The organism is Saccharomonospora sp. CUA-673 (genome assembly GCF_001942305.1).
In the GTDB taxonomy this organism is placed as follows: Bacteria; Actinomycetota; Actinomycetes; order Mycobacteriales; family Pseudonocardiaceae; genus Prauserella.
Window position 1 is genome coordinate 54,934 of record NZ_MKKE01000044.1, and the last position, 178,222, is coordinate 233,155.

General features: G+C 67.0%; 181 protein-coding genes, 2 tRNA genes and 17 pseudogenes (1 of these 200 cut by a window edge). 113 read left to right on the top strand and 87 right to left on the bottom strand.

The genetic code is table 11. The annotated features are described in order from the left end of the window. The 4 genes in view from BJF85_RS18570 to BJF85_RS18585 are tightly spaced (at most 52 nt apart) and all read right to left on the bottom strand, a layout consistent with a single transcriptional unit that may run on beyond the window. Positions 1 to 300 carry the 5' portion of an SDR family NAD(P)-dependent oxidoreductase gene (locus BJF85_RS18570; RefSeq protein ID WP_075849340.1) on the bottom strand. Its footprint begins 471 nt before the window's first position, so only the first 300 of its 771 coding nucleotides appear in the window; it begins with the start codon at positions 298 to 300; its stop codon lies off the left edge, out of view. A gap of 52 nt (positions 301 to 352) precedes the next feature. Beyond that, a complete protein-coding gene (locus tag BJF85_RS18575) occupies positions 353 to 1,489 on the bottom strand; it encodes an acyl-CoA dehydrogenase family protein (protein ID WP_075849342.1) in 1,137 nt (378 codons plus the stop codon). After that, complete coding sequence (locus BJF85_RS18580) at positions 1,486 to 2,325, bottom strand: enoyl-CoA hydratase/isomerase family protein (protein WP_075849344.1); 840 nt, start codon at positions 2,323 to 2,325, stop codon at positions 1,486 to 1,488. Before BJF85_RS18580 ends, BJF85_RS18575 begins: the two co-directional genes overlap by 4 nt. Continuing rightward, positions 2,322 to 3,914, bottom strand: a complete 1,593-nt coding sequence (locus BJF85_RS18585; protein ID WP_075849346.1) for an AMP-binding protein — start codon at positions 3,912 to 3,914, stop codon at positions 2,322 to 2,324. Before BJF85_RS18585 ends, BJF85_RS18580 begins: the two co-directional genes overlap by 4 nt. 89 nt (positions 3,915 to 4,003) lie before the next feature. Here BJF85_RS18585 and BJF85_RS18590 point away from each other — a divergent pair, with 89 nt between their 5' ends. Both BJF85_RS18590 and BJF85_RS18595 read left to right on the top strand, forming a co-directional pair. Then, on the top strand, positions 4,004 to 4,504 hold the full coding sequence (locus BJF85_RS18590; protein ID WP_083666527.1) for a MaoC/PaaZ C-terminal domain-containing protein: 501 nt from the start codon (positions 4,004 to 4,006) through the stop codon (positions 4,502 to 4,504). A gap of 45 nt (positions 4,505 to 4,549) precedes the next feature. Then, complete coding sequence (locus BJF85_RS18595) at positions 4,550 to 5,146, top strand: TetR/AcrR family transcriptional regulator (RefSeq protein ID WP_075849348.1); 597 nt, start codon at positions 4,550 to 4,552, stop codon at positions 5,144 to 5,146. A gap of 707 nt (positions 5,147 to 5,853) precedes the next feature. Here the strand turns inward: BJF85_RS18595 and BJF85_RS28085 are convergent. The 4 genes from BJF85_RS28085 to BJF85_RS18620 form a co-directional block, all read right to left on the bottom strand. Further along, the gene (locus tag BJF85_RS28085; protein ID WP_158057004.1) at positions 5,854 to 6,015 is read right to left on the bottom strand and encodes a hypothetical protein; all 162 of its coding nucleotides are present in this window, start codon (positions 6,013 to 6,015) and stop codon (positions 5,854 to 5,856) included. Positions 6,016 to 6,184: 169 nt separating this feature from the next. Beyond that, positions 6,185 to 6,730 (bottom strand): hypothetical protein, encoded by a 546-nt coding sequence (locus BJF85_RS18605; RefSeq protein WP_139320709.1) that lies wholly within the window; start codon positions 6,728 to 6,730, stop codon positions 6,185 to 6,187. 523 nt (positions 6,731 to 7,253) lie between these two features. Continuing rightward, positions 7,254 to 7,667 carry a PaaI family thioesterase gene (locus tag BJF85_RS18615; protein WP_255375744.1) on the bottom strand — a complete coding sequence of 138 codons (414 nt, stop codon included), beginning with the start codon at positions 7,665 to 7,667 and terminating at the stop codon, positions 7,254 to 7,256. 76 nt (positions 7,668 to 7,743) lie between these two features. Beyond that, positions 7,744 to 8,421: a TetR/AcrR family transcriptional regulator gene (locus BJF85_RS18620; RefSeq protein WP_075849357.1), complete on the bottom strand. Its 678-nt coding sequence runs from the start codon at positions 8,419 to 8,421 to the stop codon at positions 7,744 to 7,746. Between the two features lie 446 nt (positions 8,422 to 8,867). Between BJF85_RS18620 and BJF85_RS18625 the strand changes: the two genes are divergently transcribed. After that, complete coding sequence (locus BJF85_RS18625; RefSeq protein WP_083666530.1) at positions 8,868 to 9,626, top strand: DUF2637 domain-containing protein; 759 nt, start codon at positions 8,868 to 8,870, stop codon at positions 9,624 to 9,626. Positions 9,627 to 9,667: 41 nt separating this feature from the next. Here the strand turns inward: BJF85_RS18625 and BJF85_RS18630 are convergent, their stop codons facing one another. Continuing rightward, positions 9,668 to 10,876 (bottom strand): helix-turn-helix domain-containing protein, encoded by a 1,209-nt coding sequence (locus tag BJF85_RS18630; RefSeq protein ID WP_075849519.1) that lies wholly within the window; start codon positions 10,874 to 10,876, stop codon positions 9,668 to 9,670. 166 nt (positions 10,877 to 11,042) lie between these two features. Between BJF85_RS18630 and BJF85_RS27460 the strand changes: the two genes are divergently transcribed. The 3 genes from BJF85_RS27460 (at position 11,043) to BJF85_RS18640 (ending at position 12,154) form a co-directional block, all read left to right on the top strand. Further along, positions 11,043 to 11,300 (top strand): hypothetical protein, encoded by a 258-nt coding sequence (locus BJF85_RS27460; protein WP_139320710.1) that lies wholly within the window; start codon positions 11,043 to 11,045, stop codon positions 11,298 to 11,300. A 117-nt stretch (positions 11,301 to 11,417) separates the two neighbouring features. After that, entirely contained in the window at positions 11,418 to 11,780 is a 363-nt protein-coding gene (locus tag BJF85_RS18635; RefSeq protein WP_255375745.1) for a hypothetical protein, read from the top strand. Positions 11,781 to 11,788: 8 nt separating this feature from the next. Beyond that, positions 11,789 to 12,154, top strand: coding sequence for a hypothetical protein (locus BJF85_RS18640; protein WP_255375746.1), 366 nt, complete (start codon positions 11,789 to 11,791; stop codon positions 12,152 to 12,154). A gap of 136 nt (positions 12,155 to 12,290) precedes the next feature. On the opposite strand, the gene BJF85_RS18645 is transcribed toward BJF85_RS18640, so the two are convergent. From BJF85_RS18645 to BJF85_RS18705, 13 genes are all read right to left on the bottom strand, one after another. After that, a complete protein-coding gene (locus BJF85_RS18645) occupies positions 12,291 to 13,277 on the bottom strand; it encodes a methyltransferase domain-containing protein (protein ID WP_075849361.1) in 987 nt (328 codons plus the stop codon). Next, entirely contained in the window at positions 13,274 to 13,720 is a 447-nt protein-coding gene (locus BJF85_RS18650) for a lasso peptide biosynthesis B2 protein (protein ID WP_083666531.1), read from the bottom strand. Before BJF85_RS18650 ends, BJF85_RS18645 begins: the two co-directional genes overlap by 4 nt. Further along, positions 13,717 to 13,983 carry a PqqD family protein gene (locus BJF85_RS18655; protein WP_075849365.1) on the bottom strand — a complete coding sequence of 89 codons (267 nt, stop codon included), beginning with the start codon at positions 13,981 to 13,983 and terminating at the stop codon, positions 13,717 to 13,719. The genes BJF85_RS18650 and BJF85_RS18655 overlap by 4 nt, the downstream gene beginning before the upstream one ends. A 1-nt stretch (position 13,984) precedes the next feature. After that, positions 13,985 to 15,784: an albusnodin/ikarugamycin family macrolactam cyclase gene (locus tag BJF85_RS18660; RefSeq protein WP_083666532.1), complete on the bottom strand. Its 1,800-nt coding sequence runs from the start codon at positions 15,782 to 15,784 to the stop codon at positions 13,985 to 13,987. 8 nt (positions 15,785 to 15,792) lie between these two features. Further along, positions 15,793 to 15,951 (bottom strand): lasso RiPP family leader peptide-containing protein, encoded by a 159-nt coding sequence (locus BJF85_RS27465; RefSeq protein WP_139320711.1) that lies wholly within the window; start codon positions 15,949 to 15,951, stop codon positions 15,793 to 15,795. Positions 15,952 to 16,555: 604 nt separating this feature from the next. Next, a complete protein-coding gene (locus tag BJF85_RS18665; RefSeq protein WP_075849369.1) occupies positions 16,556 to 18,007 on the bottom strand; it encodes an aldehyde dehydrogenase in 1,452 nt (483 codons plus the stop codon). A gap of 4 nt (positions 18,008 to 18,011) precedes the next feature. Further along, positions 18,012 to 18,854, bottom strand: a complete 843-nt coding sequence (locus tag BJF85_RS18670; protein ID WP_075849371.1) for an enoyl-CoA hydratase-related protein — start codon at positions 18,852 to 18,854, stop codon at positions 18,012 to 18,014. 22 nt (positions 18,855 to 18,876) lie between these two features. Next, positions 18,877 to 19,932, bottom strand: a complete 1,056-nt coding sequence (locus BJF85_RS18675) for an acyl-CoA dehydrogenase family protein (RefSeq protein WP_075849373.1) — start codon at positions 19,930 to 19,932, stop codon at positions 18,877 to 18,879. Continuing rightward, positions 19,929 to 21,089 (bottom strand): acyl-CoA dehydrogenase family protein, encoded by a 1,161-nt coding sequence (locus BJF85_RS18680; protein WP_075849375.1) that lies wholly within the window; start codon positions 21,087 to 21,089, stop codon positions 19,929 to 19,931. The genes BJF85_RS18675 and BJF85_RS18680 overlap by 4 nt, the downstream gene beginning before the upstream one ends. A gap of 173 nt (positions 21,090 to 21,262) precedes the next feature. Continuing rightward, positions 21,263 to 22,369 (bottom strand): zinc-binding dehydrogenase, encoded by a 1,107-nt coding sequence (locus BJF85_RS18685; RefSeq protein WP_075849377.1) that lies wholly within the window; start codon positions 22,367 to 22,369, stop codon positions 21,263 to 21,265. 530 nt (positions 22,370 to 22,899) lie between these two features. Further along, complete coding sequence (locus BJF85_RS18695) at positions 22,900 to 23,682, bottom strand: N-acyl homoserine lactonase family protein (RefSeq protein ID WP_075849381.1); 783 nt, start codon at positions 23,680 to 23,682, stop codon at positions 22,900 to 22,902. A gap of 68 nt (positions 23,683 to 23,750) precedes the next feature. Further along, positions 23,751 to 25,385: a long-chain fatty acid--CoA ligase gene (locus BJF85_RS18700; protein ID WP_255375747.1), complete on the bottom strand. Its 1,635-nt coding sequence runs from the start codon at positions 25,383 to 25,385 to the stop codon at positions 23,751 to 23,753. A 73-nt stretch (positions 25,386 to 25,458) separates the two neighbouring features. Further along, complete coding sequence (locus tag BJF85_RS18705; protein ID WP_075849383.1) at positions 25,459 to 27,087, bottom strand: NAD(P)/FAD-dependent oxidoreductase; 1,629 nt, start codon at positions 27,085 to 27,087, stop codon at positions 25,459 to 25,461. Between the two features lie 364 nt (positions 27,088 to 27,451). Here BJF85_RS18705 and BJF85_RS28095 point away from each other — a divergent pair, with 364 nt between their 5' ends. Both BJF85_RS28095 and BJF85_RS18715 read left to right on the top strand, forming a co-directional pair. Further along, on the top strand, positions 27,452 to 28,495 hold the full coding sequence (locus BJF85_RS28095) for a hypothetical protein (protein WP_158057007.1): 1,044 nt from the start codon (positions 27,452 to 27,454) through the stop codon (positions 28,493 to 28,495). Further along, positions 28,453 to 29,262 (top strand): helix-turn-helix domain-containing protein, encoded by an 810-nt coding sequence (locus tag BJF85_RS18715; protein ID WP_075849387.1) that lies wholly within the window; start codon positions 28,453 to 28,455, stop codon positions 29,260 to 29,262. Before BJF85_RS28095 ends, BJF85_RS18715 begins: the two co-directional genes overlap by 43 nt. Here BJF85_RS18715 and BJF85_RS28100 read toward each other — a convergent pair. Further along, positions 29,239 to 29,403, bottom strand: coding sequence for a hypothetical protein (locus BJF85_RS28100; protein ID WP_158057008.1), 165 nt, complete (start codon positions 29,401 to 29,403; stop codon positions 29,239 to 29,241). The two genes, BJF85_RS18715 and BJF85_RS28100, sit on opposite strands and share 24 nt — an antisense overlap. Between BJF85_RS28100 and BJF85_RS18720 the strand changes: the two genes are divergently transcribed. Further along, on the top strand, positions 29,392 to 29,952 hold the full coding sequence (locus BJF85_RS18720) for a tyrosine-type recombinase/integrase (protein WP_158057009.1): 561 nt from the start codon (positions 29,392 to 29,394) through the stop codon (positions 29,950 to 29,952). The genes BJF85_RS28100 and BJF85_RS18720 overlap by 12 nt on opposite strands. 185 nt (positions 29,953 to 30,137) lie before the next feature. After that, positions 30,138 to 30,491, top strand: a complete 354-nt coding sequence (locus BJF85_RS18725; protein WP_075849391.1) for a hypothetical protein — start codon at positions 30,138 to 30,140, stop codon at positions 30,489 to 30,491. Positions 30,492 to 30,562: 71 nt separating this feature from the next. Here the strand turns inward: BJF85_RS18725 and BJF85_RS18730 are convergent, their stop codons facing one another. The 4 genes and pseudogenes from BJF85_RS18730 to BJF85_RS18740 all read right to left on the bottom strand — a co-directional run bounded on the left by BJF85_RS18730 (position 30,563) and on the right by BJF85_RS18740 (position 34,716). Then, a complete protein-coding gene (locus tag BJF85_RS18730; RefSeq protein WP_075849393.1) occupies positions 30,563 to 31,036 on the bottom strand; it encodes a (2Fe-2S)-binding protein in 474 nt (157 codons plus the stop codon). A 26-nt stretch (positions 31,037 to 31,062) separates the two neighbouring features. Continuing rightward, positions 31,063 to 32,508, bottom strand: coding sequence for a molybdopterin cofactor-binding domain-containing protein (locus BJF85_RS31560; protein WP_369822235.1), 1,446 nt, complete (start codon positions 32,506 to 32,508; stop codon positions 31,063 to 31,065). After that, positions 32,454 to 33,560 carry a molybdopterin cofactor-binding domain-containing protein gene (locus BJF85_RS31565; RefSeq protein WP_369822219.1) on the bottom strand — a complete coding sequence of 369 codons (1,107 nt, stop codon included), beginning with the start codon at positions 33,558 to 33,560 and terminating at the stop codon, positions 32,454 to 32,456. The genes BJF85_RS31560 and BJF85_RS31565 overlap by 55 nt, the downstream gene beginning before the upstream one ends. A gap of 139 nt (positions 33,561 to 33,699) precedes the next feature. After that, positions 33,700 to 34,716, bottom strand: a pseudogene (locus tag BJF85_RS18740) (AMP-binding protein). A 42-nt stretch (positions 34,717 to 34,758) separates the two neighbouring features. Here BJF85_RS18740 and BJF85_RS18745 point away from each other — a divergent pair. Continuing rightward, the gene (locus BJF85_RS18745) at positions 34,759 to 35,265 is read left to right on the top strand and encodes a GbsR/MarR family transcriptional regulator (RefSeq protein WP_075849395.1); all 507 of its coding nucleotides are present in this window, start codon (positions 34,759 to 34,761) and stop codon (positions 35,263 to 35,265) included. 115 nt (positions 35,266 to 35,380) lie between these two features. Here the strand turns inward: BJF85_RS18745 and BJF85_RS29050 are convergent, their stop codons facing one another. The 3 genes and pseudogenes from BJF85_RS29050 to BJF85_RS18755 form a co-directional block, all read right to left on the bottom strand. Next, positions 35,381 to 36,481, bottom strand: coding sequence for an MMPL family transporter (locus BJF85_RS29050; RefSeq protein ID WP_222844587.1), 1,101 nt, complete (start codon positions 36,479 to 36,481; stop codon positions 35,381 to 35,383). Beyond that, positions 36,460 to 37,718 (bottom strand): annotated as a pseudogene (locus BJF85_RS30445) (MMPL family transporter). The gene BJF85_RS29050 and the pseudogene BJF85_RS30445 overlap by 22 nt, the downstream one beginning before the upstream one ends. Before the next feature lie 47 nt (positions 37,719 to 37,765). Further along, positions 37,766 to 38,368, bottom strand: coding sequence for a TetR/AcrR family transcriptional regulator (locus BJF85_RS18755; protein WP_075849397.1), 603 nt, complete (start codon positions 38,366 to 38,368; stop codon positions 37,766 to 37,768). Positions 38,369 to 38,782: 414 nt separating this feature from the next. Here BJF85_RS18755 and BJF85_RS31570 point away from each other — a divergent pair, with 414 nt between their 5' ends. The 3 genes and pseudogenes from BJF85_RS31570 to BJF85_RS18765 all read left to right on the top strand — a co-directional run. Continuing rightward, complete coding sequence (locus BJF85_RS31570) at positions 38,783 to 39,175, top strand: hypothetical protein (protein WP_158057011.1); 393 nt, start codon at positions 38,783 to 38,785, stop codon at positions 39,173 to 39,175. Beyond that, positions 39,060 to 39,509 carry a MarR family winged helix-turn-helix transcriptional regulator gene (locus tag BJF85_RS18760; protein ID WP_369822236.1) on the top strand — a complete coding sequence of 150 codons (450 nt, stop codon included), beginning with the start codon at positions 39,060 to 39,062 and terminating at the stop codon, positions 39,507 to 39,509. The genes BJF85_RS31570 and BJF85_RS18760 overlap by 116 nt, the downstream gene beginning before the upstream one ends. Further along, positions 39,466 to 41,193: pseudogene (locus BJF85_RS18765) on the top strand (MDR family MFS transporter); the annotation flags it as partial. The gene BJF85_RS18760 and the pseudogene BJF85_RS18765, both read left to right, overlap by 44 nt. Positions 41,194 to 41,277: 84 nt before the next feature. Here BJF85_RS18765 and BJF85_RS18770 read toward each other — a convergent pair. After that, positions 41,278 to 42,255, bottom strand: a complete 978-nt coding sequence (locus tag BJF85_RS18770; protein WP_255375750.1) for an AraC family transcriptional regulator — start codon at positions 42,253 to 42,255, stop codon at positions 41,278 to 41,280. A 155-nt stretch (positions 42,256 to 42,410) separates the two neighbouring features. Here BJF85_RS18770 and BJF85_RS18775 point away from each other — a divergent pair, with 155 nt between their 5' ends. From BJF85_RS18775 to BJF85_RS18800, 4 genes are all read left to right on the top strand, one after another. Further along, positions 42,411 to 42,632: a 2Fe-2S iron-sulfur cluster-binding protein gene (locus tag BJF85_RS18775; RefSeq protein WP_255375751.1), complete on the top strand. Its 222-nt coding sequence runs from the start codon at positions 42,411 to 42,413 to the stop codon at positions 42,630 to 42,632. A 115-nt stretch (positions 42,633 to 42,747) separates the two neighbouring features. After that, on the top strand, positions 42,748 to 44,136 hold the full coding sequence (locus tag BJF85_RS18780) for a cytochrome P450 (RefSeq protein ID WP_075849403.1): 1,389 nt from the start codon (positions 42,748 to 42,750) through the stop codon (positions 44,134 to 44,136). Beyond that, positions 44,133 to 45,335: an NAD(P)/FAD-dependent oxidoreductase gene (locus BJF85_RS18785; protein WP_075849404.1), complete on the top strand. Its 1,203-nt coding sequence runs from the start codon at positions 44,133 to 44,135 to the stop codon at positions 45,333 to 45,335. Before BJF85_RS18780 ends, BJF85_RS18785 begins: the two co-directional genes overlap by 4 nt. A gap of 904 nt (positions 45,336 to 46,239) precedes the next feature. Then, positions 46,240 to 46,836 (top strand): TetR/AcrR family transcriptional regulator, encoded by a 597-nt coding sequence (locus BJF85_RS18800; RefSeq protein ID WP_255375752.1) that lies wholly within the window; start codon positions 46,240 to 46,242, stop codon positions 46,834 to 46,836. A gap of 252 nt (positions 46,837 to 47,088) precedes the next feature. Here the strand turns inward: BJF85_RS18800 and BJF85_RS18805 are convergent. Next, positions 47,089 to 47,319: pseudogene (locus BJF85_RS18805) on the bottom strand (IS256 family transposase); the annotation flags it as partial. 24 nt (positions 47,320 to 47,343) lie between these two features. Continuing rightward, positions 47,344 to 47,868, bottom strand: coding sequence for a DUF6262 family protein (locus tag BJF85_RS18810; RefSeq protein ID WP_075849410.1), 525 nt, complete (start codon positions 47,866 to 47,868; stop codon positions 47,344 to 47,346). 31 nt (positions 47,869 to 47,899) lie between these two features. On the opposite strand from BJF85_RS18810, the gene BJF85_RS29070 reads away from it, so the two are divergent. Together BJF85_RS29070 and BJF85_RS18825 are read left to right on the top strand one after the other, a co-directional pair. Beyond that, the gene (locus BJF85_RS29070; RefSeq protein WP_222844592.1) at positions 47,900 to 48,508 is read left to right on the top strand and encodes a hypothetical protein; all 609 of its coding nucleotides are present in this window, start codon (positions 47,900 to 47,902) and stop codon (positions 48,506 to 48,508) included. Continuing rightward, entirely contained in the window at positions 48,505 to 48,780 is a 276-nt protein-coding gene (locus tag BJF85_RS18825) for a hypothetical protein (protein WP_075849416.1), read from the top strand. Before BJF85_RS29070 ends, BJF85_RS18825 begins: the two co-directional genes overlap by 4 nt. Positions 48,781 to 49,471: 691 nt before the next feature. Here the strand turns inward: BJF85_RS18825 and BJF85_RS18830 are convergent. Continuing rightward, complete coding sequence (locus BJF85_RS18830) at positions 49,472 to 50,032, bottom strand: TetR/AcrR family transcriptional regulator (RefSeq protein WP_255375754.1); 561 nt, start codon at positions 50,030 to 50,032, stop codon at positions 49,472 to 49,474. Positions 50,033 to 50,495: 463 nt separating this feature from the next. Between BJF85_RS18830 and BJF85_RS30450 the strand changes: the two are divergent. The 4 genes and pseudogenes from BJF85_RS30450 to BJF85_RS18850 form a co-directional block, all read left to right on the top strand. Then, a pseudogene (locus BJF85_RS30450) lies at positions 50,496 to 50,933 on the top strand (MFS transporter); the annotation flags it as partial. Between the two features lie 34 nt (positions 50,934 to 50,967). Then, on the top strand, positions 50,968 to 51,840 hold the full coding sequence (locus tag BJF85_RS30455) for an MFS transporter (RefSeq protein ID WP_075849420.1): 873 nt from the start codon (positions 50,968 to 50,970) through the stop codon (positions 51,838 to 51,840). Next, positions 51,837 to 52,928 carry a BtrH N-terminal domain-containing protein gene (locus tag BJF85_RS18845; RefSeq protein WP_075849422.1) on the top strand — a complete coding sequence of 364 codons (1,092 nt, stop codon included), beginning with the start codon at positions 51,837 to 51,839 and terminating at the stop codon, positions 52,926 to 52,928. The genes BJF85_RS30455 and BJF85_RS18845 overlap by 4 nt, the downstream gene beginning before the upstream one ends. Further along, positions 52,925 to 53,791, top strand: a complete 867-nt coding sequence (locus BJF85_RS18850) for an alpha/beta fold hydrolase (RefSeq protein ID WP_075849424.1) — start codon at positions 52,925 to 52,927, stop codon at positions 53,789 to 53,791. The genes BJF85_RS18845 and BJF85_RS18850 overlap by 4 nt, the downstream gene beginning before the upstream one ends. Positions 53,792 to 53,911: 120 nt before the next feature. Here the strand turns inward: BJF85_RS18850 and BJF85_RS18855 are convergent. Then, a pseudogene (locus BJF85_RS18855) lies at positions 53,912 to 54,589 on the bottom strand (hypothetical protein); the annotation flags it as partial. Positions 54,590 to 54,606: 17 nt separating this feature from the next. On the opposite strand from BJF85_RS18855, the gene BJF85_RS18860 reads away from it, so the two are divergent. Beyond that, on the top strand, positions 54,607 to 54,996 hold the full coding sequence (locus tag BJF85_RS18860) for a rhodanese-like domain-containing protein (RefSeq protein ID WP_255375755.1): 390 nt from the start codon (positions 54,607 to 54,609) through the stop codon (positions 54,994 to 54,996). Positions 54,997 to 55,381: 385 nt separating this feature from the next. Here the strand turns inward: BJF85_RS18860 and BJF85_RS30460 are convergent. Together BJF85_RS30460 and BJF85_RS18870 are read right to left on the bottom strand one after the other, a co-directional pair. Next, positions 55,382 to 55,573: pseudogene (locus tag BJF85_RS30460) on the bottom strand (DUF397 domain-containing protein); the annotation flags it as partial. Beyond that, entirely contained in the window at positions 55,570 to 56,421 is an 852-nt protein-coding gene (locus BJF85_RS18870) for a helix-turn-helix transcriptional regulator (RefSeq protein ID WP_075849523.1), read from the bottom strand. The gene BJF85_RS18870 and the pseudogene BJF85_RS30460, both read right to left, overlap by 4 nt. A 1,996-nt stretch (positions 56,422 to 58,417) precedes the next feature. Between BJF85_RS18870 and BJF85_RS18880 the strand changes: the two genes are divergently transcribed. After that, on the top strand, positions 58,418 to 58,699 hold the full coding sequence (locus tag BJF85_RS18880; protein WP_158057019.1) for a hypothetical protein: 282 nt from the start codon (positions 58,418 to 58,420) through the stop codon (positions 58,697 to 58,699). 205 nt (positions 58,700 to 58,904) lie between these two features. On the opposite strand, the gene BJF85_RS18885 is transcribed toward BJF85_RS18880, so the two are convergent. The 4 genes from BJF85_RS18885 to BJF85_RS29075 form a co-directional block, all read right to left on the bottom strand. Next, entirely contained in the window at positions 58,905 to 59,348 is a 444-nt protein-coding gene (locus tag BJF85_RS18885; protein WP_255375756.1) for a hypothetical protein, read from the bottom strand. Between the two features lie 151 nt (positions 59,349 to 59,499). After that, positions 59,500 to 60,231: a 5-formyltetrahydrofolate cyclo-ligase gene (locus BJF85_RS18890; RefSeq protein ID WP_222844593.1), complete on the bottom strand. Its 732-nt coding sequence runs from the start codon at positions 60,229 to 60,231 to the stop codon at positions 59,500 to 59,502. Positions 60,232 to 60,246: 15 nt separating this feature from the next. Beyond that, positions 60,247 to 61,065 (bottom strand): transcriptional regulator, encoded by an 819-nt coding sequence (locus tag BJF85_RS18895; RefSeq protein ID WP_222844594.1) that lies wholly within the window; start codon positions 61,063 to 61,065, stop codon positions 60,247 to 60,249. After that, positions 61,059 to 61,421, bottom strand: a complete 363-nt coding sequence (locus tag BJF85_RS29075; protein ID WP_222844595.1) for a helix-turn-helix transcriptional regulator — start codon at positions 61,419 to 61,421, stop codon at positions 61,059 to 61,061. The genes BJF85_RS18895 and BJF85_RS29075 overlap by 7 nt, the downstream gene beginning before the upstream one ends. A gap of 954 nt (positions 61,422 to 62,375) precedes the next feature. Between BJF85_RS29075 and queC the strand changes: the two genes are divergently transcribed. The 15 genes and pseudogenes from queC (at position 62,376) to BJF85_RS18965 (ending at position 73,275) form a co-directional block, all read left to right on the top strand. Then, positions 62,376 to 63,143: a 7-cyano-7-deazaguanine synthase QueC gene (gene queC / locus BJF85_RS18900; RefSeq protein WP_083666538.1), complete on the top strand. Its 768-nt coding sequence runs from the start codon at positions 62,376 to 62,378 to the stop codon at positions 63,141 to 63,143. 281 nt (positions 63,144 to 63,424) lie between these two features. Then, entirely contained in the window at positions 63,425 to 64,123 is a 699-nt protein-coding gene (locus tag BJF85_RS18905) for a reverse transcriptase domain-containing protein (protein ID WP_255375757.1), read from the top strand. 4 nt (positions 64,124 to 64,127) lie between these two features. Next, positions 64,128 to 64,676 (top strand): SUMF1/EgtB/PvdO family nonheme iron enzyme, encoded by a 549-nt coding sequence (locus tag BJF85_RS18910; protein ID WP_075849434.1) that lies wholly within the window; start codon positions 64,128 to 64,130, stop codon positions 64,674 to 64,676. Then, positions 64,673 to 65,128 carry a DUF6884 domain-containing protein gene (locus tag BJF85_RS18915; RefSeq protein WP_369822221.1) on the top strand — a complete coding sequence of 152 codons (456 nt, stop codon included), beginning with the start codon at positions 64,673 to 64,675 and terminating at the stop codon, positions 65,126 to 65,128. The genes BJF85_RS18910 and BJF85_RS18915 overlap by 4 nt, the downstream gene beginning before the upstream one ends. Then, positions 65,125 to 66,141, top strand: coding sequence for a glycosyltransferase family 2 protein (locus BJF85_RS18920; protein WP_075849525.1), 1,017 nt, complete (start codon positions 65,125 to 65,127; stop codon positions 66,139 to 66,141). The genes BJF85_RS18915 and BJF85_RS18920 overlap by 4 nt, the downstream gene beginning before the upstream one ends. A gap of 157 nt (positions 66,142 to 66,298) precedes the next feature. Then, positions 66,299 to 67,117, top strand: a complete 819-nt coding sequence (locus tag BJF85_RS18925; protein WP_255375758.1) for a radical SAM protein — start codon at positions 66,299 to 66,301, stop codon at positions 67,115 to 67,117. Beyond that, entirely contained in the window at positions 67,114 to 67,707 is a 594-nt protein-coding gene (locus tag BJF85_RS18930; protein ID WP_075849437.1) for a phosphoribosyltransferase, read from the top strand. Before BJF85_RS18925 ends, BJF85_RS18930 begins: the two co-directional genes overlap by 4 nt. After that, positions 67,700 to 68,824, top strand: a complete 1,125-nt coding sequence (locus BJF85_RS18935; protein WP_075849438.1) for a glycosyltransferase family 4 protein — start codon at positions 67,700 to 67,702, stop codon at positions 68,822 to 68,824. The genes BJF85_RS18930 and BJF85_RS18935 overlap by 8 nt, the downstream gene beginning before the upstream one ends. Positions 68,825 to 68,841: 17 nt before the next feature. Beyond that, entirely contained in the window at positions 68,842 to 69,675 is an 834-nt protein-coding gene (locus BJF85_RS18940) for a 5'-3' exonuclease H3TH domain-containing protein (RefSeq protein WP_075849439.1), read from the top strand. Next, complete coding sequence (locus tag BJF85_RS18945; protein WP_255375759.1) at positions 69,672 to 70,307, top strand: PIG-L deacetylase family protein; 636 nt, start codon at positions 69,672 to 69,674, stop codon at positions 70,305 to 70,307. The genes BJF85_RS18940 and BJF85_RS18945 overlap by 4 nt, the downstream gene beginning before the upstream one ends. 32 nt (positions 70,308 to 70,339) lie before the next feature. Further along, positions 70,340 to 71,509, top strand: coding sequence for an aminotransferase class I/II-fold pyridoxal phosphate-dependent enzyme (locus tag BJF85_RS18950; protein ID WP_075849440.1), 1,170 nt, complete (start codon positions 70,340 to 70,342; stop codon positions 71,507 to 71,509). After that, positions 71,506 to 71,727 carry a Gfo/Idh/MocA family oxidoreductase gene (locus BJF85_RS18955; protein ID WP_139320714.1) on the top strand — a complete coding sequence of 74 codons (222 nt, stop codon included), beginning with the start codon at positions 71,506 to 71,508 and terminating at the stop codon, positions 71,725 to 71,727. The genes BJF85_RS18950 and BJF85_RS18955 overlap by 4 nt, the downstream gene beginning before the upstream one ends. Then, positions 71,724 to 71,813: pseudogene (locus BJF85_RS31575) on the top strand (Gfo/Idh/MocA family oxidoreductase); the annotation flags it as partial. The gene BJF85_RS18955 and the pseudogene BJF85_RS31575, both read left to right, overlap by 4 nt. Positions 71,814 to 71,870: 57 nt before the next feature. Further along, positions 71,871 to 72,596 carry a Gfo/Idh/MocA family oxidoreductase gene (locus BJF85_RS18960; RefSeq protein ID WP_255375760.1) on the top strand — a complete coding sequence of 242 codons (726 nt, stop codon included), beginning with the start codon at positions 71,871 to 71,873 and terminating at the stop codon, positions 72,594 to 72,596. Beyond that, positions 72,580 to 73,275 (top strand): bifunctional 2-polyprenyl-6-hydroxyphenol methylase/3-demethylubiquinol 3-O-methyltransferase UbiG, encoded by a 696-nt coding sequence (locus BJF85_RS18965; protein WP_075849443.1) that lies wholly within the window; start codon positions 72,580 to 72,582, stop codon positions 73,273 to 73,275. Before BJF85_RS18960 ends, BJF85_RS18965 begins: the two co-directional genes overlap by 17 nt. A 727-nt stretch (positions 73,276 to 74,002) precedes the next feature. On the opposite strand, the gene BJF85_RS18970 is transcribed toward BJF85_RS18965, so the two are convergent. From BJF85_RS18970 to BJF85_RS18980, 3 genes are all read right to left on the bottom strand, one after another. Continuing rightward, complete coding sequence (locus tag BJF85_RS18970; protein WP_075849444.1) at positions 74,003 to 74,548, bottom strand: hypothetical protein; 546 nt, start codon at positions 74,546 to 74,548, stop codon at positions 74,003 to 74,005. Between the two features lie 433 nt (positions 74,549 to 74,981). Next, on the bottom strand, positions 74,982 to 75,680 hold the full coding sequence (locus BJF85_RS18975; protein ID WP_075849527.1) for a 2'-5' RNA ligase family protein: 699 nt from the start codon (positions 75,678 to 75,680) through the stop codon (positions 74,982 to 74,984). A gap of 35 nt (positions 75,681 to 75,715) precedes the next feature. Next, on the bottom strand, positions 75,716 to 76,984 hold the full coding sequence (locus tag BJF85_RS18980; protein WP_075849445.1) for a helix-turn-helix transcriptional regulator: 1,269 nt from the start codon (positions 76,982 to 76,984) through the stop codon (positions 75,716 to 75,718). A gap of 309 nt (positions 76,985 to 77,293) precedes the next feature. On the opposite strand from BJF85_RS18980, the gene BJF85_RS18985 reads away from it, so the two are divergent. The 4 genes from BJF85_RS18985 to BJF85_RS27485 all read left to right on the top strand — a co-directional run bounded on the left by BJF85_RS18985 (position 77,294) and on the right by BJF85_RS27485 (position 79,642). After that, complete coding sequence (locus BJF85_RS18985; protein WP_139320716.1) at positions 77,294 to 77,791, top strand: hypothetical protein; 498 nt, start codon at positions 77,294 to 77,296, stop codon at positions 77,789 to 77,791. Next, the gene (locus BJF85_RS27480; protein WP_075849447.1) at positions 77,788 to 78,168 is read left to right on the top strand and encodes a 6-carboxytetrahydropterin synthase; all 381 of its coding nucleotides are present in this window, start codon (positions 77,788 to 77,790) and stop codon (positions 78,166 to 78,168) included. Before BJF85_RS18985 ends, BJF85_RS27480 begins: the two co-directional genes overlap by 4 nt. 35 nt (positions 78,169 to 78,203) lie before the next feature. Further along, positions 78,204 to 78,887 carry a 7-carboxy-7-deazaguanine synthase QueE gene (locus tag BJF85_RS18995; RefSeq protein WP_255375784.1) on the top strand — a complete coding sequence of 228 codons (684 nt, stop codon included), beginning with the start codon at positions 78,204 to 78,206 and terminating at the stop codon, positions 78,885 to 78,887. Positions 78,888 to 79,270: 383 nt separating this feature from the next. Continuing rightward, entirely contained in the window at positions 79,271 to 79,642 is a 372-nt protein-coding gene (locus tag BJF85_RS27485; RefSeq protein ID WP_139320717.1) for a hypothetical protein, read from the top strand. 3 nt (positions 79,643 to 79,645) lie between these two features. Here the strand turns inward: BJF85_RS27485 and BJF85_RS19005 are convergent, their stop codons facing one another. Next, positions 79,646 to 80,263 (bottom strand): prepilin peptidase, encoded by a 618-nt coding sequence (locus BJF85_RS19005; protein ID WP_075849450.1) that lies wholly within the window; start codon positions 80,261 to 80,263, stop codon positions 79,646 to 79,648. 524 nt (positions 80,264 to 80,787) lie between these two features. Here BJF85_RS19005 and BJF85_RS19010 point away from each other — a divergent pair. From BJF85_RS19010 to BJF85_RS19060, 12 genes and pseudogenes are all read left to right on the top strand, one after another. Beyond that, the gene (locus BJF85_RS19010) at positions 80,788 to 81,165 is read left to right on the top strand and encodes a hypothetical protein (protein ID WP_075849451.1); all 378 of its coding nucleotides are present in this window, start codon (positions 80,788 to 80,790) and stop codon (positions 81,163 to 81,165) included. Positions 81,166 to 81,829: 664 nt separating this feature from the next. Then, a complete protein-coding gene (locus tag BJF85_RS30465; RefSeq protein WP_255375761.1) occupies positions 81,830 to 82,183 on the top strand; it encodes a hypothetical protein in 354 nt (117 codons plus the stop codon). Between the two features lie 240 nt (positions 82,184 to 82,423). Next, positions 82,424 to 82,996 carry a flagella basal body P-ring formation protein FlgA gene (locus BJF85_RS19020; RefSeq protein ID WP_255375762.1) on the top strand — a complete coding sequence of 191 codons (573 nt, stop codon included), beginning with the start codon at positions 82,424 to 82,426 and terminating at the stop codon, positions 82,994 to 82,996. After that, positions 82,996 to 83,937: a hypothetical protein gene (locus BJF85_RS30470; RefSeq protein ID WP_255375763.1), complete on the top strand. Its 942-nt coding sequence runs from the start codon at positions 82,996 to 82,998 to the stop codon at positions 83,935 to 83,937. The genes BJF85_RS19020 and BJF85_RS30470 overlap by 1 nt, the downstream gene beginning before the upstream one ends. After that, the gene (locus tag BJF85_RS19025) at positions 83,906 to 85,210 is read left to right on the top strand and encodes a CpaF family protein (protein ID WP_255375764.1); all 1,305 of its coding nucleotides are present in this window, start codon (positions 83,906 to 83,908) and stop codon (positions 85,208 to 85,210) included. Before BJF85_RS30470 ends, BJF85_RS19025 begins: the two co-directional genes overlap by 32 nt. Continuing rightward, positions 85,207 to 86,103 (top strand): type II secretion system F family protein, encoded by an 897-nt coding sequence (locus tag BJF85_RS19030; RefSeq protein WP_083666549.1) that lies wholly within the window; start codon positions 85,207 to 85,209, stop codon positions 86,101 to 86,103. Before BJF85_RS19025 ends, BJF85_RS19030 begins: the two co-directional genes overlap by 4 nt. Further along, positions 86,100 to 86,999, top strand: a complete 900-nt coding sequence (locus tag BJF85_RS19035; protein ID WP_369822222.1) for a secretion system protein — start codon at positions 86,100 to 86,102, stop codon at positions 86,997 to 86,999. Before BJF85_RS19030 ends, BJF85_RS19035 begins: the two co-directional genes overlap by 4 nt. Positions 87,000 to 87,020: 21 nt before the next feature. Further along, the gene (locus tag BJF85_RS19040) at positions 87,021 to 87,212 is read left to right on the top strand and encodes a hypothetical protein (protein ID WP_075849455.1); all 192 of its coding nucleotides are present in this window, start codon (positions 87,021 to 87,023) and stop codon (positions 87,210 to 87,212) included. A 17-nt stretch (positions 87,213 to 87,229) separates the two neighbouring features. Then, positions 87,230 to 87,646: a TadE/TadG family type IV pilus assembly protein gene (locus tag BJF85_RS19045; RefSeq protein ID WP_075849529.1), complete on the top strand. Its 417-nt coding sequence runs from the start codon at positions 87,230 to 87,232 to the stop codon at positions 87,644 to 87,646. Next, positions 87,643 to 87,750 (top strand): annotated as a pseudogene (locus tag BJF85_RS31580) (pilus assembly protein TadE); the annotation flags it as partial. The gene BJF85_RS19045 and the pseudogene BJF85_RS31580, both read left to right, overlap by 4 nt. Before the next feature lie 343 nt (positions 87,751 to 88,093). Further along, complete coding sequence (locus BJF85_RS19055) at positions 88,094 to 88,528, top strand: pilus assembly protein TadG-related protein (protein ID WP_075849456.1); 435 nt, start codon at positions 88,094 to 88,096, stop codon at positions 88,526 to 88,528. A gap of 41 nt (positions 88,529 to 88,569) precedes the next feature. Continuing rightward, positions 88,570 to 91,338 (top strand): hypothetical protein, encoded by a 2,769-nt coding sequence (locus BJF85_RS19060; RefSeq protein ID WP_075849457.1) that lies wholly within the window; start codon positions 88,570 to 88,572, stop codon positions 91,336 to 91,338. Positions 91,339 to 91,368: 30 nt separating this feature from the next. On the opposite strand, the gene BJF85_RS19065 is transcribed toward BJF85_RS19060, so the two are convergent. Further along, a complete protein-coding gene (locus tag BJF85_RS19065; protein WP_075849458.1) occupies positions 91,369 to 91,794 on the bottom strand; it encodes a helix-turn-helix transcriptional regulator in 426 nt (141 codons plus the stop codon). Between the two features lie 841 nt (positions 91,795 to 92,635). Between BJF85_RS19065 and BJF85_RS19070 the strand changes: the two genes are divergently transcribed. From BJF85_RS19070 to BJF85_RS27490, 8 genes are all read left to right on the top strand, one after another. Next, the gene (locus BJF85_RS19070) at positions 92,636 to 93,184 is read left to right on the top strand and encodes a hypothetical protein (protein ID WP_255375768.1); all 549 of its coding nucleotides are present in this window, start codon (positions 92,636 to 92,638) and stop codon (positions 93,182 to 93,184) included. A gap of 462 nt (positions 93,185 to 93,646) precedes the next feature. Further along, positions 93,647 to 93,775 (top strand): hypothetical protein, encoded by a 129-nt coding sequence (locus tag BJF85_RS30475; RefSeq protein WP_255375769.1) that lies wholly within the window; start codon positions 93,647 to 93,649, stop codon positions 93,773 to 93,775. Positions 93,776 to 93,854: 79 nt separating this feature from the next. Continuing rightward, positions 93,855 to 95,090, top strand: a complete 1,236-nt coding sequence (locus BJF85_RS19080; protein WP_075849460.1) for a DNA polymerase III subunit beta — start codon at positions 93,855 to 93,857, stop codon at positions 95,088 to 95,090. 104 nt (positions 95,091 to 95,194) lie between these two features. Next, on the top strand, positions 95,195 to 96,190 hold the full coding sequence (locus BJF85_RS19085) for a hypothetical protein (protein ID WP_075849461.1): 996 nt from the start codon (positions 95,195 to 95,197) through the stop codon (positions 96,188 to 96,190). Positions 96,191 to 96,516: 326 nt separating this feature from the next. Then, positions 96,517 to 97,059 carry a hypothetical protein gene (locus tag BJF85_RS19090; protein WP_075849462.1) on the top strand — a complete coding sequence of 181 codons (543 nt, stop codon included), beginning with the start codon at positions 96,517 to 96,519 and terminating at the stop codon, positions 97,057 to 97,059. 54 nt (positions 97,060 to 97,113) lie between these two features. Next, a complete protein-coding gene (locus BJF85_RS19095; RefSeq protein ID WP_075849463.1) occupies positions 97,114 to 97,851 on the top strand; it encodes a hypothetical protein in 738 nt (245 codons plus the stop codon). Between the two features lie 175 nt (positions 97,852 to 98,026). Further along, on the top strand, positions 98,027 to 98,941 hold the full coding sequence (locus BJF85_RS19100; RefSeq protein ID WP_075849464.1) for an N-6 DNA methylase: 915 nt from the start codon (positions 98,027 to 98,029) through the stop codon (positions 98,939 to 98,941). A gap of 155 nt (positions 98,942 to 99,096) precedes the next feature. Then, positions 99,097 to 99,717 carry a hypothetical protein gene (locus tag BJF85_RS27490; RefSeq protein ID WP_139320718.1) on the top strand — a complete coding sequence of 207 codons (621 nt, stop codon included), beginning with the start codon at positions 99,097 to 99,099 and terminating at the stop codon, positions 99,715 to 99,717. A gap of 23 nt (positions 99,718 to 99,740) precedes the next feature. On the opposite strand, the gene BJF85_RS19105 is transcribed toward BJF85_RS27490, so the two are convergent. From BJF85_RS19105 to BJF85_RS19150, 10 genes and pseudogenes are all read right to left on the bottom strand, one after another. Then, positions 99,741 to 100,697: a bifunctional lytic transglycosylase/C40 family peptidase gene (locus tag BJF85_RS19105; protein ID WP_139320719.1), complete on the bottom strand. Its 957-nt coding sequence runs from the start codon at positions 100,695 to 100,697 to the stop codon at positions 99,741 to 99,743. A gap of 7 nt (positions 100,698 to 100,704) precedes the next feature. After that, the gene (locus BJF85_RS19110) at positions 100,705 to 101,742 is read right to left on the bottom strand and encodes a replication-relaxation family protein (RefSeq protein ID WP_075849465.1); all 1,038 of its coding nucleotides are present in this window, start codon (positions 101,740 to 101,742) and stop codon (positions 100,705 to 100,707) included. Between the two features lie 108 nt (positions 101,743 to 101,850). Continuing rightward, a pseudogene (locus BJF85_RS19115) lies at positions 101,851 to 104,246 on the bottom strand (type IV secretory system conjugative DNA transfer family protein). Positions 104,247 to 104,381: 135 nt separating this feature from the next. After that, on the bottom strand, positions 104,382 to 105,209 hold the full coding sequence (locus BJF85_RS19120) for a hypothetical protein (protein WP_158057023.1): 828 nt from the start codon (positions 105,207 to 105,209) through the stop codon (positions 104,382 to 104,384). A gap of 108 nt (positions 105,210 to 105,317) precedes the next feature. Then, on the bottom strand, positions 105,318 to 105,656 hold the full coding sequence (locus BJF85_RS19125; protein WP_075849467.1) for a hypothetical protein: 339 nt from the start codon (positions 105,654 to 105,656) through the stop codon (positions 105,318 to 105,320). Then, a pseudogene (locus tag BJF85_RS19130) lies at positions 105,656 to 107,508 on the bottom strand (VirB4 family type IV secretion system protein). Before BJF85_RS19130 ends, BJF85_RS19125 begins: the two are co-directional and overlap by 1 nt. Before the next feature lie 51 nt (positions 107,509 to 107,559). Continuing rightward, entirely contained in the window at positions 107,560 to 108,456 is an 897-nt protein-coding gene (locus BJF85_RS19135; RefSeq protein WP_255375770.1) for a PrgI family mobile element protein, read from the bottom strand. A gap of 100 nt (positions 108,457 to 108,556) precedes the next feature. After that, positions 108,557 to 110,431: an MFS transporter gene (locus BJF85_RS29080; RefSeq protein ID WP_255375771.1), complete on the bottom strand. Its 1,875-nt coding sequence runs from the start codon at positions 110,429 to 110,431 to the stop codon at positions 108,557 to 108,559. Between the two features lie 192 nt (positions 110,432 to 110,623). Further along, a complete protein-coding gene (locus tag BJF85_RS19145) occupies positions 110,624 to 111,013 on the bottom strand; it encodes a pilin (RefSeq protein ID WP_255375772.1) in 390 nt (129 codons plus the stop codon). 117 nt (positions 111,014 to 111,130) lie between these two features. Further along, complete coding sequence (locus BJF85_RS19150; protein ID WP_255375773.1) at positions 111,131 to 111,958, bottom strand: hypothetical protein; 828 nt, start codon at positions 111,956 to 111,958, stop codon at positions 111,131 to 111,133. Between the two features lie 511 nt (positions 111,959 to 112,469). On the opposite strand from BJF85_RS19150, the gene BJF85_RS27495 reads away from it, so the two are divergent. The 4 genes and pseudogenes from BJF85_RS27495 to BJF85_RS30480 form a co-directional block, all read left to right on the top strand. Then, a complete protein-coding gene (locus BJF85_RS27495) occupies positions 112,470 to 113,315 on the top strand; it encodes a hypothetical protein (protein ID WP_139320720.1) in 846 nt (281 codons plus the stop codon). Further along, positions 113,308 to 114,096 (top strand): DNA modification methylase, encoded by a 789-nt coding sequence (locus BJF85_RS19155; protein WP_075849468.1) that lies wholly within the window; start codon positions 113,308 to 113,310, stop codon positions 114,094 to 114,096. Before BJF85_RS27495 ends, BJF85_RS19155 begins: the two co-directional genes overlap by 8 nt. Beyond that, positions 114,093 to 115,175 carry a site-specific DNA-methyltransferase gene (locus tag BJF85_RS19160; protein WP_222844596.1) on the top strand — a complete coding sequence of 361 codons (1,083 nt, stop codon included), beginning with the start codon at positions 114,093 to 114,095 and terminating at the stop codon, positions 115,173 to 115,175. Before BJF85_RS19155 ends, BJF85_RS19160 begins: the two co-directional genes overlap by 4 nt. A 961-nt stretch (positions 115,176 to 116,136) precedes the next feature. Continuing rightward, positions 116,137 to 117,225 (top strand): annotated as a pseudogene (locus tag BJF85_RS30480) (recombinase family protein); the annotation flags it as partial. Here BJF85_RS30480 and BJF85_RS30485 read toward each other — a convergent pair. From BJF85_RS30485 to BJF85_RS19190, 6 genes and pseudogenes are all read right to left on the bottom strand, one after another. Beyond that, positions 117,178 to 117,744, bottom strand: coding sequence for a hypothetical protein (locus BJF85_RS30485; protein ID WP_255375774.1), 567 nt, complete (start codon positions 117,742 to 117,744; stop codon positions 117,178 to 117,180). The pseudogene BJF85_RS30480 and the gene BJF85_RS30485 overlap by 48 nt on opposite strands. A gap of 157 nt (positions 117,745 to 117,901) precedes the next feature. Continuing rightward, positions 117,902 to 117,974 (bottom strand) — tRNA-Ala (locus BJF85_RS19170). A gap of 35 nt (positions 117,975 to 118,009) precedes the next feature. Then, positions 118,010 to 119,146 (bottom strand): gephyrin-like molybdotransferase receptor GlpR, encoded by a 1,137-nt coding sequence (glpR, locus tag BJF85_RS31585; protein ID WP_187346934.1) that lies wholly within the window; start codon positions 119,144 to 119,146, stop codon positions 118,010 to 118,012. Between the two features lie 198 nt (positions 119,147 to 119,344). Further along, positions 119,345 to 120,016 (bottom strand): GNAT family N-acetyltransferase, encoded by a 672-nt coding sequence (locus BJF85_RS19180; RefSeq protein ID WP_075849469.1) that lies wholly within the window; start codon positions 120,014 to 120,016, stop codon positions 119,345 to 119,347. Positions 120,017 to 120,032: 16 nt separating this feature from the next. After that, positions 120,033 to 121,315: pseudogene (gene glp / locus BJF85_RS19185) on the bottom strand (gephyrin-like molybdotransferase Glp). Further along, positions 121,315 to 122,216: pseudogene (locus BJF85_RS19190) on the bottom strand (UTP--glucose-1-phosphate uridylyltransferase). Before BJF85_RS19190 ends, glp begins: the two co-directional pseudogenes overlap by 1 nt. A gap of 169 nt (positions 122,217 to 122,385) precedes the next feature. Here BJF85_RS19190 and BJF85_RS19195 point away from each other — a divergent pair. Then, positions 122,386 to 122,985 carry a 5-formyltetrahydrofolate cyclo-ligase gene (locus BJF85_RS19195; RefSeq protein WP_075849470.1) on the top strand — a complete coding sequence of 200 codons (600 nt, stop codon included), beginning with the start codon at positions 122,386 to 122,388 and terminating at the stop codon, positions 122,983 to 122,985. A 154-nt stretch (positions 122,986 to 123,139) separates the two neighbouring features. Next, positions 123,140 to 123,274 (top strand): FmdB family zinc ribbon protein, encoded by a 135-nt coding sequence (locus BJF85_RS31590; protein ID WP_369822224.1) that lies wholly within the window; start codon positions 123,140 to 123,142, stop codon positions 123,272 to 123,274. A gap of 19 nt (positions 123,275 to 123,293) precedes the next feature. On the opposite strand, the gene BJF85_RS31595 is transcribed toward BJF85_RS31590, so the two are convergent. After that, on the bottom strand, positions 123,294 to 123,548 hold the full coding sequence (locus BJF85_RS31595; protein ID WP_369822225.1) for a hypothetical protein: 255 nt from the start codon (positions 123,546 to 123,548) through the stop codon (positions 123,294 to 123,296). Between the two features lie 99 nt (positions 123,549 to 123,647). On the opposite strand from BJF85_RS31595, the gene BJF85_RS19205 reads away from it, so the two are divergent. Together BJF85_RS19205 and mscL are read left to right on the top strand one after the other, a co-directional pair. Then, complete coding sequence (locus tag BJF85_RS19205) at positions 123,648 to 124,322, top strand: SAF domain-containing protein (RefSeq protein ID WP_075849471.1); 675 nt, start codon at positions 123,648 to 123,650, stop codon at positions 124,320 to 124,322. Between the two features lie 32 nt (positions 124,323 to 124,354). After that, a complete protein-coding gene (gene mscL / locus BJF85_RS19210) occupies positions 124,355 to 124,759 on the top strand; it encodes a large-conductance mechanosensitive channel protein MscL (protein WP_075849472.1) in 405 nt (134 codons plus the stop codon). Here the strand turns inward: mscL and BJF85_RS28520 are convergent. From BJF85_RS28520 to BJF85_RS19245, 8 genes and pseudogenes are all read right to left on the bottom strand, one after another. Further along, positions 124,738 to 125,016 (bottom strand): hypothetical protein, encoded by a 279-nt coding sequence (locus BJF85_RS28520; protein ID WP_187346938.1) that lies wholly within the window; start codon positions 125,014 to 125,016, stop codon positions 124,738 to 124,740. The two genes, mscL and BJF85_RS28520, sit on opposite strands and share 22 nt — an antisense overlap. 19 nt (positions 125,017 to 125,035) lie before the next feature. Continuing rightward, positions 125,036 to 125,536, bottom strand: a complete 501-nt coding sequence (locus tag BJF85_RS19215) for a molybdenum cofactor biosynthesis protein B (RefSeq protein WP_075849473.1) — start codon at positions 125,534 to 125,536, stop codon at positions 125,036 to 125,038. A gap of 276 nt (positions 125,537 to 125,812) precedes the next feature. Continuing rightward, positions 125,813 to 127,309, bottom strand: coding sequence for a S1C family serine protease (locus tag BJF85_RS19220; protein WP_369822226.1), 1,497 nt, complete (start codon positions 127,307 to 127,309; stop codon positions 125,813 to 125,815). 93 nt (positions 127,310 to 127,402) lie between these two features. Further along, positions 127,403 to 128,503: a galactose-1-phosphate uridylyltransferase gene (gene galT, locus BJF85_RS19225; RefSeq protein ID WP_075849532.1), complete on the bottom strand. Its 1,101-nt coding sequence runs from the start codon at positions 128,501 to 128,503 to the stop codon at positions 127,403 to 127,405. An 8-nt stretch (positions 128,504 to 128,511) separates the two neighbouring features. After that, positions 128,512 to 129,309 carry a DeoR/GlpR family DNA-binding transcription regulator gene (locus tag BJF85_RS19230; protein WP_075849474.1) on the bottom strand — a complete coding sequence of 266 codons (798 nt, stop codon included), beginning with the start codon at positions 129,307 to 129,309 and terminating at the stop codon, positions 128,512 to 128,514. Positions 129,310 to 129,433: 124 nt separating this feature from the next. Beyond that, positions 129,434 to 130,864, bottom strand: coding sequence for a cell wall metabolism sensor histidine kinase WalK (locus tag BJF85_RS19235; protein WP_075849475.1), 1,431 nt, complete (start codon positions 130,862 to 130,864; stop codon positions 129,434 to 129,436). Then, positions 130,861 to 131,549, bottom strand: a pseudogene (locus BJF85_RS19240) (response regulator transcription factor). The gene BJF85_RS19235 and the pseudogene BJF85_RS19240 overlap by 4 nt, the downstream one beginning before the upstream one ends. Before the next feature lie 92 nt (positions 131,550 to 131,641). Then, a complete protein-coding gene (locus BJF85_RS19245) occupies positions 131,642 to 132,292 on the bottom strand; it encodes a response regulator transcription factor (protein ID WP_075849476.1) in 651 nt (216 codons plus the stop codon). A 157-nt stretch (positions 132,293 to 132,449) separates the two neighbouring features. Between BJF85_RS19245 and BJF85_RS19250 the strand changes: the two genes are divergently transcribed. The 4 genes from BJF85_RS19250 to BJF85_RS27500 all read left to right on the top strand — a co-directional run bounded on the left by BJF85_RS19250 (position 132,450) and on the right by BJF85_RS27500 (position 135,311). Then, a tRNA-Arg gene (locus BJF85_RS19250) sits at positions 132,450 to 132,522 on the top strand. Positions 132,523 to 132,603: 81 nt separating this feature from the next. Beyond that, a complete protein-coding gene (locus BJF85_RS19255; protein WP_255375775.1) occupies positions 132,604 to 134,073 on the top strand; it encodes a site-specific integrase in 1,470 nt (489 codons plus the stop codon). After that, a complete protein-coding gene (locus tag BJF85_RS30495; protein ID WP_255375786.1) occupies positions 133,980 to 134,180 on the top strand; it encodes a GntR family transcriptional regulator in 201 nt (66 codons plus the stop codon). The genes BJF85_RS19255 and BJF85_RS30495 overlap by 94 nt, the downstream gene beginning before the upstream one ends. 93 nt (positions 134,181 to 134,273) lie before the next feature. After that, the gene (locus tag BJF85_RS27500) at positions 134,274 to 135,311 is read left to right on the top strand and encodes a hypothetical protein (protein ID WP_158057025.1); all 1,038 of its coding nucleotides are present in this window, start codon (positions 134,274 to 134,276) and stop codon (positions 135,309 to 135,311) included. 28 nt (positions 135,312 to 135,339) lie between these two features. Here the strand turns inward: BJF85_RS27500 and BJF85_RS19260 are convergent, their stop codons facing one another. The 3 genes from BJF85_RS19260 to BJF85_RS19270 are packed head-to-tail and all read right to left on the bottom strand — an operon-like array spanning position 135,340 to position 137,650. After that, complete coding sequence (locus tag BJF85_RS19260; RefSeq protein WP_075849477.1) at positions 135,340 to 135,687, bottom strand: signal peptidase I; 348 nt, start codon at positions 135,685 to 135,687, stop codon at positions 135,340 to 135,342. After that, positions 135,684 to 137,264: a transcriptional regulator gene (locus tag BJF85_RS19265; protein ID WP_075849478.1), complete on the bottom strand. Its 1,581-nt coding sequence runs from the start codon at positions 137,262 to 137,264 to the stop codon at positions 135,684 to 135,686. Before BJF85_RS19265 ends, BJF85_RS19260 begins: the two co-directional genes overlap by 4 nt. 2 nt (positions 137,265 to 137,266) lie before the next feature. Then, on the bottom strand, positions 137,267 to 137,650 hold the full coding sequence (locus BJF85_RS19270) for a transcriptional regulator (RefSeq protein ID WP_075849479.1): 384 nt from the start codon (positions 137,648 to 137,650) through the stop codon (positions 137,267 to 137,269). Between the two features lie 312 nt (positions 137,651 to 137,962). Here BJF85_RS19270 and BJF85_RS19275 point away from each other — a divergent pair, with 312 nt between their 5' ends. The 6 genes from BJF85_RS19275 (at position 137,963) to BJF85_RS19305 (ending at position 144,221) form a co-directional block, all read left to right on the top strand. Then, on the top strand, positions 137,963 to 138,277 hold the full coding sequence (locus BJF85_RS19275; protein ID WP_083666541.1) for a helix-turn-helix domain-containing protein: 315 nt from the start codon (positions 137,963 to 137,965) through the stop codon (positions 138,275 to 138,277). Then, entirely contained in the window at positions 138,274 to 138,642 is a 369-nt protein-coding gene (locus BJF85_RS19280; protein ID WP_075849480.1) for a WhiB family transcriptional regulator, read from the top strand. The genes BJF85_RS19275 and BJF85_RS19280 overlap by 4 nt, the downstream gene beginning before the upstream one ends. Continuing rightward, on the top strand, positions 138,639 to 138,965 hold the full coding sequence (locus tag BJF85_RS19285) for a hypothetical protein (protein WP_075849481.1): 327 nt from the start codon (positions 138,639 to 138,641) through the stop codon (positions 138,963 to 138,965). Before BJF85_RS19280 ends, BJF85_RS19285 begins: the two co-directional genes overlap by 4 nt. A gap of 22 nt (positions 138,966 to 138,987) precedes the next feature. Next, positions 138,988 to 139,698, top strand: coding sequence for a hypothetical protein (locus BJF85_RS19290; protein WP_187346935.1), 711 nt, complete (start codon positions 138,988 to 138,990; stop codon positions 139,696 to 139,698). Then, a complete protein-coding gene (locus BJF85_RS19295) occupies positions 139,695 to 141,824 on the top strand; it encodes an FtsK/SpoIIIE domain-containing protein (protein WP_075849483.1) in 2,130 nt (709 codons plus the stop codon). The genes BJF85_RS19290 and BJF85_RS19295 overlap by 4 nt, the downstream gene beginning before the upstream one ends. A gap of 975 nt (positions 141,825 to 142,799) precedes the next feature. Then, the gene (locus BJF85_RS19305) at positions 142,800 to 144,221 is read left to right on the top strand and encodes a helix-turn-helix transcriptional regulator (protein WP_139320722.1); all 1,422 of its coding nucleotides are present in this window, start codon (positions 142,800 to 142,802) and stop codon (positions 144,219 to 144,221) included. Between the two features lie 491 nt (positions 144,222 to 144,712). On the opposite strand, the gene BJF85_RS27505 is transcribed toward BJF85_RS19305, so the two are convergent. The 7 genes and pseudogenes from BJF85_RS27505 to BJF85_RS19335 form a co-directional block, all read right to left on the bottom strand. After that, on the bottom strand, positions 144,713 to 144,862 hold the full coding sequence (locus BJF85_RS27505) for a hypothetical protein (protein WP_139320723.1): 150 nt from the start codon (positions 144,860 to 144,862) through the stop codon (positions 144,713 to 144,715). A gap of 313 nt (positions 144,863 to 145,175) precedes the next feature. Beyond that, entirely contained in the window at positions 145,176 to 145,565 is a 390-nt protein-coding gene (locus BJF85_RS19310; RefSeq protein WP_075849485.1) for a DUF302 domain-containing protein, read from the bottom strand. 532 nt (positions 145,566 to 146,097) lie between these two features. Beyond that, complete coding sequence (locus BJF85_RS19315) at positions 146,098 to 146,880, bottom strand: sulfite exporter TauE/SafE family protein (protein ID WP_075849535.1); 783 nt, start codon at positions 146,878 to 146,880, stop codon at positions 146,098 to 146,100. An 83-nt stretch (positions 146,881 to 146,963) separates the two neighbouring features. After that, positions 146,964 to 147,554: a rhodanese-like domain-containing protein gene (locus BJF85_RS19320; protein WP_075849486.1), complete on the bottom strand. Its 591-nt coding sequence runs from the start codon at positions 147,552 to 147,554 to the stop codon at positions 146,964 to 146,966. A gap of 37 nt (positions 147,555 to 147,591) precedes the next feature. Continuing rightward, positions 147,592 to 149,006, bottom strand: a pseudogene (locus BJF85_RS19325) (rhodanese-like domain-containing protein). Between the two features lie 5 nt (positions 149,007 to 149,011). After that, the gene (locus BJF85_RS31600; RefSeq protein ID WP_369822229.1) at positions 149,012 to 149,227 is read right to left on the bottom strand and encodes a rhodanese-like domain-containing protein; all 216 of its coding nucleotides are present in this window, start codon (positions 149,225 to 149,227) and stop codon (positions 149,012 to 149,014) included. Between the two features lie 187 nt (positions 149,228 to 149,414). Beyond that, the gene (locus tag BJF85_RS19335) at positions 149,415 to 149,666 is read right to left on the bottom strand and encodes a metal-sensitive transcriptional regulator (RefSeq protein ID WP_369822237.1); all 252 of its coding nucleotides are present in this window, start codon (positions 149,664 to 149,666) and stop codon (positions 149,415 to 149,417) included. 533 nt (positions 149,667 to 150,199) lie between these two features. Here BJF85_RS19335 and BJF85_RS30500 point away from each other — a divergent pair. Together BJF85_RS30500 and BJF85_RS27510 are read left to right on the top strand one after the other, a co-directional pair. Further along, positions 150,200 to 150,433 carry a MerR family DNA-binding protein gene (locus BJF85_RS30500; protein ID WP_255375776.1) on the top strand — a complete coding sequence of 78 codons (234 nt, stop codon included), beginning with the start codon at positions 150,200 to 150,202 and terminating at the stop codon, positions 150,431 to 150,433. 195 nt (positions 150,434 to 150,628) lie between these two features. After that, a complete protein-coding gene (locus BJF85_RS27510; protein WP_139320724.1) occupies positions 150,629 to 151,096 on the top strand; it encodes a hypothetical protein in 468 nt (155 codons plus the stop codon). A 6-nt stretch (positions 151,097 to 151,102) separates the two neighbouring features. Here the strand turns inward: BJF85_RS27510 and BJF85_RS31605 are convergent, their stop codons facing one another. Next, positions 151,103 to 151,279: a phage protein NinX family protein gene (locus BJF85_RS31605; RefSeq protein ID WP_139320730.1), complete on the bottom strand. Its 177-nt coding sequence runs from the start codon at positions 151,277 to 151,279 to the stop codon at positions 151,103 to 151,105. 79 nt (positions 151,280 to 151,358) lie between these two features. Between BJF85_RS31605 and sbnA the strand changes: the two genes are divergently transcribed. From sbnA to BJF85_RS19410, 15 genes and pseudogenes are all read left to right on the top strand, one after another. Further along, positions 151,359 to 152,339 carry a 2,3-diaminopropionate biosynthesis protein SbnA gene (gene sbnA / locus BJF85_RS19345; protein WP_075849487.1) on the top strand — a complete coding sequence of 327 codons (981 nt, stop codon included), beginning with the start codon at positions 151,359 to 151,361 and terminating at the stop codon, positions 152,337 to 152,339. Continuing rightward, positions 152,336 to 153,271 carry an MFS transporter gene (locus tag BJF85_RS19350; protein WP_075849488.1) on the top strand — a complete coding sequence of 312 codons (936 nt, stop codon included), beginning with the start codon at positions 152,336 to 152,338 and terminating at the stop codon, positions 153,269 to 153,271. Before sbnA ends, BJF85_RS19350 begins: the two co-directional genes overlap by 4 nt. Further along, positions 153,169 to 154,878: an MFS transporter gene (locus BJF85_RS19355; protein ID WP_075849489.1), complete on the top strand. Its 1,710-nt coding sequence runs from the start codon at positions 153,169 to 153,171 to the stop codon at positions 154,876 to 154,878. The genes BJF85_RS19350 and BJF85_RS19355 overlap by 103 nt, the downstream gene beginning before the upstream one ends. Positions 154,879 to 155,391: 513 nt before the next feature. Beyond that, the gene (locus BJF85_RS31610) at positions 155,392 to 156,096 is read left to right on the top strand and encodes a multicopper oxidase domain-containing protein (RefSeq protein WP_369822232.1); all 705 of its coding nucleotides are present in this window, start codon (positions 155,392 to 155,394) and stop codon (positions 156,094 to 156,096) included. After that, entirely contained in the window at positions 155,990 to 156,628 is a 639-nt protein-coding gene (locus BJF85_RS29095) for a multicopper oxidase domain-containing protein (RefSeq protein ID WP_369822233.1), read from the top strand. Before BJF85_RS31610 ends, BJF85_RS29095 begins: the two co-directional genes overlap by 107 nt. A 522-nt stretch (positions 156,629 to 157,150) precedes the next feature. Beyond that, positions 157,151 to 157,501 (top strand): NADH-quinone oxidoreductase subunit A, encoded by a 351-nt coding sequence (locus tag BJF85_RS19365; protein WP_075849490.1) that lies wholly within the window; start codon positions 157,151 to 157,153, stop codon positions 157,499 to 157,501. 445 nt (positions 157,502 to 157,946) lie between these two features. Beyond that, the gene (locus BJF85_RS29100) at positions 157,947 to 158,720 is read left to right on the top strand and encodes a hypothetical protein (RefSeq protein ID WP_222844599.1); all 774 of its coding nucleotides are present in this window, start codon (positions 157,947 to 157,949) and stop codon (positions 158,718 to 158,720) included. Continuing rightward, positions 158,713 to 159,642 (top strand): complex I subunit 1 family protein, encoded by a 930-nt coding sequence (locus BJF85_RS19375; RefSeq protein WP_075849491.1) that lies wholly within the window; start codon positions 158,713 to 158,715, stop codon positions 159,640 to 159,642. Before BJF85_RS29100 ends, BJF85_RS19375 begins: the two co-directional genes overlap by 8 nt. Positions 159,643 to 159,729: 87 nt before the next feature. Further along, positions 159,730 to 160,065, top strand: a pseudogene (locus BJF85_RS19380) (NADH-quinone oxidoreductase subunit J); the annotation flags it as partial. A gap of 145 nt (positions 160,066 to 160,210) precedes the next feature. Further along, the gene (gene nuoK / locus BJF85_RS19385) at positions 160,211 to 160,516 is read left to right on the top strand and encodes an NADH-quinone oxidoreductase subunit NuoK (protein ID WP_075849492.1); all 306 of its coding nucleotides are present in this window, start codon (positions 160,211 to 160,213) and stop codon (positions 160,514 to 160,516) included. Positions 160,517 to 160,519: 3 nt separating this feature from the next. Further along, positions 160,520 to 162,508, top strand: a complete 1,989-nt coding sequence (locus tag BJF85_RS19390) for an NADH-quinone oxidoreductase subunit L (RefSeq protein WP_255375778.1) — start codon at positions 160,520 to 160,522, stop codon at positions 162,506 to 162,508. Next, entirely contained in the window at positions 162,393 to 163,898 is a 1,506-nt protein-coding gene (locus BJF85_RS19395) for a NuoM family protein (RefSeq protein WP_075849493.1), read from the top strand. Before BJF85_RS19390 ends, BJF85_RS19395 begins: the two co-directional genes overlap by 116 nt. Then, positions 163,895 to 165,466 carry an NADH-quinone oxidoreductase subunit N gene (locus BJF85_RS19400; protein WP_255375779.1) on the top strand — a complete coding sequence of 524 codons (1,572 nt, stop codon included), beginning with the start codon at positions 163,895 to 163,897 and terminating at the stop codon, positions 165,464 to 165,466. Before BJF85_RS19395 ends, BJF85_RS19400 begins: the two co-directional genes overlap by 4 nt. Before the next feature lie 132 nt (positions 165,467 to 165,598). Continuing rightward, complete coding sequence (locus BJF85_RS19405) at positions 165,599 to 165,781, top strand: hypothetical protein (protein ID WP_075849494.1); 183 nt, start codon at positions 165,599 to 165,601, stop codon at positions 165,779 to 165,781. Continuing rightward, positions 165,781 to 166,014, top strand: coding sequence for a hypothetical protein (locus tag BJF85_RS19410; RefSeq protein WP_139320725.1), 234 nt, complete (start codon positions 165,781 to 165,783; stop codon positions 166,012 to 166,014). The genes BJF85_RS19405 and BJF85_RS19410 overlap by 1 nt, the downstream gene beginning before the upstream one ends. A 115-nt stretch (positions 166,015 to 166,129) precedes the next feature. Here the strand turns inward: BJF85_RS19410 and BJF85_RS19415 are convergent, their stop codons facing one another. Continuing rightward, positions 166,130 to 166,783 (bottom strand): TlpA disulfide reductase family protein, encoded by a 654-nt coding sequence (locus BJF85_RS19415; protein WP_075849496.1) that lies wholly within the window; start codon positions 166,781 to 166,783, stop codon positions 166,130 to 166,132. Positions 166,784 to 166,823: 40 nt separating this feature from the next. Next, complete coding sequence (locus BJF85_RS19420) at positions 166,824 to 167,558, bottom strand: cytochrome c biogenesis CcdA family protein (protein ID WP_075849497.1); 735 nt, start codon at positions 167,556 to 167,558, stop codon at positions 166,824 to 166,826. 131 nt (positions 167,559 to 167,689) lie between these two features. On the opposite strand from BJF85_RS19420, the gene BJF85_RS19425 reads away from it, so the two are divergent. The 11 genes from BJF85_RS19425 to BJF85_RS31625 all read left to right on the top strand — a co-directional run bounded on the left by BJF85_RS19425 (position 167,690) and on the right by BJF85_RS31625 (position 175,184). Further along, positions 167,690 to 168,370, top strand: coding sequence for an ABC transporter ATP-binding protein (locus tag BJF85_RS19425; RefSeq protein WP_075849498.1), 681 nt, complete (start codon positions 167,690 to 167,692; stop codon positions 168,368 to 168,370). After that, positions 168,367 to 169,050 carry a heme exporter protein CcmB gene (locus BJF85_RS19430; protein WP_075849499.1) on the top strand — a complete coding sequence of 228 codons (684 nt, stop codon included), beginning with the start codon at positions 168,367 to 168,369 and terminating at the stop codon, positions 169,048 to 169,050. The genes BJF85_RS19425 and BJF85_RS19430 overlap by 4 nt, the downstream gene beginning before the upstream one ends. Beyond that, the gene (ccsA, locus tag BJF85_RS19435) at positions 169,047 to 169,781 is read left to right on the top strand and encodes a cytochrome c biogenesis protein CcsA (RefSeq protein ID WP_075849500.1); all 735 of its coding nucleotides are present in this window, start codon (positions 169,047 to 169,049) and stop codon (positions 169,779 to 169,781) included. The genes BJF85_RS19430 and ccsA overlap by 4 nt, the downstream gene beginning before the upstream one ends. A 111-nt stretch (positions 169,782 to 169,892) precedes the next feature. Then, positions 169,893 to 170,309, top strand: coding sequence for a cytochrome c maturation protein CcmE (locus tag BJF85_RS19440; RefSeq protein WP_075849501.1), 417 nt, complete (start codon positions 169,893 to 169,895; stop codon positions 170,307 to 170,309). A gap of 2 nt (positions 170,310 to 170,311) precedes the next feature. Next, on the top strand, positions 170,312 to 172,276 hold the full coding sequence (locus tag BJF85_RS19445) for a heme lyase CcmF/NrfE family subunit (protein ID WP_255375780.1): 1,965 nt from the start codon (positions 170,312 to 170,314) through the stop codon (positions 172,274 to 172,276). Between the two features lie 31 nt (positions 172,277 to 172,307). Further along, the gene (locus BJF85_RS19450) at positions 172,308 to 172,772 is read left to right on the top strand and encodes a cytochrome c-type biogenesis protein (protein ID WP_255375781.1); all 465 of its coding nucleotides are present in this window, start codon (positions 172,308 to 172,310) and stop codon (positions 172,770 to 172,772) included. A 226-nt stretch (positions 172,773 to 172,998) separates the two neighbouring features. Then, positions 172,999 to 173,568: a tetratricopeptide repeat protein gene (locus tag BJF85_RS19455; protein WP_075849504.1), complete on the top strand. Its 570-nt coding sequence runs from the start codon at positions 172,999 to 173,001 to the stop codon at positions 173,566 to 173,568. Beyond that, positions 173,565 to 174,200, top strand: coding sequence for a redoxin family protein (locus BJF85_RS19460; protein WP_075849505.1), 636 nt, complete (start codon positions 173,565 to 173,567; stop codon positions 174,198 to 174,200). The genes BJF85_RS19455 and BJF85_RS19460 overlap by 4 nt, the downstream gene beginning before the upstream one ends. A 142-nt stretch (positions 174,201 to 174,342) precedes the next feature. Further along, positions 174,343 to 174,552, top strand: coding sequence for a transposase (locus BJF85_RS31615; protein ID WP_369822238.1), 210 nt, complete (start codon positions 174,343 to 174,345; stop codon positions 174,550 to 174,552). After that, a complete protein-coding gene (locus BJF85_RS31620) occupies positions 174,497 to 174,685 on the top strand; it encodes a hypothetical protein (protein ID WP_369822239.1) in 189 nt (62 codons plus the stop codon). The genes BJF85_RS31615 and BJF85_RS31620 overlap by 56 nt, the downstream gene beginning before the upstream one ends. After that, positions 174,663 to 175,184: an IS5 family transposase gene (locus tag BJF85_RS31625; protein ID WP_075849506.1), complete on the top strand. Its 522-nt coding sequence runs from the start codon at positions 174,663 to 174,665 to the stop codon at positions 175,182 to 175,184. Before BJF85_RS31620 ends, BJF85_RS31625 begins: the two co-directional genes overlap by 23 nt. Here BJF85_RS31625 and BJF85_RS19475 read toward each other — a convergent pair. Genes BJF85_RS19475 through BJF85_RS19485 form a run of 3 tightly spaced genes read right to left on the bottom strand, consistent with a single transcriptional unit; the run spans position 175,181 to position 176,792 of the window. Beyond that, positions 175,181 to 175,375: a hypothetical protein gene (locus BJF85_RS19475; protein ID WP_075849507.1), complete on the bottom strand. Its 195-nt coding sequence runs from the start codon at positions 175,373 to 175,375 to the stop codon at positions 175,181 to 175,183. The genes BJF85_RS31625 and BJF85_RS19475 overlap by 4 nt on opposite strands. Positions 175,376 to 175,414: 39 nt before the next feature. Continuing rightward, a complete protein-coding gene (locus BJF85_RS19480; RefSeq protein ID WP_075849508.1) occupies positions 175,415 to 176,386 on the bottom strand; it encodes a M56 family metallopeptidase in 972 nt (323 codons plus the stop codon). Positions 176,387 to 176,420: 34 nt separating this feature from the next. After that, entirely contained in the window at positions 176,421 to 176,792 is a 372-nt protein-coding gene (locus tag BJF85_RS19485) for a BlaI/MecI/CopY family transcriptional regulator (protein WP_075849509.1), read from the bottom strand. Between the two features lie 194 nt (positions 176,793 to 176,986). On the opposite strand from BJF85_RS19485, the gene BJF85_RS19490 reads away from it, so the two are divergent. Together BJF85_RS19490 and BJF85_RS29105 are read left to right on the top strand one after the other, a co-directional pair. Further along, positions 176,987 to 177,313, top strand: a complete 327-nt coding sequence (locus tag BJF85_RS19490; RefSeq protein WP_075849510.1) for a DUF1707 domain-containing protein — start codon at positions 176,987 to 176,989, stop codon at positions 177,311 to 177,313. Between the two features lie 518 nt (positions 177,314 to 177,831). Beyond that, positions 177,832 to 178,140 (top strand): IS3 family transposase, encoded by a 309-nt coding sequence (locus BJF85_RS29105; protein WP_020501082.1) that lies wholly within the window; start codon positions 177,832 to 177,834, stop codon positions 178,138 to 178,140. Positions 178,141 to 178,222: the final 82 nt, after the last annotated feature.

The following is a 178,222-nucleotide window of genomic DNA, read 5'->3' on the forward strand; positions in this document are numbered from 1 at the left end:
CTTGCTGCCGAGCAGTTTGGCGGGGACGCCGACGGCCGCGGAATTGACGAGGAAGTGGATAGCGCCGTGAGTTTCCTGCACCTGTGCGACGGCGGCTTCCACCTGCCCCAGATCGCTGACATCGACCTGGATGTAGTGGTAGCGGTGGCCAAGTTCGGATTCCAGAGTGGCGCCACGGTCGGCGTTGGCGTCGAACGCGACGACAGCTGCTGCCCCTAGGTCGAGCAGGCGTCGACAGGTCGCCTCACCCAAGCCTGAGGCGCCACCGGACACCACGGCGACCGATCCCTCAATCTTCATGTGCGTTCTCCTTGGTCCGCGCTTGTGGGCGGTGGGTCGTGCTGGCGGTGGTTCAGCGGTCCATGACCTCGGGACCGATGGCGTGGCGGGCGATGATGAGTTTCTGGATTTGCGGGGTACCGTCGCCGATCTGAAACCCGGCCACGTCACGCAGGAGTGCCTGCAGCGGCAACTCTTCGGACCAGCCCAGGTGGCCGTGCAGCACGATGCAGTCCTGCACGGCTTGGAAAGCGACCTGGGGTGCCCACCATTTGAGCATCGCGGCGTCGACAGTGGATGGCCGGTCCTGCCCGGGGGCCTGCAGCGCCGATGCGGCGAGTGCCCGGATGGCACGCAGATACGTCAGATGCTCCGCGATCGGGAAGGTCACACCTTGGTAGTGGCTCAGCGGTTTGCCGAACGTGGTGCGGTTCTTGGCATGTTCGATCGTTAGGTCGATGGCTCGTTGGGCGATGCCGACTGCCATGAGGGCGATCAATGTGCGGGTGAGGTCGAACTCCTTCATGATCAGGGAAAAGCCCTCGCCGTCGTTCCCAAGCAGGTGAGACTCGGGCACGAAGACGGAGTCCAGGACGAGGGACCCGCGGCCCACCGGGCGAAATCCTGGATCCTCGAACCGCTGACGGGAGATGCCAGACTGGTCCATCGGCACAACGAAGGCGCTGATACGGTCCGACTCCGAGCTTCGGGCGACGACAATCGACACGGTGGCGTCGGGGGCCTGGGTGATTGACGTCTTCTCACCGGAGAGCTCCCAACCACCGTCTACTCTTGTCGCCTTGGTGGACAGGGCCTGTGCATCGGACCCGGTGTCTGGCTCGGTGAGTGCGATCGCCGCCACCACGTCGCCGTCCATGACTGGTTGCAACCAGCGTTCACGCACCTCTTGCGTGGCGAATCGTGTCAGCAAGTTGGCCGTCACGTTGGTAGCGAACACCTGGTAGCCACAGGCGTTGTCGGCGTAGCTGATCTCTTCGCAGGCGATGCCGAGAGCCTGCAGTCCGGCTCCTTGACCACCCATTTCCTCGGGGATGCACAGCCCGAGCAGCCCGTTCCGCCCAAGTGTGCGAAGCGTGTCGTACGGGTAGCACTCACTCTTGGCGCGTGAAAGATAGCCGTCCATGAATGTGTTCCGGGCAAGGGCTCGAACCGTCTCCCGGAAATCGTCGAGCTCAGTCTGGTCCGTCATTGATGTGTGGACTCCGGTTCGTCGGTTTCGGCGGAGCCGAATCGTGGCGTGCGTTTCTCCCGGAACGCTGCCAGCCCTTCGTTGACATCGCCGCTGTGCAAATGCTCGGCAGTGACCAGGTGTTCCAGTCGTAGTGCAGTAGCCAGCGGCTGCTGTAGACCATCGTCGATGGCTTGCTTGAACAGACGAAGGGCGCTCGGACTCCGGGTCGCGATCTGGGTGGCGAGCTCACCAGCTCGCTGGGCAAGCTGGTCGGCCGGGACGACCTCGTTGACCAGGCCCATCGGCTGGCACTGTGCCGCTGACAGCAGCATCCCGGTGAAGGCCAGGTATTTGCTGCGTGTGGGGCCGACCACCCGAGACAGGCGGCTCGCCCCGCCCCCGCCGGGCAGCAGGCCATAGTTGATGTGGCCATCACCCATCTGTGCCTCCTCGGAGGCGAGGACGATGTCGCAGTGCAGCACGAGCTCTATGCCGCCGGCCAAGGCGGTTCCGTTGACAGCGGCGATCACCGGCTTGGGTAACGCTGCGAGACGACCGAAGATGCGGGCAGCCTCGCGTTCAAACTGCAGCAATTGCTCCGGTTCCAGTTCACCGTCCGGGGTGAGCAACCCCTTGAGGTCGGCTCCTGCGCAGAAGGCGCGGCCAGTGGCGGTAATGACGACCGCCCGGACGGTCTCGTCATGCGCGATGTCGTCCGCGACGCCACCGAGGTCCGCGATCAGGTCCCGGTTCAACGCGTTCATGGCGTCCGGCCGGTTGAGGGTGATCCACGCTACCGCGTCGTGGTCCTCGCGTAGGACAGGTGCGTCTTCGTTCGTCGTCGGCTGGCTCATTGAGACACCCCCTGTTCGGCTGGCGTCTCGACTCCGGAGCCGATGGTCCTGAGTTGCTTCTTGTCGATCTTGCCTACTGCGGTCGTGGGTAGACTCTCGATGACGATGATGTCCTTGGGAGTCTGGTGGGGGCCTTTTGCCTCGCGGACGTGGGCCTTGAGGGCCTCGTGGTCGATGGTGACGCCCTCGCGTGAGACGACGTAGGCGGTGACCGCCTCGCCCCACTTGGGATGGGGCAGGCCGACGACTGCGACTGAGGCCACGTCAGGATGGCTGGCCATGGCGTCCTCGACTTCTTTGGGGTAGACGTTGAAGCCGCCGGTAATGATCATGTCTTTCTTGCGGTCTACGATGTGCAGGTAACCTATGGCGTCCCGGATGGCGATGTCCCCGGTGTGCAGCCAGCCGTCGCGCAACGTCTGCGCCGTGAGTTCGGGCATCTTCCAGTAGCCGGACATGACCGCGCGCGAGTGCACACACAACTCACCAGGAGTGCCGTCCGGGACCGGCTGATCGGAGTCGTCCAGAATGGTTACTTTGGTCCCGATCACCGGCCGACCGCACGAGGTGAGCAGGTCCGGGCGACCGTGCGGGTCATGCTCCTCGCGCAGGAGGCTGGTCGTCACACCGACGCATTCGGTCTGGCCGTACGCCTGCACGAACTTCGGTCCGAACCTTTCAAGGGCCTCGGCAAGGCGGGTCGGTGTGATGGGCGCCGCCCCATAACAGATCGTCTCCAGCGAGCTCACGTCGTACTCGTCTGGTTTGGTGTGATCGAGCAGGGCGTAGAGCATCGTGGGGACCATAAAGGTGAAGTTGATCTGCTCCTGTTCGATCGCTTCCAAGTATGCCTGTGGCTGGAAACTCTGCTGCAGCACGGCCGTGCCACCGCGCGCCAACGTGGAAAACAGCGGCAGCACGCTGGCGTGGGTGATCGGTGGGGCCACGAGATAGCGAGGCGCGGTCGGGATCTGCCAGCTTGCCAGGGTCGCATTGGTCAGTTCCACCATCGCACGGTGCGGCAGCATGGCGCCCTTGGGCTTGCCGGTCGTGCCGCCGGTGTACTGGAGCCAGGCGATGTCCTCTTCGGCTGCCGGGCCAGGCTCGAGCGCCCGAGGCTGGTGCTCGGCCATGAGGTCGAAGAGATTGCTGCCGACATCGGCCTCGCCGAACACAAGCAGATGCTTCACGGTACGGGAGCTCTCCACGATCTGCTGGCCGGCCGCGGCAAACAGCGGATGCACGACGAGGACTTTTAGCTCGGCTTCGTCGCAGATCGCCACGTGATCATCGACTGAGCCCATGGAGTGCAGACCGGTATAGCGCGCCCCAAGCAGGTACGTCGCTGCCTGGGCGAGCCAGACCTCGGGCAAGTTGACGCTCAGTGCGCCGACGCCGTCGCGACGGGCGACACCCAGACCGGCCAACACCTGTTGGATGCGGCTCATCGACGCAGCGGCCTCGGAGAACGTCATCCGTTGCTCACCCAGGACGAACGCCTCCTTGTCGCAGAACCGGTCGAAAACCTCGACGATGAGATCGCTATACGTAGCGCCGCTGGCGAAGGCGTCGGAGAGCTGGGGGTTCATCGGGCCACCTCCACTTCCGAAAACTTAACTGATTAATTAGCATTGAATCCGTCCGCACAGCCCATGTCAACCCTCGGAGGTAAGCCGCCGTGAACGACATCGACGGGCCCGCAACGGAGCCCGACCTGGTTTACGCTGAGGAACTGGCCCAGCAGGTGGGCATCACCCATCAGCTGGGGGACTACCTCGTGACCGAGGAAGAGATCCGCGCCTTCGCACGGCAGTGGGACCCGTTACCCCTGCACATCGGCGACGGGGGACACTTCGGGAGCGTCGTCGCCAGCGGTGTCCACACCTTCGCCATGTTCCAGCGGCTCGCCGTGGCAGCGGTGTATTCCCGCTGGGCCGTTCTGGCCGGGCGCGGGCTCCGCGAAATGCACCTGCCGTCTCCGGTCTTCCCTGGCGACGTGCTCACCGGCGCGGTCCGCGTGGTCGCGGTGGAACCGCCGCGAAAGAACCGAGTCAGAGTCGAGCTCGAGGGGAGCCTGGAGAACCAGCGGGGGCAAACAGTGTTTACGGTCGCACTCGACAGCTATGTCCACTGCCGCCCCGCAAGCGAGCCCGGTCGTGCTCAGGTTGCCACTGAGTAAACTGGAGTAGAGCTGGACCGGGCCAGCACACTGGAAGGAGAAGGCGTGCCCAGACACAAGGCCACGCGCACTGAGAAGATCGTCGCGGTAGCGGCCGAGGTGTTCGAGGCCAACGGATACCGCAACACCACGATCGACGACATCTGCCAAGCGGCGGGGATCTCCCGGCCGACCATCTACAACTACATCGAGAGCAAGCCGTGGTTGCTGAAACAGATGGTCGCCATGGCCACCGACGAGCTCACCGTCGAGCTGCGGAAGGTGTTGGACACACCATCCTCACCGGCAGAAAAGTTACGTGCGCTGGTGCGGCTACACATCGAATCGGCCACCCGCAACCGCATCTACTACGCCACCGTACTGAGCGAGCTCTCCGAGTTGCCCGACGACGCACGGCGCTCCTACCGTGAGTGGTCCCGAAAGGTCACCTACGACTTCGCCCGGCTCATCGACGAACACCTCGACAGCCAGGGCCTCGAGCGCCGGATGGAGACTGGGGTCCTGGCCAACCTGATACTGACCACGTTCACCTCGCTGTATCGATGGTATGACCCGAGCGGGCCCACCACCCCAAATGAGTTGGCTAAGGACATGCTGGTGCTTCTCAGCGGAGCGCTACCAGGCCTGGATCAGCCCGAATGACATCGTGCACCGTCACTGAGTCATGGCCCCCGCTACTAGCCGAGGGATTTCGCGGGTGTTCGAGCGACACTGGGGGCTCAATGCACGGAAGTGCCTGTTCAGCGCGGGAGACTTGGCTTGTCGAAGGTCAATATCCACCGTGTTGAAAGGCACTCCGCTGGTGAAGCGTAACCCGGTTCCCTCGTTGATTCTCGATCCTGGTCGCAAGTCGCATGCGGGGACCACCACCTCGGCGGGCAGGTCCATCCGCAAGGGGCGGTCCGCGAACTGCACGGTGACAGAGTCCGTTTCGACCTCGGTGACCGTGCCGGTCTCGCCGGACACCGCCCACAGGACGGTGTCCGGTGCGGAGCTGATGGTGACGCGGTCACCCTCGGCATGTGTGTGGCACATTCGTAGCGCCTCCTCTCGATTGGTAGGGGGTTGGTGACCGGGTGAGGCGCGGGGATGCTTGGCGGCTCGTCCGCGCCCCACCCGGCGGTCAGGTAAGTGCAATGCCGAATCGGCGCACACTGAGCGCGATCGCGCGCTGGTCAGCACGCCCGCCGTGGCGGGGAACGAGGTCCAGCACCGTGCTGTACGCGAGGTCACCGGATTCCCACGCATGCACCACCGCGTTTCCCACCCGCTCAGCCGCAGCCGGATGGATCACCCGGTGCTTGGCCAGTTCGCGGCCAACGCGCCCTCCAGTGGGTTTTGCGGGCCGCTCATAACGCCCACCCCGCAATCTGGGCGCACTCCGTGCAGTAGGGCGCGTCCTCCGGCGCCCCCTCCTCGGCGGCCAACCGGTACCCGCACAGCGTGTCCACCGGACCGACCGGCTCGCTCCACGGGAAAAACTTGTCGTTGATATGTAGGACCTCAGTCATGGAGTTCTCCTAACGCACCTGTTGTCCGCATTCGGCGCAGTAGAAGTGCCCGTCCCCACCGGCGGTGGCGTACGGATGGCTGCCGCCGGTACCCGTGCACGTCACGCGCTCACCCCCTGGAACGCGGGCGTGAACGAACGCAGCACGCCCACGGCCTCGGCCAAATCGGTCAGGTCATCGTCGGCGCGGGTAGATAGCATGAAACCGCTCCCCTTTCGAGGTTGGAGATGACAGGCCCCGGCCAGCGCATGGCCTGAACAACCGCGCTGGCCGGGGCGTCGTATGAGTGCGGTCCGAGCGGACCCGGACACCCCACGCACCCCCAGCCACGGGTCGTGCACACCCCGACCACGTCGGAAACGCCGTTGCCAGCCACGGTCCCCGCGTTGACGTCTCCGGACTGGCTGACCCCGTTCAGATCACCGGCCACCCCGGCAGCGTTGAGGTCACCGACGAGGTGGTCGAGCTGCAGGTCGTTACCCGACAGAACGGGGTTCATCGACCCAGAGACGTCCTGGCTGTGCGAATCCTCGGTCAAGGAGTTTTCGGTGTTGCTAGCCTCAGCGGGACGCAGCATCTCGTCAACGTCTCCCAGCGGGGAAAAGATTTCGGGTGTGGGCGTGTTCAACTCCATATCGTGTTGGCCACTTCTCGGGTGTGGCACGAGAAGCGGCAGCGCCGCGTGATCGGCAGAACTCCCGACGATCGTGCTCACCCGCGGCCCCAGTGCTTGCAGACGCGAGTCCACGACATCGACCGGGGCGAATCGAGCAGGAATGACGCGGCGTGGACAAGCTCAGGCACGGGCAGGTCCGTAAAGCCGGCCTCATCAAGACATCGGCGCGGGTCGGCGTCGAACGCCGCTCGGGCGCCCGAATCCATGACGAGTCGGCGCAGGAAGTCGTACACAGTAAGCACGGGCTACCGCCGCATAGTGATCGCGATCAGAGACCGAGAATGCCCAGCCCCAGCAGATCGTCGTCTTACATTTCCTAGCACAGGGGCACTACGACGAAACCAAGGCCTTCCACCAGCCCGCTGCTGCGCCCACAGAACCGGTCGCCGCTTGACAGCTAGGAAGACCGGAGGTGTTCGTCGTGGCTCCTGTTCCAGGGGCTCCTGGTCCCAGGTCCGGCATTGCCCCCAGTCGAGTGCATGGTCCGGGCTCATCCCACATGTGTGCTCACGACGGGTGGCGGTTCCGAACGCGCCCCACGCTTGCTCCGATCCCCTCGCAGTCAGGACTGTTTGTGATCGTGTGGTTGGTGTTGGGTGAGCATGGTTTGGAGGTCGGTATCGCGGCTGTGCGCGGCGAAGTGGTCGTGATCGACGATGAGGAACAGGGCCGTGGCGGTGAACCGGGTGATGCGGTCGTGGCCGGTGCCGGTGGCTTCCAGGTGGAGCTGCCTGCCCTGCTGGTGTTGCAGGCGCGCGGTGATGCGGTGGGGTTGGTCGAGGGGCACGGGCGCCAGGTAGTCGACGGTCAAGGTGCGTGTGACCGCGATCTCTTGTACGAGGTAGAGGACGAACCCGAACAGGTCGTCGCAGGCCATCGAGATTGCCCCGCCATGGGCCAGGCCCGGGGCGCCGCGATGGCGTGTGTCGAAAGTGATATCGGTGAATACGGCGTCACCATCGCGGTAGACGGCCAAGCACAGCCCGGCCGGGTTGTCCGGACCACAGCCCAGACACTGTGAATGGTGCGGTGGCAGCGGGGTGAGTGCGGGATCAGTCATCGGGTGTTCGCCTTTCGAGTGCAAGATCAGCCGGTGGCGTCGGGGGCCTACCGGCTCTCCGGGTGGTGGCGGCGAACTGAGCGGCGACGACCTCGATGATGTCCTGGCGGCTGACCGGGAGCTCGCCGGTGAGCCAGGCCATGAGCAGTTCGGCGAGGCCGCCGGTGAGTAAGAGCCCGGCGATCTGGTCATGCGGTGGTGACAGCGCGTCGGCGCCGTGCAGGGCGCGGGCTTGGGAGGCGATCAACTGGGCGAACTCGTGCAGGAGTTCGTGTCGGCGGGCGCGCAACGGGTCGGCGACGGCGGATTCCAGCATGGCCACGCGGCCGATACGCGGATCGTCGGTGACCAGGTCGACGAACGCGGTAATCGCCGCTGTGGCTTTCGTGTACGGGTCACCGTCGGTGGCGGCCAGCGCGCGCAACCCGAGATCGCGGACCTGCGCCGCGATCCGGTCCAGCACCGCCAGCAGCAACTCATCACGGTGAGCGAAACTCTCGTAGAAGTAGCGCTCGGTCAGTCCTGCCCGCGAGCAGACGGCGGTCATCGTGGTCTGCTGCCATCCGTGGGTGCCCAACAGATCGAGCCCGGCCTCCAACAGTTGTTCACGCCGCTGCTCACGCCGCTGCTGGGCACTGACACCCCGATAGCTGCGTTTCGGCTCCGCCACAGACCCATCTTGACATACATGCCTGTCAGAAATCATTCTGACCGTAGTTACTGTCAGAATTTGAGTGGTCCATAGCGGAGGCGATACCCGTGGGCACAACGCAGGGCTCCGACAGCGCCCGGGCGGGCCACCGCGCCCTGCCCTGCTCGCTCACGCGGTTGGCATCACGCCTGCCGGAGGTGATCGATGATGGCAACCGCTTCTGACTCCGCGACCGGTACCGCCGAACCGGGGACTGGGCGCACCCGGTGGCGTCGGTTTGCTGGATTGCTGACACCGGTGCTACTGGCCGTCGCGTTGATGTTCGTCGGGGTGCTGACCGGGTCACTACCGATCTCGGTCGCAGCCGAGGGCCTAATGCTTCAGAACACGAACACCCTCACGGCCGAAGGCCCCGAGATCCGGATCAAGCCGGTGGGCACTCGTCGTGTGGGTGGTGGTCAGCGGTGACCGTCGAGCGGAACAACACTGGAACGCCTCGGCGGAGCCGGGCGCTGTGGCTTCAGAGCACGTGTGTTGCTCTGGTCTGCCTCGGCGCGGCCTACGCCTCGTATCGGCATGGGCGTGAGTTTGCGCTGCGGTTCGGCGCGGATGAGATCATGGCCGCGATCTGGCCGCTGATCGTGGACGGCATGGTGCTCACGGCCACCGTCGAGCTGTGGAAAACCGGACATGGCCACCGCGACAGCGGCCGGTGGTCGGCTTGGGCTGCCTTCTTGTTCGGAGTCACCTTGTCGTTGTGCGCCAATGTGGCCGCTGCCCCGGAGCTGAGCGTGTTCGCGGTCACCGTGGCCGCGTGTCCGCCGCTGGCGTTGCTGCTGTCGGTCGAGTTGCTGAACCGGGCGCTCAAGCGCCACCGCGCCGAGACCGCCAGCGAGACCAGTACCGAGACCAGCGAGACGGGGAGCGAGACCGCGTCGCCAGTCCGGCTCGCGGTGGTCTCGGGCGAGTCCCGCTCGATGGAGCAGCCGACGGCGGAGCAGAGAATGTGGGCGTATCACCAGACGGAGCGTGCCAAGGGCCGCACGCCGACCGGCGCGGAGCTGGATCGCGTGGCGGGAACGAACAATTACGGGCGTCGGGTGCTGCGCCGGTGGCGTCAGGCTGGGTGGATCGCTGAGAACGGCACGCCGCCGGGCGGGCGGGCGAATGTGGGGGCCGTTGGGGACTCCCAGCCGGTTCCTGCGCTCGCGGCAGGCGCGTGAGGGCGCCCGCTCCGGGCGCTCCGAGAGGCGACCCCGCTGGGCTATATGTTCTGCACGCCTGCCCAGGTGGCTAGTCGTGCGACCGGATCGGCTCGGCGGCGGGCGCGGGCGAGGGTGCGAATGGTTTCGTGGACCATTGGGTGGTATTTGGCCTGCTGTGGCGCGGTTTCCTTGGCCTTGTACAGGCTGCGGGTGGCTTTGTCGTGGTCGCCGTGCAGCAGGAAGCCGCGCGCTACGTCGATCCAGTGGTGTCCGGCGCGTTCGCGCTGGGTGTGCGGCGGAATGTCGAACCGTTCGGCGCGCTTGACGGCCTCGGTGCCGTTCATCGCCTCGACCGCGAGACCGACAGACCAGATGTTGACGTTGGTCGGGCCGAAGCACAGGCGGTAGTCGTCGCGGTCGCTGCCGAGGCGCTGGGCTGCCTCGTTGGCTTCGTTCCAGTGGTCGTCTGCGGTCGCCAAGTCGCCGGAGCGGGCGGCGGCGAGTCCTGACTTGAGGTGCAGGTTTCCCCACACAGCGATGGCGGGCGCGTCGCTGCCTCGAATGCGGTCGGCGATGCGTGCCCGGCTCTGGTCGAGCAGGCGCAGGGCGCTGTTCCAGTCGGCCGCGCCGATCATTTCGCCCGCGCGCTGGTAGTGCCCGACCAGCACGGCCAGCTCGTCGCCGCTTTGTTCGGCGGCCCACTCGTAGCGGTCCACGGCCAGCGAGGCGAGATCGATGTAGCCGAGCTTGTAGGCGGCCTGGCTGGCCGCATAGTACGCCTCCGCCAACAGCCAGTACGCGCGCTCCTGCTCGGCGTCGGTGCAGCTCCAGACCTTCGCGCGCAGTTCGGAGAGCAGGCCAGGTAGTTCCGCCCCGAGGGCGTCCAGGTTGACGGCGTGCCGGTGCTGGGAAGCCTGCGCGACAGCGGCTGTCAGCTCGTCCATCGAACGCGGACGGATGGCCTCGTCGGGTGGAATGGAGTAGGCGGCCAGCTCGCGGCGCAGCGGCGGGATCGTGGCGTGTATCCGGTGTTCGGCGCGGCTGCTGCGGTGCTCGAACGGCTGGCCCAGCAGGTCGGCAACCCCAGTGTTGAGCGCTCGCGCGACGGCGGAGACGAACGCGGGCGAGGCAGGAGCCCGCCCCTGCTCGACCTTGCGCACGAGCGAGGCGGACACGTTCGCCCGTTGGGACAGCTGGTTCTGCGTCAGCCCAGCGAGCTTGCGCGCCTCGGCAACCCGCTGTGCTACACCGCCTTCTGGCTGGTCCATGCGCGCGACCTCCATCCCTCGGTCGTGTCCTGCACACGATGCTACGGAGTCAGTCCACCGCCGTTGGCCATGATCTCCGATCTTGTCACCTCTTTGTCACTTTGCGCAGGACCGTACCCATAGCGTCACCACCGTACGCCGGAAGATCACAAGTACGGAGGGCGCGATGACCACGGCGAAGCGGCCCAGTACACGGCGGCCTACCAGGCGGAATGTCGGCTGCACCGACGGGCTCCAGCGTCCCAGGACGGTATCCCTCTACACCGAGCGTGAGGGCGAGCGCGTGGTGCTGCTGGCCCCGCCCGGCGAAGCCGCGCTGATGACTCCCGCCGCTGCTCGCGAGCTGGCGAGTCACCTGGACGAGCAGGCCCGAACGATTGAGACGCGACGGCACGCACGGGTGCTGCCGTTCCCGTGCCGCTGAACCCGCTCGACCGGGGCGCACCCCCGAACGGCCCGGCCGAGTACCAGCGGCGGCGGCCCTGTCGCCGGCCCCGACCTCCGACAGGGCCGCCGCCTTCCACCAGGAAGCGATACAGCGATGACACCACCAGTTACCAGCGAGGAAACGCCCCACATCACGGCGATCGAGCGCAGCATGAACGTCGGGTTCCGATTCGTGAACCTGCGCGCTCCCGATGGCGGTGCGGTGGAGGCGATCTACGCCGAGCGCTGGACGCCGCAGGGTGCGGTGGAGACCTACACGCTGCGAGGGATGACCGAAGCGATCGCGGCCCGGTTCCGCGCCGAGGACTACCCGGAGGGAGACCCGCTGTGGGAAACGACCGGCACGGTCGCCGAGGTCATCACCGCGCTCCTGGAACTGCCTCCCCACGGTGCGCCCGGAGCACCAAGCACGGCCCGGCACGCCTCCAGTTCCCTCTGGGTGCCTGGTGCCCGGTGAAAGCGGCCATGAGTCCGCTGTCCCCGCAGGCTGCCGAAGACTTGGGCCGACGCCTGCACGCCGAAGGCTTCCAGCCGCTCCCCGATGCCGACGACGGCACGTTGAGCGGCACCCGGCTATGGCGGGTGCGCGCCGGATACGTCGAGTACCTGGCGCTGCGGCCCAACGGCTTGGCCCACGCCGTACGCGCCGAAGCGCGGTTCGACTACCGCCACCCCACCGAGCACGGCCGCATCGTGGAGCACGGATCCGGCTACGCGGTCAACGCCCTGGACTGGCTGTTGACCACCAGCAACCCCCACACCAGCTCGTGGCGGCGGCCCTACGTCGCCGCGCCGCCCGGCTGGCCCACGGATGACGCGGACGGTCGCTGACCAGCACGCCGTCCGCACACCCAGGACTCCGAGTGGCACTTGCCCGCAACGATGCGCGCATTCACCCACCGCCACTCGGTTCACGAGGGGGCGGGGAAGAAGGACTTCCCCGCCCCTTCCGTGCTGCGGTCTCCGCCTAGTAGCGCAGGGACGGACGCCACCCGTCGTCGGCTGCGGTGAACGCCACGGTGGCGGCGTCGTATCCGGGCTGGCCCGCCCGCTCCCAGGCATCGCGGATGCCGCGCAGGGTGGCCAGCGCTGCCGCTGTGCCGCACGCGGCCACCGAGCCGTCGCGCAGTACCAGCACGGCGCTGTCACTGGTGGTGAAGCCGAAGCCTTGCCCGGTGCCGGTGCTGGCGCTGATCGGCGTGCCGTCGCTGAGGGTTCCCAGCATGTAGGCGGTGAACTCCCGCCAGCAGGCGGGATCGATCCATTCCGGTTGTGGTTCGGCGGCGGCGAGCTGGCGCGTGATCGCGTCCGCCTGCTCAGGCGGGACGCTGTGGCCGCTGATGCTGATCCACGCGCGCTCGCCCGCCTCGGTAGTGACGATGCTGTCCACGTAGCGCAACGGCTGACCGAAGTCAGTCACCGGTTCGGGAGTCATCTCGATGAAGCTGCCCGGCTGGGCGCTGGCCTCGGCGGGCTTGCCGTGCTCGATCCGGCACCGGATGACCGCGTGCGCGTTCGCGATATCGGCGATCTTGACCGGGGTCACGATGACCGCGCGGTGAGCGGATTGCCGCACCCAGGGTTCCGGCAGGACATGCGGGGTGGTCCATCCGATGATGCGATCGTATGGAGCCCCGTTTTCCCGCCCCGTGGTGCCGTCGGCGTGGTGAATCTCGACGTGAGTATTTCCGGATTTCTTGTGCAAATCGGCGGCGCGGGTAACCAATTCTTGGTCTACGTCCACCGAGACCACATACCCTGATGCGCCGACTTTTTCCGCGAGCACGGCGGCGGTGTATCCGGTACCGGTGCCGATCTCCAACACGCGCATTCCCGGCTCAATATCGGCCAGCGCAACCATGTCCGCGATCCTGGCAGGGCTACTGCTTTGGGGAATGGTCTCACCGGTGTGGGCGTCGGTGGTCCAGTATTCGTAGTCAATCGCGGTGGTCACTGCGTGGTTTCTCCTGTCTGGTCGGACGGTACGGTCAGAATCGTGCGGTAGGTGGGCATAGTGTCACTCTCAGCGATCGGGACTCCGGCCGTGTCAGCGAGCCAGGCGTGCATGGCGATCGGGGGAGTCTGCCGCACGCCCAGGCACCAGGTCACCCGGCGGCGACGTGCTGCGAGCAGGACCAACCCAGCGAGTGAACGTTCCAAGCACGCGATCCGGAAGGGCAGCCAGGCCGCTGCCGCGTCGACCGCGTGCAGCGCTCGCGCCGCCTCGCCTCGGGTGGCTTGGCGCCCGCCGCTGATGCGGCGGATGAACCCCGTGACCCGGCCGAACGGCAGCGAGGTCACAGCGACCCGCACCATCGTGACCACGAGGGCTGCGGCGAGGGTGCGGACACGTCCAGGCCGGATCGTTGTCGGCGGCGAGGCCATCGGCGTACTCATGACTGCCACCGGATGAGCTGGGCGTCGTGCAGCGTGCCCGCCAGCATGGCCAGGTCAGACCGGGCTCGCTCACCGGGGATGCCGTATCGGTTCGCGACGGCCTCGGCAACCTGATCCGCATCACCGTCCGATTCCACGATCGCGGTCCACATCGCCGCCGCTGTCGGATTCGCGCGGAACACTTTTCCTGTGGGCGAGACCGCGAAGAGGGAACCGTCATCGAGGATGGTTGTGTGCACGCCGGGTTCGGCGGTGATTCGCATGTTACGACCTTTCCGCTGTGTCCCTGTCTTCGTTGGCGCGCAGCCATAATTCCGTGCCGATCACCGCATCGAATGCGGCCAGCCGGATGCTCTGCCCGTTGACCCCACGGTCCAGCGCGGATATCAGTGTGTATCGATCGAGAATCCCGGCTTCGGCGAGTCGCGAGTTGTGGATCAGCTCGCGCAACGTGTCGGCGTTGGCTCGCAATCCCTGATACGCGGAAGTCGTGTAGTCGCCTTTTGTCCGTCGTTCGAGCACGCTTGCCGGGACGGTGCCGTTCATCGCGTGCCGAAGCAGCGGCTTGGCCTGCTCAGGCGTGGTCCGCTGCCACGCGGGCACCGACCAGCACGCGCGGACCACGCCGTCATCCAGGTACGGGGCGTGATGGTTGACCGACCACTGTGCGGCCACGTCGGCGTCCAAGCGCTGCTGTCGCGCGAAGGCGTTCAGCGCGAGGAAGGCCGACGAGTCCCCGATGCCCATCCGGCCCGGCACGCTCGCGTGCGTGTGGGTGTCGGCGTGCGTGCGCAACATGCGCGCCACGGCGGCGCGTCCCTCGTGGGTTGCCCACTCGGCCGCCGCGCCGACCTGGAACCAGGAGACCAGCCCCGCCCATCCACGCCCGGCTCGTGTACCCGTGATGAGCTGGTCAGCGGCGACACAGCACGCCTGCCCGTAGCTGGTGCCACGCAACGCCACGGCCGCGCGGAGCAGGGCATGCGGCGCTTGGTGGCGCAGCCGCGCCCATCCGACGGCGTGTCGCCACAGCGTCCGCGCCTGCCGAGGTGAGGCCAGATCGGCGAGATAGGCCGGGGTCGCCAGCAGCACACCATCCCCACCATCGCCGGACAGGTGCACATCGGAGCCCTCGGCGCGGACCTGCTGCATCCACCAGCGCTCCCGCGCACTGGTCGTCGCGCCGAGCCACGGTTCGTCGGTGCGCGGCACACGGTTCAGCTCCGCGTACGGCAGCAGCGCCGGAGGCTCGGCGACAACGTGATGCCGCAGGCCGGGCACCTCCCGTGCTGCTCGGGCCGCCACGTCGGCGTCGTCCACGCCCTCGGTAGCGACCGTCAACGCGGGCAATTCATCCACCAGACGCGAAGCCAGGACCGCGAGCGTGGACGAGTCCAAGCCCCCGGACAAGTCCGCGGTCGGACGGCCCGCGGTGCAGACGCGGCTGCGCACTGCGCAATCCAGCGCCTCGGACAAGGCCGGGGCGCTGTCTTCCACGGTTCGCGCTCGCGCGGGCAGCACCACCCGGCACGCCTGCGTGGTCCCACCGTCGCTGGCGACCCGCATCGTCCAGCCCGGCCGGAGCGCATTCACGCCCTGCCACGGAGTCCCCGTCCACCACACGTCCGCTGCCCCCGGCACCAGCAAGTGCGCCGCCAACCAGTCCCAGTCCAGCCCAGCACTCCCAGCCAGCGGGCGCGCGTGCGATCCCGCCACGAGACCATCGCGGGACGCACGCGGGTAGTACACCGGGCGCTGACCAGCCAAATCGCCCGTGATCAGCAACTCATCGCCCCGCGCCGCGAGTGCGACGCGGCTGCCGTCGACACGCTGCAAGGCGTCTACCTGGCCAGCGGCAATCTCACGCGCTACCCGGCGCAGCTCCGCATCGTTCGCCGGACAGGAGCCGAGTAACACCAGGTCACATCCAGCAACGCTCACACGCCGTACTCCGTGACCGGGTGCGACCCGGCCGTGCCACAGTCGCCACTGCCTAGCGATGGTCAGGCACGGCCGGTCGCACTCAGGCAGGGAATACTCGTGCGAGCCGAGTATCCACCACATGCCGCCGCTCAGTAGTACCAGCGCTTGCGGTCAGCGGTGTCATCGAACGACGTGCCATTGGTCAGCGTGGCCACGTCGCCAACCTCGTCCAGCACGGGCGTCTCGTACTGCGGTGGCGCGCCCACGGAACCAGCATCACGCGGGTACTCCACGATCTCGCCATCCATCGCGGACTTTCCTTCCCGCGCGCATTCACCCGCGTGCGACCCTGCCCGCCTCCGAACACGCCGCGCAAGATCAGTCCCCCAGATGGCCGCAAGCCGCCGAAGCCCTGCGGACCCACGGCAATTCGGCGGTCAACTCCGTGGGCAACTGCGTAGTCAACTTATGAGTTGCCCGCCGAGTTGCCGCCAGCAACGGAACAGCATCCCTGGTCACAGCGCAACAGCGGCGGGGCGCTCGTCCTCCAACTTCCTGAGAACAACTACCCCCTTACGGCCAAAGGCACTGAGAGCGGACAAGCAGCACGAAGCCGAAGCCCCACGCAGACACGGGCGCATCCGGGCTCGACACCTCCCGACCTGTCCGCAGTTCGACCAACACGGCGAGCTGCACCACCGGACTGACCCGTCCGCGTGAATGTGGCGGGCTGGGTGTCCAAAATCGGCCCGATTTTCGGCCTTCTTGGAGTGCGAGAGTTCCTGGCACACTGAGGAGGTCCGTTGATCACAATCACCGCCTGACGACAGACACCACCAGGGGCGTGTACGGATTTCGGACGCGCCCCAGTCCCCGGGCTCGTGGAGATAGTTCGGCAACACCGGTATTCGTTTAGATTCGGATGCAGACGTTCTTGGTCTGGGTGTAAAGTTCGGCTCCGGCGCGTCCGCCTTCGCGTCCGTGGCCGCTTTCCTTGTAGCCGCCGAAGGGTGCTTCGTGCCAGAGTGCGTTATAGGTGTTGACCCAAACGGTGCCGGTTTGCAGACCGTGGGCAACACGGTGGGCGCGGGCCAGGTCGGTGGTCCACACGCCGGCCGCCAAGCCATAGTTGACGTCGTTGGCGAGGGTGAGCGCCTGCGCCTCGTCGGCGAAACGTGTGATTGCCACCACAGGACCGAAGATCTCTTCCTGCGCGAGGCGCGAGTGCGGCTGGACTTCGGTGAACACCGTCGGGGGGAAGAAATAGCCACGATCGGCGCCGGGCGCACCGCCTAGCGCCAGCGTGGCGCCCTCCTGCTGTCCAAGCGTGACGTAGTGGCTGACCCGCGCGAATTGTTCCTGGGACACGAGCGAGCCCAGACGAGTGTTCTTGTCCAGTGGGTCCCCAGGTTGTAGGTCTCTGAGCGCCGCGAGGAACGCGTCCATGAATTGATCATAAATGCTATCCTGCACCAAGACCCTGGATCCCGCGGTGCACATCTCTCCTTGATTGTAGTAAATACCTGTCGCGACGCCGCGCACCGCGCGTTGGAGATCGGCATCGTCGAATACGAGGTTGGGCGATTTGCCTCCGAGCTCGAGGGAGATCCGCTTGAGGGTATCCGCCGCAGTGCGCATGATGGATTTACCGACTGCGGTCGATCCGGTGAACGTGATCTTGTCGATTCCTGGGTGAGCCACGAGGGCTGCGCCCGTCGCGGCGAAGCCGGGCAATACGTTGACCACACCCGGTGGCACGTCGAGTTCGGAAAGAATGTCAGCCAGCGCCATGGCGGTCAGCGGCGTCTGCTCGGCGGGTTTGAGGAGCACGGTGTTGCCCGTCGCCAAGGCTGGGGCGATTTTCGCTGCGGCCATCTGCAAGGGAAAATTCCAGGGCACGATCGCACCCACCACTCCCAGTGGCTCATGGCGCGTGTAGTCGACATAGCTCGACGGTATCGGGAGCACCTCGCCCGTGATCTTGTTGCTCCAGCCGGCATAATACTCGAATGCGCCGGCCGCATGGGGAATGTCACCGTGTAGCGCCTCAGTGTACGGTTTTCCCGTATCCAATGATTCCAGCAGGGCCAGATACTCGCCGCGTTCTCGGATCGTCTGGCCGATGCGCCACAGCAACCGTCCGCGGTCGGCTGGCGACATCCGCCCCCAGGACTTGCCGTTCAGCGCCTCCCGGGCAGCATGCACCGCGTGGTCGACATCCGCTTCGCCGGCGATGGCCACCTCCCCCAAAGGTACTTGGCGGGCAGGATCCTCGTTGGTGTAGTACTCACCCTGGGCCGGGTCGCGCCACTGGCCGCCAATAAAGTTCTTGCTGCAATCGGGCTTTTGCGCTTCTACATCCATTTTGTCATGCCTCTTCTGTGGGATAGCAGCGTTTTGCGTCGGTACGCGGACCGCAGCAACGAGCGGTGTTTCCTGACTGGGTGGCCTGGTGCGACCGTGTGGTCACCGTGGTCGCGTGGCTATCGTCGGCGCATGGACACATTTGGGGGGCGCGCTCTGTTTGTACCGCCGTGTCCCAGCTGAGTTCCGGCGGACCGGTTTCGATCCGGAAGGTGTGCGCGGTGGCACGGGCTAGCTCAGGGTCCTGGGCCGCTATACGGGCGAGTGCGAACGCCCGGGCTTCGACGGTGTCGTCGTCGACCGCTTCCCAGGCGAGTCCCAGCCGGGCTGCGTGGTTGCCGTCGATCTCGGCCCCGCATAGGGTCATCGCTGCGGCGGTCTCCCGGCCGGCGAGTCGGGACAGGAGCACGAAGTGGCCGCCTCCCGGGTGCAGACCGATCCGCTGGAAGCCTGACATCAGGCGGGCGTCGCGGGCGATGACGCGGAGGTCGGTGGCCAGTGCGAGGTTGAGCCCTGCGCCGACGGCCGCGCCTCGGACGGCGGCGATGGTGACTGCCTGGACCGCCCCTACTCGCGTGAATGAGGAATAGATCGCGGATAGGTCGGCGTAGGCGTGTTCTTCGGCGGGGTCAGATCCGGTGTTGCTGAGCGTGTTGGTGTCGGCGCCCGCGCAGAACGTGGTGCCCGCTCCGCGGATCACCAGCGCACCGATTGACGTGTCAGCATCCGCGCGATCGAGAGCATCGACGAGTTCGCGGGACATCTCGGGGGTGAGGGCGTTGCGCCGTTGTGGCGCGGCCAGGGTGAGGGTGGCCACGCCGTCGTCGACTGCGAGCTCGATCTCCACGGTGACTCCGTTTCATGATTGGTCACATGCTGGTGATGCTTGGCCACAGTTGATCGGCGCCACCCGCGAGCACCGTGTGGCCCAGCTCCTGGGCCCAGTGCTCGGCGGAGCCGCACTCCTCGCGCCAGGACCACACCCTGCGGGTCAGGTGGTGCAGGTGGTGTTCCTGGGTGAATCCGATCGCTCCGTGTAGCTGGTGCGCGATCCGCGCGGCCGGGCCGGCTGCGGTGCTGGTTCGTGCCTTGGCTGCGGCGATGGCCGGTGCTGCGGTGTTCGGGTCGGCGGCCACGGCGGTGACTGCGGCCCGGGCGGCGGCGTCTGCGGCGGCCGCTAGGGCAGCCAGCTCCGCAGCCCGGTGGGCCACGGCCTGGAAGCGTCCGATGGGCCGGCCGAACTGCTCCCGCTCACCGGCGTAGCGCACGGTCAGTTCCAGCAGTGTCTGCAGGGCACCGGCGAGCTGGACCGCGCGGGCCAGCGCCCCCATCCGTCGTATGTGCATGGCGGTGTGGGGCGGCGCTTGGCGGACGTCTGTGCCGGGTATCCGAACTTCGTCGGCAGTGAGGTCGTCGCGGGGTTCGCCGGCCAGGTTGTCGATCCTGGCGAGCCGACAGTGCGCAGGGTCGACCAGCGCCGCGAGCGCGACGCCCGCGTATTCGCTTACCACCAGCACGCGGTGGCACACACGCGCGTAGGGCACTCGGCGGGCAGTGCCCGCCAGTATGGCGTCTTCGCCGTCCGGCCGCAGGGTTAGGCCGGGGCTGCAGACGGCCGTCGCCGGCCCGTCAGGAACAGCTAGTCCGGCTGCGGTGCACCCGGCAGCCACCGGGAATAGGGCCTCCGCCAGGGGCACCGGCGCCGCGTGGGCGGCAGCGATCCTCAGCACGGCGGCGGCGTCGGTGAGCTCGCCGCCGGAACCGCCCAGCCGTTCCTCGACCCCGACTCGGGTCAGTCCGGCCTCTTCCAGACGCTGCCACACGGTCGGGCTCCAGGCCCCCTCGGCCTCGGTGATCGCCTCAGGTGGGCAATGTTTGTCAAGTAGGTCCGCGACGGTGCGTTCAACCAGATCGATGTCGTTCATCGCAACCCCATTCCGCGTGCCACGATGCCGCGCAACACCTCGTTGGTTCCCCCGCGCAGCGTGAACCCGGGGGCATGCAGTACTGCCCGGGCCAGCTCCCGCTCCAAGGCGTGCGCGGAATCACGGCTGGGTTCGATCTCCACCTGCGACCGGACCACGTCGACGATCTCGTTTTCCAGCGTCGTGCCTAGGTCCTTTACCAGGGCAGCGGCGATATCTGGAGTCTCACCACGGTCGAGTGAGCCAGCGATCTGCAGTGAGAGCTGGCGCACGGCCCACAGCTGCGCGACAAGCCCGCCCACCGCGCGCGTCTGCTGGACATCGGTCGGGTCGGCCACCCGTGCCAACTCGCGCAGCAGCGGCAGGGTGGACAGGAACCGTTCCGCACCGGAGCGCTCGTAGGCCAGCTCGGAGGTCACCTGCCGCCAACCCGCACCGATCTCGCCGAGAACCATGTCGTCGGCGACCCTGACGTCATCGAGGACCACCTGGTTGAAGTGATGCTCCCCGTTGAGCAGCCGGATCGGCGAGATCTCCACACCCGGTGCCGACAGGTCGACGACGAACTGACTCAGCCCCTCGTGCCGATCCCCTTCCTCCCGAGGGGATGTGCGGCACAGCGCGATCATGTAGTGGCATCGGTGCGCCTGACTGGTCCAGACCTTCGTGCCGTTGAGGACCCAGGCGTCCCGTTCCCGCCGTGCGGTGGTTCGCACCGAGGCGAGATCGGAGCCGCTGTCGGGCTCGCTCATGCCGATGGCGAAGAAGCATCGGCCCGCCGCCATCGCGGGAAGGAGCCTGGCTCGTTGTGATTCGGTGCCGTAGCGCAACAGGGTCGGCCCACTTTGCCGGTCGCTGATCCAGTGCGCCGCCACGGGCGCGCCGGCCGCCAGCAGTTCCTCCGCCACGACGAATCGATGCAGCGCGGGCCGCTGGTGACCACCGTAGCGGCGCGGCCAGGTCATCCCGAGCCAGCCTAGCTCTCCCAGACGTGCGGAGAAGGCCGGGTCGAAACCCGTCAGCCAGGCATCACTCCGCGGCTCGAACGTGCCCCGCCGCCGTTCCCGCTCCAAGAACGCGCGCACCTCACCGCGCAGCCCCTCGGCCTCCGGCGGCAACTCGACATCAGCCAGCCGCAGGACAGAACCAATCGTCATACTCGGAGTCATGGCCACTCCGTCACCGTCCCGCAGCCGCCGGCCCAGTGCCGGGTTAGCCGCAGCAATACCGCCCGAGCCGACTGATGATCGCGGCGATCGTCGGTGGCCAGCAACTTGCGCTCTGTTGTGTAGGTCCACGGTTGATCCTCGAAATCGATGGTTCGGTTGCCTCACATCACGATGCTCGCGCGCACAACTTTCCGGCTATCGGCTGCGGTGAACGCAGTGTTGATGTCCTCCAGCGGGTACGTCGTGGATGCGAAGTGATCGAGCGGAAGTCGGTGTTGGTTGGCGGCCAGGAAAGATAGTGCCTGGTACAGCGCCGTGGGTTCGTACAGGGAAACGCCGATGATGCTCTTGTTAGCGGTGACCAGCCGGGACGGGTCGGCGGTGTAGGTGTGCCCCATGTTGATGTTGCCGATTTCGAGGTAGCGGCCACCCTGAGCGAGCATTTTCAGCCCTTCGGGCACCACAGCCGGGTCGCCGACCACTTCTACCACCACGTCGGCACCGAGACCGTCGGTCAGCTTGCGTGCCCGCCGGATGCGGTCCGCCGGATCCGGGTGGTCGGTAAGGTTGATCACCTCGTCGGCGCCGAACGCGCGGGCCAGTTCCAGTCGCTCTGGAACGGCGTCCACCACGACGACTTGCGCGGCCCCACGAGCGCGGGCGACGGCAGTCGCGAACAACCCCAGGCCGCCAGCCCCCTGGACGATCACGCTTTCACCGAAGCCCAACGTCACCCGCTCGAGCCCATAGATCACCTGCGAGAGTGCACAGTTGACTCCCGATACCACCTCGTCGGAGAGGGTGTCCGGCACGGTGTACACCACCGCGCCCGCTGGGAGCAGGAAGTAGTCCCCGTAGCCGCCGACGAAGTAGGGGGCTGCGCTGGCATCCCCGAGCATGGCCATGGTCAGCTTCAGGCACGAGACGCGCCGTCCGGCGAGGCAGTTTCGACACTGGTGGCAGGGAAAGAAGTACGGGAATACCACTCGTGCGCCCACGTGCAGTGGCGTGCCGTTGGAATCCTCGGTCACTTCGTTGCCCATTGCCGCGACAGATCCGACCATCTCATGGCCGAGCACGGTCGGCAGCGTGCCACCGAGACCGCGGGTCGCGAAAGACCCGTGCCAGGCGTGCAGATCGGAACCGCAGATGTTGGCCCGATGTACTTTTACCAGTACCTCACCCGCCCCGATCGACGGCAACGTGACGCGTCGTAGCTCGAATGGCTGCTGGGGCGCGTTGAATTGCGCGATACGGCCCTCGAACATACATCCTTCCTTCCTTCGAGACTTCCTGCCGCCGATGGGACGGCGACCAACGGACGCCGGGCTTGAGCAAGGCCGCGCGGGCGGCTCGTGGCGTAGCGTGAGTGAGCGGCGAGTGCCCCTGTGCCCCGATGCCCGTGCCGTTGTCGTTTTAGGGGTGGTGGCCGTGGTACGGGGTGACAGGCGACGCCGTGGGATCGAGCGTTCCCGCGGCGATTGCCGCTTCCTGGTGGGCGATCTCGGCTTCGAGCGCCCGGGTGTCCCGCCGCGCCCGTGCCGCCAGGGACCGGGCAGCGGTGGGGATCAGAGTGCAGATACCCGGTATGTCGGGAGCCTCCCGACAACTCGTCCGGTCCTGCACGGCAGGCGCCTCCGGCGGGCTCGCCGCGCGCATCAACGCACCGCCGAAACGGCGACGCGCCGGACACGCACAGCTGGCACAGCTGATGACCGCGGGGATCGGACGCTCCACCCAGGCTTCATGGTGGACGCGGCAGGCAGCGCATACGTACTCGACAAGGACCGTCATGGCGTCACTCGTAGCAGGTTGGAGCGTGCTTGAGCGTTGCCCAATCCTCGGGATCGTGGGAGATCCACACCGTGGCGTCGTGCGCAGTCGCAAGCTGCTTCACCCGCCGGATCGACCGGACCGCATGCAAGGTGTTGTAATCGGAGGGCATCGGCAGATCCTCAGTGAGGGCCTGCCGGAGGTGGACAGTATCACCGGTCAACAAGAACGTCTGGTTCGGCAATCGCACCAACATGCTGGTGTTGCCTGGAGTGTGTCCGGGCATGCGGTAGATGACGATGCTACCGTCGCCGAACAGGTCGTGATCGGTTGAAAGCTGGTTCCACTTCCAGTTCCGCGTCGTATCGAAGTCCGCGGTGCGAAAAAAGGGCGTGGCGGCCGGCAAGGGCCAGAACGCGTACGGCAGGTCACCTTCGCCGATATAAAGCTCAGCGTTCGGAAAAAGGCGAACGCCGCCCGCATGGTCGAAGTGCGCATGCGAGACGATGACGTGGTCGACGTCCGAGGTTTTATACCCGAGCGCTTCGATCTGCCGGTCCAGCCGGTCATCGGGGCCATACGCGAGGCCGACGAGATCCGCGAGGTCGCCGTAGACGCCCTTGGCATCGTCGGCTGCTTCGAAGGCGATGCCGGTATCGAACAGCACCAGGCCCCGGTCGTGTTCGATCAGAAACGACGGCACCGGAATAGTGACCTGCCCCTGCCCGTTGACGACCATGATCCCGGTGTCGAGCGTGAATTCCGCGCCGGGTAGTGCCCACATCCGTTTGGCTGTTCCAATCGCCATGGTAGTCCTCCTTCGAAACGGACGTTCCTATCAGTGATGGGGTGATAGTGCTGAGTTTCCGGGTGATCTCACGGTGCCGTTCTCGTGTCACCGTTGTGTTCCGCCGTGAGTTGCTGGCGGAGCAGCTTCTTGTCGAACTTACCCACGCCGGTCTTGGGCACCTCCTCGACGAACACGAATCGGTCCGGTAACCAGAACTTGGGAAACTTCGCGCGCAGGAACGCGGTGAGCTCGTCGGAAGTCAGCGGTGAATCGGCGGCCACGACGGCGACCGGGCGTTCCAGCCACACCGGATCAGGTGTGGCCACCACCGCGGCCTCGCGGACCGCCGGATGTCCCATCAAGGCGTTCTCCAGATCGACTGATGAGATCCACTCACCGCCGCTCTTGATCAAATCCTTGACGCGATCGACCAGGGACAAGTAGCCGCTCTGGTCGATGACGCCGACGTCGCCGGTACGGAACCAGCCGCCGCCAAAACTGTCCGCCGACCGCGGGTTGTGGTAGTAGGCGCGGGCGACCCACGGTGCGCGCACCAGGATCTCCCCGGCGTGCTGGCCATCCCACGGCAGTTCCCGATCGTGGTCGTCGACGAGTTTGATCTCCACCAGGGGCATCGGCTGGCCCTGTGTGCCGAGCCGGTGAAATCTCTGGTCGTCGTCGAGGTCGGCGAACTGGCTGGTGAGTGAGGTGAAGGTGAGCAGCGGGGAGGCTTCAGTCATGCCCCAGCCTTGGCAGACGTGCACCCCATGTACCCGCTGCCACCACCGCATTTCGCTGACCGGCGGCGCTTGACCGCCCAGCCACAAGGTGTGCAGCGATTCGAGATCGTAGGCGCGGTGACCGGATTCCAGCTCGTGACGCATCAGCAGGCCGACGGTGACCGCGGCAACGCAGACACTCACCCGAGCGTGTTCGATGGCCTCCAGGTAGTGGTGCGGTCGCGGCTGCACGCCTGGCAGCACCAGTGTGGCTCCTTGCAGGGCGCAGGCGTAGGGCATGCCCCATGAGTTCACGTGGGACATCGGTGTGACGAGCAGGTACGTCTCCCGCTCGGCCACCCCGATCGACCCGTGCAAGCACAGCATCAGTGCGTGTAGCACGGTGCTGCGGTGGCTATAGACCACTCCCTTGGGGTCGCCGGTGGTGCCCGAGCTATAGCACATGCCAGCCGGGCTGTTCTCGTCGAGATCGGGGAACTCGACGTTCTCATCCGCGTCGGCCAGCAGCTCCTCATACCCGTATACCGGCTCCAACCCGGTCTCCGGCGGCCGGCCACCGCCGAACACGACAAATGCCTTCACACTGCTGAGCCGGTCGCGGATCTGCTCCAGCACCGGCAGCTGCTCGGGACTGACCAGCAGCACGCGGTCCCCAGCATGTCCAATCACGTAGGCGATCTGCTCCGGTGAGAACCGCGTGTTGATGGTGTGCAGCACCGCACCCATGCACGGCACCGCGAAGTACGCCTCATAGTGCTGGTCGGTGTTCCATCCCAGCGTGCCCACCCGATCGCCGGCACCTATCCCGAGCGCGGCCAACGCGTCAGCCAGTCGACGGACCCGCCGTCCATACTCGGTGTAGCTATAGCGTCGGTAGCCGCCGTCGCATCGGGTGATGATCTGCTTGTGGCCGAAAAGCCGCTCCGCCCGCCACAGCAACGACTTCAGCTGCAGCGGCCGGTCCATCATCAGGCTCTCCACTATGGCCTCCTGGTCGAGTTGAGCCGGTGCTGCCGCACCCACGTAGCCGGTGTTCTCTCCGCCCGTATCGGTGTCAGGCCAGCGCGAACCCCTCGTAACCCTGCTTTGCCGACTCGTTACATTTCTGCAGGTAGGTCGGCAGCCCGCCGGGATAGTTCAAGAGCTCGATCTTCTTGCCGGGCACGTTCGCGCCCATATACCAGGACTTCGCCAGCGGGAACAATGTCGCCTCGGTCAGCTCAGCGACGTGGTCCCCCCATTCCCTTTCCGCCTCAGGAGTGGCCTCAACGCGGGTGGTACCGGTGTTTCGCAAGTACTCCAGGAACTCCACGACCCAGTCACCCTGCAGCTCCGCACAGGTCGGGCCGTTGCAGAACCCCGAGGGGCTTTGTGGGCCGTAGACGTAGAGCAGGTTCGGAAAACCTGAGGTCGCTACCCCCAGGGCGGTGCGTACGCCATTCGCGAACACCTCGGCGAGCGTCTGCCCCCCGGTGCCGCGGATGTCGATCGCGGTGATCCCGCCAGTGACGGCATCGAAGCCAGTGGCCAGCACCAGCACGTCGAGCGTGTGCTCCCTACCATCGGCAGTCACTACGCCGTGAGGTGTAACCTGCTGAATCGGTGATTCTCGCACGTCGACCAGTTCCACATTGTCCTGGTTGTAGACCTCGTAATATCGCTGCTCCAGCGACGGCCGCTTCACACCGAAAGGATGCGGTGGTTCGGTTGGCGCGAGCTTTTCGGCCACGGCCGGGTCATTGATGCGCTCGCGTACCTTGTCTCGCCAGAAAGCGTAGAACGTGGCGTTCGCCTCGGCATCGAAAAACATGTCGTTGAACGTGCCCAGCCACGGCACGAACCCGCCCGTCTCCCACAACTTCTCGTAGGTGGCGGTGCGCTCCTGCTCCGACACATCAAAGACAGCCTTGTCCAGGAAGTCGAAGTCGAAACCCGCGAATGTCTGACCGCGCATCGCGAACCGCTGCGCATACTCCGCCTTCATCTCCCGGTTGGTGTCTTCGTCGAGCTGCCGCTGACGCATGGGCAGGGCCAGAACCGGAGTTCGCTGGAAAACCGTCAAGTGGGAAACCTCCGGCGCGCATTCCTGGATGACTTGCACACCGCTCGCCCCGGTCCCGATCACACCGACCCGCTTACCTGAGAGGTCGATTCCCTCTTGTGGCCAGCGTGCTGTGTGGTGGCACGCGCCAGTAAAGGACTCGAGGCCAGGGATGTCGGGGATGTAGGGCTTCGACCCGAAACCCGTGCACAGCACGAGGTAGCGTGCCCACACCTGGGAGGACTGCCCGGTCTGGGTGTTCTTCGCCCGCACCAGCCACTGCCTGCGTTCTTCGTCGAACTCGGCACCGACGACGCGCGTGTTCAATGCGACATCCCTGCGCAGATCGAGCTTCTGATCGACATACTCGAAATACCGGCGCAGCTCAGCCCAGTCAGGATAAAGCTCGCTGAAGCTCCAGTCCCGCCACAGGTCCTCGCGCGAAAACTGATAAATTGGCGCCCACGTGTCGACCCGAGCACCGGGGTAGCAGTTCCAGTACCAGATTCCACCGAGATCGGAACCGGCCTCGTAGACCTTCACGGAATGCCCGAGTGTGCGCAGCCGATCGAGCTGGTGCAGGCCGGCGAAACCAGCTCCGACGACGAGAACGTCGAGTTCCTCGGTAGTGGACGCAGTCATATGTCGTGTCCCCTTTCGGAGTAGCCGAGCCACAGCCGCACCGATGGGACGAACATCAGCTATCGGTTCGCGGCGAGTGGATCCGATCTGTCTGGGCCTGGCACGGATTCTGCTGCCCGTGCGGCACCTCGTGACGTTCCGATGTGAGACACCCACCCAGCGCGGCACCCGCCCGCGACACCACCACCTCCCCGCCCAGGTCACAGGCCCTAAACAGCCGGGGCAAGCCGATCACGCGAGGACAAGAGAGAGGCCGCAGCCGAGTGATAAGTGTCTCAAAACGAAACACAACGTTCACACGCCACACAGGTACGGTTCACTGTGACCCACACAACAGCTCGTGGTCGGTGGAGGGTAGGCAATGATGCCCACTTCGATCGGAGACTCGCCGCAGAGTGCCGTCGAGAACCGCACCCCGGGTGCGCGCGAGTGCGACGATTCGCGGCTGGCGCGGACGATCGCGGCGTCGTGGCAACGCTCGTCTGCTTGCGGGCTCGACCAAGACGGCTGGCGCGAGTTGCCATACAACAGCGACTTCGACGACGACAGCAGACTGATACGGGCGACGCGGCCAGTGCTAGACCGGCTGGTCACGACCATGGCCGACACCCCGAACAGCATGCTCCTTGCAGACCAGCAGGGGCGCATCGTCCAACGCTGGGTCGGTAAGAAGTCACTGCACAACAACCTGGACCAGGCGCAAGTGGCCCCCGGATTCGGCTTCCAAGAAGAGTTCGCAGGCACCAACGGGGTGGGCACTGCGCTGGAGGAGTCGACCACGGTCGCGGTGCGCGGCGAAGAACACTACGCGGACTTCCTACGCCGCTTCTCCTGCGTAGGCGTGCCCATCCACCATCCGATCACCCACAGTGTCGAGGGCATCCTGGACCTCACCTGCCTGGCCCGCGACTACAACCCATTGATGCCGCCACTACTCGTCGAGGCAGTCAGGCACATCGAGACCCGGTTGACCCAGATGTCCTCGCCATCCGAGGTCGCCTTGCTCGAGGAATTCGTGCGAACCTGTCGCACTCACCGGGGCGCGGTAGTCGCCCTTCATCCCAACATGATCCTCACCAACCCGACTGCGGTCCAGCACCTGACCCCGACGGACCAGGCAGTGCTGTGGGAAGTCGCCAGCACGCTGGCCGCTGGCGGGCGCTTGGACGGCACCGTCGACCTCGCTGGCGGCCGATTCCGACTACGCTGCACCCCAGTACAGACAAACCCTAAGCACCTGCCGGGATGGTGCTGCGCTTGGACACACACTCCCGGTCCACCCGCGGCAACGCGACAGTGGCTAACCGTGGTGCCGTGCCGCCGCCACCCTCGCTACCGGGACGCAGTCGGCAGTGGCAGCAGGTCGTGTCCCGGATCCACGACCTGGCCGATGCAGACGAACCAGTGACCCTCACAGGCGAGCCGGGCACCGGGAAACTGCGTCTGGCAAAGCACCTCTACGAACTCTCCAGCCAGCAGAAGAACGGCCTGCGCGTGTTCGACGCTGTGACGAAATCCGTAGAGCCCACACCTCTGCTACACCAAGTCGGCGAGGCGCTCAGCCTCGGCGACACCGTGATCCTGCGCAGAATCGACAACCTCCCCCACGAAGCACTGGTCCAGCTCCATTCACTGATCGGCTACGCTCCCGACACGCCGCCTGGGCAAATCGCAGGCCGATTGATCACCACCTCTCGGACCACCACAAACACCCCGGAGATGCTCGACCGCGTACTGGCGCGTTTTCCACACCATGTGTGGGTCCCGCCGTTGCATCAACGCGCCGAGGACATCGCAGACCTGACACCAGCCCTGCTCGCCGAACTGGCAGGACAGCCAACCCCGCACTGCTCGCCGCCGGTGATCCAGGGGTTAATGCGGTACCCATGGCCGGGCAACGTCGCGGAGTTGCGCGACGTGCTGACGTCCGCACTCGCCACCAGCGATGGCCGTCAGATCGAGACTCGCCACCTGCCATCCCGGGTGCTCAAGCGGGCACCCCAGCGCCACCTATCTCCGCTTGAGCACTCCGAACGAAGCGTAATCATCGAAACCTTGGACAGCGTCAATGGCAACCGCACGGAAGCAGCACACATCCTCGGAATCGGCCGGGCCACGCTGTACCGCAAGATGCGCAACCTCGGCATCGCCTCAGACCGGGAACTCTCCCGCTAAAGACAATACCGCTTTAACTTCTACGTGCACCACCTCGGTCTGGACCGCCCGGTCGCCCGGCGCGAGCATCAACCGACCACCGCGCCGGAAGCGCTCGACGAGGATGAGCAGCGCCGGTTTCTGCGTGCAGTGCAGCGACATCCCTCGGCACGGGATCGCGCGGTCGCGCTGGTGCTGCTGTACGCAGGGCTGCGTGCCGACGAACTGGCCCAGCTCTATGTCCAGGACGTGCCGATCTCCACCCGGCGAGGCAAGGTGATCGTGCGCGCCGGCAAAGGCCACGACGGCGGCACCTACCGCGAAGTACAGTTCCACCGCGCGGCCCGCGACGCCCTGCGCGCGTGGCTCGACGAACGCGCGAACTGGCCCGGTGCCGAGGCGACCTCAGCGCTGTGGCTCAACCGCCGCGGCGGGAGGCTGTCCGTGCGTAGTATCAACAGCATCGTCCGAGACCTCGCGGTGGCGGCCGGGCTGGTGCACGACTCCGGACCCGACGCAGGAAAAGCCCGGGTGCACCCGCACACACTGCGGCACACCTTCGGCACCCAACTCCTGCGCAGCGGCGTCGACGTCGTCACCGTAGCCGACCTCATGGGCCACGCCAAGCTCGACTCCACCCGCATTTACACCCGGTCCTCCGCCGCCGACCGCGCCCGCGCCATCGACACCGCACTGATCGTCGACGAGTAGCCCGATACCACGACTTACAGAGGCAGGGACTTGCGCCGAGTTTTGGCTGGTTGCCCGTTGTTGTAGGCGGTGATGTAGCCGGTCGGCTCGTGCCAGTGCGCCGACTACGGGGTTGGGAAGCAGCGGTACAGCGGTTAGCGCTAAGCCGGGATCTGCTGGGTCACGGGGACCGGATCCGGCCGAAAGTGCTGGTCGGGCTGAAGCTCACCGACGACGCGGCTGCGCACTTGGCCGAGCAGGCCACGGCGCTGAATGTCGCCTGGCGCGGCCGCGTGCGGGTTGAGCCCGGCGGGGACGGGCGTGCCCAGATCCGGGTGGGTGCGCTGGAAAAGCTGGAGGAGGCGCCGTCGCTGCTGGTGTTGCGGGAGTTGACCGAGCAGATGATGCCGCAGGTCGACCTGCCCGAGCTGCTGTTGGAGGTTCACGCCCGCGCCGGCTACCTCTCGGAGGTCACCGACGCCTCCGGCGGTGAGTCCCGCATGGAGACCGACGGACACACGGTGCTGACCGTCGCTGAGCCGATCGAGTTCCGCGCGTGATGTTTCGCAGCGAGTGCGCCGTCACACCGACCTGACCCAGTAGGCGATCGGGAAGGCCCACCCCGTTCGGGTCACATGTTCTGGGCGCCTTGCTTGATGGCTTCGCGGATGCGGTAGTAGGTGCCGCAGCGGCAGGTGTTGCGCATCTGGTTGTCGATGTCCTCGTCGGTGATCTCGCGGCCTTCGGCCTTGGTCTTCCTTACCAGGTCGATGGCGGACATGATCTGGCCGGGCTGGCAGTAGCCGCACCGCGGCACGTCCCGGTCGAGCCAGGCCTCCTGCATGGGGTGCAGGTTCTCGCCGTCGGCAACGCCTTCGATGGTGGTGATCTCGTCGTCGGGCCCGATCTTGGAGACCGGCACCGAGCAGGGGTTGAACGCTTTACCGTTGATGTGGCACGTGCAGGCCTTGCAGACGTTGATGCCGCAGCCGTACTTGGGCCCGCGGATGTTGAGCACGTCGCGCAGCACCCACAGCAGGCGCACGTCGTCCTCGATGTCGACGGTCACGCGGCGGCCGTTGACCGTGAAGGTGTGTTCCGGCACTGATCTGGCTCCTTACTGGATGAACGCTACTGGGGCTGGGCGGGGTTGAAGGTGCCCTTGGCGGCGGACGGCGCGGGGTAGAAGTCCAGACCGTTGGTCGGCGACGCTGGGATCGGCGGCTCGAACGACTTCACTTTGAACGGGACACCCTTGTTGTGTCCGATCGGGAACTCGGTCGGCATCGTGCCGCTCGCTCGCGCGTAGGCACACGCAATGGCGGCCTTCGGCGCGGGGACACCGAGCTCGCCCGCGCCGCCGACCCGTTCCCCGTTCGCCGGCATGACGATGACGTTCACCTCGGGCGGGGAGTTCCACATCCGGGTGTAGCGGTAGTCATCCCAGCTGCCTTCCAGGAAGTTGCCGTCGCGCAGATGTTCGCTTTCGGTGAACACCTGCCCGATCGCGGAGTGGATGCCACCCTCCATCTGGGCTTTCAACCCGAGCGGGTTGATCGGCAGACCCACGTCGACCACCATCGTGACCCGCCTGACCCGCGGCCCGGTCGTCGCGCCGGGAATCGTGCGGTTCGCCGTCTGCGGCCGGGCATCGACCTCGGCGATCACCGCCGTGACACTCTTGTACTCCTCGCCCTGCGCCACGCCGTTCGGCAGGGAGCGGCCCCACTGGCCCTCGTCGCGGACCGTTTCCAGCACCTTCCTGGTGCGGGGGTCCTCCAGATTGTCCATCCGGAACTGCAGCGGGTCCTTGCCCAGCTTCGCCGCGATCTGGTCGACGATCAGTTCCTGCGCGGGCCGGACATCGGGATTGTTGAGATTGCGGTGACTGCCGGTGTTGAACGAGTCGTAGGTGAGGATCTCGTTGTAGCCCAGCACGACGCCGCCGAAGTCGTAGGGGACGTTCGCGGTGAGCAGGAAAATCGTCTGCGAGAATCCCACCTCGTTTGCGAACGGCAGCTTCGCCGCGGTCGCGGTGATGGCCTCGCCGAAGCCCATCGTGTAGTCGGTGGCCACGCTGGTGTGCCGCTGCTCGAAGGTGAGCACGCCGAGGTTCTTATTGAAGGTTGCCCGGACCTTGGAGGTGCACATCGGATGCGCCCGGCCTGCGCGGCACTCGTCGGTGCGGTGGCCCATGTAGCGCACCGGCTTGCCGATCTGCTTCGACACGCGCACCGCCTCGAGACAGGCGTCGCTGAACATCCGCCGCCCGAACGCCCCGCCCCCGCGGGTGACGTGCACGGTGACCTTGTTGACCGGCAGCCCCAGCTCATGGGCGATCTGCCTCTGCGTGTAGATCGGCGCCTGCAGCGGAGACCAGATCTCCGCGCGGTCCTCCCGGACATCGGCGACCGCCACATTCGGCTCCATCGCGGCGTTGTTGCGCCAGTAGAAGACGAACTCCTGCTCGATCGCCTCCACCGGGCCTTCGATGGGCCCGGCTGCACGCCCGAGATTCTTCGTCACCAGCGGCAGCGCACCACCGAGCTTGTCCAGCGCGGCGGGCGGGTTCGGCACCGCCAACGGTGCCTGAGCCTGCCGGAGTTTACCGAGGATCGACTCGTCCGACTCACCGTCGACCGGGCCGGGGCCCAGGTAATCTCCAGCGCCCGCACGGCGTCGATGCACTGGCCGAAGGTGCGGCCCCGCACCGCCACCGCGGACTGTCCGCTCGCGCCGAAGTGGGGTTCCGCGTCGGTCGAGATCGTGACGACGTCGGTGATGCCCGGCATGTTACGGACCTGCTCGGCGTTGTTCACCGCCTCCACCTTGCCCTTGATCGTCGGCGGCCGGGCGATCATGGTGGGCAACGCTTTCGGGAAGTCCAGGTCCGTGGTGTAGACCTTCTGGCCGGTCACGGCCAGACGGGCGTCATCCCGACGTTGTTCCTTGCCGATGATGGTGAACTCGGACTGGGGTTTGAGGTCGTTCAGCGACACCGTGACCTGCTTGGTCAATTCGTTGGCCGCGTCGGTCGCCAACTCAGCGAACGGGATACTTGACCCGGTCTTGGAGATGATCCGGCCCGCGCGGGTCCGCAGGTTGCGGACCTCGTCACCGAGTTTGATCGACGCGGCCTCGAGCAAGCTGCGCTTGGCGAGGGCGGCGGCCAGCCGGATCGGAGTGAACTGGGTGATGGCCGTGTTCGTGCCCGCGGTGAACTGGTTGAACAGCAACTTGGGACGCGCGTCGGCGGGCTCGACCGTGACCTGCTCGACGGGCATGTCCAGTTCCTCGGCGATCAGCATCGCCGCCATGGTCGTCACGCCCTGCCCGTTTTCCGCTCGCGGCATCGCCAACGACGCGGTGCCGTCCTTGTTGATCACTACGGTAATCAGGTTGGCGGTCGGGCGGGCGGTAAGCATCAGGAGATCGCTGAGATCTGCGACCTCGGAGATCTCCGGGACCGACGGGGCAGCCTCCGCGGCTGCCATGCCCAGGGTGGATTCCCCCAGCTGCACGCCCACAGCCAGCGTCGGCGCCGCGAGCAGATACCCCAGGAATCGGCGTCGGCTCGCCACGTGCGGTCCGTCTTCCTCGGATTGGGCGCTACGACGGTCAGCATTCATCGGTGAATTCCTTTCCAGCGGCGGCGGTGCGCCCCGTCACGTCACCTCGGCGGGGACCATCCACAGGTTCTGATCATTGCTCAACCTCGGGCCCGACACCACGTCGGCCGCGGCCGCTCTCGCTGCCGACGGGCGGCCCTCAGCTTGTCAGCGGATACTCGGCGAACCTTTCGCGCAGGGTCTTCTTGGAGAACTTGCCGACCCCGGTCTTGGGCACCTCGTCGATGAACTCCACCGCGTCGGGCAGCCACCACTTGGCCACCCGGGGCCGCAGGTGGTCGAGGATCTCTTACTCGGTCGCCGTCTCGCCGGGCTTGAGCACGACGCAGGCCAGCGGGCGCTCGCCCCACTTCGGGTGCGGCACCGCCACCACCGCGGCCTCGGCGACCTTCCGGTGGCTCATGATCGCGTTCTCCAGGTCGACCGAGGAGATCCACTCGCCGCCGGACTTGATCAGGTCTTTGGTGCGGTCGGCGATACGGATCGACCCGTGGGGGTCCATCGCCGCGATGTCGCCGGTGCGCATCCAGCCGTCGTCGGTGGTCAGCGCGACACCGGCGTCGGGGTTGTAGTAGTCCTTCGCACACCATGGGCCGCGCACCTGCAGCTCGCCGGTCGCGGTGTCGTCCCACGGCTGTGGTTGCAGACTGTCGGCATCGACGACACGGGCCTCGACCCCGAAGATCGGGATGCCGGCGCGGGCCCGCTGGTCGGCCTGGGTGGCGGCGTCCGCGTCGGCGTAGCGGCGGGGCAGCACGGCCGAGGAGGCCAGCGGGCTGGTCTCGGTCATACCCCAGGCCTGCAGGATCGGCAGCCCGACCTGCTCGCGGTAGGCCTCCGACAGCGCCTCGGGCACCGCCGAGCCCCCGCAGCCGATCTCCCGCAGCCGGTGCGGCCGACCGGCCAGGTGCGGCAGCACCCCCTGCCAGACCGTCGGCACCCCGGCGGTGAAGGTCACCCCCTCGTCCACGATCAGGTTCGCCAGCGCCTCGGGCTGCATGACCGGGCCGGGCAGCACCAGAGCGGCGCCGGCGGCCGGGGCGGCGTGCGCGATGCCCCAAGCGTTGGCGTGGAACATCGGCACGACCGGCATCGCGACGTCACCCACCCCCAGGCCGAAGGCGTTGGCCGACAGCGCGGCCAGGGTGTGCAGCACCGGTCGGCATCCCCGCAGGTCTCACTGGGTGGGCCTGGCTGGATGGGTGATGGTGAGCAGATGATGGCGAGCCGCTGGCAGGACGAGGGCGAGGGGCTGCTCCGGGTGGTGGAGCGCATCGCCCTGATTCTGAACGAGGCCGGGGTCCCGCGGATGTCCGCCAGGGTGTTTGCCTACATGCTCGCCGACGGCGCCGGCCGCTACACCTCCGCCGCGCTCGCGGAAGGGCTTCGGGTCAGTCCGGCCGCGATCTCGGGGGCGGTGCGCCATCTCACCGCGACGCGGATGGTGGTCAAGGAACGCGAACCCGGGAAGAGGACGGAGCTCTATCGGATCTGTGACGGCAACGTCTGGGGCATGGTCGTGGCCGCCTGGGTCCCGGTTCTCAAGCAGTGGCAGTCCACGCTGGAGAGCGCCACGGTCGCGCTCGGCGCTCCCGGCGGTGAAGGCCATCGATTGGCTGAGGCGGCGACGTTCATCGCGTTCCTGCGCAGCGAGCTGGAGGGAATGCTGGTGCGCTGGTCTGATCACCGGCTGGATTCTCGGTGACCGAGACACCGGCGGTGATGGTCGACCGCGTTCGGCCGTGCCGGCAGACCGGGTCGATCTGGTGGGGCTGCTGAACGTGCCCCCAGGGTTCGGCTCCGGATGCTTCCGGGGCACTTCAGTCGCGGACCTCGACGTGTTGTCGATCGGTGGCCTCGGCCTGCTGGTTGAGCATGGTCAGCAGCTTGTCGCCCTCGACGTCGAGGTCCGGCAGCAGCCGGTCGAGCCAGCGGGGCAGCCACCATGCTCGCTCGCCGAAGAGGGCCATGAGCGCCGGGACGAGGGTCAGCCGGACGACGAAGGCGTCGATGAGGATGCCAGCGGCGAGAGCGAAGCCGATCTGCTTGATCATGATGTCGTGGCTGAAGATGAAGCCGGAGAACACCGCGACCATGATGATGGCGGCCGCGACGACGACCCGGCTGGCCTGGTCGAACCCATGGACGACGCTGTGTCGGGCCGGCTGGCCGTGAATGTGCGCCTCGCGCATCGAAGAGACCAGGAAGACCTCGTAGTCCATGGCGAGTCCGTAGAGGATGCCGGTCACGATGATCGGCATGAAACTCATGAGTGGGCCGCCGGTGTCGAACCCGAAGAGGCCGCCGAGCCAGCCCCACTGGAAGACGGCGGTGGTGGCGCCGAAGGTAGCCAGGATGCTGAGCAGGAAACCGGCTGTGGCCTTGATCGGAACGACCACGGAGCGGAAGACGAGCATCAGGATCAGGACGGAGAGGACGATGATGATGCCGAGGTAGAGCGGGAGGACGTCGGCGAGTTTGTCGGACATGTCGATGCCGATAGCGGTGAACCCGGTCACGCCCAGCCGCACCTGGTTGTTCTGGGCGATCGCGTTGCTGGGCTCGCGCAGCGACTTCACAAGATCGCTGGTGGCCTCGTCGCTGGGACCGGAGGTGGGGATGACGCTGAACACGGCCAGGTCGCCGGCCTCGTTGACGCCGACGGGTGCGGCCAGCACGATGTCGTCTCGGTGTTGGAACTCGCCGATCAGTTTCGCGGTCAGCTCGGGTGTGACGCGGCCTGCGGTGCCGGTGGGCTCCGCGGTGACCAGGAGCGGGCCGTTGAATCCCGCACCGAAGCCGTGGGAGACCGCCTCGTAGCTCTGTCGGGCGGCGGTGTCCTGGTTCGCGGTCGCACCGGTTGGGATGCCCAGGTTCATGCTGGCCGCTGGGATCGCCATCACGCCCAGGATCGCGACCACGCCGCCGATGACGGGCCACCGGAACCTGATGACACCCTTGACCCAGTGGTCGGCGACACTGTGGGACTCCGCGTCCACCTTGGCGTAGCGTCGGGCTCGGGCCTTGTCCGAGCAGATCCCCTCCCCGACCAGCCTAACAGCGCGGGCAGCAGGGTCAGTGCGATGAGCACGGCCAGGGCCACCGTGGACGCCGCGACCAGGGCCATCGTGGAGAGCATCGCGATGCCGATGACGGTCAGCGCGGTCAGCGCGATGAGGACGGTCAGGCCGGCGAAGAAGACCGCGCTGCCTGCGGTGCCGACTGCTCTGCCTGCTGCCTCCCGCGCGGTGAGTCCCCAATCTAGAATCAGCCGTCGCTGCCGGTTGACAACGAACAGCGCGTAGTCGATGCCGACGGCGAGGCCGACCATGAGACCGAGCACGGGCGTGGCGGAGTTCATCTCGACGGCCGTGGAGAGCGCGTACGCGCCGCCCACGCCGATGCCGATGCCGACCAGCGCGGTGATCAGGGCAGGCCGGCCGCGATCAGCGAGCCCAGGGTGAGCACCAGCACCAGGGCGGCGACGGCGAGACCGATCACCTCGCCAACACCGACTGGGATCTCGATAGCCTTGAGCGAGCCGCCCGGGAGAACGGTGATCCCCGTACCCTGCTCGGCACGCTCCACCACCTCGACCACCGAGCTGACGTCCTCAGGTGTCAATGAGGTGGAGGCGACCGTGAACTGGAACTGGAACAGCGCGACCTGCCCGTCCGAGGACACGAGCACGCCGGGCACCGGTGCCCCGTCCACCAGCAACGGCTGGTAAGGAGGCGTCTGCTCCTGGTCCGGCCCGGCCGGCGGAGTGCCCGGTGCCTTCTCCTCGGGCGTGCCTGGGGTGCCCTTCTCAGAGGTACCCGTGGCGAGGTCGAGGGGGTTGACGACCTTGTCGAGGTCATAGACGTCACTGACGGTGCCGCTGATCACCGCGAGTCGCTCCGCTGTGTCGAGGCGCTCACCGTCGGGCGCGGTGAAGACCACACTGGCCTGCCCTCCCGACGCGGCGGGGAGCTCATCGGCTACGCGGTCGAGCACAGTCTGGGCCTCGGTGCCCTCGATCTTCATCTCCGAGCTGACGCTCACCCCGTTGATGGCGACCGCACCGACGACCACTGCGAGGGCGGCGAGCCAGCCCGCAATGAACAGCCACGGTCTGCCGAACGCCGTTCGCCCGAGCCGGTACAAGAAAGTGGACATGGGGGCTGGTGCTCCTTGAGGGCAAAGAGGGGCGGTGTCTTCTAGGTCTAGAAGCCGTGGCGCAGGTAGTCGAAGGTGATGTCGAGGAACGAGCTGTAGTCCATCGAGGCGGGGCTGGGGTCGTTCTCGCCGCCGAGGTCCACATCAAGGGTTCCCTCTAGGGCCGCCATCACGGCGCCGTACACGGCACCGAACAACAGCGGCACGTAGACGGTGGGGTACCGGTCCCCCGCCACCGAACCCAAGAGTTCCTGCGCGGTATGGCGCATGCGTTGCTGAACGCCCAGCACGTAGGGCTCCAGGGTCGGATACTGCCGCGCCATCGCCATCAGCTCGCGCATCCTCACCAACGCGTCCGTGGTGAACTGCGTCTTCATCACAGCCAACAGGACATCGAGCAGCGGCAGGTCAGAGGGAAGGCCAGCCAGGATCGCGCTGGCATCGTCGACACCACCGAACGCGACCGAAGCGACCGCCTCCTCCTTGCAAGAGAAGTGGTTGCCGAAGGTCCGCCGCGAGTACCCCGCCCGCTCCACCACGTCCGCGGTGACAAACCCCGACAAGCCGCGCTCACGGGTCAGCTCGAACGCCGCCTTGGCCAGCGCCTCTCTCGTCGCCTCGCGCTTGAGGTCCCGCAACCCACGATCCACGCCCTCAGTATGCCCGCCTCTGCCCAATGAGCAAAATTGCCAAATGTGCACATCGATGCTCGCCTCGGCGCGGTTGCCCCCAGGCAGCCGTCCGACGACGGCGGGCCGCTGACGTGACGGCACGACGGGCTTCGTAGCGGACGGCGAGGTCGGAGGCCCCTGAGAATCGGAGGTGCCACTCGTCGCGGCATCCGGCTCAAGCAAGCCGCTGCGGGCGTGCGGAGTTGAGGTGCTCGTTTCCTGCGCCTGTAGGACGCATGGACGAGGCGGGTTTGAGTGCCGCCCGACATGCTGCATCTCCCGTGGTTGACGAGGTAGTCGTGCTTAATCGCCCTGCGGGTGACATGCAGCCACCATCGTTGCCATCCGTGTGGGGAGTGTGCCCTGACTTGGGCTACGAAACCGGTCTGATAGTTGGCACGGTCTTCGACCTGGTCGGCGCCGGGCACGCACCAGTGCACCGCGCTCGCGACGTCGCAGATTCCAGGCCTCGCCCTGGCTCGCCACGCTGTCGGCCTCGACAATCTGACCTCGGCAAGCCAGGACGATCTGGTGGCCGCGCTTCTCCCGGCCTCGTCCCGGCTCTGGCCACGCGAGAATGGCGGGCTGGTGCGCTCGCTGTCTCTCCACCGGTTATGGTTGGTATATGCAACCACTTGGGTCGAAGGCCGACTTGGTCTCGGTGGAGTCCATCGAGCAGGAGCTGACTTTGTTGGTGCGGCGCGCCCAGAAGGTGCATCTGCGCGGGGGCCCGACCGAGCAGGTCGTGGAGAGGGCCGCCTATGGCATCCTTGCGTGGCTCCATGACACCGGCCCACTGCGGCCCAGTGCGCTGGCAGCACACTTCCACCTGGACGCCTCGACGATCAGCCGGCAGGTCGCCTCCCTGGAGCAGGCCGGCCTGATCACGCGGGAAGCCGACACCGAGGACCGACGCGCCTTCCGGCTGCGGCTCACCGAGCGCGGCCGAAGCGTCTTGACCACGACTCGGGCGGAACGACGCGGTGTCGTCCGGGAGTTGCTGCAGTCGTGGTCGCCCGAGGATCTGGCGAGCTTCGCTTCCCTGCTCGCCGCGTTCAACGCCGGCCTCGACAAGCATCTGGCCTCGGACCCGCACAGCGCAGAAGGGAGCCAGCGATGAGCACGCCGTCCTCCCCCGGAGCCGGTGTCCCGGGGGTACCCGGCGAACAGGTGATGCCGGGGCTGACGCACCGGCAGATCCTCACCGTCCTGGTGGGGCTCATGATGGGGATGCTGGTCGCCGCCCTGTCCCAGACGATCGTGGCCACGGCGCTGCCCACCATCGTCGGCGAGCTCGGCGGCCAGGACCAGCTGGCCTGGGTCGTCTCGGCCACCTTGTTGACCTCGACCGCCTCCACACCGATCTGGGGCAAGCTGTCGGACCTGTACGGCCGCAAGATCATGTTCCAGTCCGCGATCGGGATCTTCCTGGTCTCCTCCCTGGCCTCGGGGTTCGCCCAGAACATGGGGCAACTCGTCGGATTCCGGGCCGTGATGGGAGTCGGCGTTGGCGGGCTGATGGCACTGTCCCAGGCGATCATCGGCGACGTCGTCAGCCCCCGCGAACGCGGCCGCTACCAGGCTACATCGGCTCGGTCTTCGGCCTGGCCACCGTCGCCGGGCCACTGCTCGGTGGCTTCCTGGTCGAGCACCTCTCGTGGCGGTGGACCTTCTGGGTCGGAATCCCCATCGGCATCGCGGCCCTGGCGGTGACCGAACGTGTGCTGAAGCTGCCGTTCCCGCGCCGCAGGCATGCCACCGACTGGTTGGGGGCGTTCTTCATCGTCGCCGGGATCAGCGCCCTGCTGTTGATGCTCTCGCTCGGCGGCAAGGAGTTCGCCTGGAACTCGGGCTGGACCTACGGGCTGACCGCGGTCACGGTGCTCATGCTCGCGCTCACCGTCTGGCAGGAGCGCCGGGCGGTCGAACCGATCATGCCCCCGCGACTGTTCACCAACCACACCTTCGTCATCACCAGCCTGGCCGGTTTCGCGGTCGGGGTCGCCATGTTCGGCGCCATCATCTTCCTCCCGCAGTACCTGCAGATCGTCAAAGGCGAGTCACCCACCGCATCCGGCCTGCTGACGCTTCCCCTGATGGTCGGCCTGCTGGCCACGTCCATCGCCTCCGGACGCATGATCACCCACACCGGCCGCTACAAGATCTACCCCGTCGTCGGCCTGTTGGTCGCCGTCCTGGGGCTGACGCTGATGAGCCGGATGTCGGTGGACACCTCGCTGTGGCTGGCCGGGGTGTTCATGTTCATCACCGGCGCAGGCATCGGCATGGTGATGCAGGTCCTCGTGCTGGCGACCCAGAACGCCGTGCCCCACGCCGACCTCGGCGTCGCGACCTCCGGAGCCACCTTCTTCCGCTCCCTCGGCGGCGCGATGGGAGTCGCAGTCTTCGGCGCACTGCTCACCCACCGCCTCCGCGACACCATCCCCGCGCAGCTCAAGGCGGCCGGGGTCACCGCCGACCAGATGCCCGCCGGGACTGCCACCCAGGGCAGCCCCGAACAGATCGCGGCGCTGCCCGAGCCCATCCATCTCGCAGTCACCACCGGGTTCGCCGAGGCGCTGCAAACCACCTTCCTCGCCGCCGTACCGTTCGCGCTGCTCGGGTTCGTCATCCGGCTCTTCCTGCGCGAAACCCCGCTGCGACAGACCCGCGGACACACCTCCGCCGAGGACCTCGCCGCCGCATTCGAAACCTCGGTCGACCCCGACGCGCATCTCACTGACCACGAGAACCGACCCGGACCGGGCGAGCCCTCCAGGAAGGTTGGTCAGCCGGGTGACTGATGGGCGGCCTCCGAGTGTCTGTCAAACAAATTTCGGACGCGCCCCGGCCGCGGTCCTTTCGAGGGGCTGCGCTGGGAGCCCTGCTCAAGGGTTCTGGTGGGCGCGTCGGAAGTGGCTCGGTGAGTTGCCAGTCCATGCTTTGAAGGCGTGCGAGAAGTTGGTGACGTCGCTGTAGCCGAGTTCGGCGGCGACCTCACTGACCGACGTGGACCGGTCGAGCAGCCGTATCCGGGCGCGGTCGAGCAGGGACTTCTGGAGGAGTTCGCGGAAGCTGGTTCCCTCCGCGGCGAGGCGGCGTTTTAGCGTGCTCGAGGAAATCGAGAACTCATCCGCGACTGACTGGATCGTCTTCACCCCTGGCCGGTCGTCCAACAGCTCCCGCACTCTGCGGGTGAAGTCCTGGGTGCCGGCCCGACGTTCGAGCGCCTGCTGGAGGTCGGTGATGGCGACTTCGTAGGCGAGTGGGTCGGGGAAGCGGCAGGCTGTGTGCAGCGTTTGTGCAGGGATATGCAGGTAGGACAGGGGGGCGTCGAAGATGAGCCGAGCCCCTGGCCAGGCCTCTCCAGGCAGGACGCTCGGCTCCGGCCAGCGACTATGCATGGTCACCTCCGACGTGTCGCCGACCAGCACGTCGATCAACCGCATGAGGGCCAGTCCGCAGTAGGTGATGACTAGACAGTCCAGGTCGAGGTCTCCTGCGTTCCCGGACAGCCGGATCGTCAGGTCCTCCGGCTGGCGATCGAACTGGGTGGTGACGGCCTTGGTGATCACCGGAAGATAGGTCAGCAGCTGCACGACCTCGGCGACGGTTCCTGCGCTGACCAGCGGCACGCTCATCGGCCCGAAGGACGTGAGCTGGGCCTGTTCCGCGCAGGCGATCCCCAGCCGGGTCGCCTGCTCGGCGTCGAGTTCGGGATAGACCTCGCGAAACCACCGCAGCGGTGCTTGCGCTTGGGTCCGAATCAGAGTCAGCTCGCCGGTTCCCTCGCGCGTCATGATGGCGCGGAACTCCTCCACGGCGTTTTGATCGATCGCTGAACTGCTCAGCAGTTGCACGAACACAAGAGATGGGACGCCTGGCTCGTCTCTCCACATAGCGATCCTCACGTGATCCGAACTCACAACAGGGTGGCACGGCTTCAACATGGCCTTGTCGGATGCCGACGACAATCATGAAGGAAGTGTCCGTCTTGTAGTCAAGAGTGAGGTAGTTGTAGATGGCAGTCGTTACCTTCGTGTCGCACGACGGGGAGAAGCACGAGGCGCCCCTCGAGGAGGGCTGCTCGCTGATGCAGGTCGCGACGAACAACGCCATTCCGGGCATCGATGGTGACTGCGGCGGAGAGGCCGCCTGCGGCACCTGCCACGTGATCGTGGATCCCGCCTGGGCCGACAAGGTCGCCCGTCCGGTCCGGTGGAAGAGGAGATGCTGTCGATGAACCCCGAGCGACACGCGACGTCTCGGCTGTCCTGCCAGATCAAGGCCTCCGAGTCATGGGATGGCCTGACCGTGCAACTGCCCGAATTCCAGATGTAGCAGGAGGTGTCGACGAGATGAAGATCCCTGAAGCAGCCAAGAGGCAGGTCGAGGCCGCCATCCCGCTGGATCGACAGGTCCAGGCCGCACACCTATACGACAAGGGCCGACGCTGGTTGACCCGCACGAACGGGCAGAAGATGTTCGTCGAACGCCCGATCCCGCCGGTCGAAGAAGTCGCGCTCGAAGACATCGACCTCAGCAACCCGTTCCTCTACCGGCAGGGGCGCTGGGCCTCCTACTTCAAGCGCCTACGCGAAGAGGCCCCGGTCCACTACCAACCTCACAGTCCCTTCGGGCCGTTCTGGTCGGTCACGCGTCACGCCGACATCATCGCGGTGGACAAGAACCACGAGGTCTTCTCCGCGGAACCTCTCATCGTCATCGGGGCGCCGCCGCGGTTCATGGACATTTCGATGTTCATCGCCATGGACCCGCCCAAGCACGACGTTCAGCGCCGCTCCGTCCAAGGGGTGGTGGCTCCGAAGAACCTCCGCGAGATGGAGGGCCTCATTCGCGAGCGCGTCAGGGACGTCCTGGACAACCTGCCCGTCAACGAACCCTTCGACTGGGTGAGCACCGTGTCGATCGAGCTCACCGCCCGCATGTTGGCGACGCTACTGGACTTCCCCTTCGAGCAGCGGCACAAGCTCGTCGAGTGGTCGGACCTGGCCACTTCGATGGAGCAGGCCAACGGAGGCCCCTCCGACAACGACGAGCTGTTCCGCGGCATGGTGGGCATGGCGCGTGGACTCAGCGCATTGTGGCATGACAAGGCCGCCCGCCTCGCGGCCGGTGAAGAGCCCGGGTTCGACCTCATCACCATGCTGCAGAGCGACGAGAGCACCAAGGACCTGATCAAGCGTCCCATGGAGTTCGCCGGTAACCTGATCCTGCTCATCGTGGGGGGCAACGACACAACGCGCAACTCGATGAGTGGTGGCGTTCTCGCGCTGAATCAGTTCCCCGACCAGTTCGAGAAGCTCAAGGCCAATCCGGACCTGATCCCGAACATGGTCTCGGAGATCATCCGCTGGCAGACCCCGCTTGCCTACATGCGCCGGATCGCCAAGACCGACACCGTGCTCAACGGCCAGTTCATCCGTAAGGGTGACAAGGTGGTGATGTGGTATGCGTCCGGCAACCGCGATGAGACTGTGTTCGAGCGGCCGGACGAGTTGATCATCGACCGGCCCAACGCCCGCAACCACATCGCTTTCGGGTTCGGCGTGCACCGGTGCATGGGCAACCGGTTGGCCGAGCTGCAGCTGCGGATCCTCTGGGAGGAGCTCCTCCCGCGCTTCGAGAGGATCGATGTGGTCGGGGAGCCGGAGTACGTCCAGTCCAACTTCGTTCGGGGCATCAGCAAGCTGATGGTCAAGCTCACCCCCAAGGATGCCGGATGAGCTCAGCGCGCGCGGTGGTGGTCGGTGCCAGCCATGCCGGGGCGCAGCTGGTCACCAGCCTCCGCCAAGAGGGCTGGTCCGGTGAGATCGTGCTGGTCGGTGACGAGTCGGTACTGCCCTACCAGCGACCTCCTCTGTCGAAGGCTTACCTCGCTGGCAAGTGCTCGCTGACGGAGTTGGCCATTCGCTCCCAGGACTTCTACCTCAAGCAGGGCATCGAGTGCCTGGACGCCTTCGTGGAGGAGATCGATCGTTCGGCTCGCCAGGTCCTGCTCAGCACGGGGGACAGACTGTCCTATGACGCCCTGGCTCTCTGCACCGGCGCACGCCCACGGCGCCTGCGCGCCGCCGGCACCCAGCTCGATGGGGTGCACTACCTGCGTCAGTCATCCGATGTGCAGCGGATCCGCGAGGACGCCATCCCCGGACGGCGCGCCGTCATCGTCGGTGGTGGCTACATCGGCCTGGAGACCGCCGCGTCGTTGCGCGCGCTGGGGCTCGACGTCACCGTGCTGGAGGCCGCAGACCGCGTCCTCGAGCGGGTGACCGCTCCTGAGGTGTCGGCATTCTTCACGCGCATCCACCAACATGAGGGAGTCGACGTGCGGGCGAGCGCATCGGTCGAGGCGCTGGTCGGCGACCACCGCGTCCGCGAGGTGGTCTTGGCGAGCGGCGAGCCTGTGACAGCCGATCTCGTGATCATCGGGGTCGGTATCGAGCCGACCACGGAACTGGCCGAGGCAGCCGGCTTGGCCGTGGACGACGGGATCTTGATCGACGCGCACGCGCGCACCAGTGATCCCACCATTGTGGCCGCCGGGGACTGCGCCTCGCAGGACATGCCACGTTACGGCCGACGGATCCGCCTGGAGTCGGTGCCGAGCGCGGTGGAACAGGCCAAGGTGGCAGCGGCGACCATCTGTGGAAAGGACAAGGAGGTCACGGCGCTCCCGTGGTTCTGGTCGGACCAATACGACCTCAAGCTCCAGATCGCGGGACTCAACACGGGCTATGACGACATCGTCCTGAGCGGTGACCCGACCGCCGACCGCGACTTCACCTGCTACTACCTGCGGAAGGGCGAGCTGATAGCCGCTGACTGCGTCAACCGTCCCCGGGACTTCATGACCACCAAGCGCATGCTCGGCCAGGGGACCCCAGTCGATACGGCCGCCCTGACCGCAGAGGTTGCGGTGTAACGAAGCCGGCCGACCGCTGACCGTGGTCACCACCGAGGCACCGCCCAGCGCGGCGAACAAGGATGGCTTGGATGTCGACTGCGTGGACGGCGATAGGACTTCTGTCTATCATTCTGGGCGTCCGTGAATCGCGTCGGTTGCAGACGTGAGGCACGCCCCCAGAGGCGCACGCGGTCCTGCATGGTGGCTGGTGTTGCTCGTTTGCAGACCGTTGCTGCTGGGGGCCAGGAGAGTGGACTGGCGCGGCACGGAACGCCTCGCCGGACGGGAGGTGCGGTGCTGGCGGTCAGCCCTGTCTCCCAAACCGATCCGTTGTTCCTGGCGGAGATGATCCTGGCCCAGGGGTCCGGCCCCCGGTTCATGGCAAAGACGAGCCTGTTTCAGAGCAGAGCTGTCGGCTGGTGGTTTCGGCCGGCCGCCACGTCGAGGTCGATCGTTCCGACGGCCGAGCTGGGCTCCGCGCCGCGGTCGAAGCCGTGGACCGCGGCGCCCTCGTCGTCTACCCGGAAGGTTCGATCACGAAGCGGCCGGATGGACGTCTGATGTCGCTCAGGGGTCGGGTACTGTTCGCATCACGCTGGAGACGAGACGTCAGCTCCATTGACTCCTGTTGCACAGTGGGGCGTGCAGACGATCGTGCCAGCCTACGAACGGAGGGTGGTGTTGGGCCTTCGTCGTCCGGTCATGCTGCTGGTCGGGGACCGGTGCCATTCGAGGACCTCCAAAAGTTGCCGACGACCACGGCAGTTGGTGCGGGGGATGCAGAGACTCCATGACAGCCTCGTCGCCATGGTCGACCGGCTGGCCGACGAGCACGCACGGTAGCTTGGTCTTGTCCAGGCCGGTGACGGGAGTCGGTAGCGAGACAGAGATCGCTACCCTGTCTTTCATGCGGGCACACTCCATGCGCGAACGGTTCAGGGAGCACATGCGCTCGGCTGTCCTTGAGGCTGCCCACGACTTGATCGTCGACCGCGGCTGGGACCGGGTGCGCATGGGGGAGGTGGCGGATCGAGCCGGGGTGTCGCGGGCAGCTCTCTACAAGGAGTTCGGTGACAAGGCTGGCCTCGGAGAAGCCGTCGTGCTTCGGGAAGCCTCGCGCTTCCTGGAGGGCATCCAGGGGGCGCTGGAGGCGCACGTCGGCGATGCGAAGCGCGGCATCGCTGCAGCCGTCGACTACACCTTGGACGAGGCGGGGCGTAGCCCCCTGCTCAAGGCGGTGCTCATCTCCAACCGTGACCTGGATGCGGGGAGTCAGGCGTTCACGGGGATGCTCCCGCTGCTCACGACTTCCGCGCGGCTTCTCGACCTTGCCTCCGACACCCTGGCCGGATGGGTCGCAGAGAGTTACCCGAGTCTTCCCGAAAACGACGTCATCGACGCGGCCGACACCATGGTTCGCCTGACGGTCAGTCATCTGGCGCTGCCCAGATGGAACCGGACCGCGACGGCGCGCAAGATCTCAGAGGTCGCGGTCCGGTTCCTCTCCCTCGAATCGTGACCTGCGCCGGATGGCACGATGGGAGCAGTCTGAACTGAGCTCAGTGGCGTACTGCGTGTTCGTCTGCGCCCTGCTGCTGACGTAGCACCGTCTAGAGAACCTTTCCGGTCGCTGTGCGGGGCAACTCGGTCACGAACTCGACCCGGGTAGGGCACTTTGAAGTGGGCAAGCCGCTCCCGGGTGTACGCGATGAACTCCTCGGCCGTCGCCTCGGCGGCGTTGGGGAATTGTCAAGACCTGTGGTTCGCCGTGTCACGCGGCTAGCTGATCACCTCCTGATTGCTCGGGTCGTTCGACGAACTTGCCCTTCTCGAAGCAGGCATCGGCACGGATGAGGACGACCAGGTGGGGCGCGTTGACGGCACGCCAGCGGGCCGGGGCGGAATCGATGAGCTTGAACGTCATCGCGACCCCGGCGGCCCGCGAGCCGGGGCCCTTGGTGACCCGCTGCCGATGCCGGACAGTGGCGAAGGTCGACTCGATGCTTATCTTGAATCACCAAGCTGATCATGGTTGTGGCCTGCGTGTTTGCGTCAAAGACGGTGTCGTCAAGGTGGCGGCGCGAGGTCTGCGTCGGCATTTCAGCAGGGGACCGATCGTTACCGAAGAGTGACGGGTGGACGGGTTCGGTGACGACTTGGTGGTGTTGGTCTGTCGGTTCGCGCGGAGCTGTCCGAGGGCTTGATCGAGCTGGCGCCAGAGCCGCTGGTTCCCCTCGGCGAGGTCTTGGTTGCGCTTGTTGGCGATTGCCAGTCGGTGGAGTGGACAGGAGTCGCTGCTGCGTTGCCGAGATGGTATTGGAGCGTTCGACGTGCGCTCGCCGAGGCCCCGCAGCTGTTGGATTTGATCTTTGATGTCTGGCTGGGTGTAGAGCCAGGAACGGGAGACCTCGGCCTTGCGGGCGACGGCTTCAAAGGTGTTGGTGCTGCCGGGCTGGTCGAGTTCGCGCAATGCCCGTACTGCTTTGGCGCGGGTGAGCTCGTGCCGCCGCTGGGCGGCGGTGATCAGGTGGGCTGTGTCATCAGCTCGCATCGGACACTCTCGTGTCGACGTCGGCCTCGTCGTGCAGAGTGTTGATGATCCGGTCGAGGTTGCTGAGGACCTGCTGATTCAATTCGTCCAGGCGTTGCTGGCCGCGGGCTTCAGCGGCGGTGATGATCTGCAGAACCTGCTGCCGGTGCACGCGGTGCTGCGCATACTGCAGCTCCAGCTTCAGCTGCCCAACCAGCTGATCGAGACGGATCGTCTCGCAGGCCAGGGCCGGGATCTGGTTGAAGCCTCGCGCGAACTCATCGCATGTTCATCCGTGTCAACGGGCTGCTGGACACGAACTGGACGTTGCACGACTTGCGGCATACGACCGCGTATCGGATGGCACGAGCATGGAGTCATGAGCTCTGTCGATCCGGGCCGTGTCGCGGTGGGTCTGGCCGCGCGACGGGATCCGCAGATGCCGATCACCGATGTCCAGTGGGTTCTCGGGCATGCGTCGTTGTCGGCAACACAGCTGTGTACCAACCCATTGCCGGAGGACGTGATCGCCTCGGTGCTGGCCCACCATGAGCGCCGCAACACGGCGCCGACCACCACCGTGTCGGGGCGGGACGACGGTGCCGTGTCGCGGTATCGGTGGGAGTCGCTGGATGTGTTGTTCGGGCGGTGGCAGGCATGACCGAGGCCGCGGGGACGTCGGCGCGGGTGAAGCGGCGCTCGGAACATTCCTATCGCCCGACCAGCGTGCATGCGGCCGAGGAGTTGAAGCACCGATTCCCGCCTCGGGTCGTGCTGGTGCGCTGGCCGGCCACGGCCGCGTCGCGGGCAACGGTGCTGCGGCGGCTGGCGATGCCTCCGCTCGCATGTGAGGACGCCCACACTCGGCAGGTGCAGGACCTCGGGGTGCGGGCCGTGCTGGACTGGCTGGCCGAGTTCCCCGGGGATTCCTGACAGGACCGGCTGCTGGCCAGCACCACCCTCGCTGAGGGCGACGAGGCGGGCTGGAAGTCCGCCGCAGCGGACTGGTGGTCGGCCACCGGAGGCGCCGCGATGTCAGCCAAGCGGTGTCACTTGCTGGTCTCTACCGGGCTGATGGGCCTGATCTGCGCCGATGTGCTGCGCCCGGACATGAGCTGGTTCATCAGCCCGGCCACCCCGAAAAACCTGACCGTGCACCTGGCCCGCACACGTGACCCGCAAGGCTGGGCGCTGCTACATCCCCGTTGTGATGCCGACCGGCGAGCCTGGCCACCAAAGCAACGGCGCTCTGCCGCATCGCGGTCCTCCAAGCGGCCAAGGGCGGAACGTTGGCCGCGATCACCATCGGCGACTGCCTCGAGCTGCTGCAGGCGGTGCACCGCATCGGGGGCGGCAAGACCACCAGCGGCTACTTCTATCAGCTGCTGCACGCTATCGGGATCTTCGAGCCTGCGCTCCGGCGACGGTGCGCGCGTTCAGCACCACCGGGCAGCTCAGCATCGAGGACCTCATCGACCGCTACCGCATCGCCTGCCGACCCGTCCGGAATCTGTTCGTGGACTACCTCCGCGAGCGTGTATCCACAATGGACTATGCGACGCTGCAGCGGTTGGCGGCCACGCTGGCCAAGCTGTTTTGGGCCCGAGTTACACGCCCTGTTGGTTCAGCCGTTTCTGCCTGGCCCAGGGGTGGTCTGCCCGTGGCTGATGAGGAAGTCGTCAACCAGGTGTGCGCAGAACTGTTCGTCGTTGGGGGTGCCGGTGACGAGGCGGTTAAAGATGAGGGGCCCAATGAGGTGGGCGAGAGCGGCGGTGGTGTCGGTGCCGGGGCGGAGTGCGTTGTGGGCGGCGTCGCTGGTGAGGACGGCGTCGAAGGGTTGGCGGTATAGCTCGATGATGCGGCGACGCAGGGTGTGCAGGCGTGGCCGGTCGCTCTGGGTGGGACTCGGGGGTGTTGGTGCGATGCTCATGCCGAGCCAGGACAGCACGGTCAGCTGCAGGGGGGCGTGGTCGATGAGGTGGGCTTGGTTGGTCAACAGCGTGAGCAGCCGTTCGCGTAGGGGGCCGTGGGCGGGTGCAGGTGCGACCGGGGGCAACAGGCGTTCGAAGGCGGCGGCGAGCAGTTCGGTGCCGGTGCCGAAGTGGCGGTAGAGGGTCGCGCGGGCGATGCCGGCGGTGCGGGTGACCGCGTCGATGGTGACCGCGTCGATGCCGCCTTCGGCCAACAGGTGGGTGGCGGCGTCGAGCAGCCGTGCGCGGGAGCGTGCCAGCGCGGGTCTTCGTCCGGGGTGTCGGGTGTGGGAGCGGCGGCGGTGGACATCGATCTCCTGCGTATCCAGAGGGCGGTGCGGGCGTGAGCAAGCCTAACGACAGCCAGACTTGTGAAACCGTCAGTCTAGGTCCGATACTGTCGGTTCACAATTGTTCGAGGCTTGTGGGTGATGGGTGTGGCGGAGTCGGCCGGGGGAACGGGCGGGGCGCGCGGTGGCTGGACGCTGGCGGTGTCGTGTCTGGCCGTGGCGTTGGTGATGGCCGGGGTGGCGTCGCTGACCACGCGTTGCCGGAGCTGGCGGCGGATATTGGGGCGAGTCAGACGCAGGCGACGTGGATTGTGGATGCCTACACGTTGGTGCTGGCGGGCGTCTGTTGCCGGCGGGCGCGGTGGGGGACCGTCTCGGGCGGCGCGGTGTGCTGCTGGCTGGGCTGGTCGTGTTCGCGGTGGGTTCGGCGCTGCCGGTGGTGGTGGATACGCCGACAGGGGTGATTGTGTGCCGGGCGGTCGCGGGGTTGGGGGCGGCGCTGGTGATGCCGGCGACGTTGTCTCTGCTGACCGCGGAGTTCCCTGCACGGCAGGCCGCGCGTGCGGTGGGGGTGTGGGCGGGTTTTGCCGGGGCGGGTGCGGTGCTGGGCATTCTCGGGGCCGGCGCGTTGTTGGCGGTCTGGTCGTGGCGGGCGGTGTTCGTGGCCACCGCGGTGTTGGCGCTGCTGCTGGTGGTGGGTGGCTGGTTCGTGCCGTCGTCGCGTGAGCCCGCGGCGCCCAGGCTGGATGTGCCGGGGGCGGTGCTGTCGGCGGCGGCGGTGGGGTTGGTGGTGTTCGGGGTGATCGAGCTCCCGATCACGGCTGGGACAGTGCGCTGGTGGTCGCTCGCTCGGTGGTGGGGTGCTGGCGGGGGCCGGGTTCGTGCTGGTCGAACGACGACGGGCGGCACCGTTGTTGCAGGTCGGGTTGTTCGGCGACCGCGGGTTCGGGGCTGGTGCGGTGTCGCTGGTGGTGCAGTTCCTGGCCGCGTTCGGGGTGTTCTTCCTGCTGATGCAGCATCTGCAGCTGGTGTGGGGCTACTCGCCGCTGCGGGCGGGGCTGGCGTTGGCGCCGGTGGCCGTTCCGCTGGTCGTGGCCGCGGTGCTCGCACCGTGGGTGTGCGAGCGGGTGGGGTTGCGGGTGATGACCGGCGCCGGTCTGGCGTTGGTGGCTGGTGCGCTGGTCGGGATCGGCGGGCTGGGGGTGGACGAGGACTATCCGCGGCTGGTGGTGTTCCTCGGTGTGTTCGGGCTCGGTCTGGGTATCTGCGCGACACCGGCCACCGCCGCCATCGTGCGCGGGGTTCCCCGCGCCAAGCAGGGCGTGGCCTCCGCGGTCAACGACGTCACCCGGGAACTCGGTGCCGTGGTGGGGATCGCGCTGGCCGGCAGCCTGCTCGCCGGCAGCTACCGCACCCATCTCGCCCCAGCGATCACCCACCTGCCGGCAGCAGCTCGCGCCCAGGCCAGTGATTCGCTGGCCGCCGCGCTGCGGCTGGCCGGCGACACGCCCGCCGGACCGGGTCTTGCCGCTGCGGCGCGGCGTGCCTTCGTCGACGGGTTCCACGACACCCTCAGCGCCCTTGCCGTGATCACCGCGGTCACGGCCATCGCGCTCACGGTGTGGGCGCCCGGACGCCACCGCGGGCACCGACCGTGGCAGCCAGGGGAAACCCGAGGCCGCGACGCTACCAACCCTTCGCTTGTCGACGAACAGGACAGGAGTACCTCGTGACCGGACGACGCGTCATCAGCGACTACCCGCACCAGCTGGCCGGGCACTGCGGGTCGGGAGCGCTGCGCGACCTGATGCAGTGGGCCCAGCTGTCCTACGACGACACGCCACTGGACGAAGGCACCGTATTCGGGCTCGGCGGCGAACTCGGGTTCAGCTACCTGCGCCACCCCGCCATGAGCCCGCCGATCTACCTCGTGGGCCGGGGCCCCGACCTCACCGGTGGGTTCACCCGCCGTCTCGGGATCACCGCCACCCAGCACACCACCGACGACCCCGGCGAAGGCTGGGCCTGGGTCCGCGACGAACTCGACCACGGATATCCGGTGCTGTGCTGGGCCGACATCGCCCACCTCCCGTACCTGCGGGTGCGGCTGAGCATGAGCCGCCACGACATCGTGATCACCGGCTACGACGACCACACCCGCACCGCCACCGTCATCGACAACGACCGCGCCGACCCCCAACCCGTCGGCTACGAGGCGCTCGCCCGCGCCCGCAACTCCACCGGATTCCCCGCACCCACCCGCCACACCACCTACCGCCTGCGCTACCCCACCCACCTGCCGCCCTTGGCCGACACCGCCGCCGACGCCTGCCACGCCGCCGCCCGAGCTCTGCGCCACCCCCAGCCACTGCTGCCTACCAGTCAACTCGACGGGGTGACCGACCTCGCGCACGGCGCCGGCCTGGACGGCCTCCGCGTCTTCGTCGACGACCTGCGGCGCTGGCCCGACGTGTTCACCCCCACGCAACTGGACACGGTGCTCACCGCGCTGGCCGCGTTCATCGACAAGGCCGGCACCGGCGGCAGCCTATTCCGCCGCCTGCAAGCCGACTACCTGCACTACCTCAACCAGCGCACCGGCCTGCCCCTCGCGGGACAAGCCGCCGACCTCTACGCCCAGCTCACCCAGCACTGGCACGACCTCGCCCGCATCGCCACCACCGCCACCACCGACACCTCCAACCGCGTCACCGCACTCACCGACACCGCGCGACATCTCCCCGAACTCGAACAGCACGGCGCCGATCTACTCGACCTCCTCGCCCGCGAACTCAGCCCCTACGCCCCGGAGACCCCGTGACCACCCCCACACCCCTCACCTACCGCCGCGCGGGACTCACCCTCGCTGGTGACTACTGGACCGCACCACCAGCCACCCCACCACGCGGCACCGCTATCCTGCTCCACGGCGCCGGACAAACCCGCTATTCCTGGCACCACACCGCCGCCCGGCTTGCCGAGCACGGCTGGACCACGCTCACCCCCGACGCCCGCGGACACGGTGACAGCGACTGGGCACACCCCCACGACTACACCATCGATCACCTCGTGGACGACCTCGTCCACATCACCGGCACCCTCAACGACACCCCCGTGCTCATCGGCGCCTCCATGGGCGGTATCACCGCACTGCTCGCGCACGCCGACCACCCCATCGCCCGCGCCCTCGTACTCGTCGACATCGCCCCCCAGATCAATCCCGCCGGCGCCGCACGCATCCTCGATTTCATGACCCGACACCGCGACGGCTTCGCCACCCTGAACGAGGCCGCCGCCGCGATCGCCGCCTACAACCCCCACCGGACCCGCCCCGCCACCCCCCACGGACTCCGCAAGAACCTCCGCCAACACCGTGACGGCCGCTGGCACTGGCACTGGGACCCGCAACTGCTCCAGTTCATCAACGACACTGCCGCCCTCACCCACCTCACCACCCGCATGGACACTGCCGCCCAACAGATCACCATCCCCACCCTGCTCATCCGCGGCGAACTATCCGACATCGTCAACCACGACTCCGTCGAACACCTGCTCCACCACATCCCCACCGCCCACACCGCCACCGTCACCAACACCGCACACATGGTCGCCGGCGACGACAACGACATCTTCACCAACCACCTGATCGACTTCCTCAACCACCTCCTCCCCCTCCCGCGGTAACGGGGGACTATCCCGTGAACGGGACGCGCTCCTCGCAGCGCTGGACCAGGCTCGGGACGAGCGGCTGACGATGCTGCGGAACCAGCAGATCGATATCAAGCCGCTGCTGACCAACAAGCGTCAGGATTCACTGGTCTGGCGATGCACATGTACAGCCTCGCGGTGTTCGACGCGGCGCCGGATCCGTCGCTCTGCGTCGTTGTCACCCAACGAGCGGTCGAGCCGTCGATACAGGCTGCGCGAGATTTCACGTGCCGGAGCCCCTGTGATCCCTTCGCGGTCGGCCCACCAGCTGCTCAAGTCGGCCCACGTGAGCCCATGTGCCGCCAGTGGCCGGTCGTAGACGAGGCAGAACTGTTCGTTCTTGACCACCCGGAAGTCGTTGTTAAGGGCATCGCTGAAGACGATCTTCGGCTTCGGGCCGTCGGCGGCGAAGATCAGGTTCGTCATCGAGCCGCGCACGCCCGCGCCGATCCTGCGACCGGCAAAGACTGGGGCGCCGCTGGTGTCAACCTGGACGATCTCGTGGCCGTCATGAACCAGTGTCCGGTTCAGAAAGTCGTGCAGTTGCTCGACTTCGGCAAGGTTCGTACGAACCATCGGGTGCAGCATCTCGGCCAGAAACCGCACGAGCGCGTCATCGCTATCCGCTAGGCCGAATCGCTCGTCGTGGAAGACCCAGTCCTCAGGCCAATCCAGGTTCGCGACGCAGTGCTGGATGATGTCCTCGCGCGCTGAGGGGGACTGCGTGGACCGGGAATCTGTGGTGGGCAGCGTGTCGAGGTCGTAAAGGCGCCCTAGAAAACTCGACCTCGTTGACGACGCCGTACCAGCATGGCGACTCGGTGGTGCTGGTGTGTGCCTCGGGCGGTCGTGCCGAGCAGGCCCGCACCCTGCTGGAAAGCGCCGGTCTGGACCGACTCAGCGTGCTACGCGGCGGTATCACCGGCTGGGAGCAGCAGGGAGGCGAGCTCAACCAGGGCCGGGGCACGTGGGCCATGGAGCGGCAGGTGCGGTTGGTCGCTGGGCTACTCGTGCTCACCGGCGTCGTGGTCAGCACCGCCTACGAACCGCTGAAGTGGGTCGCCGGCTTCGTCGGCGCGGGCCTGACCTTCGCCGCGGTGAGCAACACCTGCGCGATGTCCCGCGTGCTCGGACTGCTGCCCCACAACCACACTCCCCGCACGGACGGTCGCGCCGGGTGACGTCCGTGATGCGACTCGCAGTCACGATGGATGCCTCCGGATCGACTGCAAGGAGTAACAGCTTGTCGCTCAGGAGTGGGGCCGCCCCAGGAATAGGCCCCAGGAATAGACGGCCCCACTCCTGGCCAATGGATTTAAGCGGCGAGCGATTTGGCGTCGGGGAGATCGAATTCCGCATTGCGGACGCTGCGACGAATGCGGACCATTCGCCCGGCGTGTACGACAGGATCGTGTCCGGGGTGCGGCGTGCACGGAGGCTTGCTCCACCGTCGGCGTCGATCATGATCTGGATCACCGTGTTACCGCCAGCCGGTACCCGTCCAGCTACTTCGTCCAGGAAAGTCGGCCAGTCATCAGCGGGGACGCTCAGAACCGGGCCGGCACCGCCGTCCTTGCTGTCGCGGAGGTGAACGAGATCGGTGTCGAAGAAGACCTCGACGCACTCGTTGCCGTTCGGGTGGCTGAACGAGCTTTTGAACCAGATCCCGACGGGGCCGTCACGGCGAGCTGTGCTGGTGTTGTTGGAGGTCATCTCCGCGGCTGCCCTTCGTGTCGCTGCGTCGTTGCTGGTGGTCATAGGGTCCCAGCGAAGTCGAGCAGGAAGCGGCGAGTCTGCTCCGGCCCTGATGCTGCGGCCTTCTGCTGCTCCCACAGCGTCAGGTACCGCGCTGTGCGCTTGCTGTCGTCCACGTAGGTACCACCATCGTGTTGCTCCAGGTAAACGATACTGACCGGCGGCTTGGTGTCGTAGCCGAAGATGCTGTACTCGTAGCCTTGCCCCATGTAATAGCCGACACTGAACGGCACCAGCTGAAGCTCGATATTCGGCCGATCAAGGGCCTCGACGAGCCACATGACCTGCTCTTTCATGATCTCCGGACTGCCGGTGCTGCGGCGGAGGGCCGCTTCGTCGACGATGAACCAGAACTGCTGATCGGTATTGTCGAGCACCCGTTGCCGTGCCAGTCGGTCGGAGGTGTCCTGATCGATCTGCTCCTGACACAGTGAGGGTCGCCACGCGCGAAACAACGTGCGCATGTATCGCTCGGTCTGTAGTAGGCCCGGCACCACCATCGCCCGGTAGGAGAAGATCCGCTGGCAGCTCGGCTCCATGTCGACCAGCAGCCGCATGTGCTGCCGGAACCGCGTACTGAACGCACCGCGCTTGGTCCGGCGGTTGCCTTCGGCTTGCAGGTCGCGGGCATACGCCTGGTCAGTCTCGGCGGCTCCGTAGCGCTCCAGGAGCGCGTCCAGCTCCATCGGCCGGATGCCGCTGCCGGACTCGATGTGCGCGATCTTCTGCTGAGTGCAGCGCAAGACCTCCGCCGCGTCGTCCTGCTTCAACCCGGCCTCGACGCGTTGCCGAGCGAGCTCATTGCCCAACACGATCTTCATTACCGCTGGTGGGAGCTGTTGTTGGGCCACGCGCACCTCCGTATGCCAACTGGCCTGATCACGCACGATACAAGCCAATTCACCCATTTGTACGTGTACTCAACTTGAGTACACGAGTTACCGTTTGATTCAGCCTATCTTCAGAACCGCCAAGTCTGCGAGGTCAAGTCTATGAGTACACAAGTTACGAGCCTACTCGACGAGGACTTGGGCCATGGTGGCGCACCCCAGCGGTTTCCGTACCCAGCACCAATGCCACTGAACTTCCCAGGTCCCTGCTACAAGCACGCTCGGCCGCATCGCCCCATCGGGGCCGACGGGCCGAGCTGCCGGCGGTGGGCAGCGCGGCGTCGAGTCCCTTTCCCGCGGGTGACGACTCCGCGCGCTGCCCGCCGCCTGGTTCCTGTGGCGTGGCTATGGCTTCCCAAGCGTCCTGTCCGATCCGCTGTCGCTGCGGCGGCGCTCCCCCGAACGGAGCGGTCAGGACTCCACCACGGCGGCCCCGTCGAGGTCCCGAACTCCCACGGGGTCGCGTGGCATTCATGACCCTCGGTGGGCAGGCGTTGACCCGGACCGCCGCCTGCCCACCGGGTTCCACAGCCGCCTCGATGGCACGGGAGCTGCCATGAAGCGGCTCAACCGTGTGGACACCGTGCTCGCACTACTGGAACGCGCGGGCTGGTTGGCCTCGCCTGCCTGGATCGTGCCGTGTCGCGACGAGCGGGGCCGCAGGGCGCAGCTGCGGGTCGGTGTGTCTACGGATGGGGTCACGATCACCCCGTCCCAGCCGGGACACCACACGCTCACCCCAACCGAGGCTGGACAACTTCGAGCGGTCCTCCGTGACGCGGTGGTGACCCGCGCACCGCTGGTGCCTTCGGAACCGCCTGAGCCCCGCCGTCCAGGCACACCTCCCGCCCAGGCGTTATCCGCGTCGAGCCACGCCGGCCACGGCGCGCGAACCCGCCTGTGCCTCCCCACCCCGAGCGAAGGGTCGGAGTATCGCCATGGCAACCACGTTTCACCGCGACGGCCCGACGTCAACCCCGACAACGGATTCCGCCGAGCCGCTTGACCTCGCCGCTGGCGCAGAGTTCTTCCGCCGTCTGGGTTGGCCAGCCAGCCTGGACGCCCGTCAGGGGCGACTGGTGGTGTACACCGGCGACGTGCTCGACGCGCTTGTCCTACCGGCGCGATTGGCCAATACGGTCGCTACAACGCTGAGCACGCATCTGATGAACGGCCCAATCTGCACCGACAGCAACCACCGCTGGTGGACACTCCTGACGGCGCCGTGCCAACGGGCCAATCTGGAGCTGCCCACCGAGTTGCGGACAGCACGGGTGCGCGCAGTTCCTCGCGGCGGGCACGTTGTCGTGCCGCATCCCGCGGACACCCGGCACTGGCCGCAACGCCCACGACAGAACCGGCCGCTACCACCCTTGTCTGCACTTGTAGCACTCGCCCGCAAGGTTCTCCAGACACGGCATTAACCACACGCGCACATCTCATGCGCGAAATCGCCTTGCCTTCCAAGACAACGGAAGTAATGCCCACTCGTCAACAGCCACCGAAAGGTCCGCTCGTGCGTATACCCCTGGACGAAGTCACTGCTACCACGCCCTGCCCGGGTGTGCTCAGCCCTCGCACGAAGCACTACCCGCGAACAGTGTCCGGTTGGCCCGTCACGATACCCTACCTCGCCAACGGGCCGCTGGGCCAGCACCAGATCGTCATGCCTTCACTGTGCTCCAGCGAGCACTTGCTCCCACCTCGCTCTGATGAGGCCGAGTCGACCGGGCACGTGTGTGGACAATGTCTCGATCAACGTGCGGCACACTGCAGCAAGAAACGCACGTCGCCTCACTACGCGCGAGCGCCCAGGTAAACACGCCGGCTTGATCGACAGTCACGCCCCGATGGATGCCGGGTCGCTGTGGGACGCCACGAACTCCGCGACAGTACGGGAACTCCTCTCATCGGTTCCTCTATCTATCTCCACAGTGGACGGCATAGCGCGGAAATGATGGGTGCGCCGACCGTGCCGTTCTTTGCCTTCGAGCGGGCGCTACTGGCCACCCCGACCGAAGAACTGCCGGCAGCCGTCGACGTTGAGTTTGACTGGCCAACGGTCGACATGGACGACCCCGAGGTGGAGGCAGAACGGCAGCGTGCCAGCGAGGTCGCTATCCATCGATCGCAACCGGAACAAGCGCCAACCCAACGATCAGCTCAGTGGCAACCGCCCATGACGGCAGACGAGTTGGCACATCTGCTCGAACTTATGCGCAAGAAGTGGAATATGTAAGGAGATTCGCCATGCGACACCTTAAGAGACCCGCGTCAGGAAGCCACTGCGGCCCGGATGCACCGTTACGTTTCATCCTCGGCTTGCTCATTGTGGTCACACTATTGATCATGACTACCTTCGCCCTCGACAGCCACGCTGCCGGCGCAACGCCGGTTCGGTCTCCCAGCATGCTGCAACCTGTTCCGGGCAAATCAGCAACTACTCACAGCCTGGCGCGGGCCTCTGATCGTTGCGACACGGCGCCACCGCCGAACACTTCACAGAGGATTCGGTTCGCGGTCTCGTCCAGTGAGGACTCCTGAAGAATGACGTGTTCTTCGGCGAAACCGAGCTGATCCGCAGCTCGATACCACTTCCGCATGTCGTCATGACCAAACTCATGGGACTGGGGCCGCGTTTCGTGACGACGCAGAGTCTCCTCCCACGAAAGGTCGAAGTAATAGAATACCGTGCGGCCCCGGTGATCACGGCGAAGACGGTTCAGCATGCCCGCGTATTGCTCCGCATGCATGATTCCTTCGCAGATCACGTTCCACCCGCGGTTCAACGCAAACCGCACCGTCTGGTCAATCAACGCGATGTTGTGCCCGCCGGGAACATCCTTTTCCTTCAACACAATGCGGCGAAGGTAGTCCTGCTCGACCACGCCACACTGCGACCAAGATGCGCGCGCAACCGATGCGCAGTCGAGGACTTCCCTGAGCCCGAAGGACCGCGAAGCACAACCAAGCGAGTGTCCTCCGTGCCCACAGGACTCCTCGACGACATCGAATCCTGTTCGTCGATCACGGTGTCCCTCAACGGTTGTTCTGGAGGGACTGGAGGATCGGCATGGCGGCGATCTGGTCTGCGCTCAGATCGTCCCAGTCGAGTCCGCCGGGGCGGCGCGGTGGTGCGCAGGTGATGACCTCGTCGGTCGTGACGATCACGTCGACGCTGAAGTCGTGGCTGGTCTCGGGGATGTCGCCCTCGATCACCTGGAGTGGATGCACGGTGGTGACGATCGTAGTCGCGGGACCGATCAGGCCCGCTTGTGCGAGCAGGGCAACTTCGATGTCCGAATACCCGGCGCCCTTACCGAGCCGCACACCATCGCGGCTGACAGCGACGCTGCCGCACACGATCAGATCGACGGGCCGCAACTCATCCAGGCCAACGTTGCGTGCTACCGACGGCGCCATGCGGCTGGACGCGGCTTCCTCGGCAGGAACGGTCAGACCGGCTGGGTCGAGCAGATAGAAGGGCTGCGGTGGCGCGAGCTTGGGCGCGGCCATGTAGACCACCTTGCCCGCACGTAAGGCGCGGGCACGGGCCGGGAGCTGTGCTTTGTCCGGCACGGCCTTGATCACGCTGGCAGCCTCCCACTCCGGCAGTGCGGCGAGTCGATCGGCGGCGACCTCGGCGCCGACGAAGTTCGGGATGCGCCCATGCGCACTGCCGTCTCCTGCCACGACACCCTGCTGGTCCAGCAGGTTCCACACCTGCCGGCGGATGGTGTCCTTACGCGCGTCCACCTCGGCTGTGGTCACTGTGTGCGCTCCTCGTCACGCTGTAGTCATCAGTGAGAGCACCCGATCGTAGATGTCCTGAACGACAGGCTCGCCACGCCAGCGGCGAAGCTTGCGCACGGCATCGGAGACGATGTTCAAGCCGCCACCTCCGCGGGTGGCCTCCAGGACGTCGATGGCGTCGTGCAGGCTCGCCGCAGCCGCATCGAGCTCGCCCTGGTGCACATAGGCAAGGCTGAGGTTGCCGAGCACGATCGCGCGGGACTTGCTCCGCGCAGTCATCGCTTGGGCAGCTGTGTCGAGGATGCGTTGGGCGCGGCGGTGATCTCCTAAGAACAGGTAGCAGGAGCCGGCCAGCCGGTCGAACTGGGTCTCGGAAAACAGATGCGCAGCACCGTCGGTGGCCCGGACGCTCGTGAAGCTGCATTCCGCGGCGGCCAGTGCCGACTCGCACCGCCGCGTGTCGCCGAGCATGGCGTGGGCCTCGGCCGAGTGCAGCTGCGCCAGCCCGGTCAGGACGTTGCTGGTCGAGCGCGTGACCTCGGCAGTCTGTTCGGTCAGCCGCAGCCCCTCGATGGGATCGCGCTCCCCGTAGAGCGCGAGGTAGCTCGTCCGCAGCAGCGCGTGCCCTTCGGCAGTTGGGCTACCGATCTCGCGGGCCGCGGCTGTCGCCTGATCAAAGTACTGCCGCGCGGTGCGGTGATCCCGGCGCTGGGAGGCGTCCCACACCAGCTGTCCCATCAGCGTCGCCGCAGTGGCCTCGGCCGCGAAGAGGTCGCGCTGCAGGGCGCCATCCCCGCCGTTGCGGGCGAGGAAGCCGATCTGACCGAGGGCCTGGCCCGTACCGGCTAGCAAGGATGTCGACGCATCCGGTCATACCGCTCGTCCAGGCGGTGTACCTCCTGCCACAAGCTCTCCACGGTCGCCAGGTCCGTGCTGTTCGGGGAGCGAAGGGCGTGCCCGACGCGACCGCGGCTCAGTGGCTCTTCCGGGTCGGCTTCCGGCGTGAGGAGGTCGATCAGCTCGGTGGCCGAGACGCCGAGTGCGCGGGCAAGCCGCGGCTGCTTGCGTGGCGAAGGAGTGACCTCTCCAGATTCCCACCGATAGATCGTCGACCGATCGGTTCCCATGCCGATGGACGCGGCAAGCTGCTCTTGGCTCATCCCCATCGCGCGGCGATGCCGCCACAGACGCATCCGCTTGCCGGACATGCACGCGTCCCCCAATCGAACAGAGTGATTCCATGATCCTGGTCGGATTTTCGCAGGTCAAGGACTACTCGGTGTCGTAGCAGCCCAGGTTTCGGAACGAATTGTTCCTAAGACACCCCCAAAAGCGAGGCGCTGGCGCACGAGCTGCTGGCGCTTGCCCGGCATGTGACCACTCCTCGACGTCGACCGTATCCATCTGATTCCAGGAGCATCTTCCCTGGTCACGGACTTATGTGCGGCATTCGTGCAGCAACGGTGCAGCGATTCTGCTCTGGTTCAGCGGGCACCCCGCCGGTTGACTGCCACCTGAGCACCCCACCGCTGCGGACACCGACCGCACGGCCGACACCCGGTGCTCGGACCTGTGAATAAGGGGCTCGCTGCCAACGAGGAGACATTGTGACGCTCCCTCAGCGATTCGTGGGCGATGCCGCACCACGATCCCGTTGCGTAGAACATCGGCTCGCACCGCGTGCGATCCCGCACCTGCCAGGCGACAGACGCTCGTCTCCCTCCGTCCCGCACGCGATCGGGAGGGGCCGATGCTGATGAAACGCCTGCTGACGGCGTGCCTTCGATCGCTCTCGCGTGGCAGGGTCGAAACCGTCCACGACCTTGTTCCCTGCCGGGACGGGCATGGACGACGCGCGCGCATCGCTGTGCGCGTGCTTCCCGGCAGGAATGTAGGGGTCGAGCTTCCCGCTCCCGGCCCGGTCTCCGTGCGTCCGCTTGATGTTGGGCGTCTGCGTTGGGCGCTCCGGTCTGCCGCAACGTCATCCGACTCGCCGGCGCGCACCCACCGAGGCCGCCGGGCATCGCAGGGGTCCTGAACCAACGCACCGCCACGCTCGCTGCCCTCTTCGCAGCTACGGCGCACCCATAGTCCGCGGTGGAGGTGGAGCGCGTCTCGCGGCCTTCACCTCCACGCGCACCACCGAGCAAGGAATCCGGAGAATGAGCGCCAGAATCGACACTTCACCATCGCACGCAAACCGCATCGGGAACGTGGCCGCCCCGGGCACACCCGGCATCCACCGCCATCCGCGTCATGCGGTCGTGATCGCCTCCGGCGGCCTTGATTCGACCGTGCTGGCTTACTGGCTCCAGGCTCGCGGAACTCAGCTGACTCTGCTGTCCTTCGACTACGGCCAGCGTCATCGAGTGGAATTGCGTTTCGCAGCGGCGACCGCACAGGCCCTCCGAACGCGGCACGAAGTAGTTGATCTCTCCGCGCTCGGGCGTGTCCTTCAGGGGTCGGCGTTGACCGATTCCAGCGTCGGAGTTCCGGAGGGTCATTACACCGACGAGACGATGCGGGCGACCGTGGTTCCTAACCGCAACGCCATCATGCTCGACATCGCGGTGGCTCTGGCGGTGACCACGCAGGCTGACGCGGTCGCGTTCGGCGCTCATGCTGGCGATCACCCGATCTATCCGGACTGTCGGGAACGCTTCACGACCAGCTTCGCCCGGACAGCACAGGTCGCGAACGAGGGGTTTCTCACCGACGACTTCCAGCTTGTGGTGCCGTTCCTGGCCAGCTCCAAGACCGACATCGTGCGGCTGGGTGCCGCGCTCAACGTTCCATTCGAGCAGACGTGGTCCTGCTACCGCGGCGGCACGGAGCACTGCGGTACATGCGGCACATGCACGGAGCGCCGAGAGGCGTTCCATGACGCAGGCGTGGCCGACCGTACGACCTACGCGGTGGGGTGCACCTGACGATGGCCGGAACAGAGCCCGACCGTTCGGAAAGACCTGAGTGGGGCCGTCTTTCCCGACCCGACACGCGTGTGCTGGGCTGCGCATCAATCTCGCGGGATGGTGGGATCGTTCCCGCCACTCAGGCGGAATCGAGCCTAGCGCATGTGGAGCCCGAGACACCAGCAGGCGATCACGCTGCTCCGCAGTCGCACTCGTTGATGCCGCTGTTGAGCGAGAAGCATCTGCGCCGAGCACTGCGCCAGTGCGGACGACGGTCTTCAAGCCCTGGGGCCGATGGGATGACGTGGCGCGATCTTCGCCAGCAAGCCGGAGCAGTCCTCCCAGATCTCGCCACCCAGCTCGCCGCGGGTACGTGGCGCCCCGGTCCGCTTCGAGAGCTGACGATTCCCACCTACGCCGGGAAATCTATGCCGACCGCGATCCCCACGGTGATGGATCGCCTCGTGCACCGAGCAGTGCGGAACGCGGCGGAGCCCATCCTGGAGGCGCGGGCGTTCGCCGACTGGGTCTCCGGCTTCCGGCCCCGGCGGAACCGCAACACTGCGCTTCGCCACGCGAATGACCACTTGACAGCCGGGTACCGATGCGTCGCCGATATCGACGCAGCCAGGGTCTCGGACGGCGCGACTGCCGCCGAAGCGGTGGACTGGTTCGCCGAGTACATCCATGACGGCAGTTTTCTTCGTCTACTCAGGACTGTACTCGCGGGGATGCCCAGTCCCGTGGTCCCAGGTTCAGGACTAGCTCCGCTTCTGATCAACCTCCGACTGTCACAAGTGGACAAAGAGGTTTCGGGGCTCCGTGTGGTGAGGTTCGCCGACAACTATTGCGCTTTCGCTGCGACGATGGCGGGCGCAGGGGAAGCGTTCTGGTGCATCAGTGACGCCATGGCGGCTGTGCGGTTGGAACCGAACGCGGCCAAGAGCCGGATACGACGCGATGCCAATGCCGAAGACCTTTTCCTCATCGATGGGTAGCGCGATGAACATCGACTGGATCGAGATCCCTGGCGGCACCTGCTTGTTCGGAGACGAATCACGCCCCGTCACGGTGCCCACGCTGCTGTGGACGCGCACGCCGATCACGCAGGCACACCTGGGCGATGGTCCAAGCAGGAACTATCCGGTCACCGGTGTTGACCATCCCACGGCGGACCATGTCGCTCGCCGACTCGGGGGAAGGTTGCCCCGCTCGGTGGAGTGGGAGTGGATGGCATCGGGAGCCGAACGACGGGTGTGGCCATGGGGGAACGCGCCCTGGGGTCCCGAGTTGGCCAATCTCCGGGACTCCGGATTCGAAGGCACGACCGACGTTGCGGCACATCCGGAGGGTGCGACGCCGGATGGGATGCTCGACGTGGCTGGGAATGTCTGGGAGTGGACCGCCAGCTCCACGATGGGTGATGGCTTCGTGATCCGCGGCGGCTCCTATGCCTCGCCGCCCCTGTACGCGTGGTGCACGTTTCTCAACTCAGCACCGGCTGAACTTCGGTCTCTCGGCATCGGGTTCCGGGTGGTGCGTGAGCCGTGACGACACCTGTTCCCGCTGAGCGTGGTTTGATCGTCGCTGGCTGCTCGCGGCGGAAGAAGTCGACCAGGGCAGCGATCGCTGCCTTGGACCTCTACGAGGGCGGTTGCATTCCAGGACTTCGGGATCGTCTCGGCGACAACGTTCAATTGCGCCAGCGGATTCGGATCGTGTCAGCGCTCTACGGCTTGCTCCACGCCGACTCACCGATCATGCCCTACGACCGCCGGCTGACTGATGTTGCCGACGCCGATGTCTTGCGCCAGCGCGTGGCTCCGAATCTCGCGGGTGAGTTGGCTGCCGTGACGCACGTGTTGGCGGTCGTCGAACCCCTGTACCTGCTCGCCCTGGAGCCAGTGGTGCGACGGCTCGACGCGATCCGTCTGTATTGGATCTCCGCCCCGCGGGATTGGCATCGGGCCGCTGCAGTCCTCGACACCTGGGGGTGGACATGAACGCCTCGCTCACCAAGACCTTGGCACACCGCGGAAATGACCACGCGGGCCACACACGAGACTTCGAGCGGACGACGGGGATTGCTTGGCATGCCGCTGTTCCATCCGGCTGGGTCGGCGGTCGGCGTCTGTCGGTGGTTCTTCCCGCGCACAACGTCGGTTACTGCCTGACGATGGTGCTCGACGCGTTGGAGGCACAGACCTACGGGCGCCGCTTCGAGGTGATCGTCGTCGACGACGCCTCAACCGACGCCACCGCGAAGATCATCGCGACTCATCCGGCCGTCACAACGGGACTGCGGCTTCCCGCCCGGTGCGGCGCGGCCACCGCCCGCAACCTGGGCACCTACATCGCCCAAGGCGAGACCGTGCTCTACGTCGACGCGGACATGCTCCTGCCGCCCACGACCGTGGGGGACCTGGCGGCACGTGCCACCGACCACGCGGTGCTGACCGGATTCCGGCACAACCTGCCGCACGGCGCTGCCTGGCCCGACGTCGGCCCCGATCTCGCCGCCGACCATCGAGTCACCTGGCGACCACCGGTGAACACCCCTTTGCTCTACAGCGGCATCACCCTGCGAGGACCCGTCGATGGCCGGCCGCTGGAGCACACCCGCGACTTTCGCGATCTCGGCCACGGGCGGACGTACTACGACTGGGATCTGCAGCGCATGGTCGTCACCGCGCTGCTGGCCGTGCCCCGCGCCGCGGTCCTGGACGTCGGTGGATTCGATGCCGAGTTCGGGCGCATCGGCTGGGGTATGGAGGACACCTATCTCGGCGCCTGCCTCATCGCCGCCGGGCTTCTGGTGATTCCCCTGCGCCAAGCGGTCGGATTCCATCTCGATCCGCCCGACGCGGTCGAGCAATGGCAGCACAAGCTCGGCACCTGGCCAGCGACCCTTGCGCGCTACCGAGCGCTGCTCGGTGAACCCGCCCGTTCCGGACGACGCGCCGCGCTCATTACCGCGATGAACTCCCTGTTGCACTCCTGCGAGGTCTTGCGATGACAACCGTTCACCACACCGCGATCACCACCACGACGCACCGAGTCTTCGCCACGGCGCGTGCGACCAAACCCGATACGTCCACGACCCCCTGACCGGGCTGACACACCGCGCCGAGAGCTTGATTGCCCTCGGGCGAGCCCGCCTGCCGGCCAGTTCGATGGCGAGCTGGCCGACCATCCATCCCGGCGAGCTGGATCGCGAGGTGCCTGTCAGCGTGTGCTGGTCTCCGCTGGTGCGCTGCAACCTCGCCTGCCCTCATTGTCTGGACGACAAGGCCGTGCCTGAACTCGCCCGAAAGGATCGCCAGCGGATCGCAGCCTTGCTCGGCGAGTCCGGGGTCTTGGCCGTGGACATTTCCGGAGGCGAGCCCTTGCTGCTGCGCGATCTCGGCGAACTTGCGGCCACGCTGACCAGCTCCGGGTGCGTGGTTAGCGTGACGACCAACGGATGGCACTTGCAGCGGCGGGCCGAAGCACTGGCCGGGCAGGTCGATGCCGTGCGGGTCAGCCTCGACGGTCCCGACGCGGAGTCCCATGACCGCTGGCGCGGATCGGGGAGTTTCCGCCGCGCCGTGGCTGGCGCTCGCGCCGCCGTCGCCCACGCCATCCCCACTCAACTGCAAACGGTCCTGATGACCTCCGCCCAAGGGACTGCGCAGCGCATGGTCGACCTCGCGGAGGAACTGGGCGTGCATGGCGTGACTTTCCTGCAGATGCTGCCCATCGGGGAGGGCGCCGCGCTGGCCGACGCGGAACTGCTCACCGACGAACAGGCCCGCGCCATCGTTGCCGACCTCGACATTCCCGATGCCGTGACTGTCCGGCTGCGTACCAGGGACGACGCAGGGGGCTTCACGGTCATCCGGGCCGACGGGCGCGTGTGGCGCAACGACTCCGTGGCCGAAGGCATCACCACCCTGCATTCCTTGACCAATCTGTCCGACCTGGCACTGACCGGGAGGGATGGTTCGGCATGAGCACCAGCATCGCCTCGTCCGCGCCGTCCCGCGTCTTCGAGCACCACCGCCTGTGGCAGCTGCGCACCTCCGTGATGCTGCAAGCGTGCCGCCTGCTGGCCACCGCAGCCGTCCAGCTCACAAGCCGCGCGCACCTGGAGGCAGTCAGCGCCGTGATCGGTATCGCGCACGGCGGCACCACTCCTGCACGCCACATCGCCGCACGCCTGGGCCTGCAGGCGCACACTGTCCGAGCCAGCCACAACACCACCGACGCGCCGTACAGCCCGGCGACCGGCACCGTGACCTGCGATCTCAACTCCTGGCAGCCCACCGCACCCACCCGGCTCGCGGGAACCGTGCTGGTGGTCGACGACATCTGCGGCTCCGGCGCCACCTTCACCGCAGTCCTCGATGTGCTCCGACCCTTCGCCGAGCCCGACACCCGGTTCCTCACCTGCGCCCTGTGCCGCAACCGCGGCGCGTCCACGCCGCCCGATCTCTACTGCTGGGACGTCGCCGACTGGGTTGTCTTCCCCTGGGAGGACGTTCCAGCAGGTCAACCGACGACGCCGCTCCCACCCTTGAATCAGGTGATCATTCGTGACTGAAGCACCCGAACAGCCACCGCTGACGGTGGCGTTCGTGCTCGCCTCGTACACGGTCGACGCGCCGGCCGGCATGGAACGCGCAACCGCCGCACTGGCCAGCGGCTTGCGCCAGCTCGGCCACCGCGCGGTCATCCTCACCGCAGCCGAGCAACCAGAGCCCGACCCCGACGTCATCCGGCTGCACACCCTCGCCTCGTCGTTCCCGTGCGACGACGACACGCTGCGCCGAGCCATTCACGAGGCAGGTGACCGGCTGCACCGCGAGATCGTCGCCACGTTCGACGCGCTCGGTGTCGACGTCGCCGTGTACGTCGACGCCCTGTGGGGCCTGGGGCGAGTGGCCGTCCAGCATCGGGCGCGCTCAGTCCTCGCCACACACGTCATCGGGCACGACGAGGACCTGGCCGTAGCCTTGGCCAGCGTTGAGCACGTCGTCGCCCCGTCGAGCACGGTGCTCGACCAGGCTCGCGAGCAGGGCTACGACACCGATGGCTGGTCCGTGATCCCCAACGGCCTGCTGCACGACCATCCGCGCCCGGACGAAGCAGCTCGGGAGACGCTGCGCAGGCGAGCCCCGATCCGCGTACTCGGTCGTCTCGGGCCGGAGAAGAACATCCCGGCCCTGGTCAATGAGGCGCGGTTGCTCGAACGCCCGGCAGAAGTCGTGGTCGCAGACGCCGGGTTCGAGACCGTGCCCGGTGCCCAAGGCGGCGAGTGGTCCCGCTGCCAGCACGCCGCCGCGCACAGCCCCTGGCTGCACCTGCGATCCGGCGGGATCAGATGGGCGGATGTGCCCGCCTGGCTTGCCGAGGCAGCCGTGGTGATCGTGCCCTCCCTGCGGGAGTCCTTCGGCCTCGTCGCACTGGAAGCCATGTCCGTGGGAACGCCCGTGGTCTGCTACGACGTCGACCACCTGCCGTCCCTAGTCGGTACTGGCCCCGAGGCCGGCGGCGTGACCGTCCCCAAGTCACAGGGTGAACACGCGCTGTGGACGGCTGCCGGGGACCTGCTGGGTGATCCTGTACGCTACCGGCACCTGTCCAGGGCTGCGTACTACCGATCGCGGGACTTCCGGCCCATCACAGTCGCCGAGTGGTTCGTGAAGGCGGTGCGGTGATGCCTGCTCAAGTCCCCTTGTTGCTGGTCGACGGCCACAACCTGCTCTGGCGGGCAGCCTTCGGATTCCCCGCCGAAATCAGATCACGGGACAAAACCCGCGACCTCACCGCCTGCTTCGGGTTCTTCGCCCTGCTCCGGGTCGCGATCCGCGACGAGCTACCCACGGCCCCCGAAGTGATCATCGTCTTCGACGGCGAACACGGCTCCGCCGAACGCCAAGACGCCGATGCCGACTACAAGGCCAACCGGGCGCTCGACGACGGCGCACGCAAAGCGCTGGAAGCGATCCCCGTAGTCCAGCGCGGGCTCGACCTCTACGGACTGGCCTGGATCGAGATCGAGACCGCCGAAGCTGACGATGTCGTCGCTACGCTCATCAGCCGCGCCCGCCGCCACAGACGGCCTGCGTGGATCTTCTCCACCGACCGCGACTACTACCAGCTGCTCGACGAGCACACCCGCGTGCTCAACACCGCAATGCACCCGGGAAAGCGCCACATCGGGCCGGAAGAGGTTGACGCACGCTACGGAGTACGGCCGGAGCAGTGGCCGTGTTTCTGTGCGCTCAAGGGCGACCCGGCCGACAACATCCCCGGCGTGCACGGCATTGGCGCGGCCACCGCTGCCCGACTGCTCGCAGGAGGACTCACACTCGACGACTTGGCCGCCTCTGGACGACTCAGCGGCGCCAAGGGCCAGCTCATCCAGCAGCAGTGGCAGCAAGTACTGGCTTGGCGGGATCTCGTGCGCATGCGCACGGACCTGCCGCTGCCGGTGGAGCCCACCGGTGATCCCAGCGCTGAGTTGCCCAAACCCGCCGAGGTGATCGAGAAGCTGGAGCTGTGGTGACCACGCCAAACCCCGCGACCAGCCCGGCGTCCGTGCTGACGGTCATGGCCCACCCCGACGACGCCGAACTGTGGGCGGGCGGAACACTCGCCCGCCTCGCGCAGGTCGGCGCTTCCGTGACCATCGCTGTGCCCGAACACGCTGACGCCATCCGCAACACAGAAGCCGCCACGGCCGCTGACGAGCTGGGCGCCCGTTACCACTCGTACCCGGCCGTCAACGCGAACGCGCTGCACGACCTGCTCGACGCGACTCGGCCCGAGGTCGTTATCACGCACCCGCTCGACGACGTCCATCCTGATCACCGGCATGTGGCTCACACGCTCACCGCGGCGCTGCCCGAGGTCGTGATCGCCACCGGGCGCCCGCGCCGGGTCTACACCAGCGACACCTACAACGGGCTCACCAGCCACAGCCCGATCGCTGCGCACAGCGTCATCGACGTCACGGAAACCTGGGAGACCAAGATGCGGGCGCTGGCCGCGCATGCCTCCCAGCCCATCACCGAGCATTTCGGCCCCATGGCCGAAACTTTGGGCCGCCTGTGGGGCAGCCGCATCGGCACCCGCTACGGCGAGAACTTTGTCCCGCTGCCCGTTCTCGGCCGCGTCCCAGCGGCCACCACGCTCTGACTCACCACACAGCAACCTCTGGGGACATCACCATGGACACCGCTGCACAGACGCGCGTTCTCGACGAAGCCGTCTATCAATACAGCACTCTGACTGCGGCCGACCAGCTTGAACGCCTCACGAAGGTGGTCTCCTCCGGAGCACTCGGCGCTATCGCCGGAGACCACGTCCGCGAATTCGAGCAGCAGGTCGCCGGCTACCTCGGCCGCCAGGGTGCGGTCGCCACCTCCTCTGCCAGTGCCGCGCTCGAACTCCTCCTGCGCTGCCTTTCCCAGCGCGAAGCTGCCGAACGTGTCGTCGTCCCCGAGGTCTGCTGGATCTCGGTTCCCACGGCGGTCCTTCGCAGCGGGCGAACACCGGTCATCGCCCCCGCAACCAGCGACCTGACCCCACATTGGGAGCAGATCGAGCCGCTTCTCGACGAGCGCACCACCGTGGTGATCCTGGCGCACCTGCGGGGCCGCCCAGCCCCGGACACCCAGCGCATCACTGATGAACTCGCCCAGCGCGGCGTCACGCTCATCGAGGACTGTGCCCAAGGCTGGGGAACCACCCTGGACAAGCAGCCGGTCGGTGGCCGCGGCGTGGCGGCGGTGTTCTCCACGGAGACCCACAAACTCGTTGCCACTGGGGAAGGCGGCATCATCGCCACCGACGACAGCCATCTGCTGGACGGACTGCGGGCCGTCGGCGGGAACACACGCATCGCGCTGCCGGAGAATGCTGGCGGCCGGGGTAACGACCGGATGAGCGAGATCACCGCAGCGAGCGCTCTGCCACAACTCACCCACCTCAATGCCTTGCGGCAAACGCTCCGCCCGCTGCAAGACAAGCTCATCGGCCTCCTCCAAGACGTGCCGGAGGTCCGTAGTGTTCTCCCCACCGCGATCGGAAAGTCGCCGAACCTCGACGCTGAGGAGTCCAACGGATCGCTCGTCGGCGTCTGGCTGCCCACACCTGGGCACGCCAACCGGGTCGCCGACCACTTGTTCCGGCTAGGCGTTCGGCACTGGTGGCCAGGACCTGGGGACCCACATCTGGCCATGAACTGGCCCGGCACACCGAGCACGGCCAGCCTCGTCGACATGGCCTGCTACCTCGACATCCAAGTCCCCGTGCTCGACGAATCCCGGCATCCAGCGTTCCTGGACCTGATCCGTTCCGCGCTGCGTCTGGACAACCACGGAAGCGAGAGTGCATGACCAGCCGTCCCCAGCTACCTTTGCGATGCGCGATCATCGGATGCGGGCAGATCGCGCACGAATACCTCACTACGCTTCAGCGCGCCGCCGACCTCACCATCATCGCCTGCGCCGACATCGACATCAGCACCGCCACGAAGTTCGCTGAGCACCACGGCATCCCCGAATTCGCGCGCCCGGCGACGTTCTCGCTAACAGCCAGGTCGACGTCGCCGTGATCCTTACCCCACCGGCAACCCACATCGACCTCGCCCGCCTCGCGTTCGATGCTGGGGCACACGTCTATGTCGAAAAGCCGCTCGGACTCACTGCCGCCGACTCCGAGCTACTTCTTCGCACCGCATCAGACAAAGGGCTGCTTGTGGGTGCCGCACCCGACACCGTGCTCGCCCCACCCGCACGCGCCGCTCACTACGCATTGACAACCGGGGTCATCGGCACGCCCCGTACTGCCGATGCGGCGCTATTGGCACCGGGACCCGAAAACTGGCACCCGGCACCGCAACCGTTCTACGCCTCCGGCACCGGCCCGCTCGGGGACATGGGGCCGTACTACCTGACGATGCTGACCTACCTGCTCGGCCCCATCGAGTACGTCGAAGCGACCGCGACCTCGACTCGCAGCGAACGCACCATCCGGACCGGCCCCCACGCCGGCGACACCTTCCGAGCCGACGCTCCGACCCACGTGGTCGCGTTCCTACGTTCCCGCAGCCAAGCCCTCGTCACGGTGACCACGAGCTTTGACATCGCCGCCACCGCGCGCCCGCACCTGGAGATCTACGGCACCGACGGCTCGCTTGTGCTGCCCGACCCCAACTTCCACGACGGCTCCGTGCGCTACCGCTGCCGCGGTGAGCAGAACTGGCAGGAACTCCCACAGGATGACGTGGACGTTTCCACCGGCCGCGGGCTCGGCGTGCTGGACCTCGTCGACTCCATCCGTAGCGGCGCCTCGGACTGCCGCAGCGGCCACCGTGCCCACCACGTCGTCGAGATCATCGAAGCCATCGAGTTCGCGCGCCTCAGCGGACATCCCGCCGAGCTACGACTGCTGCGAGAGGAGCGGTGTGCGGGCCTACGCTGACATCGCCACAGCCTGGCACCGATTGGCTACCTACGTCGGCACCGAATTCCGCCCCGAACTCACGGACTTCACCACGTTGCGGGCGTTCCTCGACGTCGAGTGGACACACCTCGGGGCGGCCTTCTATAGACAGAGCGTGGGATACCTCTACGACCTCACCCACTTCCACTACATGGGAGTCAAGGACCCGTTTTTTGCCTTTCTCCTGGAATTCGCGCACGGACACGGCATCGCCGAGGTCGCAGACGTCGGCTGCGGGATCGCGCTGGATACTCAAGCCCTGTTGCAAGCCGGTCTCGATGTGCACGGCTATGACCTCGACAACCCGTGTTTGGACTACGCGCGCTGGCGGCTGGACCGCGATCTCGACGCGGCCCACCGCATCCACACTCTTGACCACCTCTCGGGACAGCGTCACCAGCTCGCCTATGCCGTCGACGTCCTCGGACACGCCGACGATCCGCCGGGTCTGATCGAGCTGCTGTTCACCGCAGCCGACTATGTCTGTCTCAACCTCGCACCCCACGAGGCGGACCATCGCTATGGCCCTGCTGATCTTCACCCGGCCTTGGACCACCAGAGGGTCCTGGCCGATCTCAGCAAGCATGGCGACCTCATCCGCTTGGGGACGCAACCACCCAATGTCCTCACTGTGTGGCGTTCGCACCTAAGCCATTAGCTACAGACTCCCAGACGGAAAGGACGATCACCGCATGTTCGCCGCGTCAGCCGAGCCCCCTTCCGGCGAACCCCTTCGCAGGTGGGTCGGGATCAGCTCGTTCGGGTTGAAACTATCGCCTACTGCCACCCCTCGTGAGACACGTGTTCGATGTGCGATGGTTGCCCAACCTCTTCCATGCCCCTATACCCGAGACCTCTCCGGATTGGACGCACCGGTGCTGCGGTTCCCGACACTGACCAGAAGACCGAACAGTGATTGGCAAGAGTGATCGAACTCCTCTACCCCAGCCTACGGACGCAGTTCGACCAATGTTTACGCTGGATACATCATCGAGTATGGTTTGCTTCGGACATTGAACATTTGGCGCCGTCTGGTCCCTTGTGCTTGGGAAATTTTCCGTTCTTGTTCAGCGTGAGCTGCTTTCGAGAACAGCAAGGGCAGGTTTTCCTGCTTCGTGGTCGAGTGCATCTCCGCTTAAACTGGCTGTCGAGTGTGTACCGGGTAGTTCCAGAACCGGAGCACTCCTTTTGCTCACCGTGACCAAATAATCCAGTGGTAGTTTCTGAGTAATGCTTTGGCAGTGTCTTATCCTTATTCAGGGATACTCGGAGACAGCACTCATCGCAGTGCGCCATCCGTACTCACGCTCCTTCCAGCACAAACTCGACCCTAGATTCGGCACGTTGGAATCGGTCACAACGTCAAGATGTCACCGGATCAAGCTCTACAGAGGCAGCGAGTGGTGTGTGGTCTGGTGAACCCGGGCGTGGGAATCCATGCGGGAAATGAATCCCGTCGGCTCCTGCCAGTTTGATGACCACGGGTGCTCCTTGCAGGACTGCACGAAACGCTTTAGCTGCGTGAGTTGCAGGTTGTCGTCGTTGCGGTCGACCTGGCCGCGAGGACGGATCAGCAGTAGATGCTCGTCAGCCTTGTGCCACTCGCAGAACACCAACTCGCACGCCGCCTCGTACACCCCGACACCAGCTGCCGCATCCCTCGACATCCGCCCTGCCCGGCCAAACGCCACCGCCGGAGCCAGATCAGTGAAGAAGAACCAGCGGCTGAACACTCGTGGTCCATGCCCCGTGAGACCCACGGCATAGCCGTGTTCAATCACCCAGTCCTCGCGGTGCACCTCCTCGGGCAGCTCGTCACACGCTGGCGCGGCGTAATACCGCGTGGTGGAGATGTCGTTGTTGTAGTACGACTCGCCTTCGGCGTATCGCTGGCAAGCCGGGATGGCTTGGCGACTGCGTTGATCGGCCACTCGCCGCCCCTCTCAGTGGTTGGTTCACTCCTGACAGAACCGGTGCCCAGCGAACCACCCTCGGCTCGGGTGGCTCGTACGCTCGACGTCGGTCATGAGGTCAGCCCTTCATCCTTGATGTGGATCATCCAGACAAGCGCATTCCTGATGGCATCCCACTGTAACTGACCTCACACGGCTAGTAGTTCAAGTGGCAACCAGGGCATCAAGCGGGTGATCGAGCATGACAAACTGGGCGACGGACAGGATTCAGCGTTGAAGTCATCGCAGAACAGCGATGACCCGCGCTGACGATCTCTCTGCGGCACTCCAAGTAACCTCCGATTTCCTGTCCCGCAACGCGGTTGATGAGTACCGTTCCAGGCGCGGCAGCCGGGAGCCACTTGTAGTGCCCGATGCCAACGCACCGGCCCCGTGCCGCGCAGGCCAACTTTCAGTGCATCGTCTCGCTGGCGAAGGAGAGGCGTTCGAGAACACGCCATCGATACTTGTGGTCGGCGCGGTGCAGCTCGACCAGCCGCAGCTCGGTGATGATGATCTCGGCCGACGGCAACGACTGAGCCTCGCGAGCAGCTGCGATGAAGGGGGCGGGTGCCTGCACCCGGCTGCTGTAGGCAACGCCTACGTGCGGGCGGTACAGGGTTAGCGGTTCGGCTTCCTCGTAGCCCGAGGCCGCGGACACCGCTCGATGCAGGGACAGCAGTGGGGACCACGGGGCGACGCTGAGCCGAAGAGCGCCAGGTGAGCCCGCCAGAGGCAGCAGGTGGAGATGGAAGGGACTGGTCCCCTGACAGTGCTCGCCGACGCCTTCGACCGCGGCGTCGAGCTTGTCGACGGGAACTTCATCGACGTAGCCGAAGCGCCGCACGGTCAGGTGCAGGCTCTCCGGTGGGATGAGGTCCAGGCCGTCTTCGGGAAGGACCGCTTGGCAGCGCTGGCTCAACTCGACGGCGCGAGGCTGCTGGTCCAGTGTGATCATCCAGTGCAACGAACGCCGATGCGGCCGGTCCCAGTGGCACAGCATCTGCTCGACCTGCTCAAACGCAGCTTGGTCGTGCTGGGCGACGCTGGCGGGGTCGTCGTGATCAGCTGGCGGCGCGGCGGGGAAGGTCGAGCTGTACGAGGTGCCCATGCGGTACACACTTACCGGTCTGCGATGAACAGCGGTCAACGGGAGCCACCCGAGATCGCCTGGACTTGGGGACGCTGCCGCCATGCGCGCAGCTGGTCAGTGAACTCGATGACCCGAGGGTCGTTCGCCCAACGCTGGGTGAGTCCGTGCAGCGTGGTGGCACGCTGCCAGACCGACCGGATCGGGTGGTCAACACACATGCGCAGCGCCTCCCGGCCTAGCGCAAGGGACTGTTCCAGGTCCGCATCGTCCTGCCGGAGCAGGGCTGTGGCGATGTCGAGGCGCACCAGCGCCCGGCTCCAAGCGGAGTCCGCCTGTTCCACGGCTGGATCGACGTCGCCGGTGTAGTGCAGCACCCGTGTGGTGTCGCCCAACGGGACATAGGCGGTGGCCGCGTTCGCAGCCACCCGGGCGTAGCCGTACGGCTCGAACGAGATACACGGCGTCAGTCCGGGGGCGATGTCGTAGTGATCGAGCAAGGCCAGGGCTTGTCCCACGGCCGCATCGGCACCGGCGCGATCACCGAGCTGGCCGAGTGCCCTCGCCTCCCCGTTCACCAGGAGGCGAATGGTCTGAGGGCTGGAGGGCGCAACTGCCCGGCCTCGCGCCGCGTACGTCTTCGCACTGGCGTAGTCGCCCTGGTAGTACGCACCCAGCGATTGGGTGCCCCACACCCACACCTGGAGGTCCGCGTCGTCAATCTCCGCCGCCAAGTGCAGCGCTTCCCCGCAGTAAGCACTCGCCAACCGGAAGCGGCCCGTGTTGACAGCCATGTAGCCGAGCAGCCCGGCAAGCTGGGCAGCGACCCGGTGCAGCCGGTAACGGATTCGCAGGAGCTGGCGCCCCTTCAGCAGCTGGTGGACCTGCCCGCGTAAGCGGGCGGCGGCCGGACCGAGTTCAGTGGGACCGCGCTGCTCGTACTCGGCAACAAAGCGGTTGACCTGGCCTTCCAGCAGGCGTAGCTGGCCATCACCGACGTTCGACTCCTGCAGCTCGTGAAGATGCAGCCACACCTCGTCCGGGTCATCCCACGACGACGCTGGCGAGGTGGCTCCACGCTCCACGACTTGAGCGGGAACCGGACGAACATCGGCGGCGGTCTCGTGCAGAAGCTCATCGAGCTGCGCGAGACTCAGGTCGAGCACAGCCCTGATGCGCGGGCACTGCTCAGGTAGAGGAGTGACCGCGCCGGTCTCCCAGCGCCAGACCGTGCTGCGCTCAACCCCGACGGCCTCCGCGAAGCGCTCTTGGGTGTATCCCAGGCCAGCACGACGTGCGGCCAGTCCACGTCGCTGACGCCCCATAGCACCCCCGTGTGCGTTCGCCAAGCAGGTCTCGCGCAGCCCCAGCCAGCTCGGGCCACGAACCTATCCGATCAGGTGATTCTAGTAGTCGTGGCCACGGCATCGACGCAGGTCAGCTCAGCGTGTGCAGCACGTGTGCAGCGTTCGTGCAGCGAGTCTGCTCTGGTCGCCGACCCCGACGGGCCGATTGACTACCACTCGGTTGCGGCGAGGCGGCCCCGACCCCGACCGGCTTCCCCCGAAGTCCCCCGACGCCTCGTCGCAACCAATCCCCCTTGCAGCCGATCCGTGAGCCGGTACCGCCACCTCATGAACGCCAACAACCAGCCGGCCGACGTCCCGTTCCCTGCGGAGGTCGACGAACTGCTCACCGCAGTCGCACGGGATGGCTTCACCTTGCGCTACTGCAACGGGACTCATCAGCCCACGCTGATCGTCGGCACCTACGACTGGGGACCCTTCGTTGACCTCGTCGTCATCCGCGACATCGACGAAGTGATCAGCGCGCGAGTGCCCACCACGGACGTCACGGACATCTTCACACCGGAAGTCGTCGTGTGGCTGTACGCGAGCAATGCCCAGCAGGCGCTTCGAGCGCTGCTTGAGCTTCCTCACCCCTGGCACCCCGACGCGCCGACAACCCCGGCCCCCGCGCCGACCGCGTTGCACGCACCAGCCGCACGGCAATCTCCAGTGACTGTCCGCCCGCCGTCCACATGGGCCGCCCGCGCACGGCAGCTACGGCTTGGGGTTGCCCTCGTCACTGATACTGCCGAAATCCCACAGCGAAACGGGGTGAATACGTGAGCTACCGAATCGGCAAGAGCTTCACTTTCGACGCGGCACACTACCTGCCCAGCCTGCCACCCGAGCACAAATGCTCCCGCCTCCACGGACACACCTACACCGTCGAAGTCGTTCTGTCAGCGGCAAGTCTGGCACCACCGGGGTTCGTTACCGACTTCGGCGAGCTGGGTCCGCTCCGCCACTACCTCGACGCCACACTGGATCATCAGCACTTAAACAGAGCCCTCGATGTCGAGCCGACCAGCGAGAACCTGGCCCGCCACATCGCCGACTGGTTCCAGGAGAATGTCGAGCCGACGATCCCCGCGCGCCTGGAGACAGTACGGGTACGCGAGAGCCCGACCAGCTGGGCCGAGTACCAGGTGCCGCAACCGTGACCACGCCAAGGCCCTCCGTGGCGCGGCCATTACTTGTGTCGGAGTGCTTCGGCCCTACCGTCCAGGGGGAAGGTCCCTCTGCGGGGAAGCCCGCGGTTTTCATCCGACTCTCACGATGCAACTTGTCGTGCCCGGGTTGCGACACTCCATATACGTGGGATTGGTCCCGCTTTGACCCGCGCCGCGAAAGTCGGAGGATGAGCGTCGACGATCTCTACAGGTGGGTCACTACGCAACTCGTCGATCTCGTCGTGATCAGCGGTGGTGAGCCGCTACTCCAGCAGGAATCTCTCCGTCCGCTCGTTCGATCTCTTGCAGAGGCGGGACACCGCATTGAGATTGAGACGAACGGAACGGTAGTACCCAACTCGGACATCATTGATTCGGTAGACCAGTTCAACGTGTCACCGAAGACCTCGGCATTCGCGGGTACCGCAGTGGAGTGGGATGCTCGCATCAATCCAGAAGCGCTTCGCGTATTCACTTCTTCAAAGAAATCCATCTTCAAATTCGTTGTGACACAGGAAGGCGATCTAGACGAAATTTCTCAATACACGGAGGAGTTCGACCTCTCCCCGCTTTGGGTTATGCCGGAAGGCACAACGCGCGAGCAAGTCCTGGACCGGATGTCGTGGCTAGCCGAGGAAGCGGTTCGCAGGAGCTGGAACCTCTCCACTCGGCTGCACATCCTCCTGTGGGGGGACGAGCGTGGTCGCTAACATGTCAGCGCTCTCGAACGAGCAGGTGAGATGGGTTCCCGCCGACTTTGGGCTCAGCCGATCAACTACACCAGGACACGACCAGGTCACGATAGCCGGCAGCGCCGAGTCGGTCACACGCATGAGCGGCACAATGCAACCTTGCTAGTTAAACCACACCCTGGCCGTGGTTACCCGGCACGCGGCTAGTGTGTCGCGCCGGCGCGTATCGTCAGCCGCTGCGCCACGCTAGCCAGTCAACCCGACGCAGCACCCAAAAGACGCCGACCACAACCTCAGCTGAATACCGCCGGGAAAGGATGGTCCTATGCCTCCTGCTATCGACATCGTGGCTGACGGACTCATCGGGCACGACTAGTACGTTCTCCTGTGCCGACATCAAGATGAGCAGCATTGGACGCTCCCGGGACGAGTCGTCGCGCCCGGTGAACCTGTGGATAAGGTCGTTGCTTCGGACCCTACGAGAGGACTTCGGGTTCTCAGTCCACGACTATCGATTCTCTGCAGCAATTGAGAACATTGACGAAACAGCGATCGAATCCCATCATGAGATACATTTCGTCTTCGAGATAGACCTTGCCCAACCGGCAAACGAGGGTATTCGCAACGGCCGCGAGCTGAAATGGGCCTGGTGGGGCAGCATCGATAGCGTCGATATCCGCCCGCAGCCCGTCGCGGAACAACTGCGTGACCCTGAGCAACAACAGCGCGTGTGGGCACCGTGGGCCGCGAATGCTGGCGCCGGGGCGCAATGAGCTTCACGGTACAAGGAGCAGTGCCGTGACCGTGCCCAACACCAAGAAGGGGCCGTGTCTCAGTGCCACGGTGGCCGGCCCTCCCCTGACGGCTCGCGCGACCATGTAGACCGCTGCTTGAAGCAGCCAGATCAACATGAGCGCTCCTGCCAGCCAGGCGAGCAGTTGAAGTCCGGCCGTCAGGACGTGCGGGTTTGCTGCCGCTGGCCATCCCTGCCAGCCCAGGACCGCTCCGGACACCAACGAGAGCTTGAGGTCACCTCCGCCCATATGTCCGGGCAAGAAGACGTACCACGCGCCGTAAAGCGCGGCGAACATGATCGCGCCAACCAGAGCGGCGAGCAAGCCACCCGCTCGTAGGCTCGCCAGCGTGGCCATGAGCAGTCCCGCGACCGTCAACACGTACGCGAGCAGCATTAGCCAGTTGGGCAGCCTCCCGGTTCGCAAGTCGACGGCGGCCAGCGGCGCTGCAGCCGCGGCATAGCCAGCCGCGGCCCAGACGTCTAAGCCAGTGCCGTGGCGCCACGCGAGCGCGACGAAGATCGCACCCGTGGCAGCGACCTGCAGCAGCTGTTCCCGTGGGCTCGCCTCCTCCCGCCGTTGGACGGCGAGCGCGATCAACGCGCCGACCGCCAGGCCGCAGCAGGCCCATACCGAGAGAGCAAGGACTGTTGGCACGCGAGTGACGCCCCCTGCGTTTGACGCGCTCTGCGATTGAGAGCCGTGCTCGCAACGTGTTCGGTCAGTTGCCCAGTGAACCAACCACAAGAGTCTGATGTCGTGGCTCGCTACTCCAAACGAGTGAACTTTTCAGCCTGGGCGCGATGTACGGCCGTTCATGCCCTTGGTCCAGTTGATGTGACCGAGGTAACCCGAGGTACACGTAGTTGAGTGCCTGGATCATGCACAGCGGATGACGACCAACGTACTGGGGGGAGGCTGTATGCGTAGTCCGATCATCCCATCGGTCGCTCTGTCGGGTTCGGTAATCCTCTGCCTGACTGCGGCGATTGCCTGCAGTTCGCAGGACCCGCAAGCTCCGGCTTCCTCACCGAACGTCGCAAAGCGTTGAGGCCCCGCCGTCGACCTCAGCGCCGTCCCCGGCCGACACGGCTCGGGAGCAGGCCAAGGAGGCTTATGTCGGCATGTGGCAGGCGATGGCCCGTGCCGGAAGGACCTCGGACTGGAAATCACCCGAACTGGCCCGCTATGCCACGGGCAACGCTCTGACCACGATCACCAGGTCGCTGTACGCCGATCACTTCAACCATGTCGTCACCCGCGGCACTCCGAAGAACTTTCCACAGATCACCTCGGTCGAGCCGCCGAAGGCCCCGGAGACCGTGATGATTTCCGACTGCGGTGACTCGACCGGAACCTCGAAGGTTCACGAAGACAGCGGCAAGCAGGTTCGTGGTGACGACCCAGGCGGGCGGCGGTCGATCAAGGCCGAGGTCAAGAAGCAGCCCGATGGTTCGTGGAAGGTGAGTCAGTTTGCCGTCCAGGGGGTGGGCACATGTTAAGGCGGGCTTCGATCGTGGCAGTGTCTGTGTCCACCTTGGTGATCGCTAGCTCCGGGACGGCGCTCGCGGACATCTGGGGTGGCGTCGACTGCGGCCAGGTCGACTACACAGGATGTGACCTGGGGGCGGGACGGGGAGGTCAGCCAGGGAAGTCTCCATCCCGACCTGAACAGCCAAGTCAGAGCGATAACTCCGACTCGGATGGCAGCAGTTCGCCACGGCCGCAGGGCGATCAAGTCTTGGGCGATCCGAACCTGGCGAACTGCCGGTACGTGCGCAGCGACTACCAGCCGCCAAGTCAGGGGACAACCACGGTCGCCTACCACCCGCCGAACACCGGCGGCGCGATCACCGCGACCCCGGCGGTGTACCGGCCGTCCACGTCGGGGGCGCAGGTCCGGTTCGCCCAACAACAGCAGCCCACGCCGGGGCAGTCGGGCGCGTGGTACATGTACCAATGCTCGGGCGAAGGCTGGTCGGATGCGCTGTATCGACCGCCGATCTGGATTCCGGAACGTGAACGGCCTGCCCCCCAACCATCACCAGAGCAACTGGCGCAGCAGGCATACAACCAGCTGCGGTTGCCGTCGCCGCAGATTCACGCCTCGCCTGCCGAGACGCAGCTGGTGAACCTGCCGACGTGGCTGTGGATGGACCGCGGCCAATGGCAGCCGCAGACGGCCACCGCATCCGTGCCCGGCGTTTCGGTCTCCGCGACCGCGACACCGAAGTCCGTGACGTGGTCGATGGGCGACGGCTCCACGATCACCTGCCAGGCGCGGGCAGCCCGTTCCCGTCGGGCGGCGATCCGAAGGCGCCCAGTCCCGACTGCGGCCACACCTACCGCCAGACCTCGCAAGGGCAGCCGAACAACACCTACCCCGTCTCGGCGACCGTGCACTGGACGGTGACGTGGTCAGGGGCCGGCCAAAGCGGCACGTTCCCAGACCTGACAACGACATCGAACGCGACGTTCGCAGTGGCTGAATCGCAGGCGCTCAACAACGCTCCACGCTAGCGATCAGTCCGCTGTAGACGGACAAAGAAATCCGACGACAACACCCCATTTCCTCTTTGGAAAAGGGGTGCGGGGTACCGCATTGCCTGGAGGCGCTGGATGTCCACACCCACATCGACTCATGGATCCACCCAGGGGCCGCCCGCCGCCTCGCGGTCGTGGGTTGGCCGCAAGCCGGGTGCGCCGTCGCGCATCTCGGGCGGCGGAAGGCGCCGACGGGTGCCGTACCTCGTTCTGGGTGTGCTGCTGATCGTGGTCTGCGCGGCCGGATCAGTGATCACCGTGCTGCAGGTCGGCGACCGTGAGCCGATGCTGATCCTGGCGCGCCCGGTCAACGTCGGTCACGTGTTGACTCCGCAGGATCTACGCCAGGTGCCGATGTCCGCCGATTCCGGCACGGACGTGATCCCTGCGAGTCAAGCGTCGTCGGTTTTCGGTCAGCCGGTCGCCTATTCCCTTCCCGCCGGCACACTGTTGTCCCGGTCGGTGCTAGGTAATCCGCAAGTACCGCCCGCGGGTCAAGGAGTGGTTGCCGTTGCGGTAAAAGCGGGCCAAGCCCCGCCGGACATCGCCCCAGGCACGACAGTCTCGGTGATCGTCGCACCGGGCAGCGACACAACTTCGAGCACCGGCTCGACTCAGTCGACCGCCTCTGGCGGCCCCTGGCAAGCGGCGGTAGTCAGCGTCGCACCGCAGACCAACGACCAGTCGACGGTGGTCTCCCTGCAGATGCCCGCGGCCAGCGCCCGGCAGGTTGCCGCTATCCCGCCCGGCCAGCTGGCGCTGGTCGCCGTCCCGGCAGGAGGACAGTGATGCTCGTTGGAATCTGCTCGGTGAAGGGTGCTCCAGGCGTCACCACCGCGGCCCTCGCGCTGGCGGCACGGTGGCCGGTGGGCGACCCTATGGTGATCGAGGCCGACCCGGCCGGGGGAGACGTCGCCGCGAGACATCGGCTGCCGGCCGCTCCGGGATTGGTCTCGCTGGCCGCGGCAGCACGTCGACAATCCAATCCCGAGCTGCTTGCTGAGCACAGCCAGCAGCTCCCCGGCGGCCTGCGGGTCATACCCGGACCGGTGGCCGCCGAACAAGCCCGCGCCGCCTTGGGGGTGCTTACCACCCGGGGCGTGCGGGCCATGCGGGCAGCGGCCAGTCCGCAGGATGCAGCAGTTTTGGTCGACGTCGGCCGGCTGGACACCTCGTCTCCAGCCCTACCACTGGTGCGCGGGGCGGAGTCGCTGGTGGTGATGACCCGGCCGCGTGCTGACCAGCTATCCCACGTCGCCACCTTGCTGAATGAGATACCCACCTGGACGCGAATTCCCGGACTGGTACTCATCGGAGGCGGCTACAGCCGCGTCGAAGTAGAGCGGGAACTGCGCGTGCCCGTGATGGGCACGTTGCCCGACGATGCCGCTGGTGCCGCACTGTTGTGCGGGCAACAGCGCGGGCGTCACCGGAGAAATCGGCGCTCGGCCGCGCCGCCGAACGCCTCGCCCGCAACCTGGTGGCTCATGTTCAACGCGTACCGACCGCTGATACCGCGCAGGCTCCAGCAGCGGTTCCTGCGCAGGTGCCGTCCAGCGGAAATGGGGTGGTGCCGCGATGACGACCAACTCATACCAGACCCGCACCTCGGCAATACCGCCATACTCGCCATCCCACGAGCCAAGCTCGCAGCCTGGCACAGCAAGCCTCGACGGCGAGCACCCCGCCGCAGCAGCCTTGCGCACACGCCTGCGGCAGGCGGTCTCTGAAGGGCTAGCCGAGCGCATCCGAGAAGATGAACAGTACGGGCGCCCACCGCTGGACTACCACGCGCGCCGCAACCTGGCGGAAAAGCTCGCCGCAGATGCTGCCGACGCTTACGCCAACGAAGAACTGGCTCACCCAACGGGCGCTGGCCTTCCGCCCGATGACGTCGAGCGCCAGGTGATGACCTCAGTACTGGACGAAATCTTCGGCATGGGCGGCCTGCAACCCCTGCTTGCCAACGAAGACATCGAAAACATCAACGTCAACGGGTGTGATCACGTATTCGTGCGCTACAGCGACGGCCGACGAGCACAGATGCCGCCCGTGGCCGCCTCGGACGACGAGTTGATCGACCTCGTGCGCTCGTTGGCTGCGCGCGCCGGGGTCGAAGAACGGCGCTTTGACCGCGGATCGCCCGGCGTCAACGTCGAACTGCCCGATGGCAGTCGGCTGTTCGCGGTGATGGCGGTGACCGGGCGGCCGTCGGTGTCGATCCGGCGGCATCGCTTCTCGCAGGTCACGCTGGCGCGGTTGCGCCAGCTCGGCACGATCGATGCTGGGTTGGAAGCCGTGCTCGGTGCGCTGGTGCGTGCACGGTTCAACATGCTCATCGTCGGGGGGACCGCGATCGGTAAGACAACGATGCTGCGCGGGTTGGCTTCCGCTATCCCGTCCCACGAGCGGTTGATCACCATCGAGGACAACTTCGAACTGGGTCTGGATCGCGACCCGCAGCATCCCGACACCGTGGCCTTGCAAGCCCGGGAACCGAATGTCGAGGGAGAGGGCGCGATCAGCCAGGCCGACCTCGTGCGCTGGGCACTGCGGATGAGCCCGGACCGGGTGATCGTCGGTGAGGTCCGAGGGTCCGAGCTGATCCCGATGGCCAACGCGATGACGCAGGGCAACGACGGCAGCATGGCCACCGTCCATGCCAGCGATTCGCGGGGGGCGTTTACCAAACTGGCGACCTATGCGGCCCAGAGCCCCGAGCGATTGGGGCTGGAGGCCACGAATCTGCTGATCGCGTCTGCGGTGCATTTCGTCATCCACCTTGCCGAGGCCAGGGATGACAAAACTCGTGTCGTGTCCTCGATTCGTGAGGTCGTCGGCGCCGATGACAAGCAGATCGTGTCCAACGAGGTGTATCGGCCTGATCCGACGGGCCGCGCCGTACCCGGGGTGCCAGTGCGGACCGAGACCGTCGAGCGCCTGACCGAGGTGGGTTTCGATCCGGATGTCCTGGAGCGGCCTGAAGGGTGGTGGAACCCGTGACCGGCTCGATCGCGGTGGCGGGAGTACTCGGGGTCGGCTTCGCCCTCGGGGTGCTCCTGCTCATCCTCGGTGTGCGGGGCCAAGACCCCGCCGCGTCGGCAATGCCCAGCCGCTGGGCGCAGTGGGTTGACCGGCTGCGTCACCGCACCTCCGCGCGGTGGACCGCGGCGAGCGTGGCGGCCGGCGTGCTGGTGGGCGCGGTCACGGGCTGGGTCGTCGGCGGCGCCCTGACTGTGCTCGGTGTCTGGGCGCTGCCCCGAGTGCTGGGGCGCAACAAGGATCAGGCCAGGCGGGTCGCTCGGATCGAGGCCATCGCCGCGTGGACCGAGATGCTGCGTGACACCCTGTCGGCCGCCGCTGGCCTGGAGCAAGCAATCCAGGCCACTGTGGACACCGCCCCGGAGGCAATCCGGGACGACATCCGCGAACTTTCGGTGCGGATCGAACGCGGGGACAAGCTCGCCGATGCGTTGGGTGGTCTGGCCGACGACCTCAACGACCCAACGGCCGACCTGGTCATCAGTGCCCTGGCGCTGGCCTCCCAGCACCAGGCTCGCTCGCTCGCCGATCTACTCGGTGAGCTGGCGACCGAGGCCCGAGAGCAGGTCTCGATGCGACTGCGGGTGGAGTCCGGACGGGCGCGCACGCGGACGAGCGTGCGGGTGATCGTCGCGACGACGCTAACTTTCGCTGCGGGCCTGGTGGTGCTCAACCGTGGCTATCTCGACCCCTACGACAGCGCGTTCGGCCAGATCATGTTGTTGGTTGTCGGCGGATTGTTCGCCCTCGCGTTCGCGTGGCTGGCCAAAATCGCGCGCATCGGCGAGCCAGAGCGGTTCCTCACCCACCTAACTGGGGCCGAGCCGCGGGCGACGCAGGAGGTGCAGCCGTGATCACGACTGCTGTTCTTCTCGGAGCCGGCATCGGGCTCGGAATCTGGGCGCTGCTGGTCTGGTTTCTTCCGCCACGACCCTCGCTAGCCAGCGCCCTGACTGCGGTCCGCACGACCGGCCAGGCCCGGCCCACGATTACCGCCGTCGACTCAGGAGGTTGGGCAACGCGCTGGGGACGTCCTGCGGTGCGACCACTGCGAGCACTGGGCCTGCCCACCGAACGGCAACGTCGGGACCTGCTCATGCTTGCCCGATCCCCAGAAACACTGCTGGCCGAGAAAGCGGTGCTGGCCGTCGCCGGTCTGCTGCTGCCAGGACTATTGCAGGCCGTGCTGTGGGCAGCAGGGGTGATCTTTCCCTGGCAGGTGCCCTTTGTCGTCGGCGTCGCCTGTACGGTCGGCGGCTTCTTCCTGCCGGACCTGGATGTACGCCAACAAGCTGAACGCAAACGCACGTCGTTTCGCCACGCGCTAAGTGCCTATCTCAACCTGGTGCGCGTCTCGCTGGCAGGCGGGGCCGGGGTCGATGGCGCGCTGAACGACGCGGCACTGATCGGCCAAGGATGGGCCTTCGCCCGCATCCGCCGGGCTTTAACCACGGCACGCCTGACTCGCACCACCCCATGGGAAACCCTCCGTCAGCTAGGTGAGGAACTGGGCATTCGCGAACTGGTCGAGCTGTCCTCGTCGGTTTCGCTGGCGGGCACCGAGGGCGCCAAGGTCCGCGCTTCCCTGGCTGCGAAAGCCGCGGCGATGCGCACCCACGAGCTCACCGAAGCCGAAGGCGAGGCCCAAGCGGCGACCGAGCGCATGAGCCTGCCCGTCATCTGCTTGTTCGCCGGCTTCCTCGTATTCATCGCCTACCCGGCCATGGCCACCGTCCTCGGCTCCCTGTAGCCCGCAGAGAAAGGTTCAGACATGTTGGCGTACTTGACTGTCATCGTCGCCACCGTCCGCGACCGCATCGAGCAGATTCGCGCGGACGAGCGTGGCTATAGCACGGAAACGGTCTTGGTCACCGCACTGCTGGTCGCCGCTGCGATCGCGGTGATCGCGATCATCGTCGCGGCCATCACCCGCAAGGCCAACGAGATCGGAGGCAAGATGTGATGGTGCGGCCCGCCGCTATGCGGAAAGTGCGACGCGGGTGGCCTCGTCTCGGCGGCGATGAACGCGGCTCGGTCACCGCCGAACTGGTCATCGCCGTACCAGCGCTCCTGCTGTTGCTGCTAGTCATCGCGCAGTTCGCGATCTGGGCGCATGCCACGCACATCGCCCAGGCCGCCGCATCCCAAGCTCTCTCGGCCGCGCGGGTGCAAGGCGCAAGCAGCGCCGACGGCCACGCCCAAGCCGAGGCGGTCCTCACCCAACTCGGAGGCGGCCCACTGCGTAACCCGAACGCGGCGGTCACGCGCGGCCCAGAACAGTCCACTGTGGATATCACCGGGCACGCCACGCGCGTGATCCCGTTCGTGGACCTGCCGGTGCACGCCCGAGCGGTCGGGCCAAGTGAACGGTTCGTGCCCCCGGAGACTAGCGGATGAAGACTTTCGTGACGCGGTTACGCCGTGACGAGGACGGATCGGTCGCCACCGAGCTGACCCTGCTCACCCCGGTATTGATCGTGCTACTGCTGTTCGTCGTCTTCTGCGGTCGACTCGCCGACTCCCGCCTACGCGTGGACGATGCGGCCCATCAGGCTGTGCGTGCGGCCACATTGGCCCGCAGCAGCAGCCAGGCCACCAGCGACGCGCGCGCTACTGCCGAGGCGGCTCTGAGACAGGCCGGCATCAGTTGCCGGAGCCTCAGCGTGAATGCGCAACTCGGCGGCTTGCGCCCCGGGAGCACGGTGGTCGTCACAGTGAGCTGCGAGATCGGTCTCTCGGACTTGTCCCTGTTGGGGGTACCAGGGCGGCGACAGCCGACGCCTCGGCGTCGTCGGTCGTTGACCAGTGGCGCGGCAGCGTGGCTACCACGGGAGGTGCTGGCGAATGAAGCGACGTGCACGCTCGCTGGCCGCGGACGAACAAGGCCGGGTGACGGCGTTCGTTGTGATCATCACAACCGGCTGTCTGCTGTTCGCGGGCCTGGTACTCGATGGGGGGTTGGCGCTGGCCGCGAAATCGCGCGCCATCGGCCAGGCACAAGAGGCCGCGAGAGCCGGTGCGCAGGAGTTGGACTTGGCCGCGTACCGCTCTGGTGATGCTGCCCGGTTGAACCCCGTCGCTGCCCGCGCCACCGCGCGGCACTATCTGCACTCCATCGGCGCGACCGGCACCGTCACAGTCACCGACACCACGGTCCGTGTGCGTGTCGAGGCGCATCAACCGACCCAACTCCTCGGCCTCGTCGGGATCTCCGACATGACCGTCTCAGGCGCTGGGCAAGCCCATCCCGACCAAGGTGCGCTGGGAGGCAGCGGATGACACATCTTAGACGAGTCGCGTTCGGACTTCTTCGTGTTCTGGTGGCGCTCGCCGCCCTGCTCGCGCTAGCTGCGTTGCTGGTGGGCGTGCCGTGGGGCTTAGTCACCTTCATTGGCTGGCCGTTGCCAGACCACATTCCGACCGGCGACGAGATCGAGGCGACGCTGCTCAATCCCTTGTCGGTCACGTTGCTGCTCGACATCCTGGCCTGCATCGCCTGGCCCACCTGGGCTGTATTCGTCCTCGATGTCGCTCGCTGCATCCCGGACGCGCTGCGCGGCGTGCGTCCTCCTCCGATCGGACCGGTGCACGCGGTGGCCGGCGTGTTGGTGGCCTCCGCGGCCATCGGGCTGCTGCAACCGCGCGCTCCGGCCGCAAGCGCGGAACCGCTGCCTTCCGCGAACCCAGCCGCGACGGTGTCGACCACCCACTTCGATGCGATGCGGACAAGCGATAGCGCCGTCGCACAGCGCTCTCCGACCGGGACCGAGGTACAGGCCGAAAAGGGCACCGTGGTGGTGCAGCCCCCGCACGGCGGCATCCACGACAGCCTGTGGCGCATCGCTGAACGCGAACTCGGCGACGGTCACCGCTGGACCGAGCTGTACCGCATCAACCAGGGACGACCCCAAGCCGATGGACACGCCCTCACCAACCCGCACCTGATCCGGCCCGGCTGGATTCTCCAGTTGCCTGACGATGCTGCGGCAAACCCGGCGCCGCCGCCCGAACCCGCTCCACCGCAGCCGACCCCACCCCAACCGCCGACCGTCCAGCCCACTCCGGACGCTGCACCGGACCAACATCACGCACCCACTCCGAACGCCGTCAGCACCACCTCGACAACCGCGATCACCCTGTGGAGCGGTGGACTGGTCGCCGCAATCCTGGCCAGCGCCGTCGCCTTCGCAATGGTGGTCCGCCGTCGCAAACGCCTGCGCGTCTACAAGCCCGGCAGCGGCGACCGCACCCCGCCTCCCGAGCCGGCCCCTGCCGTGCACGCACTCCAGCTGGCCTACGACGAAGTTCATCTCGATGATGACCACGACGACCAAGCGGAGCCGATCAGCTTCGGCGACGAGGAGCCGGCAAACCACTCCACCACGAACGCCACTGAACACGGCCACATGGACGGTGCCTGCGTCGCGGTCGGCGTCCGCGACGAACGCGCACGCGCCCTCGATCTCGCTGCGGTCCGCGGGCTCGGGCTGACCGGGCCAGGTGCAGAAGCCACGGCTCGCTCGCTGCTGGTGCACGTGCTGGGCACCACCCCCGCCGCGGTGGTCATCCCCGCGGACGACGCCCGCGCGCTGCTGGGCGCAGAACTGCCCTCCTCCTATCGGCTGCACATCACCGACGATCTACCTGGAGCCATCACGGCGCTGGAGGAGCGCTGCTCTCCCGACGGCTCCGGGGAAGAGGACCCGGTCCTGAATGCCGTCCTGGTCGCAGACATCGACCTCCCGCACGCGCGACTGCAATCCCTGCTCGATACCGGTTCCCGCCGCGGTGTCGCCGGCATCCTCCTCGGTCACTGGCCGGCCGGGGCCACCGTGCGAGTCCGCGCTGACGGCATCGTGGCAGCAGCCAGCCCTTCCCTCGACGACCTCCAGGGCAGCTGCCTGTTCCACCTCGACGCCGCCGACACCCGCGACCTGCTGGCGCTGCTCGCCGAGGCGCCGTCGCCGCGTCAGGCGGTTCTGGCCGACAGCACTCCCGAGCCCGATCTCGACGAGTCCCCCGGCACCACCGACGAGCCCGAGACGGCCGAACCCGACACCGCTGAAGAGCAGGACGACAGCCTGCCAGGCTCCATGCCCAAGCCGGAACTCGACGCCGGACCGGCCGAGGGCGGCGATACCCACACTGACAAACCGCTGAACACGAAGACAGACAGCAGCAAGGTTGAGGACGCCGACATCGAGAACACGTCCGTACTGCACCCTGACAATGAGCAAACCTCCGTCGGGATGGCCGCGGGAGAGACGTCCGACCTGCCGACGTTAGTCGGTGCGACCGACCGGACTCGCCAACACCTGGAACGGCCGTGGGAGCTGTCGATCTTCGGGCCGGTCACCTTGACCTGGCACAGTCCGGACGGACACGCCCACGACATCACGTCCGTGCTGGCGCCCAAGCACAAGGCGTTGCTGGTGTTCCTGGCCCTGCATCCGTCCGGCACGACACGCGAGGCCGTCCGCGAAGCACTCTGGCCCGACGCCCGGGGCCGGCGGCCCTTCAACGCCTTCTACGCGTCGCTGTCACAGCTACGCAAAGCGTTCTCCCACGTCACCGGAGACCGCGCCGTGGATCTCATCTCCCAGCACGATGAGCAAGTCGCACTCGACCCCAGTCTTGTCGAAGTCGACTACTGGCACCTCCACGATGCCGAGCACGATAGGCACACCGCAGCCACCGACGAGGACCGCATGGACGCCTGGTCTCGCATCGCGGCCGTCTACCGGGGCGAGGTCGCCGACGGCATGTCCGCGCTCTGGCTCGAAGGCCCGCGCGAAGCCGCGCACCGCACCGTGGTCGATGCGTTGGCGGGCATGGCAGCCCATTACCGCGGGCACGATCCGCACCGTCAACTACAGCTGCTCGAACACGCTCGGCTATTGAATCCCGAAAACGAGGCCATCTACCGCGACATCATGCGGGTGCAAGCTCAACTCGGGTTCACCGACGCGATCAGCCGTACCGTCCAATTGCTGACCACCACGCTCGCCGAGATCGGCGAGCGCCCGGACCACAACACACTGACACTGGCGCGCGCCCTACAAGCGCGCCAACACCGGGTAGCCAGCTAACAGACAATCGCCGCCCCCATCCCAGCGCAATCAAGTTTGATCGTTGTGGTGACGATCGTGTTCCCGCGTGACCCGGCTCTGGCGAACTCGCTCGATCAAATCCTGATGACTGGCTATCCAGCCTGCAGGTGGCCGCGCTCGTTCCTCCAGGAACTCGCGAAGAATCGGCGACACCTCATACCAGACCGCCCGAGGTACCGACGAGTTATCCTCGTGCCGCAGCACCAACTCCTCCCGCTCCATTCGAGTCAACGTCTGCGACAAACTCTGCCTCGTAAGCGGCTTCGTCTTGTTTGACCACCGGTGCTGGGTACTACTCTCCTGGATTTCCTTCAACAGATCCAGGAAGCGCTTCTGGCCGGCCCAGAGCGCCACAACGATCTCCGGAACCCATTCCCCCTGCTGCCAATTCACGGCATCGAACCAGTTCAGCACCTCGTCGGCGCTAATCCCCATGCCTGGCTTCCTTTCCCCGTATGCACCCCGATACCCTTATGGGGCAAGAGGCGACTCCCTTACCTGCTACCCACACGGTCGGCGCCGGTAGCACCCCTGGACCATCCATGGTCACTCCGACGCAGTAGACACGCCGCCCAAGTGCGCCATTCGACCCCATTGAGTGGTCAACTCCACCCGATCGGAGCAGCAGCTGATCTACGCAGTGTGACCCAACGTGTCCCCTACTCAACTGCTTACTCGTCTTCCCGCTCATCTGCCAGCTCACCTTCTTATTAAGCAGGAAGCCCTTCGGCGGCGCGTTGTCGCAGGTCAGCGCACCGCTGGCCCTTCCTGAGCACACCAAGCCTCGGTACCCCACGGGAACCGGTTGACGACTGGGAGAGATGGGGAAGGTAGCAACCGGAGCCGACTGCGGATAGCGGAGGCGAGATGGAGGATGGTGCAAAATAATTCCCAATCAGGTGTTTTCCAACGCCATTCTTACCTACCAAAAGCTCGCCTAATTCTCTCGCGAAAGAGCCCGCGCTTGGAATCAAGTCTGCCTCTGCGGCATCCGTTGAGTTGAGTATCTGCACTGGTCATGATCACGCGAAAGCAACTTGGGGCGACCAAAGAAAATCGTCAGAAAACTGTCTTGCGATGTTGTGTCGCTCGCGGCGCCGGCGTTAGGCTAGAGCCATCGGAACACAGGGAAGAGAACCCGAAAGCTTCCGACCAGAAAGAAATATTGCGGGCAGGGATTCGCACCCCGATATACCCGCAGCCGTAATCAGTGAAAGGCATTCCCATGACTAGTGTGTCTGTTGAAGCGTGGTCGCATGGTGACGGGTATCTGACCGTGGACACGCAAGAATGGATCAACGATCGCGGCGAGTACGCGGACGATTTGACCGACGACTTGCGCGAGTGGATGGACGCGAACGGTCACCAGAGGCCGGATGATGACGTGATCGCGAAGTGGATCACTGATCGCACGGGTGAACCTCCGGCCGGTCTGCACGGTGACGGTGAGGTGTGGCATCACAACCTGGTCAACTTCGCTGATCACCTGATTGATGATCTCGGGTTCGTGGTGCTGTCCTCGGCCGGACTTGGCGATTTGATGATCACCGTGAGCGATCATCTCGGCTTGTACGTCACCCCGACCGTCTATCGCTCCATTGTGGACGAATTGGAAGAGTGGGCCGACTACTCCAACGCCACGGGTGAATGCGTGAACGGGCATCGCTGGGAGACCGCCGACACGGTGCACCTGTACTCCTGGTCGGGCAGCCCGCACGCCTACCGTGTTCCTGAGCTGGTACGTGTGCCATTCGGTGACCGCGACCGCGCCTACGTGGCCTGCCCGACCTGCGGGAAGGCCGTGCGGTTTATCTGCCGGTTCTGACCTCCCGTGCGGCCGGCCGCGCCGCTGGTGCCGCGCTGCGGCCGGCCGCACCTCCGTCCTTCCCTTCCGTTTGATCTTCCTTTCTGCGAGGTGCGCTGTGTTTGTGCTGTCCGCCAACGGCGAGATGATCTCCACCGACTACGACGACGACTCCTCGGTGATCACGTTCGAGAATGCCGAGGACACCGAATGGCAGTGTCAGGCGTGCGGCGAGTCCCTGTCTGAGGAATCGGACGCTACGCCGACGAATCAGGCTCGCTGGTCTGCGATTCCTACGACCCGTACGAGGACCCCGAGATTGACGATGCGGAGTCCGCGCCGGACTTCCGCGAGGGTCCGCACCACCCGCAGCGAGTACCGCTGTCGTGGGCCAACGGCGCCACGATCCACACCGACCCTGACGAGGACTCGATCACGGTCACGATCAGCGTCGGCGACCCGCGCGGGGCGTTCGCCTTCACCGTGCGCCGTATCCCCGATGACGCATCGGACAACGGCGGCCGGCTGATCATGCACACCCCGTACCCGGGTGAACCGCTGCCGCACGTCGAGCTGACCACAGCCCACACCGGAACCTACTGGGTCGGCTGACTCGCTCTCGGGGCGCCCGGCACTCGGGCGCCCACTTCAAACTTCCCTTTCCTACAACGCCTTCCTGGAGGTGTCCACAATGACCACCGCTACGAACGCCACCATGCCCGCCGCCCCGTCTGGGGCGCCGCTGAGGTTCCGGACCGACCGCGCCACGCTGGCGCACGCCTTGACCACCGTCAGTGTGGGATTGGCGCGCCGACCTGCCGTGCCGATGCTGGGCGGCGTCTTGCTGGACGGGCGCGACGGAGACCTAACCCTGACCGCTACCGACCTGGAAACCGTCGCCACGGTTCGCGTACCGGATGCCGCACCCGCCCCGGGGCGGGTGCTGATCGATCACATCGAAGTAACCAAGCTGCTCGGCGCGCTGGTCAAGGGCCAGCGCAAGCGCGATGCCGACGCCGCGCCGGTCACCGTGTACACCACCGATGACGGAACGGCCGTGCTTGAACTCGGCGGCTACACCATGCCCATGACGACCTACGCGGCGGAGGACTTCCCGACGCTGCCGGAGACCCCGCCCACCGTCGCCGAGGTCGACCGCGAGCGGCTCACCACCGAAGGGCGGCGCGTGCTGGTCGCCACGGGCACCGACGACACCATCCCGATGGTCACAGGAGTTCAGGTGCGGATCACGCCCGGCACGCTCACCCTCGCCGGAACCGACCGCTACCGGCTGGCCGTCGCCGAGGTGGCCGCGACCACAACCACCGAGGAACGCGCGGTGCTCTTCCCGGCGCCGGTACTGTCCGCCGCGCTCAAGCACGCCACCGCCGACCGAGTGCGGTTCGGTATCGGGAACGACTGGGCCGGCGAGTGGGTGTCGCTGGCCTGCGGCAACCTGACCGTCATCACGCGGCCGATCGAGGCGCAGTTCCCCGCCTATGAGGAACTATTCCCCGAGGTGGCCGCCACCGCGCGCGCCGACCGCGACGCTCTCGCCCACTCGACGGCACGCGCCGCCGCCGCATTGGAGGCCAAGAAACACACCACCCGGGACAAGCACGGGCACCGCGCAGCGGCACAGGTGGCGCTGACCGTCGAGCCCGCCGGCACGGTGTCTATCGCGCCCGTGCTCGGCGAGCACGCCGACGCGATAACCGCACCCGCACATCCGGCCGAGGTCAACGGCGCCGACGCACCAATGCGCGTGCTGTTCTCCGCGCCGTACCTGCGCGACGCGCTCAACGCGATCGACGGGGACACCGTGCTCTTCCAGCTCGCCACCCCAACGCGGCCAATGCTGCTCACCGGAGCCGACGGGCAGGCATACCGGCACTTGTTGATGCCCGTCCGCCCGCCGAAGTCCTGAGCCTACGGCGGTGGCCCGAACCGTGACGCCCTCCACCCCCGGGGGCCACCGCCAGCGAGGCCACCCCTTAACCGTTCCCATTGTCCTCATTGGAGGGATACAGCATGTCCTGTTTCGTTCTCCTGATCACCGATCTGACCTCGATGCGCCACGAGATCGAGCAATACGCGCGCGGAGTGCGTCTGGTGGCACGCCCGCCGCACCAGCTCACTGGGGAGGACTGGAACCGTGCCGCGTTGGTGCTGATCGACGCCCAGGCCGCGCCGATCTTGCGCGATCGCCCGCAGGAACTCCCTGCCCGCGACGCGGTGATACTGCTCACCGATCCCGAGGATCAGGACGAGCCCGACCTGTACCGGCACGCCCTCACCCTCGGCGCCGCCCACCTGATCACGGTCCCGGACGGCTCCGGAGCATTGCGAACGCAAATGTCGATGCTCGCGGAACGCCCGGCCTTGGTGGTGGCGGTGCTTGATCCCGACCCGTCGGGTGAGGTCGGCACAGCGAGCACGGCCAGCCTCGCCTTGGCAGGCACCGCGGCTGGTGAACACCTCGGCCTGATCGACGCTCGCCCCACCCGGCTCAGCCTGCACCGGGCACTCCAGCGCGCGCGATACGACGCGCCCGTCGCCAGCTCGGGCAGCCTGCGCACGCTGTTCGTCAACGAGCAGCAGGCGCCCCCGCACGACGCCGTGCGAGACGCCATGACCGATCTCGCCCGCCGGCACGCGGTGACGCTGGCGCATCTGGACCCGCACCAGTCCGACACGGTGGCCGTGCTCGGCGGTGTCGACCTGATCATCGTTCCCGTTCGCGCCCGCTCGGTCACGGCGCAGGCGACGCGGAGCGTGGTCACCGCCGCGTGCCGCGCTACCCCGCACGTCCACGTGCACGTCATCGGGGATGCCGCCGGCACCGACGTGGTCGAGGCGGTCGCCGCAGGCATCGGAGCCGGTTACCCGAGCATGACCGGCGTCGCTCCGCCCGACATGCCGGACGAGTCCCGGCACGTGGACGTCCAGCTCGCCGACACCAGCCACCACCGACGGCTCTGGGAGGTGGTCGCGCGGTATCGGCCGCGCACCTCGTGCCCCGTCTGACCAGCACCGAACCCACAACTACACAGGGCGAGCGGTACGAGGCTGCGCGGTAGTTCAGTGAGCTATCCTGGCCGTGCCTCCCTTCGGGGACGGCAGCCCTTTCACAGGGTTACGGCAGGCCGACGGACCGTGCGAACACCCTTCGGGGTGGGTCCGTCGGCCCTCTTTCTGCCCCGGCCTCCCATGCCGCTCGCGTCGCCGCTGCGACCGAACTCCGCGACCGGCCAATCCGAGTCCGCTGTTCGTATCCCTCCTTTGCTGCCTAGCTTCTTTCTCTCCTTGGGAGGCCGCTGATGAAAACGAGTTGCGAACGTCCGTACCGAAGCATGATCGCCACCGCCGGAGCGGTGCGTCAGCTGCCAGAGGAAGCCACGGAATGGCATGTGCGCCGACTGGCTAATGAACTGGCCGATGCCGTGGTCGACCTGGACGCGCGGATGCGCGCCGGCCTGAATGTTCCCAGCGCCTGGCAGGTGGTCGCGCCCGGCGCCGACGCACACCAGGCGCACGACCCGTCCGACGCACGCGCCCCGGACGACAACCGCGCTCAGGACGACGAAACCGGGGACCGCTCGAACACCGACGCTCCGGTCTTCTACTGCCTGCGCGCTGCCGATCTCGAAGAAGGCATGAGCACCGACGACGGACAGGACATCGTCTCGGTCACCGTCTCGGAAGACTGGGTCTTCGCCGACGTGTACACCCCTCGCTCCGACGATCCCCAGCAGGACGAAGAAAACCGTCACGAGACCGAATGCCGCATGTACCGACCTGACGAACTCGTTGGCATGGCGGCCTTCGTCGACACCGAGGTCGACGGCTCCGACGCCGACAACGCCCAACCCCACTCGCCTCCCTGCACCGACTGATCCAGGAGGCGATCACGACGACGCGCGCATGCACGCGCAGAAAGGCCGATATCCATGGACACCGACAGCCCACGCGCGCACACGCTGTTCGCCCTTGACCACGGCGCATACGCCCAACCGCTCGGCGCGTTCGGCGGTTTCGTGGCCCCCGACGACGTGACGCGTTTTCCCATCGGACGGCAACTGCTGGCTTCCACCGTGCCGGACGAGGTTCGTGACCGCTTCGCGCGGTTCGCGCTGGCCTGGGACGTGGCTGGATTCGACACGTTCGCCCGGACACCCGGGAAGGTTGCCGTCCCCGAGGCCACAATCCACCGCGCCGACTGCGTGCCGCATGAAAACCGCTGCGACATCTACGCTCTTAACGATAGCCAGTGGTTCCATGCGATCGCCACGGACTACCCCCAGTGGTTCCGCTTGAGCCTCGCTGACGACGGCACCGTGACCGAACAGCCAGTCGCTCGCGTCTACGGCAGCGACTATGGCCGTACTGAACGACTGGACCTGCCTCCGCTTGCGGCTTGGATCATGGGCGTGCCCAGGACGCGACTGGATCGCGCGGATATGGCCTTCTCCGCCTGCGTCGACACGGGCGCCGAGACCGGGGAGCCGGCAATTCATCTAGCGGTCCATAACGGACATTCAGACCAACTGAGCGTCATCTCGGCCGAGATGGAGTCGATCGCCCAGTCCTGCAACTGGTCCAATCCCTACGACCCAGAAGACCTTCGCTTCGACTGGTGCGTCCCTGCGTCGACGTTGCCGACGGAATGCGCCCAGGAGAAATGGTAGTCGTATCCGACGCACTAGACGACGAATGACGCAATACCTCTAACAGCACAAACGCTCCGGATTCTTCGTTTCTGAATTCTGATTCCTTCGCTCAGGCGCATTCCTCGTTGGGCACACCTGTGCCCGATGCAGGACAGCGCCGGGCACAACCGCCGCACACCAGGAGGGCGGACACGTGAGTCAATCCAGCAAGCAACGGCGTGCCCACCGCGACCCCGGCCAGCACGCCGTCGCCATCGCTGAAGCCGTCAACACGGCGTGGAACAAGTCCAACCACTCGGGCCGCCGCGACGTGGCCCTGTCGGTCGTGGCCGCGTTGTCTCTCGTCGGTCAGCGCGACCCGCACGGCCCAGACCTCGCCGAACAGCTGCACGCGCAGAACGCCGAGGACTTCGCCAGCACACTGTGCGAGATCTACACCGCGCTGGTCAACGCCCGTCCGGACCTGACCCACCTCGTCTATCCGCTCATGCACTGGGTCTTCGATGAGCCGCAAACCGCGTTGCAGCGCGCCGCGAAACACACAGCCGACGCCGCACTGCACGAGGGGCAGCTCGAACTCACCGGCACCGACGACCGCTACGACACCGACCTGCTCGGCGTCGTGCTCACCCTGCTCAAGTCCGACTCGGCCGGCAAGGCTAACGCCCAGATCTACACCCCTACGCCGGTCGCGGACATGATGGCGCGCATGACCCTGCCCGATGACGGCAGCTCGGTGTGCGACCCGGCTGTGGGCACCGGCGGACTTCTCCGCGCCGTCGCCCAAGCGATGCGCGAACATGGCCGAGACCCCACAACCGTCGCGTGGTACGGCGCCGACATCGACGACCTGGCCATCGCCGCCTGTGCGGTCAACAGCGTGCTGTGGCGTCTCGGCCCGCGGATACTCCTATGCGTCGCCAACACCCTCGCCGAAGGCGACTGGGCACGCCGCGCCGAAGCTCGGCGTACCGAGATCCTGCAGCTCACCAAGACGATCCGCCGGGACAAGCTGATGATCAGTGCTGTCCGCACCGCCCAACGGCTCACCGAGCTGACCGTCGATGACGACAACCCCGAGACCGATGACCAGCCCGATGAGCAGTAGTAACGTGGTGCTGGCTCCGTGCTCCCGGTGACCCCCAGGCCGGTCGAGCACGGAGCCACCACCAATGCCGAAACTGACCTACCAGAGGCGGCACAACGTGGTAGATACGGTACGTGTCGTTACCAGTTCAAGCTCAGACCGCCCTGATCAGCGCCGTGACGGCGGCGGTGATCACCATGGTTGTCGAGTACCTGGCCAAACCGGGCCTCGAAGCACGTAAGGACCGGATACTCGAAGTGCACCGAGCCCGCCGCGAAACCGCTACGCAGTTGCTCAACCTGATTGCTAGCCTGCATGGCCTCTACGGGCTGACCACAAGCAACCCACTTGCATGGGCAACAGGGAAGTCAGCTCTTCAGAATATGACCGACGCATGCGATCGATTGAGCGAGGATCTACCGCGTTACGAATTCAGCCTCCCCAAGCGTCAACGAGACGTGGTGGGAAGGGCGGTGAGGGCGATTGGCACGTACACCGTTCCTCTCCACACCAACGTTCTGCTGTACGAGCAGACAGGAATCCTCGATCAGGAACGTGAACGAGGAGTGGAGGAACTTCCGATGGGAGGATTCGTCGGGGGACTGATCCACAACGCGCTGTACGAGACCGCGCGCGCGTACACTGCGCTCATGCTTACGCGACGGCGGCCACTGAAGTATTACCTCAAACTTCGCCAGCTCGCCGAAGGACCACAGCCATTGCCTGACTCCTCAACTGGCGACGAGCCGCAAGCCGAGGGGGTCGACACCCCGGGAAGATCTCGGCCACACAAGTAGTCCATCCGTTACCACCAAGGATATTAGCCGCTTGGGCGGCTGGCGCCCGCGTAGTCATCGCCTTTCCATCTGTAATCGTCCACTTTGACTGGTTGTCCGAAGTCCGGGGCGTGGATCATCTTTCCTGCGCCGATGTAGATCCCGACGTGGTGGATGTTGCTTGGAGTGCCGTAGAAGACGAGATCACCGGGGGCCAATGGCGTTCCTTTCGGAACCTGTGGCCCAGCGTTGTACTGCTCTTGCGCGGTCCGCGGGAGGGCGATCCCTCCGGCCTGGTAGGCGGCCATGGTCAGTCCCGAGCAGTCGAAGCCCTTGTGGCCGTGGTCGGGTCCGTTGCCTCCCCACATGTAGGGCAGCCCAAGTTGGCCTTGGGCATAGTTCACGGCCTGCTGTGCCTGCGGTGATGGCCGGGCGTCGTCTCCGGAGTTGGCTGCCGCCTGCTTGTACTGGGCGGCTTGATTAAGGACTTGGCTGACGTACCAGTCAGCATGGTTGTAGGCGTAGATGGCGCCGTAGATGTCGCGCCCGTCGCGGGCACCCGACTCGCACAGGTACGCCGCAGCGGCGTAGATGGCGTCGTGCGGGTTGTACCGCGACGGCGGGGTGCTGCCACCTGGCGGGATGTGGTGCCGCTCCACCACAGAGTCGAATGTGGACTGGAGAAACTGCATCGGACCGCCTGCACCGGCGTAGTTCGATCCACTGTGGACTCCCTTTAGAGGTGATCGACCATGGTTGGACTCGATCTTGCCGATGCCTGCCAGAATGCTCCAGTCCAGCCCGGGGCAGGTGGTGGCGGCTTGCCGGTACAGGGCGAGGTAGTTGCCGGGGATGTCGGATAACGCGGCTTGGCTGGGCTGGCTCGCATTCGCGGAGTCACCCCCACCGAAGACGGCGGAGACGACCCCGGACACGGCTGCAGCGACCATCACGATCAGGGCCACGATGGCGCCGAGGACGGTGGTGGCGAGTCTGAGCATGTATGGATCACCCCGTGGGTTTCCAGGTCAGGTCTTGCTGCGCGAAGGGCGGCATTGGGGCTGGCGGGCTGAGCCGGGGTACGGGGCTGGCCTCGCCGGTGTTGGTGGTGGTTTGGGCGCTAGCGGCGGGTTCGCCCAGGTGGGGCCACGCGGTGTGAAGGTCGATCAGCCGGCAGCGCCCGGCATCGCGCTGGGCCAGCGACAGCCATATCCCGGCTGAGCCAGTCCCGGCGCGGTTCAGTTCTTCAGCCGTCGTAGTGGCGATCGGCAGGTCGTGCGGGCGCGGCTGGGCGCGCAGGTGCTCGGCCAGCAGCGGGCGAGCATGGGCCTCGCGCTGAGCCGTAGCGAACACAGCCAGCAGCGGCGTCACAATCCTCGTGGTGGCGGCGAGTTCGAGGTATCCGGGCAGCTTGGCCACGAACCGGGACAGCTGGTAGCTGCCGGTGTCCCACTCGATGAACCACTCGATTTCGCGACCGGCCTCGCGCCAGCGGCCATAGCCGTCGGGACGCACAATGTCCCCGAAATGCCTCGTACAGCGGGCCTCGGACCACCAGGCGGTGACCGCCCGGTCGTCGTGTGCGAGGGCGTCGGCGATGAGGCCGGTGAACAGGCTGTTGAGCCCGTGTAGGTGCGCCAGGCGCAGCGAGTAGGCGATGCCGATCGATCGCTCCGCACGGAAGCCCAGTTCGCGAGGGTCGATGCCGTCCTCGTGGGCCAGCAGGTGCGCGCCGGTTGTGTCGAGAACGTAGAACATCGGGGACCGCCCCTTGCCTACAAACGGCTGGAAGCGGTCGAGGACCCGCCACTGGTGAAGGCGCTGGAGCCGATGGTTGGCCGCGCGTCGGGTGGGGAAGGCGATTTGGGTGATCTGCGCGGAGGTCAGGGTGCGGTGCTCGGCGCACATGCGGGCGATCCACCGATCTCGTTCGGTGAGGTGAGCCGCGACCATGGCCTGGTGCTCGGTCGAGGCGGCCACGCGGGAGCTAGCACGAGCGGGGATCGGTGTGCGCAGGTCACGTTGGGGCGTGCTGGGGTCGACCATGAACGGCTCCTTCTCGGCAAAGCCGGTGGGCAGGACGGCGAGAGCGCACAGGGGGCGGGCCCACGCCTGCTGCTCGCGTGGCCCGCCCTGTGTCGGAGTGCGCGGTTGTCAGGCGGCGCGACGGGGATCGGTGCCGGCGGCCTCCGATGCGGCTTGGTCGCGTGTCTCCTCGGCCGAGGACGACAGCGGCTGGGTGTGGCGGGCAGCGGCTTTACGCACCATGCGCGCTCGGCCGCGGATCGCCGGGGGCAACGGCTGCGTGGCCAGGGTGAACGGTTGGGTTGCCTCCCCGTTGACCACGAGCCGGGCGGCGGCGTGGAACACGCCGAGGTGGGCGAGATCGTGCTCGCTGACCCGAGGTGCGGTGTGGCGCGCGAGTTCGCGGGCGTCCTCGGGGCTGGCGTTGAAGAAGATCTTCGACCTCGCGTTCGTGCTGATGCCCTCTTTGAGGTCCTTGCCGAGCTGGCCGAGATGCTGGTGGGCCAGCGTCATGGACAACCGATACCCCCGTGCTTCGGCGAGCATGTCCTCCATTGCGTACGGCAAGTTCAAGAAGTTGTGCGCCTCGTCGACATACAACGACGCGTCGAGGCGTTCGCGCTCCGGCACTGCGGCGCGGGCAGTAGCCGCCTGCCACACCCGAGCCACGATGAGTGAACCGAGCAGCCGGGTGGTGTCCTCACCCAAGCTCCCCTTCGGGATGCGCACGAAGCACAGCCCACCGTCCAGTGCCGCCGATAGATCGACTGTGGACTCGCCAGCCGAGACGGCTTTGACTACGAACGACCGCAACAGGAATGCGCGCAGCTTGTTCAGCAACGGTGCGGTTGCCTGTGCCCGTGCGGCGTCACTCAGCTGCTCGTACCAGTCCCAGAAGCCACGCAAGGTCGCGTCACCCTCGACCTTGTGACGGTGGCGTTCGCGAGTGGCCGAGTCGGTGAGCAGCTGCGGCAGCGTGGAGAGCTTCGGCGTGTCCGATGCGGCTCGTAGGGTCAGACAGGCGGCCCGCAGGATGTCCTCGGTGCGCGGCCCCCACGCTGAGGAGAACACTCGGGAGAACACCGACACGAGGTTGTCCACTGCCGCCTCCTTCGGCCCCTCCAGCGGGTTCAGGCATGGGGTGGTGCCGGGGATATCGGCGTCGAAGAGCACGACGCGTTCAGCGGCGTGTTCAGGTAGTCGTTTGAGCACGTCAGTGATCAAGTCGCCCTTGGGGTCGATGACCACCGCACCGCGCTGATGATCGGCGTCGGCGAGGATCATCCGCGCCAAGATCGTGCTCTTCCCGCTGCCGGTAGCACCGAGCACATGCACGTGGTGGCGGGCATCGCTGACCTGCAGCCCAACAGGGCGGGCGTGCCCGGTATCGGAGATGCCGACCGGACGGACCAGCTCGCCTTCAGTGGGTGTGTTGGGTGGAGGCGGCACGGCCTTGGCCCCGGCCCGACTCAGCCCTGGCAGAGCCTCGTCGGTCGGCAGGTGGCAGATCCCGGCAAGTTCCGGCACCGACAGCAGGTCCCCGCGCCGCAGTCGTCGCCGGGCCAGCGCCTGCTCGGGGTCACGCAGCCGATGGCGACGGTAGTGGTTGTGCTCGGTGAATCCGGAGAAGGCGCTGGCGATGGCGTGTGCGCGGCCCCGCAGCTGGTCCCGCACGCGTGCCACCTGCTCCGGCGGTGTCTCCGCCGGCACGGTGGCCGCCACCGCGTACCGGATCAGGGTTTCCCACTGGCTCCCGCGCTGTTTGGCCACGATGGCACGGTTCTGCGCCTGGTACTCCAGCGAGGTTTGCGGGTCCAGCTTCGGCTGGCCGCCCGCCCCGGAGGAAGTCTTCGGTGTCGCACCCGGAGTGATGATGTCCAACAGCCGACCGACCGGGCGCGTTGAGCGGCCGGCGTGGAGGTGACGAGCAGCGCGCCGCGCCTGTTTGACTCGCCGTCCCGTCACCGGGCGAGCCAGCACCTGGACACACGCCGACTCGTGCACGCCGAGCCCGGTCGGCGCGCCCAGCAGCGCGCGGATCGGGTCGCGTCGAAATCCGACCGGATAGGCAGTGCCTCGGATCGGGCCAACCGAAGCACACCCCCCGTGACCACCTGGCGACGGCCCTCATCAGCCTCCACGGTCAACGGCGGGCTGGCCTGCTCGGTGGAGGTGTGCGCGCCCGGCCACGCCGCCTCGACCGCGCGCTCGACCATCCCCGGCGGCACCGTTCCTGGCACCCACAGCCGAATCTGCACACCGTCGTGGCCGAACACGTACTCCCACGCCAGATGCGGCTGGCCGCCGACCAGCCGAGCCCACATCGGACGCAACAGCCCGACCAGGTTCGACCACCCGGCTTCCGCCCCATCGGGGTCCACGGTCGGCGGCGCCAGGACCGTGACCACCCGCGCCTGGTCATGCAGGCGGTCCTGGCAGCGGTCGTCCCACCAGCGACGCACACTGATCAGACCGCTCAGCGCGGTCACGACAACGGGGCCGACGATCGGTCCCCAGACCTGCATCCACGACCACGCAGCATCCACAACCGCTCGGATCGCTCCCCAAGGATCAGTGAGCAGCCCACCCAGCGGACCATCCACAATAGATTGTTGCAGCGGAATCACGAGGAAGGAACCTCCTTACTTCGGGGGAGGCGGTTACGCGGCCCGCCGGCTCCGAGGGCGATGACGACGGCGGGCGGATGGCGCACTGGTGATCGTGCGAACCTCAGCCGCGCCCAGGCGGGTGTGGCACTCGGCGTCGACCTCGGCCTGCCACTGCGAAAAACGGCGGCCATCCAAACGGCGCAGGAAATGCGGAATGCGGTTCGCGGGCACGCCGACCAACCGCGGTCCCAGCACCGCAAGCAGGTCAGAGGCTTCCTGCGAGGACCATCCGGCCGCGGCGATGGACTCCTCGTCCGGGAACACGTCGGCGATCCGGTCCACGCTCGGGTCCAGCAGTGCGTCTTGCGTGCCGCCGTAGCTGTAGGCCCACAAGAAATTCTCCGGCGGCTCAGGTTCCACGAGTCGGCGAAACCGAGCGACTTCCTTCGTATAGGCGTAGAAGTTCACCTCCGGCCGCTGCCGCATGATGCGCAGCCACCGCACGGTGTAATCGTCGGAGAAGAAGTCGCCACTGTCATGAATCCTGATCCAGCGACCGGCGAACTTTGGAGCGGCGAGTTCGGCGAGCATCGCCTGCTCCCAGCCGTCCGGATCGTCGAGCACGAACTGCAAGTTGGCGTGGTGCTTCGCACGCACAGCCGGCCACAGGTACGTCCCATGCCGGGCGTAGCAGACCTGGCGGCAAATGCCCGCCGACGGGCAGGTGTTGTAGGTACGCCCATCGGGCAGGCGACCCGCCCACGCGGGCAATGTCCAGTTGTAGACGCCGATCTGCCGCATCTCGCGGTTCTGAGTGAGCAGGCGTCGGGGACGCGTGGGTGTTGGTCCAACGGCAGTTGCAGAAGCGGATGAAGACATAGGTGCACCCCCGGGAGTAGTGAGGTGAAGAAGTGGGTGGTCGCGCGGGATCGACGAGTGCGACCTCGGACACGGGGATACGGGGCCTGGGCGGGCCAGGCTGAGTGGTCAGGCTGGCCCGTCGGGACGCGACTCTGGATTGTCCGCGGAGGCAGGCGTGCTCGGCCGCCCGTGGTGCTTGCTGCGACTGTGCCGGTAGTGATCCAAGTTGATGACCTTGGTGGTGGAATCCGTGGGACGGACCGTCACGGACTGGGCGTTGTCCTTAGCGCGGCGGCTGCGGACGGAGCACGTGCTCTTCTGGATCACGTGTTGCGCGGCGCGCACCAGCGCCGTGGCCATCGCGAGCCCCGCGAGGAACACTGCGGCACAAGCGATCCAGGTGAGGGCCATGAGCACGGTGGCTACGGTGAATGGGTGCAGGACGTCGTTCAGGAATGTCTGCATCAGGCCCCCTGTGTGGTTTCCTCGTCCAAGACAAGGTGCTGATCGGACTCCCCGGCTGGGGTGTCGGAGTGGTCGGTGTCGTCGGCCATGGCGGCGAGTTCGGCCGGGTCAGTGGTGATCAACTCGTGCTCGGCGTCGGAGGCGATGGCTTGGAGGGCGACTCGTTGCGTCCCGGTCGACAACAGGCCCTGTCCCGTTCCTGCGGAGAGCAGGAACTGGCGCTCGCCCTCAGAGAGGGCGAAGGTGCGGACGATGTCGTCGATCGCCTGCGGTGACTGCCTGAGCAAGATCTGCGTGGCAGCGTTGCTGATGATCGCCTTGCCTAGGTCTGAACCGAGCACGTCGCCCACGTCCTGGGTCGCCACCGTCAAGCCGCACCAGTGTTTGCGGGCGCTTTTGGCCAAGCGCCACAGGAATTCGGCGCCGGCCTGCTGCTGCATCAGCAGCCATGCTTCGTCGACCATGCACAGTCGCGGCCGGCGCGTGGTGGGATTGGAGACCTTGCGCCAGACGGCGTCCAGTGTCAGCAGCGTCCCGGCCGGCTTCAGTTCATCCGGCAGATTCCGCAGGCTGAACACGAGCAAGTGTCCTTCGGGCGGACTCGTGGTTGGCCCGTCGAACAGGCCCGAGAACGCACCGTGGGTGAACGGGTGCAGCCGACTGGCGAGATCCCGGGCGGTCTCGTCGTCAGACTGGCCGAGGACCGTACGCAGGTCAGAAAGCAGCGGTGCCTGCCGTGTCCAGGTCCGGGCGTCCTCGGTGATCCCTGCCTGTCGATAGGTCGCGGTGACCGCCTGATCCAGCACAGCACGCTCGTCCGCACTCAACGCTTGTCCAAACAGGACGGAAAGGAGGGTGTAGACGAAGAGGCTGCGCCTCGTGAGTGCGTCTGCGGGTGCAGAGCGGCGCCCGTCCGCGCGGGTGTGGATCGGCAAGTCCAGGGGGTTCAGTCGCACTCCTTCGCTGCCGAGCGGGAAGTAGGTGCCCCCGACGGCCCCGGCGAGGCGGGCGTACTCGTCCTCGGGGTCGAGGATCGCGATCTCAGTGCCGTAGTACAGGCTCCTGATCGCTTCGAGTTTCACGAGGTAGGACTTGCCGGCCCCGGAGCGCCCCAAGATCACCGAGTTGTAGTTCTCGCAGCTAAACCGGTCCCAATGCACGAGCCTTGGCTGCCGAGGTTCCAGCCGTACAGCACTCCGTGGGCGGCTGACGCCGAGGCGACATCGGGAGGAGGCAAGTCCGGACTGGTGAACGGAAACGCGGCGCTCAGCGCGGCGGTGTCGAACGAGCGGGTTATCCCGATCTGGTCCAGGCCCATCGGCAAGGCCGTGATCCACCCCTGGAGGGACCGGTAGGTGGTGGGCTTCGCGTCCATCAGCAGACTCGCGGTCAGGGCGCGCAGCGCGCTGACCTCCTCGACGAGTTCGTGCTGCGAGTTCGCGTGGACGGTGAGGTACAACCCGACGCGAAACAAGCGCCCCTCCCCGCGGGCCAGCCGGTCGGAAAGGTCGTGGGCGTCCTCGGTGGCCGCTTCGACCTGTGGGTCGGCCAGACGGCCGTGTGCTGCGGTGTGCCGGCGTCCGGACTCCAGGCGGCCGAGCTGTTTCTTCAGCCGCTCGGCAGCCACCTGCGGGGCGATCGGTTCGATGTGCAGCGACACGTCGAGCCGAGCCGGGTGGGTCAGCAGGGGTTGCAGCCATCCCGGATGGACTTCTCTCGGGTAGCCGACGATGGCGAAACTGGCGACCCATTCGTCGCCAATCTGCAGGTGACGTGGGTGGACCTCGACGGCGTCCGGGGCGAAGGCGGCCGAGGCCGCCTGAGTGGTGCGGCGTCGATTCCGAGTGAACATCACAGGTGGCCCTCCTCGTCGGGGTCCCAATCCGCCCCGGCCGGGTGGTGATCACCTCGTCGGCGCCGGCCATCTCCGGCGAGGGCGGCAGTGGGCTGTCCGGATTCGCCGCTGCCGACAGCACGACAGTGGCTTGTGCGGCGTCCAACGGAGTGACCTCGATCCCTGCTGGGGACAGCAACTCACCCGCCTCGTGCATGCGCCGCAGCAGCCGCGAGGCCGCTGCGCGTCGAGCCCCGTCCGACGGCTCGGTCTCCTCGTCGCCGCGTCCCCGGCGTCGAGGCAGGCGGCCACGGCGAGTCCATGCGTCCGGCGGTGCGCTGCGCACCGGTTCACGGATGACCAGCAGGATCTGCCGGCGCAGCAGCTCGGCGTGCTGGCCCAGCTGGGCGAGATAATCGGCGTGATCGAGAGTGGCGGTCTCCACGCCGGGTGCGGCAGGCTCGCCGCATGGTCACGCAGCTGCCCGATCTGCTCGGAGAGATCCAGGCGCTGGGCGCGCACCAGGATCTGCACGGGCGCGGACAGGCTGTGCAGGTAGCGGCCGAATGCGGCAGTGAGTGCTTCCTGCTCGGCCGGGGTCCGTAGTGCGAAGTTCACCGTGCTGCAGGCGGCGAGCAGGGCGAGCCCGTCTGAGCCGAGATCGATCACTCCGGCCTCGCTGACCCCGGTGGCCGGCAACTTCAGTGCGCCGGCCACGGGTTCGCTCGCGTCGTTGGCGACGCCAGCCAGCCACTCCGGGACCGCGGGCGAGGGCTGGCTGGCCGCGACCCGGCGTTGGGGCTGGAGCCGCTGGCGGAGTGCGGCCAGCAGCAGCCGGTCCAGCGTCACGCCATCGCGGCGCACGATCACCAGCGCGGCCACCGCCACGCCGACGGGTACCGCGACGATCAGATAGGCGACTGCCGGAAGGAACGCGCGGGTGGCGAGCCACCCGCCGTAGAGCACCAGGCGGTTACCGCCATGACGGCCACCTGGCGAGCGGTGAAGCCGGCCAGGATGGTGTCCTCCCGATCGACATCCGCCGGGATGCGCACGCTGTACTGACTCACGTCGACTCACCTCCTTCTCGGCGGGTACTCGGGCGGGGTGGGGAGACCTTCGGCAGGTCCAGCGGCAGCGCTTGCTGGCGTGGCTGCCGACCGCGCTTCGACTGCGGCGGCGGTGCAGGTGGAGGCTGCTCGCGAGACCGAGTCGGCTTGCGCGTGCGCTGCACGTTCAGCGGCAGTTGGTACTGGCCCTGCCGGTTGGCTCGGGGCTTGTTTTCCGGCCACTCGCCATCCGCCGGGAACTTCAGCTGCTTGCCCGCCGTCGACGGTCGCGGTGGGCTCGGTGGCGGTGGGGCCGGCGACGGGCGACGGACGCGCTGCGCGCTGATCGGCAGCCGGTACTGTCCGTCGCGGCCCAGCCGTGGCCGGTTCTCCGGCCATTCGCCACTGGGTGGGAAACGCAACTGGCGTCCCCGGCTGCTCGGCGCTGCCGACGAGCGGGACGCCGAGTCGGCCGCCGGTTTCGGCCGGGGTTGGCGCTGCACGTCCAGCGGCAGCTCGTACTGTCCGTCGCGGCCCAGCCGCGGCTTGTGCTCCGGCCACTCTCCATCCAGCGGCAGCTTCAGTTGGGTGCCCTGGCCCTTGGTCCGGGGTCGCGGTGCGGGCTTCGCGCCCGCGCGGTGGGTGGGTCTGGACGCCCGTTGCCGCTTGACCCCATCCAGCGGCAACATGTATTGGCCCGACGGCGTCGCTCGTGTGCCTGCGTATGGATCACTCGGCCCCGGGTCCTTGGGACCTCCACGCGGCTTTGGCGTGCTACCGCCAGCGCCACCGCCGCCACGTCCGCGCAGGAGACCGAAGGTCTTGTACGCGATGAAGCCCCGGACCAGTGAGCCGACCAGTGATCGGCCGCCACCACCACGAATGGAGCCGAGAACCCAGAAGGGGATTTTGAACAGGATGTACATCAGTGCCAAAGACACGAGAAGGTTCACCAGCCCATCTGCGGTTGGCCCGAAGAACGTGAATCCACCCGGGGACAGGAAAACGCGCATCGCGGTGATCAGTGTCAGCGACTGACCTAATTGAATGGCCAGGCAGCCGCCAAAGGCTTTCCACCACCATTTAGCGATGCCCTCGGTGTGCGGCAGGGCGTGACACATCAGCGCCAACGGTGCGCCCGCGATAAGGATCACTGTCAGTGCCACACGGACGACGTAGGTGAGCAGGAGTGCGACCAGCATTCCGGCAAGAAAGAGGCCGACGAAGATGATGAAGAATCCGCCGTTGAGCGAACCCATAACCAATCGTTTGAGAGTTTCGGCGGAAGAACTCTCATCGACCCCGCCGGACATAATTGCTTTCGCGAGCGCGTTGGCCAGAGTGATCGACTGAGAGCACGCCCACAACGACAAGGCGCCGGCGAGAAAACCGATAATGACCCGCGGAAGAATCTCCTTAATGGAAACTCGGGTCTGCATGGTCTCGTAGACCATGACGATGATTCCGGCGATCAGGATCAGCATGCCGTAGCAGGCCAGCATGATCTGCCAGGAGGAATTCCACAGCTCGCCGATCCGAGGCAGTTGATCCAACGTTGGGGTGGTCAACAAGGTGTTAGCCAGCAGATCCAGCAGGTTGTTCAACGCCGGGGTGACGAGATCCCGAAAGAATCCTTCGATCGCCTCATTGACGCAGGCGGCGATATCGGTGATCCCGCAGGAGGACTCCTCAGAATCGTCGCCATTGCCGGACTGGCCCGGCTGCTCACCCGGCTTCGGTGCGGGCGTGGTGGGCTGCGGGATACAGCCTGGCCCTTGGCACGGTTCAGGCTGATCCGACTCTGGCGGCTTGTGATTTGTAGGCGGCGGGTCGGTCTGGCACACCGGCAGTGGTGAGTTCGGCGCACACTCGTCGACCGGTGGCAGCGGCACTGGTGGCGGTGCAGGTTCCGGCGACGACGCGGGCGCGACGGCGTTGGCGTGGAAGCAGGCTGGGCTGAAGCCGTACCCGCCCCCGTGATGCCGGCAAGGACACTAAGGGCAAGCAGGGTGGCCACCGCGGCGAACGCGCGGCCGAACCGGTGGCCGGCCCCTGCCGTGCAGGATGCGGTGGCCGACATACGATCAGGCCCCCACGATCCCGCGCAGGATTTCGACCACCAGGGGAGCCAGCGCGGCCAAGCCGTAGCCAAAGCCCGCCGACTTGAACGATTGCTTGGCCTTATCGACCTCACCGGGGTCGCCGTTGGCCAGGACGTACCGGACTCCGCCGATGGTCAAGAAGACCGTGGCCAGCAGCGCCAAGACCCCCATCAGCCAGTTGCGAATGTTGGTCAGGACTTCATCGACCGAGCGGGCCAGTGCGATCACGTGCGCGGTCTCGGCTGAGGCCGAGGCGGCAGTGACCACCAACCCGGCGGCGACAAGCGCGGCCACGGCCAGGACCCGCCCGGCCCGGTGGCGCGGCGTGCGGCCACCGGCGGCGGGTCGAGCAGAGGGCGCGATCGAGCGCATCGTGGACCTCCAGGGCTGTCAGCGGGCGAAGAGCGCGAGAGGCGGGCAGGGATCACCCGCGGCCCTGAAGTCCGGATTTCGGGGGCTCATTGGACAGGCCCCCATCGACTTTTTTCGCTACACTCTGTGACTGCTCTGGAGTGTCGGAGGACGTGCTCGGCGAGGTCTGGGACGTGGCCGCCTCGCCCGTGGGGTCGCCCTCGGCGGCGCCGTCAGCGCACTCGAAGAGCCAATTGGCGAGTCGGTACTCGGCCCGCTTGCGGGTCTTGCATGCGGCCCAGAACTCGATCTTGTGGTGGGCGGACACTCGGTCAGCAGGGTTTCGCCGAGCCGGGTCTCCGAGATCATTTCGGCCTCGGTCGGGGTCAGGACTCCGACCTGAACCGCGCGGGCCAAGACCAAGTCTGGGTGTCCCGACGAGGGCTTCGGCTCGGCGGAGAAGAACCCGGGAGCCTTCGGGGTAGGGCCGTCCAGCGCCGCAATGAGCGCCCGGTGCCCGGAGCGGTAGGCGGCCCACCGCAGGCGGATCGTGATCCGCCCCGTAGTGAGGTCGATGGTCTGCAGGGTGTCGAGGAAGCCCTGCACAATCTCGGAGTGGATGTCGGCGGGGTCGCCTGCGTACCGGTCGGTCAGCCGGGCCGCCATGTGGGTCAGCATCGGCAGGGCGAGCCCGACGGCCACGATCGTCCACGTGCTGCCCTCACTGCGGGCGCGCGTGATCACGTGCCGCCACACCTGGTCCCACACCCGACGCGGGCAGGATCGGCGCAGCAGCAGATCGCGGAGTTCGTCGACGGGGATCTCGCGGTTGGGCAGGTGGTCGAACTCGCGCCCATCCACCGCCACCGGGTGATCCCCGGCGGTCAGCCACGCGAACGCGTCGCGGGCGGCATCCAGTGGGTTAGTGGGCCACTCTGCGTGCTCAGAAACCGAGGGGCGTGCCATCTCGTGGCTCCTCTCGAACGGCGGTCAACGACGCCGCCGAGAGGGCCAGGCAAGGAACAGCGCAGCGCACGGTTCCGTACTAAGAGCTGCTTAAAATGATCTCCTTGTCTCGGAACAAGAAGATCAACATGCCACGCGATCCAAGATCGTGAATGCCGGCGCCAGCAAGGCTGTGCACTGCGGTGTTAGTCAGCTCTTGTTCCGTTGCTGTCACCCCGCAGGCCGCGTCCAACGGGACAAGAGAGTTGATCTTGACGAATTTCTGAGGCGATCTGAACAGCCTCGCACCTGATCACGAAGCCGAACGTAGAACCCGCGCGAAGTTGATCAGAAGCCATGTCGGAGAGATCAACAAGCGGCGCCGGTCGACCGACCCGAGGCATTACCGACCGTCATGGCATGCTGTGACTTGAATCACTTCGACATTCTCGTAGGGCGTGTCCAATCGCGCCCGGTTTCGCGGACTTCAGGGATGTCCTTACCCCTCCGCGATGATCATGGAGCGCCTGTCATGTCGCCACCGCCGATCCCGAGCGCCCCCAACTCGCCCGACCCCATCCAGCCCGAGTCGCCCCCGCCGCGGGCGCGCCGTCACCGCCACCGCTCGGGCTGTCGTCGCGGCCCCGCAGGTGCCGTACCGGCAAGCGTTCGGTTCTGCCACGTCGCCCCCGACGCCAGTGATGAGGAGAGGATCGCCGCGGCCGTCCGCGTCGTCGTCACCGCCTACAGCAACCCCGGTGACCGGGTCGCGCTCGCCGACGCCGCCGAGCCGGGCTCACCCGCGAGCCGCGAACACCGCGACCGCCTGGTAGAGACGGTCCTGCGACTCGCCCGCGGCGCGGTCACCGAGCTGCCCCGACCAGCACCCGATGATCACCTTCTGGACAGCGGGGAGGCACGGACTGGAGCCGTACCGGAGTCCGAGTCCGGACCCGGACCCGAGCAGCTGTCAGTCGCGGAGCCGACCGCATCCCCGTCCGTTCGTCGCACCGAAGAGCGGAGCCGGGACCGGTTCGCTGTGATCGTCTGCGGCTGCACGCCCCAGTCGACCGACCCCGGTCTGATGGCCGACTGGGCACCGCTACTTGCTCCTGACGGCGCCCTCGTTGTTCTCACGCACAGTAATCACGGGCCGGGGGTACGGGCGGCAGACTCCGGGGCTGTCGTGCGGGCCGCAGTACTGGCCGGACTGACGTTGACCGACCGGCTGATCCTGGCGCACGAAGCCCCGAGTACTGCGCCGCCGACGACCCGACACAGCCCGCGCACCGTCGCCCTCGGACCTCATCGCCGCATCCACTCCACCGCCTGCGTGTTCCGCCACTCGATCCCGTCGCTGGAGCCCCGTCATGCCTAAGAACGTCGTGCGCCCGGCCAGCGTGTGGGCTACCGGGAACCGCTCACCCCGCCAGCAGATCATCGGCCGGCACATCGGCGCCACGCGCTCCGACACCGCGCTGACCCCGGCCATCGCTCGCTGGATCATCGAGACCTATACCGAACCCGGCGAGATCGTCTGTGATCCCAACCCCGGCCCGGGCCTCGTACTCGCCGAGGCCGTCCGCGCAGCCCGCCACGCCCTGGCACTGCCTACCCAGCCCCGCTGGGAGTCCGCGCTGGAAGCCAACCTCGACCTCGCCCGACTCGCCGGCAGCACCGGTCACGCCACCCTCCTGGACAGGATCGACGACCCACGCGCCGCCGACCTGCCCGGCGTGGTCGACCTCGTGCTGACCGGCCTGCGCCACACTCCGGCCAGCGACCCCAGCCGGGTCCTGGTCGGCCTGTATGAAGACCTCGACGCGGTCGCCGACTGGATCCGGCCCAGCGGACACGTCGTGATCACCTGTCACCCCTGGCGCCGCCGCGGGCGCTTGCTGGACCTGCCCGGCAAGATCCACGACGCGGCCGAGGCCGTAGGTCTCGTGCCCTCAGACCACTGCATCGCCCTGACCTCACCAGCACGCGACGGCCACGTTCGTTCCCGAGCACGCATGCACACTGGCTCGTTCCCAGAATCAACGGATGCACACGGCCTGCCCACGGCCCGGCCCGCGCATATCGACGTGTTGATCTTCCGGACGCCCACCTCGGCGCTCGATCCCGGCACCACGAACACGGAGGGCGCCCCGCGATGACGACGACGTACTACCGCGACGACACCATCACCCTCTACACCGGCGACACCATCGACGCGCTGGCCTCTCTCCCGGACGCGTCCGTGGATTGTGTCGTGACCAGCCCGCCCTACTGGGGACTCCGCGATTACGGCACCGGCCGCTGGGTCGGCGGCAACCCGGCGTGCACCCATGCAGCCGGTCGGGGAACCAATCAAGCACAGACCAAAAACCCGCGCGTCGGATACCCCACGTCAGTGGCTCATCGGGGTGGCGATCCCCAACAATGTCGCCGCTGCGGGGCATGGCGTATTGACCGCCAATACGGACTCGAACCCACCCCCGACGATTACGTGCGCAGACTGCGCGACGTCTTCACGGAACTGCATCGAGTTCTCGCCGAGACCGGCACCGTGTGGCTCAATCTCGGGGATTCCTACTCCGCCGAGCCACCCGGCCGCAGCCAGCACGCTATGCGCACCAGTACTCTCGCCGGAAAAAGCGCCGCGGCACCTATGCGGGAATCCGTTCGCGGAAACGGAACAAATCGTTCCAGACCCCTACCTCGAAAGAATCTTTACGGAATTCCTTGGAGGGTCGCTCTCGCCCTTCAAGAAGACGGATGGATTCTCCGCAACGCCATCATTTGGCACAAACCAAACGCAATGCCGGAATCAGTCAAGGATCGACTATCCTGCCGACACGAAACACTGTTTCTGCTCACGAAAAGTGACAACTATTATTTCGACCTTGACTCCATACGCGAACCCTACACCGCTGACCGCCCCTTTAGCAGGAAAATCCGTTTCGGTGGCAACAAAGACAATACCATAAAAATGTCGTGGACCCCCCAAGGCCAAGGGAAGAATCCTGGCGATGTGTGGTCGATTTCCACCCGCCCACTCCGGGAAGCACACTGCGCGCCATTTCCCATCGATATTCCCCTCCGTTGCATTGCCGCCGGATGTCCAGAAAGTGGCCGCGTTCTCGACCCGTTCTCCGCGCCGGCACGACCGGGCTGGCCGCCCGCAAACTGGGGCGCTTCTATCAAGGCATCGACCTGCGGCGCGACTACCACGACATCGCCCTGCGCCGACTAGCCGAGAGCCAGTCCGCCGGGACCGATCTGCCCGAGGCGGCTTGACCCGAGCGCCGTCTCCTCCACGCCGAATCCATCCAGCATATCGAGAGAAGGGGTGGTGCCACGCGGCCTGATGGACAACGACGCCATCAGGCCGCAAGGATCTCCTCATCCTTAGCCCTTGAATCTGGACGCGCGTCGACCGTCTCCGCCAGGTGAGCGGGGACGCCGAGGTCCAGTCGGTCGGTGGATCGCTGGCCCCGACGGGTGCCCACGTGCAGTCGGGGAGTCGAAGCCCTACCGATCGCCCGCGTCGACACCCCCAGCCACTACAGCGCGCGTCAGGGCGCGTGCCCGCCCCCGATCAAGCCCTCCGCGGGTAAGGGACGCGAGCGCGCCGGCTGGGTCGTGTCCGCTGCGTCGACGGTTGCCCATGCCCGCTGACCAGCCAGGCGAGCCCCGTTCCCTCCGTGGGGCTCGCTGGCTCGGAGGTGCGCCTCATGTGCCCCGACGAATGCCACACCCAACACGACCCAGTCACCGTCGGCAACGACGAACGGTCCGACACCGTCGCCAAGTTGCCCCGCCCCGCAGAGAGCGCCGGCGTTACGGTTCAGACCGAACCGGTGCTGCGGGGCGGCACTGGTTCGCGAGCCAAGAAGTCGCGAAAGCGAGGCACGCCCGCCGGACGGGCCAGAACCTGGTGGTTCGCGGTGTCCGCCGTGACCCACCAGATGTTCACAAGCTCGCGAAAGTGGTCGCCAGCCTGGCGGCCGACATGGTGGAGACCGACATGGATGAACAACCGAAACTGACGGACCCCGAGGCAGCAGGCGCCCCTGGTGACCAGCAGACACCTCGCCGAACGGCGTAGGCACGAGCGTGCCGGTACGTACTGGCACCAACCCGCACAACCGGCTCCCACCCGGGGGCCACTGGGCGAGATGTCCCGTCACCACACCGAATCACGAAGGACTGTCATGACCAGCGCATACGCTGACTCCTACGACGAGCTGCAGCAGGATACCGCTGTTCCTGTCGCACATCCCGCAGACGACGTGGAACCCGGTACGCGGGCAGTCATCTACCTGCGCGTGTCCTCAGCCGGGCAAGTCAAGACCGACTACGACCCCGAGGGCATCTCCATCCCCGCCCAGCGGGAAGCATGCCTGCGCAAGGCCAAGGAATTGGGCGTCACCGTCATCGACGAGTACGTCGAGCCCGGACGCTCGGCGACGGAGATGACCAAACGCGAGGCATTCCAGCAGATGTTGGCCCGGGTGCGTAGTCAGGGCGATGTCGACTACGTCATCGTCTACATGCTCTCCCGCATGGCGCGCAACCGGTACGACGACGCGATCGTCATGGCGGATCTGCGCAAGCGCGGCGTCACGCTCGTCTCGGCGACCGAGTCGATCGATGGCTCGCCTGTCGGGCAGCTCATGCACGGCATCTTGGCAACCTTCAACGAGTACCAGTCCCGCCAGTCCGGCGCCGACATCGCCACCAAGATGGAGCGCAAGGCCCGCACTGGCGGGACTCTCGGCCGCGCCAAGCTCGGCTACCTCAACCACATCGATCACTCCGAAGGCCGGGTGATCCGCACCATCGTCCTCGACGACGAACGGGCGCCTTTCGTCCAACTCGCCTTCGAGCTGTATGACACCGGGGACTACACGCTCGACGAGCTGGCCGATGAACTCTACGACCGCGGCCTGCGCACCCGCCCCACGGCGAAACACCCGGCGAAGAAGGTCTCGATCAACAAGCTCTCGCAGATGCTGCGCGACCGTTACTACGTCGGCTACGTGACCTACAAGGGCGAGGAGATCAGGGGCCGGCACGAACCGTTGATCGACGACGACCTCTTCGACCGGGTCCAGGATCGGCTCAACTCCCGGTCCGCGGCCAAGGAGCGACGCCGGGTGCATCACCACCACCTCAAGGGCTCACTGTTTTGCGGACGCTGCCGACGAGTAGCCGGGATCACTCAACGGATGATCATCCAGCGCACCCTCAACTCAAAGGGCGCCGAGTACCTGTACTTCTTCTGCCGTGGCCGCCAGACCGGCACCTGCGACGCCCCGCACGTCAACGCCGAACTCGTCGAGGACGCCATCGAACGGCACTACGCCACGATCCGCTTCAGCCAAGCGTTCATCGCCGACATCCGCGCCCAGATCGACACCGTCGTCAACGAACAGGAGAAAGCCGCGCGACTGCTGCATCAACAGCTCTCCAGCCAACTCCACGAACTCGACACCCAGGAGGAGAACGTGATCGACCTCGCCGCCGACGGCACCCTGCCGCAAACCAAGGTCAAAGCCAAGCTCCGCGACATCGAACGCCAGCGGCGTCACCTCACCCAGCGCCGCGATACCGCCTCCGCCGACCTCACCGATGCCGCCCGCCTGATCGACGTGAGCCTGACACTGCTCGAACGCCCCGAGGAGCTGTACCGGCGGTGCACCGAGCAGCAGCGGCGCCTGCTCAATCAGGCGATCTTCCACAACATCTACATCGAGGACGAGGAAGTCACCGACCACAACCTCCAAGAACCATTCGGGCAACTCCACGCCATCCAGCAAGCGCAGCTGCCAACACAGCACCCCGCCATCACCGCGCCGGAGCCACGAGACAGCAAAAAGGCCACCCGCCAAGCGGGTGGCCCATCCTCGCCTTCCGGCGTCGCGGTCCTACTCCAGGGCCTTCAATCAGGCACTTGTTCTAGTAGTACCTCTAAGGTGGAGCTGAGGGGAATCGAACCCCTGACCTTCTCGATGCGAACGAGACGCGCTACCAACTGCGCTACAGCCCCGGAGGAGCCTCCCTTGTGAAGGAAGCTCCGCCAGCTTAGCAAGGCCGGTGGCCCTGCTGGAGCAGGGGGTCCCTACTCTCCGACGGCTCGCCGGTAGGGCAGTTCACCGGGGTCGCCGAGTTCGTGGAACGCGGGGTCCTCGTCCTCGAGGTCGACGACGACGGTGTTGCGCGGGGGCCGCGGGGGCCTGCGGTGTTCGACGCTGACGAGCTGCGGCCCTGGTCGGCTGGGCCGGGGCCCGGGCGCGGGCCGCGGGGCGACGTCGCGGGGCTCGCGGCCGTCGTAGGTCTCGTAGGCGTCGTGGTCCTCGTCGTAGGCGGACGCGTCGTCGCTCTCGTCGGCGTAGCGGCCGGGTGCGGGCGCGCGGCGCGGACGACGGCGCCCGTGGTGTAGCGCGCCATGCGGCGTTCGCGGATCTCCTGCTCGATGCGCACCTGACGACGCAGGTAGCCGAGGTAGCCGATGAGCACGACGTCGATGGCGCCGTGCAGCCACCACACCATCGGCGAGAGGACGGCGGCGACGACGGCGCTGGCCACGGCTGCGATGAGCAGCAGCAGCACGACCCGCTGCCGGTAGGCGTACTTGGCGCGTGCGGCGATCTCGGCGGCCTCGGGGTCGAAGCCTCCGCGGCCGGGCCGGTAGCGGCGGGCGACGGGTTCGGCCTCCTCGACCTCGTCCTCGGCGCCGTAGTCCTCGTAGGCCCCGTAGTCGTCGTAATCGTCGTAGTCGCGGGGGTCGTCGACCTCGTCGATCGGCTCGCGGCCACGTCGGGTCTCGCGCGGGTCTGCCACGTCGTCCTCCTCGGCGTGCGGGACGTCACCGGCGGCACGGTCGTCGTCGACGTCGTCCTCGTAGCCCGTGTCGTCGAGGTCCCGGTCGAGTTCGTCGAGCTCGTCCAGCTCGTCGGGGCGTTCGAGGTCGTCGACGTCCGCCTCGACGTCGACGTACTCGTCGCGAACGTCGTCGACCTGGTCCTCACGTGTTGTGTTCGCGTCTCCGGACACGGTCTTCTCCCTCCGCCCCAGCTTGCGCGTACCGCTCCGCACGATCCGACCCGCCAACGCGGAATCGCTGGTCTGCACGACCTCTTGGCGCCCCCGCGCCACCATGGGAACGAGAACGACAAGCCACGCAGCGGCGAGCCCGATGATGATCAACGAGCTTGGCATCTCCCGTCACCTCCCCGACCTGCTGGTCGTCCGCGTTGCCCCGTGGGTCCGCGAGCCACGGCTCCCGGCGCCCGCGAAGCGCTTTGTCTCCACGCTGACAAATCACCACGTTAGTCACACGAGTAACAGAAAAGCTGGAGACGCGCCGTACCGATCTTTGATCACCGTCACCGGATCAGGTAACGGCGACACAGCGGACTAACCCGAATGGACGCGTGTCGCGGCACCCTCGGAGACGAGGCGTTCCACCAGGCCAGGGCCGGTTTCCTCGGCGGTGATCGCATACGCGAGGTGATCGCGCCACGCCCCCGCCACGTTGAGATATCGCTCGAACAGGCCTTCTCGGCGAAAACCGGCTTTCGTCAGCACGCGGATGCTGGCGGCGTTCTCCGGGCGCACCGTCGCCTCGAGCCGGTGCAGCAGGCCGGGGCCGAACGCGTGGTCGGTGACCATCGCCAGCGCCGCCGTGCCGACGCCCCGGCCCGCGACGTCGGAGGCCACCCAGTAACCGACCCAGCCCGAGCGCAGCGCGGCCCGCACGATGTTGCCCACGGTGATCTGCCCGGCGAAGGCGCCGTCGACGGTGATCGCGAACGGCAGACACTGACCGCGTCGCGCCAGCGAGCGCAGCGACATGCACTGCGGCGGCCACGCCCAACCGGCGTTGCGTTCGTCCCAGGTGCCCGACGACGACGGTTCCCAGCGTTCGAGGTGGTCACGGTCGCCCAGCCGGATCCGGCTCCACGCGCCGGCGTCCCGCCAGCGCACGGGCCGCAACGCGACGACGGAGCCGTCAACCCTCAGCGGGTCGGGCCGGGCGGGCCAACCCGGGTGCTGTGATCCGCCGGAATCCCAGTGCCGCTGCGACATCGGCTCGCCGCCCCGTTCAGGCGCGTTGGGCCAGGAACGTGACCTTGACCTGCTCGCCCGCGGGCAGTTCGGTGAGCTCCTCGTCGACGTTGATCAGGCAGTTCGCCTCGGCGAGCGCGGCGAGCAGATGCGCACCGGACGTGCCGAGCGGCTGCACCAGGTACTCGCCGTTCGTCTCGTCGCGCAGCAGGCGACCACGCAGGAACCCGGTGCGACCCGCGGTCGAGGTCAACGGCGACAGCAGCCGGGCGTCGACGGCCCTGCGGTGCGGGTTCTTCGTGCCCCGCGCGGCGCGGATCAACGGGCGGATGACCACCTCGAACACGACCAGCGCACTCATCGGGTTGGCCGGCAGCAGGAACGTGGGCACCGCGTCCGGACCGAGCTGACCGAAGCCCTGGACCGATCCGGGGTGCATCGCCACGCGGCGGGAGTCGAGCCTGCCCAGGTCGGCCAGCGCGGCCTGCACCTCGGAGCCCGTGGATCCGCCTGCGCCACCGGCGACGACCACCACCTCGGACATCAGCAGCCTGCCCTCGACGGTCTCGCGCAGGCGTTTCGGGTCGAGCGGGACGATGCCGACGCGGCTGACCTCGGCGCCGGCATCCCTGGCCGCGGCGGCCAGCGCGTAGGAGTTGACGTCGTAGACTGGCCGACCGACGGCGTGCGATCGACGTCCACCAGCTCGTCGCCGACGGAGATGATCGACACCCGCGGCCGCGGGTACACCAGCACCTTCGACCGGCCGACGGCCGCGAGCAGACCGACCTGCGCCGAACCGATCGTGTCGCCCTCACGCACCGCGACGTCGCCGATCTGGACGTCCTCGCCGGTGCGCCGGACGTACCCGGCCGACGGCACGGCCTGCCGCACGGTGACCTTCGCCTGGTGGCCGTCGGTGAACGAGGTGGGCACCACCGCGTCGGCCAACGTCGGCAACGGCGCGCCCGTGGCCACGCGCACGGCCTGGCCGGGCTGGAGCCTGCGCGGCTGCCGCGACCCGGCCTGGATCTCGCCGACCACCGGCAGCTGCACCGGCTCGTCCCCTGCGGTGCGCACGTCGACGCTGCGCACGGCATAGCCGTCGACGGCGGCCTGGTCGAAACCGGGCAGGGCCTGTTCGGCCACCACTTCCTCGGCGCAGGGCAGACCCTGCGCCTCGGAGATCGCGACGCGCACCGGGCTCGGCCGCACCGCGGCCTGCAGGACCCGGCGCAGCTGCTCGGCGACCGGCACGAACTCCTCGACGGAGGTGTCCGGGACAGCGGTGACCGTGGTGGTCGGCTCGGCGTCGTTCATCAGTCGGCGGTCTCGATTCGTTCCTTCAGCCAGTCACGCAGCGCAGGGCCATAGTCGGCGTCCTGCAGGGCGAAGTCCACCGCGGCACGCAGGAAGCCACCCGGATTGCCCAGGTCGTGCCTCCCACCGCGGTGCACCACCACGTGCACAGGATGCCCTTCCTCGATCAACAGGGCGACCGCGTCGGTGAGTTGCAACTCACCCCCGCTGCCGGGGCCGATGCGCTCGAGTGCGTCGAAGATCGCCCGGTCCAGCAGATAGCGGCCCGCCGCGGCGTACGTGGACGGCGCGTCCTCGGGCTTCGGCTTCTCGACCATGCCGTGCACCTGCTTGACGTCGCCGTCGTCGGTGTCGGACACGTCGAAAACGCCGTACGGGGAGATCTCGGCCTTCGGGATGTCGAATGCACAGAGCACGCTGCCGCCGAACCGGGCGCGCACCTCCGCCATCTTGGTCAGCACCCCGGAGGCAGGATCAGGTCGTCGGGCAGCAGGACCGCGACCGCCTCGTCGGTGTCGGCCAGCGCCGGCGCCGCCTGCGCCACGGCGTGCCCGAGCCCGAGCGCCTCCTCCTGGATGGCGACCTCGACGTCCAGCAGTCCGGGCGCCCTGCGCACCTTCTCCAGCAGTGCCGTCTTGCCCTTGGCCTCGAGGTTGGCCTCGAGCTCGGGACGCGAACGGAAGTAGTCGACCACGGCCTGCTTCTCGGGCGAGGTCACGACGATCATGCGTTCCGCACCCGATTCGGCCGCCTCGCTCGCCACGACCTCGATGCCGGGCGTGTCCACCACGGGCAGCAGTTCCTTCGGCACGGCCTTCGTCGCCGGCAGGAATCTGGTCCCCAGACCCGCGGCAGGAACGATGGCGGTGCGGAACGCGGCGTTACTCATGGGACCGGTCATGGGCCGAGACTCTAGCCTGAACGAGCGACTCGGGCCGACAATGACAGGCGCCTGACGACAGCTGGCGATCGCGCGCCCGCGTGAGCTTCCCATCCGCGTGAACGGACGCGGCCGTCGAGCCGGACAATCGACCCCGAACCGACGTCGCCGACCCCCGGAAAGGACCGCCGTGACGACCGAGGACCTCGACAAGCGCACCTGGCGACGTCGGATCACCGGCGGACGGGCGGCCGTGTCGGCCCAACAGCAGGTCGTCGAGGCCAAGGCGCTGGCGGCGAGCGTCGGCGAGCTCATCGCCGCGACCGGCCCCGCCACCGTGGGCTGCTACGTCCCGTTCGGCACCGAACCCGGGTCCATCGGGCTGCTCGACGTGCTGCGCGACGGCGGCGCGCGGGTGCTGCTGCCGATCGTGCCGGATGAACGCGGACCGCTGGACTGGTCGGAGTACACCGGCACCGCCGGCCTCGTGCCGGGCTCGTACCGCGGCATCCTCGAACCGGGCGGGCCGCGCCTCGGCGCCGAGGCGATCGGCGACGCGGAGCTCGTGCTCGTGCCCGCGCTCGCCGTCGACCGGCGGGGCGCCCGGCTCGGCAGGGGCGCCGGGCACTACGACCGTTCGCTCGTGTTCGCCCGCGACGACGTGCGGCTGATCGCACTGGTCCGCGACGACGAGCTCGTCGAACGACTGCCCGCCGAACCCCACGACGTGCGGATGTCGGCCGCGCTGACCCCGGGACACGGCCTGGTCGACCTCGACCCCACGGGGTGACGCCGGCCGCCCGTCGACGGCCCACGGTGACCGCGCGTGCGTACCGTCCACCGGTTCCGGTGTGACCTGGGCCTGATTGCCTCCACGGAATGCGATGCAGCACAATCTCGTTAGCACTCTGTGGAGTCGAGTGCCAACGCCTGAAGGAGCACCTGTGCCGACCTACCAGTACGCCTGCAAGCAGTGCAGCCACCAGTTCGAGGTGGTTCAGTCGTTCTCCGACGACAGCTTGACCGAATGCCCCGAATGCCAGGCGTCCTGCGCAAGCTCTACGGCGCGGTGGGCGTGATCTTCAAGGGCAGCGGTTTCTACCGCAACGACGCCCGCTCCGGTAGCGGCAGCACGGGCGGCTCGTCGACGGCGGCGGCGTCCTCCTCGACGGACTCGTCGAGCTCCTCCGGCTCCGATTCCTCCTCCTCGCCGAGCACCTCCTCCGGTTCGTCGGACTCGTCCGGCTCGACGGGTTCGTCGAGCTCGTCGAGTTCGTCGTCCTCATCCTCCACGTCGACATCGGCTCCCGCGGCTCCCTGAGCCGAGTTGTCCACATCGACCCAGTTGTCCACAGGTTCGCGAATCGGTACTTCCGAACCGGCGTGACGCCCTCCTAGCGTCGATCGGGCCGAGGCGACGAGCGCCCGGCCCGATCCGAACCGGGGGCGTGGATGACCACGAACGTCACGCGTGCGCTGACACGCTGGACGGCGACCGTCCGGGCGCGACCGATTCCGGTGCTGCGCCGCGTGCTCGCCGTCGCACTCCTGCTGCTGGCGGTCGCGCTGGCCACCCGGCCCGCCACCGCACACGACGACGCCACACGTCCGATTCTGGTATTCGCCCGGGATGTCCCGCTCGGGGCGACGTTGCAGGAGGCCGACGTGCGTACGGTCGACCTCCCCGCGGCGGCCCATCCCCGCGGCGCGCTCACGAAATCGGACGAAATCCCTGGGCAGCGCCTCATGGGCGTCGCTCGGGAGGGTGAACCTGTCACCGATTCCCGACTCGCGGACCGGGCACCGACCCCTGCGGGAACGGTCACCGTGCCGATCCGGTTGGCCGATGCGGACCTCGCTCCCCTGTTGCACCCCGGGTCCAGAGTGGACATTGTGGCACTCGGCTCCGGCGCGTCCGAGCAGGGCGGCGAACAGGTGCTGGCCAGCGACATTCCGGTGTTGTCGGTCGCCGCGTCCGATGGTCCGGGCTCCGCCGACGCGGGATCCGGAATCGCGGCCCACGGCGCGGGCGAGGGCCCGCTCGTGCTCGTCGCCGCGCGACCCGACCCTGCGGCACGCCTCGCTGCGGTGTCCTTGTCCCAGCCCGTGACGGTTACGCTCCGATAGCCATTCAAGTCCAATGTGGAAGGGAGCGGAGCGTGCTGAAGGGCTTCAAGGAATTCCTGATGCGCGGCAACATCGTCGAACTTGCCGTCGCAGTCGTCATCGGTACCGCCTTCACCGCGATCGTCACGGCGTTCACCGAGAGCCTGATCCAGCCATTGATCAACGCACTGGGCGGCAGCGATGCCGCGCAGGGACTCGGATTCCGGATCCTGGCCGAGAACCAGAGCACGTTCCTCGACTTCGGAACCGTGATCAACGCGGCGATCAACTTCGTCATCATCGCCGCGGTGGTCTACTTCCTGGTCGTGATGCCGTTCCAGAAGCTCCAGGAACGCCGCAAGCGTGGCCAGGAGGAAGAGGTGGAGCCGACGGACGTCGAGCTGCTCACCGAGATCCGCGACCTGCTGCGCGACCGTCAGGCCGGCAACCGGGGCTGATCAGCGGGTTCACCGGTCGTGATGCGGCGGCCGGTTCTCCCGGTACCAGTCGTCGGACGAGCCGGACCCGCCACGCGGGGACCGCTCGTCGACGTGGTCTCGGGCAGCACCTCGCCGAACACCTCGGCGAGTTTGCGACGCAACGCAGGCGACGATTTCGGCGTCTCCGGCGTCTCCGGCGGCCCGGCGCGCCGGCCGTCGGCTCTGCCGGACGATGCGTCGTCTGCCGCGGATTCGGATCCGCCCGTTTCGGTCATGGTGTCGCGTCCTGCCGGCTCAGTCGCCGTCCAGGCCGGACAGCTCGCCGATCACGTACGGCAGCAACGTCGACAGCGTGGCCATGCCGTCACGCACCGCGGGGCGCGACCCCGCGAGGTTGACCACCAGCGTGCTGCCGGACAGGCCCACCAGGCCGCGGGACACGCCCGCGTCGACGGCACCCGCCGCCAGCCCGGACGAGCGGAGCGCCTCGGCGATGCCCGGCACCGGTCGGTCGAGCACACCCGACGTCGCGTCCGGCGTCACGTCGCGGGGTGACACACCCGTGCCGCCGACGGTGAGCACGAGGTCCACACCACCGATGACGGCGGTGTTGAGCGCATTGCGGATCTCGACGATGTCGGCGCGGACGACCACCGAACCGTCGACGATGAATCCCGCCTCCTCGAGGAGTTCGGTGACGAGTCGGCCGGTCGAGTCGTCGGTCTCCCGCTGGGCGGTGCGGTCGTCGACCACGACCACCAGGGCGCGGCCGAGCCGCTGTGCACTCCGTTCCATGGCTCCTACCGTATCGCTCGGTTCGCTGATCGCGCGTATGCCGCGCTTCGCGTCGGCCGCGTCTCCGACGCGGCGGACACGCTCCACACGCGACCGCGCGCGAGCCGGACGGAAGGGATTCCCGGCTCGCGCGCGGTCTTCACGCACCCGGTCACGGGTTCGGCTCCGCGGCGGGCGGTGGTTGGTCTCGGCCGCTGTCGGCGGCCGAGCGTCCTCAATTCGGATCGACCGGTTGGCCTCCGAGGGTCACATCGACGGTCCGGCCGCCCTCGAGGGTCAGCGTGACCTGCTCACCCGGCGCCTCGTACGGATCGCGGCGACGAGCGTGTCCGAGTCCTCGACGTTGCGCTCGCCGATCCGCACCACGACGTCGCCGCCCTTGAGACCGGCCTCCTCGGCCGGACTGCCGGGCTCGACGTCGGCGATGGCCGCACCACCCTGCCGGGAGTTGCCGACCGTGGCACCGATGAACGTCTGCGTGGCGTGACCGTCCTTGATGATGTCGTCGGCGGTGCGCCGCGCCTGGTCGATCGGGATGGCGAAGCCGATACCGACGTTGCCCGCCTCCTGCTGGCTCATCCCCGACGAGGGGCTGTAGATCGCCGAGTTGATGCCGATGATCTGGCCCCGCATGTTCACCAGCGGTCCGCCCGAGTTGCCCGGGTTGATGGCGGCGTCGGTCTGGATCGCGTCCATCACCGTCGTCTGGTCGCCGCCCCCGCCTGCCGACACCGGCCGCTGCAACGAGCTGACGATGCCGGAGGTCACGGTGCCCGCGAGCTCGTAGGGCGAGCCGATGGCCACGACCTGCTGGCCGACGCGCAGGTCGTCGGAACGGCCGAGTTCCACGGCGGGCAGATTGCTCGCACGCTCGGCCTTCACCACCGCCACGTCGGTCGTCGGGTCGCGGCCGACGACGCTCGCGTTGGTGGTCTGGCCGTCGTTGAACACGACCTGGATCTGCCCACCGCCGCCTGCGGCGCCGGCGATCACGTGGTTGTTGGTGAGGATGTGCCCGTCGTCGCTGATGATGAAGCCCGACCCCTCGCCGGCTCCCTCGCCGCTCACGGTCTTGAGCTGGACGACGCTCGGGCTGACGTCCTGGGCGACCGCCTCGATGCTGCCGTTCTCGGCGTTACCGGTCTGCCGGGCGGGCCGTTCCTGGTCGAGCGAGTTGACCGTGGGTCCCGTGGCACTGTCACCGGCGGTGAGCGATCCGCCGACCATGCCGGCGGCGCCGCCGAAAAGCAGGGCGAGCACGGCCACACCGACGATCAGCTTGGTGTTGCCGCTGCGCCCGCCGCCGCTGGACCGAGAGCCGTCCTGGACGGGCGGCATCGAGCCGGTCTGGCCGCCCAACGTTCCGTAGCCGCCCGGATAGGGGCTCTGCCCCGGCGGGGCGTACGGGTTCGAGCCGGGGGTGGTGCCGGGATTCGTGCCCTGGTCGGCGCCACCGAAACCCTGCTGCGCCGGCTGGCCCGGGTAGGCGGCGTAGGGCGCGTACGGGTTCTGCCCGGCCTGCGGAGCCTGCCCGGTCTCGGAACCCTGCGCCTGCTGGTGCTGGGCCGGTTGCGGGTTCTGTGCCTGCTGGCCCTGCGCCTGCTGGCCCTGGGCCTGCTGACCCTGGGCCGCGCCTTCGACCGACCACGGGTTGGGCGCCGCGTCGCCTGCCGACCCGGTCGCGCCCTGCTCGCGGCCCGATCCGTCCTGCGCGGGCATACTCGGCGCCGGGGTATCGGAGTACCTCCCGAAGGTGGGGTCGTTCTCGCTCATGCCTCCATCATGGGACACGGTCCTGAGAACTGGCTGAAATCCACCTGTGGGATCGCCGGGGATGTGCCCCGGACCCACCGGGCGCGGCCGGGCTCAGCGCACCGGTGGTCCGGCCGTGCGCAGGCGTTCGGCGATCTGCTCCGGGGTGGAGTCGTTGATCCACACCGCCATGCCGGATTCGGAACCGGCCAGGTACTTGAGCTTGTCGGCCGACCGCAGCACCGACAACAGCTCGAGGTGCAGCCACGACAGCTCGCGGTCGGTGTCGGTCGGCGCCTGGTACCAGCCGGCGACGTAGGGCAGCGGACGGTCGTAGAGGCCGTCGCACTGCGCCAGCACGGTCAGGTAGACGCGGGCGAAGTCGTCCCGTTCGGCGTCGGTCAGTTCGGTCAGATCGGCCACCTGCCGGTGCGGCACGACCTGCACCTGCACCGGCCAGCGCGCCGCGGGCGGGACGAAGGCCGTCCAGTGCTCGCCCGCGGCGACGATCCGCTCGCCCGAGGCGCGTTCGGCGGCGAGGACGTCGCCGAGCACGTGGGTGCCGTGCCGGTCGCGGTGGGCGGCCGCGGTCGCGAGCATGCGCTCGGTGCGCGGCGTGACGAACGGGTAGCCGTAGATCTGCCCGTGCGGATGCGGCAACGTCACCCCGATCTCCTCGCCGCGGTTCTCGAACGGGAAGACCTGCCGAACACCGGGGGTCGCCGACAGGGCGGCGGTGCGGTCGGCCCACGCGTCGACGACGGTGCGCACGCGCGTGGGCGTCAGCCTGCCGAACGAGCCGTCGTGATCGCTGGTGAAGCACACGACCTCGCACCGCCCGGTGCCGGGCGCCACGGGCACGATGCCCGCATCGCCGACGGTGGTCGGGCCGGCGTCCGGGACACCCTGGGCGAACGAGGGGAAGCGGTTCTCGAACACGACCACGTCGTAGTCGCCCTCGGGCACCTCGCTGGGGCGTTCCGGCGTGCTCGGGCACAGCGGACACAGGTCCGCGGGCGGCATGTAGGTGCGGGTCTGGCGGTGGGCGGCCATCGCGACCCACTCGCCGGTCAGGGGGTCGCGGCGGATCTCCGAGGCGGCCGAGACCTGCGGCAGGTCGCGGGTGTCGGCAGCGGTGCGCGGCGGGGCGTCGGGGTTCTCGTCGAAGTAGACGATCTCCCTGCCGTCGGCGAGCCGCCTGGAGGTCGTGCGCACGGTGCCGCTCACGCGTCGTCCTCGCGGCGGACCGGGACCTCGGCGATCTGCAGGCTGCCCACGTGCTCGGACAGCGTCTTCCTGGCGTCCTCGGGCAGGTGCTCGTCGGACACGACGACGCTGGCGTCGGCGAGGTCGGCGATCGTGGAGATGCCGACCGTGCCCCACTTGGTGTGGTCGGCCAGCACGACGAGCTTGCGCGCGGCGTCGATGAGCGCGCGGTCGGTCTCGCCCTCGGTGAGGTTCGGGGTCGTGAAGCCGGGGCCGTCGGCCATGCCGTGGACCCCCAGGAACACCAGGTCGAGGTGCAGGCTGCGCAGGCTCTGCACGGCGACGGGGCCGACGAGCGCGTCGGAGGGTGTGCGCACGCCGCCGGTGAGGATCACCGTCCGGTTCGGCTGCTGCGCCTCGTGCAGCGCGTCGGCGACGTGCACCGAGTTGGTCACGACCGTCAGGTCCGCGATACCGGCGAGGGCGCGGGCGAACGTCCAGGTGGTCGTGCCGGCGGACAGGCCGATCGCGCTGCCGGGTTTGACGAGTTCGGCGGCCCGCTGGGCGATGGCCTCCTTGTGGTCCTGCTGCTGGAGGGACTTCGCCTCGAAACCGGGTTCGTCGGTACTGCGGTCGTCGAGGGTGGTCGCGCCGCCGTACACCTTCTCGACCAGACCGCGTCCGGCCAGGACGTCGAGGTCGCGGCGGATGGTCATGTCGGAGACGCCGAGGCGTTCGACGAGCTCGCTGACCCGAACCGCGCCGGTACGCCGCGCCTCCTCGAGGATGATCGCTTGTCGCTGCCGCGCCAGCACTTCGTCTCCCGCCGTCCGGCATCGGACGCGCCGACACCCAGGAAATCAACCCAACTACACAAAATCCTACAGCATCGAACAAGCCCGTGGCCGCGGCGCACGCGCGCCACCGCGACAGCCCTGGTCAGGCAGGCTGTTCGGGCGACGTTCCCGGCAGTCGCATCGTCATCACGGTGCCACCACCGTCCCGGGGCGCCGCGAAGGCGATGCCGCCGTGTCGTCCGGTGGCCTGGCGCACGATGGCCAGCCCGAGCCCCGAGCCGGGCATGGTGCGCGCCTCCGCAGAACGATAGAACCGGTCGAACACCTTGGGGAGGTCTTCGGGATCGATCCCGGGGCCGCGATCGGCGACCTCGACGACCGCGGTGCCGTCGCCGAGCGGCCGCAGGGCCACGCCGACGACCGAACCCGGGGGCGAGAACTTCACGGCGTTGTCGAGAAGGTTGAGCACGGCGCGTTCGAGCACGCCGGGGTCGCCGATGAGGCTCCACGACTGCAGGTGCACGTCGAACTCGGTGTCGCCGGCGCGGCGGCGGGCACGGTCGAGGGCGCGTTCGACGACGTCGGCGAGGTCGACCTGTTCCATCTCCTGCGGTCCGCTGTCCCTGGCCAGTTCGACGAGGTCGCCGATGAGCTGGGTGAGTTCGTCGAGCTGGCCGCGGATGTCGCCCTCAATCTCGCCGCGCACCTGCTCGTCGAGCGGTGGGGCGTCGCTCTTGTTGGCCGAGAGCAGGAGTTCGAGGTTGGTGCGCAGCGAGGTCAGGGGCGTGCGGAGCTCGTGGCCGGCGTCGGCGACGAGCTGGCTCTGCTGTGCCTGCGAGTCGGCGACGGCAGCGAGCATGGTGTTGAAGCTCTGCGTCATGCGGGACAGTTCGTCGTCGCCGGTGACGGGGATGGGCCGCAGGTCCATCGTGCTGGCGACGCGTTCGGTGGCCGAGGTCAGCCGTTGCACGGGTCGCAGCGCGGTCCGTGCGACGCCGGTGGCGGCGCCGACGGCGACCACGATGCCGATGCCGCCGAACAGCAACAGCACGAACGACAGGTCACGGAGGGTCCGTTCGGTCTCCGCAAGCGATTGCGCGAGGACGAGCGCCTGGCCGGACCCGGAGCTGACGGCGATGACCCGCATGTGCGTCGCGTCGTCGGTGCGCAGCGACCATTCGGCCTGCCCCTGCGCGACGGCCATCTCGGGCTTGCCGGACGGCGGTTCGGCGCCGCCCTGCGGCAGCACGATGCCGCCGCCTGCCTGGAGCAGGCCGATCTCGATGTCGCCGCTGGCGAGCATGGCCGAGGGCAGGTTCTGGAACCGCGACACCACGGGAACGCTGGCGGCGGCCGCGTGGGCGCGTTCGGTGAGGGAGTTGTCGAACTGGTCGTAGAGGTTGCTGCGCACGGTCAGGTAGGTGACCAGCGAGACGAGCGCGACCGTCCCCCCGACGCACAGCGCGGCGAGCAGGACGACGCGGGTGCGCAGCGAGGTCCGTTTCGGTGGCCGTGCGGGGTCGCCGGCGGTGGGGTCGTCGACGGGCGTGCCGTGGGGGTCGGGACCGGTCACGGAGGGGTCTCCCGGAGCACGTAGCCGACGCCGCGCACGGTGTGGATGAGCCGCGGTTCGCCGTCGGCCTCGGTCTTGCGGCGCAGGTAGCCGACGTACACCTCGAGCGCGTTGCCGGAGGTGGGGAAGTCGAAGCCCCAGACCTCCTCGAGGATGCGGCTGCGGGTGAGCACGTGTTTCGGGTAGGTCAGGAACAGTTCGAGCAGGGTGAACTCGGTGCGGGTCAGGCTGATCTCGCGTTCGCCGCGGCGCACCTCGCGGGTGTCGGGGTCGAGGGTGAGGTCGGCGAACGAGAGCGACCCGGTGCCCTGCGGTTCGGCCTCGGCTGCGGCGCGGCGCAGCAGTGCCCGCAGTCGGGCGAGCAGTTCCTCGAGAGCGAAGGGTTTGGGCAGGTAGTCGTCGGCGCGGCGTCGAGGCCGGAGACCCGGTCGGACACGGCGTCGCGCGCGGTGAGCACGAGGATGGGCAGGTCGTCGCCGCCGCTGCGGAGCCTGCGGGCGACCTCGAGGCCGTCGAGTCTGGGCATCATGACGTCGAGGACCATGGCGTCCGGTCGGTCGGCGGTCACCATCTCGAGTGCCACGGCGCCGTCGCTGGCCACGTCGACCTGGTAGCCGTTGAACTCGAGGGATCGCCGGAGCGATTCCCGCACGGCCCGGTCGTCGTCGACAACGAGTATGCGCATGGCCACCAGTGTGTCGGGTGTGGCTGAGACGCACCTGAATGCCGGCGCCCGCCGGGGTGTCGGCCCGATCACGTCCCCGGCCCGACCCGATGTCAGTCGACGAGTCCGCCGCGGTAGGCGAGCAGGGCCGCCTGCACCCGGTTGGCGGCGCCGATCTTCGAGAGCACGGCCGAGACGTAGCCCTTGACGGTGGCCTCGGACAGGTGGAGCTTGCTGCCGATCTCGGCGTTGGACATGCCCTGCCCGATGAGGCCGACGACCTCGCGTTCGCGTTCGGACAGCGACGCGAGCAGGCGGCGGGCCGGTGCGGCGGCGCGGGCCTCGTCGCGTTGGGCGTTGACCATGCGGGCGGCCACGCTCGGGTCGAGCACGGCGCCGCCGCGGGACAGGTCGCGCACGGCGCGGACCAGCACGCCGGGTTCGATGTCCTTGAGCAGGAAGCCGTTGGCGCCGAACCGCAGGGCGAGGCTCACGTATTCGTCGACGTCGAACGTGGTGAGCATGGCCATGCGGGGCGGTTCGGGCAGGCTCTGCATGGCGCGCAGGGCGCGGATGCCGTCGTCGGGTTGCCGCATCTTGATGTCGAGCAGCGCGACCTGGGGACGCAGACGTCTCGCCGTCTCGACCGCCGACCGTCCGTCGGCGGCCTCGCCGACGACCTCGATGTCGGGCGCCGCGGACAGCATCGCGCGCAGACCCTGGCGCACGAGCTCCTCATCGTCGGCCAGCATGACTGTGATCAACGGTTTGCCTCCCGGAGGGGGGAACGGGATGGACAAGGTCCTACGCCGTCGGCGACAGTGCTACCGGGCGGTAGTTCGCTAAGCCTAGGCGATCGCGGCGATCCGTATGGTCCACTTACAAACATTCGTCCCGCTGCGGTTAGACTCCACCGCGCAAGCCCTCGTAGCTCAGGGGATAGAGCACCGCTCTCCTAAAGCGGGTGTCGCAGGTTCGAATCCTGCCGGGGGCGCCCAGGTCAGAGGCGATTTTTAGACGCAAGCCTCGGTCCGCGTGGTGCCGTTCATGGTGCGAGGTGCCGTAACCTCGCACCATGGCGACCAGCGGAAAAGCCAGTGCGCAGCGAACCCGAGGCAGGGTCGAGACCCTGCCGAGCGGCGCGCTCCGCGTCACCGTCTACGCCGGTATCGACGCGATGACCGGACGTAGGCACTACCTCCGTGAGACAGTCCCGGCCGGTCCCGACGCGGCCAAGCAAGCCGAGAACGTCCGCATCAAGCTCGTCAACGAGGTCAACCAGCAGCGCAGTCCACGCACGAATGCGACCGTCAACCAGCTCATGGATCGTTACCTTGAGCTGCTGGATGTCGACACCACCACCCGGCGCCGCTACGAAACAGTCATCCGGAGTCACGTCCGACCGCTGATCGGCAAGCTCACACTAGCCAAGCTCGATGCCGAGACGATCGACTCCTTCTACCGAACGCTGCGCACCTGCCGGACGCACTGCGGAGGCCGGCAGTTCGTCGAGCACGACGTCAAACACGACCATGGCCGACCCCACCGTTGCACGGACCGCTGCCGGCCCCACGAGCACCAACCTCTGGCAACAGCGACCATCCGCAAGATCCACTGGTGCCTCAGCGGGGCGTTCAAGGATGCGCTCCGGTGGCGGTGGACCACGGTCAACCCTCTCGACCAGGCACAACCGCCACGCGGCGGCCAGGCGAATCCTCAGCCCCCAACGGCGCAGGAAGCAGCGAAGATCGTCAACCGTGCGTTCCAGGAACTGCGTTGGGGCATGTTCGTGTGGCTCGCAATGACCACCGGGGCACGTCGCGGCGAGCTCTGCGCCCTGCGCTGGGACCAGCTCGAACTCGATCAAGCCACGGTCTGGATCCGCACCGCCATCGCACAGGACGGGGCGAGCACGTGGGAGAAGGACACCAAGACCCATCAGCAACGCCGCATCGCGCTCGACGCAGAAACTGTCGCCCTATTGCGGGCATACCGCCAACACTGCGATCGGGAAGCGGCGTCGGTGGGCGCCGAGCTGGCCGATGACGGGCGCGTCTTCTCAGCATCGGTCGACCACTCAACCTGGGTCAAACCATCGACGGTCTCGCAGCGCTACCGGCGTATGTGCAAGGCGCTTGGTTGGGACATGCACATCCACCAGCTGCGCCACTATTCGGCCACCGAACTGATCGCCTCCGGAGTCGACCCGCGCACCGTGGCGGGCCGTCTCGGACACGGCAGCGTGGCGCGACGACCTTGCGCGCCTACGCGGCATGGGTCTCGGAAGCCGACCAACGTGCGGCCGGCACGTTCACAGCCCGTATGCCACAAGCGCCGGTCACCATCGACTCCGACGGCAACGTCCAAACCGACACCGACACCGAGGCCGAGTCGACGAACCCCTACGAGAAGATCGCCGCCGACATCCGTGGCGCAATCTCGGCCGGGTTTCTGTCACCGGGTTCAATGTTGCCTCCTGTCAGTGAACTCGCGACCCGCTACCACGTGTCAACAGGAACAGCGCACCGCGCAATCGCGGAACTGAAGTCAGCGGGCTACGTAGCGGCGAGCCGCGGCAAACGTGCGACGGTGACTTACCCATCGGAGCCATCCGAACCCGAGGTGGACACCAGTACGAGACGGTTCAGCTAACCACGAAACCACCCCCAGGGACACTGCTCCGCTCGGCTGAAGACGCACCATTCCCGACTCACCCTCACCAGTGGGCGACTAATATCCGGCGCCATGACAGCGCAATCTCAAATTTCCCAATTTGGAACTGCGAGCGACCTCGAAGGGAGCGGCTCGGAATCACATCCCAAACACAAGAAGCCCACCCTTCCCAGGCGAGTACTAAAATCAATTGGATTATGGATTAAACGTGAGACACAAGATACCTATCGGACACACAGCCTGCACACCTTCGAACCACTAGTAGACGAAAAACTGATCACTCCGAAGTTGGCAAAAAAGATGCGATGGAGCGCCCATCGAGCCGAGTATAGGGCAATCTACGCAAGCATCTTCATTCTCATTGGCACAGCGCCGGTAGCCGGATTGACCCGGTCCCCTCGAGACACCGAAAGGATGAGTTCCCCAGCACTTTTCTTCGCTTTTTCGCTGCTACTCGTCATAATCATCCACGTCGCAAAGATGTGGGGATCGCGCTACGCACGAGATCGCATCCAGCTTCAGGTCAAACAGCTTCTGGAGTCCATCCGCGAAGTCAACGCAGTCGCCTCCGGAGATGCGAAACCTTGTCGCTTCGGAAACCCGTCCAGGTGGGCACACCTAGGAGTACGAGATTTTCGATCAAAACTCAGACGAGCAGCAACAACCATCCCGGGCCAATTTATCGGTATCGACGGACGGGGGCATCAGAACGGGGACACGATCGTCCGCGACAAGCTCAAGGTAGCGCTCCTGCACGGACTAACGAACGCGCCGATCGTCGGTAACCAGAAGGCCCGCGACGACCTTAAAAAGCTCCTCATCGGGATTTCAACTTCAATGATGACCCCAAACCCCGCCACCAATCTGGAACCGTCACTAAGACACTATCCAACACGGTGCGGTTACAGCTCCGAGCCACTAAAGACATGGTCGTGGCGCTGGTACAAACTGTCACCTCCGGTCATTATCTCTATTATTGCACTACCAGTTCTCGCCTTCCTCGTATCCAGGACGATCAACATGCCTACGTCCGCGGGGTTCCTGCTAGCCGGGGCCGCCACCGGCGGGCAAGCGATCGTCAAATATCTTGAGTACAGACGGAAACGCTGAGGACGCCAGCCACCTCGGTTTGCCGTGCTCAGACGGATGGCCACCGCACGGTGAGAACGACCGATTCTTCGAGAGCTTCCCAGGTGTGGTCCACGCCTGGCCCCCAGGTCGCATAGTCACCGGGACGCGTGAACATCGCCTGGCCTTGCGTGGACTCGACGTGGAAGTGGCCGTTGATGAGCATGACGAGGGTGGTGCGCTGGTCGTCAGTGGTCCAGCCAGGGCGCTTGTCGCCCTTAGGGTGGGTGGCCCACTTGACTTCGACATCACTGGTGGAGCGGACGCCGTGCGACGGGTCGAGGAAGTGACCGACGATCCAACCTCGCGTGTCGGCGCCGTCGTCTGCAGCGTTGCCGGTGTGCCAGCTTTCGGTCACCGTGTCTCCCATGCGATCGACGGCGGCTTTACGCGCTGTCCGCCGATCTCGGAAAGCCGTCGGAGGCCCTGCAGGAACGCGAACAGTCCTTCGTTGCTCCACGTTACCTCGCTGATCAGCTCTGCCAGGAGCTCCGGGTCACGCGTCGAGTATCGCCGCAGGTTGGACGCCTCCCAGTTCGCCTCCACCTGGCCGCCGTACTGCACCCAGAACTCTTCGTCCTCGATGACGATCAGGCTGGGGAACTCGTAGTTCCCGCTGACGAGGTTGAAGCCGAATGCGGTGCACTCCATCCTGATCCGCTCGCCGACGGGCCGTTCGAGAAGCCAGCGCATCGGGTCGGTCAGTCGACTGGGGTGCATGGGATCGGCGCTTCGCTGGTCGCCGAGGGTGTTGTCGATGTCGTCGCGCCCGAACAGCTCTTCCTCGGTCTCCCGCAGGAGTGTCAGTCCGAGCCGCGTGTCGCCGCGCAGGTCCGCCATTGGTTGGTGGAATCCCTTGGGGATGACCGAGAGCTGGCGATTGGCGTTGAGGACGTTGCCGGACCGTTGTTGGACGAGGATCAGATAGTCCGCTTCACCGTGCAGCCCCGCGGGACGTGCGATGGCGCAGAGTGCGAGCGCACCGCCCGCGCACACTCGGCTGCTGGGGTCGACGACGGACGACAGTTCGGGCAGGAAACGGTCCCGCAGCGGCAGTTCGCCGGCGGCGGGCGGGCCGTTCCCACTTGCGAGCGCGTCGAGGAGTTCCCCTTCGAGCAGGTCCATCGTCAGCGCGTACTCCACGAACGGCAGTACTCCGACGCGACCGCCGATACCATCGGCGCCGACCTGGATATTCTCGAGCCCGTACAGCGGCATGTTCACGAGCCGCGTTCCGAGCTCGAGTGTCTCCGCGAGACGTGTCACGGCTGCGTCCGTGGTCAGCTCATCGACGACCGTCGACGCTCCTCGGTCCTGCTCGTTGAACACCAGGCCGTCGAACGTCGTTACGAGAGGGCATGCGAGGTCGAGCCATTCCGGTCTGGTCAGGATCGTCGTGCTGACGTGCTTATCAGCGATGCTTGCGGTGTAACGGCCGTAGCCGTCGGTGGCCTGCCCGTAGTACTGCTCCAGCGCGTGGGCGACCTGTGTCGAGGTGACGCCGCCGCGTCGAGTGCCGCGATCGCGGAGGTCTCGGACGTCGATGGACGCCAGCCGTTCGGCTACCCGCCGGCGATGCGTGCCGGCTTCCCCGCCGCTATATGTATCGAGCCATTCGAGCGCGGCACTGATGTGCGGGTCAGCGGTCAGGCGGCGTTCGGCGTCCGCATGCGCCGACGGGTTGGACGTCTCGTCCACGTCGGCGGGTTCGCCGAGCTCGTCGGAGAACCGCTTGCGAGCCGATGCCGATGCACGCTCGTAGGCGGTGTCCAACAGCTGCTGGATATCCGACTTCGGCGTGATGGCAGGGTTCTGATGCCACGATGCGACGGTGCGGACGCCGATTCCCAGGTACTCGGCGAACCGCTCATGACTGAGGCGCAGGGCGCCTTGCAGAGCACACGCGGTGCGTCCGGTCCACGGTTCCGTCGGCATGGTCAGCGGTCCCGCCGGCTCGTCAGCTCGCGCAGTTGCTCGATGACAGTCGCCAGCCCCGTTTCTATTCGCGAGAGCCGGCCCTCGAGTGAATCCATGCGCTGTTCGAGCCTCTCCGCAATAGCGTCGCCCTGGTCCCCAGAATCGTCTTCGGGCGGCCGACGACCGTTCAGAATCGCGTCGAGATAACCGGGATTCCAGCCCAACGTGGTCGACAGCGATTCGAGGGTTCGCGGACTACGTTTCCGGTTGACCGTGTTCCGCTGAATTTCACGGACGATTGCCGAGGAAACCTGCGACCGTTCCGCCAATTCACGCTGGCGCCAGCCGAGCTCTTTGACGCGATCGTTGATGGCCTTTGCGACCGCGGCCCAGTCTTCCGACACGCACTCCTCCGTGTTCCCGTTCCCGCGCCGCACCGTAGCGGACGAAGATGCATGGCCGCCGGACCAACCGCCATACAGAGAACACTTCAACCACAGTATCGATGATTTCATTCATAGATCGCTGAAATCGTCGATTTCTAGCCTGTGGACTCGAGCTTGAACAACCCACGCAGACGCCACCGCCTACGCGACGAAAACCCGTCCAATAACGACACAGAAATGCCATTCAGCACGAGTCCTGCATTGGTTCTGCATTTGTACCGCACTGGTCATGCATGGTTGATGGGATCGATTTTTCCTTGAATCGGAGCCATGGATATAAACCAGAACGAGACGCCCCGAGAGGGCACCCCGGAAACCACAGGAAACCGTAAACCCCAACCAGCGTTCTACACCGTCAAGGAAGCTGCGGAGCTTCTTCGAGTCGGGGCGTCGACGCTGTATCGCATCATCCGCGAGGGCGACTTCCCGGCGATCCGACTCCGCTCGCGCTACGTCGTCCCCGCGGAGGCTCTCGACCAGCTCCTCGAAGAGGCCAGGGCCACGGGCAGCGTCGTCGACCCCTGCCGCCTCGCCGAACAGCGGCGCACGGCGCGGGAAGTCGCGCGGTTCGGAGGTGCGCGATGAGGAAGCCCGAGGACTTCGATCACTTCGACGACTACCTGTCGGCCCTCGCGGCAGACCTCAACCGCTACACCGATGTGCCTGGGAACGTGCTCGAACACATCGTGCGCCGGGACGGATCGTGCATGTGGCTCTACACCTTCGGCGACATCCCCGAATGGACGGGCAACGACACCACCGATCGCCGACTTGCAGAAGAGATCTGCCGGGACTGCCCCGTCCAGGAGATGTGCCTCGAACTGGAGCTCCGACAGTCGGGACCCTTCACGACCGGAGTGTGGGGCGCACTATCCGAACAGGACCGCCGCTCGCTGTATCTGGTCTGGAGGGATCGGCGCGACGGCATCCAGGGTGGTGATCACGAATGAACGCATCACTCGTACAGCCGCTGGTCGCCATCGGAGCGGTGCTCAGCGTGGTCGTCCTGTGGAAGTTGGCGACGATGAAGCGCCGGAAGCGTCGGGAGAGCGAACGTCCAAGCGCTCGCCTGCTGTCGCTGTTCGGCCGGGTTGCCGTCACAGCCCTGTTGATCGTGGGTGTCCAGTGGGCGGTACTCGTGGCCGCTCCCGATAATCAGGGCCTTCTGCTGGGCGTGCTCGGGGTTCCGGCGTTGTTCGCCGCTCACGCGATCACGAAGGCCGTGACGGTGACGACATCGGAGGCTCCCCGTACGCGGGGTGGTCGGCGATGATCCGCCGGCAGGACGGGGACAGGTGGCCGCCTCCGGGCGGCCACCCGCCACCCCCGCAGAAGTGGCACGGATCGAACGCGTGCGTATTCAGGTGGACCGCTTGTGCTGGGTGGGCATCACCCTCGGACTGGCGTTCACGATGACCAACGTTCAGCACTTCGCCGCGGCCGGATCACCGGCATGGTCGCTTCCGTGGCTTGCTGCATGGCTGCTCGACCCGACGGTGTCGCTCGTACTCATCGCGATCCTGCGTGCCGAGCAGGTGACGGCCAGGTACGGCGTTGCGATGGGTCCGTGGGTTCGTCGCGCGAAATGGTTCACGCTCGGCGCGACCTACGTCATGAACACATGGTCGTCGTTCGCGACCGGTTCATGGTCCGGCATCGTGCTGCACTCGGTGCCGCCGCTGCTGGTGTTCATGGCGGCCGAAGCCGTAACCGACCTCCGCGACCGCCTCACGCTCGTGGCGAGTATCGCGGGAACACAGACACCCGAGGTTACACCGGCACCTGAGACAGCAGCGGCAGCCAATGCCACAAAGGACTCCGCTTCGGCGGCGGGTCGTCGCAAGCTGTTCGCCGACTACCTGGCCGACGCGCGCCGCGCCTGGACTCCGGATGTCGAGGTCACTCCTGCCTGGGTGCGCAAGACCACCGGGTGTTCCCGCGGCCTGTCTTCTCGACTCGCATCTGCTCTGACTGCCGAGATCACGGAACAGGAGGGCTCGTCATGACCACGCACGAACCGCGTGAGCGCTCGGCCGTGAACGGGCGCCGTGAACAGTACTACCTCGAACCGAGGGTCTTCGACGCCGAACTCATCGACGAGGACGCATCCACGAACGCATCAGGCAAGTCACCGTTCACACGGCTCGCCACCTTTCTGCGCGAGTGGTGGACGGGTTCGACGATGACACGCGTTCGCTCTGTCGCCGGATACCGCCTGCGAAAGCTCCCCCTCGACATCGTCCGGCTGCTCTGGTTCGTAATCCGCGGACACGGCCGGTGGATCAGGAAAGCGTGGACATGGTTCACCTACGGCGACCTGCGAGCCGACGCTCGCTCCGCACGGCTCGCCGGTGACGCCGAGGCACGTCGCACAGCCCAGGAGACACTGCGGGCCGATTCGAAGGCTCGCTGGGGCCGGGCCGCGATCGTCCTGAGCCGCTGTGCGATCGGTGCGGCTGCTCTCGTTCCTGTCGCGCTGTCGTTGTGGGCGGTCGATTCCCTCCTGGATCGCCGGGACATGTGGCCGTGGCTCGTGAACGTGTACGAGGTACTCGACGTCACCTGGAGCGTGCTGGTCGGCTTCACGTCCGTACTACTGGTCGTGGGGCCCGTCGGCTGGCTGGTCGCTGCAGCGTGGGAGGGGCGCAGCCATGAACCCGGCGCCGGGTGGCTCACGCGCGCGGACCGTGACGACGCCGATTCCTGGATCGACGAGCGCATGGTGTCCAAGGCACTCGGGCATCTGGGCATCGGACCACTCAACGCGTTCTTCAAGAACGGCGGCGAGCTGGTCTACAGCGTGCCGGCACGCCGGGACGGCAATGGCACCTATACCCAGGTGCGGCTCCCGCTCGGTGCCACGGCGGACATGGTTGCTGACCGCCGGGACAAGCTTGCTGCGAACCTGGGCCGGGCGAAGCTCGAGACCTGGCCTACCGAGGGCGACGAGGCCGGCGTCCTGGACCTGTGGGTGTCCGACAAGGGCGCGCTCGCAGGCGGAGCGGGCGAATGGCCGCTCCAGCACGACGGGCACGTCGACGTCTTCGAGGGTGTTCCCTTCGGGTTGACGCAGCGCGGCATCGTCGTCAACGCGCCGTTGCTCGAGGCCAACTGGCTTATCGGCGGAAGGCCTGGCCAGGGCAAGTCCGCAGCGCTGCGGACACTACTGCTCGGCACTGCCCTGGACCCCACGGCCGAGCTGTGGATCTTCGTGATGGGCGAGTCGCCGGACTTCGACCCGTTCGACGCCCGAGCGGCGCGGTATCGCATGGGCATCGACGACGCCGTGGCCGAAAGCGCCATCGAAGCCCTCGAGGATCTCCTCCAGGAGATGGAACGTCGCGGCAAAGTCCTCGGCGAGCAGCCCGGCCGACCACCGAAGGTGTCGCGCAAGCTGGCCGACAAGCGCAACCTGGGACTACATCCGCTGGTTTGCGCCATCGACGAGTGCCACGAACTCTTCCAGCACCCGACGTACGGCAAGCGCGCGGCCGAACTCGCGATTCGGCTCATCAAGCGTGGCCGGAAATACGGGATCGTGCTCCTGCTGGCGACACAGTCGCCGACGAAGGACTCCATTCCACGCGAGGTCACACGCAACGTGTCCTGCGGCGTGGCGTTCTCCGTCGCCGACCAGATCGCCAACGACGGGCTGCTCGGCTCCGGCAAGTACCGCGCCGGCATCCGGGCGACCGACCTGCGCATGAAGACGGACCGAGGAACGTGCGTGGCGGTCGGCGTCACGGACGAGAACTTCGACCTGATCCGCACGTTCTACATCCCGTTCGAGGACGAGGTCGACATGGTGACACCAGTGATCACACGGGCACTGGGGATCGTCGACGAGACAGGAAGGACCATCGACGCGACCCGACGTGCTGCACTGGAGCGCGCAGCCGCCGACCACCTCGCGGACATCGCGGCGGCGTTGCAGGACGAGCGGCGAGTGCCCACTCGAGTCGTCCTAACTCGCCTGGTCGAGCAGGACCCGGTCGAGTACGAAGGCTGGACGTTCTCCGGCCTGAAGTCGGCCCTTGCCGAGCACGACATCACACCGCGTAAGTCCGGCGGCGTCCACGTCATCCGTGCGGAAGACGTCGACACGGCGCTCGCACAGCGGGGAGAAGAGTGAGGGAGCCGGGAGGGAGCGAGGGAGATCTCCCCCGCTCCCTCCCCTACCCAACTCCCCATCGTGACCAGCGCAAACAGGCTCAAGGGAGCTGCCGCCCGCAGTCTCATCGGAGCGCTCTGGCCGGGGCGCTGACGGCCCTTGCTCACAGCTCCGTGAGCTCCCTCCCTCACCGATCAACCGCCTCCGGAATGGGTATGCGAACGAGGCAAGGAAAGCACGGCTGCCCCTGAACCTGCGACAAGAACTCGACGCGCTCGCGTGGCAACTGCACGCGGCAGTAGGCGACGAGTACGTCGGGTGGCGCCGCTTCGTCCCGGCCGGCCGGGACGACGTGACAGACCCGCTGCGTCTCGCCCACCGTCCCGGGAAGCGGACGGACGAACCGCAACAGTGGCTCCGACGGAGTCATCGGAACCACCTCCCGAAGAACCGCCGGACCCGGCCTGGTTTCCCTCGCGGTGTCAGACCTTCGTTGTCCGAGTAGTGAGGTGCGACTACGTGACGTCGGCAGACAGAGCACCTCGTACGTGGCGCGCTGAGCATCGACGCCGCTACGACGCGTGTCCCACACACGCTGTCGAAGACTCCCTCGCCACGCCCGGCCGCGAACGACTCGTCGGTGACGACGTGCTCGACCAGATCCGGCGCACAAGTCATCCAGGTCGCCGCCGTGCCCTCGTCGTGTATCTCTGCTGTTCCGGTCGCTGTGGCTCTTACCGGTGCCATCGCCCCTCCTCTGTTGTGGAGCACCCGGGGCCGGGAAAACCGCGCGGACATCGGCGTCGGGGAACGGAGCCGTCTCCGGCAGGAACATCCCGGCACCGGGTGCCTGCGACCAACCCAAACGCGACTGCAGGCGGGGACCCAGAGCAGAAACGATGAACCTTCGCCGACCAAATGTTGCACTCAGCGGATTGACCTGTGGAAACGCACTCTTGCTAATATGGTTCCCGGCAGCTGAGGGGAGGCCCCATGATGTCCGGTCGACGGACGAACCTGGCGGCCGCACGCAAGTCGGCGGGCCACACCCAAGAAAGCCTGGCCGCCGCGCTGCACATCGACCGATCCACGGTCATCCGCTGGGAAGCAGGCGACTACACACCACTTCCCTACCTCCGGCCGAAACTCGCACGCCTCCTGCGGCAGACCCCCGAGCAACTGCACGCGCTGTTCAACATTGCCGGCACCGCACCTCCAGCCGAACCGCTCAGCAAGGACATCGCTCACGCATGTGCGTGGCTCGACCAGCGCCTCGACTGGCCGTCGGGGGCGAGCGCTCGCAGCGTCGCTGACCGACTGCCCTCGGTACGTCGCGACCTACCAGCCCGACGCGCTCGCCGAGCACGCGTCACCCAGCAGCAGATCGCACGGGCGCTACGCGCCTACTACGGCGACGACCCCGTGTACTCGACCTACACCGACGGTGACATCACCACGAGCATCCTCACCCGAGCCGACTGGCTCGACCTGCAAACGCCGCTAACCTCCGAACACGAACACAGCACCGTCGAAACCTCAACGGGCGAGCGAGGAACCGTCGAGATCGACCCAGCCGCAGCGCTCGACCGTCTCGCCGAGGTCGAAGCCGCCGGCGTCCGACTGACCAACGACAGCCTCTACCGCATCCTCGACATCGACGTTCGCGACGACGGTCTCCACACGCGCCTCGGCGTTGCCGAGTTCCTCGAGTACGCCCTCACGCTCGACCTCCTCGAGAACGAACTCCTCGACGCCATCGCGGACGGACGCCGCACCGAGCCCGGCACGCTCCCGCTACGCGACAGCTACCTTCCCGACCTGGCGTCCGTTACGGGCCTGTCGGACCGCCTGTGTGTCGGCGGGATTGTTGTCCTCACCGCGATCGCCCGCCCCGGAAACGACTACGCCGTGCTGCTGCAGGACCGATCCGCAGCCGTAGTGAACGCTCCGAACCAACGGACCGTCATCCCCAAGGGCTTCCACCAGCCCATCACCGACACCACCGCCGACGCGCCGTTCCGCGTCTCACTGCTCCGCGAGCTGGAGGAGGAACTGTTCGGCCGAACCGATCTCGACGGCACGCTCGGCCCCTCACTTGCACTCGCGCCGCTCCACGAGGGCCGCCTGTCCGCACCCATGCGCTGGCTCCACCACCATGACGCGCTACGCCTCGAGATCACCGCCCTCGGCATCAACCTCGTCAGCGGCAACCTCGAATGCGCCTGCCTCGCCACCATCGACAACCCCGACTTCTGGACCACCTTCGCCGGCGACATCGAAGCCAACTGGGAAGCACAAGGCCTCGAGGCCCACGCGGCGCTAACAGTCAGTCGGCCAATCGGCCCGGGTCCGGCGAGCACGCCCTGGAACAACGAAGGACTATTTGCATACGTCCAAGGACTTAACCGAGGCACCTAACAAGATGCCCAGTGCGAGGCCCTCGACGACACAAATGCGGAATGATCGCACCTGCGATACCCATGGATCGCGGCCGTCGTCGTTGCGACGGCCACAGGATTATGACCCGCAAAATCACCCGTCAGGAGCAGAAACCGGTGGTAGAGCGGCGAACCAGCGGCCTCCGTCGTCACACCGGAGGCACGGTCGGAGCCAGTTCATGGACAGAACCATGGACAAGCCGTGCCCGGCCCCGGATACCCCCGCGGGGCATGATCGCCAACGTCCCGGGAGCGATGACGGCACTCGGTTCCGCATCGACAGCCGCGACCGCGCCAGAATCACTCATGAAGGGCGCGGGCCCACCGGCCACCGTCCGGGCCGGAGTGGTCCCGCCAACCTATGTTCCTTTATATACCTAAATCCTCGATGAACACCCTGTTGCCGAGGTCCTGACCTCAATGCCCGGCATCGGAGTCAGGATCGCAGCGGAGCAAACTTTGTGTCGTAGGTCAGAGTCCGACTGCCAGGCGAACCGCATCCACCGCTTCTAGGGCTCGGTCGAGCGGGATCCGTTCCTCCTCGATGCGTCGATGTCCGGTGTGCTCGGCGTCGAGCACGCGCACGTAAACGGCCCGCTCATCATCCTGCAGCCGGCCCACGGACCTCGGATCTCCGGCCTGGAGTGATCGTCCGTTCTGATGTGGACGGGCAGGACAGTGCCGATATTCGGATCCGTGCTCGCCTCGTAAGCAGTCCGGACTTACCCGTCATGAGTATTGCCTTCGTCGCCGACGCGCTTACTCACGATCGGGTTTTAGCTTGCGCGCGACGAGCTCACTGCATAGCACGACGACCGGTAGGGCTGGTGTGCGCCTCTGGCGCTCCTGCCGAGCAAGCCCGCTTACCGGGTCAACCACCGAGACCGGAGGTGAACCGGGGCGCCACGCAGCGATGGGTCGGTCCTTGGCGCAACTACCCAAGGCTGTCGAGGGCCTCCAGGATACGGCGCCCTGCTTCGTCGGCCACCGGGCGCAGCTCTTCCCGTTCGGGTACGGTCACCATGACCTGCGGATCAAGTGCTTGGACCAGGGTGCGACCGTCATCCTGGGCGCGGACCACGACGTTGCAGGGCAGCAGAAGCCCGATCTCGCGTTCGGCGTTCAGCGCGCGGTGCGCCAGCTGTGGATTGCACATGCCCAGGATGACGTAGGGCTCGATGTCCTCGTCCAGCTTGTCCTTCAGCGTAGCCTGCACATCGATCTCGGTGAGCGTGCCGAAACCATGGGCCTGGAATGCTTCTTTCACCTTGGGCACGGCCTCCGCGTAGGGGACGTCGAGCGTCCGAGACAGCGCGTAGTCCATGATCCGAACCTCCTCGGATGATCGGTTCCGTCACTAGAATGACTACCCGGCGGATCCAGAATGCACGCACACCAGTGCGTCAGAAGACCGAGTCGTTCCGCTTGGAGACACCGAGGCCAAGGAGTCTCCGCGTCTGGAGCCTGAGCCAGGTTCCGCGAGCGCGGCGAAGGTGCGTAGGGGCAAGTTCGTGGTGAAGGCGAAAGATCCGGACGCCACCGCGGCAGCCGCGGCACCAGCGAGGAGAACGAGGCCGAGTTGGTCAGCAGCGCGGCGTGCAAGGACGCCTTCTTGGCTGTTCGGTCACCCTCGGCCGACGAACATCCGCAAGAACCCACCGAGGCCTCCGTGCTGGGCGCTCGGGCCGCAGTCGCACCGTTGGGATTGCGACACTCCCGCAAGCAGCTGTTCCACATGCTGGTCGCACCCTGCGTAGGTCGGCTGGCCGCACTTGCGGCACTCAACGCGACCACACATGTTCCACTTTTCGTTTCTCTTCCTTGAGTGAATTGTCAATGCGGCCTGGCACGCCCTCTCATCCCAGTGCCGAGGGGTCGACGACGGCGGCCACGGCGACGAAGACCGCTACGGCCAGCACGACGAAGGCGAACCAGCGACGCATGGTAGACGAGTTCAGCCGCGTCGACAGCCGAGCGGCCACGATAGAAACCACCAGGGACGTGCCTGCGAACAACAACAGGACCCGGTAATCGATGGTCGCGATCGAGCCGGCATGCGCGGCGAACCCAGCCACCGAGTTGATCAAGACCACAACCAGAGAGGTCGCCACCGCTTGCTGCGCTCCCAGACCGAGCAGCAGAGTCAGGGCGGGGACGATGATGAAGCCACCGCCGACGCCGAACAGTCCGGTGAGCACGCCGACGGTCGCGCCGGCGAACACGGATTTGGGCAGGCAGGTGCGCCAGTTGATCCCGCCCTGCTGGGTGCGGCATGCGCCGGTCTGGTTCTCCCCGCCGCGCAGCATTCGCACCGCAACGATGACCATGAGTGCGGCGAAGGCCAGCAGCAGCCAGCGCTGCGGGACGAGCTTGCCGAGTGCGGCTCCGCCGAAGGCCGCGGGGATGCCGGCCGCGCCGAAGACCAGCGCGACCGGCCACCGCACCGCGGTGCGCCGCTCGCGCGGGAACAGGGCACCCAGCGAGGAGAGCGCGACCACGGCCAGCGAGGTGGGGATCGCCATCTGCAAGGGCTGTCCGACGCCGTAGACCAGAGCTGGCACGGCGAGGATCGAACCACCGGCACCGAGAAGTCCCAGCGCCAACCCGATCACGGCGCCGAACACCGCTGCCAACAACAACGAAACCACCTATCCCGGCAGCGGACACATCAACTGCCACCGCCGGCCTCAACGCCGTGCACGCGTCTGCCAGAGAGCAGCCCTCAGCCGCGCGGCCCGTTTCCTCCGGTGAGGGCCCCCAGCAGGGCTCGACCGTCGGTGCTGGGAGTGCGGTTGCGGGGCAGCAGCCCGAGCACGCGCGACATCGCGCAGGTGTTGCTCACCGCGGCGAAGGCCAGACCCGCGCCGACGAATCCCGCGATCCACTTCAGCGGTTCGTAGGCGGTGCTGGCCACGACGGCGGTAAGCACGAGCAGCCCGGCGACCAGCCGCACCTGCCGCTCCATGTCCCACGTGCCGCGCCCCCGGTTGAGCTCGCCACCATCCTGCTCCCAGCCGGTTATGCCGCCGCGCAGGACGCTGAGTCGGTCCAGCCCGGCGCTCTCCAGCAGAGTGCGGGCCTGCTCGGCACGGCCACCCGAGGCGCATACGAGCACCACCGGGTCGCCGTGCTGCGCGGTGAGTTCCTCGCGGTGCTCCCGCAACAGGTGCAGGGGGACGTTGTAGGAGCCCGGGATGTGCGAAGACGCGAATTCCCCGGGCGCGCGCACGTCGATCAGCCGGATCTGGGGGTCGGCCTCGCGCAAATGGCGGATCTGCGCGGTGTCGACGGTCTTGGGCAATGCTTGGGGCATTCTTCGGATACCTCCGCGTTCGTGTCCGTGGTTGCTGTCAGCTTCCGTCGGTCATAGGCACGCCGGCGTCGGCAGCGGCGTCGAACATGTCGTCGATGAGCACGGCCGTGCGGCCGGCCGCTTCCAGCAGCGAAGCCGCCGCCGCGGCGCGGTAACCGCTACCGCAGTGCACCCACACCGCACCCGCCGGAACCTCGCTGAGGCGGTCCTTGAGCTCGTAGAGCGGAACGTGCACCGCACCGGCCACGTGGGAAGCGGCGAACTCGTTGTTGGTCCGCACGTCCAGCACCACCTCCGGAGCCGGAAGCCCGTTGGAAGTACCAGCCAGCGCCGCGGCCAGATCGCCGAAGGTCGCGGTCGGAGTACTGCGCAGCTGGCCGGAGTCGGCCGCCAGCTCCTTCGGGGAACCCACCGCGGCCGCGGCGAACTTGTCGATGCCGATGCGGGCGAGCTCGCGCTGCGCCTGGCCGACCTGCTCGCGAGACTCCCCGAGCAGCGTGATCGGGGCGCCCCAGTCGATCATCCAGCCGAGCCAAGTCGCCATCGGACCGTCCAAGCCGAGGCTGACCGTTCCGGCGAGGTGCGAGACCACGTAGGCCTTGCGGGAGCGCAGGTCGACTACCCACTCCCCGTGCTCCAAGCGGCGCCGTAACTGCTCGGGTTCGGCGCGGGTCGGCTCGCGCAGGTCCAACGGCTCCGGACCGGTGGTGTTCTGCACACCCATGTGCGCGTAATAGGCCGGGTAAGCATCCAGTCCCGCGAGGGTCTGTTCGACGAAATCGCCCTCGGCCAACGTCAACGCCGGGTTGATCCGCTTCTGCTCGCCCACCGTGGCCGAGTCGCCCGAGGCCTGCGTAGCCGAGCAGAAACTCCCGAACCCGTGGGTCGGCCAGATTTGCGCGCCATCCGGCAGGGTCGACGCCAGTTTCTGCGCCGAAGCGTGCTGATGCCGGGCCAGGTCCTCGCTGTGCTGCTCCCCCAGCAGATCGGTGCGCCCGGTCGTGCCAAACAGCAGCGACCCTCCCGTGAATACCCCCGCCGGGCCATCCACGCCCTCCAGCACGAAGGACAAGTGGTGAAAGGTGTGCCCCGGGGTGGCCACCGCCCGCACCTGCATCCGCGGCGAGAGCTCCACCGCCTCGCCGTCAGCAAGCGGGCGCCGGTCAAACGGCACCTCGTCAGCAGCCGCCAACCCGTACTCCGCCCCGGTCAGGCGAGCCAATTCCAAGCCCCCGGAGACATAGTCGTTGTGCACGTGCGTGTCGAGCACCAGGCAATCCGCACGCCCAACCTACCGGCGGCAGCGATCACCCGATCCACGTCCCGCTGCGGGTCGACCACCACGGCCACCTCGCCGTCGGTGGCCAGATAGCTGCGATCCCCCAGCGACGAGGTCTCGATCACCTCGACCACCAGGCCACCGGCCAGCCGGTCCTCCTCCACCGCATCCATAGCCGTCACCGTTGCGCACCCCTTTCGACTTCGTTTCCTGCTTCGATCCAGCCCGATGTCCCACCGGACACCGAGATCGCTCGTCCACCGGCTGCGTTCATCGCCTCGGCCGCTTTGAAGCTGCGACCTCCCGAGCAACAGATGACGTAGCACTCCTCACCCGCGAACCGCTCCGGCGCGGCCAGCACGTCCGGCGACGGCACGTTCACCGCCCCTGACACGTGGCCGAGACGTACTCCTCAGGCTCACGCACATCGACCAATCGGGTACCCCGCCGCCACATTCCGGCGAAGAGGTCGGCGCTTACTTCGGGCGTCTGCTCAGACAACAGATCCTCTTTACCCCTGGGGGTATAAACGGGCCGCACGGGTACACATCACCCGACGAGCGGCACCGCAGAGCCTCCACTCAGGCGAGCGCGAGGAACAAGCGCTCCAACTCCTGCTCCGTCATCGGCGGTTCATCGCCATCCTCACGGGCCTGCTGGCAGTAACGCATCCCGCTGGCCACGATCTTGAACCCAGCACGGTCCAAGGCGCGCGAAACCGCAGCCAACTGGGTCAACACCTCAGCACAGTCACGCCCTTCCTCCATCGCCTCGATGACACCACCCAACTGGCCCCGGGCCCGACGCAACCGCGTCAAAGCGTCGCCCACCATTTCCGGCTTCATCTCCACGACGACCATCTCCCTTCTCTCGCCTCAACCTACCAAACCCCCAGGGGTATTCCAATCAGCTGGGAGGCCCTTCAGTCCGCTCCAGCCCCCAATCGGCGACATTGCTTCTCCCGACCCGGTACAGGACGCTTGCCGCGACACCCGATCCCCACAGGCGTGCGACCTACAAGGGCGGCAGAATCAACTCGACGGAGTCGAATGCGGCTGACGCAGCCGCAGCGGATAAACCACTGTCACAGCTTCCTTCAGCAGCCCCTACGCTCCCCACCGAGGTCTCCGGTCAGATGTTGATCTTCTTGGTTGCCAGTCACCTACAACACAATGGTCTCCATCGTCAGCTCCATTCCCGCGCTGACCTGCTGTTTCTTGATTACGGAGCCACGCTAAGGTTTTACCCTTGGGCTAAGGTCAAGGATGAGGGTCGATGAAGGAGACCGTTGTGGGCTTGACTGTGGGTGCCGCGGGTGTGAGCGGAAGCGGTGCGGCTGTGGGTACCCAAAGGACTTCTTCCACCTGTGGAACGCACGGCGGCGGGGTACCGTTTGTTCGCCGATGCCGATGTTGGCGTGTTGCGGTTAGTCCGCCAGGCCAAGACGCTCGGACTCCAATTGTCGGAGATTAAGGACGTTCTCGATCTGCAACGCGGCGGCGCCACCCCCGTGCGACCACGTCACCGAACTGCTCGACGGCCGCATCGCCGAGATGGATCGCACCGTTGCCGATCTTCGCGCCCCTACGCCGCTCGTTGACTTCTGCCCGCCATACCGCCCGAGACGGCCAGCGCCGCGGTGAGCGCGCCGTCATCTGCCAGCTCATCGAGCACGCCGAATGCGAAGCGGAATAACGCGAACGTGCTTCACGGACGGGCGCGCAGTGCCCACTTTGGTGTGAGACACGCCAAGGTAAGCGCCTCCGGTCGCCATGCGCTGGCTAAGGTGGCGGTCGTGAAGAAGCTCTTGATCTCGAAGCACGGCCGGGGCAGGTGGATCCTGCTGCCGGTGGCGTTGCTGGGGCTTCTTCTGATTCAGATCGTATTGCTTCCTGCGCATGGAATGGCGACGCACGACACCCTCCTGGGTGCGTCAGGTCACTCGTCGGTGGCCGCGCCATCCACGCACACGGCGACGGCTGGTCACGACGAACAGGGGGCGGCTAACCATAGCCATAGCCCCGACGGCGGGGTCCCCGACTGCCACGCCGCACCTCACATCGCTGATATCGCCTCGATTCGCGTGCCCGGTGACGACAGCGTGTTTGGACCCGGCGCTTTCCTGGTATTGATGGCCGGGGTTCTGACCGTTTCGTTGCTGCTTCGACGACCGCCGACAGCTTATCGACGATGGTCTTCACGTCCGCCCTGGCGCCCGGCCGGGTCGGATCTGCTGACATGCGTGTGTATCGCACGGACCTGATTTTGCTCACAGTGTCACGCACCTGATTCGCATCTCCGACAGCACTTCGCGGCTGGACATGACGTGCCCGCCCTGTTTCCATGCGGTGCTGGGGTTTTCGTCCCATTTGACGTGGGCCGCCACCTTGTGGCGACGACTCGCGCCGTGAGAATTCGGAAATGCGACCTGGTGTTGTTCGCTGATCGCTCGTTTGTTTCCCCGACAACGACTTGAGCGAAATGCGCACGCATTTTAACGGGCGCATCTTCAGGAGGTTTTCGCAGTGATTCACAATTCGATGATCAGCTGTGTCGGATCCACCCCCATGGTCCGCCTGAACCGTTGTTTTCCCGATCCGAATTTGGACGTGGTCGCTAAGCTGGAAATGCTCAACCCGGGCGGCAGCATGAAGGACCGCCCGGCCCGTTTCATCGTCGAGCAGGGTCTGCACGACGGGACTCTGCAGCCTGGCATGCGCCTGGTGGAGAGCACGTCTGGCAATTTAGGCATCGCGCTGGCCATGGCGACGAGCCTGCATGGGCTGTCGTTTACGGCGGTGGTGGACCCCAAGACATCTTCGGCGAATCTGCGTCTGCTGGAGCTGTTCGGCGCGGACGTGGAGATGGTGACCGAACCTGATGAGGCGGGCGGTTACCTGCATACCCGAGTCCGCAGAGCGCGGGAGTTGGTTGAGGCGACACCGGATGCGGTGTTGGTGAACCAGTACGCCAACGACCTCAACTGGCGCGCCTACTTCGAGACGGCCGGTCAGGAAATTCTCGATGTGGTCGACGGGCCGATCGACTATCTGGTCGCGGCGGTGTCCACGAGCGGCTCCATTCAGGGCATCGCGCGCCGGTTGCGGCAGGAACACCCGGGCATGAAGGTCGTGGCGGTCGATGCCGTCGGCTCGGTGATCTTCGGCGCCAAGGCCGGGCCCCGCCAGCTGCCCGGGTTCGGTGCCAGCCGCGTTCCGGAAATCCTCGACGTGAACGAGATCGACGAGGTTGTCCACGTCGGCGATGCCGAATCCGCGGCGGGGTGCCGGCGTCTGCTGGCGACGGAGAAGATCTTCGCGGGTGGGTCTTCCGGCGCGGTGGTCGCCGGGATCGAGCATCTGACCTCGCGGCTGGATCATGCGGCACGAGTGGTCACGGTGCTGCCGGACCGGGGTGAGCGCTACCTCGACTTGGTTTACGACGATGCCTGGGTGGCCGGTCTTCGTGATCCGTGGCAGGAGCCCGAAGCGGTGGTCAGCTCGTGACCAATACGCTCAAGACACGTCCGCGAGAGGGCGTTCCCGAGCACGACAAGCAGGCGTCGAACGCCGATCGCCGGAACTTGCTGTTGCTGTGGGCGGGCCAGTTCGTCAACACCGCCGGGTTGATGATGTTGGTGCCGATCATGCCCTTCTATCTCAAAGACATGGGCGTGCTGGGTCTCGCGCAGACCCAGACTTGGTCCGGGGTGGCCATCGCTGCCCCGGCCCTGGCCTTGACCGTGGCCACCCCCCTGTGGGGCCGGCTCGGTGACCGTGTCGGTCGCAAATGGATGGTGGTCCGCGCCTTGCTCGGACTGGGTCTGGCAATGGTGGTCATGGCCGCTGCTTTCACCCCGCTGGTACTCGTGGCGGGGCGGCTGCTGCAGGGAGCGCTCGGTGGCGTGGTCGAGGCGGCGGCAGCGTTCGCCGGGTCGACCGGTTCGGATAAGAAGCGCGGGTCGTCGCTGGGCAAGTCGTTCAGTGCCACCGCGGCCGGCGCGTTGGCCGGTCCCATCGTCGGAGGTCTGTTCGTCGGTGCTGGCGGGTTACGGCAACTCATGCTCGTCATCGCCGCGACAGCGGTGGTCTTGGCGGTGGGGTGTGCCGTCGGTTTGCGGGAACCGAAGCGCACACGTACCTCGGACCGTGCACAATCACCTCGCGAGCGGGGCGGGGCAATGCGGGTTCCTGGAGCGGTGCCGCTGGCGTTGGCCGCGATCGGGGCCTACTTCGGGGTCTACGGGTTGATTCCCGTGTTCGCCGAACACGTCAGCGGCATCGTGGCCGCGCCGAATGCGGCGAGCCTGTGGACGGGCGTGTTGCATTCGGTGATGTGGGGCGCACGCTGCTCGGGTCGTTCTGGTGGGGCAAACGCAACGACGTCACCGGACATCCGGTTCGCGCCTTCGCGCTGGCGGCGGGGGGCTGTGCGGTGAGCATCGCGGCGGTCGTGCTCCCGCTGGGGCCGGTCGCGTTGATCCCGCTGCGGCTGGTGCAGGGATTCTGCTTCGCCGCACTTGCCCAATCGCTGTTCCTGCACTTCAGCCGGCACGCGCCGGAGGAACGCAAGAGCTCGTTCGTCAGCACGGCGAACAGTTTCCTGCTGGTCGGGCAATCGGTGGGACCGCTGCTGGCCGGTCCACTGGTCATGGCCCTGCCCGTCAGTGGTGCTGTCCTCGTGATGGCCCTCGCCTCGCTCGTGGCATGCCTGCTGGCTGTAGGCCCTGCCCGTGCGGAGGATCATGCCGGTGCCGACGAAGCGGCGGACGAGCAGACCCCGCCCGTGTCCGCAGGTACTCCGGCGAACACGGAAACCCACCGTGATCCGTCCCCGGAGTCCCCAGTGGGTGGGGTCCAGGTCCGCCCGTTCCATGCCTGGTTGCTCGCCCCCGACCGTCTGCGCAACGAGGCTGATCGACATGCAATGCCCTGGTATCAGGCCGATGCCGAACAGGCCCTGCGCGTGCTGGACGGATGGAAACGACGGCGGGTCCTCGTGCGCGAACCAGAGCGAGGTTTGTTCGCCTATGAACAGCAGGGCCCGCTGGGATGGCAGCGCGGCGTGATCTCGGCAGTGCACCTGGACAGTCGGCTGCTGCCGCATCAGGACGTGATCCCGGCCCGCACCGAAGAGATCGCCGAGCTCATGCGAACCAGTGGAACCATTCCGCCCGTACTGCTCGGCTACTCCGGCGACGGGCGCACGGCCGCCCACCTCGACGCCGCGACCCGACGTCGACCACTGGCGCAGGTCTTCACCACAGCAGGACAAGAGCACCGAGTCTGGCGACTCGACGACCGTGACAGCTGGGCGGACATCATCGACGAACTCCAGTCGCGGTCAGCGCTGATCGCCGATGGCCACCACAGGCATACCGCGGCCCGCCAGCTTCGGCGGCAACGGTACGCAGCCGGGCACGGTGCTGGCCCGTGGGACTACATTCCAGGTGTCCTCGTAGACACCAAACACAGTCCGTTGCGGCTCCAGCCCATGCACCGGGTGCTACCTCGTGTGGACCCGGGGAGGCTGTTTGCGGCCGCAGCACGGCAGTTCCGCCTCACTCCCCTCCGGGGATCGCTGGAGAGATGGGTCGAAGTGCTTCAGGCGCATGCCGCACGCGGTCCTGCCTTCGTGCTGGCCACGGGAGATCACGCGGTTCTGCTGACCCACCCGCATCCTCGGTTTCTGCACCGATCTGTAGGCCGGTTACCGGAACAACTGCAGAGCCTGCACGTCGGCCTGCTCCACGCCTTGATCACGCTCGAATGGCAAATACCTGCCTCCGGCATCGGCTACGAGCCCCGCGCGGCCAAGGCGCTACAACGAGCACGCGCAGAAGCAGGGGCAGTAGTGTTGACCCTTCCACCTACCGAGCGGGACTTGCACGCAGCCGCGGCCGCAGGCATTCGCCTCCCGCACAAAGCCGCCTCGTTCGGCCCGGCACCGCACCCGAGCCTCCTGCTACACACCCTCAACTGGACCGAGCAGCATGCCGGGAATCCATTGCGTGAGCGGCTCAGCCCAGACCAACAAAGACCATGACGACCGGTGGAGCCCTACCCCGGCTCTGGGTCTGGGGTAAGGGCTGGGGCTGCCAGGAAAACGAGCCGTGACAGTGCATTCCACGCTGCGCCGTGACCGGCCACCGGTTCGCCCTCATCCGCTGCTCGGGTTGGAACCCTCCCCCACTGCCTTCAGGGCCGACGAAGACCGCCTACGGCACTGACGTGCATCAAATCACCGGAGCAGGCCACGTGCCTGCACACAGAAAGGACATCCGTGTCGAATACCCACCGCTCTTCCTCCAACATGTCGCGGCGTCGCATGCTGCAACTCGGAACCGGTTTGGCCGCAGCGGGGTTCGCGGCCGCGTGCAGCAGTTCCGAACGCGCGTCAGCGGAACTCGGCCCCCGCTCGACCGCGGTGCGAGAGTTCGCCCGAGAACAACAGCGACGCTTCCCCCGTGAAAGTACGGTCTCTCAGACACTGACCGCAGCCCCCACGACTGTTGATCTCGCGGGAACCGCCGCTGCCGCGTGGGCGTACAACGGAGTGATGCCCGGATCGCTGCTGCGTGCCGCGGCGGGTGACCGCGTCCAAGTGCGCGTGCGGAACCAGTTGCCGGAGCCGACGACTGTGCACTGGCACGGGTTGGCGATTCGCAATGACATGGACGGTGTGCCGGAGGTGACGCAGCCACCGATCGCGGCCGGCGACGAGCTCACCTACGAGTTCATCCCACCGGATCCGGGGACGTACTGGTATCACTCGCACGGCGAGTTGCAGCGCGGGCGGGGCCTGTTCGGCGCGTTGATCATCGATGACCCGCGTGATCCCGGGGACTACGATGTCGAGTTCCTCGTCGTGCTCTCCGACTGGCTTGGTCAGCGCACACCGCGCAGGTCTTCGACGAGCTGCGCGGCGGGAAAATGGACAGGGACTCGATGGACGACATGCGTGACATGCACGGGGGCGAGTCCCACTCGTCGGTGCTCGGTGCCGATGCAGGCGATGTGCAATATCCGTTCTACTTGCTCAACGGACGCCCACCGGCAGATCCGGAGACCTTCCGCGCCCGTGCGGGTCAGCGTGCCCGCCTCCGCGTCATCAACGCTGCCGAGGACACGGCGTTCCGCGTGCCTTGGGCGGGCACATGCTGACCGTGACGCACACCGACGGTCAACCTGTTACGCCCCGGCGCACACAGTCGGTTCTCGTGGGCATGGCCGAACGCTACGACTGCGTCGTTACTCTCGGTGACGGGGCATTCCCGTTGGTCGCCTCGGCAGAAGGCAAGGACGACCGAGCCTTCGCCCTGGTCCGCACCGGTTCCGGACGCGCTCCGTCCTCGACGGCGAACGTGCGCGAGCTGGACCAGCGACCGCTGCTGGCCACGGATCTGCAAGCTGCCGAATCCGCTCGGCTCTCGCCTCGGCGTCCGGACCGCACGCTGAGCATGAAGCTCGGTGGGAACATGCAGCGGTACGTGTGGACCATCAACGACCGCCGTTATCCGGACCACGAACCACTGGTGGTTTCCCCGAATCAACGGGTGCGGTTGCTCTTCGAGAACGCCACGATGATGCCCCACCCAATGCACCTGCACGGGCACTTCTTCACATTGGGCGATCCTGCGAGGAATGGAGCGCGCAAGGACACCGTGCTGGTGCTGCCGCATCAGCGGTTGGCGGTGGATTTCGACACCGACAACCCCGGCCAGTGGTTGACACACTGCCACAACGAATACCACCAGGCAGCCGGGATGGCTTCGGTCCTGTCCTACCGGAGGTGACACTGCCTCGCCCGGGCACCGTTGCCGCCGGAGGGGCCGTGGCAGCCTCGGTGGTCGAGCGCGTGGAGCCGATCCTGCAAAAGCAGGCCAGGCATGACCGGCGTGGGGACACCGCAAGAGCTGGTGGCTGATACATGCGGGCCGACGGGGCTACGCGATATCCGTGTCCACCGTGGAGCGGGCGATGCGGCGGCGCAACTTGCTGCAACCGGCGCTGTATCCGCGCCGGCGACGCGAGCTTCGACGTGCGCAACGGCGCCCGGGCCAAGACTATGGTCTCCGACGCGGCCCGCGAGATCGAGTGACGGTGCCGCGGGATTGTGAGCGGTGAACGTGAAAAACGGTAGCGCCGGTTGGGCAGCTCCACCGCCGACGGCATCAGCCATGCGTTCCGCCGCGAAGTCGGCCACGCTAGGGAGATCCGTGATCTCGCCTTCCGGAGGTGGCGATGGGTGCTGCACTAACACCTGAGAGGTGGCGCGCAGTGGTCGTGTTCTCGGGGCACCTCCTGCCGTGTGAATCATGAGTGGGTTCGGGATTGCGCTGCTGCTACTGGTCGTCGCCATGGCGGTGGTCGGCAGCGTGTATGGGGTCGCCTCGCTGGTGCAGGCGGCGTCGGGTGGTGCCTCCATGGGACCGTTTCTGGCTGGTCATGAACCGGCTGAGCACGCGTTTTCCCGTTTTCACGTGCGGTGGTATGCGCTGACGATGATCTACCTGGCGTTCGAGATGGAAATGCTGTTCATGTATCCGTGGACACTCGTCGTTTCCTCGGTGGGCACGAGCGCGGTCGTCGAGATGTTCGTGTTCTTGGGGATCTTGCTGGCCGGTGTGGCCTACGCGTGGCGGGAAGGGGCGCTGCGATGGGTGTGACCACGGCCTTACAGCGCTTCGCCGGCGGGTTACCCCATGTGCTGGTCGCTGAGGCCCCGGGGGCACCGCTACCCGGCTGGCGGTTGAGCAGGTGCTACGCCGGCGAGGGTGGGTGAAGGTTCCCGGTCCGGCGGATGCTGATGTTCTGGCCGTCGTCGGGCCCGCGGGGCCGCGGTGGACGAGCTATGCCGATCAGCTGTGGGAACAGGTCCCGCAACCCCGCGTTCGCGTGCACGTCGGCAACGCGGCCGAGGCCGGCACCGCGCTGGAGCGTGCTGCGGGCCTACTGGCCGACAGGGGTGAGGCGTCGCCGGCTATCCGGGGACATTCGACGCGGCACGAGTGGAACGGTGCGGGTCACGCTGAGCGCGGTCGTCCTGTCGACCAGCCCCGGGGCGACGAGCATCACGACGGGGGTGGGATGGACATGCCCGGGGGTGTTCCAATGGCCGATCGTGGGCCGGACCGGGACGGTCTCGTGCTCGATCAGCTTCACGTGCCGATCGGTCCGGTGCTGCCGGACTGGCCGGCCGGCCTTGTGCTGCACACCACGCTGCAGGGCGATGTTGTTCAACATGCGCGGGTCGAGATTGTTCGTGAACACGGGGAGTTGGCGGATTTCTGGAACGAGCCGTGGCGTCGGGCGGCGGCAGGCGAGTCCGTTATCGCGGGAGAAGCCGCCCGGCGCCGAGTGGCGGCGCACCTGGACAGCCTAGCGAGGCTGCTGGCGGTGGCGGGCTGGGCGGATGCGGCGCTGGGCGCGGGGCGATCCCGCGACGACGTACTCGGCGGGGCGCGGGCCGATGTGGTCGCGCCCCGGGTGCGCCGGTTGGCCAGGCGGCTGCGCCGGTCCCGGACACTGCGGTGGCTCACCGGCGGGCTCGGCATTCTCCCGGGAGCGGCGGCCCAGGCCGCCGGAGTGACCGGCCCCGCGTGGAGCGCGAGCCGATCCGCGGGTGATGTGCATGCACGGTGGCAGGCGTGGTTGGACGCGATCGAGCGATCGGTCCCGGCTCTCGACGACACCGCACCGTTGACCGCCGTCGATGCGGGCCCACGAGGCAGACGCGACGCGGTCGGGGGCTCGTCGGCGCTGCTGGAGGTGCTTCCCCAGCTGGTGAAGGGGACCGAGCTGGCCGGGGCCAGATTGATCGTGTCAAGTTTAGATCCCGATATCACCGAGCTCGACCACGCGGTTGCGGAGGCGGCTGATGGGTGAGGCTCCGGTGTGGGGTGTGTTCGTGCTGCCCGGGCTGGTGGGGGTGGTTGCGTTCGTGGCGGTGGTCTTCGACAGTGCCTTGCAGGTGCGTGCCGCTGGGCGGCCGTTGTCGGTGTCGGCAGTGCTCGTCGCTCCGCTGCGTGCGGTGGTGCGGCTGCTGATCGGCCAACGGCGCGCGACCACGGCAGCCGACGTCGTGCTGTGGCGCACCGGTGTGGTCCTCGTTCCCGTCATCGCGCTGCTAGCTGCACTGGTATTACCGCTGGGCGGGGTGGCCGTGTCGGATCTCGCGGTGGGGGTCGTGTGGTTCAACGCGATGGAGATCCTGGCTTGGGCGGCGGTGTGGATGGCCGGCTGGGGCCCGAACGCGGCGCTGTCCCTGGTCGGTGGTTACCGGTTCGTGGCCCAGGGGTTGGCCTACGAGCTGCCGCACATGTTCGCGCTGATCACGGCCGCCACTGCGGCGGGCACGCTGCGGGTGGGCGGGATCGTCGAGGCCCAGTCCGGTCTGTGGTTCGTGGTGTGGATGCCGGTCGCCTTCGTCGTCTACCTGCTCAGCGCGATGGCGATGGCGTTCTGGGGCCCGTTCGACGCGCCGCTAGGACGTGACCTCGCCGGCGGAGCTGCCGGGGAACTGTCCGGAGTGGACCGCCTCGTGTTCCTCGGCGGTCGGTGGTTGTTGCTGGTGGTCGCGGCGGCAATGGCGGTGCCGCTGTTCCTCGGGGGAGGTAGTGGCCCGTGGCTGCCGGGCTGGGTGTGGACGCTGCTCAAGACCGCCGTGGTGCTGGTCGTGGTCGTGTGGCTCGGTCGCCGCATTCCCACGGTGCGGATGGACCGGTTCGCCGAGCTCGCCTGGGTGGTGCTGATCCCCGTGACGATCTTGCAGGCACTGGTCGTCGCCCTGGTGGTGCTGATCCGGTGAGGAGGTGTGCGTGGTGACGGTGGCGTTGTTCTGGCTGTTCGCGGTCGGCGCCTGGTGTCCGGGTTCTTGGTCTTTCGGCTGAACTCGATGGCACGGGTGACGTTCGCGCTGCTGGCCTCGTTCGTGTTTGTCGCCTCCGAGGTGATCCTGCTGGGGCTGGCCTACCTCGGTGTGGTCATCGTGCTGATGATGGTCATGGAAATGGTGATCATGGCCGTGTTCATGGTCATGTACATGATGAATCCCGCCGGGCTGATGCCGATGGCGATGTATCACAACAAGGCCGGCGCCATGACGCTGTCGGTGGGCACCTTCGTCGTGCTCGCAGCGGGCATCGTCCTCATCGACTGGCCGCAGCGCACCGGCGCACCGCCGCCGGACCCGACCCTCGCGCTCGGACAAGCGCTGATGGGCCCGCACATGCTCACCATGATGACCCTGGGACTGGCGCTATTCGCCACGATCGTGGCCACCGTCGTGCTCGCCACCCACAGGGGACGCTACGACCGGCTGGGTGACGCCTGCGCGCTACGCGGGCCGATGATCCGGTGCGCGGGGGGATCGGTCGATGAGTCTGGAGCTGTTTCTGCTGCTCGGGGCCGGACTGTTCGCCATCGGCCTCTACGGTGCGTTGTCGCAGCAGTCGATCGTGATGCTGATGATGGGCCTGGAACTGATGCTCAACGGCATCACCGTTGCGGCGGCGGCCTTCTGGTACTACGTTGCTCCGTCCAATGCGGATGGTCAGGTGCTGATCATCGTGGTGATCACCCTTATGGCGGTGGAGATGGCGGTTGGTTTCGCCGTGGTGACTGCGATTTTCCGTGCCCGGGATGTGGACATGACCGACATGGCCGCGGATCTCAAGGAGTAGCCGATGGGCGCGCTCGCGTGGCTGCTGATCGCGGTACCGCTTGTCACCGGGGCGGTGCTGGCGTGCGCGGGACGGCGGGGCGATCGAATCGCGCCCGTAGTCGGGATCGCCTGCGCAGCGATCACGGTTGGGCTTGCCGTGCTGGCGGCGGTGGTACGCCCGGTCGTGACCGCGCGGTTCCTGCAGGGGATCGACGCGAGTGTGGCCGTCGACGGGCTCTCGGCGGTCCTGGTGGTCACGGTCGCCATGATCACCTTGGCAGTGCTGGTCTTCGCCGCGGGTGAGTTCGGTCCGGATGAGCCGCGGGCTCGGTTTACCGGGCTGATGCTGCTGTTCGCCGGAGCCATGCTCGTCACGGTCACCGCCACCGGCCTCGCCCTGCTGCTCATGGGCTGGGAGGTCATGGGCGCGACGAGTTGGGCTCTGATCGGGTTCTGGTGGCGCGAACCTCGCCGGGTGCACGCCGCCAACGTCGCATTCCTGACCACCCGGGCCGCCGATCTCGGCCTCTACCTCGCGGCCGGGGCGGCGCTCGCCGGTGGCATCGGCACCCTCGCCCTGCCGGAGCTGCCCGCGGCGAGGCCACCCTGGCTGACCGTGCTCACCGTGGGCATCGTGCTGGCCGCGCTGGGCAAATCGGCCCAGGTTCCCTTCCACTTCTGGCTCTCACGCGCCATGGAAGGACCGAGCCCGGTCTCGGCGCTGCTGCACTCGGCGACCATGGTCGCCGCCGGGGCCTACCTGCTGCTGCGACTGCACCCGTTGCTGGCGGCCTCGGGCTGGGGTGGGCCGCTGGTGGCCTGGTGCGGCGCGGGCACCGCCCTGGTGCTCGGACTGGTCGCCCTCGCCCAGACCGACCTCAAACAGCTGCTCGCGGCCTCGACCTGCGCGCAGATCGGGTTCATGGTGCTGGCCGCGGGCACCGGTGGCGTCACCGGCGGCACGATGCAGCTGATTGCGCACGCCGCCACCAAGTCCGCGCTGTTCCTGGCAGCCGGAGCATGGCTGACCGCGCTCGGCACGAAAGCATTGCCCTCCTTGCGCGGTGCCGCGCGGCGCTACCCGGTGGTGGGCGTGACCTTCACCGTCGCCGCCACGTCGCTAGCTGGGCTGCCTCCGTTGTCGTTGTGGGTCACCAAGGACGCCGTGCTCGCCGCGACGCTGGAACACGCGCCCGGCCTGTACGTGGTGGGACTGGCCGCCGCGATGGTCGCCGCCATGTACAGCATCAAAGCGGTCTGGTTCGTCTGGCAGCCGGAACGCCCAGGTACCGAACGCGGTGGGGTCACCGAGCAGTCGGGCTCTCGCCAAGTGTCCACGTTTGCCTGGCCGGTACTGGTGGTGCTGGCCGGGTCGGCCGCGGTACTGGGCGTGCTCGGCCTCCCAACGGTGGCCGAGCGCATGCGAGGGCTGCTCGGCACGGGACCTGCAGCCACGCCCATGGTGTGGGAACTTGCGCTGTCGGCGGCACTCGCGGTCGGTGCGTCGGCTCTCGCTTGGTGGTGGGGAGACCGGCCGGTGCCGGTCTCCGTAGCCCTTCGGCGATGGCTCGCAGCATGGCTCGGGTTCGAGCGCGCCGCCACCCTGCTCGTCGTGCGACCGACTATGACGCTGGCACGCGCGCTGGCGGCCTTCGACGATCGGATCCTCAACAGAACGGTCACGGCCGTACCCGCACTGGGGCTGTGGCTGGCCAAACTCGCCGATCAGCGTACCGAAATCCCCGTCGACGGTCTCGTGCAACGCGTTGCTCGCGGTGCCGGGTGGCTCGGAACGCTCGCCCGGCGCGCAAACCGGGCAGCTACACCACTACTACGCCCAAGCCGTCGCGGCGTTGGTCGTACTCGCCCTGCTGATCATCCTCGTGAGGTAGCCCGTGCTGTCACTGATCGTCTTCCTACCCCTGGCCGCCGGGGGCGCCCTGGCCGCGGTGCCCGCATCGGCAGGACGCCGCGTGTTCGTGTGGAGCTGGATCGCGATCGCGGTAGCTGACTTCGCCCTGGTCGTGGCGGCCTGGATCGGCTACGACGCCGGTACCGGACTGGCGTATGAGGAGAACCTGCGCTGGATCCCCAGCGCAGGAGTCGGATACCACATCGGTCTCGACGGCCTCTCGCTGCCGCTGGTCGCGATGACCTCACTGCTGTTTCTCGCCTGCGCGGTCTACTCGCTGCCGCAGACTCAGCGGACCAAGAGTTTCGTGCTGCTGTTCCTGTTCCTGCAGACCGTGAGCCTGGGCCTGTTCACCGCCCTCGATTTGATCCTGTTCTTCGTTTACTTTGATCTGTCCATCGTGGGCATGTACTTCGTCATCGCCGGATGGGGACACGGCAACGCACGCCGGTCGGCACTGCAGTTCTTCCTCTACACCTTCATCGGCTCGCTGGTGCTGCTGCTCGGATTCATCGGCCTGTACCTGGCCGTCGAACCCCACACCTTCGACATCGTCGCGCTCACCCGGGCGAACCCCCTCGCAGGCGGCGGCGTCTACGGCGGGCTGGTGCTGCTCGCGATCGGCGTCGGTCTCGCGGTCAAGACCCCGACCGTGCCGTTCCACACCTGGTTGCCGCCGGCACACACCGACGCTCCGGCCGCCGGGTCGGCGATTCTGGCCGGGGTGCTGCTGAAGATGGGCACCTACGGATTCGTCCGCATCGCGATGCCGCTGCTGCCCGACACGTGGCGCCACTACGCGGTGGTCATCGTCGTCATCGGCGTGCTTTCGGTGCTCTACGGCGCGCTCGTCGCCCTGGCCCAGGAGGACTTCAAACGGATGGTGGCCTACACCTCGGTCAACCACATGGGCTACATTGTCCTCGCCGTCGGTGCAGCCGGGATCCTCGCCGGTAGTGATGCGCAAGCGCGGTCGTTGGCCGTGACCGGTGCGGTGACCCAAATGGTCAGCCACGGCCTACTCACCGCCGCGCTCTTCCTGCTCGCCGGAATCTTCTACGACCGCCGCCGCACCTACGACATGGGCGCCTACTCGGGCCTAGCCGGACCGGCACCGGTCTTCGCGGGCACCACAGCCCTGGTCGCTTTCGCCTCCTTCGGCTTGCCCGGGTTCTCCGGGTTCATAGCCGAGTTCCAGATCTTCACAGGAAGCCTCGCCTCAGCCACCGTGGCCACCGCGCTGGCAATGCTCGGCATCCTGATCACCGCCGGACTGTTCCTGCGAGTCTTGCACCGGGTCTTTCTCGGAGAGCTCCAGGTGCCCGATTCACCCGGTGCGGCCCGCGGATTCACCGACCTCCGCGCGAGCGAGACGACCGCGATTCTGCCGCTGCTCGGCCTGGCCGTCGTCATCGGCGTGCTGCCGCGCTTCCTGCTCGATGTGATCGAACCCGCCGCGACGACGCTGATCGGACTGATCAGCCGATGACCATGAACGAAAATCCCGCCGCGCTGATCCCCGAACTCGCGCTGGTCGCCGGAGCCGTGCTCGGACTGTTACTGGGCTCCTGGTTACCACGGCGCCGGCAGTGGTGGGTGCGTGTGCTCGCGGCGACCGCCTGCGTCGTCGGCCTGGCCGCCACCGTCGTCGCGATACGCGCAGCCCCCGAGATGGTCTTCGGCGGCAGCTTCGCCGTGGACACCGCCACCAACGCGGTCCGATTCATCGTGCTGGCCGCCACGCTGCTTGTGCTGTGCCTGTCGATCGACACAGTCGGCTCCCATCACCGCGAGACCGAGTTCTACGTCCTGGTGCAACTCGGCGCACTCGGCACGATCATGCTCGTCGGCGCACTCGACCTGCTGCTGCTCGTCGCCGCCTACCTGCTCGCCTCCCTGCCGCTGTATGCACTCGCCGGGTTCGCCAAGACCGAACCGGGTACCGAGGCGTCGCTGAAGTACTACCTCATGGGGGCCTTGTTCGGTGTCCTCATGCTCACCGGCATCACGATCCTCTACGGCACCGGTGGGGCCAGCGACTACACCACGCTCGCCCGCACGCTGCCCGACGCCCCAGACACCGCGGTCGCCATCGGTGTACTCGCCATCCTCGCCGGACTGCTGTTCAAAATCGGCGGCGTACCCGCGCACTTCTGGGTCCCCGACGTGACCGAAGGGGCCACCACACCCGTAGCCGCGTTCGTCACCACCGTGCCCAAGATCGGCGGCATCGCCGCCGCCTACCGGCTCGTGGCCGAAGCACTACCCGCAGTGAACCTCGACTGGCCACTGCTGATCGCGATCCTGGCCACCGCGTCCATGACACTGGGCAACCTCGCCGCGTTCTTCCAGGACAACGTCCGCCGCCTGCTCGCCTACTCCACCATCAGCCAAGTCGGCTACATCCTCATGGCCGTCGCCGTCGCCACCCGCAGCGACCTCGCCCTCCCAGCCCTGCTGTTCTACCTGGCCGCCTACGCCGTGACCAACCTCGGTGCCTTCGCCGTCGTCGCCGAACTACCCCGCGCGACACGACTCGCCGACTACCGCGGCCTCGCCCGCCAGCATCCAGGGCTTGCCGCCGTCCTCGTCGTGTGCCTGCTCGGCCTGGTCGGCACCCCGCCCACCGCGGTGTTCCTCGGCAAACTCGAAGTCTTCACCGCCACGATCAACGGCGGCCTGACCTGGCTGGCCGTCGTCGCGGTCATCAACACCGTCGCCAGCCTCTTCTACTACCTGCGCTGGATCGCCCCAGCCTTCCTCGCCGCCCCCGACCAAGAGCAGGACGCGCTGGTTCCAGCCGGACGATTCTCTGCACTCGCGCCTACGCCGCCGGAACGATCTCCCTCGCGCTCGGTATCGCAGGGGGACTCGTGCTGCCGATCGGCTCCGGTCCCCTGCTGCCGTAAGCGACGAACCGGTGATCTCCCAAGAAGCTCCACGGGTGTCTTTGCAACCATTGCCCGGTCCGCGGAACAGCGTGGGCGAGACGCGGCTCGTGTCAAAAGCCGATGCCAAGCTTGCGGCGGGGGTGTCAGCCGAAATCGGCGCTGGTAGGCGTGAGATTCCGGTATTCAGCTATCGGGTCGCCAGTGGCTTCTGTGTTCGGCTGGATGCGGACCCCGACCCTCCCGAGCTACTATTTACGTACGTAGAACGTAGATAGTAGCTCGGGAAGATGGTGCCCTGATGGAGTCGTTGCTGTACACGGTTGCCCTGCTGGCTTGTCCGGTCGGAATGGGGCTGATGATGTGGATGATGAGGCGCGGCAACGGTAGCGATGACAAGAGCACCCAGGTGAAGCAGCTGCGTGCCGAGGTCGAGCAGCTCAAGGCCGAGCGCTCCGTACACGGGACGGAAGGGACCCGGTGATGTCTACCCTGGTTGCCGCGCTCGTCGCGGTCGGTGTTGTTGTCCCGGTGTACTTCTTCTGCTTGCGGCCGATGACGCGAGGGCATTGCGGGATGATGGGTTCGCGGCAGGACGTGGAGTTGGACCGCGAAATTGCCGGTCTGAGTGAAGAGCTTCGGATCTTGCGGGCGCAGGGCTCGCAAGACAGGGCCGAAAAGCCGACGAATCGGTCGACTCCACCTTTCGACGCCTGATTCGTGTCGCTGACATCAGGAATTCAGCGCACGGCTACCACTGACGGGGTGACGATGCGGCTTCCGTCGGCCCGCTGCCACGGGCGAGTTTCGGGACAGGGTTGCCGACGGTCATTCACGGGTCCGCGCGGCGGTAACGTTCCACTGCGGCCTGCACCTCTTCAGGGCTGTGGAATACCGGCGGGTTCGTGATGCGAACGACGGACCCGTCCGGTCGGACGAGATAGTTGACGGGCAGCAGCGGCGGTATACGAAGTGCGCGCTGTACCCGCCGATCCCCGTCGTACAAGGACGGGTAGTTGACGCCGACTTCGGCCATGAACTCCAGGGCGGACGAGGCGCGGTCCTGGACGGTGACGCCAAGGACGTCAACCGAGTCGGGCCGCTTGGCATAGCGGGCCAGCACAGGCATCTCTTCCCGGCACGGCCCACACCAGGACGCCCACAGGTTCAGCAGCGTCGTCTTCCCTGCCAGTGCGGTGCCGAGGTCCACGGTTCCCGGCGCGCCCAGACATGCCACGCGCACCCCTGCCAGCGGGCCGGACGGAGCAGGTGCGTTCCGTTCGGGACTTGGGCAGGGCTGGAGGGTGGCGCGCTCGCGCAGCGGAGCGAGTACCGCGTCACCCTCCGCGGGTGCGGGGCGAGGCGAGCCGAGCGTGCGCTGCTCGGTGCGAGGCTGGCTTGCGTCGTCGGCGCCCGGCCATAGGGCCACGATCCCCGCGACAGCGAGGACCAGCACGACGATGGTCCATCGTCCCGCGTTCGACATCCGCTACCTCCCGCCGTTTGCCGCAAAAGGGTTCATTGGTTCAGATCGGGGGCCAACCGAGCTGGGCGTAAAGGGCGAGCATTCGGCTCATCAGGGCGGTCCAGCCTCCGGTCATGACGGCGATCCCCATGGCGACGAGCAGCAGTCCCCCGGCGACTTCGATTCGACGCGCGTGGCGCTGGAGCCAGCCGAGGCTTGCGCGACCGCGCGCGAGGCCGGCGGCCAGCGCGAGGAAAGGGACCCCGAGGCCGAGTGAGTAGGCAACCAGCAGCAGCGCGCCGCGGCCGACGGTGGCGGTGCTGGCGGCGGTGGTGAGGATCGAGGCCAGCACCGGTCCGACGCACGGGGTCCAGCCGAACGCGAACGCGGCGCCCAGCGGGAGGGCGCCGGCCGGTCCACGGCTGACGCGGGTGAGGTCGAACCGGATCTGGCGTTGCAACAGCGGGATTCTGATCAGCCCGGTCGCGGTCAGGCCCATCAGCACGATCAGCGCCCCGCCGACCACATTGATTGCACCCAGGTTGCTGGCCAGCAGAAAGCCGAACGTCGACGCAGTCGCGCCGAGCGCGGTGAACACCGCGGAGAAGCCCAGTACGAACAGCGACGCCCCCGCAAATGCCCGCCGGGTCGGCACCGTCACCGCCGTGGCTCCAACGGGCTCCGACAGAGCGGAGACGTAGGAGACGTAGCCGGGTAGCAGGGGCAGCGTGCAGGGCGAGGTGAACGAGACGAGCCCGGCGACCAGTGCAAGCGAGGCCAGCGCCAGGAACTCCACGCCGTGCCTTCCTCTCTCGCGTGCGGCCCCGCCCCCGGGTTCGAGACCGGCAGCAGGGAGCGTTAATCTACGCTCATAAGTCGTACTTACGTAGATAGTAGATGACTCGCTAGCTACCGCGGAGACCGACCATGTTCAGCCCGAAGCCCGACAACGACGCCATCGCCACGCTGGCCGGCGTCGCGGTCGATGTCGAGCGCACCGCCGTGCTGCGCGGGGTCGACCTCACCGTGGGCCCTGGCGACTCCGTGGGTCTGGTGGGGGCGAACGGCTCGGGCAAGAGCACGCTGCTGCGCGTACTGGCGACGCTGCTGCCACCGGTGAGTGGACGCGGTGAGGTCCTCGGTGCGGCGCTGGGCAGTCCGGACTGCGCGGCCGTGCGCCCGCGGATCGCGCTGGTCGGTCATGACGCCGCGTTGTATCCCCGCTTGACGTTGCGGGAGAACTTGGAGTTCGTGGCCCGGCTGACCGGGCGGTCCGGCCGAGCGGTCGATGACGCACTGGAGGCGGTCGGGTTGGGGCCCGCGCGGAACCGGCCGGCGGAGGTCTGTTCGCAGGGCATGCGGCGCCGGGCCGAGTTGGCCCGGGTGTTGCTGACCGAGCCCGGGTTGCTGCTGTTGGACGAGGCGCACGCGGGGCTGGACGCCGCTTCGATTGGCCTCGTCGAGGTCGTCGTCCGGCAGGTGTGCGACCGCGGCGGGGCGAGCGTGGTGGTCTCGCACGATCACCCGCGGCTACACGGTCTCGCCGATCAGCTGGTGGAGATCGTCGGCGGGCGAGCCGAACCGCTGCGCGACGGAGTTGTCTCATGACGGCCCCGACTGTTCCCGGTGCGCTGCAGCAAGGGGTCGAGCTGGCCCGCAAGGATCTGCGGTTGGAACTGCGAGCAGGCGAGGCGTTGTTGGTGACCGCTCCGTTCGGGGCGCTGGCGTTGCTGTTGGTACCGCTGGCGGTGGGCAGCGATGTGCCGCTGCTGCGGCAGGTCGGGCCCGGCCTGTACTGGGTGGTCGTGGTGCTGTTCGGCGTGCTGGTGACCCTGCGGCAGAGCGCGGTCGACAATCCGGCGCAGCAGGCGATGCTTCGACTGTGCGGTGTGCACCCGGGGGTGCGGTTGGCCGGACGGGCAGCAGCGAACGCCGTGTTGCTGCTGGCGTTCGAGGTACTGCTGGCGCCGGTCGCAGTGCTGCTCTACGACCCTGAGCTGTCCGGCTGGCCCTGGCTACTGGCGGTGTTTCCGCTGGTGGCCGTCGGACTGGCGGTGCTGGGCACGCTCGCGAGCGCGCTCGCGCACGGGCTGGCGGGGCGGACCACCCTTGGCGCGTTGCTGGTGGTGCCGGTGGCGCTGCCGCTACTGGTGGGCGCGACGCAGACGCTGGATGCCGCCCGCTACGGCCGCGCTCCGTGGTCCTGGTTGTTACTCATGCTGACGGTGGATCTCGCCATGGCTGTCGCCGTGGGGTTGACCGCACGGCACTTGGAGGAGTCCACATGAGACTGTTCGGACGCCGGCTGCCCATCGTGGTCGCCGCGACGGTCACGATCGGCGTGGCCGCCGCGATGCTAGCCCCACCCGATCGCTTACAGGGCAACCTGCAGCGCTTGATGTATGTACACGTCCCGGCGGCGTGGACCGCCTACCTCAGCTTCGCGGTAACGCTCGGCGCGAGTGTGGCATGGCTGTGGCGGCGCCGGTCCCGCTACGACCGCCTCGCCGCCGCCAGCGCCGAGGTCGGTGTGTTCTTCACCGGACTGGCCATCGTGCTCGGCTCGGTCTGGGGCAAACCCACCTGGGGTGTGTGGTGGACCTGGGACCCGCGGGTGATCACCACGGCGGTGATGTTCTTCGTCTACCTGGGTTACCTGGCGTTGCGCCGCGCCACCCTCGATCCCACGACCCGGGCGCGCCGCTCGGCGGTGTACGGCGTCGTGGCGTTCGTGCAGGTGCCGATCGTGCACATGTCGGTCGTGTGGTGGCGGGCCCTGCACCAGCCGCCGACCGTGCTCAAACCCGACAATCCGAGCATCGACCCGACAATGCTGGCCGCGCTGTTGGTGAACGTACTGGCGTTCACGCTGCTGTACCTCCTCGCGCTGCGGGCACGCGCCCGGCTGGCCACGGCGGAAGAGGAACTGGAGGCCCGCCAGGTAGCCGAGGGACAGGAACTGGCCGGCAGTGCGGTACTGGCTCCGCAGCTGGAGAAAGGATCACGAGCCGATGTCTGAATGGGCCTGGGTGGCACTGGGTTACGGGATCACTGCCGTGGCCGTATCGGGGTATCTGATCAGCCTCACGCTGCGGTGGGCGCGGTTGCGGCGCCGGACGGAGGGGCGAGGGTGAAGCGCTACCGGCTGCTGGCGTTCTCCGGTCTCGGCGTGGTTGCGGTGCTGGTCGGCGTGCTGGTGTTCGGGAACCTCAACCAGAACCTCGTCTACTACCTCAACCCCAAGGAGGCCGTCGACCAGCGGGCCGATTTCGACGACGGGCGCCGGTTCCAACTCGGTGGTCTCGTGGCAGGTGACAGCGTGGTCCGCACCGGGGACGGGTTGCGATTCACGCTCACGTCTCGCGATGGACCGGGCGGTGCCACCGTCGCCGTCGAGCACCACGGTGCTCCGGCCCAGCTGTTCGAACCCGGTATCGGAGTGGTGCTGGAAGGCACCTGGCAAGGTGCGGTCTTCGTCTCCGACACCATGAAGGTCAAGCACGACGAGAACTACCAGCCACCCGCGCCCGGTGGTGAGAAGTCGTGACTATGGTGACACCCGCCGCCGGCTGGGCAGGCGTGCTACTGGGCCTGTCCGGGTCGGTGGCGCTGACCGTGTTCGGCTTTCGAGCACAGCGGCGTCCGGACCGGGACCGCCGTAGCCAGTTGCGGTTCGCGGTGGGCTGCATGCTCGCCGGCGCACTGCTGGCGATGGGCGCGCTGGAGGTGGCGCTGCTCACCGACAACTTCACGGTGTCCTATGTGGCCGAAAACCACTCCCGTGCGACGCCTCTACTGTTCACGATCACCGGCGCATGGTCGGCGCTGGGCGGCAGCATCGTGTTGTGGGCCCTGGTACTCGCCGGCTACACCGCCGTCGTGCTGCGGCAGGTACGCGACACCGGGGACCGGCTCGGCACCGGTGCACTCGGTGTTCTCGGTCTGGTGAGCGTGTTCTTCTTCGGTTTGGTGTCCACAGTGGCCAATCCGTTCCGCATCCTTCCCGACCCACCCGCCGACGGGGCCGGACCCAATCCGATTCTCGCCGACCACCTGATGGTGGCGTTCCACCCGCCCCTGCTGTACCTGGGTTTCGTTGGATTCACCGTGCCGTTCGCCTTTGCGATGTCGGCGCTGCTGCTGCGCAAGGGTGGGGTGGACTGGCTACGTCGCACAAGGCGAGCCAATCTTGTTGCGTGGAGCTTCCTCACCGCCGGGCTCGTGCTCGGCGCGTGGTGGTCGTATGAGGTGCTCGGCTGGGGCGGCTACTGGGCGTGGGACCCGGTGGAGAACGCCGCGCTCATCCCGTGGTTGGTGGCGACCGCGTTCATCCACTCGTCGGTCGTGCAGGTCAAGCGGGGCATGTTGCAGGCGTGGAACTTCGTGCTCGTCATCGCCACGTTCGCGCTGACGATCCTGGGCACGTTCCTGACCCGCTCCGGCGTGGTCGCCTCGGTGCACTCGTTCACCGAGTCCGGAATCGGGCCGGCCTTCCTGGGTTTCCTCGTGCTGGTGCTGGGCGGCGGGTTTACGCTGTTCGCGCTGCGTGGCGAGCGGATCGCGTCGACATCACGTCCGGAGTCGCTGGCCAGCCGTGAAGGCGCGTTCCTGGTGAACAACCTGCTGTTGACCGTGTTCGCGTTCGTCGTGCTGACCGGCACGCTCTACCCGATCCTCGTGGAGGCGTTCACCGGCGACCAGATCTCGGTCGGCAGGCCGTTCTTCGACAGCTTGGCGGTGCCGCTGGCCTTCGCACTGCTGCTGGCGATGGGCGTGGGCCCGTTCACCCCGTACCGGCACGCCTCGCCCGGCGTGCTGTGGACGCGGCTGCGGGTGCCGTTGCTATTGGCCAGTGCCGCCGCCGCGGGTGTGGTGCTCGCAGGGATCGACGCGCCGGGAGTGGTCGCGGTGGTAGCCATCGCCGTGGGTATCGCCACCGCGAGCGCCCGGCAGTTGTGGGTCACCGCACCGGCACCGCGTTGGAAAGGCGTGCCCCGCGTGCTGCGCGGTCAACGCGGCTACTGGGGTGGGCAACTAGCGCACCTCGGCCTCGTCGTCGTCGCCGTGGCCATCGCCGCATCCGGAGCCCTGGCCACGCGAGCCACCGTGACGATCGATCGCGGCGAGACGGCCGAGTTCGCCGGCTACCAGATCACCTTCGAGCGCACCGCCCGCCACCAACTGCCGGACCGGACCAGCACCGAAGCGCACATCATTTTTCGGGAGCAGGGCGATGCGGTCTGGGCCGCCAAGCCGAAGCTGAACAGCTTCGCCAACCAACCGCAGTCGGTGGGCCAGCCCGACGTGTGGGAGGGCCCGACCCGCGACATCTACGTCGCCCTGGCCCAGTTCCGGCCTGAACGGGTGTCGCTGAACCTCTACCGATACCCGCTGATGTCGTGGTTGTGGGTCGGCGGCGTGCTCATGGCCGCGGGCGGTTGCTGGGCGTGGAGCGGGCGGAGACGAAGCGCCCGCTCCCAGGAGGTCCGGGGGCGGGAGTCCGCCGATGCGTAGCCGGCTGCTGCACGGCGGTACGGTACTGGCCGTGCTCGCCCTGCTGGGCCTGGCTGTGGTGGGCCTTCTCACCGGCGGCTCGGCCGGTGGCGAGAACCGGGCCTACGAGATCGAGCAACGGCTGCGCTGCCCCGTCTGCAAGAGCGTCTCCATCGCGGAATCCCCTTCGGACAGCGCCGGAGCGATGCGCGCGATCGTAGCTGAACAGGTCGCCGCGGGCCGAAGCGACCAGCAAATCATCGACTACTTCCGCGCCCGCTACGGCGACTGGGTCCTGCTCGACCCTCCGGCGTCCGGCACGACGTTGCCGCTGTGGCTGTTGCCCATCGCCGCGCTCGCGGTCGGCGGCATCGCACTGGCGGCGCTGCGGCGACGACGGGTGCCGTCGGAACCGGAGCCCACTGACGTCGAGGAACTCGACCCCGCCCAGCGCGAACGGCTGAACCACGCCGTCCACGGGTCACGCGCCGCGCTCAGCGAAGAGGAAGAGCCGTGAGCCGCGAGCGCGAGTTGCTCCAACAGCAACGCGATCAGGCACTGGCCGACCTCGTCGATCTCGAACGGCAGGTCGCCGAAGGCGAGATTCCCGACGACATCTCCCGAAACCTGCGACGGCGGTACGAGACCACCGCGACCCGTGCGATCGAAGCACTCGACGAGCAGCCGGCGGAGGAGCCCGAACCCGCCCCGTCCCGGCGAGGACGGGCGGCCGCGGGCGCCTCGTGGCCTACCTGGCCGCCGCTGCGACGGTCGTCGCAGCGCTCGTGCTGGTTCCGCAGTACGCGGACGAACGGCCGGAGGGCGGATTCGTCAGCGGCAACGAGGCCGGCAGCGCCCGTACGGCGCCGACGGCTCCTCGGGACTTGGCCGAGGTCACCAACGCCGAGATGGAAGCCGTGATCTCCGCCAACCCGAACGTCCTCGGCATGCGTCTCGCCCTGGCTGACCGCTACATCGCAGAGGCCCGGTACGACAAGGCCACCGAGCACTACGGCATGGCCCTCAAGCAAGCGCCGAACGATCCGACCGTGCGGGCAGGCGCCGCATGGCTGTTGTTCAAGACCGGCGACACCGGCGCCGCCCTACGGTTCCTCGACGAGACACTTGCCGACACGCCGACATCGCCGGATGCGCAGTGGTACAAGGCGAGAATCCTGCTTGACGGCCGCAGCGACCCGCATGGCGCCCTGGACATACTCCGCCGCCTCGCGGCGCGCGGCGACCTCCCACCCGAACGCCGCAACGAGGTCTCGCAACTCATGGCGCGCGCGAAGGAGGCGACCAGACGATGACCACAACGGACAATCTGACCGCTGCGCGAACCAAGCGCTGGCGGACCATCCGCTGGATCGCACTGCTCATCGTTGCCGCCACTGTGGGTCTCGGCGCCGTGTTCGGCAGCCGACTCGGACAGGACCCGACCCTGGTCGACAGCCCGTTGATCGGCAAGCCCGCGTCGACCAGACCGCTGCCCTACCTGGAACGCGAGGGAACGCTGTCACTGGCCGACCTGCAGGGACAGGTGGTGGTCGTCAACTTCTGGGCATCCTGGTGCACCCCCTGCCGCGCGGAACACCCCGCACTCACGGCGGCAGCGGACAACTACCAGGCCAAGGGCGTCACCGTGGTCGGCGTCAACTACCAGGACAAGCGCGGCGCGGCGACCGCGTTCCTCGACGAGCTGGGACGCGGCGACTCCCGCGCCTACCGGTACGTGACCGACCCCGACTCCCGGCTGGCCCTGGACTTCGGTGTCTTCGGAATCCCGGAGACCTTCTTCCTCGACCGCTCCGGAACCATCGTCGCCAAAATCACCGGACCGGTCTCCCACTCCCTGATGTCCGGCACCCTCGATGCGATCCTTGCCGGTCGTCAACCACGCTCGCACACCGAGGGCACAGTCCAGCCCGGCCCTGGCCGGTAATCATGACGACCCTCTGTGCTGCGGGTTCGGGTGATCGGCGGCTAGAGCGTGTCTGACAAATAGTCGGGCGGTGCGCTGAGAGTCTGTGATCGTGTCGCGGTTTCAGATGCTTTCGGATGCTCAGTGGTCGTTGATCGAGGAGATGCTGCCGCGTCCGACGGGGCGGAAGGGGCGGCCGTTCTCGGGCGCACGGTTGATGGTCGAGGGCATCCTCTACCGGTATCGGTGCGGGATCGCGTGGCGGGATCTGCCGGAGGTGTTCGGGCCGTGGCAGACGGTGGACGTGGCATCACCGCATGGCCACGGAGGGCACCTGGGACAAGGTGCTCGCCAAGCTCACCGCCGCCGCTGACGAAGCCGGACTGGTGGACTGGTCGCTGTCGGTGGACTCGACCATCGCCAGAGCTCATCAGCACGCGACGAACACGAAGCGCCTCACAGGGGGCTGGATCAAATTACACGATTCCGGGCGCCGAGCCGCCTGATCACGCGGTCGGCCGCTCCCGCGGCGGGCTGTCGACGAAGATCCACCAGCTGGTCGACGGCAACGGGCTCCCGCTGGTCGCGCTGCTGACAGCAGGGCAGGCCGGGGACTCGCCGATGTTCCTGCCACTGATGGCACACCTGCGCGTCGCTCGCCGCGTCGGTCGGCCCCGCACTCGCCCGGACACGGTCCGGGGCGACAAGGCGTACTCGTCCCACGCGATCCGCGGGCACCTGCGCTCCCGCCGGATCAAGGCCGTGATCCCCGAGCCGTCCGACCAGCAAGGCCACCGCAAGCGGCGCGGCTCACGCGGCGGCCGCCCCGTCGGCCTCGACGCCGCCGACTACAAGGGTCAAAACGTCATCGAGCGTCGCTACTGCCACATCAAGCAATGGCGAGGGCTCGCCACCCGCTACGACAAACTCGCGGTCGTATATCGCGCCGCCGTGATCCTCAACGCCGTCATCGCCTGGACACGGCGGCTGTCCCAGGCGTTCTAAACTCTCGACTTCTTCTGCTCGGCGACAGTAGCGCCGATGAACGCACCCGCGGACGCCAACAGCAGGAGGGCTCCGACGATCATCACGATCTCAACCCGCATCGGCAGTTCCATCGCCACCGACAGACCGCACAGCAGGACCGCGAGACCAGCAATGCAGGCGGCAAGAGCGCCGAACGCTTTCGTGTTCATGCCCGCACTCTACCGACCGCGACAATTGTCAGACATGCCCTAGATCTGCTGGGCGACGGTCAGTGGATCGCAGAAGGCGAGACCGGTGGCTGCGAGCAGCCCTGCCACGAAAGGGCCGGTCGCAAGTAGTGAAACTGTCGTGGTGAGCAGTACGCGCGCCTGCCACCGTTGTCCGAGAGTGGCGGGTTCGGCCAGCCGCTCGGCACGGTCCGCGACGCCGACGCCGGTTGCGCCGAGCGCGCCGACGGGAAGTGTTGCTGCGCCGGACAGGGCGAGCAGGGCTCCGAGCACCGTGTGCCGACCGTGAGCGCGTGCGGCGGCGTCATCGGCGCACATCTCCAGCAAGCGGGCCACCTCGGTGGCACCGAGGGTGAACAGAGCGACCTTGGGCACGGTCGCGGCCAAGCCGCGGGTGGCGGCGAGCAGAAGGTGGTGATGGCCGGCGAGGTGGGCGCGCTCGTGGGCGAGTACGGCTGCCAAGTGCGGCTCGTCCAACGTGTCGAGCGCGCCGCGGGTGACGACAATCGTGTTCGGGCGGCCGGCGACGCAGTAGGCGAGCCGTTGCGGGCTGTCCACGACAACGGCGTCGGAGTCGAGCATGCTCCGTCCGGCCACGCGGGCCATGCGGGCGTGATCGTGGGTGCGCGACCGGGCACCGAGCAGGCAGCGACTGAGGCGCGCGGCCAGCACAGCGGCGCCTGCCAGCACGGCGGCCGTGACGGCGAACAGGGCGACCTGGAGGGCCACGCCAGCGTCGCCGACAGCCACGGTCTCCAGCACGGCCAGGCAGCTGTGGAGGATCTGCCCGGGCCGGTTCCAGACCTGGGCCAGTTCGATGACCAGAAACAGCGCTGCGGCCACCCAGGCGGCGGGCACGCTGACGATCGCGGCCAACCACGCCGCGACGCCGAGTCGGGGGGCCATCCCGGTGCGGGTCCACCGGGTCAGCAGGCGGGGTCCGAGTACGGCCACCACGAGGCTGTAGAGCAGCAGACAGGCAGCAATACTCATGCAGCCTCCCGAAAGAAGGGCGCGCTGGCGGGATTCATGTCGTCTCCTTGCCGGATGCCCACCGCCGCACCACCTTGCGCAACCGGGAGGACTCGTCGTCCCCGATCTGCTCCAGGAACCGGGTTAGCACGAGTCCCGGGTCGCCGCCGGAGTCCATCGCTTCCCGCATCAAGTCGGCGCTGTATTCCTCGCGGCTCAGCGCCGGCCAGTACAGGTACGCCTTGCCCTGCCGTTTGCGCTTCAGCCAACCCTTGTGGTGCAGGTTGACCATTGTGGACATGACAGTGGTGTAGGCGATCTCCCTGGTGGTCTTGAGTGACTCGAAGACCTCGCGCACCGTGACGGTGTCGTCACCGTCCCAGACCCGGTCCATCACGACCGTTTCGAGTTCACCGAACCCGCGCATGCGCCCTCCCGTATCGCCTCCGGCCACATCCAGCGTACGTGGGATCGCGTACGCCCCGTTCCCTCAGGTCGCCGCCGCAGGCGGTGCAACACAAACCTTACATCTCCAGCTTACGATCTACGTACGCACGTAGTAGATTCTATACAGGCGTGCTGCCGTTCCGAGGCCGGTGAGGGCACAAACAGGAGGCGCTGATGGACATGTGGACGCGGGCCAGTGACGCCGATCGCGAGCGCGTGGCGGCCCACCTGCAACACCAGGTGGCCGAGGGCCGGCTCACGCTCGACGAGTTCTCCGAACGGGTTGCAGCCGCCGACCGCGCCCGGACAGTTGGGGAACTCGCCGACCTGACCCGGGATCTCTCCAGCCCGGCCCTGCCGTCCGCGGCACGGAAACATTCCACCCTGTCCGCGCCGCTGCTCGCGGTCGCGACGATCGGCCTGCTGGCGCTGGTGCTGCTCGTCGGAGGCATGTCCGCCGCCCATGCGATGGGGCCGATGACGGACTGCATGGGCCGGTGAAAGTTGCGGGTCATCAGATCGGCAGGATGCACCCGGCGATCGGACCGCGGAGCCAGGCGGCCACGCAGTTCCTCGTGGTGCTCGACGACCGGATCGACGGCACAGGCGTCACGCCGAACCCGGTGCTGGCGATCTTGACGAAGAAGGGCGTTCACGCATTCCACATCGGATTTCCACGTCGAACAGCGTTCGGCGTGGAAATCAGGCCACACGGCGTATTTGACGGGTGCTATGGCGACGTTTCACTGGCCGATCAACGCGCGAACGTACAACCCGGAGCGCCCGTTCCTCGGCATTGCACGGCTAACAGTTCTGGAGGGCAGCGGGTCCGGGGCCTCACCTGGTATCTACGTAGTAAGTCAGTAGGATGGATTTGATCGACGTCGCCATCAGTTAGCAGCGGGAGCCCAATGTCGAAGGCCAGAAACCCCGGGCCGGTCAGGTCCAGGTGGGGCTGCTGAAGGGGTGTGTGACATCTGAGTTCGCTTGCCGAGAGGTGGGCGTGGAAGGATGCCACTGTGCCCAAGCCGTATCCCCGTGAGTTCCGTGAGGACGTCGTCCGGGTCGCGCGTAACCGCGAGTCTGGTGTGACTTTGGCGCAGGTCGCCGCGGACTTCGGTGTTCACGAGATGACGTTGCAGAAGTGGTTGCGTCAGGCTGATGTCGAGGACGGCGCCAAGCCGGGTGTGTCCTCGGATGCGGCGGCTGAGTTGCGGGAGCTCAAACGGCGTAACCGGTTGTTGGAGCAGGAGAACGAGGTGTTGCGTCGGGCTGCGGCGTACTTGTCGCAGGGCAACCTGCCGGGAAAAGGCTCTACCCGCTCGTAAGGGAGTTGGCCGCCCCCGATGCCCCGATTCGGGTGCCGGTGGCGGTGGCGTGCCGGGTGCTCAAGCTCCACCGCCAGCACTA

Coding starts and splice junctions, on each gene's coding strand:
- BJF85_RS19400 (WP_255375779.1), top strand. CDS start 163,895: ATGACCATGAACGAAAATCCCGCCGCGCTGATCCCCGAACTCGCGCTG.
- BJF85_RS19180 (WP_075849469.1), bottom strand. CDS start 120,016: ATGTCGCAGCGGCACTGGGATTCCGGCGGATCACAGCACCCGGGTTGG.
- BJF85_RS19320 (WP_075849486.1), bottom strand. CDS start 147,554: ATGCCCCAAGCATTGCCCAAGACCGTCGACACCGCGCAGATCCGCCAT.
- BJF85_RS19085 (WP_075849461.1), top strand. CDS start 95,195: ATGTCCTGTTTCGTTCTCCTGATCACCGATCTGACCTCGATGCGCCAC.
- BJF85_RS18630 (WP_075849519.1), bottom strand. CDS start 10,876: ATGGACCAGCCAGAAGGCGGTGTAGCACAGCGGGTTGCCGAGGCGCGC.
- BJF85_RS18635 (WP_255375745.1), top strand. CDS start 11,418: ATGACACCACCAGTTACCAGCGAGGAAACGCCCCACATCACGGCGATC.
- BJF85_RS18640 (WP_255375746.1), top strand. CDS start 11,789: ATGAGTCCGCTGTCCCCGCAGGCTGCCGAAGACTTGGGCCGACGCCTG.
- BJF85_RS29075 (WP_222844595.1), bottom strand. CDS start 61,421: ATGTCCGGCAAGCGGATGCGTCTGTGGCGGCATCGCCGCGCGATGGGG.
- BJF85_RS19335 (WP_369822237.1), bottom strand. CDS start 149,666: ATGGTGGGCGACGCTTTGACGCGGTTGCGTCGGGCCCGGGGCCAGTTG.
- BJF85_RS28085 (WP_158057004.1), bottom strand. CDS start 6,015: ATGACTGAGGTCCTACATATCAACGACAAGTTTTTCCCGTGGAGCGAG.
- BJF85_RS19010 (WP_075849451.1), top strand. CDS start 80,788: ATGTGGCAGGCGATGGCCCGTGCCGGAAGGACCTCGGACTGGAAATCA.
- BJF85_RS18685 (WP_075849377.1), bottom strand. CDS start 22,369: ATGTTCGAGGGCCGTATCGCGCAATTCAACGCGCCCCAGCAGCCATTC.
- BJF85_RS19125 (WP_075849467.1), bottom strand. CDS start 105,656: ATGCAGACATTCCTGAACGACGTCCTGCACCCATTCACCGTAGCCACC.
- BJF85_RS19145 (WP_255375772.1), bottom strand. CDS start 111,013: ATGCGCTCGATCGCGCCCTCTGCTCGACCCGCCGCCGGTGGCCGCACG.
- BJF85_RS18580 (WP_075849344.1), bottom strand. CDS start 2,325: ATGAGCCAGCCGACGACGAACGAAGACGCACCTGTCCTACGCGAGGAC.
- BJF85_RS19045 (WP_075849529.1), top strand. CDS start 87,230: ATGCGGAAAGTGCGACGCGGGTGGCCTCGTCTCGGCGGCGATGAACGC.
- BJF85_RS29100 (WP_222844599.1), top strand. CDS start 157,947: ATGGCCGATCGTGGGCCGGACCGGGACGGTCTCGTGCTCGATCAGCTT.
- BJF85_RS18780 (WP_075849403.1), top strand. CDS start 42,748: ATGAAGATCCCTGAAGCAGCCAAGAGGCAGGTCGAGGCCGCCATCCCG.
- BJF85_RS19390 (WP_255375778.1), top strand. CDS start 160,520: ATGGGCGCGCTCGCGTGGCTGCTGATCGCGGTACCGCTTGTCACCGGG.
- BJF85_RS19160 (WP_222844596.1), top strand. CDS start 114,093: ATGACGACGACGTACTACCGCGACGACACCATCACCCTCTACACCGGC.
- BJF85_RS19310 (WP_075849485.1), bottom strand. CDS start 145,565: ATGGACTACGCGCTGTCTCGGACGCTCGACGTCCCCTACGCGGAGGCC.
- BJF85_RS18950 (WP_075849440.1), top strand. CDS start 70,340: ATGGACACCGCTGCACAGACGCGCGTTCTCGACGAAGCCGTCTATCAA.
- BJF85_RS19375 (WP_075849491.1), top strand. CDS start 158,713: ATGGGTGAGGCTCCGGTGTGGGGTGTGTTCGTGCTGCCCGGGCTGGTG.
- BJF85_RS19430 (WP_075849499.1), top strand. CDS start 168,367: ATGACGGCCCCGACTGTTCCCGGTGCGCTGCAGCAAGGGGTCGAGCTG.
- BJF85_RS28520 (WP_187346938.1), bottom strand. CDS start 125,016: ATGACCGAAACGGGCGGATCCGAATCCGCGGCAGACGACGCATCGTCC.
- BJF85_RS18655 (WP_075849365.1), bottom strand. CDS start 13,983: ATGCGAATCACCGCCGAACCCGGCGTGCACACAACCATCCTCGATGAC.
- BJF85_RS19295 (WP_075849483.1), top strand. CDS start 139,695: ATGACCACGCACGAACCGCGTGAGCGCTCGGCCGTGAACGGGCGCCGT.
- BJF85_RS18980 (WP_075849445.1), bottom strand. CDS start 76,984: ATGGGGCGTCAGCGACGTGGACTGGCCGCACGTCGTGCTGGCCTGGGA.
- BJF85_RS18800 (WP_255375752.1), top strand. CDS start 46,240: ATGCGCGAACGGTTCAGGGAGCACATGCGCTCGGCTGTCCTTGAGGCT.
- BJF85_RS19485 (WP_075849509.1), bottom strand. CDS start 176,792: ATGCGCGGGTTCGGTGAACTCGAAACGGTCGTGATGGACCGGGTCTGG.
- BJF85_RS19205 (WP_075849471.1), top strand. CDS start 123,648: ATGACCACGAACGTCACGCGTGCGCTGACACGCTGGACGGCGACCGTC.
- BJF85_RS18810 (WP_075849410.1), bottom strand. CDS start 47,868: ATGCGAGCTGATGACACAGCCCACCTGATCACCGCCGCCCAGCGGCGG.
- BJF85_RS18585 (WP_075849346.1), bottom strand. CDS start 3,914: ATGAACCCCCAGCTCTCCGACGCCTTCGCCAGCGGCGCTACGTATAGC.
- BJF85_RS18930 (WP_075849437.1), top strand. CDS start 67,114: ATGAGCACCAGCATCGCCTCGTCCGCGCCGTCCCGCGTCTTCGAGCAC.
- BJF85_RS28100 (WP_158057008.1), bottom strand. CDS start 29,403: ATGTCGCTGCACTGCACGCAGAAACCGGCGCTGCTCATCCTCGTCGAG.
- ccsA (WP_075849500.1), top strand. CDS start 169,047: ATGAGACTGTTCGGACGCCGGCTGCCCATCGTGGTCGCCGCGACGGTC.
- BJF85_RS31610 (WP_369822232.1), top strand. CDS start 155,392: ATGCCCGGATCGCTGCTGCGTGCCGCGGCGGGTGACCGCGTCCAAGTG.
- queC (WP_083666538.1), top strand. CDS start 62,376: ATGAGCGCCAGAATCGACACTTCACCATCGCACGCAAACCGCATCGGG.
- BJF85_RS19220 (WP_369822226.1), bottom strand. CDS start 127,309: ATGAGCGAGAACGACCCCACCTTCGGGAGGTACTCCGATACCCCGGCG.
- BJF85_RS19095 (WP_075849463.1), top strand. CDS start 97,114: ATGGACACCGACAGCCCACGCGCGCACACGCTGTTCGCCCTTGACCAC.
- BJF85_RS19080 (WP_075849460.1), top strand. CDS start 93,855: ATGACCACCGCTACGAACGCCACCATGCCCGCCGCCCCGTCTGGGGCG.
- BJF85_RS28095 (WP_158057007.1), top strand. CDS start 27,452: ATGCCCACTTCGATCGGAGACTCGCCGCAGAGTGCCGTCGAGAACCGC.
- BJF85_RS18575 (WP_075849342.1), bottom strand. CDS start 1,489: ATGACGGACCAGACTGAGCTCGACGATTTCCGGGAGACGGTTCGAGCC.
- BJF85_RS19490 (WP_075849510.1), top strand. CDS start 176,987: ATGGACATGTGGACGCGGGCCAGTGACGCCGATCGCGAGCGCGTGGCG.
- BJF85_RS19285 (WP_075849481.1), top strand. CDS start 138,639: ATGAACGCATCACTCGTACAGCCGCTGGTCGCCATCGGAGCGGTGCTC.
- BJF85_RS19460 (WP_075849505.1), top strand. CDS start 173,565: ATGACCACAACGGACAATCTGACCGCTGCGCGAACCAAGCGCTGGCGG.
- BJF85_RS19415 (WP_075849496.1), bottom strand. CDS start 166,783: ATGTCGAACGCGGGACGATGGACCATCGTCGTGCTGGTCCTCGCTGTC.
- BJF85_RS19280 (WP_075849480.1), top strand. CDS start 138,274: ATGAGGAAGCCCGAGGACTTCGATCACTTCGACGACTACCTGTCGGCC.
- BJF85_RS18665 (WP_075849369.1), bottom strand. CDS start 18,007: ATGGATGTAGAAGCGCAAAAGCCCGATTGCAGCAAGAACTTTATTGGC.
- BJF85_RS18675 (WP_075849373.1), bottom strand. CDS start 19,932: ATGAACGACATCGATCTGGTTGAACGCACCGTCGCGGACCTACTTGAC.
- BJF85_RS18695 (WP_075849381.1), bottom strand. CDS start 23,682: ATGGCGATTGGAACAGCCAAACGGATGTGGGCACTACCCGGCGCGGAA.
- BJF85_RS18745 (WP_075849395.1), top strand. CDS start 34,759: ATGGGTGATGGTGAGCAGATGATGGCGAGCCGCTGGCAGGACGAGGGC.
- BJF85_RS19445 (WP_255375780.1), top strand. CDS start 170,312: ATGGTGACACCCGCCGCCGGCTGGGCAGGCGTGCTACTGGGCCTGTCC.
- BJF85_RS19425 (WP_075849498.1), top strand. CDS start 167,690: ATGTTCAGCCCGAAGCCCGACAACGACGCCATCGCCACGCTGGCCGGC.
- BJF85_RS27465 (WP_139320711.1), bottom strand. CDS start 15,951: ATGGATGGCGAGATCGTGGAGTACCCGCGTGATGCTGGTTCCGTGGGC.
- BJF85_RS19040 (WP_075849455.1), top strand. CDS start 87,021: ATGTTGGCGTACTTGACTGTCATCGTCGCCACCGTCCGCGACCGCATC.
- BJF85_RS18680 (WP_075849375.1), bottom strand. CDS start 21,089: ATGACGATTGGTTCTGTCCTGCGGCTGGCTGATGTCGAGTTGCCGCCG.
- BJF85_RS19065 (WP_075849458.1), bottom strand. CDS start 91,794: ATGGGGATTAGCGCCGACGAGGTGCTGAACTGGTTCGATGCCGTGAAT.
- BJF85_RS18650 (WP_083666531.1), bottom strand. CDS start 13,720: ATGAGTACGCCGATGGCCTCGCCGCCGACAACGATCCGGCCTGGACGT.
- BJF85_RS19150 (WP_255375773.1), bottom strand. CDS start 111,958: ATGGCACGCCCCTCGGTTTCTGAGCACGCAGAGTGGCCCACTAACCCA.
- BJF85_RS19305 (WP_139320722.1), top strand. CDS start 142,800: ATGTCCGGTCGACGGACGAACCTGGCGGCCGCACGCAAGTCGGCGGGC.
- BJF85_RS19055 (WP_075849456.1), top strand. CDS start 88,094: ATGAAGCGACGTGCACGCTCGCTGGCCGCGGACGAACAAGGCCGGGTG.
- BJF85_RS18955 (WP_139320714.1), top strand. CDS start 71,506: ATGACCAGCCGTCCCCAGCTACCTTTGCGATGCGCGATCATCGGATGC.
- BJF85_RS19120 (WP_158057023.1), bottom strand. CDS start 105,209: ATGTCTTCATCCGCTTCTGCAACTGCCGTTGGACCAACACCCACGCGT.
- BJF85_RS19215 (WP_075849473.1), bottom strand. CDS start 125,536: ATGGAACGGAGTGCACAGCGGCTCGGCCGCGCCCTGGTGGTCGTGGTC.
- BJF85_RS29095 (WP_369822233.1), top strand. CDS start 155,990: ATGCTGACCGTGACGCACACCGACGGTCAACCTGTTACGCCCCGGCGC.
- BJF85_RS19275 (WP_083666541.1), top strand. CDS start 137,963: ATGGATATAAACCAGAACGAGACGCCCCGAGAGGGCACCCCGGAAACC.
- glpR (WP_187346934.1), bottom strand. CDS start 119,146: ATGCCAAGCTCGTTGATCATCATCGGGCTCGCCGCTGCGTGGCTTGTC.
- BJF85_RS30470 (WP_255375763.1), top strand. CDS start 82,996: ATGCTCGTTGGAATCTGCTCGGTGAAGGGTGCTCCAGGCGTCACCACC.
- BJF85_RS18825 (WP_075849416.1), top strand. CDS start 48,505: ATGACCGAGGCCGCGGGGACGTCGGCGCGGGTGAAGCGGCGCTCGGAA.
- BJF85_RS18910 (WP_075849434.1), top strand. CDS start 64,128: ATGAACATCGACTGGATCGAGATCCCTGGCGGCACCTGCTTGTTCGGA.
- BJF85_RS27495 (WP_139320720.1), top strand. CDS start 112,470: ATGTCGCCACCGCCGATCCCGAGCGCCCCCAACTCGCCCGACCCCATC.
- BJF85_RS31615 (WP_369822238.1), top strand. CDS start 174,343: ATGCTGCCGCGTCCGACGGGGCGGAAGGGGCGGCCGTTCTCGGGCGCA.
- BJF85_RS18785 (WP_075849404.1), top strand. CDS start 44,133: ATGAGCTCAGCGCGCGCGGTGGTGGTCGGTGCCAGCCATGCCGGGGCG.
- BJF85_RS18985 (WP_139320716.1), top strand. CDS start 77,294: ATGAACGCCAACAACCAGCCGGCCGACGTCCCGTTCCCTGCGGAGGTC.
- BJF85_RS31620 (WP_369822239.1), top strand. CDS start 174,497: ATGGCCACGGAGGGCACCTGGGACAAGGTGCTCGCCAAGCTCACCGCC.
- BJF85_RS27460 (WP_139320710.1), top strand. CDS start 11,043: ATGACCACGGCGAAGCGGCCCAGTACACGGCGGCCTACCAGGCGGAAT.
- BJF85_RS19090 (WP_075849462.1), top strand. CDS start 96,517: ATGATCGCCACCGCCGGAGCGGTGCGTCAGCTGCCAGAGGAAGCCACG.
- BJF85_RS18925 (WP_255375758.1), top strand. CDS start 66,299: ATGGCGAGCTGGCCGACCATCCATCCCGGCGAGCTGGATCGCGAGGTG.
- BJF85_RS18775 (WP_255375751.1), top strand. CDS start 42,411: ATGGCAGTCGTTACCTTCGTGTCGCACGACGGGGAGAAGCACGAGGCG.
- BJF85_RS19105 (WP_139320719.1), bottom strand. CDS start 100,697: ATGCTCAGACTCGCCACCACCGTCCTCGGCGCCATCGTGGCCCTGATC.
- BJF85_RS19480 (WP_075849508.1), bottom strand. CDS start 176,386: ATGAGTATTGCTGCCTGTCTGCTGCTCTACAGCCTCGTGGTGGCCGTA.
- BJF85_RS19265 (WP_075849478.1), bottom strand. CDS start 137,264: ATGCCGACGGAACCGTGGACCGGACGCACCGCGTGTGCTCTGCAAGGC.
- BJF85_RS18920 (WP_075849525.1), top strand. CDS start 65,125: ATGAACGCCTCGCTCACCAAGACCTTGGCACACCGCGGAAATGACCAC.
- BJF85_RS31565 (WP_369822219.1), bottom strand. CDS start 33,560: ATGAATGCTGACCGTCGTAGCGCCCAATCCGAGGAAGACGGACCGCAC.
- BJF85_RS27500 (WP_158057025.1), top strand. CDS start 134,274: ATGACAGCGCAATCTCAAATTTCCCAATTTGGAACTGCGAGCGACCTC.
- BJF85_RS19410 (WP_139320725.1), top strand. CDS start 165,781: ATGTCTACCCTGGTTGCCGCGCTCGTCGCGGTCGGTGTTGTTGTCCCG.
- BJF85_RS19155 (WP_075849468.1), top strand. CDS start 113,308: ATGCCTAAGAACGTCGTGCGCCCGGCCAGCGTGTGGGCTACCGGGAAC.
- nuoK (WP_075849492.1), top strand. CDS start 160,211: ATGAGTCTGGAGCTGTTTCTGCTGCTCGGGGCCGGACTGTTCGCCATC.
- BJF85_RS19475 (WP_075849507.1), bottom strand. CDS start 175,375: ATGAACACGAAAGCGTTCGGCGCTCTTGCCGCCTGCATTGCTGGTCTC.
- BJF85_RS19365 (WP_075849490.1), top strand. CDS start 157,151: ATGAGTGGGTTCGGGATTGCGCTGCTGCTACTGGTCGTCGCCATGGCG.
- BJF85_RS18905 (WP_255375757.1), top strand. CDS start 63,425: ATGACGTGGCGCGATCTTCGCCAGCAAGCCGGAGCAGTCCTCCCAGAT.
- BJF85_RS18705 (WP_075849383.1), bottom strand. CDS start 27,087: ATGACTGCGTCCACTACCGAGGAACTCGACGTTCTCGTCGTCGGAGCT.
- BJF85_RS18880 (WP_158057019.1), top strand. CDS start 58,418: ATGGGTGCGCCGACCGTGCCGTTCTTTGCCTTCGAGCGGGCGCTACTG.
- BJF85_RS19110 (WP_075849465.1), bottom strand. CDS start 101,742: ATGGTCGACCCCAGCACGCCCCAACGTGACCTGCGCACACCGATCCCC.
- BJF85_RS19255 (WP_255375775.1), top strand. CDS start 132,604: ATGGCGACCAGCGGAAAAGCCAGTGCGCAGCGAACCCGAGGCAGGGTC.
- BJF85_RS18660 (WP_083666532.1), bottom strand. CDS start 15,784: ATGTGGTGGATACTCGGCTCGCACGAGTATTCCCTGCCTGAGTGCGAC.
- BJF85_RS19405 (WP_075849494.1), top strand. CDS start 165,599: ATGGAGTCGTTGCTGTACACGGTTGCCCTGCTGGCTTGTCCGGTCGGA.
- BJF85_RS30465 (WP_255375761.1), top strand. CDS start 81,830: ATGGCAGCCGCAGACGGCCACCGCATCCGTGCCCGGCGTTTCGGTCTC.
- BJF85_RS18975 (WP_075849527.1), bottom strand. CDS start 75,680: ATGGGCACCTCGTACAGCTCGACCTTCCCCGCCGCGCCGCCAGCTGAT.
- BJF85_RS27485 (WP_139320717.1), top strand. CDS start 79,271: ATGAGCAGCATTGGACGCTCCCGGGACGAGTCGTCGCGCCCGGTGAAC.